The sequence below is a fragment of the Actinoallomurus soli genome (assembly GCF_024055715.1).
In the GTDB taxonomy this organism is placed as follows: domain Bacteria; phylum Actinomycetota; class Actinomycetes; order Streptosporangiales; family Streptosporangiaceae; genus Actinoallomurus; species Actinoallomurus soli.
Genome location: NZ_JAMXMV010000009.1, coordinates 55,092 through 285,777 on the forward strand (window position 1 = coordinate 55,092; position 230,686 = coordinate 285,777).

A 230,686-nucleotide genomic window follows, 5' to 3' on the forward strand; every position below is an offset into this window, starting at 1 on the left:
GCTCGCCTTGGCCCGCGCCTTGCGGGCGGCGATCTGCGCGGCCCGGCGCTCCTTGGCGTCGCCGTGCTCGTAGGTCTTCGGGCCCATCGCCACGCGCTGGGCCGCCTCCGCGGCGCGAAGCGCGTCGAGCAGCGCGCGGTCGTAGGCGACCGCCAGCGGGCGCAGCTCGTCGAGCGGACGGCCCTCGACCTGAGCGGCGTGGAACTCCCGCTCCGCGTCCTGCGCGGCGGCGAGCCGGTCGCGAAGCTCGCCGGCGAGCTCCTTGTCCGCGGCGTGGTGCTCAGCGACCTCCGGGCTCACCTTGCGACCCAGGACCATGGCGGCTCCCCTTCTTTCCTCGATGCTTCCGAGCCAAGGGTAGACGGTACGGCGCCATGACACGCAGCCGGGATACTCTTCCGGCAGCCGCCTTTACGCAGTAAGGTGCGATCATGTCGCAGCGGGAACCGCTCACGCGCGAGCGCATCATCGAGACCGCGCTCCACCTCATCGACGGTCAGGGCCTGGGCCGGTTGACGATGCGCCGCCTCGGCGACTCGCTGCAGGTCGAGGCGATGGCGATCTACCACCACCTCCCGCACGGCAAGGAACAGCTCCTCGAACAGCTGATCGCCCACGTCGCCGCGCTGCCGGTGCCGCCCGGCGACGGCGAGCCCCGCGACCGGCTGCGCTCCTGGGCCCACGCCTATCGCGGCCGGCTGCTCGAACACGTCGGCGTGATGCCCCTCATCGTCACCCGCCGCAACCCGGGGGCGCTGATGGCGACGACGCTCTCGATCCGGGAACTGCTGCGCGAGGCCGGCCTGCGGGAGGCGGAGGCGTTCGTCGGCGCGCACGTCCTGCTCGGCTACCTGCTCGGCACCGTGGCCCTGGAGGCCCGCGAGCAGGCGTCCGGAACGACCTCCGACGAGGTGGACTCCGACGAACGGTTCACCGCGGGCCTCGACCGCGTCCTGGCCGGTCTCGTCCGGCCGACGGCGCCCTGACCGGCCGCTCCCGGTCGACCGCGCCCTGGCCGCCCTCGTCCGGCCGGCATCGTCCGACGGGCTCGGCCCGGCCGCGCCTCCCCGATCTCCGCCTCGCCTGACGCCGCCTCTGCCGCCGCGCGGCCGTCTCCCGTACGATCATGGGGTCCGAATCCGGTAATCACCCCCTTATACGGAGATTCGGGATGGCCCGCTATACCCGTCTACGGCAGCTCCAGGCCCTCGACCCCGAGCGCGACTACCAGGACATCTATCGGATCAGCGCCGAGTACGAGTTTCCCTGGGACCTCCAGCGGTCCCTGGAGCTGGCGCTCTTCCGCACGTACGCGGTGCCGTCGATCGGCGGCCTGCTCGACCGGACCGGTGAGTTCGCGCGGCGCGGTCAGAAGCGCTACGACGACACCGTCGTCCTGCTGTACGAGATGACGCAGGACGGCGGGCTGGACTCCGAACGCGGCCGCGCCGCGCTCCGCCGCATGAACCGCATCCACGGCCGGTACTCCATCGCGAACGACGACTTCCTGTACGTCCTGTCGACGTTCGTGGTCGTCCCGGTCCGCTGGATGGCGGAGTACGGCTGGCGGCCGTACAGCAGGCACGAGGTACGGGCCACGGTGAACACCTTCCGCCACATCGGCCGGCTCATGGGTCTGAAGGAGATCCCGGAGACCTATGAGGAGTTCGCGGAGTTCCTCGACGGGTACGAGCGCAAGAACTACGCCTACACCCCGGAGAACCACCGGGTGGCGGAGGCGACGATCGCCATCTTCGAGGGCTGGTTCCCCTGGTTCCTGCGCCCGCTCGCCCGCGAGGGCGTGCTGGCGATGACCGACGCGCCGCTCCGTCAGGCCCTCGGCCTGCCGCGCGCATCCCGGATCATCGAGGTCGCCGCGCCCCGTGCGCTCAAGGCGCGGGCGCTGGTCGTACGGCTGCTGCCGCCGCGCCCGTCCTCCCGGCCGAAGAAGCCCTACACCAGGTCCTACCCGGACGGTTACACCCTGCGGGACATCGGCCCCGAGTGGGCCGACGGCCTCGGTCGGCGGACGGCCTGAGACCACCCTCGCGGCCACGACGCCGGCAGACGCGGGAGATCAAACGGTTTCCCATGGATCCCCTTTCTCGGGTTCTTCTGTCCGTGTGACCGGCGGACTCAGTCGCGGCTGTGGGCCGGTTCGGCGGGCAGGCGGCCGGCGAAGTCGAGCAGCAGGGTGCAGAAGGCCTCGGGCCGTTCCAGCGGAGCGAGGTGTCCGGCGTTCGGGATGACGACGACTTCACCCGCGCCGAGCTCGTCGCTCAGGCCCTTTCCGCCTTCGAAGAAGTCCGGCATGTCGAGTTCACCGACGCCGACCAGCGCGGGAACGGTCAGTGCGCGGAGGGCGTTCGCCTCCTTGCTCAGCGGGTCCGCCGCCGGACGCGGCTCACCGTACGCGAGGTGGGCGGTCAGCTGTCTGCGCAGCATGGCGGCGGCATGCGCGCGGACCTCGTCCGGTGCCTTGGCCGACGTCCAGGACTCGACGCCGGCCCGCACGGCGGCTTCGAGGTCATCGGCTTCCAGCGCGGTCCGCTCCCTGTCCCATGCAGTCCGCAGGCGGGAAGACGGCGGCTGGTCGTGCGGCCGGTAGCCGATCAACACCAAGCCCTGCACACGCCGGGGCTCTGTGACCGCGATCTGGAGAGCCACCAGGGCACCGAGCGAGTTTCCGGCGAGGACGAAGCGGTCGATCCCGAGATGGTCGAGTGTGTCCAGCACATCGGCCCAGGGAGCCACCTCGTCGCGCTGGGCCGTGGCGGCGTCGCCGTGGCCGGGCAGATCAAGTGCGATGGCCCGGACACCGGCCTTGGCGAGCAGCGGAAGATGGGCCCGCCACATGGTGCGGTCGGTGGGCCGGGCGTGCAGCAGGACGACCGGCCGGCCCTGGCCGGCCTCGTCGAACGGAAGTATCACGGTTGAGAAGCCTTCTCAGAAGGGACGGATGGTCGACGACCGGGCCGGCGGAGCGGTGACAGCCGGCGGAGCGGTGACAGCCGGCAGGTAACCCCACCAGGGCCACCGCGAACGCGCGCTGGCGACGTAACCGCCCGGCCATCCGAGCTCACGACGATCGTCGGAGGGGCTGGGGTCACGCGGCCGCATCGAGTTCGGCGAGCTCCGCTTCGCTGAGGCGGAGTCGGGACGATGCCAGGTTGTCCTCCAGGTGGGCGACCTTGGACGTGCCGGGAATGGGCAGCATGACCTCCGAACGGGCCAGCAGCCAGGAGAGCGCGACGTTGGACGGAGTGGAGTGGTGCGCGACTGCGATGCGGTCGACCGGACCGCCGGGCCGGGCCAGCTCACCCGCCGCCACAGGCGCCCAGGGGATGAAACCGATGCCATGCCGGGTGCAGTAGTCCAGGACGTCGGCGGAGCCGCGGTCGGTGAGGTTGTAGCGGTTCTGGACCGTGGCGACGTCCGCGATCCTCCGCGCCTGTTCGATCTGGCCGACCGTGACCTGGGACAGTCCGATCGCGACGATCTTGCCCTCGTCCTGGAGGTTCTTCAGTTCCCCGACCTGCTCCTCCAGCGGCACCTTGGGATCGACGCGATGGAGCTGGAACAGGTCGATCTGGTCCAGCCCGAGCCGGCGCAGACTCATCAGCGCCTCCTGACGGAGGTACTCCGGGCGACCGACCGGCGGCCATGCCCTGGGCCCGAGACGCACCAGTTCGCCCCCCTCCCTGATCACATCCGGGCCGTTGCGCGTCAGCCCCGCCTTGGTCGCGATCAGTACGTCCCGCGGGTAGGGATGAACGGCCTCCCGGATGATCTCCTCGCTTATGTAGGGCCCGTAGGAATCGGCGGTGTCGATCAGCTGCACACCGAGTTCGACGGCACGGCGCACGACACGCACGCACTCCTCACGGTCCTCGGGCTCGCCCCACACCCCGAGCCCCGTCAACCGCATGGCGCCGAAGCCCAGGCGAGCGACCTTCTTCCCGGCTATCTCGTAGGTGCCCACGCTGTCAGCAAGGGAAGTATTCATGATCGGGAATCACCTGTCTCCAAAGCGATCTCTTCATCGGGGTCCTCGGAATCAGTGGCCGCCTGCTCGCCCAGGCGGCGCAGCAGGACGAGGCCATCGTGGCTGGCGCTGCCGGGTTCGGCGCTGTAGACGGACAGGTGCTGTCCAGGGGCGCCGGTGACCGCCAGCGCCTCGAAATGCAGGCGCAGCTCCCCCACCCTCGGGTGCAGGAAGTGCTTGTCCTCGCGGGTACGCGGACGCACCTCGTAGCGAGCCCACAGGTTCGCGAACGCCGGACTGCGCAAGGTCAGCTCGCCGACGACCCGCTCGATGCGCTCGTCCACGGGAAACTGTGAGGACGACGCCCGCAGATTGCCCACGGCGATTCGCGACGCGGCGTCCCAGTCACCGTAGAACTCCCTCGCATACGGATCGAGGAAGATCATTCGTAGCAGGTTGTCGTACCGGGCGAACCCGCGATAGAGCTCCCGCGCCATCGCGTTCGCGGCCAGGACGTCCTGCGCCGCGCCGACCACGAAGGCGGGCACATCCCGCATGCCGTCCATCAGCCGCAGCAGCTCCGGGGCGACGGTCGTCGACGTGGACACCGTCGTCCCGAACGCCGGCATGCCGAGCCGGAACAGATGCTCCGCGGTGGCCTCATCGAGCCGCAGTGCGCCGGCGATCGCCCGCAGCACCTGGTCGGACGGATGCCGTTCCCTGCCCTGCTCCAGCCGCATGTAGTAGTCCGTGCTCACTCCTGCGAGCAGCGCCACCTCGTCGCGCCGGAGTCCCGGCACTCGCCGCGGACCGTCGTCGGGCAGGCCGACGTCCTGCGGCCGGACCAGCGCACGTCGGGCACGCAGATAGTCACCGAGACTGTTCTCTCTGTCCACGCCGACGACACTAATGCGGCCCGTCCACCCGGGCGTGGGTGCGCTACACCCACGCGGTCCGAGGGGGCACTCCGGCGTCCGGATCAGCGCTCCTTCCTCCGTTCCACGTCCACGACGCGCCCCGCGCGGTGCGGGGTTCCACCGGCAGGATCGCGTGAACCGGTGACGACGACACGCCCGCCCTTCCGGTCATGACGGTCACGGCGACAGATCGTTGTCTGTACTGAGAGTTGTTCTTTGGCCGATTTGGATGCGGCTGCGGACCGATAAGCCGTAAAGTGATCTCTGTCACGAGGAGTCACTGGGGCCTTCGGAAAACCGCCCGCCCGGGCCATATCGGCGTGCGGGCGAACCGCAGCACACTCGAAGACGTCTTAGTGACATGAGGCAACCGCACCTACGAGTAGTCGAGACCGGAGGCACGCAGATGTGCCCGCACGAGCCGCCATGCCCCTCGGCGACCGCACCAGACCGTGAGGCCGCTCGCACCGTCACCTGCCACCCCGAGCAGGGATGGAGTCTGCTCTGCAACGGGGTCGTGCTGTTCGAGGACACCGGCGAACTGCTCCCCGACGGGGGGATCATCGCGCCGCACCGCCCGACCGACGTTCCGGCCCACACGGCGGCGTGACGCGTTCTCTTCGGGGGACCAGTCAGAAATGACCATCGACCCGGGGGATCTCAGGGCGAGCGGTGCTCCACCGGCGTAGCCACTCCCCCACGACCGCGCCCACCTCGGCGGGCCTCCTGGCCAGATCGTGCCGTTCCCCCGGCAGGACCTGGACGCAGGTGGCGTCCGCGGGGTCCGGGACACCGAACGGATCACGGTCGCCGTTGACGACCACGACCTCCACGCCCGCGGCTCTCAGCTCGTCCGCGCGGGAACGTTCGGGTCTTCCGGGCGGGTGCAGCGGAAACGCGAGCGCGATCACCCCGCGGGCCCCGGCCTTCAGCGCCGTACGGCAGGCGACGCGCGCGCCGTTGCTCCGCCCGCACTGAATCATCGGCACGTCGGGGAATCTCTTCCGCAGCTCGGCGACCACCGCCAGCCAGGCCTCGTCCTGTCGCGGAGCCGAACCGGGGGCGCGCCGCCCGGCGCGGCGGAACGGCTGCAGCACGCGCGCCACGGCCCCGCCGCGCGCGAGCGCCTCATCGCGGACGGCGAGCAGGTCCGGCGCGTCGACCCCGCCGTTCGACCCGTGGGTCATGACCAGGAGGAAGGCCGGATCCGCCGGCTCGTCCAGGGTCACCTCGGCCGGCCCCTGCGGGGTCGCGATGTCCATGCCGGAACCGTACTCCGCGGCCGGCCGGCCCCCGCCACCGAGGTGCGGCGACCGGCCGGAAGGGATGACTTTCCGGTCCCGGCGGGTTGTCGGTCATAGGGTTTCGGACACGGACGAAGGACGATCTCGAGGAGAATCATGGGGGAAGCCGCCGATCGGCAGAAGGTCAAACGCTGGCAGGACCTCCTCGCCAGTGAGCGGGACGCCGCGGCCCTGTACTCCAGCCTCGCGGTCGCCGAGGACGGGGAACGACGCGAGATCCTGGAGGAGCTGGCGAGCGTCGAGCTGAGGCACGCGGCCCACTGGGAGGGCAAGCTGCGCGCGGCCGGGGCGGAGGTGCCCCCGCCCGGACCGCCCAGCATGCGGACGCGGCTGCTCGCCACGGCGGCGCGGCGGCTCTCTCCTCGCGCGGTCCTGCCGATGATCGAGCGCGCCGAGCGCTCCGACGCGGGCCTCTACGACCGCGACCCGGACGCGGCCCCGGGGATGGCCGATGACGAGCGCGGACACGCGCGCACGCTCGCCAAGCTCATCGAGGGCGGAAAGCCCGATCCGCGCGTGCAGATCTCGCGCCGGGAGGGCTGGCACCGCACGGACCGCTCGGGGGCACTGCGGGCCGGCGTGTTCGGGGTCAGCGACGGCCTCGTCTCGAACACCGCCCTGGTCATGGGCTTCGCGGGTTCCGGGTCGTCCCGGACCGCGATCCTGCTCGCGGGAATCGCCGGGCTGCTGGCCGGCTCGTTCTCCATGGCGGCCGGGGAGTACGTCTCCATGTCCAGCCAGCGGGAGATGTTCGAGCGGGAGCTCGCGCTGGAGGCGCAGGAGCTGGAGGAGACGCCGGAGGAGGAGCACGCGGAGCTGGTGCTGCTCTACCGCGCCAAGGGCCTGGACCGCGCCGACGCCGAGCGTCTCGCCGAACGGATCATGAGCGACAGGAAGGTCGCGCTCGACACGCTCGCGCGGGAGGAGCTCGGCCTGGACCCGGACGAGCTGGGCTCCCCGTGGAGCGCGGCGGGCTCCAGCCTGTTCGCGTTCGCGCTGGGCGCGTTCGTCGTTGTCCTGCCCTACCTGATCACGGGGGGTGCCGCCGCGCTGCTGACCGCGATCGGCCTCGCGGTCCTCGCGCTCTTCGGGGTCGGCGCGGGCATCGGCGTCCTCAACGGTCGGCCGGCCGTACGCTCGGGCCTGCGCCAGGTCGTCGTCGGCGGTCTCGCCGCCGGGGTGACGTTCCTGGTGGGCCACCTGATCGGCACGTCCGTGTCCTGACCCCCGCCGCGCGTGGCGTCGCGTCGCTCGGAAAGAATCGGATCATGGCCGAGACCATGAGCGACGAAGAGTGGCGCGACTTCCTGCTGACCGGCACTCGCACCGGCAAGGCGGCCGTGACCAGGACCGACGGCACACCGCACGTCACGCCGATCTGGTTCCTCCTCGACGGGGACGATCTGGTGTTCACGACGGCGGCCTCGGGGACCAAGGGCAAGGCCCTGCGCCGGGATCCCCGCATCTCACTGTGCGTGGACGACGAGATCCCGCCGTACTCCTTCGTCTCCCTGTGGGGCGAGGCGTCCCTGTCCGACGATCTGGACGAGCTGCGCCGGTGGGCGACCGCGCTCGGCGGGCGCTACATGGGACCGGACCGCGCCGAGGAGTACGGCGCCCGCAACGCGGTGCCCGGCGAGCTCCTCGTCCGCGTGCGGATCACCAAGGTCGTCGCCCAGCGCGACATCGCCGACTGACCGCCGGCGTCCGGGGCGGATAGCGGGCCGCCGGTGGGCGACCGACACGGGGCGGATCGAGCGGGCCGCCGGTGGCGGCCGGCGCGATCCGGATCCCGTTCGGCGGGCGGCGGGTTCGCCGAGGCCGCGCCCGCTCCCGGTCAACCGGCGTCGGGCCAGTTCGGGGGCAGGACGGGGACGTCGGAGCCCATGGCCTGGCGCAGTCGCTCGGCGAAGCTGTCCCGCAGCGCACGGCCCCACGGATAGTCCGCCGGGACCTGAACGGCCTCCCCGAGCACGTCGTAGGCCTCGGCGGGCAGGCCGTCCGGGCCCTTGGCGTACCTGGCGGCGATCACGGCGTGCATGTGGTCGAGCGCCCCGAACACCTCGCCGGTGAGGAGGGGCAGCGAGCCGGCGCGCACGGCGGCCTCCACCTCGTCCTCCCACCAGGCGTCCTCCCCGTCGACGGCGAAGGTACGGCGCAGCCGGGCCCGTACGTGCTCGCCGAGCGCCGGGTCGTCGAGGCCGCGCCGCCAGATCTCCTGGGCGGCGTCGTCCCGGCCGCGCAGGGGAAGCGTTCGGGCGAGCAGCTCGATGGCGAGGGGGACGACCTCCGGGTCGGCGTCCTCGCCCGGCGTCACGCTGCCGAACGCGTGGATCGCCTGCTCCAGGTGCGCGATGCCGAGGCTGACCGCGAGCCGGGCGTGCGCCTGCGGGTCGCGGCCCCGGTCGACGAGGTCCAGCGCGCCGGCGAGGACGCGCTGGGCGCGGGCGGGCTCGCCCCAGTCGATCAGGCGCAGCGCCAGGTCGTGCGCGGCGACCGGGGCGTACTCATCGTCGCCGGTCGCGATCACCTGCTCCCACCACTCGCACGCCTGCCGGGCGTCGCCGTCCTCGTCGGCGAGCTGGGCGAGCGCGAGGTACGCGGGCGGCAGGTAGGCGCGGTTGCCGAAGTCGACGAGGGCGCGCCAGGCGTCACGGGCATGGTCGCGCTCGCCGGCCCGCTGCCAGGACAGCGCGAGGTGGTACGCGGCGCGCGCGCCGTACTCCGGGTCCCTGGTGGCGATCGCGAGCCGGTCGGCCTCCCGGGCGCCCTCGTCGTCGCCGCGTCCCTCCAGCACCACCGCCAGGCCCAGCGCCGCCTGCGCCCGCGAGGCCGTGTCACCGGTCTCCAGTACCTGGCGGAACAGCTCCGCGGCGCGGTCCAGGTCACCGCTCTCGGCGTGGTTGCGGGCCTCCTCGAGAGAGGTCGACGGGTCGGCCGTCGCCTCGTCGGGGGTCGCGCTCATCGGGCCCTCCGATCGCACGACGGCCCGTCGGCCGGGATCCGGGGTGATGCCTGGTCGCTCGCACTCATTCTCCGTGCCCTTGGGGGTAGGCGCTGGCCGTGTGGGGACGAGCCTAACCGGGCGGGGGCCGCTCCGTCCCGTCTCGCCGCCGGTGTCGGCCACTCGGGCGGCGGAAGGCGAGAAGGTGAACGGAACGCTCGGCGATCATGAGCACAATCGGGACGAATCGCCCATCCACCTGGGCGCGACCCGATCCCACGTCAGCTTTCCCTCGTCACGTCCAGCGTCTGGATCCTGGGCGGGTCCTGCGGGTTCAGCCGGATCTCGCAGCGCAGCACGCCGCGCGCGCCCCGGACGTCCCAGATGACGTGGGCCGGCGAGTCCGACCGGACGATCTCCTTCGGCTCGGCCGGGTCGAGCAGCGGCCCCACCTCGCCGACCAGGCTCTCGATCCGTGCCCTGCGACGGCCCAGGTCGAGGTCCAGGTCGACGTTGCCGGCGAACCAGGCGGCGGCCGCGTCGGGATCCCACCCCCGCAGGAGCCCCTCGACGGCGGCCCGCGCCTCGGCCGTCTCCGGCCACAGGGCCACGGGCTCCTGCGGGTCGGCCAGGTCCGCGAGGACGGCGCGCAGCGCGGCCGCCGCCGGTACACGGCCCGTGGAGTACCTGGCGTTCGTCAGCACGACGACGCCCAGGCCCGTACGCAGGTGCCAGCGCATGTGCGATCCGAATCCCGGATATCCGCCGCTGTGCGCGACGACCGTTCCCCAGACCGGGTCCTGCTGGATCATCAGGCCGTAGCCGTAGCCCACGGTGACGGGCATCGATCCGTCGCCCGGCCGCCCCGCCGGCCGGGGCGGCGACACAGCCCGGTGCACCTGCTGCATGTCGCGGCGCGAGGCCCGGCGCAGGGGCCCGTCATCCGCGCCGTCACGCGCCGGGAAGGCGTCGGCGAGCCAGCGCATCCACCGGGCGAGGTCCTCGACCGTACTGAACAGCCCGCCGATCGCGGAGAAGACCCCGGGATCGGAGAACGCCTCCGGGTGCCAGCGCCCGTCGAGCCGGGAATGCCCCGTCGCGACGCCGCTCGGCGCGGCGACCGAGGTGTCGAAGCCGGTCGCCGTCAGGCCGAGCGGGCGGAGCAGGCGCCGCTCCACGAACTCGTGGTACGGCGTGCCGGAGGCGGCCTCGATCACGCGGCCGAGGACGGCGTATCCGAGGTTGGAGTACTCGAAGCCGGTGCCCGGGACGCTCACGAAGCGGACACCGCCGGTCAGCAGGCGCCCGAACTCCTCCCGGCTCATCGACTCCTGACGGTCGGCCCACGGGTCGTCGGTGGGCAGGCCGCCTGCCATGGACAGCAGCATCCCCACGGTCACCTGCGGGGAGTCGGTCGTCGGCGGCCGTACCGCGCCGAACTCCGGAACGTACCTGCCGACCGGGTCGTCGAGGCGCACCGCTCCCTCCGCGGCCAGGGTCATGATCGAGGCGGCCGTGAAGCTCTTGGTCATCGACGCGATGCGGAAGGCCGTCGCCGCGTCCGGGCGGTCACCGTCCAGCCGCGCGACGCCGTGACCGGCCGCATGGACGAGGCCTCCGCGGTCGACGATCCCGTACGCGAGCCCCGGCACGTCGCCGTCATCCACCAGCGCGCGGAACAGCGAGTCGACCTCCTCGACCGCTCCGCCGCCCGACGTCCGATGCTCCGCCGTCGTCATCCGCCACTCCCTGCCTCGATCGACGTCCAATCGTCGGCAAGGACATCTATCACGCGGCGCGTCGCCCGGTTCGCACCGGGCCGTCGCGGCTCGGCGCGGCGCTCGACCTGCTCGGGCGGGCTCCGGAGGGCACTCCGCGCTCGCGTGGCCTGGTGTGGCCAGGGCGCTCGGCGGGCGGCATACCGGACGGTTCGCGCGACTAGGGCAGGAGCGTGGTTCTGCCAATCACGCGGACGGCCGGTTGTAGAAAGTTTCCTTTTACTTCGCTGTTGACGACGTAAGTTTCCTTCTTCACGATCGGGGACACCCGGGCAGGCCTGTCACGTCGGAACGAACGAACGGAGACAGAAGATGGGGTGTTCCAACAGCAGCTCTCCCGCCTACGGGGAGATGTCGTGGTTCTGCTGCGGCAGCTCCTGGGGACCCTGCGGGAGCGCGGGCGGTGGGGCCTGCGGCACCTGCAACTCCGGCTCGCACCAGTGCGCGTGGCCGAACACGTCCGACGCCTGCTTCAACATCACCCGGCCCGACCAGTGCGGTGAGGGCCTGGCCCGTCGCACCTGCGGCCACGTGTTCTACGTGACCAGCGTCTGCAGCGGCAAGTGCGTGAGCGTGTCGATCGCCGACTGCGGACCGGACACGAACTCCTTCTGCGGCGAACGGTCCTGCTGCGGGTCGACCTGCTACACCAACCGGATCATCGACCTGACGCCCTCGGCCTACAGCGCCATCGCCGACCTCTCGACCGGGCTGTCCCCCGCCCGTATCGACAGCTGACCGGAGGCCCCCGCCATGCCCCAGCCAGATCGCCGTCGTTTCCTCACCTCCGCCGTGCTCGGCGGTTCCGCCGTCGCCGGGGCCACCGCCCTCGGCTCGCTGGCCCCCGAGGCCGCCTTCGCCGCCGCGCCCAAGATCAAGCTCGACCCGGGCGCCCTCGACCCGAACTTCGCCGAAGGCCGGATCACCGGCATCAGCGGCTCCCTGCTCAAGGCCTCCGGATCCGACCGGACCCTGCACCGCATCCACATCACCGACGGCACCAGCATCTGGAAGCTGCACCCGACGACCTTCGACCAGATCAAGGTGGGTGACGGGTTCTACGCCCGCGGCGTCCGCCTGCCGGACGGCTCGCTGGCCGCAGACGCGATCTGGGTGAACATCGTCAACCTGGACGCGTCGATCGCCGCGATCGAGACCGCGCGCCTCCACCTCGACCACAACGGCAAGCGAGTGATCGGTCACGTGGTCGGCGGCAGGACCGCCGCGGTGTACGGCTCCGCGCCGGCCGTGGCCGACCTGACCCGGCTGCAGGTCGGCAGGCATGTGAAGGTGATCGGCGCCTGGCGGCCCGACACCAACGAGGTGGACATCGCGACCGTCTACTCGGGCGCGTAGCCGGAAGGAGGCGATCTTCCATGGTCGAGTGGCCGGCGTCGGTCCAGCCGTTGTTCGTCGGCGCGACCCTGCTGTGGTCGGGCGGGGTCAAGTGTGCCGGCGCGTCCGCCCGCCGCGCCGCCCAGAGGTCCGCGTTGCGGTCGCTGGTCGGCGAGGCACGGGCGCCGATCGCCCACCGGCTGGTCGGCGCGGCGGAACTGGCGCTGGCCGCCGCTCTGCTGCTGCCTCCGGTCTACGCGGGTGAGGCCGTGGCCGCCGCCGTGCTCGCCACCGGGTTCCTCGCGTACCTCGCGTACGCCCGCGTCGTCGCGCCGGACTCCTCCTGCGGCTGCATGAGCGCGCGCCCCATGCCGGTGACGTGGCGCGGCTTCGCCCGCGCCGCGCTCATCCTGGCGGCGGCGCTGCTCGGCACCCGGGCGGGCCCGTGGTGGGACGCGGCGACCGGTCACCCGTGGGCCGCCGGAACGACACTCCTCGGCGAGGCCGCGGCGCTGGTCGCGCTGTCACCGGAGGCGGACCGGCGGTGGCTGTACCCGCTGCGGCGGCTGCGGGTACGCCTGCGGCACCCGCTCGCCGACCGGTCGTTCGACATGCCCCTGGAGTCCAGTCTCCAGCAGCTCCTGGGCAGCACGGCGTACCGGCAGGTCAGCGGACTGCTGCGATCCGGGCTACGGGAGACCTGGGACGAGGAGGACGTCCGGGTGCTCTGCTACACCGCCGAGTACGAGGGACGGCTCGCCACGGCCGTCTTCGCGGTGCCGCTGCGGCACTACCGGCCCGAGGAGATCCGCGTCGCCCTCGTCGACGAGTCGGCCGAGTCGACGCTGCTGGTCCTCGACGGCGCCTGATCCGCGGCCCGTCCGAGGGCGGGCGCCCTCCGCCCTGCCGGTGAGCGTCACCCGCCCCATGGTGAGCGCCCGCCGCCCCCGCGGGGGGCGCTCACCGGTCCCGGAGCGGGATCGCGGGTCAGCCGCCCGCCATCGCGCCGACGATCAGGAAGGGCTCGGCGCCCTTCGCGACCGGCTCGGGCAGCGGGGTGTCCGGCGGGTCGTGGGAGAGGTCCCGCTCGCACGCGTAATAGCGGACGAACGCCCGGCGCCGGAGGGTGCCGTGGTCGCGGATGGTGCCGCGCAGCACCGGATACCGGTCCTCCAGGGCGTCGAGGACGGAGCCGGGCGTCACCGGCCCGGCGACGTCGAGCCGGACCTCGCCGTCGATCCTGGCGAGGACCTTCAGGTGCGCGGGCAGGACGACACGGATCACGGCAGCGTCTGGACTTCGACGGACAGGACGGCCGGGAGGTCCCGGGCGATCGGCGCCCAGGAGTCCCCGGCGTCGGCCGAGGCGTAGACCTGACCACCGGTGGTGCCGAAGTAGACGCCGCAGGAGTCGAGTGAATCGACCGCCATCGCGTCGCGGAGCACGTTGACGTAGCAGTGCTCCTGCGGCAGCCCCTTCGTCAGGGGCTCCCAGTCACCGCCGCCCGTCCGGCTGCGGTAGACGCGCAGCCGTCCGTCCGGCGGGTAGTGCTCGGAGTCGCTCTTGATCGGCACGACGTAGACGGTGTCCGGCTCGTGGGCGTGCACCGCGATCGGGAAGCCGAAGTCCGACGGCAGGTCGCCGCTGATCTCGTGCCAGGACTCGCCGGCGTCGTCGGTCCGCATGACGTCCCAGTGCTTCTGCATGTACAGGACCTCCGGGCGCGACGGGTGCAGCGCGAGGCGGTGGACGCAGTGGCCGACCTCGGCCTGGGGATCCGGGATGCCGTTGCTGACCAGGCCGCGGTTGATCGGCCGCCAGGTGTCGCCGCCGTCGTCGGTGCGGAACGCGCCTGCGGCGGAGATCGCCACGTACATCCGGCGCGCGTCGGACGGGTCGAGGATGATCGTGTGCAGGCACATGCCGCCCGCTCCCGGCTGCCACGACGAGGCGGAGCCGTGGCGGCGCAGTCCGGGCAGCTCCTCCCAGGTCCCCCCGCCGTCCTCCGACCGGAAGATGGCCGCGTCCTCGGCTCCGGCGTAGACGGTGTCCGGGTCGGCCGGTGAGGGCTCCAGGTGCCAGACGCGCGCGAACTCCCAGGGATGCGGCGTCCCGTCGTACCACTGGTGGGTGCCGGTGGCGCCGTCGTACTCGAACCGGTTGCCCACCGGCCGCCAGGTCCGCCCGCCGTCGTCGGACCGCTGGATCAGCTGCCCGAACCACCCGGAGGACTGGGTGGCGTACAGCCGGGACGGGTCGGCCGGTGAACCCGCCATGTGGTAGATCTCCCAGCCGCCGAAGAAGGGACCGCTGATGTCCCACTCCTCCCGGTGGCCGTCCGAGGTGAGGACGAACGCGCCCTTGCGCGTCCCGACCAGTACCCGTACTCCGCTCACGCGCCGCTCCTCCGGTTTTGGGGGCTTATATGCTCGGTGACCTGCGGAAGTTCAGGTCGCTCACGGTAGACCAGCGGCACGGGGAAAACTCATCGTTCAGATACGTCGGCGCGCCGGAATAAGGGAATCGATGGCGTCCACGGGCTTTTCGGCTGCCCGGTTCTTCCGTCCCTGGCGGGGTAGAGACGGATTCCCTGCTGCACGAGGATCCCCTGCGGGTACGAGGATTCCCTGCCGAACGAGGAGGCCGTGGTTGCGAAGTTTCGGAGTCGAAGAGGAGCTGCTGCTGGTCGCACCGAGCAGCGGGGTCCCGGTCGCGCTCGCCGAGTCCGTCACGCGGGGCGGGGACGAGGACGGGCCGGAGCGTGAGCTGCAGCGGCAGCAGGTCGAGACGGGCACGGACCCGTGTACGACGCTCGACGAGCTGTCGCGCCAGCTACGGGACCGCCGGAACGCCGCCTCCCAGGCCGCCCGGCGGGCCGGCTCGGAGGTGGCCGCGCTCGCGACCTCGCCGCGGGCCGTCACCCCCTCGACCACTCCGGCGGAGCGGTACCTGCGGATGGCCGAGGAGTACGCCCTCACCGCGCAGGAGCAGCTGACGTGCGGCTGCCACGTCCACGTGAGCATCGAGTCCGAGGACGAGGGCGTGGGGGTGCTGGACCGCATCCGCCCGTGGCTGGCGCCGCTGCTCGCGATGACCGGCAACTCCCCCTTCTGGCAGGAGCACGACAGCGGATACGACAGCTATCGCTACCAGGTCTGGGGGCGCTGGCCGTCGGCCGGGCCGACCGAGGCGTTCGGGACGCCCAAGCTCTACCACGAGACCGTACGGTCGATGGTGGAGTCCGGGACGCTGCTGGACGAGGGAATGATCTACTTCGACGCCCGGCTGTCCCGGCACTATCCGACCGTGGAGGTCCGCGTCGCGGACGTGTGCCTGATGGCGGACGACGCCGTGCTGCTCGCCGCGCTCGTCCGGGGGCTGGTGGAGACCGCCGCGCGTGAGTGGCGGTCCGGGCGGCCGCCGGTGCCCGTGCGCACGGAACTCCTTCGCCTCGCGTCCTGGCGGGCGAGCCGGTCCGGGCTGGCCGGCGACCTGATCCATCCGGTGACGCAGCGCCCCGCCCCGGCCGGAGTGGTGGTCCGCGCGCTGATCGAGCACGTCGCCTCGGCCCTCGTCGACACGGGCGACCTGCAGGCCGTGACCGAGCTGGCCGAGCGGCTGCTGGAGCGGGGCAACGGCGCCGCCCTGCAGCGCCGGGTGCACGAGGAGACCGGCGACCTGTCCGCCGTGGTCAACGCCGCCGTGGCCCGTACGCTCGCGGCCTGGTGAGAGGACCGCCCCGGTGCGCGCCGCGCACCGGGGCGTACCGGGCTCAGGACTCGAAGGCCTCCGGCGGCGGGCAGGAGCAGACCAGGTTCCGGTCGCCGTACGCCTGGTCGATGCGGCGCACCGGCGGCCAGTACTTGTTCTCCCGCAGGGACCGCAGCGGGTAGGCGGCGTCCTCCCGGCCGTAGGAGTGCTTCCAGTCCTCCGTCAGCAGCGACGCGGCGGTGTGCGGGGCGTTCTTCAGCGGGTTGTCGTCCGCGTCGTACTCCCCCGTCGCCACCCGCTCGATCTCCCGGCGGATCTGGATCATGGCGTCGCAGAAGCGGTCCAGCTCGGCGAGGTCCTCGCTCTCCGTGGGCTCGATCATCAGGGTGCCCGCGACGGGGAAGGCCAGGGTCGGCGCGTGCAGCCCGTAGTCGATGAGCCGCTTGGCGACGTCCTCCGCCGTGATCTTGGTCTCCTTGGCGATCTTGCGGAGGTCGATGATGCACTCGTGCGCGACCAGGCCGCCCCGGCCGGTGTAGAGGACCGGGTAGTGCTCCGACAGCCGCTTGGCCACGTAGTTGGCGGCCAGCACCGCGGCCCCGGTCGCGTCGCGCAGCCCGTCCGCGCCCATCATCGCGATGTAGGTCCACGAGATCGGCAGGATCCCCGCCGAGCCCCACGGCGCGGCCGCGATCGGTCCGCTGCCCGTCTCGGGACCGGCCTCGGGCCGCAGCGGGTGGTTGGGCAGGAACGGCACCAGGTGCTCGCGCACGCCCACCGGGCCGACGCCCGGGCCGCCGCCGCCGTGCGGGATGCAGAAGGTCTTGTGCAGGTTCAGGTGGGACACGTCCGCGCCGAACTCCCCGAGCCGGGCCAGGCCGACCAGGGCGTTGAGGTTGGCGCCGTCGACGTACACCTGGCCGCCGGCGTCGTGGACGCTCTTGCACACCTCGGTGATCGTCTCCTCGTAGATGCCATGGGTCGAGGGGTACGTCACCATGATCGCCGCGAGCCGGTCACGGTGCTTGTCGATCTTGGCGTGCAGGTCGTCGAGGTCGATGTCGCCGTGGTCGGTGCTCTTGACGACGACCACGCGCATCCCGGCCATCACCGCGCTCGCGGCGTTCGTGCCGTGCGCGGAGGACGGGATCAGGCAGACGTCACGATGGCTCTCGCCGCGGGAGGCGTGATAGCCGTGCACGGCGAGGAGACCGGCCAGCTCGCCCTGGGAGCCGGCGTTCGGCTGCACCGACACCTTCGCGTATCCGGTGATCTCGGCAAGCCACGCCTCCAGCTCCCCGATCAGCGCGACGTAGCCGCGCGCCTGCTCCAGCGGCGCGAACGGGTGGATCTGCGCGAACTCCGGCCAGGTGATCGGCTCCATCTCGGTCGTGGCGTTGAGCTTCATCGTGCAGGAGCCCAGCGGGATCATCGAGCGGTCCAGCGCGATGTCCTTGTCCTGCAGGCGCCGCAGGTAGCGCAGCATCGCCGTCTCCGAGCGGTGCGCGTGGAAGACCGGGTGGTCCAGGTAGCCGCTCTCCCGGCGGAGCGCGGGGGGCAGCGCGGCCTCCGCGGCGACGGACAGGGCCTCCTCCTCGGCCAGGCCGAACGCCCGCCACACCGCGGTCACGTGCCCGCCGGTCGTCGTCTCGTCGCAGGCGACCCCGACGTGGTCGGCGTCCACGAGGCGCAGGTTGACGCCGTGTTCGCGCGCCCGGCGCACGATGTCCCCGGCCCGGCCCGGCACCCGGGCGAGCACGGTGTCGAAGAACGTCTCGTGCACGATCTCGGCGCCGAGCGCCGCGAGCCCGCCCGCGAGGCGGACGGCGTGCCCGTGCACCCGCTCGGCGATGCCGCGCAGCCCCTCCGGACCGTGATAGACGGCGTACATGCTCGCCATGACGGCCAGCAGCACCTGGGCGGTGCAGATGTTGCTCGTGGCCTTCTCCCGGCGGATGTGCTGCTCGCGGGTCTGCAGCGCCAGGCGGTACGCCGGGTCCCCGTCCACATCGAGGGACACGCCGACGAGGCGGCCGGGCAGCTGCCGCTGCAGCCCCTCCCGTACGGCCATGTAACCGGCGTGCGGGCCGCCGAAGCCGTACGGCACGCCGAACCGCTGCGAGGTGCCCACCGCGATGTCCGCGCCGAACTCCCCCGGCGCCCGCAGCAGGGTCAGGGCCAGCAGGTCGGCGGCCACGACCACCTGCGCGCCGCGCTCGTGCGCGGCCTCGGTCACCGGCGCCAGGTCGCGTACGGCGCCGCTCGCCCCGGGGTACTGCAGCAGGACTCCGAAGAACTCCCCGTCCGGCAGGCCCTCGGCCAGGTCGGCGACGAGGACCTCGATGCCCAGCGGCACCGCGCGGGTGCGGACGACCTCGATCGTCTGCGGCAGCGCGTCCGCGTCGACCAGGAAGGTGTCCCCGGCCCTGGCGGCCCGGTGCGCGAGCGTCATCGCCTCGGCCGCCGCGGTCCCCTCGTCCAAGAGGGACGCGTTGGCGACCGGCAGCCCGGTCAGGTCGCTCACGACGGTCTGGAAGTTCAGCAGCGCCTCGAGACGCCCCTGGGAGATCTCCGGCTGGTACGGCGTGTAGGCGGTGTACCAGCCCGGGTTCTCCAGGACGTTACGGAGGATCACCCCGGGGGTCACCGTGCCGTAGTAGCCCAGGCCGATCATCGAGGTCAGGACCTGGTTCTGCGCGGCCAGCTCGCGCAGCCGGGCCAGCGCCTCCACCTCGGACAGGGCCGGAGGCAGGGTGAGGGGCCGGTCGGTGCGGATCGCGGTTGGCACGGCCGCGTCCACGAGGGCTTCGACACTCGGGAAGCCGACGGCCTCGGCCATCGCGGCGCGTTCGGTGGGGGACGGCCCGATGTGCCGATCGACGAAGGGAACCTCGGTCATTGGGGAGCCTCCTGGTGCGGTGGATGCGCAGCCGCCACCGGGCGGGCCGGTGGCCGGTCTCCCCCTCTGTCAGGTGAACCTGAGAGCTTCACCGCGCCGGGGCGCGGCTTGCACCTTCGGTGAGGCCCGGTGTGGAGCACCGGTCCTGCTTTCCAGAGGTGCCTCGCTCATACGGTCCCTTGTGCCTGAGAGGTTCCGGGGAGGGTTGCTCCTTCGGCGCCCCGCACCACGGTGTGCGAGGTCTCTCCCGTACGAGGTCGACGGCCATTCCACCCTACCGGAGGACGAGTCACCCCGTTCCGGTCACGATCATGTACCCCTCCCCCCGGCGCGCATCACCGTGCGACGATGAGCCGTCCCGGCCCCACGCGGAGGAGACCCATGGACGAGACCTGGCGGCTGATCGAGTGTTGTCACGCGTTCGTCTACTTCGCTCCCGAGGCGCGGGACGCCTACGCCGAGGCCGGTCTGACGGGTTTCTGGCGGGGGTACTTCGCCTCACGGGCCGCCGCCCTCGGCACCGCTCCGGCCGAGGTGGTGACGGCGGCGTTCCACAACTTCGCGCCGCGCATGGTGGCCCGCGCGTTCCCGGACGTCTGGCGCCGGTCCTCGCCGGAGGCGGTCCTGACCGCCCGGACCGCCGTCGCCGACCGCGCCCTGCGCCGTCTGGCGGGCGACCTGATCGACGGGCCCTCCGTCGCCGAGGCCGCCGCCCTGGCGGGGCGGGCGGTCGAGGCGGCACCCGTCGCGGGCCGCGTCCTGTTCGCGGCGCACGCGGCGCTCCCCCGGCCGGACGAGCCGCACCTGGCCCTGTGGCACGCCGTGACCGCGCTCCGGGAGTTCCGTGGTGACGGGCACGTCGCCGCCCTGCTCACGGCGGGGCTCGACGGCTGTGAGGCGAACGTCCTGACGGGCGCGCTCGGCCTCACCCCGCCCGAACAGCGTGACCACCGAGGCTGGACGGAGGAGGAGTGGGCGGACGCCGCCGGGCGGCTGCGCGCCCGCGGCCTCCTCGGCGACGACGGCGCGCCCACCCCGGAGGGACGCGCGGAGCGGGAGACGATCGAGGACGTCACCGACCGGCTCGCCCGCCCGCCCCTCGACGCCCTCGGCCCGGACGGCGCGGCCCGGCTGACCGACCTGCTCCGGCCGCTCGCCCGCGGGATCGTCGAGGGCGGCGGCATCCCCTTCCCCAACGCGATGGCCATGCCGCGGCCCGCCGCGTCCGTGTAGTGATCGGGCCCGGGACGCCCATCGAGCGGTTATCGGACACCTCCCGAGCGTCCCGGCCGATGAACTGGGAGGATGCACTGCGTGTCCGTGAACGAATCCCCCGGCGCCGACCGTACGGTACCCGGCAAGTCGCCCCCGTCCACCGGGACGGGGGCCGTGGAAGCGGCGGCCCGGTCACACGACGCCGCCGATGGCATCCGGCCGGCCACCGAGAGCCCGGCGGCCGAGACGACGGCCGACGAGACCACGGCGACCGAGGCCACGGCCCACGAGCGCCCGACGGGCGAGAACCCGGCGGCCGGCCGAGTCCCCGACGAGCCTCCACCGGCCGAGATCCCGGCCGATGAGACGACGGCCGGCGAGACGACGGCCGGCGAGAGCCCGGCCGGCGAGAGCCCGGCCGACGGGGGCGCGGCCGGGAAGGTGCGGGTCGAGGAGCCGTCGCTGCCGCGGCGGATCCGGCGTCCGTCCGACGCCATCCGCTTCCTGCTGACCGTGGGCTTGATCGGGCTCATCCTGGTGCTGGCCCACATCGCGCGGCACACGACGAGCGGGCTGGCCTCCGACATCGCCAGCGGAACCGAGCGGGCACCGCACCTGCTCCTCACCCTCGCCAACCTGGCGTCCGGCATCGGCGTCCTGGCCGTTCCGGTCGCGTTCGGGGTGTCCCGCGTCATCGGCCGTGACGGGCTACGGGTGGTGATCGGCGTCGTCGCCGCGGTGGTCGCGCTCTGCGTCTCCCTCGGCCTGGACTCGTGGATGACCGCGGCGGGCATGCGCGACCTCGCCTGGTATCTGACCTGGAAGCGGCACGGCGGGTGGTTCCCCGGTCCGGCCCACATCGACCTCACGCCCGTCATCGCCTACGTCACCGCGGTCGGCCTGGGCGGCCGGACCCGCTGGCAGCTCGCGACCTGGGGCGTGATCGGCCTGGACGCCGTCGCGTCCCTCACGACCGGCGCGATCACGCCGCTGGCGGTGCTGACGACCTACCTCATCGGCCGCGCCGTCGGCTACGGCACCCTTTACGCGGTCGGCGCCCCCAACATCCGTCCGCCCGGGGACGCCGTCGTGGCCGCGCTGCGGCGCGTCGGGCTGGCTCCGGTCCGCGCCGCGCGCGTCGCCGCCGGCCCTGAGGACACCCGCCGCTACACGGCGGCGCTCGCCGACGGACGGACCATCGACGTCACGGTGCTGGACCGCGACCAGCAGACGGCCGGCCTGCTGTACCGCCTGTGGCGGCGGGCGCGGCTGCGCGGCGAGATGCCACGCCGTACGATCCGGTCGCTGCGCCGCTCGCTGGAGCAGGAGTCTCTGATGTCCTACGCCACGACGGCGGCGGGCGCGGCGACCCCGCGGTTGCTGGCGACGTCGGAGGTGGGCAGTGAGGCCGCCCTGCTCGCCTACGAGCACGTGCCGGGCCGGCTCCTCGCCGACCTGCCGGACGAGGAGCTGACCGACGACCTGCTCGTCGGCGTCTGGACCGAGCTCAAGCGCCTGCAGGACCGCCGCCTCGCGCACCGCCTGCTGGTGAGCGAGAGCATCCTCGTCGACGAGTCCGGGCGGCCGCACCTCGTCGACCTGCGGGGCGGGGAGATCGCCGCCGGCGACCTGGTCCTCCGCGTCGACCTGGCGCAGCTGCTGACCGAGCTGGCGCTGCGCGTCGGCGCCGAGCGGACGGTGCGCACCGCTGCCGCCGTGCTCGGCGCGGACGCCCTCGGCGCGGCGGTGCCGCTGCTGCAGAAGGTCGTGCTCGCCCGCTCGACGAGGAACGCCCTGCGCCGGGACAAGAAGCTGCTGAGCCGGATCCGGGAGCAGATCCGCGTGCTGCGCCCCGAGCTCGTGACGGCGGCCCAGCCGCTGCGGCTCGACCGCTTCCGGCCGCGCACGCTGGTGAGCGTGGTCGCCGGGATGGTCGGCGCGTACCTCCTGCTGTCCCAGCTCGGCAACGTGAACCTCGCCCACCTCGTGACCCACGCCGACTGGCGGTGGTTCGCCGTCGGCGCGCTCGCCTCGGCGGCCAGCTACCTGGCCGCGGCCCTGATGCTGATGGGGTTCGTGCCGGAGCGGCTGCCACTGGGCCGGACGATCCTGGTGCAGCTCGTCGCCTCGTTCATCAAGCTGGTCGCGCCCGCCGCGGTCGGCGGGATCGCGGTGAACACGCGCTACCTCCAGCGGGCGGGCGTGCCGGCCGGCCAGGCGGCCGCGAGCGTCGGCGCCTCACAGCTGACGGGGATGGCCTCCCACATCCTCATGCTGGCGCTCTTCGGCTACATCACGGGCAGCAACTACGGCCCGTCGCTGCCGCCGTCGCGGATCATCATCGTCTCGCTGCTCGGGGCGGCCGTCCTGGCGATCATCCTGTTGTCGGTCGGGCCGCTGCGGCGGCTCGTCGCCGCGCGGATGCGCTCGATGTTCTCCGGGGTGCTGCCGCGCCTGCTGGACGTGCTGCAGTCGCCGAAGAAGCTCGCGACCGGCCTGGGCGGCACGCTCCTGCTCACGGCGGCGTTCGTCGCCTGCCTGGACGCGTCGATCCGGGCCTTCGGCGGCTCGATGAGCCTGACGACCGTCGCGGTGGTGTTCCTGACCGGCAATGCCCTCGGCTCGGCCGCTCCCACGCCGGGCGGGCTCGGTGCCGTGGAGGGCGCGCTGTCGCTGGGACTCACGCTCGCCGGGCTGCCGGCCGGAACGGCGACCTCGGCGGTGCTGCTGTTCCGGCTGCACACCTTCTGGCTGCCCGTCCTGCCCGGCTGGGCATCGCTGTCCTACCTGCAGCGCAAAGAGGCGATCTGACCCTCACCCGGTCCGATCGCCCCTGGCCCGGCCGGAGCCGACCGCACGCCGGTCGCCGGCGGTCAGGGCAGGCCGGTCACGCGTTCGCCGGCGGGAACCGGGTGTCAGGACAGGTCGGGCACGCGTTCGCCGGCGGGAGGCGGGCCGGGCGGGGTGCCGTCCCCGAAGGGCCGGCCGCCCAGCTCCTCCCGCCCGTGCGGCGTCAGCCAGCCGCGCGGATCCGGGCCGACCGCGACGATCCGGGTCGGGTTGATCTCGTGGTGGACGTAGTAGTAGTGCCGCCTGATGTGGTCGAAGTCGACCGTGTCGCCGAAACCTGGGGTTTGGAACAGGTCGCGGGCGTACGCCCACAGGACCGGCAGCTCGGTCAGCTTGCTGCGGTTGCACTTGAAGTGGCCGTGGTAGACGGCGTCGAACCGCACCAGCGTGACGAACAGCCGGATGTCGGCCTCGGTGATCGTGTCGCCGACGAGGTAGCGGCGCGTCTCCAGCCGCTCGGACAGGGCGTCGAGCCGCTCGAACAGCCGCCGGACGTGCCCCTCGTACCCCTCCTGGTCCCGGGAGAAGCCGGCCATGTAGACGCCGTTGTTGACGTCACGGAACACCTCGGCGTTGACGGCGTCGATCTCGTCCCGCAGCCGCTCGGGGTACAGGTCCGGCGCCCCGGGCCGGTGGTGGGCGGTCCACTCGGTGGACAGGTCCAGCGTGATCTGCCCGTAGTCGTTGGTGACGAGCCGCCCGCTGGGCACGTCGACGATCGCCGGGACGCTCACGCCGCCGTCGTAGCCGGGCTCGGCCTTCTCGTACGCCTCGGACAGGAAGCGGATGCCGAGAACCGGGTCACGGTCGTCGGGGTCGAGCGTGAACCGCCAGCTGCGCTCGTCCTGGATCGGGTCGACGACCCCGACGGAGATCGCGTCCTCCAGGCCCAGGAGCCGGCGGACGATCAGCGCGCGGCTGGCCCAGGGGCAGGCGCGGCTGACCACCAGGCGGTACCGGCCGGGCTCCACCGGCCACGGCGAGGAGCCGTCGGCGGTGATGCGGTCGGTGAAGTGGCTCGGCGACCGGGTGAACTCCTTGTCGTCCTGCTGCCGGGTGGGGCTCAAGGCACTCGCTCTCGGTGAGATCGGGGGGATCAGCGGTCCGGGGTCGGCGAGACCGGGATCAGCCGGTCTTGCGCACCCGCCGACGGCGGGCCAGCTCGTCGTGGGGGCTGTCACCGCCCGCGTGCGCGCGTTCGGCCGGCATCTCCGCGAGGCTGCCCTCGACCTCCTGCCACACCCGTCCCAGCGCGATTCCGAACACTCCCTGGCCGCCCTGCACCAGATCGACGACCTCGTCGGGCGACGTGCACTCATAGACGCTCACGCCGTCGCTCATCAAGGTGATCTGCGCCAGGTCGTGCACGCCGCGGTCGCGCAGGTGCTCCACGGCGGTCCGTATCTGCTGCAGGGAGACCCCGGTGTCCAGCAACCGCTTCACGACCTTCAGCACCAGGATGTCGCGGAAGCTGTACAGACGCTGGGACCCCGAACCATGGGCGGAACGCACGCTGGGCACGACCAGCTCCGTGCGCGCCCAGTAGTCGAGCTGGCGGTAGCTGATGCCCGCCGCGGCGCATGCCGTTGGACCGCGGAACCCGACGTCGTCGGGCAGGGGCGACACGCTCCCGCCGAACAGGAGACCTTGCTCCCCGGCGCGTTGAGACGCATCGTGCCTTTCGCGGGCCGCCTTGCCCTCGCCGCTGCTTGCCGCCACGCGGACCTCCGGCTCTATCATCCCGCAGCGATCCACCAAGGGGGTTTGACGGAATTACGCCGCAGGTGTTCAAGCAGCACGGTAGGTCGCGGCCCCTGCAGGGTCAACGTTCGCGGTCGGCGCGTCGCAGCCAACGCAAAACGCTACGACGTCGCCTAAACCCCATATTCATCGCTATCGGCGGCACCTACCCACGTAGTGACGCTCTTGGGGGCACGAATGTTCCCGTGAAGCCGCACAGAACTTTTCCTCCGGGATTACGATCCTGCTACCGAGAGGAACAGCCCAGGCGGGCGCCGGTGAGCGCAAGAGCACGGCGCAATCGCAGGCGGGCGGAGCCCGGTCTCCGCACCATGGCGAGGAGACCTCTCAGACGCGAGGGACGCCGCTCAGGTGGCGCGGCCGAAGTCCTCGGGCGAAATCGTGTCCAGGAACTCCCGGAACTTCTCGACCTCGTCCTCCTGCTCGTCGGGGATCGCCACACCCGCCTCGTCCAGCACGTCCTCGCTGGCGAAGATCGACGCACCGGTGCGCAGCGCGAGGGCGATGGAGTCCGAAGGGCGGGCGCTGACCTCCGCGCCGTTGGAGAAGACCAGGTCGGCGAAGAAGATGCCCTCCCGCAGCGCCGTGATGTTCACCGTCCGCAACTGGACGTCGAACGCCTCCAGCACGTCCCGGAACAGGTCGTGGGTGAGCGGGCGCGCCGGCAGCACCCCCTGCTGGGCGAAGGCGATCGCGGTGGCCTCAACCGCGCCGATCCAGATCGGCAGGTAACGGTCGCCGTCGGTCTCCTTCAGCAGCACGATGGGCTGGTTGGAGGGCATCTCGACCCGTACGCCGACGACCTCCATCTGCTTCACAGCGGCTCCCTGCTGAGACGGCTACCCGAAACCCTTGTAGCCAACGTACACCCGAGTCGCACCGAGCCGGGGAGCGGAGGACGGGTCAGGACGCCGATCTCAGGGATCGAGTCCCTCCCGCAATCCGGTCGAGACCAGGGCGGCGTGCAGCTTCAGCGACAACGCCGCGATCTCACGCGCCGTCTCGGCCGCGCGGTCCCGCGCGCCGGGGCTGCGCTGTCGCATCGCGGGCGCCACCGCGGCCTCGATCAGGCCGACCTCCCGGTCCGCCGCGCTCTTGACCGCGCGCAGGTGCCGCGCCTCGAAGCCGAAGGACCGCAGCGCCGCCGCCGCCCGGGCGATCGTGAGCGCGTCCCGGTCGTAGTGGCCGCCGTCGCGGCGGACGAGACCGAACTCCTCCAGATCGGTCAGTGCGTCCGCGTCGATGCCGGCCGCGTCCATGAGCTGCCGGCGCGTGAGCCGCACCTCGGCGTTCTCCTCCGCCGTGCTGTCGGCCGCGACGAGGCTCCGCGGCGCGCGCCGGCGTCCGGCCAGGGGAGGCGGCTCCAGTCCGCGATCGGCGGCGTCCAGGTGCTCCTTGATGACCCGCAGGGGCAGGTAGTGGTCGCGCTGGGCGGCCAGGATGAACCGGAGCCGCTCGGTGTCCGCCGGGGCGAACTTGCGGTACCCGGACGGCGTCCGTTCCGGCTCGATCAGCCCCTCCGCCTCCAGGAACCGGATCTTCGAGACCGTGATGTCCGGGAACTCGGCGGACAGCAGGCCGAGCACCTCGCCGATCGTCATGTACGCACGGGCCGCGGACGGACTCATCTCCACCCCCGCTCCGACGGCGCACGGCCCCGCGCGCCGTCGCCCGGCGTCCGGGCGCCCGCCCGGCGCCCGTCGCTCACGGCGTCCACGGGCGCGCGTGCTCCGCGCGCCCTCCCGGCCTCGACCACAGCGCCTCCGCCTCCGTCACGGCCCTGCCGCCGGCCGGCCATCGCCCCTTCCCTCGGCGGCGTACTGCGGGTTGGTGAGGAACACCAGCCGGAACTTGCCGATCTGGACCTCGTCACCGCCGGACAGACCGGCCTCGTCGATCCGCTCGCGGTTGACGTAGGTGCCGTTCAGGCTGCCGACGTCGCGTACGGAGAACTGCGCGCCCCTGCGGTAGAACTCGGCATGGCGGCGGGACACGGTGACATCGTCGAGGAAGATGTCGCTCTCGGGGTGACGGCCCGCCGTGGTCCGGTCGCTGTCGAGCAGGAACCTGCTCCCGGCGTTCGGCCCACGCTTCACCACCAGCAGCGCGGTGTCGGGCGGCAGCGCCTCGACCGCCATCTGGTCCGGAGACAGCTCCTCGCCCGGCTCGACGTCCGGGATCGCGCCGAGCGAGATCGTCGACGTCGAGTCTCCCGGCTCGCCCGGAACCGGCGGCGCCGCGCTACGGGAGAGCGGGGTTCCGCACTGCGAGCAGAAGTTGGCATTCTCCGGATTGGCGTGACCACACTGCGTGCAGTAGACGCTCGGCATTTATCGGCTCGGCCTCCTACCTATGGCCTCGGGTGTGCCTCTGGCACCGTACGGTACGGACGTCGAGCACTGAGGGCACCGCCGGCACCGTACCTTCGGTCGGCCTCAGCACACGATCCCCCCTCCAAGCACCGCCGGTCATGGCGCTCTCACTCCCTCGTCCGCCACGTCGGCGGTTGCCGCAACTTACGCGGCAATGACCGAGGGGTCAACCATGACAAGAGTCCTGTCTTCCAACGCTACCTTCGACAGTGATCGTCGGTCCACGCCGCCGCGCTGTGAAGCTCCGGCGCGCGGCCGGCGCCACGGTCTACGGCGACCGTACCGCACGGATCATGATCCGCTGTTCCTGAGCCACGTTCCCCCGCGCGCCGTCATTACGCAGCGTCTGCAGCACGCCGCCCGGAATGTTCAGCGCCGTCGCGAGCGTGTGCGGATCTCCGATCACGAGGAAGACGTACGGCCGCGACAAGATCTGCCCGTCGGCGACGACACCGCCGGACGCCGCGTCGGCGAAGTAGGTGCTGACGCCGACGCGCACGTCGCCGACCTGGATCACCTCGGCTCCCGCGTCGCGCAGTTCCTCCAGCGCGTCGAGGAGGTCCTCCGCCCGCAGCCGGCCCCGCGGGTCGTCGATCGTCAGCCGGATGCCGGGACCCGCCGCCGGCAGCGTCCCGGCGAGCATCCCGTACGTCGCGGCGCGCTTGCGCGCGTCCTCGACCGCGGTCTGGCCCTGCGTGTCGCGTTCGAGGCCGGCCTTGGTGTTCTCCAGATCGCGTATGTCACCGCGCAGCCGCTCCGAACGCTGCGACAGGTCGCCCAGGATGCCCACCAGCTCGTCCTGCCGTGCCGTCGCGAACTTCGTGCTCCGGTCGTTGGACCGGACCTCGGCCGTGACGGCGAACCCGAGCACCGCGCACAGCACCCCGATGAGGAGTCGGCCGGCCGGCCGGCGCCCGCTCTTCCGGCGCGCGGCACCGGCGTCGCTCCGCTCCGGCTCGGGGACGTCCCGCGCCTCCGGCTCACGGGCGCCCCGCCCTCCCGGCTCGCTCATGCTTGAAACAGCTTGCGGCGGATGGCGGCGACGTTGGAGAAGATCCGGATGCCGAGGACGACGACCACGCCCGTGGACAGCTGCGACCCCACGCCGAGCTGGTCGCCGAAGAAGACGATCAGCACGGCGATGATCGTGTTGCTGAGGAACGAGACGACGAACACCTTCTCGTCGAAGACGCCGTCGAGGCGGGCGCGCAGGCCCCCGAACATCGCGTCCAGCGCCGCCACGATCGCGATGGGCAGATACGGCTGCAGCCACAACGGCACGTCGGGATGGAAGAAGAGGCCGAGGGCGATCCCCGCCACCAGGCCGGCCAGGGCGATCACTTCGACGGCACCTCCCCCGCGTAGCGGAGACTGGGGGCCGGTGCGGCGGGGAGTCGCACGCTGTCCTCCTGGTGGATGTCGAAGCGGATGCCGAACGCGGTCTTGAGAGTACGGAACGATCGTGCGGCCGGAGAACCGGCGAACGACCCGTCCAGACGGTCCGGGTCGCCGAGGGCGGTGACGGTGTACGGCCGGGACAGCGGCCGGTAGTCCACGAGGATGGCGTCGCCGGCGAAGCGGATCGCGGTCGTGGCGGCCATCCGCTGCCCGTTCACGGCGATGGCGGTCGCACCGGCCGCCCAGAGCGCGTTGACGAGCCGTTGCATGTCCTGGTCGGAGACCCGGCCGGCCTGCGGGTCCCCGCGGGTGCGCGAGTCGTCCAGGACGACGGTGAGTCCGGCGCCGTGGACGGGGCCCGCCGCGGCGGCCGCGGCCAGCCGATCCATCTCCCGGCGCGCGGCCCGGCCGGCGTCGCTGCGGGCCAGGGCGGCCCTGCGGAGCGTGTCGGTCTGGCCGCGGAGCCGGTCGGCCTGCCGCTGCAGCCCGTCGTCCTCCCCGGTCCGCTGCTCGATCTGGCTGAGGAGGGCCCGGCGCTGGCGCTGGGCGACCGGCTCGCCGCGGCGTACCTGGACGACCGCGACGGCTCCGAGCAGGCCGATGATGAGGGTGCCGGCGAGCAGGCGTGCCCATCGGCCCGCGCGGCCGCGCCGGTCGCCGCTCGCGGCGCGCCGGGCCGCGGCGGCCTCGTAGCCGGGATCGAGGTCCTTGCCGGCCAGCAGGTCGGCGAGCAGCGACATCGAGGCGTCAGGCCGGTTCCAGCGCGTCCCCCGTTCGGTCATCCGGACATTCTCCCAAGAACGCGGTACCGGCCGGACCCTGGGCATCACGCCTGATCGGCGGCGTTTCACAGCGAACTCTTAGGAAACGTGCACAGCCTTCGCAGAAACGGGCGGTGAACTGGTTCCCATGCGCAGCAGGGCAGGGGGAGCTATGGGGGAACAGGCGGGCGCGGTGCCGCTCATGCGGCTGCCGATCAGCGGGTGGGCGGTGCGGATCGGCCGGGCCGCCGCCGATCGCGTCGCGCTCGAGATGTACGAGGGGCTGCGGCTGGCCGACGTCTGCGTGGCGACCCCGGTCTCACTGTCGGTCCTGCGCGGCGCCTGGCGCAGTCCGCGGGGGGCCGCCGGTTGGGCGCTGGCCTGGGGACAGTTGCCCGCGGGAGTGTCCGTGGTGACCGCGGAGTTCACGGGGTCGGGCCGCACCCCGGTCATCAGCCGCGTGCCCGCGGTCGTCATCGAGCGGGCGTACTGGGTGGCGGAGGTCGCCGGGGACTTCGCGGGGGTCACCGTGCACGCCGGGCCGGCGCTGGTGTCCGGCCGGCTCCGCCGCTCCCGCAGCCGCTAGGTGCCGCGCATTCCACGATGACCGTGGGAGTCACTGCCTGACCGAGTTACCGACGTCGGTTCGTTGTGACGTCGATTGAGGGCTTGCGGCGGGAGCGGGGCGATCTGCGACCTTCGCTCGATATCGCCCCGGTGTAATGCCGAACTCCCTTTCGAAGGCGTGGGAGAGTGCGTACGGGCTGCTGTAGCCGACTCGGCCGGCGATGGTGGCCAGGGTTTCCGGGGTGTCGCGCAGCAGAGTGGCGGCGAGCATCACGCGCCACCACGTCAGGTAAGCCATCGGGGGGCGGCCGACCAGGGCGGTGAAACGGCGCGCCAAGGTGGGACGGGAGACGCCCGCCTCCGCGGCCAGGCGGTCGATGGTCCATGGCGCGGCCGGTTCAGAGTGCATCGCCCGCAGGGCGGCGGCCGTGACCGAGTCGCCCAGTGCGGTGGGCCAGGTTCCGCTGGTGGCCTCGGTCATCCAGGAACGGATCATGTAGACGAGGAGGAGATCGAGCAGGCTCGGGAGCGCCACGCAGGAGCCGGGCCGCACCTCGTCCAACTCGCCGCTGAGCAGATCGATCGCCGCCCGGAGTTCGAGGTGGCCGCCTACTCGGCTGGGAAGGTGGACGACCTCGGGCAACTCAGCCATGAGCGGGTGCATGCGGCTGCAGTCGAGCCAGTACTTGCCGCAGAGCAGTTCCGTTCCGTCACGACCAGGCCGGGCCTGCGGCCCTGTCCCCGCCAGCCATTGTTCGAACGGTACCGCCTTCTCCTCCGCGGCCGCCGCATCGATGGGGGAATCGGCGATCACATGGCCTGTGCCATGAGGCAGCAGCACCGCGTCACCCACGCCGAGCGTCACCAGGGCGCCGCCGTCGGTCAGCAGCCGAATGCTTCCCTTCACGACGACGTAGAAGCCCGCGCCGTTGTACGGGTCCAGCCGCGCGCACCAGCTCCCGCTCGCCCGCACCCGGTGAAACCAGGGGTGCCCGAGGTGGGCGGCAGAGATCGCGTCGCTCACCACATCCATTCGCCAAGCTTATCTCCCGCATCATGCATGAGACGGATTCGTATCTTTTCGACCTTGTCGCGTATCGAAAGGATCGTTCGGCGTACCTAGGGTCGAGCGCATGACGAACGAGAACGCAAGTGTGCAGAGCATGGTGCTGGGGGACGTCGAGGTCATCCGGGTCGTGGAATGGCATGAACCGTTCCTGCCCACCTCGGGAATGTTCCCGGCGGTCGCTGCCGAGGTATGGCGGGACAACGCGGACTGGCTGACACCGGACCACTGGGAGCCGGACACCGATCGGGCGGTGCTTGCCCTGCAGACCTGGGTGCTGCGCAGCGGTGGGCGGACCGTCCTGGTCGACACCGGCGCGGGCAACGGGCGCGAGCGACCGGGCATGGGGCCCTTCCACCGGTCTCGAAGTGATCTCCCCGGCCTGCTGGTGAAGGCCGGTGTTCACCCGCAGGATGTGGACGTCGTCGTCAACACCCACCTCCACGTCGATCACGTCGGCTGGAACACCGTCGCCCCAGACGGACAGTGGGTGCCGACATTCCCCAACGCCCAATACCTCATTCCTGCCGCAGACGACTTCCATTACGGTCCGGACAACGCGTACGGCAACGACGCGCAGAAGGCCGACCGCCTGATCTACGAAGACAGCATCGCGCCCATCCACGAGGCCGGACAGGCCGTGCTGTGGGACGGTCTCCATCGCATCGACGACCATCTCATTTTGGAGTCCGCGCCCGGCCACACCCCCGGCTCGTCCGTGCTGCGACTCGCGTCCGGGAGCGACCGGGCGGTTTTCGTCGGAGACCTGCTGCACAGCCCGGTGCAGATCCTCCAGCCCTGCTGCAACAGCAACGCCTGCCTGGTTCCGGAACAAGCGGCGGCCAGCCGCCGCCGGATTCTCGGGCGGGCCGCCGATGAACGGGAACTGCTCGTCCCCGCGCACTTCGGTGGTGCGGGCGCGGTGGAAGTCCGGCGAGAGGGCGATGGATTCGCCCTCGGCGCATGGGCAACGGCCGATCCGAAGAGGACAGCGTCACTCTCCGAGTGATCCTTCGGTCCGGCGTTCCGCTTGAAGCGCGATCGTCGCACCCGGCTCAGCCTGCAGAAATCCACGAGCCATCCCGTACGGAACCACCCGACCTCCCAGCCTGGAGGCCTTCTTCATGACGCACACGTCGACCGACCAGCCGACAACCAGAGCGAGCGGAGCTCTCGTCCCGGTGCTCGCCTTCACGGGCATCGTGGTCTCGGTGATGCAGACCCTGCTGGTCCCGGTGATCAAAGATCTGCCGCAACTGCTGGGCACCGAACCGAGCAACGCGACCTGGGTCATCACCTCGACCCTGCTCTCCGGAGCCGTCGCCACACCGATCATGGGCCGTCTCGGCGACCTCCACGGCAAGCGCAGCATGCTGATCCTCAGCCTCGCGGTGATGGTCATCGGCGCACTCGTCAGCGCCCTCACCAGCGACCTGCTCACGATGATCGCAGGCCGGGCCCTCCAGGGCTTCGCGATGAGCGCGATACCCCTCGGTATCGGCCTGATGCGCGACATGCTCCCCCGCGAGAGGCTGGGCTCGGCGATGGCCCTCATGAGCTCTTCCATGGGCGTCGGCGGCAGCCTCGCCCTGCCCGCCGCGGCCCTGGTCGCCCAGCACACCGACTGGCACGCCCTCTTCTACGGCGCCGCCGGCCTCGGCATCCTCTGCCTCGCCCTCACCCTCCTCGTCGTCCCCGAATCCCCGACCCGCGCGCAGGGCACCTTCGACGTCCTGGGCGCGATCGGGCTGTCCGCCGGTCTGGTCCTCTTCCTGCTCCCGATCACCAAGGGCAACGACTGGGGCTGGACCTCCGGGACCACCCTCGGGCTGTTCGCCGCGGCGGCGGTCGTACTCGTCCTGTGGGCCATGATGGAGCTACGTCTCAAGGCACCGCTGGTGGACCTGCGCACCACGGCCCGCCCCGCGGTACTCTGCACCAACCTCGCCTCGATCATGGTCGGCATCTCCTACCTGGCCGCCTCCCTGGTCCTTCCCCAGCTGCTCCAGCTGCCGAAGGCCACCGGCTACGGCCTCGGTCAGTCGATGGTGGTCGCCGGCCTCCTCGTGGCACCGCTCGGCCTGACCATGATGCTCACGGCTCCCCTCTACGCCCGGCTGGCCGCGAAGTACAGCCCCAAGGTCACCCTGATCCTCGGCATGATGATCATCGCGATCGGCTACGGTGCCGGCCTCGGCCTGATGAGCGCCCCCTGGCAAAGCCTCGTCATCACGGTGATCCTGGGTCCGGGCATCGGCCTCGCCTACTCCTCCCTCCCGGCCCTGATCATCGGCGCTGTCCGCGCCTCGGAGACGGGCGCGGCCAACGGCCTCAACACCCTGATGCGCTCGATCGGCTCCTCAGCCTCCAGCGCCGTCATCGGCATGGTCATCGCCAACACCGCGAACGACGTGAACGGGGTCGCGGTCCCGACCATGCACGGCTTCCGCGTCTCCTTCCTGGTCGCGGCAGGTACGGCCGCGATCGGCCTGCTCATGGCCCTCCTCCTGCCCCGAGCCCGCCCGCCTCATCTCCTCCAGCGGGCGCTCGCTGATCCTGGACCCGGCGCTCGCCCTCGCACCGAAGCAGACGGCGCGCCGGCCTTCGGTGTCAGGGCGTACGGCGGGCGGCGAGGTCCTCGACGGCGCGGGCGACCTGCGACGGGGCGGAGATCAGCGTGAGATGCCGCGCCCCCGGGATCAGGGTCGGGTCCGGGGCGCCGATCCGGCGGGCCGTCTGGGCCGCGGAGTCCTTGGCGAACACGTGGTCCTCGGCGCCGTACACCACCGCCTTGGGCACACCGACCGATCGCAGCCCGGCCAGCCGGCCGGGAGGCAGTCCGGGCACGCCGTACCGCAGCATCCCCCAGATTCCGGCCTCCGCGCCGGCCACCTGGAAGGGCCGGCGCCATTCCTCCACTCCGGCCGCGTCCAGGCGGGGGCAGCCCGGACCGCACTGCGCGGAGTAGATGGTGCGGATGAGCCAGTCGGAGCGAACGCCCAGACGCAGGAGGGTGGTCCGGTAGGGCGGGATGATCAGGTAGCGGGCGGCGGAAGGCGGTCCGGCCCCGGTGCTGAGGGCGTCGCCGTCGAGGAACATCAGGCCCCCGACGCGGTCCGGGGAGCGCATCGCGGCGTCCGCGACGGTCGCGGCACCCGAGGAATGCCCGACCAGCACGGGCCTGCGCAGGCCGAGCGCGTCGATGAAGGCGAGCAGCTGCCGTGTCTGGTGGTCCAGGTCGTACGGCGCGCGCCGCGAGGTGTACCCGGCCCCGTTGAGGTCCAGGGCGTACACCCGGTGGTCGCGGGCGAGGAACTCGGCGACCGGCTGCCAGGTGTCGGCGGACTCGGCCGCCCCGTGCACGAGGACGACCGGCGAGCCGCCGGCGCCCCACGCGCGGTACCGGGTCAGCAGGTCGCCGGTCCGTACGTAGGTGAGCCCGGCGGGCGGGCGGACCCTGTCGGCGGTGGCCGCGTTGTAGATGAAGGAGAACATCGTCGCGACGACGGCGAGAGCGAGCACCGTCAGGCCCAGTCGTCGCCCCCAGCGCCGCCACCACGGCCGCCGCGGCCGGCCGGCGGGGACGGGCGTGTCCCCTCCCGGCGGCTCCGGCGGCGCGCCGGTTCGATCCCGCTCGCCGACGCCCGCCGGCCCTGCCGGTGCGTCGGTCCGGTCGCCCGCGTCCGCCGGTCCCGCCGTGGGGTCGACCGGTCGCGGATCTTCAGTGCGCACCCCGGCGGCGTCCCCGGGGGCGGGGTGGTTCGGGCGCGGTCCGTCCGGAGCCGCGCCGTCGTTCCGATCGGTCATGAGGCATCCTTCGCCGGCCTCATGACCAAGGTGCCGTGCTCGATTGCTTTCCTCGCTTCGCTCGGTCATGAACCGGCGGCCTCCACGACGGCGGCCCACGTCTCCAGGAGCGCCTGGGCGGAGTCCCGGTCGGCGCCCTCGGCCCACAGGTGGGTGACCGCCTCGGCCGGGTCGGGCAGGACGAGCACCCAGCTGGCGTCGTCCTCGATGACGCGGACGCCGTCGGTCGTGTCGATCGGGCGGTCGCCCGCGGCCTCGACGACGTGCCGCATGACGCTGCCCTTGGCCGCCCACGGGGTGGGGACCGACCGTTTCAGCAAGTGTGCCTCCGGGATCCGCTGGTCGATCTGGGAGAGCGTCAGGCGGGTGCGCGCGACCAGGCCGAGCAGCCGGAGGAACGCGGCGACCCCGTCCACCGTGGGGCTGAACTCCGGGATCACGAACCCGCCCCGGCCGTCTCCGGCGAAGATGATGTCGTCGGCCGTCGTCGCCTTCGTCAGCACGTCCTGGGAGGTGGAGGTCCACTCGACCTGCACGCCGTGGAAGCGGCAGACCTGCTCGGCCACCCGCGTGGTGGTGACCGGCAGCGCCACCCGGCCGCCGCGCCGCTCCGCGGCCACGAGGTCGAGGACGACGAGCAGTCCGCGGTCGTCGCTGATCAGCTCGCCGTTCTCGTTGACGAGGCTGATGCGCTCGGCGACGGTGTCGAAGCGCACGCCGAACGCCGCCCGCGAGGAGGACACCAGGTCGCTCAGCCGCTGCAGGTCGCGCATGCGCTCGGCCAGCGTCTCGGTCGGCGACACCTCGTCGAGGCGGTTGTTGACGGTGAGGACCTCGACCCCGATGCGGCCGAGCAGCTGCGGCAGGACCAGCGATCCGGTGCCGCCGGCGCAGTCGATGACGATCTTCAGCTCGGCCTCGCGGACCCCGCGCAGGTCGATGCGGCGCTCCAGGTCGCGCGCGTAGCTCTCGAAGACCCGGGCGGGATAGGTCAGCTCGGCGATCTCGCCGGGGAACGCCCGGCGGTACTCCTGCCGGCTGAACACCCGCTCCAGCTTCCGCTGCGCCGCCTGGGAGAGGTCCGCGCCGTTCTCGTCGAGGAAGAGGATGTCGACTCCCTGCGGGTCGCCCGGGGTCGTACGGATGACGATGCCGCCCGAGCAGTCCTCCCGCGCGGTCTCGTACCGCGCGACCGGGATCGGGCAGGCCTCCAGGTCCTGGACGTTGATGGCGCTGGCGGTGAGCGCGCTCTGCACGGCGCGCTTGAGCGTGCGGGCCGCCCGGGAGGCGTCGCGGGACGCCGTCACGCCCGCGCCCTTCTTCAGCGTGGTGGCGTACGCGCTGGCCAGCCGCACCGCGAGCTCAGGGGTGATCTCGACGTTGACCAGGCCGGACACCCCACGCGGCCCGAAGAGCGTGCGCTGGCCGCGGGACTCCCAGATGACGCTGGTGTTGACGACCGCCCCGGCCTCGATGGTCTTGAACGGGTAGACCTTGACCTCGCTGGAGATGTACGCCTCGGCCTCGATCACGCACTCGTCGCCGATGATGGCGCCCTCTTCGACGCGGGCGGCGGACATGATGTCGGTGTTCTTGCCCACGACACAGCCGCGGAGGTTGGCCAGCGGGCCGACGAAGACGTTGTCGTGGACGATGGCGCGGTGCAGGAACGCGCCCTCCTTGACGACGACGTTGCTGCCGAGCACGGTGAACTCCCGCAGCTCCGCGCCGGCCTCGACCTTGGCGTAGTCGCCGATGTAGAGCGGGCCCTTGAGGATCGCCTCGGGGTCGACCTCCGCGCCCTCGCCGACCCAGACGCCCGGGGACATCTCGAAGCCGTCCAGCTCCGCCTGGATCTTGCCGGACAGCATGTCGGCCTGGGCCTTGAGGTAGCTCTCGTGGGTGCCGACGTCCTCCCAGTAGCCCTCGGCGACGTAGCCGTACAGCGGGGCGCCCTCGGCGAGCAGCTTGGGGAAGACGTCACCGGACCAGTCGACGGACTCGCCCGCCGCGACGTGGTCGAGCACCTCCGGCTCCATCACGTAGATGCCGGTGTTGACGGTGTCGGAGAACACCTGGCCCCACGTGGGCTTCTCCAGGAACCGCTGGATGCGGCCGTCGTCGTCCACGATGATGATGCCGAACTCCAGGGGGTTCGGCACCCGCTTGAGGCCGATGGTGACGAGCGCGCCGTTCTCGCGGTGGAAGCGCACCATGTCGGTCAGATCGATGTCGGTGAGCGCGTCGCCGGAGATGACGAGGAACCGGTCGTCGCGCAGCGCGTCCTGGGCGTTCTTGACGCTGCCGGCGGTACCGAGGGGCATCTCCTCGGTCGCGTAGCTCAGCGCCATGCCGATCTCTTCGCCGTCGCCGAAGTAGTTGCGGACCAGCGCGGCGAGGAACTGGACGGTGACGACCGTCTCGGTGAACCCGTGCCGTTTCAGCAGACGCAGCACGTGCTCCATGATCGGTTTGTTGACCACCGGCAGGAGCGGCTTCGGCTGGTTGGCGGTCATCGGACGCAGGCGGGTGCCCTCCCCGCCCGCCATCACCACGGCCTTCACTGGAGCCACTCCTTCGCGGGTACGCCGATCATGGTAGGGGTTCCGCTCCCTTCAGCTCGCCGGAGCCGCGGTCGGCCAGCACGAGCCGGCGGACCTGGACGGTGTAGAGGACGGCGGCCCACCAGTACAGACCCGTTCCCCAGATCGTGAACGCCCAGCCGACCACCTTCGCGACGGTCGCGTAGGTCCCCGAGTGCGCCCCCAGGAACAGCAACGGGAAGGCATAGAGCAGGCAGAGCGTCGCCGTCTTGCCGACGAAGTGCACCGGGAGGGCGGCGTAGTCGTGCCGCCGCAGGACGGCGAGGGGCAGGGCCATGTACACCTCGCGGCCGACCAGGACGAGCGCCACCCAGAGGGGGACGACGTCCCGGACGACGAGCCCGATGAGCGTCGCGAAGATGTAGAGCCGGTCGGCCGCGGGGTCGAGGAGCGTGCCGAGCTCGCTGGTCTGGTCGAGCATCCGCGCCAGCTTGCCGTCGAGCCAGTCCGACAGTCCCGCGAAGACCAGGATGCCCAGCGCCCACCAGTCCTCCTTGACGAGGACCAGCCACAGAAAGATGGGAACGCCGATCAGACGAGCGAAACTCAATGCGTTAGGCCACGTCCACAGACGGTCGTTCAACGCCCACCTCCCGCTCCCCCACGCTGGTCATGACCTTACCTGTCGGTACCGCCGCGTGCCGTGGCCGGGCCGTGGACGCGGCGCCGAGCCGCCTTCCGCGGCCGCGCAGGCCGGGCGTGTGATCGGCGGATTCATCCGCGGCCGGGCGTGCCGGGGCCCGCGGACCGGCTCGTCCGGGTCCGGCCATCGGCCCGGTCAGGGCTGGCCCGGAGCCGGACGGCATGTTATTCCGGCCCGCACGCGCGGGCCGGGGGCGGTCAGACCCGGCCGGCCGGCTCGCCCTCCGGGCGCTCCGGGCCGGGTCCGCGATCGCCCGCGCCGGCGGGCGCGGGCGGCCGCATCCGTGCGATCTCCACACAGCAGCCGCTGGGATTGCTGTACCTGCTCTTGCGCCAGTCTCGATCCGGCGACGGGACGTCCGGGCCTGTCCGCAGCACTGTGATCCCTTCCACGGCGCCGCCCGCGGATCATCCTCCGGCGGGCCGTGGATCGGCTTGGTGATCCGCGTCGAGGGGCGCGGCCGGCGCCCGATCATGCGCATCATATCCCGGCATGTGCACAATGCACATGCCCGGGAATCCACGAGGTCGGCGGACGGCGCGGGCGGCTACCAGCGGTGGTGCACCTGCGGGCGGATCCGGCGGTCGTAGAGATCGCGCACGGAGTCGAGCGTCGGCTCCGGCAGCGGCTCCATGCCGGCCGCGGCGCAGTTGGCGCGGACCTGGTCGGGGTTGCGCGCGCCCGGGATGACCGTGGTGACGCCGGGCTGCTGGATGATCCACCGGAGTGCCGTCTGCGCGGGGGTGGCCCCCGGCGCCGCCAGCGCCGCGAACTCCGCCGCCGCGTCGACTCCGGTGTCGTAGTCCACGCCCGAGAACGTCTCGCCGACGTCGAACGCCTCCCCGCGCCGGTTGAACGTCCGGTGGTCCGCGGGGCCGAACTGCGTGTCGTGGCGGTAGCGGCCCGACAGCAGGCCCGAGGCCAGCGGCACGCGCGCGATGATCCCGACGCCCGCCTCGGCGGCGGCCGGCAGCACCCGCTCCAGGGGCTTCTGCCGGAAGGCGTTCAGGATGATCTGAACGCTGGCCGTGCCCGGCCGGGCGATCGCGGTGAGCGCCTCGTCGCACGTCTCGACGCTGACGCCGTACGCGGCGATCCGTCCCTCGTCGACGAGGGTGTCCAGGGCGTCGAACACCTCGTCGCGGGAGTAGACCGGCGTCGGCGGGCAGTGCAGCTGGACGAGGTCGAGGGTGTCGACCCCGAGGTTGGCGCGCGACCGGTCGGTCCAGGCGCGGAAGTTGTCGAGGGTGTACTCGGCGGGGTCGAGCGGGGCCCGGCGCCCCATCTTCGTCGCGACGAACAGACCGGGGTGATCGCGCAGGAAGCGGCCGATGATCTGCTCGCTCCGCCCGTCGCCGTAGACGTCGGCCGTGTCGAGGAACGTGACCCCGGACTCGACCGCCGCCTCGAGGACGGCGACGGCGTCCTTCTCCTCCACCTGCCCCCAGTCGGCCCCCAGCTGCCAGGTGCCGAGCCCGATGACCGACGCGCGCCGGCCGATCCTGTCGATGAGACGTTCCTCCATGACAGGCCATTATCGGGTCCGCCCCGCCGTGCGCCGCGACCGGGCCCGTGAACCGATGGGGCGCTGGACGCCGGTGTCTCGTCACCCGCGGCGTCCAGCGCCCTTGTCACCGGCCCCGGATGCGCGAGAGGCCGGGCTGAGGAGAGGCTGGATCTACTGGGGCGGATCGACGTGCCTCTCCATCCACGGTCCCGGGAACGGCGGGCTGGGCGGTGCGATTCATTTTGGGAAGATCCACTAAGGATCGGCACACCCGCCTGTCACCGGAACACTTTCGACGGTAACCCCGCAGGTCAGCACAGGGGAAGAAGCTCCACCTTCACAGAAAATGACAACGGATGTCCGATTCGGTGACCAAGAGACCGCGTCCGCCCGGCGCCGCGGGGCGGCGCCCCGGGTCTTCCGCCCGGGTCCGCGTCACCGGAGAGATGGCGGTGGTCGTGGTGGTACCGGTCGTCACGCGCCGCGGCCGATCAGCGAGCCGAGGCAGGGGGCTCGGGGAGTGCGGTCGGGGTGATCCGCCACCCGGTGGGAACGATCTCCCGTGCTGCGGTGATGAAGTCGGCAGCGGCCTGTTCGGCGTCAGGTCCCTCGAAGAAGAAGATGGTGTAGCGGTCGTTGTGCTCGGTGACGGGGGCGGCCGCGTGTGTGCGGGCCAGTTCCGGCAGCACAGTGTCGATCAGGTCGGCCTGTCGGTCGTCATGGGGCCCGCGGTGGTTCACGGTGACGGGGTGGGTGTTGTGGGAGCCCTTGCGGACGTCCATCGAGACGGCGAGGGTCTCCTCTTCCAGGGTGTACTTGGGAGAGCGGAACCGCATGGCATACGGTCCGGGCCGCGGGAGGCCGTGCCGTTCCAGCTCGGCGAGGACACGCTCCCGGCACCCTGGCGCGGCGCCGATGGAGCCGGCGCCGGGGTCGATGCTGAAGAGGGTCATGACGACCGGGCCCGTGGCGTACGGCTGTTTCCGCATGGCGTACGTCAGATGGCGCCCTTCTGGCGGAGCGCTGCTCTTCAGCACCAGGCGGAGTCGATAAGTCATCAACACGGTACGCCCGGTGTTCACATGTTCGGTGTAGATCAGGCCGGCGATGTCGTCCCAGGGGATCCGGCGGCGGCGCCACGGCCGGATGATGGTGACGGCGGTGTCATCGAACCGCACCGCCACCAGCCAGGCCATCTGCACCGCATGAAGCAGGAGCGGGGTAGCGAGGATGCACAGGAGCCGCCCGCCCGGGGAGTGCAGCAGGCCCAGCCCGGAGGCCAGGCCGATCCCGAGGGGGAGACCGGCGAGCCATGCCACGGCCAGAGGCAGTCTGTGCTCTGGTACCAGCGGATACAGGCGAACGGTCGTCGATTCCGGCATTGACCCCACCGCCCCGTCGTTTCAGGTCATTCTCGGACCGTCGATCGGCTGCGGCAAGGCGATCGGCCGCGGCAAGGTGATCGGCCGCGGCGTCACACGCTCGCGAGCGCGATGGCCGTCCAGTGCTCGAATCGGGAGTACCCGTCGGCGATGTCCTGGGTCTCCGGAACGGGCATGTTCAGGATCATGTCGGCGGCGTCCAGGAGGTCCCAGTAGGGATGGCGGCCGTCCGGCCCGGCGATCCGCTGGTAGAAGGCGAGGAACCGCTCGGCGACCTCGAGGCCGTACTCGACGGCCAGGCTGATCCGCATCCGGGCCAGGTCGACGCCGTACGGGCCCCGGCAGCCGGTCGTCCAGTCGACGATCCCGGTCAGCCGGTCCCCGGACCACATGATCTGCCCCGGGTGGAAGTCGCGGTGGATGAACCCGGCGGGCGTCTCCGGGGCGGGCCCGGAGATCACCTCGAACACTCGCTGCCAGAGCTCGGGGCTGCCCGACCAGGCGGGCGGGCGGCGCTCCCCGTGGACGGCGGGGTCGTGGTACGGCGCGTAGGCGCGCAGGTCCGCCTCCGGCTGCACCTCGTGGACCCGGGTGAGGGCCTGGGCCATGCCGACCAGGTAGGCGTCCATGTCCCAGGGCCGCACCGCGTGCCGGCCCGGAACCCGTGTCACGAGGAGCGCGGGGACGTCGCAGAGCCGGCCGTACGGGTCGGCGGCGAGCAGGCGCGGCGCCGGCACCTCCGTGTCGTCGAGAAGCTCGAGGACGGCGGCCTCGACGGCCGGGACGTACCAGGGGTCGGTCCGCAGCCGCGCGGTGTCGTGGAACCGGCGGACCACCAGGCGGCGTACGGGGTCGGTGCCGGCGTCGATCGCGTGCAGGGTCGTCGAGCCGGCGCCCATCGAGCGGATCGAGGTGATCCGGCCGCCCACGACGTCACGGACCCACCCCAGGACCGTCTCCGGCGGATGCGGAGATGCCATCTACCGGGTGGAGCCGATCTGAGCCACGGTGACCACCTTAATCGTCCGTCGATTACCCCGGTGTCGCCTGCCCGACACCGTCCGTTCGCCGAGCGCGGCTAGCGTCGCTGCGCCACTTCCGACGACATGAGGCTCAATGGCTAATTCCGATCGCATCTCCGAGGTCTACAAAGGCGAGATCTGGGCCGAAAGCACGCAGCGGGTCGCTCGTGATCGTATCCACTGGCTCGTCGGCCAGGCCACCGGAGAGGTGCTCGACATCGGGTGCTCGCAGGGCATCGCCTCGATCCTGTGCGCGCGGCGCGGGCTGACCGTACTCGGCGTGGACATCCAGGCCGACCGTATCGAGTACGCGAACAAAGAGCGCGACGCCGAGCCGGAGGACGTACGCGGCCGCCTGGAGTTCCGCCTCGCGGACGCGAGCGCGCTGGACCTGCCCGACGCCTCGTTCGACACCGTCATCATGGGCGAGATCGTCGAGCACATCCCGGACGCCTCCCCGTTCCTCAAGGAGGCCGCGCGGGTGCTGCGCCCGGACGGGGTACTGGCCCTGACGACGCCGTTCGGCCTCAGCAAGCACCACGACCACTACGCCACCTTCTACGTGGACTCGCTGGTCCGGCTGCTCGCGCCGTACGTCTCGATCGAGAGCCTCGACATCGTCGACCGGTACCTGCGGGTGCGGGCGCACCCCGGGCCGATGGCCGACCCGGACCGGCTGATCATCGAGTCCCAGCCGCTGATGGAGCGCGCGTTCATCGCGATCCAGGAGGCGATGCAGGACGAGAAGGAGCGGATGCGGCGCTACGACATCGCGATCGCCCGCTACGAGCAGGTCAACGCCCGGATGAAGAACCTCGAGGCGCGCCTGGCCCACCAGTCCTACCGGACCGAGTACGTCACCTGGCAGCTCAAGTCCGCCAAGAACCGCAAGTGGTGGCGGCTGGGCGAGGCGCTGTGGAGCGCCAAGCGGCCCGCGGACGCGCTCAAGCTGCCGAAGAGCGTGGCGAGCGCGCTGAAGCCCCCGCCGCGCCTCGCGGAGCCGAAGCCCGACACGACGACCGGCTCGCCGGACCAGACGGGGCACTACTCGGCGATCGCCATCCCGGAGGTCGCCGTCCCGGACGGGCCGGTCGCGCGGGGCCTGAAGGTCGCGGTGATCCTCGACGTGTTCTCCGCGACGGCGTTCCGGTACGAGTGGCAGCAGATTCAGTTCGGACCGGAGGACTGGCGCGAGGTCCTGGAGCGCGAGCGGCCGGAGTTGCTGTTCGTCGAGTCGGCCTGGCACGGCAACGACGGGCGCTGGGCGACGATGATGAGCGCGGCGGGCGCGCCGAAGCAGCCCGTGCGCGACCTCGTCGCCTGGTGCCGGGCCCAGGGCATCCCGACGGTGTTCTGGAACAAGGAGGACCCGCCGAACTTCGACCGGTTCATCGAGACGGCGAAGCTGTTCGACCGGGTCTTCACCGTCGACGCCGACTGCATCCCGCGCTACGTCGAGGCGCTGGGCCATGACCGGGTCGCGCTGCTGCCGTTCGGCGCGCAGCCGCGGATCCACAACCCGGTGGCCGTGCCGGGCGGGCGGAAGTACGAGGTGGCGTTCGCCGGGACGTACCACTCCAAGAAGTATCCCGAGCGCGCGGCGCAGATGGACACGATCCTCGCCCCGGCCCGCGAGTTCGACCTGCACATCTACAGCCGCATCTCCGACGACCCGGACTTCCAGTTCCCGCCGGAGTACGCCGACCACATCGTCGGGTCGCTGCCGTACGAGAAGATGCTCGCCGCGTACAAGGCGTACAAGATCTTCCTCAACGTCAACTCGGTGACGAGGTCGCCGACGATGTGCGCGCGCCGGGTGTTCGAGCTGTCGGCCTGCGGCACGCCGGTCGTCTCCGGCCACTCGCGGGCCCTGGAGGAGGTCTTCGGCGACCTCGTACGGCTCTCGACCGCCCCGGAGCAGACCACCGAGGCCCTGGTCGAGCTGATGAAGAGTGCGGACCTGCGGGACCGCGTCGGGCACCTGGCCATGCGCGAGGTGTTCGAGAAGCACCTGTACGGGCACCGGGCGGACGCGATCCTGTCGGCGGCGGGCGTGTCCGCGCCCCGCCGGGAGCGTTCGATCTCGGTGATCCTGCCGACCAACCGCCCCGAGCAGATCGACCACGCCATCGAGCAGGTCGCCCGGCAGGTCCACCGGCCGCTGCAGCTCGTCCTGGTCACGCACGGCTTCTCCTCCGACCGGGCCGCGGCCAAGGCGCGGGCCGCCGGGCTGGAGAACGTCGTCGTGCTGTCCGCCGACGCGGGCCTGACGCTCGGCGCGGTGCTGAACCTCGGCATCGACGCGGCCGACGGCGCGTACCTCGCCAAGATGGACGACGACAACCTGTACGGGCCGCACTACCTGAGCGACCTGGCCTACGCCTTCGACTACACGACGGCCGGCCTGGTGGGGAAGGGCGCGCACTACTGCGAGATGCGCACGCACGGGGTGACCCTGCTGCGCTTCCCGCACCTGGAGCACACCGAGGCGGAGCTCATCCAGGGCGGCACGATCCTCGCCGACGGCGACGTCCTGCGGCGGCTGCGGTTCTCCGATCTACCCCGCGCCGTGGACAGCGACCTGCTGCGCCGGGCCCAGGCGGAGGACGTCGGGATCCACTCCGCGGACCGCTTCAACTTCGTCTCCGTGCGCGGCGACCGCGAGGCGCACACCTGGAAGGTCAGCGACGAGGAGTTGATGCGGCACGGCCGGGTCGCGTTCCACGGTCCCGCCGAGGAGCACGTCGTCTTCTGATGCTGGACACCGCCTCCGAGCCGGCCGTCGCGGCGGCGGCCCCGCGCCGCCGCGGCGAGCTCCTGCTGCCCGCGATCCTGCTGGCGGCGTACGCCGTGCTGCTGCTCCTCGACCTGTCGGTGCCGCAGCCGGTGGACCACAGCCGGTACATGGACGCCGCCCGGTCCTTCCCGTCCCGGCCGCCGGACCCGATCTTCGAGCACCAGTACCTGCGGATCGGGCTGACCGCGCCGACCGCGCTGGCCATGAAGGTGTTCGGCTACTCGGAGACGACCTACCACCTGTTCCCGGTCGCGACGGCGCTGCTGCTGTTCGGGTCGGTGTACGCGATCGGGCGCCTGCTGTTCGGCCGGCTCGTCGGCGCCGTGTCGGCGGCGGTCCTCGGCTGCGTCGGGATCGTGGTCGTCGCCGGCACCGAGCTGCTGCCGGACCTGCCCGCCACCGCCCTGTTCACCGCGGCCGTCGCCCTGGCCGTCGCGCTCCGCCGTGGGCTGCTCCGCCACCGCCGGGTCTGGCTCGTCGTGATCGGCGTGCTGCTCGGGTGGAGCTACCTGGTCCGCGAGTTCATCGTGTTCGTCTGGCCGCTGGTCCCCGTGCTGCTGTGGCGGCGGATCGGCCGGTGGGACGCGCTCTGGGCGTTCACTCCGGTGGCGCTGACCGGCGTGGGCGAGACGGCGTTCAACGCGTGGCTGTACGACGACCCGCTGGCCCGCCTGCACGCCGGGTCGGGCCTGGGCGACCTGCCGTCCCGCCCGGAGGTCGCCGAGACCTTCCACAACCTGCCGTTGTGGGTGTACCTGTGGCGGCTGCCGCAGCAGCTCGCGACGCTCCCCGAGGGCCCGGGGCTGCTGCTCCTCCTCGCCCTGACGCTCGGCGCGGGCGCGGTCTGCTCCGTCGGTCTCGTACGGGGATGGCGCGGCGGCGCTCCGGCGGATCCGCCGATACGGCGGGCCGGCGTGTTCGCGCTGTGGATCGTGCTGCTGTGGGTGCCGCTCACGCTGCTCGGCGGCGTCCTGAACCCGGCCCATCCGAAGCTGCGCCTGCAGCTCCTGCGCTACTGGTACCCGGTGTTCCCCGCCTTCGTCCTGGGCGGCGTCGCGGCGCTCTGGCTGCTCGGCCGCGCCGTCCGCCCGCGGGCGCGGGCGGCCGCTCCGGCGGTCGTCTGCTGCGTCGCGCTCATCACGGCGGGGCTCGCCGTGTTCGGCCGGCCGGGCGCGCCCGGCTGGGCGGGCTCGCCGCGCGTGTCGTCGGACGCGCTGCCGGAGTTCCGGTCCTGGCTGGCCCGCTCCGGCGCCCGTACGGTCTGGGCGGACACGAAGCTGTACCGCGTTCTGCCGATCTACTTCGTGACCCGGACCGGCCACCGGGTGTGGCGCGGCCGCCTGCGGCCGTTGACGAACGCGGGACAGCCGGCGGTGGGCGACTACGTCGTGGCCTACAGCGTCGGCAGCGACGCCTGCCCGCGCTGCGGCGACGCCGCGAAGGCCGCCCTGCCCGGAATCCCGTCGACCTGGCGTCCCGTCCTCACCAGCCACGACCACCTGCTGCACGTCTGGCAAGTCCACTGACCCGCTCAGCGGCATGAGAGCGTGTCGGGGTTCGCCCGGGTCAGGGCGGATCGGACCCACGATCTTGTTCCTGCTCGGCGACCGCGTCGATGTCGGCGAGGCCGCGCAGGTTCGCCAGCGGGCGGCTCATCCGGTGGTTGCGGCCCAGGAGCTCGGCGTTGCGGTGCAGGAACCACCAGTACCCCGCGGTGAAGGGGCAGGCGTCGTCGCCCAGCCGGCGCCTGGGATCGTACGGGCACCGTGCGCAGAAGTCGCTCATCCGGTCGATGTAGGCCCCGCCGGCGGCGTACGGTTTGGTGGCGATCTTCCCGCCGTCCGCGTGCAGCGCCATACCGACGACGTTGGGCACCATGACCCAGTCGTAGCCGTCGACGAAGCACCGGTGGAACCAGTCGGTCACCTCGGCCGGCCGCCAGCCGCGCTGCAGCGCGTAGTTGCCGAGCACGATCAGCCGGGGAATGTGATGCACCCAGCCGTGGTCGCGTACCTCGGCGAGGACGGTGGCCAGGCAGCGCGCGTCGACCGCGTCGGCGTCGAGTTCGGCGAACCAGCGTGGCATCGCGCGGCGGGCCGACAGGTGGTCGTGGTGACGGTAGCCGGGGCCCAGGTGCCAGTACACATGCCAGACGTACTCCCGCCAGCCGAGGATCTGCCGGACGAACCCCTCGACCGCGGCCGGCGGGGCCCACCCGCGACGGTAGGCGTCCTCGGCGGCGTGCACGCATTCCAGCGGGTCCAGCAGCCCGAGGTTCAGTGAGGCCGACAGCAGGCTGTGCGCCATGACCGGGTCATCGGCCAGCATCGCGTCTTCGTATCTCCCGAACTCCCGGAGCCGGCCGCGGACGAACACGCCCAGTGCCGCCAGGGCCTCGTCCCTGGTCGCCGGGAACTCCCGTGGCCCGTCGTTGCCCACGAACGCCACGTCGCCGTCCCGCGCCCAGGCGTCGAGGTCCGAGCGCACCCGCGCGTCGATGTCGTCCTCGCGAGGCCGCCACGGCGCGGGTACGTCCAGCCGCGCCGCGTTCCGGGGCGGGGGCTCGCGGTTGTCGGCGTCGAAGTTCCACCGCCCGCCGGTCGGCTCGCCGTCGGGCTCCATCAGCACTCCGAGCCGCTTCCGCGTCCGGCGGTAGAAGTCCTCCAGCAACAGCCGCCTTCCCGCCCTGCCCTCGGCCCAGGCCGCGAACTCCTCCGCCGAGGTGGCGAAGCCCCGCGCCGGCAGCACCTCGACGTCGTCGAGGGACCGTACGAACGCGTCGGCGGCATGCGAGGTCGGCCGGCAGACCGTCACCGGCTCGTCCAGGCGCCCCAGCGCCTCCCGATAAGTGTCGGTCCGGATGAACCGGGCCTGATCGCCCAGCTCGGAGGCGCGGTGGCGTAGCGCGGACAGCACCAGGTGCGCCTTGCGCCGGTGGAATCGCCGTCGCCGCAGCACCGCCCGCGACTCCACCAGCAGCACCGGCTGATCCGGCGTGTCCAGAAAATGCGGACCGAGCTGATCAGCGAAGAGCCAACGCCTCACCGAGGCCACCCTCCGACCTCCGGCGAGACGCCCGCTCGCCCGCGATCTCGCCGCCGATCACCAACGAACGGATCTCGCCGCGGCATGCTCCCCCGGCCACCGCAAGCCGTCCATGAAACCCCCCGACCAGAACCAGTACCCACAGCGATCGGCATGACAGCGCGTGACCTGATGCAATGTGCGCCGGCGCGGGTCCAAATCCAGACCTGCCGCATACGGCCTGCGGCATGACAGGACGTTGGCTTCAGTAGGGGCGGTGCCGGGTGCCGGCATGTCGACGACCGGCGGGGCGACGATGCCCCGCAGGCTCAGTGCCGCAGGTGTTTCGCCTGGAGAGGAAGCGCTGCCCTCGGTCGCCGGACCGATGCCAGGATGACCGCATGGCGGACATTCTCCAGTTCCAGCGAAATCCCATCCCCGCACCGGATCGTGAGCCGGAGCCGCTATGGCGCGAGGTGCTCGGCCGAACCCTGCGCGCGGCCAGGGAGGAGCAGGGTGGGCGCCTCATCGACATCGCGGAGCGGGCCGGTATCTCGCCCCAGTACCTGTCCGAGATCGAACGCGGTCGCAAGGAGCCGTCGAGCGAGATGATCGCCGCGGTCACCGGTGCGCTCGGCATCGGCCTGGCCGACCTGCTCGCCGGCATCGCGGGCGATGTCCGGCGACGCCGCAGCACGAGTCCCACGGTCGGGCGCCGTCCCGCAGGACCCGTGCTCATGGCCGCATGAGACCGTGGTCAGATTCGGTGGTCGATGACCTGGTCCGCTAGCCCGTAGCTGACGGCGCTCGCCGCGTCGAACACGCGGTCCCGGTCGGTATCGTGCCGCAACCGCGCGACATCGTGACCAGTGTGCTTCGAAAGGATCTCCTCCAGCTGCGTGCGCACCCGTATCACCTCGTCCGCCTGGAGAATGAGGTCCGGGATGGCGCCGCGGCCCTGCGCTGCGGGCTGATGCAGTACCACCCGGGCGTGGGGCAACACGGAACGGCGGCCGGCACCGCCGGCAGCCAGCAGCACCGCGCCGGCCGCGACCGCTTGACCGACGCACGTCGTCGCCACCGGCGCCTTGATGTAGCGCATGGTGTCGTACAGTGCGAGCATCGCTGACGGGTCGCCGCCCTCGGAGTTGATGTACAGGTTGATCTCCCGCTCCGGGTCGTCCGCCTCCAGGTACAGCAACTGGGCGATCAACGCGTTCGCCACGCCGGAGTCGATCGCGGTGCCGAGGTAGACGATCCGCTCCGCCAGCAGGTGCGAGTAGACGTCCATGATCCGCTCGCCCCCCGCGACCCGCGTGATGACGTTGGGGATGGTGTATGTGCTCACGCGCGGACTCCTGTCGCCGAGCCGAGTCCCAGCGTGTGCGGCCGCACGGGCACGACCTGGCTCAGATCGTTGACGATGTGGTCGATGAAGCCGTACTCGCGGGCCTGCTCGGTGGTGAACCAGCGGTCGTGCAGCGAGTCAGCGAAGATCCGGTCGATCGGCTGGCCGGTGTCCTCCGCGATGAGGCCGAGCACCGTGTCCCGAGTGTGCCGCAGGTCGTCGGCCTGTACCTCCACCTCGACGGCCGATCCGCCGATCCCCGCCGAGCCCTGGTGCATCAGGATGCGGGCGTGAGGTAGGGCGAAGCGTTTGCCCGGTGTGCCCGCAGACAGCAGGAACTGCCCCGCACTGCACGCCAGTCCCAGCGCGAGGGTGGCCACGTCGCACGGTACGAGCCGCATCACGTCGCGGATGGCCAGCATCGCCGGGACGGAGCCGCCCGGCGAGTGGATCCACAACGCGATGTCCTTCCCGGGATCCTCGCTCGCGAGGGAGAGTAGCTGTGTCGCAAGCACCGTCCCGTTGTCGTCGTCGAGCGCGCCGTCGAGGACCAGTATCCGCTGGCTGAAGAACCGTTCTCGGAGCCGGTGGTCGAACAGCGGCTGCTTCTCATCGTTCGTCATGCCCCGACCATGCCGCCTACGCGGCGCCGGCCGCCGGTTTCGCTGCTGTGAGCAGATCAGCCCTCAGCAGGCCAGGTATTCAGACGGGCACCTGTCGGGTGCTGCTGCAGGCCAGCCGGATCGATGAGCGCATCGGCACGATGGTGCAGCGGCTGGCGCGGCGGTGGTCACACTGGAGGATCGTCATTCGATCACGCGGCACGTACGTAACATCTCCCGTGCGATCAGCGGCAGATGAGTGAGTTCTGGGGGCGCGGGGATGTACTCGCGCGCCCGGCTCTCCCAGGCCGAGTTGGCGGGATCCGCTGATTCAATCAGACAGCGGTTCAGCAGGTTGGGCCGCTGCGGCCGCGGCCACTACTTCTGGTGTGAGAGCGGCGCGTAGTCGGGTGCCGGTATCGAGGAACCAGTCGATATAGCTGTCCGCCTGAGTTGTATCAGTGACCTGGCCGGGTCGATACATCGCGATTCTGCTAGCTTGCCGAGTCGGCATGTCTTCCCAGCTCAGCATTTCCCCTACAGCGGCCTCGATCTTTGCACGGTAGGTCTGCAGGGCTTGGAATATCGCGGTGTTCAGCGCCCTATCGCCGTTGTCGATGTAGAGCTCGGTGCGGATGCGGCCATCACCGGTGAAGTTGACTCCGAGGGAGGCTCCTTTGACCGGGCAGGGCATGATCATCCAGTTCACGTTCTGCGGCACTCGTGCTCGGGTCCACAAGGGTCGTTCGGCGTGAACCCGATCCAGGAACTTCGTCCAGAACTGCCGGTACAGCTCCCCCTTGCCTGAACCACCACTCTCCACCTTGGCCGCAGCCGCCAGGTGAGCGTGCCAGTCATTGGGCTGAGCGGCAAGCGTGAACAGCGGCGCCGGCGGGGAGGACCCGATGCGTGCCAACCCGATTTCGACGCCGAAGAACCTGGCGTTGCTGCCCGCCAGCCCGTTAAGCCAGTCCAGTGCCTGGCGGTGTTCCTCGCGGAAGGCGGTTGCCATCCACACGATGGTCGCAGCGTCAGTACCGGCCGCATAGGTGAGGATCTGACCGAGGTGAGTGTGGTCAGTACCGGCAAGCTGATTCTCAACGATCAGAACACAGTCGTTGGTCAGGTCCCGGCCGATGAGGTCCAACGCGAACCCGCCAACCGGATACTCGGCGCTGGTCAGTTCCAGATCGATGCCCAGGACTTCCGCCAGGGCGTCCTTGTTCGTCAGAAGCCAGGGCGTGAAATCGTGAGCCTCATGCATCCAGACGCTTCGCGGGTCAACCCGCTTCAACCGGCCAAGCTCATCCATAACGTCACCTCGCACTCGCGGCGTCCCCCACGCAGTATCCCAAGCGGCGGGCGCTGGAGAAGACGCAACCAGAACATCCGCTTTTCGGCAGAAGCGAGTATTGCTCACAATCGCACTGCACCATCGCGCGGTCGGCGGCATGAGCAGACATCGGCAGCTGACCCTGGGTACGGAGCGACGGACGCACCGATGAGTCGGGGCGTGATGAAGGTCGGTATCAGTGATCAGTCCGGACGAACCGAGGGAGGAACTGCCATGGCGAAATTCGTGACCATCGGGTACGGCGACCAGGAAGGTTACAACCGCACCGACGCGGCGGTCCGCGACCGGGCGCACGCGCACGACACTCACTTGCGTGCGGTTGGAACCGCTATGGGGATCGCCGGCTTACCCGTACAGGTGCGAAACCATGACGGTGCCGGTACGACCGTGGAAAACGGATCGTTCATGTCGGCGGCTCTCCCGGTCGCCGGGTTCGCGATCATCGAAGCGGCAACGCCGGAGGAAGCCATCCGACTCGCGTCAAGGACTCCCTGCGCGGTCGCACACGGTGTTGTCGAGGTCTGGCCGTTGCGGGACTGAGGCGACCGGTATGGACATGACGGCCGCTCACATTGCCGGAAGTGGCCGACGACCGCGGCAGATCATCTCTTCCCCGTAGCCTCGGTCAGACGGCAGCGGCTACACCGTATCGATGGATCCGGGCGCCGAGCCGCGATGAGTTCCCCTCCGCCGCATGGTCTCCACAGAGGACCCCTCATCCATCGGCACGAAAGCAGGTAGGTCATGGCCAAGATGCTCTATTCGGTCAGCATGTCGCTGGACGGCTTCATCGCCGGTCCGGGCGGTGACATGTCCTGGCTGACGCCGTACATCGGACCGAACCCGATGGTCGAGGAGTTCATCGCGCGGATCGGCGCCCTCCTCGTCGGGAAACGCACCTTCGGCGGCGACGACCCGCACCGGGGCACGGAGAAGGAGGGCAAGCCGTTCGGCGGCGGCTGGGAGGGCCCGCAGTTCGTGCTCACCCACCACGCCCCGGCCGATCCCGTGCCCGGCGTCACCTTCGTCGACGACCTTCACAAGGGGGTCGCGGCGGCCAAGGAGGCCGCCGGCGACAAGTACGTCAACATCCTCGGCGCCGAGGTCGCCCGGCAGTGTCTCACCGCCGGGCTGGTCGACGAGCTCCTCATCTTCATCGCGCCCGTCCTGCTCGGCGACGGCGTCCGCCTGTTCGACCACGCCGGCGGCCACGAGATCAAGCTCGAACGCCTGCGCCAGAGCGAGGTGCCGCTCGCCACGAACCTATGGTTCCGCGTGGTCCGCTGAGCTCCGCCGCCACGCCGCGCAGCGCTGGACGTAGGCCGGGAGATGCCGGGCCGCGAACTCCTGAGGGGACCATTCGCCGGCTCCGGCCTCGGCCGTGGCGATCCAGACGTAGCTCCATGCCGCGCGGCCGTCGATGAGCGTGATGCGCGTCCGCTCGTACGCCGGGCCCTCGAACGTGTCGAGGGCCCGCCACTCCTCCATGGTCAGCCCCGTCAGCAGGAACCCGTGGACGGTGGCCTCGCCGGGCACCAGCCCGGGATAGGCGCGCCCGGGCAGGACCGCGGCACGCCACCCGCGGGCCCCGGCCGGCCGGCGCTCCGGAACGCGGCCGAGCAGGGCTGCGAGAAGCTCGGGGAACTGAAGGGTTCCGTAGACGAACAGACCGTCCTCGCCCACCGCCCGGCGGCCGGGCCCGGCCGGTCCAGGAGCCGGCGACCAGGCCGGATCACGCATGCCCCACCTCCGGGACCACCGTAACGGGTCCCGTCGGGATCGTGCCCCTTCAGTCGGGATCGTCCCCCGTGCCCGCCGGGCGGACACCGTTTGGCCGGGCCGGTGCCGGGATAGGCCACTACAGAGGGTGAGTGCGGTCACGGATCGGTACCGCCGGTCGAGTGCTGACGGAGGAGACGATGGCGAGAGTCGGTCGGTCCCTTGTGACGGCCGCCGTCCTGGGCAGCGGGATCAGCAACGCCCTGGCGGACTTGAACCGCACGCACGTCTTCAACCCGTGCTGGCCGCCGCACGCCCGCTTCCACGCCGCGTCGGCGGTCACGACCAACGCGGGTTGGTCGCTGACCTCGCTGTGGCTGCTGTGGCGCCGGGGAACACCGGGTGAGCGGAGGCTCGCGCTGAAGGTCGCCGCCCTGCACCCGATCCTCGCCTATGGGCCTTTCTTCATCGCGGAGGCGCTGCCGGGGTCGGAGGCCGAGGACCGGCCCGGGCAGATACCGCGCGTCGCCGGAGTGCCGGTCAACCTCTTCGTGGCCGGCGTCGCGTCGGGCCTCTCGGCCCTGGGCTACCTCCTGGCCCGTCGCGAGGCCGAGGAGCGGCCCGTCACCCACGCCGCCGACCTCCATGCCGACGCCACGGCCGAACCTGTGGGCAGCGGGCGGACGAGCCGGTGACCGGCTCACGCTCCGCCCTCTGAACCGGACGAGCAGGGACGGCTCGGACGCTGCGGCGACGGGTGTCCGAGACGTCTGTGCGCACGAACCGGCCGGAACCACCGGTGGCGGGGTCTGAGAAGTTCTACTCTGCTCCGCGAGCGGCCGCGCCGGGATGCTGATCACATGATCGACACGAGGCTCCCGCCGAACACGACGGCGCGGACGGTCACCGGGGTCCTGCTGGTCCTGCTCACCCTCGGATGGATCGGCGGCACGGTCGCGCTGTTCCTCGCGGCGCTCGATCCGATGACCTGTTTCGAGGGGTGCCAGGTCACCGAGCAGCAGAGTCTTCACTCCGACCATCTCCTGATCGCCTCGGTCGGCTGTGCGCTCGTGCTGCCCATCGCGGCCGTCGTCCTCAGCGTGGCGACCCGGCGGCGGGTCGCGGCCGTCGTCTTCCTCATCGTCGGGGTGCTGCCGGGCATCGCCTACGGCCTCACGGCCGGCATGGGCGCCGCGCGCGACATCCACCGGATCCAGCTTCGTCACCCCGCACCCCTGCCGTCGGGCTACTGCCCCTGCTACAGCGGTGGCTCATGCGACTGCCCGGGCGGCTGAGGCCGCAGACGGCACCCGGGCGGGCCGCCCTCCGGAGGGTGCTGGCTAGGCTTGGCAGGGTAACGATCACTCGAGCACGGTGGGGGCGCAGGCAGCGATGGGATATGTCGCCGATCCGGCCATGGTGGAGCGCGCCCGCGCGCTGCTGGCGGAGCACCCGGTGGTGGACGGTCACAACGACCTTCCGTGGGCGCTGCGCGAGCAGGTCGGCTACGACCTGGACCGCCGTGACGTCGCGCTCGACCAGAAGGAGTTCCTGCACACCGACCTGCCGCGGCTGCGCGCCGGCGGCGTGGGCGCGCAGTTCTGGTCCGTGTACGTCCCGTCGAGCCTGGCGGGCGACGCGGCGGTCAGCGCCACGCTGGAGCAGATCGACTGCGTGCGGGCGCTGGTCGAGCGGTACCCGGACGATCTGCGGCTCGCCCGTACCGCCGACGAGGTGGAGGCGGCCCGCGCCGATGGGCGCATCGCGTCGCTGCTCGGCGCGGAGGGCGGGCACTCGATCGCGTGCTCGCTGGCGACCCTGCGCGCGTTGTACGAACTCGGCGTCCGCTACATGACCCTCACGCACAACGACAACACCCCGTGGGCCGACTCGGCCACCGACGAGCCCGTCGCGCACGGCCTCACCGCCTTCGGCGAGGAGGTCGTGCGGGAGATGAACCGCCTCGGGATGCTGGTGGACCTGTCTCACGTGGCGGCCGACACGATGCGGGACGCGCTGCGGGTGAGCCGGGCACCGGTGATCTTCTCGCACTCCTCCTCGCGGGCGGTCTGCGACCATCCGCGCAACATCCCCGACGACGTGCTGGAGCGGCTGCCCGCCAACGGCGGGGTCGCCATGGCCACGTTCGTGCCGAAGTTCGTGCTGCCCGAGGCCATCGCGTGGACGCGGGCGGCCGACGAGCACCTGCGGGCCCGGGGCATCGATCCGCTCGCCACCACGCCGGAGGCCAAGGAGGCGCGGCGGGCGTACGAGGCCGACCACCCTCAGCCGGTCGCGACGGCCGCCACCGTGGCCGACCACCTGGACCACATGCGCGAGGTGGCGGGGATCGACCACCTCGGTCTCGGCGGCGACTATGACGGCTGCCCGTTCCTGCCCGCCGGGCTGGAGGACGTCTCCGGATACCCGAACCTGATCGCCGAACTGCTCGGGCGCGGCTGGAGCGAGGCCGACCTCGCCAAGCTGACCTGGCAGAACGCCCTGCGCGTGCTGCGCGACGCCGAGGCGGTGGCCCGTGACCTGCGCGCCACCGAACGGCCGTCGATCCTGCGGATCGAGGACGCCGCACCGGCCACCGACGCCGCAGGCTGAGCCCCCTCAGGCCGCACCGGCCACGGACGCTACGGGCCGAGCCCTGAGGCCGCACCGGTCGCGGCCCGACAGACCGAGCTCCGTGATGCCGCGCCGGTCCCGGCCCGGCGCGGGCAGCCCGGATCCCGACCGCTCCGGGCGCCGTGCGGTGAGACCCCGCCGGCCGGTCAGGCGTCGGATGGCGTGATGCCGTCGAGGATCTCGGCGGCGCGGGCGCGGGCCGGCTCGCCGTAGCGGTGGGCCAGGGAGTGGAAGACCTGCTCGGCGCGGACCGCGGGCCAGTCGGCGGGCAGGTGCTCGGCGGGCAGGTGGGGGTCGCGGCGTACGAGGTCGAGCCAGTCGGTGTGCAGCAGCAGCTGCCGGGCGAGGACGTCGGCCTCGGCGGCGGGCTCCGGCCGGTCCCAGCGGGACAGGAACTCCTGGTAGCGCCGGGCGATGCCGGGCACGTCGAAGGCCGCCTCGATCAGCCGGGCGGCGTCGGTGGGCTCCACGGCGACGCCCTGGAACGCCTTGAGGTGCGCGTCGAGGCCGAGCCCGTCGACCAGCGCGGCCACGTCGACCCGGCCGGGTGCCGCCCACATGCCGCTCTGCAGCGGCCCGAACCCGCCCCACAGCAGGCGGGAGCGCAGGTCGTGCCGCTCGCGCCGCCAGGAGTCGGGCAGGGAGAACCCGACGACGGTCCAGGTGCCGTCCCACCCCCGGTTGACCGCACCGGTCTGCCATACGCGGCGGTGACCGTCCCGTAGCACCTCGACGGCGCGGGCCGTGAGGCCGAAGTACATCTTGCGCCCGCGCCGGTGGCGTTCGAGGAGGTCGCGGCGGACCATCCGGGTGAGCGTCGAGCGGACGGCGTCCTCCCCCACCCCGACGCGGGCGAGGACGTCGATGATGCTGGCGGACGACAGCGCGACCGGGCGGTCCAGGACGTGGATGCCGAAGAAGCTGAGCATCAGCGACTGAGGGCGGGGGACGCTCTCCGCCGCGTCACCTCCGTCGAGGGCGGCGACCGAGGACGTGTCGGGCTCGACCTGATCGATACGGGTCACCAGGACAGCGTAGGCGCTCGGCACCCGGGCGCGGAGCCGCTCAGGGTAATCATTGGGCAAGTTATTGACGACGGTCGAATATCTGCCTAGTTTGGGCGATGCCAGACACCCTCCCGGCTCCGCTGGAAAGGAAACCCATGGATCTCACCGGCAAGGTCGCCGTCGTCACCGGCGCCGGCCGTGGTCTCGGCCTCGCCTATGCCTCCGCCCTCGCCGCCGCCGGCGCGGCCGTCGTGGTGAACGACGTGGACGGCGAGGCCGCCGAGGCGGCGGTCAAGGGGATCACCGAGGCCGGCGGCCGCGCGGTCGCCGAGGTGCGCCCGGTCGGCACCACGGAGACCGCGGAGGCGCTGGTCGCCCGCGCCGTGGAGGAGTTCGGCCGGCTGGACGCGATGGTCACCAACGCCGGCGTGCTGCGCGACCGGGTGCTGTGGAAGATGTCGGACGAGGACTTCGACACCGTGATCCAGGTGCACCTGCGCGGGACGTTCACCTGCGCCCGCGCGGCGGCGATCCGCATGCGGGAACAGGGCGAGGGCGGCCGCGTCATCGTGGCGGGCTCCCCCGCCGGACAGCGCGGCAACTTCGGGCAGACCAACTACGCCGCCGCGAAGGCCGGCATCGCCGCGATGGTGCGCACCTGGGCGATGGAGCTGGCCAGGGCCGGGATCACCGTGAACGCGGTCATCCCGAACGCGGCCACCGCGATGACCCGGACGATCCCGGCGTTCGCCCCGTACGTCGAGGCGTACGAGAACGACGGCACCCCCCTGCCGGACGCGCTGCGCAAGGGGTACGCCTTCGGTACGCCTGAGGACTGCGCCGGGCTGGTCGTCTACCTCGCCTCGGACGCGTCCAAGGACGTCACCGGCCAGTGCGTCGGCATCGGCGGCGACAAGCTCTCGCTGTGGTCCCACCCGCAGGAGATCAGCGCCGCGTACGCCGACGGCGGGTGGAGCGGCGACGCCATCGCCGCCGCCTGGCCCGTGTCGATCGGGCAGCAGCCGGAGACGTACGGCATCCCGGCGCCGAAGCTGTGACCGGGAGGGAGACGATCATGATCGACCTGGACGCCGTCACGGCGATCGACATGCACACCCACGCGGAGGTGTCCGAGCGCGGCGACCGCTCGCTGTCCGCCGACCTGGACGCCGCCGCCGGAGCGTACTTCAAGACCGAGCACCGGCACCCGACGCTGACCGAGATCGCCGCGTACTACCGCGAGCGGCGGATGGCCGCCGTGGTGTTCACGGTGGACGCCGAGGCGGCCACCGGTCACCCGCCGGTCCCGAACGAGGAGGTCGCCGAGGCGGCCCGCGCCAATCCGGACGTCATCATCCCCTTCGCCAGCGTCGACCCGGCGCGCGGGAAGGCGGGCGCGCGGCAGGTGCGGCGGCTCGTCGAGGAGTACGGCGTGCGGGGGTTCAAGTTCCACCCCAACGTGCAGGCGTTCCACCCGAACGACCGGCGGGCGTACGTCCTGTACGAGGTCATCGAGGAGCTGGGCGTGCCCGCGGTCTTCCACACCGGGCAGACGGGCATCGGCGCCGGCGCGCCCGGCGGGGGCGGCATCCGGCTGAAGTACTCCAACCCGATGGACGTGGACGACGTCGCCGCCGACTTCCCCGGGCTGACCATCATCCTCGCGCACCCGTCCTTCCCCTGGCAGGACGAGGCGCTGGCGGTCGCCACCCACAAGCCGAAGGTGTACATCGACCTGTCCGGCTGGTCGCCGAAGTACTTCCCGCCGCAACTCGTGCAGTACGCCAACTCGTTGCTGAAGGACAAGGTCCTGTTCGGCTCGGACTACCCGATGATCAGCCCGGATCGCTGGCTGTCGGACTTCGCCAAGCTGCCGATCAAGGACGAGGTCCGTCCCAAGATCCTTAAGGAGAACGCCGCCCGGCTGCTCGGCCTCACCCGGGACTGACCGGGCCGGAGCCGCACCTCCCAGATCCACCGCGCACCCGCTGGGCGAGAGGAGCCCTCCAATGCGCAACCAAGGCATCGGCTCATGGACCGCGCGCCGGGCCCGTAAGACCCCGAAGCGCACGGCCCTGGTCTTCGACGACCGCCGTCTGAGCTACGCCGCGCTGCACGACCGCGCGACACGCCTGGCCCATGTCCTGCGCGACCGGGGCGTACGGCGCGGGGACCGGGTCGCCTATCTGGGCCCGAACCATCCGGCCTACCTGGAGACGCTGTTCGCCGCGGGCGCCCTCGGTGCGGTCTTCGTGCCGCTGAACAGCCGCCTGGCCGACCCGGAGCTCGTCTACCAGCTCCGCGACTCCGGCAGTGCGGTCCTGGTGCACGCCGGCCGCGGGCCGGAGACGCTCCAGGCCGTCCACGACGAGGCCGCGCCCCGGGCGACCCTCGCGGTCGGCGACCCCGTCCACCCGGCCGACCTGCCCTACGACGCGCTGGTCGAGGCGGCGTCCGCCGAGCCGATCGACGAGGAGGTCGGCCTCGGCGACCCCTGCCTGATCATGTACACCTCGGGCACGACCGGCCGGCCGAAGGGCGCCGTGCTCACCCACGGCAACATCACCTGGAACAGCCTCAACGTGCTCGTCGACGTCGACCTGTCCGGCGACGAGGTCATGCTGGTCAGCGCGCCGCTCTTCCACACCGCCGCGCTCAACATGACCTGCCTGCCCACCCTGCTCAAGGGCGGCGCCGTGGTGCTGGAGCGGTCCTTCGACGCGGCGCGGACCCTGGAGCTGATCGCGCGATACCGCGTGACGTGCCTGTTCGGGGTGCCCGCGATGTACGACCGGATCGCCGCCGACCCCGGCTTCGCCGGCGCGGACCTGTCCAGCGTGCGGTCGCTGTTGTGCGGCGGCGCGCCGGTGCCGGCCCGCACCATCCGGACCTACCTCGACCGGGGTCTCGCCTTCGTTCAGGGGTACGGGATGACGGAGGCGTCCCCCGGCGTGCTGCTGCTGGACCGGGCCGACTCCCTGGGCAAGGCGGGCTCCGCCGGCGTCCCGCACTTCTTCACCGACGTACGGCTCGTGGACCCGCTCGGCGACGACGTTCCGCCCGGCCGGCGCGGCGAGGTGCTGGTCAAGGGCCCGAACGTCACGGCCGGGTACTGGGGCCTGCCCCAGGCCACGGTCGAGTCGATCAGCGACGGGTGGTTCCACACCGGCGACGTCGCGGCGGCCGACGAGGACGGGTACGTAACGATCGTCGACCGGCTCAAGGACGTGATCATCTCGGGCGGGGAGAACATCTATCCCGCCGAGGTCGAAGACGCCCTGCTCGAGCACCCCGCGGTGCGGGACTGCGCGGTCATCGGCGTGCCGGACCCCCGCTGGGGCGAGGTCGGCCGGGCCGTCGTCGTCCCGGAGCCGGGCGCCGCCCCCACCGAGGAGGACCTGCTCGCCCACCTGGAGGGCCGGCTGGCCCGCTACAAGATCCCCAAGTCGGTCGTGTTCGCCGACGGCCTGCCGCGCACGCCCAGCGGCAAGCTGCTCAAGCCCGCCATCCGCTCCGCGCACGGCGGCGAGGAGACGGCCGACCGATGACACCCCGACCGGCAACGAAGGAGACCACGTGAGCATCACCGTCAACGGCCTGGAGGAGATCAAGGCCCAGGCCGGCGCCGACCTGGGACACAGCCGGTGGATGGAGATCACCCAGGACCGGGTGAACACCTTCGCCGACGCGACCGACGACCACCAGTGGATCCACGTCGACGAGGAACGGGCCAAGGACGGCCCGTTCGGCGGGACGATCGCCCACGGCTACCTCACCCTGTCCCTGCTCATCCCCCTGTGGAGCGAGTTGCTGGAGGTCACCGGCGTGCGGATGGCCGTGAACCTGGGGCTCAACCGGGTGCGATTCCCCTCTCCCGTCCGGGTCGGCTCGAAGATCCGGGCCCACGGCGCGATCGCCTCGGTCACCGAGGTGAAGGGCGACGGCGTCGAGGTGGTCGTGGACCTCACGGTCGAGATCGACGGCGTCGACCGGCCCGCCTGCGTCGCCCAGGCGGTCTACCGCTTCTACGCCTGATCCGGGTCCCGGCGTGGAACCGGACTCCGGCCGGCCGTCCCCGCCGGACGCCGGCCGGCCCGGCACCGAACGGGCCGGCGCCCCGGGCGCCGACCGGCCCGGCACGCTGAACACCGACCGGCCCGGCACGCCGGACGCCGAGCGATCCGGCACGTCGGTCGCCGACCGGCTTCTCGGCGTCCTCGGCGCGTTCACGGCCGACCGGCCGGCGCTGTCGCTCAGCGACATCGCCCGCCGGGCCGGCCTGCCGCTGCCCACCGCGCACCGGCTCGTGGCCAGGCTCGTCGCCTGGGGCGCCCTGGAGCGCGGCGCCGACGGCCGCTACCACGTCGGGTTGCGGCTGCTGGAGGTCGCCTCGCTGGCCCCGCGCGGCCTCGCCCTGCGCGAGACCGCCATGCCGTACCTCGAGGACCTGTACGAGGCGACGCACGAGAACGTCCACCTCGCCGTCCGCGACGGCCTGGAGGCGGTGTACGTCGAGCGGATCTCGGCACGCTCGGCGGTCCGCGTGCTCAGCCGGGTGGGCGCTCGCTGGCCGCTGCACGCCACCGCGGTGGGCCTGGTGCTGCTGGCGTACGGCGGCCGGGAGCTGCAGGAGGAGGTGTGCTCCGGGCCGCTGCGGGCCTTCACCCCGTACACCGTCGCCGACCCGGCCGTGCTGCGCCGGATGCTCGCCGAGGTCCGGCGCTGCGGCTGCGCGGTGAGCGACCGGCAGATCACCGATGACGCCATCTCTCTGGCGGCCCCCGTCCGCGGAGCGAACGGCGGCGTGATCGCCGCCGTGTCCGTCGTCGTCGGCGTGCAGGACGCCCGCGTCCCCGCGCTGACGGCGACCGTCCAGGTGGCGGCGGGCGGGATCTCCCGGGCGCTCGGCTGGCGGCCGGGGCTGTCCAGGCGCGGCCTTTCACCGGGCCCGCCTTCACCGGGCCTGCCTTGACCGGGTCGGCCTTCACCGGGCCCGCCTTCACCGGGCCCGCCTTCACCGGGCCTGCCTTGACCGGGTCGGCCTTCACCGGGCGAGCCTTTCACTGGGTGAAAGGGGCGTGGCGGCGACGTCTCCCCGAACGCGAATCTGACGCCACCCGCGCCTACCGAGAGAGGGCCCGATGACGTCTTTCGCGAGGAATCAGTGGTACGTCGCCGCGTACGGCCGGGAGGTCGGCCGTGACCTGCTGGCAAGGACGGTGCTCGGTGAGCCGCTCGTGCTGTACCGCACCGAGGCCGGCGAGGTCGTGGCGCTCGCCGACCGTTGCGTGCACCGGCGGTTCCCGCTGTCGGAGAGCCGGCTGGACGGCGACCGGGTCGTCTGCGGCTACCACGGCTTCACGTACGCCCCGGACGGCGGGTGCGTGTACGTCCCGGGTCAGAAGCGGATCCCGCGCACCGCCCGCGTCGCCTCCTACCCCGTCGCCGAGCAGGACTCGTTCGTGTGGGTCTGGATCGGCGACCGGGCGCTCGCCGACGCCGCCGCGATCCCCGGCGCGCCCTGGCTGGCCGATCCGGAGTGGACGACGGTCAGCGGCATGGAGCCGCTGGACGCCCGGTACGGCCTGCTGGTCGACAACCTCCTCGACCTGTCGCACGAGACGTACCTGCACGGCGGCCACATCGGCACGCCGGAGGTGGCCGAGACCCCGATCACCACCGAGGTCGACGAGGAGGCCGGGATCGTCCGGGTCAGCCGGCACATGAACGGCGCCGAGTGCCCGCCGTTCTACTCGAAGTCGACCGGCATCGAGGGGCGGATCGACCGGTGGCAGGACATCGAGTACCACGCGCCATGCCTCTACCTGCTGCACAGCCGGATCGCGCCCGAGGGCGTGGCGCCCGGTCCGGACGGGGACGACGGCGGCGCCTTCCACGTCGAGATCGTCTACGCCATCACTCCGTCCACCGAGAACACGACGTACGACTTCTGGGCCGTCGCCCGGGACTTCGCCCGCGACGACGAGAAGGTCAGCACGTTCCTGCACGATTCCAACCGCGCGGTCATCATGCAGGACGTCGACGCGCTGAACATCCTGGAGAAGGTCATCGCGACCGAGCCCGACGGTTACCAGGAGCTGAGCATCAACATCGACACCGGCGGCCTGGCGGCCCGCCGGATCCTGGCGCGCCTCGCCGCCGGCGAGCAGGCCCCGGCCGGGACCGTCGCGCGATGACCGGGCGGGAGAGGCCGGTCTACCGGGTGCGCTGGCTGCCGGGCACCGACACGCTCCTGGGCACCTGCCACTGCGGCGCCGAGCGGACGGCCGAGGACCCGGTGCCGCTGTGGGAGTGGCTGCTCGCCCACCCCGACGGCCATCGGGCGCCCGGAGACCAGACCGCGCCGCTCGCCACGGCGGCCGTCTGAGCGCACATACGGGGACGCCGCCGCGGGGTGGCGTCCCCCCTTCACCGAGAGAGGCGACACCGATTGTGAACGACGAGACCGAGGTCGTCGTCGCCGGACGGGACCGGGCCGCCGACGGCGTGGTCCGCCTGACCCTGCGCCGCCCCGACGGCGGGCCGCTGCCCGCCTGGGCGCCGGGCGCCCACGTCGACCTGCTGCTCGACGGCGGCGGCCTGATCCGGCAGTACTCGCTGTGCGGATCGCCGGAGGACCGGACGGCCTGGCGGATCGCCGTCCTGCGCGAGCCCGCCGGCCGGGGAGGGTCGGCGTACGTCCACGACCAGCTCCCGGTGGGCGCGCGGCTGCGGGTGCGCGGGCCGCGCGGCAACTTCCCGTTCCGGGCCGCCGAACGCTACCTGTTCATCGCGGGCGGCATCGGCATCACGCCCCTGCTGCCGATGGTGGCGGCCGCCGATCGGGCCGGCGCCCGGTGGCGGCTGCTGTACGGCGGCCGCACCCGCGCGTCGATGGCCTTCCTCGACGAGCTCGCCGGCTACGGCGACGCGGTGAGCGTACGGCCGCAGGACGAGACGGGGCTGCTGGACCTGGACGCGTTCCTGTCCGAACCCGACGACCGGACCCTCGTGTACTGCTGCGGCCCGGAGCCCCTCCTGGCGGCGGTCGAGGAGCGGTGCCGTACCGGGTGGGCGCCGGGCGCCCTCCAGGTCGAGCGCTTCCACCCCAGGGAGACCGGCACGACGGTCGACGCCGCGTTCGAGGTGGTGCTCGCGCGGTCCGGGCGGACGCTCACCGTGCCGGCCGGCGGCAGCGTCCTGGAGACCGTCCGGTCCGCCGGGGTCGAGGTGCTCTACTCCTGCACGGAGGGCACGTGCGGCACCTGTGAGACCGACGTCCTGGAGGGCGAGCCCGACCACCGCGACTCGGTCCTCACCGAGGAGGAGCGGGCGGGCGGCGAGACGATGATGATCTGCGTGTCCCGGTCACGCGGCCCGCGCCTGGTCCTCGACCTGTGAGAATCGGCCCGCCGCGCCGGGACCGGCGGCCCGGTCCTCGGCTCGTGGGGATCAGCCCGCGCCGCCGCGGCCAGCGGCCCGGCCTTCGACTCGTGAGGATCAGCCCGCGCCGCCGCGGCCAGCGGCCCGGCCTTCGACTCGTGAGGATCAGCCTGCGGCGCGGCGCGCCGGGACCGGCGGGTCGGCCGGGCGCCGCGCCGGGTTCCCGAGCTCTCGCCGGTCGCGCTCCCACCGCTCGCACGCCAGGCGGTCCGCGCCGGCGGACAGGAGGGCGACGGCCCCGGCTCCGGCGCACAGCAGGAGCAGCGTACGGCCGCCGAGTCCCGCCATCGCGCCGGCCGCGGCGGACCCGACCGAGGACACCGCGACCTTCAGCCCGGCGCTGGTGACGAACACCTGCGCGCGTGCGGCGGCCGGAGCGTACGCCGTGCGGGCGGTCAGCGTCGCGGTGAAGGACAGCGCGTTGGCGACGCCGATGAGGGCGAAGCCGGCGAGTGCCAGGGGGAATCCGGGCGCCAGCGCGCCCAGGGCGGTCGTCACGGCCAGGACGGCGAACAGCCGGAGCGCGAGCCGTTCGGGCTCTCCGCGCAGCGGGAAGATCGTCACGAGCAGGGAGCCGCCGAGGTTGCCGAGCCCGTACGCGACGGTCAGGGCGGCGCCCGCGCCGGGCCGGCCGGTCAGATGCGGTCCGAGCACGGCCGCGATGACCGGCAGCGCGCCGAGGCCGAGCGCGCCCAGCAGGGTCAGCGTGGTCACCCGCCGCAGGGGCGCCGACCTGACCAGCACGCCCATGCCCGCCAAGACGCCCGGCGCACGGTCCGTGGACGCGTCGGTGGAGCGTTCCAGCGGAAGGGTCGGCGTGAGCGCGGCGGCGAGGGCGGCCGCTCCGCTCAGCCCGAGCATCGCGGTCAGGGGGCCGAACAGCCCCGCGAGTCCGGCGACCGCGGCGGGGCCGGCCGTGCCACCGATGCCGTACGTCAGGGCGTCCCAGCCCTGCGCGCGGCGCCGGGCCGCACCGTCCGCTCCGGACGTGCCCGGCAGCCGGCTGCTCAGCCCGCCGGTGAGGAGGGGGCCGCAGCAGCCGGCGACCGCCACCGCCGCGACCGCCGCCCAGACGGGGGCGTGGCCCAGCAGCAGCGACCCGGTCGCCAGCGCCGCCGCGTAGACCAGGAACGCCGTCGCGAGCACCCGGCGGGCGTCGCGGGCGCGGTCCAGCCGGCGGGCCGTCCAGGGCCCGACCAGGTGTGGCGCGCTCAGCGCGCCCGCCAGGAGGCCGCCGGTCGCGGCGGCCCCGGGGATCCGGAGCCCCGGATCCATGGCGAGAAGGACGAGCCCCACGGCCGCTCCGCCGTCCGCGCCCCGCGCGAGGACCGCCGCCGGCACGTACCGGACCAGTCCCCTGGCGACCTGACCGTCGGTGCGTCCGGCGCTCACGGCCTCATCTCCTCGCGTCACCGTACAGTGTGGTGACGCCACGGTGGCACGGACTCGCGTCACCGGTCAATATGGTGACGTGTTCGCCTTTCTCAGCGGTCGGCCCTGCCTCGACCTCACGACGACGCTCCAGGTCCGCCACCGCACGCCCGTCGAGACCCTGCGGTCCCCCCAGGACGCCCGCGACTGGATCGAACAGGCGGGGCTGGCCGAGGAGGTCGCCGTCGGCGACGACGGCCTCGTCCGGCTCCGGGAGCTGCGCGAGGTGATCCACCGGCTCGCCCGCGCGGCGCTCGGCGCGACCTGCCCCGATCCGGCCGACGTACGGCGGCTCAACGACGCCGCGGCACACCCGCCGACGGTGCCTCGCCTGACCGGCGGCGCCGCACGGCACCGGGGCGACCTCGACCAGGTCCTCTCCACGATCGCCCGGGACGCGATCGACCTGCTGGCCGGACCGTACGCCGGCCGTATCCGCGAGTGCGCGCACGCGGACTGCAGCCGGCTCTTCCTGGACGCCTCCCATGCCGGGCGCCGCCGCTGGTGCGGGATGGCGGCGTGCGGCAACAAGTCCAAGTCGGCCGCCTACCGCCGGCGGACACGCGGCGGCGCGGATCACCAGGCGACGCGGCCGTCCGATGAACATTCGGCACACTCTTGACGACGGAAAAAATACGGCCCTACATTCGAGCCGTTCGCTCATGTGTCCCACGACACATGCCCCCCGAGAACGGAGCGCTTCCGTGCCTCGACGCCTCCTACGCATCCCCACGGCCGTCGCCGCCGCCGCAGCCCTCGGCGCGACCGCCCTGACCGGGACCGCCTCCGCCGCGGCGGCCCCCGCCCCCTCCCACCTGACCGGCACCCTCGCCGACGGCGCCACCTGGATCGCCGACGTGCCGGCCGGCTGGAACGGGACGCTCCTGCTGTTCAGCCATGGTTACGGGCCGACCGTGGCGCAGGACGCCCCGTCCGACGAGGCCCGCACCGCCCTGCTCGGCGAGGGCTACGCGCTCGCCGGCTCCTCGTACGATCCGCACGGCTCCTGGTGGGCGCTGAACAGCGCCGAACGCGACCAGTTCGCCACCCTGGACGCCTTCACCCGCACGGTCGCCCGCCCGTCCCGGACCCTGTCCGTCGGAGAGTCGATGGGCGGGCTGGTCAACGCCCAGATCGCCCGCGACGGGAGAGGCCGCGTGGCCGGCGCCCTCGGGCTCTGCGGGCTGGTGGCCGGCGGGGTCGACCTCGACGACTACCAGTTGGACGCCGAGTACACGATCGCCTCCCTCCTGCTGCCCGGCCAGGACGTGAGGCTCACCGGCTTCGGCAGCGCGGACGAGGCCGCCGCGACGGCGCAGCGGCTGACCGGCGCGGTCACCGCCGCCCAGGCCACCCCTCAGGGACGGGCCCGGATCGCGCTCGCCTCCGCGTACCTCAACCAGAGCGACTGGGCGCCCGGCCAGAACCCGCCCGCCGCCGGCGACGCCGACGGGCAGGAGGCCCAGCAGTACGCCTGGCTCGGCCAGGGGGTGCTCGCGTTCATCGAGAACGGCCGCTGGTCCGTCGAGCAGTCGGCCGGCGGCAACACCTCGGGGAACGCCGGCCTCGACTACGCGGCGCTGCTGCGCGCGTCCGAGCACGCCCCCGAGGTCCGCGCCCTGTACCGCGAGGCCGGCCTGGACCTGCGCACCGACCTCAGCACGCTGACCAGAGGGGCGCACCTGACGGCCGACCCGAAGGCGCGCCGCGCGCTGCGGGAGACCTCCACGGCGGGGCAGCGCCTGGCGGTGCCGCTGCTCGACCTGCACACCACGTCCGACCAGCTCGTCCCCGTCGAGCAGGAGTCCGCGTTCGCCGCGCGGGTCCGGGCGGCCGGTGACCGCACGCTGCTCCGGCAGGCGTACGTCGCCCGTCAGGGTCACTGCGCGTTCACCACCGCCGAGATGGTCGCGGGCGTGCGCGCGATCGACCATCGCGTCGCGACCGGTCGCTGGGACCGGGTCGCCGAACCCGCGTCCCTGCAGCGGGCCGCACAGTCCCTGAACCTCGGCGGCGCCGCCTTCGTCACCTACCGGCCCGGCCGGCTCGTCGGCGTCCGCGCCTCCTGACCCGCGCCGTCCCCTTCCTCCCCCGTCCGCGCTCCTCCCGTCGCCCTCCCATCCGCTCGTCCGCGCGCCTCCGGCCCGCGCCGTTTCCAACCCCTCCGACCTCCGGGAACACCCATGTCGCATCGCGAACCCACGGACCCCGGGCCGGCCAGGCTTCCGCTCGGCACGCTCATCGCCGGCTGCCTCGCCGTCTGTCTCGCCCAGATCGCCCTCGCCATCCCCGCCACCCTGAACGGCCTGTTCCAGGAGGACCTGCACCCGATCGGCTCGCAGCTCACCTGGATCTCCGACGCCTTCCTGCTGCCGGTCACCGTGCTGGAGCTGACCTTCGGCGTTCTCGGCGACCTCTTCGGCCGCAAGCAGTTGCTGGTCGGGGGCTCGCTCCTGATCGTCGTCGGTGAGATCGTCGCCGCCGCGAGCGACGGCGTCCACCTGCTGTGGGCCGGGCAGGCCATCGCCGGGCTCGGCGCGGCCGCGCTCTTCCCGACCTCCCTCGCCATGGTGGCCGCCGGGACCCGCACCCATCAGGCGCGGTCCCGGGCCATCGCCATCTGGGCGGCGTCGCTGTCCACCGGCGGCTTCATCGCCCCGGTGCTCGGCGGCATCACCGGCAACTACGGGTCCTGGCGGTGGGCCTTCGTCGTCGTGACGCTGATCGCCGCCGTCAGTACCCTGGTCAGCCTGCTGCTGGCCGCGAACTCCAGCGCGCCCGAGGGCCGCTCCCTGGACCTGGGCGGCCAGGTCACGATCGGCATCGGCCTGTTCGCGCTGCTGTACGCCGTCATCCAGGGGCCCACCGACGGCTGGGGTTCCGGCCCGGTGGTGACGGCGTTCGTGATCGCCGCGGTCTTCGTCGTGCTGTTCGTCGTCGCCGAGCGCCGGGCCCGCTCTCCCCTGCTGCGGCTCGACCTGTTCAAGAACCGGGCGTTCGCCATCGCGTCGTTCGTGGCCGTGGTCGGCATGTTCAGCTTCCTCGGCACGGCGTACGCGGCGAGCATCCGGCTGGGCCCGATCCAGCACCAGAGCCCGATGCGCTCCTCGGTGGCCTTCCTGCTGCTCAACGGCCTGGCCCTGGTGATGCTCCCCCTCACCTCCCGGCTGCTCGACCGGCTGGCCGGCCGCTGGATCCTCACGATCGGCCTGGCGCTCATGGCGGCCGGCGACTTCACCGCCGCGACCCTGCCCGTCTCCGACCGGGCGCTGACCTCGCTCATCCTGCCGCTGGGCCTGGTGGGCGTCGGCTTCGCGCTGACCGTCTCCTCCATCACCGCGACCGCCGTGAACACGGTGCCGATCCACTACGCCGGCATGGCCAGCGCCGCTACCAGCCTGCTGCGCGACTTCGGGTTCACGCTGGGCCCCGCGGTGATCGGCGCGATCGCGCTCAGCCGGGCCGCGTCACAGTTCACCGCGGACCTGGCCCATTCGACGCTGAGCCCGGCGGTCAAGGCCGCCGCCGGACACGTCGCCGCCGAGGGCGGGCCGCTCGCGGTGAACTCCGTTCCGCCCTCCTCCCCGCCCGGCGGCGCGGGGCCCCTCGCGTTCGACGCCCTCGGGCACGGCTACACGATCGGCTTCGTCGTCTGCGGGGCGGCCGCGCTCGTGTCCTGTCTGCTCGCCCTGGTCGCCCTGCGGGGCGGGGTCCGGGAGGAGGTCACCGAGCAGCCGCCGGCCCAGGAGGCCGCCGCCACCGCCTGACCGACGAACGCCCGTCACCACCTGACCGGCGAACGCCCGTCACCGCCTGACCGGCGAACGCCCGTCATCACCTGATCAACGGCTCGTCCGGCGCCGCCGGGCAGCGGAATCGCCGAGCCGACGGGGCCGTCGCCCACCTGTTCCGGGTGGGCGACGGCCCCGCGCATGAAGGCGGCCGAAACGCGGAATTCACTCATCGAGCGCCTCGTCGTGACACTTCCGTGAACGGGCGTCGGCGCAGGTGACGAGGTGCAACGCGGCCACCGGATCCCGTTACACCGTGGCACTGTACGACGCGCCCAACGGCTCGTAGCGTCAGCCGACATGAGGGCGGGGAGCCCACTCCCTCCCTGCCGTTCACGCTTTCCGATGGGAGAGATCCGATGAGCCCGATCGTGCGCGCGGCCCTGGTCCAGGCGACCTGGACGGGTGACACCGAGACGATGATCGCCAAACACGAGGAGCACGCCCGCGCGGCCGCCGCGCAGGGCGCGAAGATCATCGGCTTCCAGGAGGTCTTCAACGCTCCGTACTTCTGCCAGGTGCAGGATTCCGAGCACTACCGGTGGGCCGAGCCGGTGCCGGACGGCCCGACCGTGCGGCGCATGCGCGAGCTCGCCCGCGAGCTCGGCATGGTGATGGTCGTCCCCGTCTACGAGATCGAACAGTCGGGGTTCTACTACAACACCGCCGCCGTCATCGACGCCGACGGCACCTTCCTCGGCAAGTACCGCAAACACCACATCCCCCAGGTCAAGGGCTTCTGGGAGAAGTTCTACTTCCGGCCCGGAAACCTCGGCTGGCCGGTCTTCGACACGGCCGCCGGCCGCGTCGGCGTCTACATCTGCTACGACCGGCACTTCCCGGAGGGCTGGCGCGCCCTCGGCCTGGCCGGCGCCCAGCTCGTGTACAACCCGTCGGCCACGCACCGGGGCCTGTCGTCGTACCTGTGGAAGCTGGAGCAGCCCGCCGCGGCGGTCGCCAACGAGTACTTCGTCGCCGCGATCAACCGGGTCGGCGTGGAGGAGTACGGGGACAACGACTTCTACGGCACCAGCTACTTCGTCGACCCGCGCGGGCAGTTCGTCGGAGAGGTCGCCTCGGGCAAAGAGGAGGAGCTCGTCGTCCGCGACCTGGACTTCGGCCTGATCGACGAGGTGCGGCAGCAGTGGGCGTTCTACCGGGACCGCCGGCCGGACGCCTACGGCCCGCTGACCGACAAGTGACCCGGAGAGGAGCCGACCGCATGGGGACCACCGTGATCCGCGGCGGACTGGTGATCACCGCCGCCGAGGAGACGAACGCCGACGTCCTCGTCGAGGACGGCCGGGTCACCGCGCTCGCCGCGCACGACAGCGACGTCGCCCGCGTGTGGGCGGAGTCCGCCGGCCGCGTCATCGACGCGACCGGCAGGTACGTCATCCCGGGCGGCGTCGACGCGCACACCCACATGGAGATGCCGTTCGGCGGGACGTACGCCGTCGACACGTTCGAGACCGGCACCCGCGCCGCCGCCTGGGGCGGGACCACCACGATCGTGGACTTCGCCGTGCAGACCGTCGGCGAGTCGCTGCGCGCCGGGCTGGACGCCTGGCACGCCAAGGCCGACGGGAACTGCGCCGTCGACTACGCCTTCCACATGATCCTCTCCGACGTCACCGAGGACACGCTGAAGGAGATGGACGCCCTGGTCGACGAGGGCGTCACCAGCTTCAAGCTCTTCATGGCCTACCCCGGCGTCTTCTACAGCGACGACGGCAAGATCCTGCGCGCCATGCAGCGCGCCGCCGGGAACGGCGGCCTGGTCATGATGCACGCCGAGAACGGCATCGCGATCGACGTGCTGGTCGAGCAGGCCCTGGCCGCCGGCCGTACCGACCCCCGCCACCACGGCGAGGTCCGCCACGCGCTGCTGGAGGCCGAGGCCACGCACCGCGCGATCCAGCTGGCGCGCGTCGCCGGGGCGCCGCTGTACGTCGTGCACGTCTCGGCGATGGAGGCGGTCGCCGAGCTCGCCCAGGCCCGTGACCTGGGCCTGCCCGTCTTCGGGGAGACCTGCCCGCAGTACCTCTTCCTGTCCGCCGACAACCTCGCCGAGCCGGACTTCGAGGGCGCCAAGTACGTCTGCTCCACGCCGCTGCGCCCGAAGGAGCACCAGGCGCACCTGTGGCGGGCGCTGCGGACCGACGACCTGCAAGTCGTCTCCACCGACCACTGCCCGTTCTGCTTCAAGGGCCAGAAGGAGATGGGCCTGGGCGATTTCTCGAAGATCCCCAACGGATTGCCGGGCGTCGAGAACCGCATGGACCTGCTGCACCAGGCGGTGGTCGACGGCCACATCTCGCGGCGCCGCTGGATCGAGATCGCCTGCGCGGCCCCGGCCCGCATGTTCGGCCTGTACCCCCGGAAGGGGACGATCGCGCCGGGCTCGGACGCCGACATCGTGATCTACGATCCGGACGCCGCCCAGGTCATGTCCGCCGAGACCCACCACATGAACGTCGACTACTCGGCGTACGAGGGGCGGACCGTCACGGGCCGGGTCCAGACGGTCCTGTCCCGCGGCGAGGTCGTCGTCGACGACCGTTCCTACACCGGCCGGGCCGGTCACGGCCGCTTCATCGCCCGCGAGACCTGCCGGTACCCCGGTTGAGAAAGGCCGCCTCATGGACTTCGGACTCGTCCTGCAGACCGATCCGCCCGCCTCGGCCGTCATCGAGCTGATGCGCCGCGCCGAGCGATGCGGCTTCACGTACGGCTGGACGTTCGACTCCGCCGTGCTGTGGCAGGAGCCGTTCGTCATTCACAGCCAGATCCTCGCGCGGACCGAGCGCCTGATCGTCGGCCCCATGGTCACCAATCCCGGCACCCGTACCTGGGAGGTCACCGCCTCGACGTTCGCCACGTTGAACTCGATGTTCGGGAACCGGACGATCTGCGGCATCGGCCGGGGCGACTCCGCGATGCGCGTGGCGGGCCGCCGGCCGAACTCCCTGGCCGTGCTCGAGGAGGCGATCCACGTGATCCGGGAGCTCGCCGAGGGGCGTACGGCGGAGGTCGACGGCACGCCCATCCGCATCCCGTGGGTCGAGGAGGGCGCCCGGCTGCCGGTCTGGACGGCGGCGTACGGGCCCAAGGCCCTCGCCCTGACCGGCGCCAAGGCCGACGGCTTCATCCTGCAGCTCGCCGACGTGTACCTCACCGAGTGGATGGTCAAAGCGGTGCGGGACGCCGCGGCCGCCGCCGGCCGCGACCCCGCCGACGTCACGATCTGCGTCGCCGCTCCGGCGTACGTCACCGGCGACGACTCCCCCGAGGCCCTGGCGCACGCGCGGGACCAGTGCCGGTGGTTCGGCGGCATGGTCGGCAACCACGTCGCCGACCTCGTGAGCAGGTACGGCGAGTCGTCCTCCCTGGTGCCCGCGGAGCTGACCGACTACATCAAGGCCCGTCAGGGCTACGACTACGCCCACCACGGCCGTTCGGGCAACCCGGACGCCGCGTTCGTCCCGGACGAGATCGTCGACCGGTTCTGCCTGGTCGGCCCGGCCGAGGCGCACATCGACCGGCTGCGGAGGCTGCGGGCGCTCGGCGTCGACCAGTTCGCCGTCTACGACATGCACGACGCCAAGGAGAGAACGATCGACGCCTACGGCGGGACCGTCATCCCGGCCCTGACCGGCTGACCCGCCCGACCGCCCGGCCGGCACGCCCGAACCGCCCGGCCGGCATGCCCACCCGGCCGGCATGTCCGAAGGCGTGACGGTCCGGGTGGCCACGGCCCGTCACGGCAGGGCCCGGTCGACGATGTCGAGGGCGTCCTCCTTGATCCTCGTGGTCGACTCCTTGGACACGAGCGGGAACGCCTGCCGCAGCTCGCGCCGGCCGACCACCGCGAGCGCGCCTCCGGCGGAGATCAGGCCGCCGCCCACCGTCAGCGCGGCGGCCCACATCGGCAGCCTCCGGGACAGTGCGGCGACCGAACCGGCCACGACCGCGCCCGTTCCGTAGGCGATCAGAGCGCCCCCGCCGCCGAGCAGCACCATCCCGCTCTTGGCACGCCCAGCGTTCTCGACCATCTCCTTACGGACGACCGCCATCTCGTCACGGACCAGGTGGACCGTCTGTGCCGTCACGTCCTGCAGGAGCTCGGACATCGATTCGTCGTCGGCCATCGCCGCCTCCTCACGTGTTTTACCCGAGCGCTACCCGGCACCGATGCGGAGTAACGCGCCCGGCTCGTACGGACGCCGTCCTGCGGGTATGGCCGTGACCAGGAACTCCGGAAGGAGGAGTGACATGTCGCTGTTCCTGGCCCTCATCCTCGTCGCGATAGCCCTCGGCATCTCCGGATGGGTGGTGAAGGGCCTCTTCTTCCTGTTGATCATCGGAATCGTGGTGTTCCTGGCCGACATGATCCTCGGCGGAATCCTGCTCGGCCGGCGCCGCGGCCGGCCCCGCGCCGTACGCTGACGCCGGCCCGCCCGGCGGGGAGCGGCCGGGTCAGTCCTTGCCGTGGTTCTTGCCCTTGCCCTTCGCCCTGCCCTTGGGCTCACCGGCCTTCTCCTTGCCGGGAGGGGCCGGCCGGCGGACGACGGCTCGCGTCCGCTCCGCGGATCCGCCGGTACCGGGGGACGTGGGGCGCGCGGTCCGGCGTGGTGCCGAGGGCGTCGTGAGGGTACGGGCCGCGTAGACCGTGACCGTCGTGCCGACGGCCATCTCCCCGGAGGGGGTGAGCCCGACCACCGTGCCGGAGCTCCGTCCCGGGACCACCTGGTGCCGGACGCTGACCCGCAGGCCCAGCCGCCGCAGCGCCTCCACGACGGAGTCCAGGCGGTGCCCGTAGTAGTCGGTGGGATCGACGGTGACCGTCCGGCGGGGCCGGGCCGACGGCGCGCCGCCGGTCTGCGCGCGTGCCGACCGCACGGCGGACGGGCTGCGCAACGCCCACCCGCTCGCTCCGGTGAGCGCCGCGGCGGCGACCGCTCCGACGCCGAGGAGGAGGGCCCGCCGGTGCGGCGAGGCGGGGACCTCGGCCGTGCCCGCGGCGGTCGACGGCTCATCCTCGGCGGCGAGGACGGGGCCGGGCGGCGCGGCGACCACCGCCGGGTCGTCGCGCAGCCGCCGGGCCCACTCGGCGACGGCGACGGCGTCCGGCCGGGCCGCGGGGTCCTTGGCGGTGAGCGCCTCCACCAGGGCGCGCACGGGCTCGGGGACGCTGTCGGGAAGCGGCGGGACGGGGCGGTCGCGGTGGGCGATGGCGACCGCCAGCGCGTCATCGCCCTGGAACGGCGGCCGCCCGGCCAGGCACTCCCAGGCGATCACGCCCAGGCTGTAAAGGTCGCCGGCGGGTGTCACGCCGTACCCGGCCGCCTGCTCGGGCGCCAGGTACAGCGGGGTGCCGATCACCTCGCCGGTGCGGGTCAGCCGGAGCGTCTCGGGCCCGCGCGCGATGCCGAAATCGGTGATCTTCACACTGCCGTCCGGGCGGATGAGCAGGTTCGCCGGCTTCATGTCGCGATGAACGAGCACGGCCGCGTGGACGCACGCCAGGCCCTCGGCCGCCTGCGCGACGATCTCGACGACGCGGCGAGGCGGCAGCGTGCGCGCACGGGCGAGCACGGCCGACAGCGGCTCCCCGTCGATGAGTTCCATGACGAGGTACGGCCGCTGGTCCTCCCGGCCGTCACCGTAGTCGTAGACCTCCGCGAGGCGCGGGTGGGACAGGGCCGCCAGGTGCCGTGCCTCCAGCCGGAGCCGCTCGCGGTACTCCTCGCTCTCGGCGTGCTCCGGGCGCAACATCTTGACGGCCACCGTGCGGTCGAGCGCGGTGTCCTCCGCCCGCCAGACCTCGCCCACACCCCCGGCCGCCAACCGCTCGCACAACCGGTAACGCTCTCCGACCACTCTCGGCACCACGGTAGGCATGGGACTCCGCCTACCCGTCTCTGTCCGGAAAACACCGATAACCTGCATCACACGTGGTACGCCGGGTTTTCGGTGGCGTGATCAGCGTCCGAGCAGGCCCGTCAGCGCGTCGAGGACCGTGGGCCAGGCGCCGGACAGCGGGTCGATCAGCGCCAGATGGCCGGTGCCGGGAAGCTCGATCCGGGTGCAGGCGTCTCCCGCCGCCCGTGCCGCGTCGGCGTACCGGCGCGACTGCTCGACCGGGACGTCCTCGTCCGCCGTCCCGTGTACCAGCACGGACGGGATCGAGGACGGGAGCAGCGCCAGCGGATCGGCGAGCGCGGCGCGCTCGGGCAGGTCGCCGGCGGGCCCGCCCAGCAGGTCGTCGGCGGCCCCGTCGCTCAGGCCCTGGCGCGAGGCGAGTTCGAGCGCCGCCACCGGCGCCAGCGCGAGCACTCCGCGCAGCGGCGGCGCCGCCGGGAGACGCCAGGGGGCGCACGCGGGAAGGCGCGCCCGTGACGCGGCCCACAGCGCGAGGTGACCGCCCGCCGAGTGGCCCAGCAGCACGACGTCACCGATCCCGCCCGGAACGACTCCGGCCGCGAGCGCGGGAACGGCGTCGACGGCCCGGGCGACGTCGTCGAAGGTGCCCGGCCAGCCGCCGCCGTCCTGCCCCACGCGGCGGTACTCGACCGCGGCGGTGGCGAAGCCGCGGGCGGCGAGGTCGTCGGCCATCGGCCCGGTGTGCGCCCGGTCGTACCGGGCACGCCAGAACCCGCCGTGCACGATGACGACCAGCGGCGCCGCCGCACTCGCGCCGTTCCGGGGGAACCGCAGGTCGGCGACCTGGTCCGGCAGGTCGCCGTACGCGACCGTCGCGTCCGGCGTGGAGGCGCGCCGGGTCAGCACGCCGGACGGCCCCCCGGCAGGCGCGCCGGAGGACACGGCGGAGGACGCGGCGGAACGCGCCCCGGCGGACACGGCGGAAGGCTCGGCCGGACTCGTGCGCCGGCCGCCTCTGATGTCGTTCACCCCTCACCTGTACCGAGGTCACGACCGTCCCGGCAAGCGGAAAGATCATGCGTGCTCAGAATCGGGGAGAGCGTGGAGCTGTGACCGGTGCCCTCCCCGAGAGGGTCCACGGCCGGCGCCGTACGGATTCCGGCCGCCGGCACGGCACCTCGGTGGGCCTGTGAGGGTGGGCATCCCCGGGGACCCGGAATAGTCTCTTGCTCATCGCTACCCGGAGGGGTGAAGGAGACAGGCCGGCGGCTTGAGCGAACAGACACCCACACCTGCCGCGCGGGGGCCGCGGTCCACGGCCGCCCGGCTCACGGTCCGCGACGTCCTGAGCCTGGACCTGGTGGCGACCTGGGGGCCGGAGGTCGTGGCCGGCGCCGCGCACCTGGACCGCCCGGTGCGCTGGCTGCACGTCGCCGAGGCCACGGACGTCGCCGTCATGCTCGCCGGCGGGGAGATGGTGCTGACCACGGGCCTGCTCCTGGCCGGGAACGACCGGGCTCAGGCGGAGTACATCGAGTCGATGCGGCGCGTGGGCGTCGCGGCGGTCGTGCTCGGCCTCGGCCGCGCGTTCCGCACCACGCCCGAACCCATGCGCCGGGCGGCGCAGCGGTGCGGGATGCCGCTGATCGTGCTGCACCGGCCGGCGCCGTTCGTCCGGATGACCGAGGAGGTCCACTCACGGCTCCTCTCCGGCAGGTTCGCCGCTCTCGACCTGTCCGACAACATCCGGTCCTCGCTCACCGCCCTCAACCTGTCCGGGGCCACGCTGCAGCAGTTGCTCGACGAGATCGCGTGCTACAGCGGCTGTCCGGTCGTGCTGGTCAACCTGGCCCAGCGGGTTCTCGCCTCGGCCGGCGACCGGGCCCCGCTGAGCGAACTGCTGCGCGACTGGGACCGCGTCTCCCGGCAGGTCGCCGAGCTCGCGGGAAGCGGGCCGGTGACCGTCGAACCCGACGGGTGGATCGTCGTGGACCTGGAGGCGCGCGGCCGCCGATGGGGGCGGCTGGTCCTCTTCGGGTACGCCGGGTCGGAGGAGTTCGGGCTGCTGCTCGGCGCCCGGGCGGCCGAGGCGCTGGCGATGCACCGCCTGCTGGGCGACCGCGACCGCGGCTGGGAGGAGCAGGCCGCGGAGTCCCTGCTGCTCGACCTGGCCTCCGGAGCCGCCCGGCCCGAGCAGCTCTTCACCCGGGTACGCGCCGCCGGGCTGCCCGTCGACCGCCGGACCTTCGTGCCCTTAGTGGTCCGTGTCCTCGACGACGGCCGTGCCGACGGCGAACGCGGCGACACGCCGGAGCTCGTCGACCGGGCGGTGGCGGAGACGCCGGAGGTGGCGGGGCTGGTCGCCCGGATCGAGCCGGAGGGCACGGCCGCGCTGCTGAGCATCCCCTGCGGCGAGGACGCAGGCGCCGTGCTCCGCCGGGTCGCGCTCCGGGTCCGGGAGGCGCTGGCCCTGCGCGGACGTCGGGCCGTGCTCGGCGCCGGCTTCGCCTGCTCGGTGCTGGACGAGGTCCGCCGGTCGTTCGTCGAGGCGGTCCACGTCGCGGACGCGGCGGTGGCCGCGCCCCCTGACGGGCCGGTCGCCCGGCTGGGAGACGTGCGGCTGCGCGGGCTCGTACGGCTCCTGCGGGACGACCCGGAGCTGCAGGCGTTCATCGAACGCGAGCTCGGCCCGCTGCTGGAGAATCCCTCGCTCCTCGGCGTGCTCCGCACGTACATGGAGACGGGCCGCAACAAGTCCCTGGCCGCGCAGGCGCTCCACGTCAGCCGCCCGACCCTGTACCGCCGGCTGCAGCGCATCGAGGCGCTGCTCGGCATCGACCTGGAGGACTGGGAGCGCCTCACCTCCCTGTACGTCGCGCTCCTCGCCCATGAAGGCCAGACCGGCCCCCGGCCGGTCACACCGCGTTCCGCGCCGGACCGGCCGTAGTTCACCGCGAACCGACCGGGCGGTCATTCGCCCCCGAGCGCGTCGTCCTCGCACGTCGGCGCGGTTTAGGTCGCCCGGGAGGGGGCAGCCCGGACGAGGACGGTACGGGCGGCGTGGCGGTTCATGAGGAGCCCGTCATGAGAGCCACGAACACCGACGAGATCAAGGAAGTCCTCTCCGACATGGACTTCCCCGCGAGCAAGGAAGAGATCGTCGACCACGCCCGCGACAAGGCCGCGGGCACCGAGGCGGAGCGGGCTCTGCGGGCGCTTCCCCTCGGCGAGTACGGCTCCGTCGCGGAGGTGCAGCGGTCGGTACCCCTGGAGCCGGATCCCGATCGAACGGCCTCTGAGCGGAACTACCAGCGCCGGCACCACCGGAAGCCGGGTCTGGCGGAGCACGAGCGCGAGGTGGAACGGCCGCCCGTGGAGGACGAACTGCGCTCCGACCCCGACGAGCGACCTCGCTGACGGCCCGCGCACGAACGGCGGAGCGGTGCTTCGTCACCTCCGGGGAGGTGCCCGGGCAGACACCTGTGGGCGGACGGTCACCACGCCGGCCCGGAAGCGAGAGCCGCCCGATGGCGACGTGTCCCGCTCCCGGGCCGGATCCGCGTCGGGGGTCAGCCGACCTGGAGGTCGACGCAGGAGTAGAAGGCGTTCGCGGTGTCGGCGATGTTCCAGACCGCCAGCAGCTTCACGCGGCCGGACACGTTGCCGAGATCGATGGTGTGCGAGACGGTGCCCGGCGGCTGGGCGTTGTTGCCGCTGACGTCGCCGACCAGCGTGTTGCCGATGTAGTACTGCCAGTCGGTGGTGCGGTGGCGGGCGGTGAACACCCAGGTGAAGGTGACCGTGCGCCCGACCTGCGTCGCGCGCCAGCCCTTGCCGTCGTCGTCGAGTTCGGCGAACCGAGCGTTGCCGCCGCTGCAGCTGTGCAGGCCCTTCGGGCCTTCGACGCTCTGCGGCTCGTACTTGATGTCGCCGCACTGGACGATGCCCTGGGCGCACTGGGCCTGCCGGCTCGGCGGGGAGTCGATGTAGCCGTGGGCGCCGGCGGCGCCGGCGAGCGCCACGATGATCGCCGGGGTGAGAGCGACGCCCGCGGCGGCGGTGACAAGCCTTCTGGTCATGTGAGCTCCTCATGGTCGACGGCCACCCGAGCGGCGGCCGTTGCGGGGACGTACCTGGGCTCGAGGCGTGGCGGAGGCGGGGCACGAGCCGCCATGACGGTCTCCGATGCGCGCCGACTAAAAGGAAACTTTCCTGTTTGCCAGAGTTTGACTCCGCCGTGACCGGCTGTCAATACCCGGGAAACGCGAGGCCGGTCGCGCCGGGAGACCGCCGCGGGCCGACGCATCACCCGGGGGTGTACGGCGAATGTCACCGGCGGATGGATGAATCCCGCGCGCGGGCCACGTAGCTTTTAGGTCGTACGACGAACACGAGACGACCACAACGGCCCTCGTCCCCGTTGGATTGGGGGGTTCACCGGGGACACCTCAACAGGGCCGATATCCAGACGCTCGGAGTCATTCCGGGCCGATGATGGTGAACGTCCGCGAGCGCGCTCTTTTGGGGGAAAGGGCAGGCTCGCGGACGTTCGCGTCTCCGGACGGGAGCGGACGGGCGTCAGGACGCCGGCTGGAAGCTCGCGGCGAACACGTCGAAGTACCGCCGGCTGCGGGACCACTGCGCGGCCGGCGTCGACCAGTACAGCGCGTACGCCCGATGCCCGTTCACGAGGATGTTGCGGTTCAGCACGTGGGTCTTCTCACCGCCGGAGGTGTGCAGGAACTCCAGGTCGGCGGCCTTCTCGAAGTATCCGTGCACGGATTCCAGCCGGATCCGGGTGTACCCGGCGTCGCTACCGCGCCGGTAGGCGTCCTGCTGCCGCCAGTCGGCCAGCGGATCGCTCTTCGGATGGGTCGTCTGGTCGATGAGAAGGTACCGGGACGAGCCGGGGTCGCGTACGTAGACGTAACCGCCGTCATGGCTGACCTTCCAGCCGCGCGGCACACCGATCGAGAAGCCGGAGTCGTCCTCGTAGCGGCGGAAGTCGGCCGGCAGCGCGGTGCCGCCGGGAGACGGGGAGGCGGCCGTCGTCTGCCGTGACCTCGACGGGCTCGCCGAAGCGCTGGACCGGGCCGACGGCGTCGTGAGCGGCGACGCGCTCCGGCCGGTCCCCTTGCCGTTCGTGCCCGTGAGGCCCGCCGCGTGATGGTGTGACCGGTTCAGGAGGACGGTGAGGGCCCCCGCCGCCCCGAGCAGGAGGACGATCGACACGACGGCGGCGGCTCGTCCCCACCGGTGCGCCGGACGTGCCGGCAGGGGTCCGGTCCCTCCGGGCGGCTCCGTGTCCTCTCGGGGCGGCTCCGCGCCGGGCGTCCCGCCGCGGGGCCGTACGGGTGCGGCGTCGCGGGGCCGTTCGTCCTCGGCGGGACGGCCGACCGGCATCTTGTACGGCACCGGCGGCGGGTCCGCCGCGCGGGCACGGGTCTCCGGGTCCGCCGGGGCCGCGGCGCCGGTCTCCTCCCGTGCCGTGACCTCGGTGAGCGCCCGGGCGAGGGCGACGGCGTCGAGGCGGTCGGCCGGATCCTTGCGGAGCAGGCCCTCGATCACGGGCCACAACGCTCCGGCACGTCGCGGGGGATTCGGTGGATCGGTGAGGATCGCGGTGAGGGTGGCCATCACGTTGTCGCGGTGGAAGGGCGTCTCCCCCTCCACGGCCGTGTAGAGCGTGGCGCCGAGCGACCACAGGTCGGAGGCGGGGGTGAGGGGCCTGCCCCGCGCCTGCTCCGGCGACAGGTAGGCGGGAGAGCCGATCAGGACGCCGGACCGGGTCAGCGTCGGCTCCCCCTCCGCGACCGCGATCCCGAAGTCGCCGAGGACCACCCGGCCGTCCGGGGCGATGAGGATGTTTCCGGGCTTGACGTCCCGGTGCAGGACGCCCGCGGCGTGGGCCGCCGACAGCGCCGCCAGCACCTCCAGCCCGATCCGGGCCGCGTCCGCGGGGGCGAAGGGACCGTCCTCGTCGAGGATCCCGCTCAGCGAACGGGCGGACGGGATCAGCTCCATGACGATCCAGGGCCGTTCCTCGGCCTCGACGACGTCGAAGATCCGGACGACCCCCGGATGGCTGAGCCGGGCCGCGGTGCGCGCCTCCCGCATCATGCGGCCGCGCATGGTCTCCTTGTCCCGGGCGCTCAGGTTGGGCGGGAAGACCAGTTCCTTGACGGCGACGTCCCGTCCGAGCAGCTCGTCGCGGGCCCGCCAGACCGCGCCCATGCCGCCGCTCCCGAGGGAATCGGCGACCCGATATCTCTCGCCGAGAAGAGTGCCGTTCGCGGAGGACATGACGCCGGAGATACCCGCGCGTTTTTCACGTAATCCCCTGGCAAAGACGGCGTCGCGGGCGGTACCGCGATCCTCCCGCACACGCCAGCCACTCAGCAGGCTCAGGGGAGCTCAGCGGGCGGCGCAGCTGATGCAGGTGCGCGCCGCCGGGCGCGCGAGGAGGCGCTCCGGAGCGATCGGGCGACCACAGCGTTCGCACATCCCGTAGGTGCCCTCATTGAGGCGTTCGACCGCCCGGTCGAGATCGGCGAGATGGCGGCGCGCCTGGTCGAGCAGGGACTCGACCTGGGAGCGCTCGAAGGCGATGGTCGCGCCCTCCGGATCGTGCTCGTCGTCGACGCCGATCTGGCTGGCGGACTCGACGATGCCCTCCCAGTCGCGGGTCAGCGCCGCGATCTCCTCCAGGACGCTCGCCCGCTCGGCGCGCAGCGTCTGCGCCGGCGAGGACGCGGAGAACGACTCGGTCACCATCCTTACAACCGCACGACCCCCCGCCGGGATTCCCGGCCCCACCGCTTGCTGCAACGCCTGCAAGTGTTTTGCGTGATCTGCGCTATTCTTGCGGCATGTCACGACGACTTGCTGATGTGGCTCGGAAGGCCGGGGTAAGCGAGGCCACCGTCAGCCGGGTGCTCAACGGCAAACCCGGTGTCTCGGCAGCCACCCGCGACAACGTGCTGACCGCGCTCGACGTGCTCGGCTACGAGCGGCCGACCCAGTTGCGGGGCGACCGGGCGCGGCTCGTGGGCCTGGTGCTGCCGGAGTTGCAGAACCCGATCTTCCCGGCGCTGGCCGAGGTGGTCAGCGGCGCCCTGGTGCAGCTGGGTTTCACGCCGGTCCTGTGCACCCGTACGGCGGGCGGGCTGTCCGAGCCGGAGTACGTCAACCTCCTGCTCGACCAGCAGGCGTCCGGCGTGATCTTCGCGGGCGGGATGTTCGCCGAGGCGGACGCCTCCCATGACCACTATCACCTGCTCCGCAAACGCGGCATGCCCGTCGTTCTCGTCAACGCGGCGGTCGCCGACCTCGGATTCCCCGCAGTGGCGACCGACGACGCCGTCGCGATCGAGCAGGCGTACGGGCACCTGCGCTCGCTCGGCCATGAGCGGATCGGCCTCGTCGTCGGCCCGGCGGACCACATGCCGTCTCGCCGCAAGGTGGCGACCTTCGAGCGGCTCGCCGGCGAGGCCGGCCTCCCCTCCGACGGCGAGTTCGTCGAGCGCACGCTGTTCTCGCTGGAGGGCGGCCAGGCGGCGACGTCACGCCTGCTGCGCCGGGAGGTCACGGCCGTGATCTGCGGCAGCGACCCGCTGGCGCTCGGCGCGGTCAAGGCGGTCCGCCGGCAGGGCAAACGCGTGCCCGAGGACGTCTCGGTGGTCGGCTTCGACGACTCGGCGTTCATGAGCTGCGCGGATCCACCGCTGACCACGGTCCGCCAGCCCATCGACGCGATGGGGCGGGCGGTGGTCACCCTCCTCGGCGCCCAGATCGACGGCTCGCAGGCGGCCGACGACGAGTTGCTGTTCGAGCCGGAGCTCGTCGTCCGGGGCTCCACCGGCCCGGTCCGCTGACGGGCACGGCGGTCTCCTCCCCTTTCCAGGCGTCCTCCCGCCTTCGCGGGAGGACGCCTGGCGCGTTCACCGGAGCGACGAGGCGCTGAGCCGCCTTCACAGGAGAAGTCGCCTGTCAACTTTTTTCGATCTTTAGTACGTCTATTGCAGTGGCATGTTGGTCTCTATATCGTTCTCGCACCGGATCCTGCAGTCCCGGTCCCCGGCCCACGGCCTCGCCCGAGGCCAGTCCAGGAGGGAGTCGACGATGAGACCCCGAAGGCTTGCGATCCTGCTGGCGGCAGGGCTCGCCCTGACCGGTACGGCGTGCGGGGGCGGTGACGATTCCAAGAACGACGCCTCGAGCGGGAAGGTGACCATCACGGTCGGCTGCATGCCCGCGAAGAGCCAGCCGATCCAGCGCCGGGAGTGGACGGAGGACGTCGCCGCGTTCGAGAAGCTGCACCCGGACATCACCGTGGTCGGCAAGGACGCCTTCCCCTGCGCCGACCCGAAGACGTTCACGGCCAAGCTCGCGGGCGGCCAGATGGAGGACGTCTTCTACGCCTACTTCACCGACATCCAGAGCGTCATCACGTCCGGTCAGGCCGCCGACATCAGCAAGTACGTCGGCGGCGTCAAGCAGTTCCCCGACATCCAGCCGTCCGTGAAGAAGGTCTTCACCGGTCCCGACGGCAAGATCTACGGCCTGCCCCGGCAGAACTACTCGATGGGCCTGCTCTACAACCGCAACCTGTTCGAACAGGCGGGCCTCGACCCCGACAAGCCCCCCGCGACCTGGGCGGAGCTGCGCGCGGACGCGAAGAAGATCGCGGGTCTGGGCAAGGGCATCGTCGGCTACGCCGACTACAGCGCGGGCAACCAGGGCGGCTGGCACTTCACCACCGAGCTGTACGCCCAGGGCGGCGACGTCGTCACGCCCGACGGGAAGAAGGCCGCGTTCAACAGCCCGCAGGGCCGCGCCGTGCTGCAGAACCTGCAGCAGATGCGCTGGACGGACGACAGCATGGGCTCCAAGCAGCTGCTGCAGCTCGCCGACGTGCAGCAGATGATGGCCGCCGGCCGGCTCGGCATGTACCTGTCGGCCCCGGACAACATCACCGCGCTGGTCGACCAGTTCCAGAGCAAGTACAAGGACTACGGCCTGGCGCCGATCCCCGAGGCGAAGGGCACCCTCCTCGGCGGCGACGGCTACCTGTTCAACGTGAAGGACTCCCCCGCCAAGATCAAGGCGGGCCTGCTGTGGCTGGAGTACTACGCCCTCACGCCGGGCCAGGGACAGCTGAACTACCAGCGGGCCGCGAAGTACGGACGCGCCGTCGGCCTCCCGCAGCCGAACTTCTACACCGGCCAGACCGCGGCCACCGACCACTCGCTGCGCACCGCCGCCGCCAACGTCCCGGTCGCCAACTACAAGCCGTACGAGGACGCGGTCGACCGCATCCCCGGCCGGCTCGAGCCGGCGAACGCGCAGCAGATCTACGCCGTCCTCGACTCGGTCATGTCGGGCGTGCTGACGGACCGCACCATCAACATCGACCAGCTCCTCGCGACGGCACAGAAGAAGGTCGACGGCATCCTCGCCCGATCCAACTGAGCAGGCCACGGCCGGGTGACGACGTGAGGAGAGACCGGTGACCACGACGATCCTGAGGAAGGCCGCACCGCGGCGTTCGACGTCCCGCCCGGCCGGGCCACGCCGGTCCGTGTCCCGGCACGCCGTCCGGCGCGGCCTGTCCGCGTACGGGTTCCTGTGCGGAGCGCTGATCTGCTTCGCACTGTTCTCCTGGTACCCGATCGTGCGGGAGGCGCTGCTCGGCTTCCAGAAGACGAACTTCGTCGGACGGTCCGAGTGGGTCGGCCTGGACAACTTCCGCCGGGTGGCCGGCGACCCGGCGTTCGGCAGTGCCTGGCTGAACACCCTGGAGTTCACCGGGCTGGCCCTGCTCTGCGGCTACGTCCTGCCGTTCGTCACGGCGGTCGTGCTGAACGAGCTGCGCCACGCGCGCGCCTACCTCAGGTTCGTCGTGTACCTGCCCGTCATGCTCCCGCCGGCGGTCGCGGTGCTGCTGTTCAAGTGGTTCTACGACCCCGGTCCCGGACTGTTCAACCAACTGCTGCACGTGGCCCACCTGCCGGGGCTGAACTGGCTGGACTCCACGAGCACCGCGCTGCTGTCCCTCGTCATCGTCTCCACGTGGATGAACATGGGCAGCGGCACGCTCATCTACCTCGCCGCCCTGCAGAGCGTGCAGAGCGAGCTGTACGAGGCGGCGGAGCTGGACGGGGCCGGGCTGCTGCGGCGGGTCTGGCACGTCACGATCCCGCAGACGCGGCTGATCCTGCTGGTCATGCTCCTGCTCCAGGTGATCGCCACCATGCAGGTCTTCGTCGAGCCGTACCTGCTCACCGGCGGCGGGCCGCAGGACGCCACGGTCAGCGTCGTCTACCTGATGTACCTGTACGCGTTCCGCTTCAACAGCTACGGCGGGGGCAGCGCCCTCGGGCTGATGCTGATGGTCGTCCTCATGGTGTTCTCGGCGGTGTATCTGCGGGTCACCCGGGACGGCGGGCGATGAGACGAGGAGGCCGGAGTTGACCGAGCCCACCATCGGGGCGGCCACCACGGCCGCCGGGCGGCGCCACCGGCGGGGGCGCGCCGCGTCCGAGCGGCCGCGCCGGCGCAGCCGGAGGGGCGCCCCCGGCGAGACGCCCGCCCCGCGGACCCTGATCTCGGCCCGCGCGCTCAACACCCCGCGCGGCCGGGTGATCTACTGGATCGTTCTCATCGCCGTGATCGTGCTGTTCACCGCCGTCTTCGTCTTTCCGCTGTACTGGATGGTGACCGGCGCGATGAAGTCCTCCGGCGAGCTGGCGCGAACCCCGCCGACGCTGTTCCCGCGGCACCCCCACCCCGGCGTCTACCGCGACGCGTGGCGGCGGCTGTACCTGGGCAGGTTCCTGCTCAACACGCTCGAGTACGCCGTGGGCGCCTGGCTGTTGCAGCTGGCGGTCTGCGTCCCGGCGGCGTACGCCCTGTCCAAGCTGCGGCCCGTGCTCGGCCGCGCGGTCCTCGGCATGATGCTGGCCACCCTGATGATCCCGTCGACCGTCCTGCTGGTCCCGCTGTACCTGACCGTGCGGGACGTGCCGCTCCTGCACGCCAACCTGCTGAACACGCCGTTCGCGATCTGGTTCCCGGCCGCGGCCAACGCGTTCGGCATCTTCCTGCTCAAGCGGTTCTTCGACTCCATCCCCGGGGAGCTGCTGGAGGCCGCGGCCATCGACGGCGCGTCGTCCTGGCGGATCCTCTGGTCCATCGTCCTGCCGATCTCGCGGCCGATCATCGCGGTCGTGTCGATCTTCGCCGTGGTGGGCGTCTGGAAGGACTTCGTGTGGCCGCTGCTGGTGCTGCCCGACAGCAACCGGATGACGGTGAGCGTGGCGATCTCCTCCCTGTCGGAGCAGACGCCGCAGAACATCCTCATCGCCGCGCTCGTGATCGCGAGCATCCCGGCCGTGGCGGTCTTCCTGCTGTTCCAGCGCCACATCATGGCCGGCCTGACCGCCGGCGGGCTGAAGGGGTGAGACGCGCGGACCACGTCCCACGGCCGGGCCGTCCACCGGACGGCCCGCGGCGCGATCCGTGCCGTTCCGGACCACGCCAGCCCGTACCCGCGCCGACCAACGACATCGAGGGAGATTGATGACCGGCATGGCCGAAAACGTTCCTTCCGGCACCGCCCCGGACTCCGCCGGGTGGTGGCGGGGAGCCGCGATCTACCAGGTCTACCTGCGCAGTTTCGCGGACGGCAACGGGGACGGCATCGGGGACCTGGCGGGGCTGCGAGGGCACCTCGGCCACCTCGCCGACCTGGGCGTCGACGCCCTGTGGCTGAACCCGTGGTATCCCTCGCCGATGGTCGACGGCGGCTACGACGTCGCGGACTACCGGGACATCGACCCGGTCTTCGGCACGCTCGCCGAGGCGGAGAAGCTCATCGAGGAGGCGCACGGGCTCGGGCTCAGGGTCATCATCGACATCGTCCCGAACCACTGCTCCGACCGCCACGCGTGGTTCCAGGAGGCGCTGCGGGCCGAGCCGGGCTCCGCGGCGCGGGAGCGGTTCTGGTTCCGGCCGGGACGCGGCGACGCGCCGCCGAATGACTGGGAGTCCATCTTCGGCGGCCCGGCGTGGACCCGGGTGCCGGACGGTGAGTGGTACCTCCACCTGTTCGCCCCGGAACAGCCCGACTTCAACTGGACCAATCCGGAGGTCCGCGAGGAGTTCCTCGACGTCCTGCGGTTCTGGTTCGACCGGGGAGTGGACGGCATCCGCATCGACTCCGCCGCCGTGCTGGTCAAGGACCCGGACGCGGAGCCGGACGGGCGCGACCCGTACACCGACCGGGACGGCGTGCACGACATCTACCGCGCCTGGCGGCGGACCTCCGACGGATACGGCGACCGCGCGCTGATCGGGGAGCTGTGGCTGCCCGACCAGGACCGCTTCGCCGCCTACCTGGCCCCCGATGAACTGCACACGGCCTTCAACTTCGACTTCCTGGGCTGCCCGTGGGACGCCGCGGCGCTGCGCCGGGTGATCGACACGACCCTGGAGACCCACACGCCGCTCGGCGCGCCGCCGACCTGGGTGCTGTCCAACCACGACGTCACCCGGCCGGTCACGCGGTTCGGCCGGGAGGACACGTCGTTCGACCTGAACGAGCGGCGGCACGGGGCGCCGACGGACCTGCGGCTCGGCCTGCGCCGCTCCCGGGCGGCGGCCCTGCTGGCGATGGCGCTCCCCGGCAGCGTCTACGTCTACCAGGGCGAGGAGCTCGGACTCTGGGAGGTCGAGGACCTGCCCGAGGAGGTGCTGGAGGACCCGATCTGGTTCCGCTCCGGCCGTACCGACCGCGGCCGGGACGGCTGCCGGGTGCCCATCCCGTGGTCCGGTGACGCGCCCGGCCTCGGCTTCGGCGGTGAGCCGTGGCTGCCCCAGCCGGCGGCCTGGCGCGACCTGGCGGTCGAGGCCCAGTCGGGCGACCCGTCCTCGACGCTCGGCCTCTACCGGCGAGGACTGCGGCTGCGGCGGGAACTGCTCGGCTACGGCGGCATGACCTGGCGGCCGATGGGCGAGAACGTCCTGGCGTTCGACCGGGAGAACGGGATCACCTGCGTCGTCAACCTCGGCGCCGGCCCCGTACGCCTGCCGGAGGGCCGGGAGCCACTGCTGGCCAGCGATCCCCTCGAGCGGGGCGAGCTCCCCTCGGACACCGCCGTCTGGCTGCGCTGAACCGGGTGCTCGGGCTCCTCCCCCGCCGACGCCGCTCCGTCTAGGCTGGTAGACGCGCATCGGCGACCGGGGGAGGAGCCGCTGCCATGGACACGACACCGAGCACGTCCGCGAGGCGAGGGCAGACCGGAGCCGGCCGCTACCTTCCGATCTCCGATCACGGGCTGATCGGCGACCTGCGAACGGTGGCCCTGGTCGGCACCGACGGCACCATCGACTGGTACTGCTGCCCGAGGTTCGACGCGCCCAGCGTCTTCGCCGCCATCCTCGACGCCGACCGGGGCGGAGCGTTCGAGCTGGCCGCGATCGCGCCGGCCAGGACCAAGCAGTTCTACTTTCCCGACACGAACGTGCTGATCACCCGGTTCTTCACCGAGGACGGGCTCGGCGAGGTCCAGGACTTCATGCCGGTCTGCGAGACCGGCGAGGCCGACCGGCACCGGCTGATCCGGCGGGTGATGTGCGTACGCGGATCGCTCCCGTTCCGCGCCCGGGTCGCTCCCCGGTTCGGCTACGGCGCGGACCCCCACACCGCGCGGATGCTCGACGACTCGGTGCTCTTCGAGTCCGAGGCGCTCACGCTCGCGCTGACCGCCACAGTGCCGCTCGAGTGCGACGGCGTGGACGTCCACGCCGAGTTCAAGCTCACCGAGGGCCAGGCCGCGGTCTTCGCCCTGGACCAGATCGGCGACACGATCGCGCCGCGTGGCTGTCCGTACACCGAGGCGGAACGGGAATTCACCGCCACGGTCGCCTTCTGGCGGACCTGGCTGTCGTCATCCCGCTATCGCGGCCGATGGCGGGAGATGGTGCACCGCTCGGCGCTGACCCTCAAGCTGCTGACCTACGCCCCCACCGGCGCGATCGTCGCCGCGCCCACCACGAGCCTGCCGGAGCGCCTCGGAGGCGGACGGAACTGGGACTACCGTTACGTCTGGGTCCGTGACGCGGCGTTCGCCGTGTACGCGCTGCTGCGCCTGGGCTTCACCGGAGAGGCCGAGGCGTTGATGGCCTTCCTGCGGCGGCGGACGAACCTGTGCGGTGACGGGCCGTCCGGGCCCTTGCAGATCATGTACGGCATCGACGGGCGTACCGACCTGCCCGAGCGCGAGCTGCCCCATCTGGAAGGTCATCGCGGTTCGGCGCCGGTCCGGGTCGGCAACGCCGCCGCCGACCAGCTGCAGCTCGACATCTACGGTGCTCTGATCGACTCCGTATACCTCTACGACAAGTGGGGGCAGCCGATCTCCAGCGACCACTGGGATGGGGTGTGCGCCGTGGTCGACTGGGTCTGCCGCAACTGGGACCAGCCCGATGAGGGCATCTGGGAGACCCGTTCCGGGCGCCGGAGATTCCTGTACTCGCGGCTGATGTGCTGGGTGGCGATCGAACGGGCCATGCGCACGGCGCGGCGCCGCGGCCTGCCCGGTGAGCTCCCGCAGTGGATGAGATCCAGGGATGAGATCTACCGGCGGATCATGGGGAGCTGCTGGTGTCCTGCCCGGAAGGCGTTCGTCCAGCACGAGGACGGTGACGCGCTCGACGCGGCCGTGCTGATGATGCCGCTGGCCAAGTTCGTCTCCCCCACCGACCCGAAGTGGCTGTCGACGCTGGACGCGCTCACCGCGGATCTGGTGTCCGACTCGCTGGTCTACCGTTACGACCCGCGGATCAGCCCGGACGGCGTCGGGGACGAGGAGGGCACCTTCTCCATCTGCTCCTTCTGGTACGTCGAGGCCCTCGCCCGCGCCGGGCGCGTGGAGGAGGCCCGGCTGGCCTTCGAGAAGATGCTCACCTACGCCAACCACGTCGGCCTGTACGCCGAGGAGATCAGCCACACCGGAGAACAGCAGGGCAATTTCCCGCAGGCGTTCACCCACCTGGCACTGATCAGCGCCGCGTTCAACCTCGACCGCGCACTCGGCTGACCGGCGCCCGCCGCCGGTCTCATCACCCGGCGGCCGCCGGTCGCCGTTCAGCACGCTCACCCACTCTTGACATGCTTACGTCAGTCCTTAAATCATGCCAAAAAATTAGGTCTTTCCCGGAGGTGCCGTGCTACGTCCTCAGGAGACGCCCAGCCGCGAACGTGTCGGTCTCAACGGGCTGTGGGCCTTCGCGCTCGACCCCGGCGACCGGGGGCGCGCCGAGCGGTGGTGGTCCGGCCCGCTGCCCGGCGCGTCGGAGATGCCGGTGCCGGCGAGCTTCAACGACGTGCCGGCCACCCGGGACGCCCACGACCACGTCGGCGACGTGTGGTACCAGCGAGAGGTACGGATCCCGGCCGGGTGGGCGGGCCGGCGGGTCGTGCTGCGGTTCGACGCCGCCGCCCATCGCGCCGTGGTCTGGTGGAACGACGCCGAGGTCGGACGGCACGACGGCGGTTACACGCCGTTCGAGTGCGACCTGACCGGGCACGCCCGCCCGGGCGGGACCGGCCGGGTGACGGTGGTGGTCGACAACCGGCTGACCCCCTCCTCGATCCCGCCCGGGATCGTCGACGTCCTGCCGGACGGGCGCCGCCGCCAGCGGTACTTCCACGACTTCTTCAACTACGCCGGGCTGCACCGCGCCGTCTGGCTCTGCAGCACGCCCCGCTCCTACGTCCGCGACATCACCGTGACCACGGAGGTGACGGGCGCCGACGCCCGGGTCCACTACCGCGTGGACGTCGTGGACGGGCGGGTCGCCGAGGTCGTGCTGCGCGACGCCGACGGCGCCGAGCGAGCGCGGGCGACGACCGCCGCCGGCACGCTCGAGGTGCCGGACGCGACGCTGTGGCGGCCCGGCCACGGGCACCTGCACCGCCTCGAGGTCCGTACGGACGGCGAGGACGCCGACGAGTACGCGCTGCCGGTCGGCATCCGCGAGGTGAAGGTGGACGGCGACCGCTTCCTGATCAACGGCGAGCCGTTCCACTTCCGGGGGTTCGGCAGGCACGAGGACAACCCCGTGCGCGGCAAGGGCCACGACGACGTGCACATGGTGCACGACTTCGCGCTGCTCGACTGGATCGGCGCGAACTCCTTCCGCACCTCGCACTACCCGTACGCCGAGGAGGTGCTGGAGTACGCCGACCGGCACGGCATCGTGGTCATCGACGAGACCCCGGCCGTCGGGCTCAACTTCGAGATCGCGCACACGCTCGTCCCCGGCGATCCCCCGCACATCTGGGCGGCGATCGACGACACCACCCGGGCTGCCCACCTGCGCGCCATCCAGGAACTCGTGGCCCGCGACAAGAACCACCCGAGCGTGGTCATGTGGAGCATCGCCAACGAACCGGACTCGGCCCGGCCCGAGGCGCGCACGTACTTCGAGCCGCTCGTCCGGGCCGCGCGCGAGGCCGACCCGAGCCGGCCCGTCTGCTTCGCCCAGGTCCAGCTGCCCCCGGACAAGGACGTCATGAGCGACCTGTTCGACGTCATCTGCCTCAACCGCTACAACGGCTGGTACGTCGACACCGGCGACCTGGTGACGGCGGAGCGCGAGCTGGAGGCGGAGCTGCGCGAGTGGGTCCGCCTCCACGGCAAGCCGATCATCGTGACCGAGTACGGCGCGGACGCGATCGCCGGCGTGCGCTCGGTCGCGGCGGGCACCTGGACCGAGGACTACCAGGTCGCGCTGCTGGAGACCTTCCACCGGGTCTTCGACCGTGTCGACTCCGTCGTGGGCGAGCACGTCTGGAACTTCGCCGACTTCGCCACCGGGTACGGCGTGAACCGCGCCGATGGCAACAAGAAGGGCGTCTTCACGCGGGACCGCCGGCCTAAGGCGGCCGCCTTCGCCCTGCGCCGCCGCTGGCGGACGGAGGCGGACTGACGGTATGCGCATTCGTGACAATCGCGCGATCATCACGCCCTTGACACGCTTATCTCAGATCTTAAATCATGCCTTAAAATTAGCCTCACGGAGGAAGTGGCATTATGAGCGTGCGGGCCCGTACCGCCTTCGGCGCCGTCCTAGGCGCGACCGTCCTCGCCGTGCTCCCCGGCTGCGGGGGCGGGACCTCCACCGCGCCGAACGGTGGCAACAGCCACCCCAAGACGCTCACCTACTGGGCGAGCAACCAGGGCGCCAGCCTGGAAGACGACAAGGCCAAGCTCACCCCCGAGCTGCAGGCGTTCGAGAAGCAGACCGGCATCAAGGTCAAGCTCGAGGTCGTCCCGTGGTCCGACCTGCTCAACCGCATCCTCGCCGCGACCACCTCCGGGCAGGGCCCCGACGTGATGAACATCGGCAACACCTGGTCGGCGTCGCTGCAGGCGACCGGCGCCCTCCTGCCCTTCACCGACGCCAACTTCGCCAAGATCGGCGGCAAGGACCGGTTCCAGGCTTCGGCGCTCGGCTCGACGGGCGCGGCCGGCAAGCCGCCGACGGCGGTGCCGCTCTACTCCCTGTCGTACGCGCTGTACTACAACAAGAAGCTCTTCGGCCAGGCCGGGATCAGCAAGCCGCCGGCCACCTGGAACGAACTCGTCCAGGACGGCAAGAAGCTGACCACCGGCGGCCACACCGGCCTGGCCATCGAGGGCGCCAGCATCCCGGAGAACACCCACCACGCCTTCGTCTTCGCCAAGCAGCACGGCGGTGACTTCTTCGACGCGCAGGGCAACCCGACCTTCACCGCACCGGGCGTCGCCGAGGGCGTCAAGCAGTACGTCGACTTCGTGGCCGGCGACAAGATCGCCTCGCCGAGCGACGCGGAGTACGCCCAGAACGAGTCCGTCCGCGACTTCGCCTCCGGCAAGGCCGCGATGATCCTCTGGCAGGCCGGCGGCAAGAACTTCCAGAGCCACGGGATGAAGCCCGACGACTACGGCGTCGCGCCGGTTCCCGTCCAGTCCGGCGCGCCCGGACAGGGGCAGAACGTGAACTCCATGGTCGCGGGGATCAACATGGCCGTCTTCAAGAACACCGGCAACCTCGACGGCGCCCTGAAGTTCGTGCAGTTCATGACCAGCGACGCCGAGCAGAAGAAGCTCAACTCCGAGTACGGCTCGATCCCGGCGGTCAAGACCGCCGCGCAGGACCCGGCGTTCGCCACCCCGGAGCAGAACATCCTGCGCACCACCATCGCCACCAGCGCGACGCCGATGCCGCAGGTGCCCAAGGAATCGCAGTTCGAGCAGGTCATCGGTAGTGCGCTGAAGGACCTGCTGGCCGACGCGGCGGCCGGGCGGCCGGTGACGCTGGAGTCGGTGCGCAGCCGGCTCGCCAAGGCCCAGCAGCAGATGTAGCGCGGGTCCACCACTGATGACGACGACCGCGCATCGCGAGGCGCCCCCCGGAGCCCGGGAGACCGGCCCGGGGGCGCCGCGCCGGCGCCCGTTCCGCATCCCCGACCGGGTGCGGCGCGGGGGCCTGCCGTACCTCCTCCTGCTGCCCGCGATCCTCCTCGAGCTCATCGTCCACGTCATCCCGATGGTCCTGGGCGTGGCGATGAGCTTCAAGGAGCTCACCCAGTTCTTCATCCGCGAATGGTGGAAGGCCCCCTGGACCGGGTGGGACAACTACCGCGTCGTGGTGAAGGTGAACGGGCCGATCGGGCACGCCCTGCTGAGCTCCTTCCTCGTCACCTGCGCCTTCACCGTGCTGGCCGTCGGCCTGTCCTGGCTGCTCGGCACGGCCGCGGCCATCCTCATGCAGGACGGCTTCCGCGGCCGGGGGTTCCTGCGGGCGCTGTTCCTCACCCCGTACGCCCTGCCGCTGTACGCCTCGGTGATCGTCTGGGCGTTCATGTTCCAGCACGACAACGGCATCGTGAACCACGTCCTGCACGACCAGCTGCACCTCACCGGCAAGCCGACCTTCTGGCTGCTCGGCGACAACAGCTTCTACTCCCTCGTCATCGTCTCGGTCTGGCGCAACTGGCCGTTCGCCTTCCTCGTCGTCGTCGCCGGCCTGCAGAACATCCCGCGCGAGCTGTACGAGGCCTCGGCGATCGACGGCGCCGGGATCTGGCAGCAGATCCGCCGGATCACGCTGCCGTCCCTGCGCCCGGTCAACCAGGTCCTCGTCCTGGTCCTGTTCCTGTGGACGTTCAACGACTTCTCCACGCCGTACGTGCTGTTCGGCCAGGCGCCACCGGCGGGCGGCGACCTGGTCTCCCTGCACATCTACCAGTCCTCGTTCATCACCTGGAACTTCGGCGAGGGGTCGGCGATGTCGGTGCTGATGCTGCTGTTCCTCGGCCTGGTCACGGCCGTCTACCTGCTGGTCACGTCACGAAGGAGGGGCGCACGTGCCTGACCGCTCACCGATGGCGCCGCCGCGCTCGTTCGTGTGGACCCGGCGCGTCGTCCTGACCCTGCTCACGGTGTTCTCGGCGCTGCCCGTGTACGTCATGCTGAGCAGCTCGCTCAAGCCGCTGCAGGACGTCGCGGGGACGTTCCACTGGTTTCCGGAACGGCTCACCCTCCGCCCGTACATCGACATGTGGCGGACCGTTCCGCTCGCCCACTACTTCGCCAACTCGATCATCGTCTCCGTCGGCGCGACGGTCTGCTCGGTCGTCGTGGCGATCTTCGCGGCGTACGCGGTCAGCCGCTACCGGTTCAAGGGCCGCCGGGTGTTCACCGTCACGGTGCTGTCCACCCAGATGTTCCCCGGCATCCTGTTCCTCCTGCCGCTGTTCCTCATCTACGTCGGTGTCGGCAACGCCACCGGCCTGGCGCTGAGCGGCTCGCGCGGCGGTCTGATCCTGACCTTCCTCACCTTCTCGCTGCCCTTCTCGATCTGGATGCTGGTCGGCTACTTCGACTCCATCCCGGAAGGGCTCGACGAGGCGGCGATGGTGGACGGCTGCGGGCCGCTCGGCGCGCTGTTCCGCGTCGTCATCCCCGCCTCGCTGCCGGGCATCGTCGCGGTGGCGATCTACGCCTTCATGACCGCCTGGAGCGAGGTCCTGTTCGCCTCCGTGATGACCAACGACGCGACCCGCACGCTGGCCGTGGGGCTGCGCGCGTACGCGACCGAGACCGACGTGTACTGGAACCAGGTGATGGCCGCCTCGCTGTTCGTCAGCGTCCCCGTGGTCGCCGGGTTCCTCCTCCTGCAGCGTTACCTGGTCGCCGGGCTCACCGCCGGGGCCGTCAAGTGAACGCCGCCACCACCACAGAAAGGCACTCCGTGGATCACCTCAGCCTGCTCCCCGTGGACTTCGCATGGGGCGTGGCGACCTCCTCCTACCAGATCGAGGGCGCGGTCGACGAGGACGGCCGGTCCCCGTCGATCTGGGACACCTTCAGCCACACCCCGGGGAAGGTGGACGGCGGCGACCACGGCGATGTGGCGTGCGACCACTACCACCGCTGGCCCGAGGACATCGAGATCATGAAGCGGCTCGGCGTGACCGCCTACCGGTTCTCGATCGCCTGGCCCCGCGTCTTCCCCGGCGGGACCGGCCCGGTGAACGCTCCGGGCCTGGCCTTCTACGACCGTCTCGTGGACGCCCTGCTCGACGCGGGCATCACGCCGTTCCCCACGCTCTACCACTGGGACCTGCCCCAGGTGCTGCAGGACGCCGGCGGCTGGACCAACCGCGACACCGCGCGGCACTTCGCCGACTACGCCGCCTGCGTCGCCGGGGCACTCGGCGACCGCGTCAAGGGCTGGGCCACGCTGAACGAGCCCATGTGCGCCGCCTGGATCGGCCACCTCGAAGGCCGGCACGCGCCGGGCCTCACCGACGTCAAGGCGGCGGTGCCCGCGTCGTACCACATGCTGCTCGGCCACGGGCTGGCGTCGCAGGCCCTGCGGGCCACCGTGCCCGGCGTCGAGGTCGGCGTCGTCCACCTGCTCAACCCGGTGGAGCCCGCGAGCGACTCGGCCGCCGACGCCTCCGCGGCGAAGCGCTTCGACGGCCACACGAACCGCTGGTGGCTCGACCCGGTGTTCGGGCGCGGCTTCCCCGCGGACATGATCGAGGTGTACGGCGTCGACCTGCCCGAACAGCCCGGCGACCTGGAGACCATCGGCGCGCCGCTGGACTGGCTGGGCGTCAACTACTACCGGCCGGCCGTCGTCGCGGACGACCCCGACGGCGCCCCGCCGTACGTCCGGGAGACGACGCCGGCCGGCCGCCCGCTCACCGGGCTGGACTGGGTCATCGAGCCCGACGGCCTGGCGGACATCCTGGCCCGGGTCGCCGAGAAATACCGGCCGCCGCGGATGTACGTCACCGAGAACGGCTCGGCGTTCGCGGACACCGTCGAGGGCGGGCGGGTGCACGACCCGGACCGGGCCGCCTACCTGGAAGGGCATCTCGCGGCGTGCGCGGATGCGGTCCGGCGCGGCGCCCCGCTGGCCGGGTACTTCGCCTGGTCGCTGATGGACAACTTCGAATGGGCGGCCGGCTACGCCCCCCGCTTCGGCCTGGTCCACGTCGACTTCGACACGCAGGAGCGGACCGTCAAGGACAGCGGCCTCCGCTACGCCGAACTGATCCGCACCCATCGGGAGCGCACCGGCGCCTGACGTCGCTTCCGCCGGGTCTTCACGGCCCGCGTCCAGACCGCGGCCCTCGCCGGTGTCCGTCTCCCGGCGAGGGCCGCGCCATCGCGAGCCGGGTAGGACCCGGAATCGAGCCGGGCAGGGACGCGGGCTCGCGAACCGGGTACGGACGCGGGACGGCGCCGAAATTCGCGCCACGAGGCACCCGGTCCGGGTTACGTTCGGGGCGTGGCGTGGGGAACCAGGATCGCAACGTTGGCGGCTTTGGCCGCGGGACCCGTACTGATCGCCGTGGGCGTGGCGCTGGGCGCCGGGCCCTTCGCCGACTTCGAGGCGTACGAGCGGGCACCGCTGTGCGGGTCGCCGCCACCGGCCGACACGGGTCACTGCGTCACACGGCTGCCGATGACCGTCATCAAGAAGTCCACGTACACGACCGAGGACCCGGACCCACCGGACCCGCCGCAGTTCCCGCAGCCGCCCCCACCGCCTCCGCCCCCGATGGGGCCGTTCCGGGTGGTCCTCCCGACCGCGGTGAGGCAGCGGGTCGTCGCCGCCTCGCGGACCACCCACTACAAGGTCACCGTGCGCACCGCGGACGGGCGGTACCACGACTTCGAGGTGGAGCACGGCTTCTACAAGGTGGCCGAGACGGGCACCACCGGCACCGCCGACATCTGGCACGGCCGCGTGGTACGGCTGCAGATCGGCACGCACGTCGACGACGAGTGGCCGGACTGGAAGCTGGGCATCCCGGTCTGCATCGTTCTGGCGGGGACGGTCGTGTTCGTCGTCGTGGTGATCCGCCTCATCAGGCGCCGCGTCCGTGAGCGGAGGCGCAGACGGCGCGGCTCCGGCTTTCAGGGCTCCCCATGGGGAGCTTGGTGAGCCTGCCCGCCTCGGCGTGAATCGGACCGGTGGGTGATTCGGGCGGCATCGGCGTAGCGCGCGGCGAGGCGCGCGAACGCGGTGGCCAGCTCCGGCGGGCCGATGACCTCGACGTCGGCGTCGAAACGGCCGATCGCGGCGGCCAGACCGGTCCATGACCAGGAGCCGAGGGTGAGCCGGCAGCGGTCGGGGCCGAGTTCTTCGACGACTCCGTCCCGGGCGAAGGGGGCCACGGCGGTGGCGGGAAGGTCGAGGACGACCTCCCCCCGGCAGGGCCAGTCGGTGGTGGTGCCGTCGGTGCCACGGAAACGGCCGGTGACGAAGGCGGACACGCCGCCGGGGAGCTCGCGCGGGTTGAAGCGCGGGCCGGTGGGCGTGCGCGGGCGGATGCGGTCGACGCGGAAGGTGCGCCAGTCGTCGCGGTCGAGGTCCCAGGCGAGGAGGTACCAGCGGCCCTGCCAGGTGACCAGGTGGTGGGGCTGTGTTCTGCGGGGTCGCTCAGCGGGATCGGTGTGGTCGCGGCCGTAGTCGAAGCGAAGCTCCGCATGGGCGTGGATCGCGTTGCTCAGCTCCGTCAGGAGTCGCGGGTCGCCTGGTGAGGCGTCGTCGTTCTCGGGTGGCTGGACGGCGGTGATCCGGAGCATGTCGACGCGGTGGCGCAGACGGGGCGGCAGGACCTGGCGGATGGTGGCCAGGGCCCGTGTGGCGTCTTCGCCGATCGTGGTGTCGGCGGCCGCGGTCTGGAGCGCAACGGCCAGGGCGACGGCTTGGTCGTCGTCGAACAGCAGGGGCGGCAGCTGCGAGCCGGCCTCCAGGCGATAACCGCCGGAAGGCCCCTTGAAAGCCGCGATCGGATACCCGAGCTCCCGCAGGCGATCCACGTCACGGCGCACCGTGCGCGGGGTGACGTCGAGCCGCTCGGCGAGGTCGTCGCCGGACCAGTCACGGTGCATCTGAAGCAGGGAGAGCAGCGCGAGCAATCGCGACGAGGTCTTCTGCATGGTCCCATTCTGCGCGGAGTACAGGACACAACCTGTCCGCTACCCCGGGAATGGTGGACACCAGAGCCGCCGGGGAGCATCGCCCCTGGTGGTCATGGGTCGCCGCGCCCGTGGGCTCTGTCGGGCCGGTGGCGCACCTCCGTGGAACCGAAGGCAAGGAGCAAGGACATGTCCGTCACCACCACCACTCACCTGAACTTCCGGGGCACCGCGCGTGAGGCGCTCGACTTCTACCAGTCCGTGTTCGGCGGGCGCACCGTCGCCGTCACGTACAAGGACGCCGGCGCCGTGCAGAACGAGAACGAGGCGGACTGGGTGATGTGGGGCGAGGTCGTCGGCGACAACGGCTTCCACGTGATGGCCTACGACGCGCCCTCCCAGCTGCCCTGGAGCCAGGGTGACGACCCGTTCTTCGTGTCCGTACGCGGCGATGACGCCGACGAGATCAGCGCCTTGTGGCGGAAGCTGGCGGAGGGCTCGACGGTGGTGCGCCCCCTGGAGGCGGCGCAGTGGGCGCCGCTGTACGGCATGCTCACCGACCGCTTCGGCGTGACCTGGGTCCTCGACGTCGCCGCTCCGTACAACGGCTGAGCGACCGGCCAGACGCAGAAGAACTCCCCCGGGCCGCCGCGTCCCCGCGGCGGCCCGGGCATGACGAACCGGAAGGGAACGGGTCACCGTGCGAATGCGACAGCTGGGACGTACCGGCATCGAGGTCAGCGCCTACTGCCTGGGCACCATGATGTTCGGGACGGGCAATCCCGACCACGACGACTGCGTGCGCATGATCCACCGGGCGCTCGACGCGGGCATCAACTTCCTCGACACCGCCGACGTGTACGGCTACAGCGCGACCGAGGAGATCGTCGGCAAGGCCCTGAAGGGGCGCCGCGACGAGGTGGTGCTGGCCACCAAGTTCAACGGCCCGATGGGCGAGGGCCCCAACCGCGGGGGCAGCTCACGCCGCTGGATCATGACCGCGGTCGAGGACTCACTGCGACGGTTGCGGACCGACCACATCGACCTCTACCAGATCCACCACCCGGACCCGCACACGGACATCGAGGAGACCCTCTCCGCGCTCTCCGACCTGGTGCGCGCCGGAAAGGTCCGCGCGATCGGCTCCTCCAACCTGCCGGCCTCGCAGATCGTCGAGGCCCAGTGGGTGTCCGAGCGGCGCGGACTGCACCGGCTGCGCACCGAGCAGCCCACCTACTCCATCCTCAACCGCGGCATCGAGCGGGAGGTCCTGCCGGCCTGCCGCCGCTACGGCATGGGCGTCCTCGTGTGGAGCCCGCTGGCCATGGGCCTGCTGACCGGCCGCTACCGCAAGGGCACCGCGCCGAACGACGCCCGCATGCGGTGGGTCCCCCGGCACCTCACCGACGAGAACAAGCTCGACGCCGTCGAACGACTCCTGCCCATCGCCGACGAGGCCGGTGTCTCCCTCACCCACCTGGCCATGGCCTTCGCCGTCGGCCACCCGGACGTCACGTCCGCGATCATCGGCCCGCGCACCATGGAGCACCTGGACGACCTGATCGCGGGTGCGACCGTCACCCTCGGCGACGACGTCCTCGACCGGATCGACGCGATCGTCCCGCCCGGCGCCGATCTCGGCCCCCTGGACGTCTCCTACACCCCGCCCTCCCTCACCCGGCCCGGACTGCGCCGCCGTCCGGTCGGCGAGCGGTCCGCGGCCTGAGCGCCCATGACCGTCCTCAGCGCCCGCGCCCTGGGCCGCGCGACCCTCGCCCGCCAGTACCTGCTCGAGCGCGCGGACACCCCGGCCCGTGACGCCGTGGCGCACCTGTGCGGCCTGCAGGCGCAGGAACCCCAGGAACCGTTCACCGGCCTGTGGTCCCGTCTGCGCGCTTTCAAGCCGGAGGAACTGGACGAGGCGCTGACGGACCGGACGGTCGTCCGTACGCACCTGATGCGCCGCACCGTCCACCTGGTCACCGCCGACGACGCGCTGGCCTGGCGGGCCCGCCATGACGCCATGCTGCGGCAGCGGGTGACGGCCACCTACCGGCGTGAACTCGCGGGCATCGACCTGGACGAGGTGGCCGCGGCCGGGCGCGCGGTCATGGCCGACGGCCGGCCCCGTACCATGGCCGACCTCGTCCGCGCGCTCGAGGACCGCTGGCCCGGCCCGCCGCGCCGGGTCCTGGGCGAGCTCCTCGTCGCGGCCCTCATCCCGATGGTCCAGCTCCCGCCGCGCGGCCTGTGGCACACGACCGCCGGGGTGCGGAACCTGCCCCTGGCCGCCTGGGTCGGGCGTGAGATCGCCCCGCCGTCCGCCGACCCGGGCGATCCGGTCGGGCAGCAACTGGTACGGCGTTACCTCGCCGCCTACGGGCCCGCCGCCACCGCGGACCTCCGCGCCTGGTGCGGTCTCGCCGGTCTTCCCGCCGCCGTCGAGGCCCTCCGTGAGCGGCTCGTCGTCTTCCGCGACGAACGCGGCCGTGAACTTCTCGACCTGCCCGACGCGCCACGCCCGTCTCCGGACACGCCCGCCCCCGTCCGGTTCCTCCCGGCCTTCGACAACGCGATCCTCGGCTACCACGACCGCGGCCGCATCATCGACGACGCCCACCGCGGTCTGTCCGTCGCCGGCCGGCGCGCCGTGCTCGTCGACGGACGCGTCGCCGCCCCCTGGACCGTACGCGACCGGCGGATCCGCGTGACGCCGCTGCGGCCCCTCTCCGTCCCGGAGCGAGAGGCCGTCGGTGAGGAGGCCCACGACCTCGCCGCCTTCCTGGACGAGGGCGTCGACCGCGTCGAGATCACCGCCCATGCCGACCGCTGAGCGCGTGCGTCGGCCGAGGGTCGCCGCGCTCGCGGGCCGCGGCGCGAGCGCGGGAGGGCCCGCGCGGCTGGATGCCGCGCGGGCCCGGAGTGGCAGGGGCCGGCGGGTCAGGGGTAGCTGACCACGTCGACCGGGGTGGTCGCGGTGCCCTGGGCGGCGCCGCCGGTGTTGTTGATGACGTGGTCGATCGTGCCGTTGCCGCCGAGGGACACGGTCAGCAGGTCGTGGAACTTCACGCCGGAGGTGTTCGGCGCCTCGAAGGCGTGCGCCGCGTGGATCGAGGGATCGACGTTGAAGTAGCAGTAGCTGCCGAGACCCCACCCTTCGTGGGTCGTGACGTTCGCCCCCACCTTGTAGGCGGCGTAGCCGTTGGTGGAGCCGTTCATCCAGGCGGCCTGGTTCGGCGGGTCGTACGGCATCTCGTTCTGGAAGAAGAACGTCTTGCCGCGCTCGCCGTTCCAGACGACCTCGTACTTCTGGTAGTGCTCGACGAACAGGCCGTACGCCGTCACGTCGTTGCCGTTGACGATCAGGCCGGTGTCGGCGGTGTTGCTCGTCCAGCCGACGCCGGAGCCGTGATCGGCCCGCCAGGCCCAGATGTGGTCGATGATCGCGTTGTTGCTGTTGACGACCAGGCTGTTGGTGGCCTTGCCCACGCCCGCGCCGCCGATCCGGAAGAACACGTCCTGAATCGAGGTCGGGTCGGCGGAGTGGTCGGCCGTGGACCCGCTCGGCCCGACCTGCAGCAGGTTGGGCGAGTTGGTCGCGCCGGCGTCGAACAGCAGGCCGGCGATCTTCACGCCGTTGACGTCGGCGACGGACATCGGCGTGACGCCGTTCTGCGGCACCAGCGTGGCGTAACCGAGGCCGAGGACGACCGTGTCCGCGCGGGTCACGTTGAGCGTCTGGTCGATGGTGTAGACACCCGGGGTGAACAGCAGGTTGAGACCCTGGGCCAGCGCCTGGTTGAGGGTCGCCGCGCTGTCGGACGGATGGGCGACGTAGAACTGGGTCAGCGGGATCGACGAGCCGGGCGTGCTGCCGCCGCTCCAGGTCGTGCCCTGGGTGTTCTGCCGCAGCGACGGCACGAACACGCGGTACGCGCCGGAGGAGTCGACGTACAGGAACGGCTTCTCCCGCGTCACCGGCGCGTTCGCCACGGTCGTGTACGGCGGGTTCGGGAAGCTCTGCGCCGGTGCGCCCGCGACGCCGGTGAACACCATGTTCCACACGCCGTTCAGCCAGCCGCCGATCTGGCTGTTGCGGGTGAACCACTGCTGCTGGGAGTACGGCTGCACCTGGCCGTCGACCTTGGTGTCGGCGATGTAGCCGCCGCTGGCCCAGCCGTAGCCGGTCGGGGCGAGATTCAGGTCGCCCTTGATGTGCATGCGGCGGAACGGCGCGGCCTGCGAGACCGCCCAGCGGTCGGACCCGCCAGTGGGCTGCACCGCCATGTTCTCCGCGGAGCGCCAGAAGTTCTGGGTGGCGTTCCCGTTCATCCAGCCGGCGTCGACGTTCACCGAGCCGTTGATGGTGACGTCGTCGGGGTTCGCGCCGAGCCCGGCGATGGAGGTGTAGAAGCCGATGTTGGCGTTGACGTTGTAGCTGCCCGGCTTGAACAGCAGCGCGTACCGCTGGCTGCCGAACTGGTTGCTCTCCTGCTGGCTGAACACGCTGTCGAGCCGGCTCTGGATGGTGGCCGACGACATCGACGGGTCGAACACGTACACGTTGGGACCGAGGTCGCCGCCTCCGGGGAGCGTGCCGCCTCCCCCGCTCGCGGTGTGGACGACGAACTCCCAGAGCGAGTAGCCGTAACCGGTGGTGCGGGCGGTGCCGTACATGCGAATGTAGCGGCCGGTGCCGCTGACGTTCAGCGTCTCGGTGCCGCCCTGACCCGTCGTGGTGGAGTAGATGGTGGTCCAGGTGTTCCCGTCGGACGAGGTCTGGATCTGGTACGCCTTGCCGGCGGCCGTCTCCCACTGCAGCACCACCTGGCAGATGGACTGCGAGGAGCCGAGGTCGACCTGAAGCCACTGCGGGTCGCTGAAGGCGCTGGACCAACGGGTGCCGGTGTCGCCGTCGACCGCGTTGGAGGCGGGGGTGCCGGAGTTCTCGGTGGAGGACGCGGTGGCGGGGCGGCCCTGGGCGGCGTTGGCGGTGCCGCAGGTCGCGGCACGCGAGGTCGGCGCGAGGGCGACGAACAGGCCGGTGAGGAGGGCGATGACCGCGGCGATCGAGATCGGCGACTGCCGATGGGACCGGGGTCGGGTCCGGCCACCTGGGACGAAAGCGGGTTTCATGAACGTCTCCCGGTTGCGGGGGCGGGGAGGAGAGGACGCGTGCGGCGCCGTCGGCGCACGCGTCGAGGCGGGGCCCATTGCTACAGGGCTTAATTAATGACGTGATTTAACCTCGGGGGTCGCAGCTCGTCAAGGCCGCGTAACACCCGCCCGCGCGGCTTTTCGAGTGCTTGTTATAAGATCTGAACTAATCGGGGAGGTCGGTATGCGGGAGCACGTCACACCAGAACGACGGCGAGGCACGGTGCGTGACCTCCGTCGCGACAACCGGTCGGTCCTGCTCTGGTCGCTCTACTTCGACCAGCCCTGCACGCGCCAGGAGCTCAGCCGGGCGACCGGCCTGTCCCCCGCGTCGGTCAGCAACGTCGTCCGTGAGCTGATCGAGGAGGGCGTCGTCGCCGAGGCCGGCGCGGTCGACTCCGACGGCGGCCGCCCGCGCGTCCTGCTCCGCATGAACAGCGACTACGGGTACGTCATCGGAGTGGACGTCGGCGAGACCCGCGTCCGCGTCGAGCTGTTCGACCTCGCGATGAACGAGCGCGCCAGGGCCGACTTCCCGCTGGACCCGCGGGAGCACGGCGTCACGACGATCGTCGAGCGCATCCTGGAGGGCCTGTCCGCCGTGCTCTCCGACGCGGACGTCGACGCCTCGTCGGTGCTCGGCGTCGGCATCGGCGTCCCGGGCGTCGTCGAGCAGGGTGACGAGGTGCTCGTGCACGGCCAGACGTACGGCTGGGAGGGCGTCCCCCTGGAGCGCCTGCTGCGCGCCGGGACCGACCTGCCGCTGCACATCGACAACGGCGCCAACACGATGGGCCGCGCCGAGATGTGGTTCGGCGCGGGCCAGGGCGCCCAGCACGCGGTCGTCTGCCTGATCGGCTCGGGCGTCGGCGCGAGCATCATCGCGCACGGCCGGACCCACCGCGGATCCACGTCCAGCGCCGGCGAGTGGGGCCACACCACCATCGTGGTGGGCGGGCGCGGGTGCCGGTGCGGCTCGGCGGGCTGCCTGGAGGCGTACGTCGGCGCCGAGGCCGTCCTGGACCGCTACGGGAGGATCCCCGGCCAGGACGAGGAGTCGGCGCTGGCCGCCCTGCTCGACGCGGCCACCCGAGGGCAGGAGGAGGCCGCGCACGTCCTGGACGAGACCGCGTTGTACCTCGGCGTCGGCCTCGCCGACCTGATCAACCTCTTCAACCCCGAGCGGATCATCCTCGGCGGCTGGGCCGGCCTCCTGCTCGGCGAGCGGCTGCTGCCGGCCATCCGCGACGCCGCCCGGCGCAACTCCCTCAAGCACGCCTTCTCCGAGACGTCGATCGAGCTGGGCCGCCTGGGCCCGGAGGCCGTGGCCCTGGGCGCCGCGACCCTCCCCATCGAACTCTTCCTCAACGGCGCCCCGCTGTCCGTCACGGACCGCCACCGCTCCGCCGGCTGACGAAGGATCAAAAGGCGAGGGGTTCGGACCCGGCCGTCTCCGGCGTCAGGGAGCCGGGCTGACGGCGCTCGCGGCGTTCGCGTCCGAGACCGGCTGCTTCGGGTCCCGCGCCCCGCGCGCCATGCCCGACTCTGGGGTCCGCACCGTGGCTGCGATGCCGGCGCAATCGCGCGCCGAGGGAGCAGGGCACCGCGATCCCTGGCGTCTGCTGTTCCCTGAAGACACCACACGCCGGGATGACGGGCTCGAAGCCCCGTCGACGACCGGGACCGGCGAGCGGCCGACCGGCCGCGCTCTGCCGGTCGGCCACGGGTGGCGCGCAGCGATGACGCCGTGGAACGCGTCATGCCACCGGCCAACGATGTGATTGCCGAGTGAGTGGGAGACGTGTAGCGTCAACTCCAACGTTGTAGTTGTAAACTTAGCCGACGGAGGGCATATGCCGGATTCAGCGTCCGAATCGCGCGTCGTGATCGTCACGGGGGCCGCTCAGGGCATCGGCGCTGCGGCCGCGTGGCGTTTCGCCGAGGACGGCGCCAAAGTCGTGCTCACGGATCTGGCCCCGGACGGCGCGGCCGAGGTCGCGGCGAAGATCGCGGCGGCCCACCCCGGCTCCGACGCCATCGGACTCCACACCGACGTCACCGATCCCTCGGCCTGTGACGAGCTGGTCACCGCCGCCGTCGCACGGCACGGCCGGCTCGACGTGCTGGCCGTGGCCACCGTGGTCGCACCACAGTGGTCACCGCTCAAGGACCTGCCGCCCTCCGAGTGGGACCGGGTCATGGCCGTCAACGCCAAGGGCCCGTTCCTGCTGTCGCGCAGCGCCATTCCCGCGCTCACCGCGCCGGGTGGCAGCATCGTCTACGTCTACTCGGGCCACGCGCAGCTCGGCGCACCGGGCCGGGCCGTCTACAGCGCGTCCAAGGGAGCGCTCGGCTCGATGATCAAGAGCCTCGCACTCGAACTCGCACCCGACCGGATCACGGTCAACGGCGTCGCGCCGCTGCACATCGACGCGCCGCTGAACGACACCAGCCTGAAATCCATGGCGGCCGAAGCCGGGATCACGGTGGAGGAGGCGCGGGCACGGCGGGACAGCGCGATTCCCCTTGGCCGCCCGGCGATGCTGCGAGAGATCGCCGACGCCATGGCCTACCTCACCTCTCCACAAGCCGCCTACATCACCGGAACGATCCTCGACATCAACGGCGGCATCCTGCTGCGGTAGCCCCCAGAGCCCACCGGAACCTGCGTCAACTACAGGTTGACGATTTGCGATCGTCAATCTACGGTTGACGCATGAGTCCACTCGACATCAGCCTCGCCGACCTGATCGCCCGTCTCGATGAGGAACTCCCCGACACCAACGACCTGACCCGCATCAGCGAGGCGCAACTGCGCGCCCAGACCCTGTCCGACCTCGGTGACCAGCTCGTCGGCCACTACGTCGCCAAGGCCAAGCAGGCCGGCGCGTCGTGGAGTGAGATCGGTGACGCCATCGGGGTGTCCAAACAGGCCGCGCAGCAACGCCACGCGCCCAACGCGTTCGAGCGGTTCACCGACCTGAACCGGCACAGCATCGTGCTGGCACAGGAGGCCGCCCGAACGCACAAGCACGACTTCATCGGCACCGAACACGTCCTGCTCGGCCTGCTCGGCGAACAACGGGGTCTGGCGTACGAGGTGCTGATGGCGAAGACCGAGTCGGAGCAACGCATTCGGAACGCGATCGAGGAAGCGATGCCGCCGGCCGGGGAGAAGGCGCCACGGGGTCACATCGCGTTCCGGCCGGAGAGCAAGAAGGTCTTCGAGCAGGCACAGCGCGCGTCGGCCGACCTCGGCCACGACTGGGTCGGCACGGAACACACGCTGCTGGGACTGATCCGCGTCGAGGAGAGCCCGGCCGCGCGGATCCTGCGCGACCTCGGCTTCACGTCGGACGAGCTCCACGAAACGGTCAAGACCGAGATCATCGAACGGTCCGCCGCCCGCGACAAGGAGTAACGAAACGATCAGCCGGCGCAGCGGGCCTGAACGAACTGCCGCTGCGGCCGAGTCAGCGCGATCCCAGCCCGCAACCCTGCTCGGACTCCATGCCGGACGCGGAATGGGATGGCCGTGGCCCTGCTGAGACGGTCACACTGCGGTCATGCCTCTTCCTGCTCCGCATGAGTCGGAGTTGCGCGCGCTGGAACGGAGATACGTCTCCTGGAGCCAGACAGGCCCGCTTCGCCTGCGTTATCTGAAGATCATGGGAGTCAACGCCCTACGGGACGGCGAGCCGCGACGCTCCTTGCTCGTGCAGTCGCTGGCCGAAGACGCGCGACAGATCACCGACGATGAACTCGGCCTCCTCCTCACAAGCGAGTGGCGTGCCCGACTCACCGCCGCCTGGTTGATCGGCCTCGATCACCGAACACAGTTCCGCGACAGGATCGGTTCCCTGCTGCGCGACGGCCCCCTGATGAAGGCCGGCGCCGGTTACTCCCTCGCCCTCGCCCGCTTCGGACAACACTCCGACGCAGCGCTCCTGGCCACGTGCCTTGAGCGCAGGCTGTCGATGCCGGAGCCGTTCTACGAACAGCACTTCGTGATCGGCGCGCTCCTGTATCTGGACGAACGACTCGGAACGGATCATGCGAGGGACATGGTGCGCCGCTCATGGCGACAGCCCGTGACCGGCCAGGAGGTCCGGGAACGGTTCAGGGGCTACGTGAAGCAACTGTGTGCGTTCGCCGACGAATGCATGCTTCGAACATCCGGCGAGCCAGAGTGACCGTCGCACGACTCTTCGGCGCGGCGGCCTACGAGTGATCGTTAAGAGTCGTGGATCGCCGGCTTCGACGTTCTGAGTTGAGCCGCGATGGGGGGCCGCTGGTGGCGCAGGGCGACGAGGCGTTGCCGAGCCGGAGGCGATCAGGCCGTGACGGGCTGTACCTCCTGGGCGGCCCGCGCGTCGTAGTCGTCGCGGGCGTCCAGGACGGCATTGATGTTCTCCTCGGACCAGGCGCGGATCGCGTGCATCAGCGCGGTGACGCTCTCACCCAGCCCGGTGGCCGCGTATTCGACCTTCGGCGGAATCGTCGGGTAGACCGTGCGGGTGACAAAGCCGTCTCGCTCCAGGGCTCAGCCACGAGGAGGCCGCGGCGCTACCGCTCGTCGGCCTGACCGCCTGGCACGCACTGGTGGAGATCGCGCAGCTGCGGCCGGGGCAACGGGCACTGATCCACGGTGCGGGCGGCGGGCTCGGGCACGTCGCGGTGCAGTTGGCCAAGCACCTCGGCGCAGAGGTGATCGGCACGGCGAGCGCGGCCAAGCACGACTTCCTGCGCGGGTTGGGTGCGGACCAACTGATCGATTACCGGACTCAGGACTACACCGAGGTGCTCCGGAACGCACCGGTGGACGCGGTGCTGGAGACCCTGGGCGGCGGAAACGCCGAGCGTTCCTTCGGCGTGCTGCGGCAGGGCGGCGTGCAGGGCCAACTTGCGATCACGGTCTGAAAGGATCGCGTGAGGTGTGATCAGGCAGTGGCGTTCCGGCGGCCGACCCAGGGCTCACGCAGCCGACGGGCGGGTCAGCCGGCGTTCGGCTCCGCGGGCAGCCACCCGAAGTCGTCTGCGGGCTGCCGTGCCGGGGCGAGCCAGCGCAGGTACGGGTCGGCCAGGGCGAGCAGGCTGTCGTCCTGGCGGCCATGGTCCCGCAGGCTGACTCCGACCAGGTAAAGGGTGTTGCGCTTGGCCAGCGGCCCCTGCAAGGCGGGCACGGCCACGTTGGTGGCGGCGACCAGACCGGGGGCTTCGGCGAAAGCCCACGCCACCGGTCGTCGCTGGGCGAGCTCGTCAAGCCGGCTGAGGAAGGCGGCCCTGGACCGGACGCCCAGGTAGCTGAGCAACGACGCGGTGAAGACCACGATGGGCTCGCTGCCGGGCAGGTCGGCGAGCAGCCGGGCGGTGTCGGCGGCGGCGTCGCCGCGCACGACGGGCGGGACCCCGATCGCGACGGCGAGCTCCATGGCTCCTCGCAACGTGGCCAATCCGTCCACGTCTTCGGGCCAGATGAAGGCCTCCAGCCAGGCTCTGTCCACCGGATCGGCCAGCGAGACCGGCCGCATGTCGATGCCGAGTCTGGAGGTGATCTCCGGGAGGGGCCGGCGGAGCGGGTCAGCGGACGTGGCGCCGCGAAGTTCGCACGAGATGACGACAGGTGAGTCCGTTGCCGGGGTCATTTCCCGGCCGCCGATACGGTAGCGATAGCGGTCGAGCAGCAGATTGAGGCCGGCGCTCGCGCCTACCTCCGCGAGGACGACCGGTTCGCCCCAGCGTTCGCTGACATGGCCCAGCGCGAGGCGAAGGGCCGCACAACGGCGGATCTCGTTGGTCTGGGTGGACCCGGTGCGCAGCAGGTGGTCGAGTTCGTCGCCGTGCTCCGCGCAGAACGCGGCGAATGTTGTGATGAGCTGATCGTCGACTGGTCGCCGGCCTCCGTGAATCGGATAATAGGAAGCGAGCGCCGCATCGGGATGCGCGGCCAAGACGGAGTTCACCGCCGCGAACAGCAAGCTGGGTCGGCGCTGGTCGCGCGGTGTCCGCATGAGCAGGGCAAGCAGCTCGTCGTTGCTCGTCACCGCCTTGCTCAGTGCCTCGTACACCAGTGACCGGCCCTGCCCGTGAGCGGCGGAGAAGACACCGAACAGGCGACGTAGATGCTCCGCCTCCACGGCCGTGTCGGCCGGTTGTTCTTCGGACAACCTCATGCACCTCCCTTGGAAGTGGTGCGTCAGCGCTTTCGCCGCTCCAGGAAGGCGGTCATCCGGGCCTGCTTGTCCTCGCTCTCGAACAGCAGGGCCTGGGCCGCCAGATCGAAGGTCGTGGTCGCGGGCCGGGCGCTGCGCAGCGCGAGCTTGGTCAGTTCCAGGGCCCGCCAGGAGCGCTCGGCGATGGTGGCCGCGAGCGCCCTGCCGCGTTCGGGCAGGTCCTCACCGCTGTCGGCGACCTCGTCGACCAGGCCGGCGGCGAGGGCCTCGCGGGCGTCGAGCCGCGCGCCGGCGTACAGCATGCGGCGGGCGGTGGCCAGGCCGACCAGTTGCGGCAGCCGCCAGTTCGCCCCCGCGCCGGCGATGATGCCCAATGAGAGCTCCGGCTGGGCGAACCGCGCGCCCGGCGAGGCGATGCGGAAGTCGCAGGCCAGCGCCAGCTCGCAGCCGCCGCCGAACGCCGGGCCGTCGACGAGCGCGATCGTCGGCCAGCGGTGGGCCTCCAGCCGTTCGAACAGGCCGGCGTTGATGGCCAGCAGCGCCGCGTCGGCGTCGCGCTCGCGCAGTTCGGCGATGTCCGCCCCGGCGGCGAACATGCCGGGCGTGGTCGAGTGCACGATCAGGACGCACGGCTCACGACGGGCCTCGTCGAGCACCGCCGTGAGCTCGGTGACCATCGCCTGGTCGAGCGCGTTGTGCTTGGCGGGCCGGTCGAGGCCGACCCACCACAGGTGATCCTCACGGCGGACCTGGACCAGCGTCACGATGTCACTCCGCTCCCGTCAAAGGCGTTCCGGTCAGGGCGCGGCGGCGCAGCAGCGGGGCGGGCCGGTACCGCGGGTCCCCGTAGACCTCTTGGAGGATGGTCACGATCTCGTGTACGGTCTCGGCGCCCCAGCGGTCCCCCCAGGCGAGCGGGCCGAGTGGGTGGCCGGCACCCAGCCGCATGGCCGTGTCGATGTCGGCGGCGGTGGCGATCCCCCGCTGGAGAGCGTCGGCGGCCAGGTTGACCAGCATCGCGACGGTCCGGGTGACGATGAGGCCGGGCGTGTCGTCGATGACGTGCACGGCCAGGCCGGCGGCCTGCAGCAGGCCGATCGCCTCGTCCAGGGCCTCCTCCGGGCAGTCGTCGCAGGGCGCGACGGCGATCGCGGTGGCGGTGGCGTCGTCCAGCGTACGGTCGACGACGATCACCGCCCGGCCGTGGTCCTCGGCCAGTTCGGTGGCCATCTCGCCGTTGCTGCGGACGAGCAGGGCGCCGCTCGGCAGGACGACCGTGCCGTTCGACAGCCCACCGCTACGGACGTCGATCCCGGCGCGGGTCAGCAGCGGGCGCAGGTCGTCCGCGTCGTTGTCGGTCACCTCTCCGGCCGGTGCCGGGCGGGGCGCGGCCGGGGTCGCCGCGGGCGGCCGCGCGTCCTCGCCGTAGGTGTAGACGCCCCGCCCGCTCTTACGGCCGAGCCGGCCCGCCTCCACCAGGGAGCGCTGCGCCGGGGACGGCGCGAAGCGCGGGTCCTGGGCGAACGCCGCCCACACCGAGCGGGTGACGGCCTCGTTGACGTCGTGGCCGATCAGGTCCATCAGCGCGAACGGCCCCATCGGGAAGCCGCCGGCACCGGTCAGGACGGCGTCGATGGTCTCGGGCGCGGCGGCGCGCTCCTCGTGCAGCCGCCAGGCCTCGGCGTAGTACGGCCGGGCGATCCGGTTGACGATGAACCCCGGCGTCGCGGCGGCGCGGACCACCGTCTTGCCCCACCGCTCGACGAGGGCGGCCGTCCAGTCGGCGAGCTCCGGCGACGTGTCGGCGCCGGCGATCAGCTCGACCAGGCGCATGCGCGGCACCGGGTTGAAGAAGTGCAGGCCGAGGACCCGCTCGGGGTGCTCCAGGCCGGCCGCGATCGCCGTGGGCGACAGGGACGAGGTGTTGCTGGCCAGCACGCACTCCGGGCCGACGGCCGTCTCCAGGTCGGCGAACAGCCGGCGCTTGACCTCCAGGTCCTCGACGATCGCCTCGATCACCAGCCCGGCGGGGGCGAGCGCGGCGGCGGAGTCGACGGCGGTCAGGTCGAGGGCCTCCGGGTCCGCATCGATCTTGCCACGGGCCACGAGCGTCTTCACCCGCTCCCGGATGCCGGACACCGCGCGGTCGGCGGCGCCGGGGACGGCGTCCAGCAGCAGGACCGGGTGGCCGGCCAGCGCGGCGACCTGGGCGATGCCGGTGCCCATGGTGCCCGCGCCGACCACGGCGACGACGTCGTGCATGGTGTTCCTCTCACCCGATCCGGCGCAGGCTCGTACGGTAGCGTGCCGCGTTCTCCTGGTAGAGAGCGACGGCCTCGACGATCCACTTGGCGAGTTCTCCCGGCGCGGGCCGTTCCCTGGCCGGGACGCCCACGGCGATGTGCCCGGCGGAGACGCGGGAGTCCTCGGTGACCAGAGCAGCGGCGCCGACCGCGGCGCCCGGCTCGATGACGGCGCGGTTCAGGACGGTCGACCCGGATCCGATGAGGCAGTCGTCGCCGACCGCGCAGCCCTCCAGGTGGGCGTTGTGGCCGACGACGCAGCGGTCACCGATGAGCGTCGGCCACTCCTCGGTGGTGTGCAGCACGGTGCCGTCCTGGATGGAGGTGGCCGCCCCGACCTCGATGCGCCCGTAGTCGCCGCGCAGCACCGCGGCGGGCCAGACCGAGGCGTGCGGCCCGATCGTCACCGCGCCGATCACGGTCGCGTCCGGATGCACGAACGCGTCCGGGTGGATGTCGGGGGTCAGCCCGCCGAGGGCGTAGATCGCCATCAGGTCTCCGGCTTCAGGTTGTAGACGCGGACGGCGTTGCCGGCCAGCACGAGCGCGGCGGTCTCCTCGTCGGGGCAGAGCGCGGCGATCGCGCGCGCGTTCCTGGCGATTCCCGGCACTCCCGGCCAGTCCGTACCGAAGATCATGCGCCGGGTGAGGCGGTTCCAGTTGTGCTTGGCGTAGTAGTCGCGGAGCCGGGACGGGGGCAGGCCGGACAGCTCGATCCACACGCGCTCGTTGGACAGGGCCATGAAGGCGGCCGCGTCGTACCACCAGCCCCGGCCGCCGTGCGCGAGCGCGACGTTCAGCCGCCGGAAGTCGCGCAGCACGTCGTCGAGCAGGACGGGGTCGGCGAAGCGGTTGGACGAGCCGGGGAACGTGCTGGTCCCACAGTGCACGACCAGCGGGATCCCGGCCGCCTGGCACACCTCGTACGCGGGGTACAGGGCGCGGTCGTTGGCCGCGACGCCCGCGTGGACCGGATGCAGCTTGCAGGCGACCGCGCCGAGGTCGAGCTGGCGCTGCAGCTCCTCGTCGATCGGGTAGTGCAGGTGCGGGTTGATGTTGGCGATCAGCTTGATCCGCGCCGGGTTGTACGCGGTGAGCGGCAGCATGTCCTCGACCGGCTGGTACCCGGTCGCCTTCGGGCTGTACTCGGCGAGCACGAGCGCGACGTCCACGCCCTCGTCGGCCAGGTACGCGTCGAACCGGGCGGGGTCGACCGTGCCGGAGGCGTCGTAGACCCGGTCGAGGATCTCCCGGTCGCCGAAGTCGTGCGCCCACTGCCGCCACGCGGGCTTGAGCGTGGGCAGCCGAGCGGCGTGCAGGTGGACGTCGACCAGGGGCATGCCGTCGAGCATCAGACCGCCTCGCGGGCGGCGGCCGGGTGGGGGTTCGCGGACATCCTCGGTTGCGCGGGCATCGTCGGTTTCGCCGGCACCCTTCCATCCTGGCGGATCGCCGTACGACCAGTGAACCCTGCGGCATTGTGGATCATGACAACGCGGCCTCCTGCTGGGGCCCGGACAGCACACCGGTGGCGTGCGCCCGCAGCTCCACCCGCCGTATCTTGCCGGTCGGGGTGGTCGGCAGCGTCTCGACGAAGAGCACCCGGCGCGGCCGCTTGAACGACGGCAGCCCCGCCCGGCAGAACTCCACGAGCTCCGCCTCCGTCACCTCGGCCGCCGTGACGACGTAGGCGACCGGCTTCTCCAGGCCGTCGGTGTCGATGCCGGCCACGACGATGGCCTGGGCGACCGCCGGGTGCGCCAGCAGCCGGGTCTCCACCTCGGCCGGCGACACCCACATGCCGCTGGCCTTCAGCATGTCGCTCGTACGGCCCTGGCAGGCGTAGTAGCCGTCGGCGTCCCGCACGTACGTGTCGCCGGTGCACAGCCACTCCCCCTGGAAAACCTGCCGGGACGCGGCGTACCGGGACCAGTACCCGGTCGCGGCCGACTCGCCCCGGACGTACAGGGTGCCGGGCGTGCCCTGGGCGACCTCGCGCCCCTCCTCGTCGAGGATGCGCAGCTCGTAGCCGGGCACCGCGCGGCCGGTCGTACCGGGCCGTACGGAGCCCTCCGTGTTGGACAGGAAGATGTGCAGCATCTCGGTCATGCCGATGCCGTCGAGGATGTCGACGCCGAAGTGCCCGGTCCACCGGTGGTAGAGCGCGGCGGGCAGTGGCTCGCCGGCCGACGCCGACAGCCGTACTCCCCCGAGCGCCGTGGGAGGCAGATCGGCGCGGAGCATGTTGGCGAAGAACGTCGGCCCGGCGAAGAACAGCGTCGCGCCGTACGTGCGGGCGCGGTCGGCGAGCAGGTCCGGCCGGGACGGCGCGGGTTCCAGGATCGTCGCGGCGCCCGCCCAGAGGGGGAAAAGCAGCGAGTTGCCCAGGCCGTACGCGAAGAACGCCTTGGCCGCCGACAGGCACCGGTCGCCGGGACGGATGCCGAGGACCTGGGCGCCGTACGTCTCGCACACGACGCGGACCGAGCCGTGGCGGTGCATCGCGGCTTTGGGCGTGCCGGTCGTGCCCGACGTGTAGAGCCAGAACGCCGGGGAGTCGGCCGTGGTCGCGGGGGGCGCGCCGTCCGGTTCGGCGGCGGTCAGGTCCGCGAGCGCGTGCACCGGCAGCGGCACGGTCATCGCGGCGCCTTCCGCGGCGAGGACGCCGGCCAGTTCGGGCGCCGCGGCGGCGGCCTCGGCGGCGACCTCGGTGAACTCCGGCGTCACCGCCAGCAGCCGCGCCCGCGAGTCGCGCAGCAGCTCGGCGAGCCCGTCGGCGTGCAGCATCGTCGACACCGGCACCGGGATGGCGCCGATCCGCAGGGCCGCGAGGAACACCGTGACGAAATCCGGCGAGTCGGACATGAACATCAGCACCCGCTGCTCGGGCAGCAGCCCGATCGCGCGCAGCCCCGCGGCGGTGCGCCGGACGCGTTCGTGCAGCTGAGCGTAGGTCAGCTCGCCGCCCGCGCCGGTCAGCGCCAGGCGGTCGCCGTCCCCTCGCTCCAGGTGGCGGTCGAGCAGGTAGTGGCAGGCGTTGAAGGGTTCGCTCATGGGCTGCCGTCCTGGGGGCTTCAGGCGAGGTGGACGTAGTCGTAGTCGAAGGGCTTGCCGTTGATCCCCTGGCGGGGCGGGGCGATCCAGGCTGCGATCTTGCCACGCTCGTAGACCGGGCGCATGAGCGACCGGACGTAGGTCTTGTCGAGGTCGGTGGGCAGCCACTCGCCCTTGCGCCGGTCCCACTCCTCCTGGGAGACGACCTCGCCGTCGGGGGTGGCCTGGATTCCGGCGAACGCGCCGACCTGCCGGTTGAAGGCGACGCTCGGCAGGTGAAGCCGCTGTGGCAGGCCGGCCTCCTCCAGGATGCGGTTCCACCGGTTGACGCCGCTCTGGCAGTCGGCGATGTACTCGCGCCGCAGGTCGGTGTTGAGGCCGACCAGCGCCGCGACCTCGGTCTGCCCGATCCGGCCGTCGACGACCGCGTCGACCATGATCGAGTCGTCGGTGAGCCGGTGGTCGTCCTTGCGGCGCTCCTCCGACCAGCGGCCCTTGATCCCGGCGGTGAAGTAGTTCGCGACGTTGGTGGAGGTCTCGGAGCCGAACAGGTCCAGCGACACCGAGTAGTGGAAGTTCAGGTACTTCTGGATCATGCGCAGCGGGATGCCGCCGTGCCCGACGACGTCGTCGGTGTCGTGCTCCAGCATCAGCTCCACCGTCCGCCGCACCACCCTGTCGATGCCGGTGGTGCCCACGAACATGTGGTGCGCCTCCTCCTTCAGCATGAACTCGCAGGTCCGCGACAGCGGGTCGAACCCGCTCTCCTTCAGCGTGCCGAGCTGGTACTTGCCGTCCCGGTCGGTGAAGTAGGTGAACATGAAGAACGACAGCCAGTCCGGCGTCTCCTCGTTGAACGCCCCGAGGATGCGCGGGGCGTCCTCGCTGCCGGAGTTGCGGTGCAGCAGTTCCTCGGCCTCCTCGCGGCCCTCCCGGCCGAAGTAGGCGTGCAGGAGGTACACCATCGCCCACAGGTGGCGGCCCTCCTCGACGTTGACCTGGAACAGGTTCCGCAGGTCGTACAGGCTCGGCGCGGTCGCGCCGAGGTTGCGCTGCTGCTCGACCGAGGCGGGCTCGGTGTCGCCCTGGATGACGATGAGGCGCTGCAGCTCCGCGCGGTACTCCCCCGGGACCTTCTGCCAGACCGGCTCGCCCTTGTGCTCGCCGAACGCGATGCGCCGGTCCTGGCGCGGCTCGGCCAGGAAGATGCCCCAGCGGTAGTCGCGCATCGCGACGTGGCCGAAGTGCGCCCAGCCCTCGCGGCCGACGTTGATCGCGGTGCGCAGGTAGACGTCCTCGGTGGGCAGGGTCGGCCCCATCGACTCCCACCAGGACAGGAAGTTCGGCTGCCAGGACTCCAGGGCCCGCTGCAGGCGCCGGTCCTCGCGCAGGTCGACGTTGTTGGGGATCTTCTCGCCGTAGTCGGCGGTCGTCGTCATCGTCAGACTCGCTTCTGGTCGAAGTGGGCGCGCCGCCCGGTGCCGAACCTGCGCAGCGCGCCGTCCGACCCGGAGGCGTTGGGGCGATTGAAGATCCAGTTCTGCCAGGCGGACAGCCGGCCGAAGATCTTGGTCTCCATGGTCTCGGGACCGGCGAAGCGGTAGTTCGCCTCCAGGCCGGTGAGCGCGTCCGGGCTGAATCCGGCCCGCTCCTCGACCGCGATGCGGACCTCCTCGTCCCAGTCGATGTCATCGGGGGTGAAGGTGACCAGGCCGAGCCGCTCGGCGTCCTCGGCCCGCAGCGTCTTGCCCTCCGCGGCCTCGGCGGCGGCCAGCCCCTCGGCGTCGCCGTGGAAGCGGGTGGCCAGGCGGCTCAGGCCGTTGCCCATCGGCAGCGGGCCCAGGTTCATCGGGCCGACGGTGATCGCGGCCGGCTCGGCGCCGGGGTCGACGTCCTCGAACACGCCCAGGAGCTGGAAGGACCGGTCGGCGGCCAGCGCGAGCTCCAGCAGCGAGCCGGCGAAGCAGCTGCCGGGCTCGATGAGCGCGATGAGGCTGCGGCTCGTGACGTCGAGACGCTTCAGCGTGCGCTTCAGGTACAGGACGATCTCGCGGACCAGCCAGTCCTCGGAGTGCTCCAGCAGCAGCGCGTCGTACGCCAGCACCCGGGCCGCGTCGCCCTTCGTACGGAACACCCAGGTGCCGAGCTCGGTCTCGTTGGTGCGCAGGTCCAGGATCAGGTCGTCCAGCTCGCGGGTGAGCGCGAGGGTCCAGAAGTCCGCGCCCTGGGCGTGGACGCCGGCGGCGTCGGCCGGAGCGTCGCCGTCCGGGCCGAGGACGGTGATCTCCACGACGCCGCGCTCCCGGTCGAGGACGGCGTCGACGTACCGGTAGCCGACGCCGTCGCCGGTACGCGTCTTGGCCAGGGGGGTCAGCTCGACGCCCCGCGCGCCCGTGGGCCGGTCCGAGCGCGTCGCGAGGGCCGCGGCGCGCTCGGCGACCGTACGGTCCCAGGCGGTGCGCGGCACGGCCTCGTCCACCAGCCGCCACTGCACGGCCTTCCTGCCGCCGACGCCCTCCGTCTTGGTGGAGAAGTAGTCGGCCAGGTCACGCCGTACGTGCCGCTTGTCGACGACGCGGGTGAGCCCGCCCGTGCCGGGCAGCACGCCGAGCAGCGGCAGCTCGGGCAGCGACACGGCCGAGGAGCGGTCGTCGACCAGCATGATGTGGTCGCAGGCCAGGGCCAGCTCGTAGCCGCCGCCGGAAGCCGTGCCGTTCAGCGCGGCGAGGTAGGTCTGCCCGGAGCCGGCGCTCGCGTCCTCGATGCCGTTGCGGGTCTCGTTGGTGAACTTGCAGAAGTTCACCTTCCAGGAGTGCGAGGAGGCGGCGAGCATGCGGATGTTCGCGCCCGCGCAGAACACCTTCTCCTTGCCCCCGGTGACGACGACCGTACGGACCTCGGGGTGCTCGAAGCGGAGCCGCTGGACCGCGTCGTACAGCTCGATGTCCACGCCCAGGTCGTAGGAGTTGAGCTTCAGCTCGTATCCGGGGACCAGGCCGCCCTGCTCGTCCACGTCCATCGTCAGGGTGGCGACGGGCCCCTCGCAGCTCAGCCGCCAATGTCGGTACCGCGACGGGTCGGTACGGAAGTCGACTCCGCCCGGCGGACCGGGCTCTTCGGCCGCCGGTCTCGGCTGAACGCTGGGCTCTCCGGCCACGCTGCTCATCAGGAGATCCTCCCGCAGAGTTCCAGATTCCAACACTCTACGGATTAATGGAGGAGCGTCAAGGCTAAGTAGAGCTTTCCGGATGGCCGCCGGCTCGGGGCTTGTAAGAAGACGATCAAAGGCGTACAACCCTCCTGGACAGACAACGTTGTCATCAGGGAGAGGTAACCCCCCTTATGCCCTCTCGTCATAACCCCTCACGACGCCGGTTGCGGGCACTCGCGGTCGTCATCGCGGCCGCCGGGACGCTCACGGCCGGCAGCGGCGCGGCGGCCGGGGCCCTGCCCCTGTCCCCGCCGGGCAACGCCGCCGGAGACGCGCTCGTGAGCGATCCCGCGTCCCTGGTCGATCCCCTGATCGGCACGGGCTCCGGAGGCGCCACGGTCGGGCAGGTGGACACATATCCGGGCGCGACGGCGCCGTTCGGCATGGTGTCCTTCAGCCCCGACACCCCCTCCCGGCCCGACGGCGGGGGCTACAACCACGACGACTCCTCCACCACCGGCTTCAGCCTCACCCACATGTCCGGCCCGGGCTGCGGCGCCTTCGGCGACTTCCCGATCCTGCCGACCGTGGGCGCCCTGGAGGACGACCCGGCGAACACCACGGCGGCGTTCCAGCACGGCGACGAGCACGCCGCGCCGGGCTCGTACTCGGTAGGGCTCAACCCGGGCACGCCCACGGCGGTGCACGCCGACCTGGCGGCCACGACCCGTACCGGCATCGCCCGGTTCGCCTATCCCAGTACCACCGCGGCGAACGTGCTGTTCAAGATGGGCGCCGCGCAGTCCGGCAACCAGTCGGCGAGCGTTCAGGTGGTGGGCGACGACACGGTGACGGGCACGGAGACGGCCGGGCAGTTCTGCGGAACGCCGGGCACGTACCCGGTGCACTTCGTCGCCAGGTTCAGCCGGCCGTTCTCCTCGTACGGCACCTGGCACACCGCGCCCACCGGGGACAACGTCTTCACCCAGCCCACCGGCGACCTGTCCTGGAGCTACCACGAGGTGGCGAGCGGCGGAACGACGGCGAGCATCACGCCCGCGCAGACGCCCGACGGGAGCAGCGCGGTCGCCTGGAAGCAGAGCAACGCGCTGGCCAACACCTGGATCGAGACCACTCCCCCGGCGCTGACCCAGGGCGACACCTACCAGGCCAGCGTCACGCTGCAGGGCAGCGGGAACGTCTACCTCAACTTCTACAACGGCCGCCAGGACGTCGGCGGCAAGGCCGTGAACCTCACCTCCACCCCGGTGACCCTGACGGTCGACGCCGCGATCCCGACCGGGTCCATCGGCAGGCCGGTCTTCCAGGTGCGAACGGCGGGCGCCGGCCCGGTCGACCTGCTGGCCTCGGCGGCGTCGCTCCGCAGGGAGGCCGTCGTCAAGACGCCCGGCAGCACGAAGATGAGCACGCACGGCACCGCTGTGCCACGCGTGCCCGCCGGACCCGACGGCAGGCCGGCCGGAAACACCAGGACACCGGTCGCCCCGCGCGGCGTCGAGGCGAAGGGCGCGCAGTCGCGCACCCAGGTCGCGGGCACCGAGGGACTGCAGTCCGGCGCCTGGGTCGGCTTCGACACCACGAAGCGGCAGCAGGTGACGATGAAGGTCGCGCTGTCGTACGTGAGCGAGAAGGACGCCGCCGCCAACCTCGCCGCCGAGAACCCCGGCTGGAACGTCTCCGCGGTCGCCAAGCACACGTACCGGCAGTGGAACGACCTGCTCTCCCGCATCCGCGTCGGCGGCGGCACCGCGGCCCAGCGCAAGGAGTTCTACACCGCGCTGTACCACACCATGCTCGAACCGAGCGTCTTCTCCGACGCCGACGGCGACTACCTCGGCTTCGACGACAAGGTCCACCGGACCGCCCGCGGCACGGCGCAGTACGCGAACTTCTCGGGTTGGGACATCTACCGCTCCGAGATCCCCCTCCTCGCCGTGGTCGCGCCCGAGCAGACGAGCCAGATGATGACCTCACTGCTCAACGACCAGGCGCAGGGCGGCTGGCTGCCCAAGTGGGGATTCGCCAACGACTACACCGACGTCATGAACGGTGACGCCGCCGACGCGCTGATCGCCGAGGCGTACGCCATGGGCGCCCGGCACTTCGACGCCAAGGCCGCGCTGGCCGCCATGGTCAAGGGCGCCACCCAGGTGCCGTCCTCGCCCGCCGAGATGGGCCAGGGCTGGTACGTCGAGCGGCCCCAGCTGTCCTCCTACCAGTCGCTCGGGTACGTCCCGAACACGACGAAGAGCTCCCTGTCCCCCGAGAACAACGGGGCCTCGGAGACCATCGAGTACGCCACCGCGGACTTCGGCATCGCCCAGCTCGCCAAGGCGCTCGGGCAGGACTCGACCTACAAGACGTTCCTGCAGCGGTCGCAGAACTGGACGAACATCTTCAACACCGCCACCGGCTACATCCAGCCGCGTGACGGCGACGGCCAGTTCCCGAAGTTCGATCCCACCACGGACGGGATGGGCAACTTCGGGCAGTCCGGCTTCCAGGAGGGCAACGCCGCCCAGTACACCTGGGCGATCCCGCAGAACATCCACGGCCTGATCACCGCGATGGGCGGCGACCAGGCGGCGATCCAGCGCCTGGACACCTACTTCCAGCAGCTCAACGCCGGCCCCAACCTGCCGTATGAGTGGGCCGGCAACGAGCCCGCCTTCCTCACCCCGTGGATCTACGGTTACGCCGGCGCGCCCTACAAGAGCGAGGAGATCGTCCACCGCCTGCTCACGACGGTCTACTCGGACACCCCCGGCGGGGAGCCCGGCAACGACGACCTCGGCTCCATGAGCTCCTGGTTCGTCTGGTCCAGCCTCGGCATGTACCCGGCGACCCCGGGCACGCCGGTGCTCGCGCTGGGCGCGCCGATCTTCTCCCGGGCCGAGTTCGACCTGCCCGGAGGGCACCGGCTGAAGCTGACCGCGCCGGGCGCCTCGACGACCACCTACGTGCACGGCGTGTCCGTCAACGGGAAGTCCTGGGCGCCGGCCTGGCTGTCCGCGTCCCTGCTCACCGGGGCCGACGCCGCCGCGGGCGGGCGGACCACCACCGAGTTGGCGTTCGACCTGACGTCCACCGCCGACACGTCGTGGGGGGCCGCGGTCGCCGACGCGCCGCCGTCCTACCCGGCCGGACCGCTGACGTTCCCGCCGGGTCGCAAGCCGATCATCCTCACCCCGACCGGACCCAACCTGCTCGGCAGCGCGTCCACCGGCGAGCTGTCCTGGCAGGGACCGGTGCAGAACGGCGTCGGCTCGGTGCCCGGATCCGTCGCCTCCGCCACCACGCCCGAGGGGAAGAGCGCGGTGCACTGGACCGAGACGAACGCCGCGCCCAACACCTGGATCTGGGTCGATCCGGCGTCCGCGCTGCCCGCGGGCCAGAGTTACCAGGCCTCGGTCACCCTCGAAGGCAAGGGAACGGTGTACCTGGACTTCTGGAACGGGCAGCAGGACCTGACCAGTCAGACCGTGCAACTCACCGGCACGCCGCAGACGGTGACCGTCCAGGGCGCGGTCCCGTCGGCGGCGGACACCCACCTCCAGATCCGTACGGGGGACGTCGGCCCGATCGATCTCTACGCCAGCGACGCGTCCCTCCAGGTGCTGACGCAGAAGCAGGACTGACGCACCACCGAGAGCTCGCCCGCCGCTTCCCCGGTTCCTGGGGGGAAGCGGCGGGCGGCCTGAAAATCGGTGAAAGCCCTGTTGCCCGGTTCCGCGACCCGGCTTAGTTTCGCGATGCGCGTCATCGAACGATGTTCGGTATCTCGAACAAGCAGCCGTGGAGGGCCCTATGTCGCGAACCGCACGCCATATCCGGCTGATGGCCGCCGCGGCCCTCGGCCTCGGTTCGATCTTCGCGATGAGCCACCTGCCGGCGAACGCCGCGTCGACCGTGGCGATCAACGGCGGCACGACGTACCAGAAGATCGACGGGTTCGGCGTATCGGAGGCGTTCGGCCAGGCCAACTCCATCCGCAACGCCGCGAGCACGACGCGGCAGCAGGCCCTCGATCTGCTGTTCAGCACGACCAAGGGCGCCGGGTTCAGCATCCTGCGCAGCATCATCCCCTCGGGCAGCGACTCCATCGAGCCGAAGGCCCCCTCCAGCCCCTCGGCCACCCCGGCCTACGTCTGGAACGGCAACGACGACGCCCAGGATCAGGGGCAGGTGTGGCTGGCCAAGCAGGCGAAGGGCTACGGCGTCACGAACTTCTACAACGACGCCTGGAGCGCGCCGGGGTTCATGAAGACCAACGGCAGCGACTCGAACGGCGGCTCGCTGTGCGGCACCCCGGGGGCCTCGTGCGGGTCCGGGGACTGGCGGCAGGCCTACGCGAACTACCTGGTCCAGCACGCGAAGTTCTGGGCCTCGGCCGGGCTGACCCCCTCCGCGGTCGGCTTCGTGAACGAGCCGACCCTCAGCACGAGCTACTCCAGCATGCTGGTGAATCCGACGCAGGCCGCGAGCTTCCTGTCGGTCCTCGGTCCCACGATGAAGGCTTCCGGACTGTCCACCAAGGTCGCGTGCTGTGACGCCCTCGGCTTCAACAACCTCCCCGGCTACGTCAGCGCGGTGCAGGGCAACGCGACCGCGAACGCGGGCGTCGGGCTGTTCACCAGCCACGGCTACTCCGGCGCGCCGACGTCCCCGATCGACACCGGCGGCCGGCCGCTCTGGGAGTCCGAGTGGTCGATCAACGGGAACACCTGGAACACCGCGTGGGACGACGGCAGCCAAGCCTCCGGGCTGACCTGGGCCCAGCAGATCCACACCGGCCTGACCCAGGCGAACCTCAACGCGTTCCTGTACTGGTGGGGCGTCAGCTCCACCAGCCACGACAGCTCCCTGATCGGGCTGACCGGCTCGACGCTGACACCGTCCAAGCGGTACTACGCGCTGGCCGGATACAGCCGGTTCATCCGCCCCGGCGCGACACGCATCGCGGCCACCACCGGGGACGGCAACCTCAAGGTCTCCGCCTACAAGAACACCGACGGCTCCGTCGCCCTCGTGGTCCTCAACACCGGCACGAGCAGCACGTCGGCCACGTACACGCTGAGCAACGCGGGCCTGTCGAGCGGCACCGTGACCCCTTACCTGACCAACGGGAGCAACAGCCTCGCCCCGCAGAGCGCGATCGCCCTGGGCGGAGGCGCGTTCACGGCGACCGTCCCTGCACGGTCCCTCGTCACCTACCAGATCACCGGCACCGACACCGGCACGCCGTCGCCCACCCCGACGCCGACGCCTCCGGCGGGCGGCTGCAAGGTCGGCGCGACGGTGAGCGCGTGGAACACCGGGCTGACCGAGGACCTCACGATCACCAATACCGGCACGACGCCCATCGACGGCTGGACGCTGAAGTTCACCCTCCCCGCCGGGCAGAAGATCACGTCGGGCTGGAACGCGACCTTCACCTCCTCCGGGAGCCAGGTGACCGCCACGAACGCCTCCTACAACGGTTCGCTGGCGCCCGGTGCGTCCATCGGCATCGGCTTCCAGGCCGACCACACCGGTGACACGGCCGCCCCGACGGCGTTCACCCTCAACGGCTCCTCCTGCGAGGTGGCCTGATCGCGCGAACCGCTCTCGGGCGGCCGGCCAGGACGCGTGACACGCTGCGCCGGCGCCGGTCCGATCCGCACACCGTCGCGCATGGCCTGGACCGCCCGGCGGCGGACCTGCGCGCTCCCCCCACGGTCCGCGCGGCGCAGCAGAACAATCACTATTGAGGGCAGGCCTGGTCGACTCCCGAATCACGCATCTTCCCGGTCGTGTCGTAGAAGGTCCAGTCGTACGCGCGGTCCTTGAGAGTGAGCAGCATAACGCCCGGCACGTCGGTGAGACGCACCTGGCTGTGAGCGGCGTGCACGGCGTGGAATCCGTAGAATGTCGAGCCGCCTGTCGCGACCACGAACTCGCGGATTCCGCCGACCTGGTCGAGCACATGATTCGGTGTTTGCGGTGCGAATCTCTCGTAGCCGTGGAAATGCCCGTTCATGACGATGGCGGCATGAGCCGCGTAGAGGTCCTGCCAGAACGGATAGACCTGGGGGGTGGTGTACTCCGCCCTGGGAACCGCGTCCGATGAGGAGAACAGCGGCCGGTGCCAGTAGGCCAGGATGCACCGGTGGGGATGGAGTTTGCGGTAGGCGGTGAGGTGGTCCCGCAGCCACTTCTCCTGCGGCGATCCCGCCTGACAGCCTCCCGCGAACTGGCATTCCGAGTCCAGCGCGATGAAATGCCAGATGGTACCGACATCGAAGGCATAGTAGGGCTTGGCCGCCGAGCCCGCCGCCCCGCCGAAGTACTTGAAGTAACCGGTGGCGTTCTCGTTACCCTTGTACTGTTCGTGATTTCCGAGTGACGGGTGGGTCACGGACTTCAAGGCTCCCCAGCCGCTCTTCGCGTAGCAGTCCGTGAACTCCTTGAACGTCCCGAAGTCGTTGTTCTGGTCGCCGAGTCCGGTGAATTCCAGGGAGGAATGAAGAGCCCTGAGTGACAGGGCGAGTTTGGCCGTGGCGATCGCCTTCGGCGAGGGCGTGTTGAAGCCCAGCCCGCAGGAGGGGATGTCCCCCACCGCGATCATGTAGTTGGGGTCGGACGCGTCCGACCCGTCCTGGGCGGGATCGGCCGCCCGCCCCACGGTCGTCATCCGCGAGCGGGCCATCGCCGGGGCGGCCGCGGGCAGGGCGCTCGCCGTGAGGGCCAGGGGCAGAGCCAGCGCCGCCGGTGCCAGCATCCGTGTCAGCATGAGGATCTCCTTGTCTCATCGCCCGCTGCGCGTGAGCAGCGCCGTCCACCGGTGCGCGTGACCGTGCCGCAGGTGACCGCTCAGACGTGACCGCGCGGAGTTCACGCTCGTGTGGTCCGCGCGGGATCCGAGGTTCCCGGTCAGGGCCGAGTCGTTGGTGTTACCCGCCACCGCGCTGCCTCCCGCCGCTTGCCGATGCCTCGCCTGCTGAGCCCGCCCGTGCCGCTGAGCCTGCCGCTGTCGCTGAGTCTGCCGCTGAGACACGTGTCTCGGCGCGGTGGTCGGCGCGGGACCGGGTGCGGCGACGTTCAGCTTCAGCACGAACGCGTCGGCGATCCCGCCGCCGTACGCGGGCTGCAAGGCCCCGGACGTACGCGGGAAGTCCCTGGAGTCGGTGACGCCGGTGAGGTACGCGCTGCCCGACGTGTCGACCGCGATCCCGTCGCCCTCGTCGTACGCGCCGCCACCGAGGTAGGTCGAGTACACGAGCGCGCCGCCGTCCGGGGCGAGTTCGGTCACGTACGCGTCGCTGTCGCCGCCGTAGTACGCGGCCTGGAACGCTCCGGCGGTCACCGGGAAGTTCCTGGAGCTGGTCGCCCCGGTGACGAAGGTGTCGCCGGAGGCGTCCACCGCGATCCCGTCACCCTGGTCGTCGCCGCTGCCGCCGAGGTAGGTGGAGTAGACGAGCGCGCCGCCGTCCGGGTCGAGCGCGGTCACGAACGCGTCGATGTAGCCGCCGCCGAACGTCGCCTGGACGGCGCCGGACGTGTGCGGATAGTCGGTGGAGTCGGTGGCTCCCGTGACGTAGGCGTTGCCGGAGGAACCCACGGTGATCTCGTAGCCGAGTTCGCTGCCGGTGCCGCCGAGGTAGGTCGAGTAGACCAGTGCGCCGTCGGCCGGGGCGAGCTTGGTCACGAACGCGTCAAGGGCGCCGGCCAACGTGCCCTGGTACGCTCCCGCCGTCGTGGGGAAGTCCGAGGACGCGGTGAGCCCGGTGAGGTAGGCGTTGCCGGAGGCGTCCACCGCGATCCCGTCGGCCTCGGTGTAGTCGCCGCCGCCGAGGTACCTGGAGTAGGCGAGCGTGCCGCCGGTGGGGTCGAGCTTGGTCGCGAACGCGTCGGTGCCCCCGGACATCGGGGGGCCGGTCGTGCGCGGGAAGTCGCCGGAGTAGGTGTACCCGGCGACATACGCGTCGCCGGAGGCGTCCACCCCGATGCCGTCGGCCTGGTCGTTCTCGGTGCCGCCCAGATAGGTGGAGTAGGCGAGCGTGCCGCCGGTGGGATCGAGCTTGGTGACGAAGGCGTCCCCGTTGCCGCGGTAGGTGGTCTGGACGGCGCCGGCCGTGGTCGGGAAGTCGTCGGATTCGGTCTCTCCGGTGACGTAGGCGGCACCGGCGGAGTCCACCGCGATCCCGATGCCGAGGTCTTCGCCGCGGCCGCCGAGGTAGGTCGAGTAGAGCGCTGCCGTCCCCGTCGGGTCCAGCTTGGTCACGAACGCGTCGAAGCCGCCCCTCCGTTGCGGCTGGAACGCCCGGTTGACGGGAAAGTCGGTCGAGTCGGTGTCCCCGATGACGTAGGCGTTACCGGTGGCGTCCACCGCGATCCCGTTGCCCTCGTCGTAGCCGGTACCGCCGAGGTAGGTCGAGTAATCGATCCGAGGGTCGACGATCAACGGTCGGCCGCGGTCGTGATCCCCGATCGCGAAACCGACCTGGTCGGTGCCCGCGAGGGTGAAACGCGCCGCCACCGGCCGCGGACCGCCGTCCACGACCTGGTAGGCGCGGGGTGCCCGCTGTACCACGTCCCCGAGCGCGGTGGGCATCACCAGGTCCCCGCCGCCGGTCAGCCGCGGCCGTCCGCGCAGACCTCCGATCGCGAACCTCACCGTCCCCGGATCGACCCCGGGAGCGACGGTGACGTCGTACTCCAGCCCCTGCCGGGTTCCGTACCAGCGCAGATCGACGCCCCGGTACACGCCCCGCTCGGTCACGTCGCGGTAGGTCGGGATGCCGGTCCGCCAGGCCGCGCGGTCACGACCCCGCAGGTAGTCGACCCGGCCGGCCAGCGGGCTCCCGCCGGTGATCGCAGGGGCCGCTGCGGCGCCGGCCGGCCGGAAGGACAGCACCGCGCTCGCATCGCGTTCAGGGCGCCTCAGGTGCCGTGTCCGCATGGCGTACGCCCGGCCGCCGACCTTCGCGGGCGCGTGCGGCGTCAGCGTGACCACGGTCCGGTCCGCCGTGACGAACACCCCGAATCCAGGGCCATGCGCCAGATACCGGACTCCCGCCGCCGCCTGACCGCGGTTGGGCTCGAACGCCAACGGCAGACGCCCATACGCCGTGGCCACGCGGTCCTTCGCCGTCGCGACCTCGCGACCGGCCGTCGGGCTCACGCCGCTCGTGCCCAGGGCGGGCGCGGGTACCAGGCCCGCCCACAGCAGGCTCCCGGAGGCGGCGATCAGCCCGGCCGTCCACGCCCGCCGCCCGCGGCGACCTCCCGGCCCCCGCTTCACTCTCGCCGTCCTGGCGGCACCACCGCCACGACGAGCGGTTCCATCATCAGCGACGGCATCGGCGAAGCCGCCCGCCTGATCCCCCATCTCGCCCCCCGACGCATTGATCGGACGCACGCTCGGATACGAGCCAGGTGATCATCGCCCGCTCGGCGTCACGCGCCCGCGCCGGACGGCGCCCGCTTGCCGAGACTTGGCCGCCCATGGTGGATTCCCGGGAGAAAGGCGCGGCGGCCGGCAGCGGAGGGGGGATCCCCAGGGAGAACGTGCGGTGGCCCGCGCGGCCCGGTGCCTGCCACCGGTACGGCCATCGGGTCGCGCGGGAACGGGTCACAGCCGGCGGGCGCGGCTGAGGTAGGTCTGGGCGACCACCACGACGGCGAGGAACGCGCCGCTGACGACCTGCTGGTAGGAGGAGGACAGGTCGCCGATCTGGTTGATGAGGTTCTGGATCACGCCGAGGAGGAGGACGCCCGCGATCGTGCCGCTCACCGAGCCGGCGCCGCCGGTCAGCAGCGTGCCGCCGATGACGACCGCGGCGATGACGTCGAGCTCCATGCCGGTGCCGAGGATGGTCACGCCCGACGAGAGGCGTGCGGCGTTCAGCGCGCCGGACAGCCCGGCCAGCATGCCGGACAGCACGTAGACGACGACCTTCGTACGGGCGACCGGGACGCCCATGAGCGCGGCGGCGTCCTCCGCGCCGCCGATGGCGTACACCGCCTGCCCGAAGCCGGTCCGCTGCAGCACCACGCCGCCGATGACGAACAGGACGAGCGTCAGGTAGACGGGGTACCCCAGGCCGAACAGGTGTCCCTGGCCGAGCCGGGCGAGGACCGTGCCGTGCGGGATGAGGTACGTCGTCGCGCCCTCGTGCGAGATGGACAGCAGCAGGCCGCGCGCGCCGAGCAGGCCGGCAAGGGTGACGATGAACGGCGCCAGCCGGACCCGGGCGATCAGCAGGCCCTGCACCAGCCCGACCACGCCGCAGACCGCCAGCGGCACGAGGAGCCCGGCCACCGTCCCCCACCGCACGGCGTACGCGGCCAGGACGCCGCCGAGGGCGAAGACCGAGCCGACCGACAGGTCGATGCCGCCGGTGATGATGACGAACGTCATGCCGAGCGCCACCATCGCGGGGAACGACGAGGTGATGGCGATGTCGCCGAGGTTCTCTCCGGTCGGGAAGCGGGCGAAGGACAGCGAGCCGACCAGGAGCAGGAGGACGAGCACCGCGGTCGCGCCGTGGCGCTGGATCAGGCCGAAGGTGCGGTCGCGCCGGCTCGGCGCGTAGGCGTCCTGGGTGACGGGCGTGTCGGCCGTCGCTTGCTCGGTGGTCATCGTCCGGTCCCTCCCCTCGCCGCGTACACGGCGGCCAGGATGATCACTGCCTGCACCATCTGGGCGACCGAGTCGGGCAGGTTGTGCTTGATCAGCGTCGCCCGGACGAGCTGGATCAGCAGCGCGCCCGCGACGGTTCCCAGGACCCGCACCCGGCCGCCGGTGAGCGGCGTGCCGCCGACCACGACCGCGGTGATCGCCGACAGCTCCATCAGCAGGCCGAGCGACGACGGGTCGCTGGCCTGCAGGCGGGCCGTGGCCAGCACGCCCGCGACCGCGGCGAGCAGGCCGGACAGGACGTAGACCAGCAGGAGGACGCGCCGGACCGGCAGCCCCGACAGGACGCTCGCCGTACGGTTGCCGCCGATCGCGACGAGCTGCCGCCCGAAGGTCGTCCTGCGGACGACGCCCGCCACCAGCACGGTCAGCACGGCCGCGACGACCACGGGCAGCGGGATGCCGACGAGGCTCGACGATCCGAGGTCCAGGAGAGTCGTGTCGTGCACGTCCTTGAGCCGGCCGCCGGCGATGACGAGGGCGAGCCCCCGGCCGCCGACGAACAGGCAGAGGGTGGCGACGATCGGCTGGACGTTGACGAACGCCACGAGCGAGCCGTTCACTAGGCCGACCGCGACGCCGCCCACCAGGGCGACGAGGATCGCCGCGCCGACGCCGTACCCGAGGTAGAGCGGGATGAGCGCGGTGGCCAGCGCCATCACCGAGCCGACCGAAAGGTCCACGCCCTCGGTGCCGATCACCAGCGCCATGCCGAGGGAGACGATGACGACCGGCGCGACCTGGACGAGCTGGGTGCGAAGGTTCTCCGTGCTGATGAAGTGCGGGGTGATCACGATGTTGACGACGATGAGCGCGGCGATCGCCGCGTACACCCCGTAGTTCTGCAGCCAGGCCAGCGTTCGCGCGCCGGCGGGCCGGGGCAGCGCGACGGCGGTGTCGCTCATCCGGCGTTCTCCCGCGTGTGCGCGGCGATCGTGGTCATCACGCCCTCCTCGGTCAGTTCGTCTCCGGTCAGCTCACCGACGACGGCGCCGCCCCGCAAGACCACGACGCGATCCGATCCCTCGACCAGCTCCTCCAGGTCCGAGGAGATCAGCAGGACGGCGAGGCCCGCCTCGGCGAGTTCGTCGACGAGCGCCTGGACCTCCGCCTTGGCGCCGACGTCGATGCCGCGCGTCGGCTCGTCCAGCAGCAGGACCTTCGGCTCGGTCGCCAGCCAGCGGGCCAGCAGGACCTTCTGCTGGTTGCCGCCGGACAGCTCGGCGACCGGCTGGTGCGGGCCGGTCGCCTTGATCCGCAGTCGCTTCATGAAGGTCTCGACGATCCGGTCGATGCGGGCGTCCGAGACGACGCCGGCGCGGGCCAGGCGCGGGAGGGCGGCGAGGGCGATGTTGTCGCGGACCGAGAGCGTCGGCACGATGCCCTCCGCCTTGCGGTCCTCGGGCAGCAGCGCGATCCCCGCCCGTACCGCGGCCGTGGCCGAGCCCCGCCGGACCGGGAGCCCGGCCACGGTGACCCCGCCCGCGTCGAGCGGGAGCACGCCGGCGATGGCCTTCGCCGTCTCGGTACGGCCCGCGCCGAGCAGGCCGCCCAGTCCGACTACCTCGCGGGGCCGGATGGTCAGGGACACGTCGTCGAGCAGGTGCCGGCTGGTCAGCCCGCTCGCCTCCAGGACCGGCCGTCCGGACGCCTCGTGCGCTCCGGAGAACCGCGTGACGCCCTCGGAACGGACCTGGGCGACGTCGCGGCCGAGCATCAGCGAGACGAGGCGGAGCCGGTCCAGGTCCGCGAGGGCGCCCTGATGGACGACGCGGCCGTCGCGCAGGACCGTGACGCCGTCGCAGATCCGGTACAGCTCGTCCAGGCGGTGGCTGACGTAGATCACCGCGATCCCCTGGCCGCGCAGCCGGTCGATGACGCCGAACAGCGTCTCGACCTCGCGAGGTTCGAGGGAGGACGTCGGCTCGTCCATGATGACGACGCGGGCGTCCACCGAGACGGCGCGGGCCAGCGCGACCATCTGCTGGGCGCCCACGCCGAGGGAGCGCAGTGGCAGCCGGACGTCCACCCGCACGCCGTACGACTCGAGCGTCCGGGCGGCCGTCTGGTGCATGCGGCGGGTGTCGATGAGGCCGAGGGCGCGGCGCGGCTCGCGGCCGAGGAGCAGGTTGCGGGCCACGCTGAGGTCGGGGACCAGCCCGATCTCCTGGTGCACCGCCTGGACGCCGGCGCGCTGCGCGTCCAGCGGGTCGGCGAACCCGGCGGTCCGGCCGGCGAGACGCACCTCGCCCTCGTCCGGCCGGTGCACCCCGGTGATCACCTTGATGAGGGTGGACTTGCCCGCGCCGTTCTCGCCGACCAGCGCGTGGACCTCGCCGGGACGCAGGCTGAGGGTCACCCGGTCCAGGGCGAGCACGCCGGTGAAGCGCTTGACGATGTCGCGGGCCTCCAGCAGCGGCGGGTCACCGGCGTTCGCCTGCTCGGGGACGGGATCGGTCATGAGGCCTCCTTCGTCGGCCTCATGACCAAGGTGCTGTGCTCACTGATTCCCTCGCTTCGCTCGGTCATGGGCACCCCCGGTCGTGTCGGAGCATCGATCAGTACGCGGACGCTCGATCAGTACGCGGACGCGACCGACTGCTTGGCGTTGGAGGAGTCGTACTCCCGGTCGGAGATGATGACCTTGTCGGGAATCGGCTCGCCGTTCAGGAACTTGCTCAGCGTCTGGAACGCCAGCGGGCCGAAGCGGGGGTTGGACTCCACGACGGCGTAGATCCAGCCGCTGACGATCTGTGAGACGGCGTTGCGGGTGCCGTCCACCGAGACGATCTTGATGTCACCGGCCTTCTTGCCGGCGCCCTTGAGGGCGGTGACCGCGCCGAGCGCCATCTCGTCGTTCTCCGCGTAGATCGCGTTGACGTCGGGGTGGCTCTGAATCATCTGCTCGGTGACCTGCTGGCCCTTCTCGCGGGCGAAGTCGCCGGTCTGCTCGAAGGTGATCTGGATGCCGGGCGCCTTCTTGGCGATCTCGTCCTTGAAGCCGCCGGTGCGCTCGGTGGTCACGTTGTTGCCGGACGCGCCGAGGAGGATCGCGACCTTGCCCTTGCCGCCCAGGGCCTTGATCATCTGGTCGGCGGCGCGCCGGCCCTGCTCGTAGAAGTCGGACCCGATGAAGGTCACGTAGTCCTTGCAGGCGGTCGCGTTGATCTTCCGGTCGATGGTGATGATCGGGATGTGCTTGGCGGAGGCCTGCTGCAGCACCGGTTCCCAGCCGTCGGAGTTCAGCGGCGCGATGACGAGCGCCTTCGCCCCCTGGGCGATGAGCTGCTGGACGTCGCTGATCTGCTTGCTGAACTGGGACTGCCCGTTGGTGGTCCGAAGGTTCGCGATCCCCTCCTGCTTCGCCTCCGCCTTGATCGAGGCCGTCTCGGCGATGCGGAAGGGGTTGGCCTCCTTCTCGGACTGGGAGAACCCGATGACCGAGCTCTTCGGGTCGAACTTCGCCGCCCCGAACTTGTCGATCGTGCAGGAGGGCGCGGAGCCCGTCGGGGTCTGCACCACCTGCCCGGCCTGGGCGCCCCCGCCCCCGGTCTGCTGGTCCTTCTCGGACTTGGCGCAGCCGGCGGCGACCAGGGCGGTCATCGCGACGATCGTGGTGGTGAGCGTGACCGCGCGGGGGCGGTACGGAGGGACGGTCATGGCTGGTCCTTCCCCAGGCGGAGGCGAGATGCCGGTAATTGACGCACCCCCGATCGAGTTCTGTCAATAGCGATCAGCAACGGTCGGATTTTTCGGTCTGAATCTTGCAGTATCGATCAGAGGCATTCATGCTGTCCTCACCGGTACCGGCCGTCCCAGTGCCCTCCTGGCCTCCGTCCGTTCCGGCGCAGTCGCCTGCCGCGCTGCGCCCCTCCGCCCATCACCCTGATCCAACAGATGGGAGTCTGCCGTGCCCACCCTCCGATCATCCAGCCTCGCCAGGCCCCGCGGCCCGGCGGTCGTCGTCGGCCTCGCGGTCGCGCTCCTGGCCGCCCTCGTCGCGCCCGCCTCGGCACGCGCCGCCGCGCCCGCCCCCGCGACCTGGAAGGCCCAGACGCCGCCCCTGACCACACCGTGGACCGACAAGGTCTCGCCGACCAACGCCCTCCCCGACTACCCCCGGCCCCAGCTGACACGGTCCCAGTGGCAGAACCTCAACGGCGAGTGGGAGTTCGCCCAGGCGACCGCCGGCGAGGCGCCGCCGACCGGCAAGACCCTGGGCGAGCGGATCCTCGTCCCGTACCCGGTCGAGTCGGCGCTGTCCGGCATCAAGCGCCACGTCGACCACATGTGGTACCGCCGGACGTTCACCGTGCCGAAGTCCTGGCACGGCGACCGGCTGCTCCTGCACTTCCAGGCCGTCGACTACCACGCCACCGTCTACGTGAACGGCACGCAGGTCGCCACGCACACGGGCGGCTACGACGGCTTCTCCGCCGACGTCACCGACGCCGTCCGGGGCAAGGGGCCGCAGGAGCTGGTGGTCGGCGTCGACGACCCGACCGACATCGGCACCCAGGCGCTCGGCAAGCAGCGCTCGCCGGGCGACGGCATCTTCTACACCCCGTCCTCCGGGATCTGGCAGACCGTCTGGATGGAGCCGGTCGCCGCGTCGTACGTGTCCCGCCTGGACGCCACGCCGGACCTGGCGAACAAGACGCTGCGCCTCACCGCGCACGTCGCCGGGAACTCGGGGGCGACCGTCGAGGCGACCGCGTACGCCGGGAACCACAAGGTCGGCCGGGCCCTCGGCGCGGCGAACTCCGAGCTGAGCATCCCGATCAGCAAGCCGCACCTGTGGACGCCCGACGACCCGTACCTGTACACGCTGAAGGTCAAGGTCCGGGACGGCCACAAGGTCGTCGACAAGGTCGGCTCCTACTTCGGGATGCGCTCGATCAGCCTCGGCAAGGGCCCCGACGGCAAGGTACGGATGCTGCTGAACGGCAACTTCGTCATGCAGGTCGGCACGCTCGACCAGGGCTTCTGGCCGGATGGCATCTACACCGCGCCGACCGACGAGGCCCTGAAGTTCGACCTGGAGGCGCACAAGCGCCTCGGCTTCAACATGGTCCGCAAGCACGTCAAGGTCGAACCCGACCGGTGGTACTACTGGGCGGACAAGCTCGGGCTCCTCGTGTGGCAGGACATGCCCGCGACGTACGCCGGTCACTCGCCGTCCGCGGCGGTCAAGGCGCAGTTCGAGACCGAGCTGCGCAACCTCGTCGACCAGCACCGCAGCCACCCGTCCATCGTCGTGTGGGTGCCGTTCAACGAGGGCTGGGGCGAGTACGAGCCGGACCGGATCGCCGCGCAGGTCAAGGGCTGGGACCCCAGCCGCCTCGTGGACATCGACAGCGGCACCAACTGCTGTGAGTCGATCCCGAACATCACCTCGGGCGACATCTACGACGACCACACCTACGTCGGCCCCGGCTCGCCGGTCCAGCAGGGCGCGCGGGCCGCGGTCGACGGGGAGTACGGCGGGCTCGGCCTCAAGGTCGACGGCCACATGTGGGACCCCGCCAACGGCTTCGCGTACGAGATGGAGCCCGACTCGGCCACGCTGACCCGGCGCTACACCGAGCTGCAGAACCGCCTGCTCGACGTGGAGAAGCGGTGCGGCGTGTCCGCGTCGGTCTACACCCAGATCACCGACGTCGAGGACGAGCTGAACGGCATCTACACCTACGACCGCCAGGTGCTCAAGCCCGACGCGAACCGGGTCCGCACGGTGAACCAGGCCCTGATCAAGGCGTCCTCCTCGGTCGGCCGGGGCGACGCGACGACCTTCCCGCCCGGCACGCCCGGACTCGACGGCGTCAGCTTCTACCCGCTCGACGAGGGGTCCGGCACGGTCGCCAAGGACGCGGTCGGCGGCCACGACGCGACCCTCGTGAACGGGCCGGCGTGGACGGCCGGGCACTCCGGGTCCGCACTGCAGTTCAACGGTTCCAACCAGTACGCCGACACCGGCGCGGCCCTCCTGGACACGACCGGGAACTACAGCGTGTCCGCCTGGGTGAAGCTGGACCGGCGCGGCGGGTTCGCCACGGCCGTCAGCCAGGACGGTGACGCCAACAGCGCCTTCTACCTGCAGTACTCCGGCCAGGACGACCGGTTCGCGTTCAGCTTCGCCGGGGTGCGGGCGCTCGCGCCGTCCGCCCCGGAGACCGGCCGGTGGTACCACCTCGTCGGGGTCCGCGACGCCGCCACCGGCACGCTGACCCTGTACGTCGACGGGCAGAAGGCCGGCACCGCGGCCGCCTGCCTCGGCGACCGCTCCACCGGGCACACGGTGATCGGCCGCGGCAAGTACGGCGGCAACCCCGTCGACTACTGGCCCGGGGCCCTCGACCAGGTGCACGTCTTCGACCGGGCCCTGTCCGCCGACGACGTCGCCAAGCTCTACCAGTCCGGCAAGTGACGCGACGCGGGAGGGGCCCTCGGGTCCCTCCCGCCTCCCGTGGGAAGGAGAGAGTCGATGGAACGACGGGCGTTCCTCACCCGCGGCCTCGCCGTCACCGGGGGCGTCGCGGCCGCCGGCGTCGGCGCGCGGCCCGCCGACGCGGAGTCCCGTGATCAGATGCGCGTGCGCGTCCTGCCGGCGGTGGAGGCCACCTCGGCGGGCGGGCACTACACGCCGAACCGCGCGCCGCTGCGGCCGGCGCCCTTCCTCAGGCTCCCGCCGGGCAGCGTGCGGCCGAAGGGGTGGCTGCGGCGGCAGCTCGACCTGCAGGTCGAAGGGCTGAACGGCCGCATGCCCGAGGTGTCGGACTACCTGAACTACGACACGAACGGATGGGTCGACCCCGCGAAGGGGGGCTGGGAGGAGCTGCCGTACTGGCTGCGCGGCTTCACCGACCTCGGCCTCGTGACCGGCGACGAGCGCGTGCGGGCCCTGACCCGCCGCTGGGTGGACGGCATCCTGGCCGCGCAGCAGCCCGACGGCTGGTTCGGCCCGGCCGCCCTGCGGACCTCCCTCGAGGGCGGCCCGGACTTCTGGCCGCACATGCCCGTCCTCGACGCGCTCCGCTCGTACGCCGAGGCGACCGGCGACGACCGCGTCACGCCGTTCCTGGCGCGCTACTTCGACTTCCAGAGCCGGCAGCCCGCCGAGGTTTTCCGGCGCGGCTGGGGCGCGTACCGCTGGGGCGACACGATCGACAGCGTGTACTGGGTCTACAACCGGACCGGTGACGACCGGCTCCTCGACCTCGTCCGCAAGATCCACGCAGGCTCCGCCGACTACGTCACCGGCCTGCCGACGTGGCACAACGTGAATCTCGCCCAGGGGTTCCGCGAGCCGCTGCAGTACGGCGTGCTGGCCGGCGACCCGGCGCTGCGCGCGGCGACGTACCGGAACCACGACGTGATCATGGGCACGTACGGGCAGTTCCCCGGCGGCGGGTTCGCCGGGGACGAGAACTGCCGCCCGTACTTCACCGATCCCCGGCAGGGCATGGAGACCTGCGGGTTCGTCGAGCTCATGCACAGCTTCGAGCTGCTGACCCGGATCACCGGAGACCCGGTGTGGGCCGACCGCTGCGAGGACATCGCGGTCAACTCGCTGCCCGCCGCCTTCGACCCCGCGCAGCGCGGCACCCACTACATCACCAGCGCGAACTCGATTCAGCTGGACGACGCCGCCAAGACCCACGGCCAGTTCGACAACGACTTCGCGATGCAGGCGTACAAGCCCGGGGTGCACGACTACCGCTGCTGCCCGCACAACTACGGCATGGGCTGGCCGTACTACGCCGGGGAGCTGTGGCTGGCGACGTACGACGCCGGGCTGTGCGCCTCGATGTACGCCGCGTCCGAGGTGACGGCGAAGGTGGGGGCCGAGGGCACCGACGTCACCGTGACCGAGGAGACCGGGTACCCGTTCGAGGAGACCGTGACGCTGCGGATCTCGACGCCGCGGCCGGTCGAGTTCCCGCTCTACCTGCGGGTTCCCGGCTGGTGCGCGAACCCCGCGCTGCGCGTGAACGGCGCGCCCGTCCCCCTGCGCGCGGCGCCGCCGTGCTACGTCGCCGTCACCCGTACCTGGCGGCACGGGGACCGCGTCGAGCTGCGCCTGCCCATGCGCGCCACCACCCGCACCTGGGAGAAGAACCACGGCGCGGTCTCGGTGGAGTACGGCCCGCTCACCTTCTCCCTCGCCATCGAGGAGCGGTGGCGGCGGTTCGCCGGCACCACGGCGTGGCCGGAGTACGAGGTCACCGCCGGCTCGCCGTGGAATTACGGCCTCGACGGCGGGTCGCTGCACGTGCTGCGGCGATCGGCGCGCGGCAACCCCTTCACCCGGCGGGGAACTCCGCTGGAGATCCGCGCCCGCGCCCGGCGGATCCCCCACTGGCGGGCCGACGACGAGAACGTCATCCGGCCGCTGCAGGACGGCCCGGTCCGGTCGGGCGAGCCCGCCGAGACGGTCACGCTGATCCCGATGGGCGCCGCCCGGCTGCGCCTCACGGCGTTCCCGGCCATCGGCCACGGCCCGGACGCGCGGGAGTGGCGGCTGGTGCCGATCGCCACCGCCTCCCACACGTGGCAGGGGGACACGACGGAGGCGCTGTGCGACGGGATCGAGCCGTCGGCCTCCGGCGACCAGTCGATCCCCCGGTTCACCTGGTGGGACCACCGCGGCGGCGTCGAGTGGGTCCAGTACGACTACCCCGAGCCCGTCACGGCCGCGGCCACCGCCGTCTACTGGTTCGACGACACGGGCCAGGGGCAGTGCCGCGTCCCGGTCTCGTGGCGGCTGCTGTACCGCGACGGCGACACGTGGCTGCCGGTCGAGAACCCCTCGGCGTACGGCACCGCGCGCGACACGTACAACCGCACGACGTTCACTCCGGTACGGGCCACGGCCTTCCGGCTGGAGGCCCACCTCGGCGACGGGGTGTCGGGCGGCATCCTCGAATGGCGGATGGAGGAGGGCTGAGGAGCCGGTCAGCGGTCCGCCGGCGGCGCGCCGCCGGCGGAGGCCATGGCCGTGATGATGCGCTCCTCGGTGATCTCCAGGCCGGTCAGCTCGGCTGCGACCGCGCCGTCGCGCAGCACGACGACGCGGTCGCAGCCGGAGACCAGCTCCTCCAGGTCGGAGGAGATCAGCAGAATGGCCAGGCCGGCGACGGCCAGCTCGTCCAGCAGGTCGCGCAGCTGGGCCTTGGCGCCCACGTCGATGCCGCGGGTCGGCTCGTCCAGCAGCAGGACCTTCGGCTGCATCGCCAGCCAGCGGGCCAGCAGGACCTTCTGCTGGTTGCCGCTGGACAGCTCGGCGACCTTCTGCAGCGGCGACGTCGCCTTGATGCGCAGGCGGCGCATGAAGGTCTCCACGACCTGGTCGATCCGCGCGCCCGAGACGAGCCCGAAGCGGGACAGGCGCGGCAGCGCGGCCAGCGCGATGTTGTCGCGGACCGACAGCGACGGGATGATCCCCTCGACCGCGCGGTTCTCCGGCAGGAGCCCCACCCCCGCGCGGATCGCGCCGGCGATCGAGCGCCGCCGCAGCGGCGCGCCGGCCACGGTGACCTGGCCGGCGTCCAGCGTCAGGGCCCCGGCGATCGCCTTGGCGGTCTCCGTACGACCCGCTCCCAGCAGGCCGCCCAGCCCCAGCACCTCGCCCTCCCGAAGCTCCAGCGACACGTCGGCCAGCGCGTGCCGGCGCGTGAGCCCGGTGGCGCGGAGGTACGGCGGGTCGGCCGGCGCCTCGGCGGCCGCCTCGGGCAGGGCGGGCGACACGCGCGGGAGCCGCCGCCCGAGCATGATCGATACGAGCGCACGCCGCTCCAGTCCCGCGAACGGCCCGCTGTGCACGACCCGGCCGCCGCGCAGCACGGTCAGCCGGTCGCCGAGGCGGTAGAGCTCGTCGAGCCGGTGGCTGACGTACAGCACCGCCCGGCCCTGCTCGCGCTGCTCGGTCACGACGCGGAACAGCGCCTCGATCTGCCGCGGCTCCATCTCGGCGGTCGGCTCGTCGAGGACGAGCACCTCGGCGCCGGCCGTCACCGCGCGGGCCAGGGCCACGAGCGTGCGCGCTCCAGGGTCGAGCGTCGCCAGCGGCCGGCGCACGTCGACCCGCAGCCCGTACGCGGCGAGGAGCTCGGCGGCCCGGTCGTGCATCCGCGCGAGGTCGATCAGGCCGAACCTGCCCCTGGGCTCGGCGCCGGCGAACAGGTTGCGCGCGATGCTCAGCGACGGGATGAGCGCGCTGCCCTGGTGGACCGCCATGACGCCGGCGCGGCGGGCGTCCAGGGGGCTGCCGAAGCGGACCACCTCGCCGTCGCGGCGCAGCCGCCCGGCGTCGGGCCGGTACACCCCGGAGAGGATCTTGACGAGCGTGGACTTGCCCACGCCGTTCTCTCCGGTGAGCGCGTGCACCTCCCCGCGCGCCAGCGTGAGTGAGACATGGTCGAGAGCGACCGTGCCGGGGAACACCTTGAGGATCCCGGCCGCCTCCAGGGCCCTGTCGGTCACGACGCACCTCCCGGTAACGCGCCGGTGTACCGCAGGTAATACCACGCCAGGGCCGTCGATCACCAGAGAGCGGGGACGCATCGTCGCGGTGTTCAGTCCTTGACCCGGCAGGCCGCCGAGGAGTTGCCGCAGCAGTCCCCCTCGTCGCCCGCCTGCGCATCGGAGCCCTGGCACCGGTGCTGACCGCCGCGCCCGCCGGCGCCCGCACCACCCGCTGAAACCGGGCTAGGAACGCGCGCGGGCGGCGATGAGGTCGGTGAACAGGGTCTCCCACTGCCGGGCGACGGTGGCGATGTCGTAGCGTGCGGCGGCCTGGTGAGCGGCCGCGCCCATGGCGTGGCGCCTGGCGGGATCGTCGATGAGTTCGCCCAGGGCATCGGCCAGGGCGTCGGTGTCGCCGGCCGGAACGAGGAGCCCGTCCCGGCCGTGGCTGATGATCTCACGCGGGCCCTGGGGGCAGTCGAAGCTGACGACCGGGACACCGGAGGCGAACGCCTCGATGATGGTCATGCCGAAGCCTTCGAAGGAGGAGGACAGCGCCACGATGGAGGCCTCGGCGAAGGCGGCGTGGATGTCACCGGTCCGGCCCATGAACGCGACCCTGTCGCCCAGGTGGTGGAAGGCGGCGACCCCGCGGAGCCTGGCGAGTTCGGGGCCGGTCCCGTACAGGCGCAGGGTCCAGTCCGGATGGGTCGCCGCGACCTTGGCGAAGGCGTCGATGAGCCGCTCGTAGTGCTTGACTTTGGCCATGCGGCCCGCCGCGGCGATCACCGGGGCGTCCAGGCCGGAGACCGGCTTGGCGCCCGCGGGCAGGGCGTTGGGGATCGACTCGAGCCGCGTGGGAGCGCCTTCGAGGAAGCCGGTGTAGGCGCGCCGGTCGGCCTCGGTGAGGGTCACCAGCGCGTCCAGGCGCGGGTACCAGCGGCGCATGTGCTCCTTCAGGCCCGCGCGGTGCGCGTCCAGGTGGAGGTGCTCCTGGCCGACCACGACGACGTCGCGCGGGGCGAAGCGGGCGGCCAGCAGGTTGAACGCCGGGCGGGTGGTGACCAGCACGTCGGTCTCCAGCCCGTGCAGCGCCCGCCACACCCGGTAGTCACCACGCAGGGTGATCTCCGACCACATCCTCTCGCCGCGGGGCACCAGCCGGCTGTTGTGCCGGCCCAGCCGCGCGTCGAGGCGCCCGGGACGTACTCCCTTGCGCACGTCCATCAGCGTGCGGACGCCGACGCGCTCGTCGATCGGGAAGAACGGATCGGTCCGCCGCCGGTGCAAGGTGATGATCTCGACCTCGTGCCGCATCGCGAGATGGTTGGCCAGGGTGATGGTGGCGCGAATCGTGCCGCCCATTCCGTAGGCGGATCCGAGAAGGAACGTGATCTTCATGTGCGGTGTCTCCAGGGGGGTGGACGTCATGGGGGCGGACCCTCACCTCGTCAGGCGCCGCGGGATGGCGGTGTTCACATCGAGGCGGCGTTCGACCGCCGCGATCAGCCCGAATACTTACTATTGAGATAGTATTACCGCGATAGTACTACTTGATGCGTAGACTGCGGCCGGACGAAGGAGCACACCACGTGAACCACGCGAACGGCGATGGCGCCGTCCCCCGCCGCCCCCCGGGCATGCTGGAAGACGAGGTGCTCGCGGTGCTGTGGGCACTCGGACGGCCGGTGACCCCCGCCGAGGTGCAGCTCGAACTCGGCGACCGGCTGGCCTACACCACGGTGATGTCGACGCTGAGCCGCCTGCACCGCAAGAACCTGGTCACCCGCACGCCGACCGCACGAGGCGGGTACGCCTACGCCCCGACGATGGACGAGGCCGAGCACACCGCCCGCGCGATGACCGAGTTGCTGGACCGCCGCCGCGACCGCGCCGGGACGCTGGCCCGCTTCGTCTCATCGCTGCCGCCGGAGGACGAGGCGCTCCTGCAGCGGCTGCTCCACGCGGAAGGCGGTGACTGACATGGAGCTCATCGTCTACGCGCCGTTCGCGGCCTCGGCGCTGCTGGCCGTCTCGGGACCACGGCTCGCCGCCCGGATGCCACCGGCGACCGGAACCCGCCTGCTGCTGACCGCCGGCCTCGCATGCGCCCTGACATCATTGCTGTCACTCGCCCTCCTGGCCGCCACACTCATCGGACGGCTCCCCCTGGTCGCCGCCGTCGGCGCCTGGTCCGGCGACCGCCTCCGCCACGCCGACCCGGTCTCACCCCTCACGGCGAAAACCGCCATCCTCACCCTGGCGACCATCGCGATCGCGCTCGTGTGGACCGCCGCACGACGCGCCCGCGCCCTTCACCGCGCCCGGCACGCCAGCGCCCGGCTCGGCCCGCGAACCGGCCGCCTCGCCGTCCTCGACCAACCCGCGATCGAAGCGTTCGCCGTCCCCGCCGGCCGCGGACAACAGGGCCGCATCGTGGTGTCCACCGGCATGCTGCGCACCCTGAACGCCGAAGAGCGCCAGGTCCTGCTCGCCCACGAGACCGCCCACCTGGACCACCGGCACCACCGCCACCGGACCCTGGCCGCCCTCATCACGGCCGCCGACCCCCTCCTGGCCCCGCTTCCGGCGGCGATCCACCACCTCACCGAACGCTGGGCCGACGAAGACGCCGCCGCGACCGTCACCGACCGCTCCCTCACCGCCCGCGCCCTGGCCCGCGCCGCCCTCGCCGCCCGCCACGATGAGCGACCATCACCCCGGAGCGCCGTACTGTGCTTCGGCCGCAGCGACGTGCCGGGCCGCGTCCGCGCCCTGCTCGCCGGAACCCCGGCCCGCCGTCCGGTCATCGTCGCCGTGCTGACCGCCGCCCTCACCGCGTGCCTCGTCAGCGCGGCGGAGGCCGGGAACGACACCGCCCACCTGTTCGGCCGTGCCCGCCACGGCTACCACGCCAGACCGCTCGGCATCACCGCCGCCACCACGCACGAGGCACGCCACCTCATCACCGTCCTCGATCACCGCACCGACGGGTCGCGGTGATCACGCGACGGCTCATGCCGTATCGGTCACGTCGCCGATGGCCTGGTCGAGGATGGCCAGACCGAGCGAGATCTCCGCTTCGGTGGCGGTCAGCGGCGGCGCGATCCGGAACACGCCGCCCATGCCCGGCAACTGCACGATGTTCATGTGCAGGCCGAGCTCCAGGCACCGCGTGGTGACAAGAGCGCCGAGCTCGTCGGATCCGCGTCCGCTCGCGCGGTCCGCGACCAGTTCCAGCCCGGCCAGCAGGCCGCGGCCGCGGACGTCTCCGACGACCGGGTGCCGCGCCGCGATGTGCTCCAGGCCGTCGCGCAGGAGGGCGCCGAGTCCGGCGGCGCGTTCGTCCAGCCGGTCACGGATCAGCACGTCGAGGACGGTGTTGCCGACCGCCGCCATGAGCGGGTCGGCGACATGGGTGGTGAAGAACAGGAAGCCGCGGTCATGAGCCTCCTGCTCGATCTCGGCGCTGGTCAGCACGGCGGCGAGGGGGAATCCGGCACCGAGGGTCTTCGACAGCGTCAGGATGTCCGGGACGACGCCGTCCCGCTGGAAGGCGTACCAGGCGCCGGTGCGGCAGAGGCCGGTCTGAGCCTCGTCGAGGATCAGCAGCATGCCGCGCTCGCGGCACTTCTCGTGCAGCGCGGCGAAGTAGCCCTCGGGCGGCTCGATGATCCCGCCGGAGCTGAGGATGGGCTCGACCATGCAGGCGGCGAGGCTGCCGACGGACTGCGCGTCGATCAGCTCGAAGCCGAAGTCCAGCTGCCGCCGCCAGTCGAGCTCACCGTCGGAGGTGGTGAAGTCCGGCCGGTACGCGTTGGGCACGGGGATGGCGAAGTTGCCCGGAGCCGCCGGGCCGTACCCTTTGCGGCCGGCGCTGTAGGTGGCGGACGCCGCGGCCTGCGTCATGCCGTGCCACGAGCGGGCGAAGGAGACGATCTCGTGCTTGCCGGTGACGAGCTTGGCCATCCGGATCGCGGCCTCGTTCGACTCGCCGCCGGTGGTCAGCAGCAGGGCCTTCTCCAGTGGCGCCGGCAGGGTCTCGGCCAGGCGCCGGGCGAGGTCGACGACGGGGCGGCTCAGCATGCCGCTGAACAGGTGGTCGAGCCGGGCCGCCTGCTCCCGCACCGTGGCCACGATCTCCGGGTGCGAGTGGCCGATGATCGCGCTCATCTGGCCCGAGGTGAAGTCGAGGATCTTCCGGCCGTCCTCGGTGTACAGGAAGCTACCGGCGGCGCTCTCGATGATCTCGCGGGTGAACCGGCCCGCCCCGGCGTAGCGGACGAGGTGCCGGTCGGCGTCGGCCCAGAAGGCGGATGAGGACGCGGAGGTCGCAGCGGTCATGTCTCGAGCAGCGGTCATGTCTCGACGCTAGGGGCCCGCCGAGCGCCACGTCCATCTCACAATCCCGGCTTTCCTGTTCGGCGCAGCCGTACAAGAATGTCCCGGTGATCTTCAACCCGTGGCGGCTGCGGCTCCTGATCCAGCTCGACACGCTGGGAACCGTGCGCGCCGTCGCCCAGGCCTTGAACCTGAGCGCGTCGAGCGTGTCCCAGCAGTTGTCCGTGCTCGAGGCCGAGACGCGCACGCAGCTGCTGGAGCGCACCGGGCGGCGGGTGCGGCTCACCCCGGCCGGGCTGATCCTGGCGCGGCGGGCGCGGGAGATCCTCGACCACATGACCGCGGTCGGGGCGGAGCTGCGCAGTCTCGGCGAGGAGCCCGCCGGGCTCGTCCGCCTGGGGGCGTTCCAGAGCGCGCTGCACAGCATGGCCGTCCCGGCGATCGTCCGGCTCGCCGAGGCGTACCCGCACCTCGACGTCGAACTGCTGGAGCTGGAACCGCACGAGAGCATGCCCGCCCTGCGCGTGGGCGACGTCGACGTGATCATCACGACGACGGACTTCGTCGAGCAGCCGCTCGGCCCCGACCTCGACATCGTGCCACTGGCCACCGACCCGATCGTGCTCGTGCTGCCGCCCGGCCATCCGGCGGCGGGGCGTGACCCGGTCGACCTCGCCGCCTTCGCGGACGAGCCGTGGGCGCTCGACAGGCCGCAGTCCTACATGGCGAACCTGGCGATCCGCCTGTGCCGGGAGGCCGGGTTCGAGCCGCGGGTGGTGTGCCGCTTCAGCAATTACCTGATGACCACGCAGCACGTCGAGGCCGGCCTGTCGATCGCGCTGCTGCCCGGCCTGGCCGTCGACCCCCGCTACCGCGTCACCGTCCGCCGGCTCGCCACCCCGGTCACCCGGACCATCACCGCGGCGATCCGCCGCGGTGCACCGCCGCGGGCGGCGGTCAACGTCGTCCTCGACGCGCTACGCCGTGATCCAGGGCATCCGGAGCTGTCATCGCCGGGTCTTCCGGGGAGTTCGTGAAGCCCGGGGACTAGAGACGGGCGACGTGGATCCGCACGCCCCGCGCGCTCAGGTCGTGCAGCTCCTCCGGCGAGGCGTCCTCGCCGGTGACGAGGTGGTCGATGCGCTCGGGCGGAACGGTCTGCACCATGGTGTCCACCCCGACCTTGGTGTGGTCGGCGAGCACCACGACCTCCTCGGCCGCCTCGGCCAGCGCCCGGTCGGTGCCCGCGACCTGCATGTTCGGCGTCGACAGGCCGCGCTCGGCGGTCAGGCCGTTGCCGGAGATGAACACCCGGCGCATCCGCAGCCCGGCCAGCGACCGCTCCGCCGCGCTGCCGATCAGGGCCTGCACCGGGCCGCGCAGCGTGCCGCCGGTCACCACCACCTCGATGCGCGGCGAGGCGGCCAGGGTCTGCGCGACCAGGAGCGAGTTGGTCACCACCGTGAGCTCGGTGTGGCCGGTCAGCCGCTGCGCCAGCGCGTGCGTCGTGGTGCCGGGGCCGATGGCGATGGCGTCGCCGTCCTCGACGAGCGCCGCCGCGAGGTCGGCGATCGCGGCCTTCTCGTCCCCCGCGACCTGGGCCTTCTGCAGGTACGTCGCCTCGCGGGAGAGCTCGCCGGGCAGGGAGGCTCCGCCGTGGTGGCGGTCCAGCAGGCCGTCGGCCTCGAGCGCGCGCACGTCACGGCGCACCGTGACCTCCGACGACTGGACGGCCTCGGCCAGCTGACGCAGCGACAGCGTGCCGTTCGCGCGAAGCAGCTCGAGAATGCGCTTACGGCGTTCGGCGGCGAATACCGGCTTGCGACCGTCCGGCGGCCCCTGGACGTCGCTCACGGTCCCCCCTGTAAGGCGAAAGCTCCCACTCTCTGAGATCGTAGCCATCCGCCGCGCCTACGGCCCACATGATCATCGAGTTCACGGCGTAACGCGGCGGCGGCCCGCCGTCAGCCGCTCCCTCAACCGTACGGCGTCGGCGGCCATGGCCGTCACCAGGACCCCCGGCCCGGCGAGCGGCAGGACGGCCAGGCCCTCCTCCGCGTACGGCTCGGCGTCGGCACCCGTGATCAGCAGGGTTCCGGCGGCCCGCGCGTCGCCGAGCACCGCGCCGCTCGTCGCGTCCTCGCCGATCCGCAGCTCGTGGCGGAGCAGCGGCGTCGCGCCGGCCGTGACGTCCAGCCGGCCGGTGTACCGGCCCGGCGGCTCTCCGTGGCGGCCGAGGACGATCTCCTCCCGCCAGACCAGCTCCGCGCCCTCGTCCAGGGTCACCTCCGCCGTGGCGTGGTGGTCGCAGCCCGCCGCGGCGATCACGGGCTCGGGCGTGACGACGAGCCGTCCCCCGGCCGCGACGTGCGCCCGTACGGCGAGGCGCGAGGCTCCGGCGCCCTCGCGGCCCGGCAGGACGAGGGTGGCCGCGGCCGAGCGGACGCTCAGCCGCGCGCCCGGGCCGACCTCGACGCTCAGTTCCAGGTCGTCGCCGCCGAGCGGTCCCGCGCCCGCGCCCACCACATAGACCGCCCCGCCGGACTCGCGCAGGGCCAGCGGGCCGTCCGACCGCAGCCGCGTGATCCGCGTCCGCCCGCCAGGACCGCGCTCGGCACGCACGGCCGCGCGCGCCCGGAGACCGGCGTACGGGGCCGCGGGGCCGGAGGTCACGCGTCGGCGTGTGCGGCGAGGACGGCGCGCACCCAGCTGACGACCTCCGGGGCGTCCGGGCGCTCCCGCAGCGACGTGAAGGCGACCGGCAGCCCCGCCCGTACGCGCTCGGCGTCGCGGGCCATGACGGTCAGATCCGCACCGACCAGCGGCGCGAGGTCCGTCTTGTTGACCACCAGCAGGTCTGCGGTGGTGACGCCCGGACCGCCCTTGCGAGGGACCTTGTCGCCGCCGGACACGTCGAGGACGAAGATCTGCCGGTCGGCCAGCCCCCGGCTGAACGTCGCGGTGAGGTTGTCGCCGCCGCTCTCCACGATCACGAGGTCGAGCGGGCCGTGCCGATCCTCCAAGGTCTCGACGGCGTCCAGGTTCGCGGAGATGTCGTCGCGGATCGCCGTGTGCGGGCAGCAGCCGGTGCGGACCGCCGCGATCCGGTCCTCGTCCAGTACGGCGTTCCGGCGCAGGAAGTCGGCGTCCTCGGTCGTGTAGATGTCGTTCGTGACCACGGCCAGCGCCGCCTCCTCGCGCAGCAGGCGGCACAGCGCGGCGACCAGGGCCGTCTTGCCGCTGCCGACCGGGCCGCCGATGCCGAGCCGCAGCGCCCGGCGCGGTCGCGGCTCCCGCGGCTCGCGGCCGTCGTGAGGTCCCAATCCCATCCTCCGATCTCAGGATTCGAACAGGCGTGTTCCGGCCCGGTCGTGGAGCTCGGCGAACACGTCCAGCGCGGGCGCGGACGCCGCCGGCAGCCCACCGGCCCGTACGGACGCGGCCGCCTCCGCCGCGACGGCGTCGACGCGCGCGGCGAGCCCCGCCAGCACGCGGTAGACGCCGAGGGGGTCGAGCCCGAGCAGGCGGATCGCCGCCGACGCCGGCACGGTCACCGCGCCGTACGCCGCGATCTGCGCCGCCCGTACCGGCACGCCGCCCGCGGCGGCGACCGCCGCGCCCAGGACGATCGGATGGTGCGGCCCGCCCGCCGCCCCGGCCGGGAGGTCGAGGACGAAGCCGGGCCACAGGCCGCGGGCGACGCGCAGCAGCGCCCGTCCCTGCGCGCGTGAGGCCCGCCGCTGCGCGGGCGACGGCGTACGCGCGTCCGCCTCGGCGTCGAGCCGCTCCCAGCCGTCCGGCGTACGGGCCCGCGGGGCGGCACCGCCCGGCGGCGCGTTCCCTGCGGGCTCCCGCGCGTGGGCGCAGGCGGCCGCCGCCAGGCCCGCCGTGACGAGTCCGGCGGTGGCGAGCCGGCCGCGCAGGAAGGCGGTGAGCGTGGCCAGGTCGTGGACGACGCCGGTCGCGGCGGCGGTCTCCAGGCCGCCGGAGTGCGCGTGCCCTCCGGCGGGCAGCCGCGAGTCGGCGAGCAGCAGGAGCACGGCGTCCATGGGGGCGTTCCCGGAAGCGTCCATCAGAACAGGAAGTACCGGCGGGCCATGGGCAGCTCGGACACCGGAGCGGGCTCGATCTCATTCCCGTCGACACTGACCGTGAACGTGTCCGGGTCGACCCTGATGTCCGGGAGGGCGTCGTTCAGCGGCAGGTCCGCCTTGCCCAGCCGCCGGGTGTCCTTCACCGGGACGAGCGGCCGCCGCACGTCCAGACGCCCGGCCAGGCCGTCCTCGATCGCGGCGGGCGCGACGAAGTGCACCGACGTCGACGGGGCGGCGCTCGCACCCCACATCGGGCGGGGGAACACCGGCTGCGGCGTCGGGATCGAGGCGTTCGCGTCCCCCATCGCGGCCCAGGCGATCATGCCGCCCTTCAGCACGACGAGCGGCCGCACGCCGAAGAACGCCGGGTCCCACAGCACCAGGTCCGCGAGCTTGCCCACCTCCACCGAGCCGACCTCGGCGTCGAGACCGTGCGCGATCGCCGGGCAGATCGTGTACTTGGCGACGTACCGGCGGGCGCGCAGGTTGTCGTCCAGGCCGCCCCGGCGGGTCTTCATCACGTGCGCGGTCTGCCAGGTACGGATGACGGTCTCGCCGATGCGGCCCATCGCCTGGGAGTCCGAGCCGATCATCGAGATCGCGCCGAGGTCGTGCAGGACGTCCTCGGCCGCCATCGTCGTCGGGCGGATCCGCGACTCGGCGAACGCCAGGTCCTCCGGCACCGCCGGGTTCAGGTGGTGGCAGACCATGAGCATGTCGAGGTGCTCGTCGAGCGTGTTGACGGTGTGCGGCCGGGTCGGGTTGGTCGAGGACGGCAGGACGTTCGGATGCGCGGCGACCCGGATGATGTCCGGCGCGTGCCCGCCGCCCGCGCCCTCGGTGTGGTACGCGTGGACGGACCGGCCGTCGATGGCGTTCAGCGTCGACTCCACGTACCCGGCCTCGTTGAGGGTGTCGGAGTGCAGCGCCACCTGCACCCCCGAGGCGTCCGCGACCCGCAGGCACGCGTCGATCGCGGCCGGCGTCGACCCCCAGTCCTCGTGCAGCTTGAACCCCGACGCGCCGCCCCGCAGCGCCTCCCACATGCCCTCCTCGGACACCGTGTTGCCCTTGGCGAGCAGCGCGACGTTGACCGGCCAGGCGTCCATCGCCTCCAGCATCCGGGCGAGGTACCAGGCGCCGGGAGTGACCGTCGTCGCCCTGGTCCCCTCGGCCGGGCCGGTACCGCCCCCGACGAGCGTGGTGACACCGGCGCCGAGGGCCTCCTCGACCAGCTGCGGGCAGACGAGGTGGACGTGCGCGTCGACGGCCCCGGCCGTGAGGATCCGGCCGTTCCCCGCGAGGATCTCCGTGGACGGGCCGATCACCAGATCGGGATGGACCCCGTCCATCGTGTCCGGGTTGCCGGCCTTGCCGAGCGCGGCGATCCGGCCGTCGCGCACGCCGACGTCGGCCTTGACGATGCCCCAGTGGTCCAGCACCACGGCACCGGTGATCACCAGGTCGGGCGCCCCCTCGGCGCGCGTCGCCGTCCCCTGGCCCATCGACTCGCGGATCACCTTGCCGCCGCCGAACACCACCTCGTCCCCGGCCCCGGCGCCCCGGCTCAGATCCTCGGTGACCTCGATGAACAGGTCGGTGTCGGCCAGGCGCACGCGGTCGCCGGCGGTCGGGCCGTACAGCCGGGCGTAGCGGTGGCGGGAGATCTCAGCCACGGCGCAGGCCCGGTACGGCCGCGCGCCCCGCGAGCGGCACCAGCGACACCTCGCGTGCCACGCCTGGTTCGAAGCGCACGGCCGTGCCGGCGGGAATGTCGAGCCGGTGGCCGCGCGCGGCCTCCCGGTCGAAGTCGAGCGCGTCGTTGGCCTGCGCGAAGTGATAGTGCGAGCCGACCTGCACCGGGCGGTCCCCGGTGTTCACCACCCTGATCGTCCGCCGCGGACGCCCGGGGTTCAGGCGCACGGGGCCGTCGCCGAGCACGATCTCACCCGGGACGACGCTCGCCGCGTTCTCCTCCGGGGACGTCACGGGATCGGCCGGTGCACGGTGACGAGCTTCGTGCCGTCGGGGAAGGTCGCCTCGACCTGCACCGACTCCAGCATCTCCGGCACGCCCTCCATGACGTCCTCGCGGGAGAGCACCGTGCGCCCCGCCTCCATGAGCTCGGCGACGGTCCGCCCGTCGCGGGCGCCCTCCAGCACGTACGAGGCGATGACCGCGGTGGCCTCGGGATGGTTGAGCCGCAACCCGCGGGCCCGCCGGTCCCGGGCGAGCCCGGCCGCGACGTGAACGAGCAGCCGCTCCCGCTCATGCGGAGTGATCAGCACACCCGGACGCTAACCCCGTACAGGGCCGGCGACACCGGTCCGCCCGCCGAACCAACGGGAACTTCACTGGATCCAGAGCCGCACCATACGCACCCGCCACCGGCCTCAGCCCGAGTCATTGGTCAGTGGGCCGACCGTTCCGAGGACGCTCTACGGCGCGCCGCCTCCTCGTAGGCCCTCACGGAGCCGCCCCACGGTGCTCGTGATTGCGCGCGCTTTACTTCAGCCGGGCTTTGGTGGCGACTGCGGGCTCCTCGGCCTGGTGCTTGGCCGTGCGGGGGTTTCGGCGACGCGTCATGGTGGTGGAGGCGTCGGCGTCGTGGATGGCGAGAGCGACCGTGATGGCGAGTGCGGCTGCTGCGGCCCCGGCGAGGAAAGCGTCGTGGTAGGCGGTCAGGTGGACGTTCATATGGCCGGCGTTCTCCTGGGTCGGGCCTACGGCGGCGAGTACGGTGCTGAGCAGTGCGACGCCGATGGCGCCTCCGAGCTGCTTGCCGGCGTTGAAGATCGAGGACGCCCGTCCGGTCTGCGCCTTGGTGACGGTGGCCATCGACACGGCCTGGCTGGGGATGAACACGAAAGCCACGCCGAGCCCGAGGCCGAACATGATCAGCCGCACCGGCCACAGGCTGGTGCGTGCGTCCACCTGGGCCATCGCCACCAGTGCGGCCACGATGATCAGCAGTCCGGCCGCCACGATCCGGCGGGGACCGAGGCGCCAGTAGAGCGCGCGGGTCACGATCTGCCCGCCGGCCATGACGCCGATCGCAGAGGGAAAGACGGTCAACCCCGACTTCACTGCGGACAGGCCGAGTGCGTCTTGAAAGAATAGGGCGGCCAGGAACAGCGCGCCGAGGTAAGCGACCGACCCGAGTCCGTACAGACTCGTCGCGCACGCGAACATGCGGTTGCCGAGCAGACGCAGATCGACCAGCGGGTTGGCCACCCGTAGCTCGACGGCGACCATCAGACCGAGCAGCACCACACCGGCGCCGACCGTGGCGAGCACCGGGACGGCCGACCAGCCCTGAGACGGTCCCTCGGAGATGCCGTACATGACCGAACCCAGCCCCAGACCGGACAGCAGCAGACCGGTCACATCCAGACGGCCGGGGTGGGCGGGGATGTGATCGGCGAGTGCCACGCCCCCGAACACGAACGTCACCGCGCCGATCGGCACGTTGACGAAGAACACCAGCCGCCATGACAGGTAGGTCGTGAACACGCCTCCGAGGATCGGGCCGAACGCCGGGGCCAGCGCTGTGACCAGCGCCAGGACGCTGGAGATCCGGACCCGCTCGGCCGGTGGGTAGACCCGGAAGAGCATCGCCAGCCCGACCGGGGTCATCACCGCCCCGCCGACGCCCTGCAAGACCCGGAAGGCGACCAACTCACCGAGACTGCTGGAGACGCCGCACAGCGCCGAGGCGATCGTGAATACGCCCACCGCGCCCAGCAGCGCTCGCCGCCCGCCGATCCGGTCGCCGAGCCAGCCCGAGGCAGGGATGAACACCGCCAGGCTCACCAGGTAGGTGATCGAGACCAGGCCGACGCTGCCGGCGCGGGCGTGCAGGTCGCGGCCCAGGGCCGGTAGGGCGACGTTGACGATCGTGGTGTCCATGACGGCCATGAACATGGCGGCGACGTACACCACCGCCACGACCGGCTTCTGATCCAGGCGAGACTCCATACCCAAAAATGCTAGCACTATCACTGAGGGTCTCAACCATCGATATTGTCAGCCAGTAGTATGGACTAGCATTGGCTATGTGATTACGGCCTCAGACCTTCCCGTCCCGGTCATGGACGACCGACATGACGACCCAGCAGCCGAGGTGTGGCAACGAATCCGAGCGATCAGCCACAACCCGACCGCGATGGCCGCCTTCCACCAGATCACCCAAGAGACCGGGCTGCCACTCGCACCCCTGCGGGCGCTACTCGTCCTCCCCCTGGACGAACCGATCCCGATGCGGCAGCTTGCAAAGCGACTCGGATGCGACAACTCCTACGTGACTTCGCTGGTCGACGCCCTCGAACAACGCGGTCTCGCCGTGCGCCGGCAGCACCCGACCGATCGCCGGATCAAGGTCATCATGCTGACCGACGAAGGACGAGAGCTGACCAAGCGGGCGCAGCTTGCCGATACCACCCCGCCGGACTCCTTCGCCAACCTCAGCCCCACCGAGATCACCACCCTTCGAGACCTCTTGCGCAAGCTCGGCCCGGACCAGACCTGACGACCTCACGACCCGCCGCATATCTCCCGGCCCGGCGGGTCGGTGACGATGCCCTCCTCAGGGCGCGGTGGCCTCGGTGTGCGGCGCGCGTGTGAGTGCGAGGGTGCTTCCGGCCACGCCGATGAGGATGATCGCGACGGCGGCGCTGATCCCGCCCGCGCGGTTCCAGTACACGTCCTTCAGCTCGATCAGCAACGCGGCTTCGTCGATCACCAGGGCCAGCCCGATCCCGAAGGCGAGGCCCATCCAGGTCCGCCAGACGGGAGATCTCTCGACGAGCCCGCATGCGCCGACGGCGATCAACAGCAGAATGCCCCAGATGTAATGGTGAATATGGACGCGACCGACGTGGACGTTGCCCAGGCCCGCGACGTGAACGTGAATTGCCCAGGTCAGCGCGCGCAATCCGGCGAATGTGGCGGTGAATCCCCACCAGGAAAGGATCAGACCACGCCGCGTGGGATGGACGTGCCGCAACCGACGTGAACGCCGAGGCGGGTTTTCGGCTGACCGATCGTCCGGGGAATTCGACGCTTCACCGCTCACCCGACGAGCCTACTGCCGCCGCGACGCATTGAACTGTCGGCGAACCCGCCGCGGCTGTGGCCAGCGCCGGAACCACAGTCCAGCACGACCTGGCGCATCGGCGTGTCCACGGGGGCGACCGCGGTGGCACGTTCGGCCACTCCGTCGCCGTCACCGCCCCGCGTGAGGCCGTCGGGCGGTTGCACTGAGAGTGAACCTCGCAGGTAACGGCAGCAGGAGACTCTCATGTCGGATTTCACTCATCACACCGCGCCGACGCGGTTCGCGGAGGCGGGGGGTGTCTCGTACGGCTATTCGCGCGGGCCGCCGGCCGCGCGTATCCGCCCCTCAGGGGCAACGGCGATTGCCCGAACCGACGGCGTCCGCCCTAGAATCCGTCGAGTGTCACCTCTTCCCACCTGCGACGATCCCGGGAACGGGCCGATCGTCGGGCGGGACCGCGAGCTGGCCCGCTGCCAGGAGCTCCTTTCCGCGGTCGGGCCGGGCGGGCAGGCCGTCCTGATCGAGGGCGAGGCCGGCATCGGCAAGAGCACGCTGGTCGACGCCGTGGTCCGGCTGGCCGCCGTACAGGGCTTCCGCGAGCTGCGCTGTACCGGCGTGCAGAGCGAGACGACGTCCGGCTTCGCAGGCCTCCATGAGCTGTTCCACCCCGTGCTCGATCGCCTCTCCGCGCTCCCGGACCGGCAGCGGCAGGCCCTGGAGGTCGCGCTCGGGCAGGCCGACGGGCCGGCGCCGAGCCGGCTGATGACCGGGCTCGCCGCGCTCGGCCTGCTCGAGGACTACTCGGCCGAGCAGCCCGCGGTCGTCGTGGTCGAGGACGCGCAGTGGCTCGACGCCTCCACCGCCCAGGCCATCGCCTTCGCCGCCCGGCGCCTGTCGAACGCCCGAGTGCTGCTGATCGTGACGATGCGGACCGACGCCGCCGAGCGGGCGATCGAGGCCTCCGAGGCCTCCGAGGGCGCCGCGGCCGGCCTGATCCGGTCGATCCCGCTGACGGAGCTCTCACTCGGCCCGCTCACCGACGAGGAGTCCGAGCGGCTCCTGCGCGAGCAGCGGCCGGAACCCGACGAGGGCACCCGCCGGCTGATCCTCGCCGAGGCCGTCGGCAACCCGCTCGCGCTGACCGAACTCGGCCGGGCGCTCACCGGGCACCCGCCGCCGGGCGGGGTCGCCGGAGACCGGTGGCTGCCGATGACCCGGCGGCTGCAGCAGGCGTTCCTCGCCGGAGCGTCCCGGCTGCCCGAGCGCAGCCGGCGGATGCTGCTGTTCATCGCCGCGGCGCCCGAATCGTCGCTGCGCCAGCTGATGACCGCCGCGGCACGCGCCGGCCTGAGCCTGGACGACCTCGCGCCGATCGAGAACGCCCGCCTCGCCACCGTCGCCGGAGACCAGGTGGTGCTGCGCCATCCGCTCGTCCGCTCCGCCGTCTACGGCGCCGCGTCGTTCGCCGAACGGACCGCCGCCCACCGCGTCCTCGCCGACACCGCCACCGACCCCGACCGCGCCGCGTGGCACGCCGCCGCGGCCGTCCCGGACCACGACGACGCGGTGGCCGCCGCGCTGGAGGCCACCGCGGCCCGGGCCCGCGACCGCAGCGCGCTCGCCGAGGCCGTCGCGGCGTTGCGGCGGGCCGCCGGCCTCTCGTCCTCCGAGACCGACCGTACGCGCCGCCTCGCCGCCGCCGCGGAGATCGCCCGCCAGGCCGGCGACGTGGCGGGCAGCGCGCTGCTGGTCCGTGAGGCCCGGCCGGCGGCGACCGACCCCGACGTGCTCGCCCACCTGGCACTCACCCAGGTCGCCCTGACCAACAGCGCCGCCGTCCCGGGTCACAGCACCGACGACCTGCTCGACCTCGCCGCCCGGCTGGCCGGCCCCCGCGGCGACGGCAACCGGACGCAGCGGCTGCGCGTGCTCGCCACCGCCGCCACCGCGCACTGCGTACACGGCCTGCCCGACGACCTCCGCGCGCGGCTCCGGCAGGCCATCGACGCGGCCGCCGGCGATGACGGCGGTCTTCTCACGCTCGTCGGGCGGGTGCTGCTCTATCCCGCCGAACACGCCGACCAGGCCCGGAGCGAGCTGCCCGGGCTGCTGCGCGTCATCCGGGACGCCTACCTCTCGGACGAGGCCAGGAGGTGGCCCAGCCGCCCGCAGATCATCATCGGCGTCGGGCTCATGGCCGAGGCCGTGCACGACCTGCCGGCCGCGTTGGACTGCTGGAACCTGGGCGTCGAGTACTCCCACCGCACAGGCGCCCCCGGAGACGAGGCCTGGGCCCTGCGCGAGCGCGGCATGATCCGGATCGGTCTCGGGCGGCTGCAGGACGGCCTGGCCGACGCCGAGATGGCCCTGCGGATCGGCGCCGACCTCGGCCTGCGGGTCACCGCGGCGGACGCGGCCATCGCCGCGGCCCGTGCGTACGCCTGGCGCGGCGACAACGCCCGCGCGCTCGCCGCGCTCGACCGCGGCGAAGAACTGGCCGGCGCCGACGGCCCCACCTTCATCAAGGCCCGGGCGAGCTGGGCGGCCGGCCTGGTCGCCCTCAACGAGCGTCGTCACGAGGACGCCTGGGCCGCCCTCAACGCCGCGCGGGCCCACACCTTCACCGGATGGTGGGCGCTCGCCGACCTGGCCGAGGCCGCGGTGCGCACCGGCCGCACCGAGCAGGTGACGCCGCTGCTGGTACGAGCGTCCGAGGAGGCCCCGGCGTTCGCCAGCCCGTACCTCGACAACCTGGTACGGCGCGGCCTGGCGCAGGCCCAGCCGAGCGCCGGCGCCGAGGAGCACTTCGAGGCGGCGCTGGCGACCGCCGGAAACAACCCGGGCACGCTGGAGATCGCCCGCACCCGGCTCGTCTACGGCGAGTGGCTGCGCCGCCGCCGTCGCATCGTCGACGCCCGTGAGCAGCTCGGCGCGGCCCTGCGGGTGTTCGAGGGCGCGGGTGCGTCCCCATGGGCCGAACGCGCCGCGGCGGAGCTGCGCGCCGCCGGTGTCGTCTCCGCCCCGCCGACGGTCACGCGGGAGGCGGGTCGCCGGGCCGTGCCGGACGCGGCGGCCGTGCTCACCGCCCAGGAGCTGCAGATCGCCCGGATGGCCGCCGCGGGCATGACCAACCGGGAGATCGCCGACCGGATCTACCTGTCGCACCGTACGGTCGCGACCCACCTGTACAAGGTCTTTCCGAATCTGGGCGTCAGCAACCGGACCCAACTGCGCGCCGCGCTGGAGCAGGCCGGCGCGGCGTGAAGCCGGCCGCCCGGCCGTTCCGCTCAGTCAAATGTCGGATACCTCCCCGGTGACCGGCCGACGAGCATGGACGGCAGCCGACGACACGTCGGGCCGCGACCTCCGCGAAGGACGAGAATGTCCACTTACCTGTCCGACCAGGCCGAGACGGAATTCGTCGACGGCCCGGAGGGCGAACGGTTCGCCTACCGGCGCTTCGGCCGGCCCGGCACCGTACCGCTGGTCCTGCTGATGCGGCTGCGCGGCACGATGGACCACTGGGACCCGGCGCTGCTCGACCGCCTCGCGGCCGAACGCGAGGTCATCGTCTTCGACAACCGCGGCACCAGCGCCTCGACCGGCGTCGCCCCCGACACCATCGAAGGACTCGCCGACGGCGCGATCGCCTTCCTGCGGTCGCTCGGCCTGGACCAGGTCGACGTGCTGGGCTGGTCGATGGGCGGCATCGTCGCCCAGGGCGTCGCGCTGGGGGCGCCGGACCTGGTACGGCGCCTGATCGTCGCCGGCAGCTCGGCCGGCGGGGTCCCCGACCTGCCACCGCCTCCCGCCAAGGTCAATGAGGTGCTCGCCCACCCGGAGAACGGCGACGAGGACTTCCTCTACCTCTTCTTCCCCAAGACCGAGCAGGCCCGGGCCGCGGGGCTCGCCTCGCTGCGCCGGATCGACCGCCGGCTGACCGGGTCCAAGGCCCAGGTGCAGCCGGAGACCTACCGCGCGCAGCTCACCGCCATCGGCGGCTTCGCGGGTTTCTGGGAGCGCCAGGGGGAGCTGGCCCTGCCGGTGCTCGTCGCGAACGGCGCGCACGACGTGATGATCCACTCGTACGCCACGTACGCCATGTCGCAGCGCCTGCCGAACGCCAAGGTCGTGCTGTACAGCGACGCCGGGCACGGCTTCCTCTTCCAGCACATCGACGACTTCGCGGCCGAGGTCGACCGCTTCCTGGCCTGACGACCGTGCGGGCCCCGTACGGCGGCCGGCGTACGGGGACGCCGCACGGCGACGCGAGGGCGATGCCGCCGTCAGTCGTCGTACTGAACCAGGCAGAACTCGTGGTCCTCCGGGTCGGCCATGACGACGACCACGCCTTCGTCACCGGCCTCGGTTGTGGCGCTGGTCGGTCGTCGAGTCCGGTGATCAGAAATCGATGAGCTCGACGGTCATGGTCGCGAGGTCACCCGCCTCGATGGCTTCGGCTCTGCGGACGGCGCGCTTGATGGGCAGCACGTAACTCCCCCGCGCGCTGTCCGGGAAGATCGAGGTCTTCCAGGTGCTCCCACCGACCGTGACCCGCACCCGCAGCGAACCGAAGCCGCGGCGGACTCCGCCGGCCAGGTCACGGATCTCCTCGGAAGCCTCGACAGGCAGGCTCACGAAGGTCCACGAGTCGGCGCGCCGCGCCTCCCATATCCACAGCTCGGCATCGAAGACGATTACCACGGACTCATCATGCCGCCCGGCTCCGACAGTCCATGGACCCGCCCGTGACTCCGGTGTGTGATCGCCGAGTAGCTCAATGGCGCGCTCGCGTTCTCCTGTGGGAGGCGATCGCGGTCACTTCGGCGTACTCGCCGCCGCTTCCTCCACTGCGGCTGCTCTTGCGCCACTGCGCCACCGACGTCGAGGAGCGGAGAAAGGGCAATTGCGGCAGCAGCATCGATGGGATGGCCTGGGGCCACGGCGGCGACATCGACCGTTACCACACCAGCGACGCCGCCACCGACGACGGCCGCGCCGCGGCGGTCGCCGTCACCCTGCTGCCGGAGAGCGACGGCCCTGTCAAGCGCCTGCTGACCGCCGTCGACGGCGCCCGCTGCGGGTGAGCCTTCTTCCTGTCACAGACTCTGACCGCCGCTGAGTTCGATGCAGCCACCGTTCGCCCAACCGAACGCGGTGGAGAGAAGGGCGGGCACGGCCGCACCGAGGTCGTCCGGGGTCCCTATTCTGCCCAGCGCGATGACGTTGGCGGACAGCTCCTTCACCGCATCGGTGTGCATGATGCCACCGCCGAAATCGCTCTCGGTCGCGCCGCCCCTGAGGGTGTTCACGCGGATCCGGCGATCGGCCAGCTCGACGGCCTGATACCGGGTCAGCACCTCCACTGCTCCCTTGACCGCGGCATAAGCGGATGCGCCGGGAACGACCGCTCTCGTCAACGCGGTGGAGAGGTTCAGAATCCGTCCCCCGTCCGCCAGCAGAGGCAGAAGACGCTGCGTGAGGAAATACGGGGCCTTCAGGTTCACCGCGACCAGTTCGTCGAACTGTTCCTCACTCGTCTCGGCGTACGGCGGGAAGAACCCGATGCCCGCGTTGTTGATCAGATAATTGAACTGCTGTGCCCCCCAGTCGTGCAGCAAACGTGAAACGCTGTCCGCGAAGGCCGGGAAGAGTTCACTGCGCGACAGGTCGAGTTGCAGGAAGGCCAGCCTGCCGCCGTTCTTCGTGACCTGCGCCGCGAACTCCTGCGCCTCGGTGGCGCTGCGGTTGTACGTACCGATGACCCACACACCCGCATCGGTCAGATGGGCGGCCATGCTGCGGCCGAAACCGCGACTTGCTCCGGTGACCAGAGCGATCCTCGAATCGTTCACCCTGGCATCCTGACCGCGCGGCCCGCGGCGATGCCAGCACGTGTCCACTCAGTGGCCGTTCCGAGCCGCGAGCGCCTCGATCGCCTTGCCCGCACGCTGGACATGCGCGGCAAAGTTCTCCGCCCGCACACGGGACGATGTCGCGATCTGCAGCGATGCCCGCTGCCCGCCGGGTAGGGTCAACAACCTCGCGTAGCACGTGAGGCCGTTGATCAGGTCCTGGTCATCGACGGCGGCAGCGAACGGCCGAACACGGGGCGACTGCCGGTGATTCGGATCGAGTACCAATGCCGCAGCCGTCAGGTCGGGCATCTCGATACCGGCGTACGCGTCGATGGGCAGTTCCTCTCGACCGGGGATCATCTCCATCGCCACCAGCGACGTCTCGGTCGGGACGACGAGTGAAACGGTGGCACCGGTCTGATCCCGAAGCGTCTGGATGACACGGTTGACGCTGGTGCGAACGCCCTCGAGCGGTTGCGCCCGGCCGGCGATCCCGAGCAGGTGCGGCGACACCGCCCACCGCCTGTCGGCACGCAACTCGACCGCTTTGCTCCGGCGCAGCTGGCGGAGCAGCCGGTGGACCGTGGACCTGGGTATCGATGTCAACTCGGCCAGACTGGACATCTGACGGTGTTCGTCCGCATCCGGCAGTGCGCGGAGGACACGGAAACCACTCTCGAGAACCTCCCGCCCAGGCCCCTGGCCAGGTGTCATTGCGTGCTCCTTTCGGGCTGATCGGTCCGGCGACTCTCGGTGTCGCCGCAGGCTGCGTCGAGTCGCCCAGCCTTCGGGAGCCGACCGATCCACATGATCGTTGTCCCGTACCTTAGCCAGACCCCATGGTCCGTGGCGGTCACGCAGGTCACAGACACAGACGTGGTTAGGCGCGGCTCGTTTTGAACCGCGCACCGCCTCGGCGACCGCCAGGCGGGCCAGCCCTTGGGAGTGCCGCCGGTTCGGTGGCGACAGCGCCATCGGCCGGATACAGGTCACCGGCGGTCGGGGCACGCCGGGCGCACCGGGTGACGGTCCTCGTGGCCGGCGACCGCTGATTCCCGGACGCCACCTGGCGCCGCACCACACCATCGGCCCCCACCGTCCCGGCCCCGGCCCCGTCCCGGCGAGCCTGCGCTCTGGCCGCCCCGTCCGCCATCCCCATCGGCACCAAGGTCTGCCCGGCGCGCATCGCCCCACCCGGCAGCGGCCGTGATCGCCACCGCGTCCCGGTACGCCTGCGGCAACACCTGCGCCGACGGGGTCAGACGGCGAAGGTGGTCCAGCGGTCGTGGAGGGTGCGGTCGCCGTGGTCGGTCAGGTCGCCCCAGACGCGGAGGCGGGCGAGGCCGCCGTCCGGGTGGAGATCCAGCCGGACGTGGGTCAGCTCGGGGGCGGAGCGCAGCCGGAAGCGGTGGCGACCGTCCGGCTGAACCCTGGTCGGGGGCAGCACCGTGGTCCACTCCCCTGACGTCCGGGTGTTCCGGCCGGAGAGTGCCACCCAGCCGGGGGCGTTGCACTTCAGGTGCGTCGTGTCGATCTCGACCAGCCGCGGCACGCCCGGCGCGGCCAGCTCGACCACCACCCAGTCGTTGCCGTCGTCGCGGCGCCGCGCGGTCTCCCAGCATTCGGCCTGGTCGCGGGGCAGGCCCGGCATCAGGACGTTCTCCGGGCGGGAGTAGAAGAGGTTCGAGCAGCCGGTGACCCGTGCGCCGTTCTCCAGTGCGGCCAGGTCGACCGTGAGGCCGGTGAGCAGGCGCGGGTCCGGGATCACCTCGCCGTGCACCCGGAGCCGCGCGACGCCGCCGTCCGGGAAGATGTTCAGCCGGACGTGGGTGAACCGCCGCGCCGCCTCCACCGCGAACAGGTGCCGCGCGTCCCCGCGCAGCGGGCCGCGCGGCACGATCTCCGTCCAGTGGCGGCCGGTCAGCTCCGCGGCGGACGGGTACCCCTCGGCGGCGCAGGCCTCGACGGACGCGTACGGCGGGAAGTTGCCCCGGAACCAGGCGGTGTCGACGACGACGCCCCGGATCACGCCCGGCAGGCCGAGCCGGACGAGCGCCCAGTCGTGGCCGCGGTCGTCGGTCTCCAGGCCAAGGGCGGACGGCCGCCGCCGGGCCGTCTCCCAGCCGTCGTACACCTGGCCCTTGCACCCGAAGGTCGCCGGCGCGTGCTCGGGCTCCCACGGGTTGATCAGATTCTCCCGCGCCGCGAACGACTCGTCGCTCGCGGCCATCACGGAACCGCCGAGGCTGCGTACCGCCAGGTCCGGGAGCGCGGTGACGTCGGCCACCGGTCACCTCCCCAGCAGGCGCCCGCGCGGCGTGCCGTCGACGGCCTCGCCGCGCAGCCACGTCGTCCGTACGACGCCGGTCAGCCCACGGCCCGCGTACGGCGTGCGGCGGTGCCGGGTCAGCAGCGCCGCCGGGTCGACGGTGAATTCCTCGTCCGGGGCGAAGGCGACCAGGTCGGCGTCGTTGCCGACCGCGATGGCGCCCTTGCCCGGCAGGCCCGCCAGCGCGGCCGGCGCGGCCGACATCCAGCGCGCCACGTCCGTCAGGTCGTGACCGCGCCTCCGGGCCTCGGTCCAGACGGCGGGCAGGCCGAGTTGCAGGGACGAGATGCCGCCCCATGCCTCGTCGAAACCGCCGCGCTTCAGCTCGGGCGGGCACGGCGAGTGGTCCGACACGACGCAGTCGATGACGCCGGTGGCCAGCGCGTGCCAGAGCCCGTTCCGGTTGGCGGCGTCGCGGATCGGCGGGCAGCACTTGAAGTGCGTGGCGCCGGGCCGTACGTCCGCCGCCGTGAGGGTCAGGTAGTGCGGGCAGGTCTCGGCGGTCACGCGTACGCCGGCCGCCCGCGCCCGGGCCAGCGGCTCGGCGCAGCCGGCGGCCGACAGGTGCAGCACGTGCGCCCGTACGCCCGTCGTCTCGGCCAGCCGGATGACCTGCTCGACCGCCTTGGACTCCGCGCTCGGCGGCCGCGAGGCCAGGAAGTCGTCGTACGCGCCGCCGAGCGGGGTGGACAGCGACCCGGGGTCCTCGGCGTGCACGATGACCAGCCCGTCGAACGACGCGACCTCGGCGAACGCCTCCTCCATCTCGGCGTACGACAGCGGCGGGAACTCGGGGACGCCGGAGTCGGCGGTGAAGCACTTGACGCCGAGCACGCCGCCGTCGTGCAGAGCGCGCAGCTCGCGGGTGTTCCCCGGGACCGCGCCGCCCCAGAAGCCGACGTCCGTGAAGCACCGCCCGGCCGCCGCGTCCCGCTTGACGGCCAGCGCGCCGACGGTGGTCACGGGCGGGAGCGAGTTGAGCGGCATGTCCACGATCGCGGTGACCCCGCCCGCCGCCGCGGCGCGGGTCGCGGTCGCGAAGCCCTCCCACTCCGTACGCCCCGGCTCGTTCACGTGGACGTGAGTGTCGACGAGCCCAGGGAGCAGGGCGACCTCGCCGAGGTCGGCCCGCGCACGGGCGGGCGGCGCCTCGTCGTGGCCGGTGACGGCGGCGATCCGCCCGTCCCGTACGGCCACGGCCGCCGGCCGCTCCCCGTCCGGGAGGACGGTACGGCGGGAGCGCACGACCAGGTCGTACTCCCTCATGGGATCTCTCGCCGGTAGGCGGCCCAGCCGCCGCGGTCGGTGATGTCGGTCAGCTGCGGGAAGGACGCCGGCGGGCGGCGGAGCAGCATGGCGAGGGACGCCGTGGCGTCGGCGAGTTCGATCACGCCCAGCTCCAGTTCGGGCGGCTCGGCGGGCAGCAGCCGGTCGCGCAGCACGTCCAGGGGCACGTCGTAGACCTCGCCGGTGATGGGTGCGCCGCCGTGCGCGACCGGGAGGAGCGCGGGGAACCGGTCGGCGACCGAGTACAGGCGGTACCGGGGCGCGGTCGTGGTCGCGGCGACCAGCGGCGCCCCGTCGAGGAGGTGGTGCAGCGGCCCGCCGCGCATCCCCCCGCCGTTCAGGAACATCGGCGGCACAGGTCCTCCGGCCGGATCGGGACCCGGTTCAGCGGGCGGCCGGTGGCGGCGCGAACGGCCGCGACGATGGCGGGGGTCGAGGAGAGGGTGGGGGGTTCGCCGGCGCCGCGCAGGCCGTACGGGGCGCGCGGGTCGGGGCGTTCGAGGATCTCCAGCCGCTGGGGCGGCGTGTCGAGGATCGTGGGGATGAGGTAGTCGGTGAAGGACGGGTTCCGTACGAGGCCGTCCTGGACGACGATCTCCTCCATCAGCGCCAGCCCGAGGCCCTGCGCGGAGCCGCCGTGGATCTGGCCCTCCAGCGACAGCCGGTTCATGATCTTGCCGACGTCCTGGACGGCGGCCAGCTCGACGACCTTGACCAGGCCGAGCTCGACGTCGACGTCCACCACGGCGCGATGGACGCAGAGCGCGAGCTGGACGTGGGTGTCGCCCTGCCCGGTGACCGGGTCCATCGGCACGGTGGGCCGGTGGTGGTACTCGCGGGTGTGCTCGACGGTCCGGTCGCCGAGGACGTCCGCGATGGTGGCGACCGCGCCCGCCGACGCCGACACGACCTTCCCGCCGGCCAGCGACAGGTCGTCCCCGGCGCCGAGCCGGGTGCGGGCCAGGGCGAGGACCTCGTCGCGGACCGCCGCGCAGGCCGCGCGGACCGCGCCGCCGGTCATGTACGACTGGCGCGAGGCGGATGACGACCCCGCGTCGCCGATCCGGTCGTCGGCGGGGGCGACGGTGACCCGGTCGACGCCCAGCTCGGTGCGGGCGATCTGGGCCTGCAGCGTGACCAGGCCCTGACCGACCTCCGCGGCGGCGGTGTGCACGACGACCGTGGGCTCGCCGGCGGCGACCTCCAGCCGTACGCGGGCGGTGGAGTAGTCGTCGAAGCCCTCGGAGAAGCAGATGTTCTTGAGGCCCACGCCGTAGCCGACGCCGCGGACGACGCCCTCGCCGTGGGTGGCCTGGGAGACGCCGCCGGGCAGGTTCCGCAGGTCGGTGCGGTCCGGCGGGGGCGGCAGCGGCATCGCCTCCAGGCGGGTCAGCATCTCGGCGAGCGGGGCGGGCGAGTCGATGACCTGACCGGTGGCCAGCTTCGACCCCTGGCCCGCGGCGTTGATCCGGCGGATCTCCACCGGGCCCAGGCCACAGGCGGCGCCCAGCCGGTCCATCATCGACTCGTAGGCGAAGCACGCCTGCACCGCCCCGAACCCGCGCATCGCGCCGCACGGCGGGTTGTTGGTGTAGACGCCGTACGCGTCGATCTCCAGGTTCGGAATCTCGTACGGGCCGAGGCCGAGGGACGCGGCGTTCGCGACGACGTTGGGCGTGGAGGAGGTGTAGGCGCCGCCGTCGAGGACGATCTCGGCGGTGGCGTAGACGATCCGGCCGTCGCGGGTCGCGCCGTACTCGTAGCGCATCTGCGCGGGATGCCGGTGCACGTGGCCGAAGAACGACTCGTACCGGTTGTAGACGATCCTGACCGGCCGGCCGGTGCGCAGCGCCAGCATGCCCGCGTGGATCTGCATCGACAGGTCCTCGCGGCCGCCGAACGCCCCGCCGACCCCGGCCAGCGTCATCCGGACCTTGTCCTCGGGCAGGCCGAGGCACGGGGCGATCTGCCGGAGGTCGCCCCACAGCCACTGCGTGGCCACGAAGAGGTCGACGCCTCCGTCCTCGGCCGGGACGGCCAGGCCGGACTCCGGGCCGAGGAACGCCTGGTCCTGGATGCCGACGGAGAAGTCCCCGGAGACGACGACCTCCGCCCGCGCGCGGGCGGAGGCGACGTCCCCGACGCGGACGGGCTGGTGGCGGACGATGCCGCCGCGCTCCTGCACCCGGAGCCGGTCGGGGTCGGCGACGACGGCGCGCGCGTCGGTGATCGGCTCCAGGACCTCCCAGTCGATCGCGATCCGCTCCATCGCGCGCCGGGCCGTCTCCGGGTGGTCGGCTGCGACGAGCGCGACCGGCTCGCCCTGGTGGCGGACCTCGCCGATGGCGAGGACGGGCTGGTCGGCGTGGTCGAGCCCGTACAGCCTGCGGCCCGGCACGTCCTCGTGCGTGAGCACCGCCTCCACGCCGGGCACCGCGAGGGCGGGACCGAGATCGATGGCGCGGATCCGGGCGCGCGCGTACGGACTGCGCAGCGTCGCGCCGAACAGCGTCCCGTCGATCCACAGGTCGGAGGCGTAGGCGAACTCGCCGGTGACCTTGAGCGTGCCGTCCGGCCGGAGGGCGCTGTCGCCCACTCCCCCGCGTCCCGGGGCGGCGACGTCCCCGGGCGCGCGCGTCGTCGTCACAGCACCTCCTTGGCCAGCTCCATCAGGCGGCGGTGCGCGCCGGCACCGGCCCGGCCGATCGTGTCCTCCGGAGCGGACACGAGCACGTCGTCCGCCACGACCGTCCGGCCGCCCACGAAGAGCCTCGCGAGCGGCGGCGCCTGACCGTGGACGAGCGCGACGACCGGGTCCTCGACCGCCGCGTGGTAGCCGTCGAGGCGCCAGACGGCGACGTCGGCGAGCTTCCCGGCCTCCAGGGAGCCGATCTCGTCCTGGCGGCCGAGCAGCCGGGCACCGCCGAGGGTGCCGAGCTCCAGGGCCTGCCGGGCGTTCAGCGCGCTCGGGCCGTACCGGGCCCGCTGCAGGTACATCGCCTGCCGGAGCTCGCCGACCAGGGGCACCATCTCGGCCGACGCCGGGCCGTCGACGCCGAGGCCCACCGGGACGCCGGCGCGGAGCAGGTCCCGGACGCGGGCGATGCCCGAGCCGAGGCGCGCGTTCGAGCTGGGGCAGTGTGCCGTGCCGGTCCCCGAGTCGGCCATCATCGCGATGTCGGAGTCGTTCAGGTGCACCGTGTGCGCGAACCACACGTCGCGGCCGAGCCAGCCGACCTGCTCCATGTACGCGACCGGGGTGCGGCCGAAGCGCTCCTGGCAGTACTCCTCCTCATCGAGGGTCTCGGCGAGGTGGGTGTGCAGGCGTACGCCCTCGGCACGTGCCAGACGGGCGGACTCGACCAGCAGATCCTCGCTGACGGAGAACGGCGAGCACGGCGCCACCGCGATCCGCAGCATGGAGGAGAACGAGGGGTCGTGGTAGGCGTCGATCGCGGCGGCGGTGGCGTCGAGGATGTCGTCGAGCGTCTCCACCGCCTCGTCCGGCGGCAGCCCGCCGTCCGACTCCCCCCGGTCCATCGAGCCCCGGCAGGGGTGGAACCGCAGGCCCACGCGGCGGGCGGCGTCGATCTCGGCGGCGAGCAGGTCGCCGCGGCCCTTGGGGAAGAGGTAGTGGTGGTCCGCGACGGTCGTGGCGCCCGACCGGGCCAACCAGGCGAGCCCGGCGGCGGCCGCCCCGCTCACGACCTCGGCGTCCATCCGCGCCCAGGGCCGGTACAGGGCGACCAGCCAGTCGAACAGCGTGTCGCAGGCGGCCATGCCCTGCGAGGCCCACTGGTACAGGTGGTGATGGGTGTTGACCAGTCCGGGGGTGACCAGGCAGCCCCGGGCGTCGATCCGCTCCACCCGTCCGGCGCCGGTAAGGGCGGGCGCCGGTCCGGGGCCGACCGCGGCGATCCGGTCGCCGTCGATCACCAGGTGGCCGTCCGGGATCTCCGCGCCGGTCACCGGGGCGAGGTAAGCGTGGAAGATGACGATCATCGCCTCGCGGCCTTCAGCTCGGCCGCACGTCGTACGGCGTCCAGGATCTTCTCGTACCCGGTACAGCGGCACAGGTTGCCCGCGAGCGCCTCGCGGATCTCCGCGTCCGAGGGCTCGGGCACCCGTGTGATCAGGTCGTCGGCCTGCACGAGCAGGCCCGGCGTGCAGAAGCCGCACTGCACGGCGCCGCACTCGGCGAACGCCCGCTGGACGGGCGCGAGGCCGTCCGCGCCGGCCAGGCCCTCGACCGTCCGCACCCGGCGGCCCTGCGCCTGCCCGGCGGCGACGAGGCACGCGCAGACCGGCAGGCCGTCGAGGTAGACCGTGCAGGAGCCGCACTCGCCCTGTTCACAGGCGTTCTTCGCACCGAGCAGGCCGAGGCGCTCGCGGAGCACGAAGAGCAGGCTCTCGCCCTCCCACACGTCGTCGGCGACCTGCTCGCGGCCGTTGACCGTGAACGTCACGCGCATGCGCCGGCCCCCTTCCGGTGGTCGTTCCAGGCCCAGGTCAGGGTGCGGCGCGCCAGCACGCCGAGCGCGTGCCGCCGGTACTCGGCGGTGCCGCGCACGTCGTCGATCGGGCTCGCCGCCGCGCTGACCAGCTCGGCGAAGCGCCCGGCCACCGCGTCGTCCAGGTCGGCGTCCCAGTCCGCCTCCGCGGCCAGGAACTCCTCGGCCTCGTACGCGCGGCGCGGCGTCGGAGCCGCGGAGCCCAGCCCGGTGCCGACCCGCCGCTCGGCCGGGAACAGCGCGAGCGCGAACGAGCACACCGCGATCACCATCGCATTGCGCGGCCCGATCTTGGAGAAGTACTGCGGGCCCGCGGCCGGAGCCTGACGGAACGCGCGGATCAGCTCGTCGGGCCCGAGCGCGTTGCGCTTCACGCCCGCGTAGAACTCGGCGGCCGGGACCAGCCGGACGCCGCGCGCCGCCGACTCGACCTCGTACACCGCGCCGGCCGCCAGCAGCGGCGGATGGGCGTCGCCGGCCGGGGACGCCGCGCCGAGGTTGCCCCCGACCGTCCCGCGGTTGCGGATCTGCGGCGAGCCGACCGTACGGGCCGCCTGGGCCAGGCCGGGCAGCCGGTCGCCCAGCCCGGTGATCAGACGGGCGTACGACACGCCGGCCCCGACCCGGACGGTCCCGTCGGGCAGTGTCTCCCAGCCGGCCAGCTCACGGACCGCGCCGAGGTCCAAGAGCGCGGCGGGACGGCGCAGGTCGAAGTTCAGCTCGACCATGACGTCGGTGCCGCCCTGGATCGGCAGCGCGTCCGGGCGCTCGGCCCTCGCGGCCAGCGCCTCCTCCCAGCTCTCCGGGCGCAGGAAGTCCATCCGCTACTCCCAGGCGAATCCGGCGTCGGGGGCGTCATCGGCGAGGACGGCGCCCTCGATCAGGCCGTACGGGCGATCGGCGGCGAAGAACACCTCGTTGGCGTTGTCCAGGCCGAAGGGCTCCAGGTCGACCGCGAAGTGGTGCCGGTTCGGCAGGGACAGGCGGATCTCGCAGAGTTCCCCGCACTCCTCCAGTACCCGGCATCCCATCGCGTACAGCGTCTGCTGCAGCGAAAGGCTGTGCGTGCCGGCGAACGCCGCCAGCAGCGCCCGGCGCGCCCGCGCGTACGACGCGCCGAACCCGTCGTGCTCGCCCCGGTGCCGCCAGGAGGCGCGGACCTCGGTGGCGAGGACGCGGTCGCGGGTCGGCCGGAGGGTCGTGTACTCGTCCTCGGCGAAGCCGTGGAACTCCGAGCCGGTGGAGTTCAGGACGGTCAGTCCCGTCAGGCCGGACACGACCGCGACCCGCTCCGACGGCCCGTCGTAGTGCACGACGCAGGTGCGGATCTCACGCCCGGAACGGACGAAGGAATGGCCGGTCCCGCTCGCGCCGGTCCCGCCGGCGCCGGTCGTCCCCGCGCCGGTCGTCCCCGCGCCGGTCGTTCCCGCGCCGGTCCCGCCGGCGCCGTCCCCGGCCGGGATCCGGTCCCACAGGTACTCCTCGACCGCGACCCGCGCGCGGTGGACGCTCGGCCGCGAGTCGACGAAGTGCCGTGCCAGGAGCAGCGCGAACTCCTCGATCTCGGCGATGCCGTGCTTGCGGGCGAAGGCGAAGACCGTGTTCTTCTGGCTGTCGGTGGGCAGGACGGCCGCGTTGTCACCGGTCAGGTGGACCGCGGCCATGTCCCCGGACAGTGCGACGCTGACGTCGCAGTCCTTGATGTGGTGGACGTCGGCGTCCCTGGTGATCCGTACGACGCGGATCTCGGCCTTGCCGTACCGGTTCGGGCCCAGCCGCATCCCTAACTCCCTCGGTAGGTGGAGTAGGCGAACGGGCTGAGCAGCAGGGGGATGTGGTGGTGCCCGCCGGGTCGGGTGATCCGGAACACGACCGTGACCTCGGGATAGAACGCGGAGAGCCCCTCGGTCTCGAAGACGAGCCGGTGGACGCCCGCGCCCGGGTCCGGCCAGTCGCGGAACCGGCCGTCCTCGTCGGTGCGCCCCGCGGCCACCGGCGTCCAGGACCCGTCGGACGCGCGGCTCTCCAGCCGCACCGGCACGCCCGCCGCCGGCCGCCCGGCCGCGGCGTCCAGCACATGAGTGGACAGGGACATCCTCAGCGCCCTCCTTCCGTGGCCAAGGCGGCGAGGCGGAGGTCGACGATCTCGGTCAGCTCGGCGCGGACGACCCGGCGCTCGGTCTCGAAGTCGTTCCTCAGCCGGGCGCGCAGCTCGGCGAGCACTTCGGCGGCGCCGCGCCCGGTGGCACGGATCAAGAACACATGGCCGAACCTCTTCTCGTACGCGAGGTTGCCCTCGAGCAGCGCCCGCCGGACGTCCTCGGTCACCGTGCTCAACCCGGACTGCTCGCCCCGGGACCACCGCGCCACGTCGCCGCCCCCGTCCGCGCGATCGCCGATCCGGGGGTGGGCGGCGAGTGCCTCCAGGACGTCCTCCCAGTCCAGCTCGGCCAGCACGCGGGCGGAGGCCGCCCGCAGCGCCGCCGGATCGTCGTACCGCCCGGCCGCGACCGTACGGGCCCAGCGCCGGGAGGCGCAGCAGGCCAGCAGATCCGCCTCCCGCGGAGCGCACCACCCGGCCTCCATCGCCTCTCCCCTCGCCGTCGCCCGTGCGGCCAGTACACACAGGGAGATCCGGGTAGGTCGAGACGCAGGATCTCCGAAGCCGGGCCGGCCGTCTCCGTGGTCTTCTGTAGGTTTCTCCAGCCTCGGGCACCGGCGCCCGGCCGGTGCCCGGGGATCGCCGATGAAGGGAGCCGGGTCATGCGTCTGCGAACACTGCTCGCCATCCCGGATCTGCGGCTGGAACTGATCACCGGGCACGGCGAACTGGACCGGACCATCCGCTGGGTGGTCACGACCGACCTGAAGGACCCCGGCCGCTATCTGCGCGGTGGCGAGCTGGTGCTGTCCGGGCTCGTGTGGCGCAGGCGGCCCGCCGACACCGAGATCTTCGTACGGGCGCTGGCCCGGGCCCGGGTCTCCGCGCTGGCCGCCTGGGACGCCGTGGCCGCCACGATCCCCGCCGACCTGGTCGACGCCTGCGACCGGCACGGCCTGCCGCTGTTCCGCGTGCCGGAGGACGTCGCGTTCGCGAGCGTGACCGAGCAGGTCATGCGGCGTCTGTCCACCGCACGCGCCGCCGACCTGACCGCCGTACTCGGTCGTCACCGCCGCCTGATGACGGGCGTCGCCGAGGGCGCCGGACTCGGCCCGCTCCTCGACCTGGTCGGCCGCGACCTGGGGATGCGATGCTGGGTGCTGGCACCGCCCGGCCGGTTGGTCGCCGGTCCCCCCGAGCTGCCCGGCGCCCTCTCCCCCGCCGACCTGGTCCGCGGCCTCCTCACCGCGCCCCGCCTGCCGGCCGTGCTGCACGGGCCGGGTCTTTCGCTGTTCGCCGTCCCCCCGGACGCCGCCTCCGCGGCTCCGCCGGGAACCGCCTCGCCCGGCGGAGCCTCCCCGGGGACCGCTTCTTCGGAAGCCGCCGCCTTCCCGGGGACCGTCTCGCCGGGTGTCGCCTCACGGGTCGCCGACTGGCTGATCGTCTGCGAGGGCGACTGGACCGAATGGCCCGCCGAGCGCCGGGCCCTGGCCGCCGAGCTGACCACGATCGTGGCCATCGAGCGGGCACGCTCCGACGATCGCTCGAACGCCGCGAGCCACCTGGCCGGTGAGCTGGTCCGTCTCGTCCTGGCCGGCGCCCCCAACGCCGAGATCAGCCCCCGGCTGCAGCTCACCGGGCTGGACGCCGCCGAGGCCCTCGTCCCGGTCGCCGCCGGCACCGCGGACACGCTGCGCCCCGGCGACCTGCACCGCCTGTTCCGCGAGATCCTTCCCGCCGGGTCGGCCGTGGGCCTGCTCGGCGACGAGATGGTCGCCCTGGTGCCGATCGCCGGGTCCGGCCACGACCTCGCCGGGGAGATCCGGCGGGCGCTCTCGGTCCTGGCCCCCGGTCTCTCCGGCGGGGGCGTCTCGGTGGGCGTCGGAGAGCCGGTCGCCGCCGAGGGGCTGCGCGGCGCCGTCACCGAGGCCCGCCACGCCCGCAGACTGGCCGACGACGGCACCGGCCCGATCCGTGTCGTCGGCCCCGACGCGCTGGCCACGCACGCGCTGCTGCTGGCGAACCTCCCCGACGACGCGCGCGTCACCTTCCGTGAGCGCCTGCTCGGACCGCTCCGCGCGTACGACGAGGCCCACCACGCCGGCCTGATCCGCACGCTGGAGACGTTCCTGCAGGTGTCGGGCTCTTGGACCCGGTGCGCCGACCGGCTGCACCTGCACGTCAACTCGGTCCGCTACCGCATCCGGCGCGTCGAGGAGCTCACCGGACGCGACCTCACCCGCCTGGAGGACCGCGTCGACTTCTTCCTCGCCCTCCGCCTGCGCTGACGCGGCCTACCCCGCCGGCTCCATGACCGTACGGGCGAGGGCGACGGCGGCCTGGCCGAGGCTGATGCCGCCGTCGTTCGGCGGCACGCGATGGTGGACCAGCACGGTGAGGCCCTCGGCCTCCAGGCCGGCGACCGCGCGCTCCAGCACCAGGAGGTTCTGGAAGACCCCGCCGGACAGCGCGACCGTGGTCAGGCCGGTCGCCTCGCGCAGCCGTACGGCGCCGGCGACGACCAGGTCGCCGACCGCGTTGTGGAACCGCGCGGCGATCACCGGCGTGGGCGTGCCGGCGAGCAGGTCCGCCACGACGGCCTGGACGAGCTCGGCACCGGGCACGAGGAACGACGGTCCGCCGTCCTCCGCGTCGTCCAGCCGCACCGGGTAGGCCGAACGCTCACGTGGATCGGCGCGCTGTTCCAGTTCGACGGCGGCCTGGCCCTCGTAGGTGATCCGGTCGCGGACGCCGAGCACGGCGGCGACCGCGTCGAAGAGCCGGCCCATGCTGGAGGTCGGCGGCGCGCCCAGGCCCGCCCGGCCGACCGCGACGACCCGGTCCCAGGCGGCGGCGTTGCGCCGGGCGACGTCCAGGTGGTCCGGCACGCCGTACGCGGCCGCCATCCGCCACGGCTCCCGGATCGCCGTGGCGCCGCCCGGCAGCGGCACCGGCCGCAGGTGCCCGGCCCGCCGGTAACCGGTCAGGTCGGCGAGGAGGAACTCCCCGCCCCACAGTGTGCCGTCCGTCCCGAACCCGGTGCCGTCGAAGGCGACCCCGATCACCGGTCCGGCGTGCTCGTTGTCGGCCAGGCAGGCGGCGACGTGCGCGTGGTGGTGCTGCACGCCGACCAGGGGCAGCTCCCGCTCCTCGGCCCGCTCCACGGCGTACTTGGTGGACAGGTACTCCGGGTGCGGGTCGTGCGCGAGCACCGCCGGCGCGATGCCGAAGAGGCGCTCGAAGTGCTCGACGCCCTCGCGGAACGCGCGGAACGTCTCGTAATTCTCCAGGTCGCCGATGTGGTGCGAGACGAAGGCGCGCCCGCCCTCGGCGAGGCAGAACGTGTTCTTCAGCTCCGCCCCGCAGGCCAGCACCGCCGGACCGCCCGCGGGCACCCGCAGCGGCCGCGGCACGTACCCGCGGGACCGGCGCACCGGCAGCTTCCGGCCGCGGAAGACCCGGACGACCGAGTCGTCGGTGCGCACGTGGATCGGCCGGTCATGGGTGAGGAAGGCGTCGGCGATGTCCCGCAGGCGGGCGAAGGCGTCCCCGTCCCGGTGGGCGATCGGCTCGTCGGAGAGGTTCCCGCTGGTCAGCACCAGCGGTTCGGACACGAGGAGGTGGTGCAGCGGCGTGTACGGCAACATGACCCCGATCGACCGGTTGCCGGGGGCGACGGCCTCGGCGAGCGGCGCGCCGGCCTTCCTCCGTAGCAGCACGATCGGCCGGGCGGTGCTCGTCAGCAACGCCTCCTCGGCGGGCTCGAGGTCGGCGAGGAGGCGCACCGACGGCAGGTCGGGCGCCATGACCGCGAACGGCTTGTCCTCCCGGTGCTTGCGGGCGCGCAGCGCCGCGACTGCGGCCTCGTCGGCGGCCGTCGCGGCGAGGTGGTAGCCGCCCAGGCCCTTCACCGCGAGGGTCCCGCCGCGCCGGAGCAGCCGCCGGGCCTCCCTGACCGGGTCACCGGGCCGCTCGCGGCCGTCGCGGTCCCGCAGGACGAGCCGCGGCCCGCAGGCGGGGCAGCACACCGGCTGGGCGTGGAACCGGCGGTCGGCGGGGTCGTGGTACTCGGCGGCGCAGTCGGCGCACATGGCGAAGCGGGCCATCGTGGTGTTCGGCCGGTCGTACGGCACGTCGGTCACAATCGTGAACCGCGGGCCGCAGGCGGTGCAGTTGACGAACGCGTAGCCGTGCCGCCGGTCCGCGGGGTCCCGCATCTCGCGCAGGCAGTCGGAACAGGTCGCGGAGTCGAACGACACCAGCGCGGTGCGCCGCCCGCCCGCGTCGCTCCCCACGATGGCGAAACCGCCGCCGCCCTCGGCCGGGAGCGGACGGGTCGTGATCCGTTCGATCACCGCCAGCGGCGGCGGGGCGCGCAGCCCGCGCAGGAACCGTTGGACGGCGGCGTCATCGCCCTCGACCTCGATGAACACGCCGCTCGCGTCGTTGCCGACGAGCCCGGCCAGGCCGAGGGTCATCGCCAGGCCGTGCACGAACGGCCGGAACCCGACCCCCTGCACGATCCCCTCGACCCTGATACCGGCCCGAATCCGCACTCCGCGGTTCTCCCCCGGATAGGGCCTGCCGACCCGTCTCGAGTTCTGCTGCGCACCATTCCGTCGGTGCGGCGGCCCTCGCCGACGCATTGTCTCCCGGTAATGCACTGACCGTTTCATGTTTTCGAAACGATCCGTATATTGACCGACGATGAGGGGCGCCGCCCGCGACGGCGGAACGGGCGCGCCTCAGTCCTGACCCGGCGTCGGCTCCTTCACCTTCGTCGCCCAGGCGATGAAACGGGAGATCTGCGGCAGCGACGGCTCGTCCTGCCGGCGGTCCGGCAGGCGGCCGTCGCCGGTGATCGGCGTCAGCCGGGCGACGCGGTTGAACTCGGCCCGCAGCCGCAGCCAGCGGCGGCTGCGCGGCTCGGCGCGCTCGGCGAGCCGTTCCTCCAGCGCGTTCTCCAGCGCGAACTCGACCGCCTGGTTGACGCGGGAGTGGTCGCTGACGCCGTGCCGGAACTGCGCCTCGGGATCGAACGGGCCCGGCATCTTCCGGCGGGCGGCCTCGGGCCGGAGGACGGCCTCCCGCAGCCGGTCGGGGTCGGCCATGTCGGCCCGGTGGTAGAAGAAGTCCGCACGCGCCTCGCGCATGCGGCGGCGCACGGCGTCGTCGAAGAAGTGGCCGGTCACCGCGATGACGGTGAGCCGGCTCGGGCCGTGCCGCCGGATGTGCTCGACGACCGCGACGCCGGGGAACTGGTCGTGTTCCCGGCGGTGGTCGGCCGCGTCGACCAGCACGACGTCGGCGTCGTGCCACAGGTCGGTGACGGTCATCGCCTGGTCGTGGTCGAGGTCGGCGACCAGCCGGACCTGATCGGACGCGGAGAGCACCGCCGCCATGCCGAGACGGTTCACCACGTCGTCGTCGACGATTATCACGCCTTTGCGCTCCGCGCCTGCCTGCGCCATTCCCGCCCCTCACACGCCGGGAGAACCCGCCCGCCATCAATGATGGGGTAAATCGTGGGGAATGACTACTTGATAGTTAATCTGTAATCAGATCCGAACGCCGGTCCGGTCCGCTCCTCCCACGTGGCCCGAGCCGCCGGACGATCAGTCGGCGCCGAGAGCGGCCAGCAGCGCGCCCACCTCGTCCAGGCGGCGTTCGATCTCCGCGGCGATGTCGGCGGGGAGCGACTCACGGACCCCGCCGTACCGGTCCCGCAGCTGCTGGACGGCCTCGGTGGTCAACCGCACGACGAGGCGCCGTCCCCGGCCGAAGCCCTCCTTCACCGCGCCGTTGTGCACGCGTTCCATCTCCGCGCGCAGGTCGGAGGAGTCCGCGGCCATGAGCCGCCGCAGCCCCATCACCATGAAGACCGGGTTGGCCAGCCAGGGAACGGCCATCAGGACCGCGATGAGGGTGAAGTCCCTCGGCATCGCGAGCATGCCGGCGGCGACCGCCATGACGGCGCCGACCGGCACCAGCCCGCGCTGCCATCGCGGCAGGTCGGCCCCGTGCGCGACGAACAGCGGGCCGAACCACTGCAGGAAGAACAGGAACGGCAGCCGCCCGCTGTCCGGACGCATGAACGCCGACGTCAGCACCGCGTCCGCCGCGCCGACGGCCAGACCGGCGAGGACGAGCCGCCGCGCCATCCTCATCGGGTCCTGGCCCGGCCGGGCCAGGCACAGCCAGCAGCCCGCCGTGAGGACCAGCGCGAGCGGCACCGTCGTCCACAGCGGCGCCGCCTCCCACTGCGGCAGCGACTGGACGAGCGTGAGGATGGCGCCCGCGCCGAGGGCGAAGGGCGCGATCTGCAGCGGTCGCGGCCGTGGCGCGCGGTCGGCCGGGATCACCAGCCGCACCGCGCCCACCACGACGATCTGCTCCGCGCCCACCGGCCCCTGGCGCGGCACGTCCACCCGCACCGTGCCGCGGGGCGCGAGCCCCTCGAGCAGCTCCTGCAGGCGCTGCGCCTGGCCCGGCGACAGCAGCAGCGTGCCGGCGCGCGACGCCACCTCCAGCTCCACGTCCGCCGACAGGTCGGGGCTGCGGCTGTTGTACAGCCCCTGCCATCGGGTGAGCGCGACCCCCAGGTACGTGGCCTGCCGTGAACACGCCTCCGCCAGCTCGGCCTTCCAGCCGGAGAACGGGGACGGCCGGGGCGCCGCCTCGTACGCGGCGATCAGCGGGTTCGTGCGGATCAGCAGGTCGACCACCGAGTCGGCGCCCATCGCGACGCTGTTCTGGCCCGAGAGCTCCGCCTGTCCGACCGCCGCCTCGATGGCGTCACGGGCCGATCGCGCCTCACCCCTCCAGCGTGCTCGCAGGACGAACGCCATCAGGACGCCCGCCGCCGCCCAGACGGCCGGCCACAGGTAGACGAGCGGCGCCGGCGGATATCCGGCGAGGCGGAGAGCGATCATCGTCGCCGTGCCGACGACCACGGGCGCCAGCGCGAACCACCGGCCGTACCAGAGCCCCACCTCGAAGGCGAGCGGCGTCGCGACGACCGCGGCGACGTCGGCCGCACCGTGCAGCGCGATCGACCACAGCGCCACGTCGGCGGTGTCGAGGAGCAGCCGGAACGCCAGCCGCCGCGGGCGGGACCGGCCGGAGTACGAGCCCAGCCGCAGGTCGAGCGCGGCGCAGCAGACCGCGGCGAGGACCAGCGGTTTCGGATACCCGTTGTGGATCACCGTCAGCGTCTCGATCAGCCGCGTCACCAGCCGGACGCTGCGGAACACCTGACGGGGGAAGTGCGAGGAGGACCTGGGCACCAGCCGGTCCAGCTCGAGGTCGCGCGGCAGGTCCCAGTCAGCCACCGGCATACCCGCCGACGCGGCGCGGCCGTACGTCATGGGTGGGACGCGAACTCATCATCATCCCTTCTCGCAGCCACGACCGTCAGCCCGGATCGTACGGTCCGCCCGTCCGGTCGGCCACAGGTCTACGCCGGCGGGGCGCGCGTTCCGGACCAGCGGAACGCACTCGGCGCGCGCCTAACCTTCGGATGACGTCTGGTGCCCGGACCGGTGAGGCGGCTTCCCATGAACACCCGGCAATCGCATCCGGACGGCCCTGCGGAGGCGGTCGACCAGTGGGCCTTCGCGGAGGTCGTCGAGGACGGCCCCCGCGGTCGCGGCTCCGCGCCCCGGGTCGGCCCCGCGCTCGCCGCGGCGGCGGCCGCCGCCGTCGTCGTGGTGGGCGCGGCGGTCGTCCCCGCGCTCAAGAAGGGGCCGTTGGGCCCGCCGGCCGCCGGAAGCACGGGCGGGGTCCGGACCGGCGCGAACGTCTCCGCCCCGGCGGCGCCCGGCGGCGGGCAGGCGCAACCCCCGGCCGCCGGGACGCAGGGCGGCGCCACGCCGGGCCGGGTTCCGCTCACCGGCCAGGGCGCGTCGTCCGCCTCGCTCACCTACGCGAACCATGTCATCGTCGGGCCCGGCGCGTCGTGCTGCTGGACGCCCGGGGGAACGTGGTCGGCCGGCGGGCGCGGCGGCTATCCCGCGTACGGCGGCTCGGTGCGCACGTCGGCCGACCCGTCGGCGTGGTTCGAGTGGAACCTCGGCAACCCGGCGGGCGGCAGCCGCTGGGACCAGGTGAAGATCCGGGTGTGGATCCCGCAGACCCAGGCCGGCGCCTGGGTGCGGATCACGGTCACCTCCACGGCCGGCGGCGCGTCGAACGTCACGAGCTTCGACGTCGCCGAGCAGGAGTACCAGGGCTGGTACGAGCTGCCCGCCACGTTCACGCTCGGCACCCCGGACCGGCGCACCGGCTCGGCGTGGGTGCGGATGACCTACCTGCGCCCGTACACCGACCCGGCGGCGGACTCGGCCTGCGCCGACGGCTCCTGCGACCGGATGGCCGCCGCGCAGGCCGAGTTCCTCTGGAGCTGACCGTTACGCCGACCACTGCTTGGCGAGCGCGCCATCGGTCATCAGGTAGTTGTCGTGGATGTTCCCGAGGGCCACGTACAGGTTGCGCAACACCTCGTAGACGGCGTCGGCGGAGTTGTCCCAGTTGTTCTGCGCGTCGTTGTAGGAGATCGACGCGTTGCTGTTCCAGTCGCCCTTCAGCTTCTGCAGGAACTGCTGCAGGTTGTCGTGCTCGGTGACCAGCGCGTTGTGCACGTTGCGGATGTAGTCCGCCGCGTCGGAGATGAGGGGCAGATCGGCGTCGATGGAGCCGATCGCCGGTACGTTCGCCATGAGGGGCCTCCGTTATCCGTTCATCGCCTGGCCGGCCTGCGTGATGCCGAGCAGGTTGTCCTCTTCCATCTCGTTGTAGGCCTTCTGGGAACTGCCGAGGTTGTCGGCGATCGTGTACAGGGCGTCCCGTACCGCCGAGGCGCGGGCGTCCCAGTCGACCATCTGCTGGTCGCAGTAGGCCGAGGCGGCCGGGCTCTTCCAGCCTCCCTTGAGGTTGTCGATGTGAGTGCGCAGGTGCATGAGCTGCTGGTGAATCGAGTCGGCCGCGTCGCGCACGAACTGCGAGGCGCTGACCATCGTGTCGAGGTCGGTCCGCAGCAGGGACGAGCCTCCGGCGTTGCCCTGCGGCGTGGTTCGCAGAGTCATGTCGGTCCTCCGGGTCGAGGTCGGGACGTGTCGGAGCGTATGAGGGCGGTGCGCGCGTTCGGGCGGCCCGGATCGCGCGGTGCCGGGCCGGGCGGTGCCGGGCCGGGCGGTCAGTTCAGGACGCCTCCGACGAGACCCGCGATCCCGCCGAGCACGCCCATGGCGGCGAGCGCGAGCGGAGCGGTGGCCCCGTCGATGAGCGTCCACCACGTCGCGGTCCTGCGCCTGCCGCCGGTGCGCCGGCGGGGTACCGCGCCGAGCAACGCGAGGCCGGTTCCGGCGGCGGTCGCCGCGATCACGGCGGCGCCGCCCCAGCCGTACGAGGCCAGGATCCGCGCGAGTCCCGCCATCGCGGCGAGCCCGGCGAGGCCCGAACCCACCGCGACGGGCAGCGCCTCCCGGGCGTACCGGAACGTCGCCGCCCGGACCGCGAGCGACGCCGCGGTCACGGCGGTGAGCGCGACGGCGAACAGGTTCCCGCTCGCGGCCATCACCACGGCGGCCACGGCCACCGCGGCCGTGCAGCCGTACGTGCCGGAGACCAGCAGCCCACGGGAGCGGCGCGCCAGCGCCTCGACGTCGCCCGGTGCGAGCGCGGCCCGGCGGCTCAGCCGCGCGCTGAGCAGCGCGGGCCCGACCCGCAGCGCGATGGTGACCGCCACCGCGGCGGCGGCCGCCGCCTGAGAAGGGCGTGCCCCGGCGGCGACGGCGGCGGAGGCGGCCGTGAGCACCCCCGCGAACAGCGCCATGCCGGGTACGGCCTCCGGCGCCAGCGGGCCGGCGGCGAGCACGGAGGCGAGCAGCGCCAGTGCCCCGCCGACCGGGCCGGCATGCGGGATGCCGCCGGTGAGGCCGTAGCCCGCGACCGGAGCCATCGCCCATGTTCCCCACACCAGCCCGAGCCGGGGACCCCGGCGCTCGCCATCGCGGCGGAGCAGGTAGGCGACGGTGAGCAGGGCCGCCACGGTGGCGAGCAGCGCCGGCCCGGCCGTCGTGCGGACCTTCGGCAGTACGGCGGCGACGGCCGCGCCGATCCCGAGAAGGCCGGCGGCGAACGTCGCCGCCACGGGTCCTGCGAGGGCCGAGGCGGGTCGTTCCGCCCCGTCGGCCGCCGCGGTCGTCACCGGATCGTCGAACGCCACGACCCTCGGCGAGTCCCACGCGCTGACGTCCACCAGGTGGAGGACCTCGCCGTCGAGCACGGCCTGCTCGGCGAGCGTCGCCGTCAGCGGGAACGGTGTCCGCCCGACCCGGGCGAGGGACCACGCCGCGGGCCGGGCGTCCTCGCTGTCGATCCCGCACAGCTCCGCGACCGCGGGGGTCAGCTCCAGCAGGGGAACGGTGTTCGGCAGCGTCAGGTCGACGCGCTGGCCGCTCACGCGGACGGTGATGGCCGACAGATCTCTGCGCACCGGTGGCGGCTCCCTCGGTCCGGCGCCCGCGTCACCGGGCGTGTCGCCGTCCATTCCCGCACGGCCGGCCGCGCGTTCCGGACGTGCGTTTCGCGCGGGCCGGCCGGACAGAGTCGGCCTGTGCGCGTCCTCTTTCACCGACCCGCCCGCATGGCGGCCCCCGGCCTGCCGGCCGATCCCCTGACGGTGGTCCCGCCTCCGGTGGACCAGGGGCAGTCGCCCGCCGGCTCGTGGTTCCAGATGCTGCTGCCGATGATGAGCGGCTTCAGCGGCCTGATGTTCATGCTCTACAACCCGCGTCCGCTCTACATCGTCGTCGGCGCGACGATGGCGGTCGGCTCCGTCGGGATGAGCGTGGCCATGTTCGTGCAGCAGCGTTCGATGCTGACCCGCAAGGCGAAGCTCGAACGCGAGCAGTACGGGGTGTACCTTCGCGCGCTCGCCCGCCGGGCGGCCGCGCTGGCCGCCGCCCAGGACGCGGCCGCGCGGTTCGTCCACCCCGACCCGGCCGGGTTGTGGGCCGTCTGCGCGGGCCGGGTGAGGGTCTGGGAGCGCCGGCCCGATCACGACGACTTCTGCACCGTGCGCGTCGGCACCGGGACCGTCCCATTGTGCACGCCCCTGACGGTGCAGACCGAGGACGGCCCGTTCGCCCGGCGCGTGCCCGACCTGCAGAGGGCGGTGGAATCACTCGTCGCCCGGCACGGCCGGGTGCGCCACCAGCCGCTCCTCCTCGATCTGCGGGCCACCCCCGTCGTCAGCCTCGTCGGCTCCGCGGAGCGCACCCGCGCGATGGCCGCCCTGATGGTGACGGAGCTGGCGACCTTCTGCGCGCCGGACGACCTGGTCGTCGCCGTGTGTCATCCCCCCGACGCCGCCGGCGCCTGGGAGTTCGTCAAGTGGCTCCCGCACGCCCGGGAGGACGACGCGGTCCTGCTGTTCCCCGATGGCACGAATCTCGCCGAACGGCTGACCGAGGACCTGGAACGGCGCAGGGAACAGTCGCGGCGGCGCACCGGCGTGCTCCTCGACGACCCCACCAGGGCCGAGCCGCCCCGCAGGCTCGTCGTGGTCGTCGACGGGTACACCGCGTCGGCCCCGATCGCCCGCCTGAAGACGATCACCGAGCTCGCCGAACGCGCCGGCGAGCTGGCGGTGAGCGTCGTCTTCTGCACGCCGGCCCGGCGTGACGAACCACCACGGGTGCACGCCCGCGTCGTCGCCGGTGACGATGGGACCATCACCGTCGACGACGCGCTCGAGGGCGTCGCCGACCAGGCGGATCCGGCGATGTGGTCCGCGATCGCACGCCGCCTGTCCCCCCTCCGTCTCGGCGACCCGGGGGGCCGCGCGGTCCTGGCCGAGACCTGCCGGCTGGTGGAGCTGCTCGGGTCCCCCGCCGCGCGGGCGCTGGACGTCGCCGCGATGTGGTCGTCGCTGGCTCCACCGTACGACGTGCTGCGCGTGCCGGTCGGCGTCAACACCGAGGGGCGGCCGGAGGTCCTCGACCTCAAGGAGTCGGCGTTGTCCGGGATGGGACCCCACGGGCTCATCGTCGGCGCGACCGGGTCCGGCAAGAGCGAGCTGTTGCGCACCCTCGTCACCGCGTTGTCCCTCACGCACCCCCCGGACGTGCTGGGCTTCGTGCTGGTCGACTTCAAGGGCGGCGCGGCCTTCGCCGGGCTCGCCGGCCTGCCGCACGTCGCCGGCATGATCACCAACCTCGCCGACGACCTGACCATGGTCGACCGGATGTACCTCGCCCTCTTCGGCGAGCAGCAGCGCCGGCAGAGGCTCCTGCGCGACGCCGGAGACGTCGACAACGTACGGGAGTACCAGCGGCGGCGCGCGGCCGGCCTGCTCGGCCCGGACGCGCCGCCCCTCCCCTACCTGCTGATCGTGGTCGACGAGTTCGGCGAGCTCCTGGCGGGCCGTCCCGACTTCATCAACCTGTTCGTCGCCATCGGACGGCTCGGCCGCAGCCTCGGCATGCATCTCCTGCTGTCCAGCCAGCGGCTGGAGGAGGGGCGGCTGCGGGGCCTGGAGAGCCACCTGTCGTACCGGATCTGCCTGCGGACCTTCAGCTCGGTCGAGAGCACCATGGCGATCGGCACGCCCGACGCCTACCACCTGCCGCCGGTGCCCGGCTCGGCGTACCTGAAGGTCGACACGACGATCTACGAGCGGTTCCGCGCGGCACTCGTCTCCGCGCCCGACGTGTCGCCCGCCGACCGCGCCGACGACACGCCGCGTCCCGCGCTGTTCACCGCGTCGGCGCCGGTTTCGGAACCGGCCGCGCACGAGGACACCGACGCGGTCGATGACGCCTCGCTGCCGACGGAGATGGCGACCGCGGTGAGCCGTATCCGCGCCGTCGGCGCCTCACCTGCCCACCAGGTATGGCTGCCGCCGCTGGAACCGAAGATCCCGCTGTCCCGGCTGCTGCCGCCGCTGCGCCAGGACCCGCGCCGCGGACTCCAGGCCGGGGACCGGGCGGGCGGCGGCCGGATGACCGTACCGCTCGGCGTCCTCGACCTCCCCGAGGCACAGGCCCAGCGGCCGTTCGGCGTCGACTTCACCCGCTGGGCCGGTCACCTGGTCGTCGTCGGCGCCCCGCAGACCGGCAAGAGCACGCTGCTGCGCACTCTTCTGCTGTCCGCGCTCGTCACCCACACGCCGGGCGAACTACACGTCTACGCCATCGACTACGGCGGCGGATCCCTGTTCGCGCTCGCCGGGGCGCCCCACGTCGGAGCGGTCTCCGGACGGCTCGAACCGGAGAAGGTCCGCCGTACGGTCGGCCAGATCTGGAAGCTGGTCGACGAGCGTGAGGAGCGCTTCCGCGAACTGGGCGTGGACTCGCCCGAGACGATGCGCGCCCGCCGGGGCGAGCTCTCGGCCGAGGACTCCGCCGACGTCATCCTGGTCATCGACGGCTGGGGCGCGCTGCGGGGCGAGTTCGAGGACCTGGATGAGCAACTGCTCGACATCGCCGCGCGTGGTCTCCGCGTCGGGGTCCACCTCGTCCTGACGGCGAACCGGTGGATGGAGGTCCGCCCGCAGCTCCGGGACAACATCGGCGGCCGCATGGAACTACGCCTCAACGACCCCGCCGACTCGGAGATCGGCCGCAAGGCCGCCGCGACCCTTCCCCCCGGAGTCCCCGGCCGCGCGCTCAGTCCCGCCGGGGACCACGTGCAGGTGGCCCTGCCGGAGCTGGGATCCTCGGTGGAGGAGGTCGTCAGCGCGATCTCCGCCGCCTGGCCGGGAGCGCCCGCGCCGCGCATCCGGCTGCTGCCCGCCCAGGTCAGCCCGGGTCAGCTGCCCGCGCCGGGCGAGGACCGGGAGCCCGGGGTGCCCATCGGCGTGGACGAGCTGGAGCTGGCCCCGGTGCACCTCGACCTCGGCGGCGCGGACCCGCACTTCCTCGTGCTCGGCGACGCCGAGTCGGGCAAGACGACGTTCCTGCGGTCCTGGTTGTCCGGTCTCCAGGCGCGCCGCACCGCCGAGCAGGCGATGTTCCTGGTCGTCGACTACCGGCGGACCCTCCTCGGCGCCGTACGACCCGAGCAGACGTGGGCCTACTGCGGTGCCGCGCCCGCCGCCGTGGCCGCCGTGAAGGAACTCGCCGAGGGCATCGTCGAGCGCCTGCCGCCCGCCACGCTGACCGCGGCGGAGCTGGCGCGGCGCTCCTGGTGGTCGGGGCCGGAGTTCTACGTCGTCATCGACGACTACGACCTGGTCGCCTCTCCGTCGGGCAACCCGCTGCTGCCGCTGGTCGACCTGCTCGCCCAGGGCCGCGACCTCGGCCTGCACGTCATCCTCGCGCGACGCGTCGGCGGCATGGCGCGCGGCGGCTTCGAACCGCTGCTCGGCCGCCTCCGCGAACTCCGCCAGCCGGGCCTGATCATGTCCGGCGACCCGTCCGAGGGCGCGCTGATCGGCACGTACCGGGCGACCCAGCAGCCCGCCGGCCGCGGCCTGCTCGTCCGCCGCAAGCGGCGTCCCGTCCTCGTGCAGACGGTGCGCGCCCCGGCCGAGGAGCCGGCCGAGTGAGCCGCCGCGCTCATCCGCCTCGACCGTCGTACGCGCCGGCCGTCCCGGTGCGCGTTGGCCCGGTGCGCGTTCGCCCGGTGCGCGTTCGCCCGGTGCGCGTTCGCCCGGTGCGCGTTCGCCCGGTGCGGAACGCGCGGGCCCGCTTCGGAGAATCGACACGTTCTGGTGAGGAGGTGTGGTCGTGACCGACCGAGCGAAGAGTTCGGCTGAGCCGCGGACACCGGACGCGGACGACGAGGGACGGCCGCGCACCGGCTTCGACGACCCTGAGGGCACGGCCGACCGGGCCGGGGGCGGTTCCGCGGCGGGTACGGCCGCCGTCGCGGCGGGCGCGGCGGTAGGCGCCATCGCGGCGCTCGCCGCGGAGGACGAGCGGACCGGCGGTGGGGGACCGCCGGCGCCCGGTCGTTCCGGTGCGGCCTCCGGGGAAGGGGGCGCCGGAGGCCGCGCCGGGAACGCCGGCGGTGGGCGGGTGCTCGGCGTCGGGGCCGCCGCGGGTCTGGGAGCGATCGCGGCGGCGGGCCTGGCGCCGAGCGGCCGCGCCGACGCGCGTCACGCCGCCGGCGGTCACGCGGGATCAGGCCATCCCGCCGCGCGCGGCGTTCATCCCGGCAGAGTCGACGGCGCCCTGCCCACGCCACCGGGAGACCAGGGGTACACACCGGCGCCGGCGACGGACACGCAGGCGGGCACGGCACCGGTGGCCGGCGACCCGACGGCGACGGACACCGCGTCGCACGTGAGCCCTTCCGGGACCACGGCGGGAGCGCAGCCCACCGGGTCCCCCGGCACCGCGAGCCCGCACGGCTCACCGGTGGTCCCCGCGACCGGCCGCCCCGCCCGGAATCTCGGCTCGTCTTCGTCCCGCGGACCGGTGACGAGTGATCCCGGCGGACGCTCATCGGCGGGCTCCCCGGCCGGAGTCCCCGATCCGGCGGACGGGCCCCTGGCCGAAGGGACGCGCCCGGCGGACGGCTCCGGGTCGGCCCCGCTACAGCGGACGCCCGCGACCGGGACGCAGGGATCGGACGAGGCCGGCCGGTCGCAGACGGTCCTGTACGACTCTTCGGGCGCCCCGGTCGCGATGCGCAATTCCGCCGGGCAGGTCGTTCCCCTGGGATCGCAGCCGGCAGTCGGTGTGAACGCACCGGCGACCACGGGAACCGCGCGCACGGGGAAGGGAGACGACGGCGTCCAGCAGACCCAGAGTGGTCAGGGCGGCGCACCGCCGTACGTGCCGAAGACCGATCCCGAGATCGCCCAGTACATGCGCGGTCTCACGCCGGACCAACGGGCGGCGGAGATCCAGCGGGTACTGGACGACCAGAAGATCCATCTTTCGGGCGCCAAGCTGCCCGGCCTGCCGGATGGCTTCTGGGACAAGGACAGCTACACCTATACCGACGAGAACGGCACCACGAAGACGCTCGATGTTCTTTCCGCCGCCGCGACGCTCACGATGCTCGAAGACTCATTCTCCCACTTCAAGACTGACATATCGGCGCTGAGCGATACGGCTGCGAAACTGTCCGCGAAGGGCGACGACATCGACGATCCGGCGATCGCCCTGGCACTGGCGTTCAATGCGGTGGATGGAATGTGGAAGACGCTGTTCGACGATGTGGGCAATGCGTCGGACGAAAGTATCACCAAAGTCCAGAACAACTTCTACGGCTTGAAGACCCTGCTCTTCGGCGGGAACGTCACGAATCCGGCGAACAAGAAGACCGCCATGACCAACGGCAACATCCCGACCGTCGCGAACGCGATACGCGACCAGGCGTCGTCGCTGAATCTGGCCGCGTCACAGTACGTCGAGACCGAGGAGGAGAACCTCTCCCAGTTCGGGATGCACGCGGACGACCCTCGCCCCGCATGGGAGAAGGCCCGTTATGTCAATGGGCAGGATCTGGCGAAGACCGGAAACTTCCCTCCGGGCTTCTTCGATCCGCACAACCCGTCCAGTCCGTACTATCAGCGGTGACCGGCCGTGATCATCACCGGACCGCCCGACCTGAGCTGGATATTCCGTAATATCGCAGATGACGCGCACAACCACGTGCAACCGCTGCGCGCCGCCGCCGCCGCGTGCAGGACGTACGCCGCGAGGATCGAGAACGTCCCCGGCGACTGTGACACGATCCTCGCCACCGGGCTCGCGAACTGGGACGGACCGGCCAAGGACGCGTTCCTTCTGAGTTGGGCGGTCAACTTCACCGGCACGGCCAACGATGGGTACTCACCAGGCTCCTTCAGCCAGCTCAGCAATGAGGCGATCGCGCACGGTACGCCATTGCAGCCGATCCTGCCCGCGCTGCACTCGCAGATCCTCGACACGGCCGACCAACTCGAAGACCTCGCGTCGAAGATCGAACAATATGTGATCGCATGCAAGACCGCGCAGGTCATCGACCTGGGTCTCGCCGTTCTGTCCGTCGTACTCTTCATCTTGACCATTGAGATCGGTGGCGAGGGCGGACTGGTCGCCGGCCTGTTCTCCTACCTCGGCGTGGACGCGGCGGCCACGTATCTCGCCGGGCAACTCGTGGCGTGGGGACTCGGCTGGGTGGTGAGCATCGCCGTCCCGATCGTGACCAACATCGTCATGCCCGCCCTGGAGATGGCCTTCATCAGCGGCATGATCGACCTGGTGTCCCAAGAGGTCAAGAACACGTTCGTCTGGGATCCTTATCGGCAGTCGATCGGTGAACCGCCCGCAGAGGTGAACTGGGTCGAGGTCGCCGACGCCGCGCTGATCGGCGCGGTGTCCGGCGCGGTGATGGGGGGCTTCGGAGGCATCGCCGGCGCGTTGCTGAAGCCGGTCATGCAGAACGCGAGCCCGATCCTCCGGCAAGTGATCACCCGCAGCCTGGGCGCGCTGCTCGGCGGGATCGGCGATGTTCCGGTCCAGCTGACACACATCCTCGGCCCGGAGCATCGGGGCTGGGACTGGGGGGAGTTCGGGTCGAGCGTCGGCGTCGGCGCCTTGCTGGGAGGGCGAATCGGTGACCTTTTCACTCAACGCCCGACCCTGATCATCGATAGTCCCGACGGCGGCACACTGTTCATGGCTCCGGACAAGGGGCTGACGATAGATCCCGACGGTCCCGGCATATCCGTCATCGACCCGGCGGCGGGCGGGCCGGTATCGGCCGACCGGTGGGCGTTCAACGTCATCGACCCTGAGACCGGGCGGATCATCGGCCACGCGTCACCGGGCGCTACCAGCCCGGACGACCCGTCCCTTCGCGTCGTCTACAACGACGGCACCGTGAAGGACTACGCGCTCAACGGGTCGACCGTGCATGTTCTCGCGTCCGAGAAGGTCGGTGTGGTCGATGGCCCGGCGACGTCGGAGAAGACCCCCGACAGCGTTCCGCTCAAGACCGCGTACGACAAGCACATCGCCTATTCGGTCGAGGGCGGGAAGGCGCGTCCTCTGTTCCAGACCGACGCTCTCGGCGACAGGAAGGCCGCCATCAGCGCCTTCGACGGTCAGGGCGACCCTCATCCCGTCGAGGTGCACGAGAAGCTCACCGACGAGATGAAGGTACAGGTCGTCGACAGCACCGGCGGCCGTGATGTCGTCACCACCGTCGAACTCCCCAAGGACGCGTGGGTCGTCTACGACCGGGACGGCAGTGTCATCGCGGCGACCCGTCCCATGAGCAAGGTCTCCTTCGACTCGTCGCCGTCCGGCCTTGGTGGCATGCGTCCGTCTCGGACCGACAGGAGTTCCACCGAGCTGTACATGGCCGGCTCGGACCGGCAGCTCAGACGCCTGGGGTTCATCCGGCGGAACCCGGTCAGCGGACAGTTCGAGTTCTACGGCGATAAGTGGCAGCCCGGCGACTCCGAGGGGCTCTTCACCTTCACCGGCAACGGGTTCGAGGGCATGACTCTTCGGCAGATCCCGGACGGCCTCGGGACCACGACGATCGCCGTCGGCGAGACGCAGCGCTTCTCGTACGGCCGCCTGGGGGAGGTGGAGCCGACGTTTCCCGCCCCGGCGCGCGGGGAGACGGTGGAGACCCCACCGCAGCCGGGCCGAACCGTCGACGCGGACCAGCCCGTCTCCCCCGCCGGCCCGAGGCCCATGCCGGCGTTGCCGGAGGAGACGGGGAACGGCTCGACCGACCAGAACGTCGTCCCCGCCGAATCGGCACCCTCCGGGCAGACGGGAACCGTCACCGAGACGCCGCCGGTGACCCCTACGGCCGACGTTCCCCAGGATCCGGTGAAATCCGCCGTACCGGTGCCGCAGGAACCGGTGAAGAGCACGGGAACGGTGTCCGAGGTACCACGACGGACCGTCGAGTCCATACCGGGCGAGCCTGTGAAGAAGGTGCAGCCGTCCACGGCGCAGACGAACACCCGCGACGGCACCGTCTCGGTCGAGACGCCGCACACCGCGGGGAAGACGCCCGTTCCGCGGCGACAGGCGGCCTCCGTGTCCTCGGATGACCCGCTGACGGCGCTGCACGAGCAGGCCAGCAACATGCTGGACGGGCTCGGCGGCCGACCCGTGCCGGAGACGTACGACCTGCGCTCGGCGCTGGAGAGGTTGCGGGATCTGATCACACGGCTGCCCGACGAGCACCCGCGTAAGCAGGGCCTTCTCGACGCCCTCGATGACATGCTCAACAAGAGGTCGGGGATTCCGGCCGGAAGGAACACCGACCCGCTCATCAGGAACCAGCTCTTCCGACCACTGCTCGAACAGTTGGCCCGACTCGACGCGGGACCTCACGAGCCGCGGCTGCCCGCCCCGGACGGGTTCCGCTTCGACGCGTCGGCCTCCTCCGGAGGCCAGGCGGGTGGCGACGGGCTCGTGCCGAAGCAGGAGGAGTCCGCCGCCGCGGCCCTGCCGAGCATGGAGAAGTCGAGCGAGCCGGCGAACCTTCGGGTCGAGACGATGGTGCCGGGCCTCTGGGAGGAGATCGACCCCGGCCGTACGGCGGTCGGACCGTGGAAGTTCAAGGACTACGGGCCCTATCACAACGGTGACACGGTCTCGATGGCCACCAAGGTGACCAACGGCGAGGTGCCCGGCACGGGGACGTTGATCCGCATCCTCAACACCAGGACGGGCGAGCTCTCCTACAAGAGCGAGGTGCTCAAGTTCCCCGACGGCGCGCACTGGGTGCGGCACGAGCGGGAGATGGTGCCCGGCCGGGGCACGCCGCTGGAGACGTACATCACCATGCGGCAGATGAAGCGGCTGGCGGAGGCCGCGGGCGACCCGGAGCTGTTCACCCGGCCGCATGAGGTGGTCGTGCAGGACATCGCGAACGTCAGGACCATCCTGCGGCTGGCACGGCTCGAGCAGGTGTGGCAGGCGGAGCACCCCGGCCTCCCCTTCGACCGGAACCAGGCGATCGAGGCCACGCACTCGGTGCGGTACGCGAAGAACTCGATCACCCAGAGCGGGGGGAAGGTCACCGCCGTCTGGATCACCGGCGGCAACGCGATGACGGCGGAGGCCCTGATCAGGACCCAGGGATACACGACGGCCGCCGAGCAGGCGAAACTGCTGCAAGCGTACGGCGTCGCACCGGGCGACCAGGTCCTGGCGGATTTCGCGATCCACCTTCAGGTCGAACCGGCCCACCGGCCGCCCCTGGCGAGCGGGGACGCCGGCCCGCTCGAGAATTCGCCCGGCGAGGACGCGCCCGGCGAGGACGCGCCCGGCGAGAAGAATGTGGGCGGCGAAGACGCGCCGCCCACGGAATCCGGCCCGGCCGGCGGCCCCGTCTTCGGCGAAGCGGGATCGGACCCGCTGATCCCGGCGCCCGCCGTGCACCGGGCGGCCCCACCCGGTTCGACGGCCGCGCCGGAGATCGTACGGCCGCGCCATCCGGACAAGAGCAGATTGGTCTACCCGTACGACGGCCTGGTCCACCCGGCCGTCAGGAACGAGGACGTGCCGGCCAGATCGAATGTCAAGGCGCCCGCGGGCGACCACGTGCCAGCGCTGCTGGCCGAGATGTTCGTCGCAGGGGACGACCTGGGGATCGTCGAGGACGAGGTGCGCAACCTGCTTCCCTGGATCCGGGCCTACACGGTCGCGTTCGGCAAAGAGGTGCTCACCTCGCTGAGGGCCGAGCCCGGCGGGACGCGGATCCTGGTGTCCCACAGCGCCGTCGGTGAGAACCCCGCCAACCTCGACGTCGCCGGGCTGGTCAAGGGGTACGAGGAGCCCATCCCGATCCTGCACACGCATACACGGCGGAGCCATGCGGCGCCCAGCACGACCGACCACCACTCCGTGACCGGCCTCCTGCCGTACGGGTTCGTCGCCGGGCCGGTCACGCCGGGTTCGGAGGAATGGGCCTTCGTCCAGTTCGGTCCGGCCCCCACGAAGGCTGCGTATCGACAGAGACCCCTCACCGAATTCTTCTTCGGTAAGCGGTTGAGAAGCGTGCTGGCCGAGCAGCTACGGCGGGCCGCCGAACAGGCCGACCAGCGGATGACCGCGTTGCCCGGCGGTCCGGTGGCCACCGGCGCGGCGCGCGCCCACGCGATCGTCGATGCCGTCGATTACCTCAGTGAGGTGACGACCGGCGGTGCGGCCTTCGCGATGACGAGCCCGCAAGGTTCGGCGTTCGCGGATCTGCTCTTCCAGCTCCTGGACACCCCGGGTGGACCGACCGCGGAACAGGCGGCGCGGCTGGAGAGAGCGGCCTTCCGCTACGCGCGCGGCGAGGCGTTCGCGCCCGACATCGACGCTCTGTCGGCCTTCCGCGCCACGCTGCTCAGCGAGTACGAGGACCTGTGGCCGACGCTGTCCGACCACGAACGGTCCGGCCTGCCCACACCCGCCGATCTCCCCGGCCACGCCGACGAACCGCCGGCCGGCCGCCGGCCATCCGGCCGGAACGGCCCCGCGTTCGGTGAGCCGCACGTGGCACCGCGGCGGCGGCCGGCCCCACAGCGCCTCATCGAATACGGCGGGACGCCGGACGGCCCGGACCGCGAAGCGGAGCTGGACCGGATAGCGACGGCGCTGAAGCTATGGCAGGAGCAGGGTCCAGGCCGCCTGACCGCGAAGGACCGCGACGCGATCCTGGGCTACATCGACGGTCTTCTCACCGACGCGGAGGGGATCGCCGAGGTCAACGGTGCGCTGCGGCCGTTGGCGCAGCGGTTCGAGCATCTCGCGAACTCCCTCCTGGACCTGTTGCACGACACCGGCGCCCTCGGTTCCGTCGAGGTGTCGAAGCCCGGCGTGGATACGAAGGCGTACGACTGGATCCTGACCGCGCGCGATTGGGTGCGTGCCGAGGCCGGCAACTACCGCACGCGCGTGGTGGCGAGGGTTCCGCTGCGGTCTCGCGGTCTTCCCGTGCTGAACGAGAGTGAAAGGGCCCGGCTGGACCGGTTCCTGCGGCGGGCGACGCTCCACTACAAGATGGAGTTCGGTTATCAGCTCGCGATCGACATGGACGCCGGACCAGGCGAGCCGATCTGGTATGTCGTGGTGGTCCGCGGGGGGAGCCACCGTGTCCGGGCTAGCTCGGTGTTCGTCCACGGCCATCCTCAGTTCGACGGCTCGGAGTCGCCGTGGATCCGGCGTCCCTCGGGCGAGGACGGGGACATCGGGGCCCTGCGTGATTCGCCGTACCAGGCCGCGCAGATCGTGCCGGGTGACGCGACCCACGACCGGATCGTCTACTTCCGCTCGGGCAAATACCAGATCCTGCGCGGCGAATCCGTTCAAGTCCCGAAGCTCGTCGATTCCGTACGGGGCGCGGTCAAGACATTGACGCTGTCGAAGGACGTCGGTGCCTGGCTGGAACTGATCGACGAACTGCGCGATCCCAAACGCCCCGCGTCCTGGTCACCGGATCCCTACACGGTCCGCCGGCTGATGAAGCACTTGGACCAGGTCGAGGAGGGCCTGCCGGGCGAGGAGGTGAAGGCCGCCCTGGACCGGCTGGCCGGGGGGAAGAGCACCCCGAGCGACCGCCCCTTGGTCAACGAACTGGTCCGCCACCTCCAGCGACTCGCCCGTCAGACTCAGGGCGAGGCTCGGAGGGCGCGCCTGGAACTCAGCGCGCACTTCCCCTCCTACAACCCGAGGGATCCAGCCGCTCGGCGGAGCATCAAGCCGTACTGGGCCGGCGATGAAGTGTCCGCCCCACACCGGGGGCCGGCGACTCCGGCCCCGGTACCGCCCGACGACGCCGAGCGGTATCAGACACCGCCCACGGCCCCCGCCGGACAGCAGGCGCAGCAGCCCGGAACCGCCGAGCTGAAGGCCGCCGAATGGGCGGTCGAGCAGGCCAGGCAGTTCCGGCAGGCGCAACTGGATCAGATTCGCTATGAGTTCGCCCCGTACCGGGAGGCCCTGGAACGGCTCGATCGGACGCGGTCGCTGCCGGAGGCGGTCCGGTTCGTCCGAGCCCTGCGGGCTCGGTACGAGCAACTGCGCCAGGACGTACGGGCGGCTGCGGCGAAGATGGACGCGGAGCGGCAGGAGGCCCCCGGCGTCGGGCCGCTGCTGCGCAAGGACGCCGAACGCTGGCGGAGGGCGTCTGTCGATTTCTGGGCCGGGCAGGCCCGGGAGAGTGCGGGCGAGCTGGCTCTACTGACGCGGATCGAGCGCCTTACCTCGGTCGAGCCGCTCCCTCCGGAGATGGAGGCACTGCTCCGGGAGTACTCCCGTACGCTGTCGCCCGAGGCCGCGGACGAGCTGGGGTACGCGCTGCGGGTCCACCTCGGCTTCCAGCGGCGGGACCTGGTGAGGCTCCTCACGGAAAGCCGCGACGTCCTGCAGCCCGAACCCGTCAACGAGTCCGCAGCCGTGCTGCGCGACGAACTGCGAAGGGTCAATGACGCGCTGGCCGAGGCGTGGAGGAGCGGCACCGAGCATGACGTGCAGGAACTGGAGGCGGTGGCCGGCTCGCTGGAGCGGCGCCTCAGGAGGGCCGCCACACCGGCGTCCCCGGCCGATCCGCAGCAGACGGTGGCGCGGGCGAAGGAGCTGACGGCACGGACGCGGGCGCCGAGGCTGAAGAACCTCGATGCGCTCACCACCTATCTGCGCATGCGCTTCGAGTCCCCGGTCGAGAACATGGAGGCGCGTAAGAAGCGCCGTGAAGGACTCATCCGCCTGGTGACGGAGCTCATCGACGTCCGTGAGAGGCTCTCCGTCCCGGACCTGACGGGGGCGAACAGGAGGGAGCGGGTCCGGCTCGAGGCACGCCTGGCGCAGGTGCTCGAAGACCTGAGCAGATGGCGTGTCACCGGACCGACGGCCGAGCCGACGCCCCCGGAGACGGTCATGGTGGTGGCCGAGCAACTGATCGACCCGGTCACCGAGAAGCCGATCCCGGGACGCGCGCGGACCGTGCCGATGATGATCGACAACGTCGCCTCCCCGAGCACGTCGAAGAACCCGCTCGCCTGGGCGGGGGCGAAGATCACCCAGATCGGCGAGTCGACCGGCCACTACCGCGTCACCCGGCACTCGCTCAACCCGTACGGCGGGGTACTGCCGGTCACCGGTTTCAACGAGACCCGGTACCGCGTCGAGATGCCGGACGGCAGTGTCCATGACGTCACCGCCCGAGAGGACTTCCAGAAGGTCGAGCTGCGCAGCCCGACGGAGATGCTCCGCTACTCGGGGAGCCTCGCGGGCGGGCCCTTCACCGACCTGTTCGGCACGTTCCCGATCTGGAGCCGGTCCATCGACCTGTTCGACGGGGACCCGAACAAGGGTTACAACATCCTCCTCATCCCTCGCACGTACGCCGCGATGGAGACCGGCCTCCTGCTTCCGGGAAGCGATGACGTCCATCGACTCAACGGCAAGATCGACGTCGACGTGCGGACCGTACGGCCCTCTGCTCATGGCCGGTACGTCCTACCGAAGGCCTGGTCCCACTCCGAGCCCGTGACGTCCAAGGGGTTGATCGCGGACAGCCCCGGACCGAGGATGGCACCCCAACACAAGTACGACCTCGGAGTCGGACTGCTCCTGGTCTTCCCGATCATGTACAAGGGCATTCAGGTCGCCGCGGTCGGCGGGGTACTGCAGTTCCAGTACACGAACGAGAACAAGGCGCAGTTGAAGACGGCAGGGCTGAGCCGTCGCCAAGCGCTGCGAATGCTCGCCGCCGGCCGGTTCGACGAGAAGGAGCACGGCGTCAGCCGGGAGTTCGTTCTGTCCATGTTCTTCTCCATGGGCGGGCAGAACCCCTTCGTACCGCAGCCGAGCCGATTGAGCTCCATCTTCGGTGGGTTCAATCTGTCGGGCGTCCCGCTGGCGTACGTGGCGGGACGGTCGGTCGGCTCGGCACCGGACGTCGTCGACCGGATCCTCATGAAGGCGCCCTGGGTCGGCAGGCGGATACGCGCGAACATGGAGGCCGCCACCCGTGCCGCCCGCACCGAGATCCGCCGCCTGGCGCGTGCGCGAGTCGCCGACGAAGAACGCGCCGAGCTATGGCTTCCCGGTCTGCGGATCGACGGACGCGTGCGCCTGTCCCCGCCCGTTCTCGACCACCTGCGGAAGCTCGCGGACGATGGGCATGCCGTACGGGTGGGGCGCCGCTACGGCACCGCCACCGCCCCTGAGGTGCTGATCGACGGTCGCGAGTACGGTATCCACCGCCCGGAGAGCGGTGACCCGGACCATGCCGCCACCGGGCTCAAGCGGGCGTACGACCGGCTGGTCGCCGCACCGAGCCACATCGAGGAACTGCCCGTCGAAGGCATGATCGTGGACCTGAGTCACGTCCCGGCCTCCGCCAACGTCCAGCAGGTGACCACCCGTCTCAGCGCGCTGGCCGGAACGGCGGGAATGCCCGAAGCGGTCATCATCGTCGGCCCTGGCGGACTGTCCCTGGCCAAGCGGCTCGCCGCCGGCCTGCTGGCCGAGGTCGAGCAGGCCGCAGGCGTGCCGGACGGTCTCGTGGAGTCGCTGAAGGAGATCACCCGAGCGCTGGAGGCTTCCTCCGAGGCCGGGGCGGCGCTCACGGCGAGGGCGCTCACCACTGTCCTGCAGCGGCTGACCGCGGACGCCCAGGGGCGGCCCACGGACCAGGCGTGGTCTCAGAACCGGGACGTGCTGAAGAGCTCGTTGAAGGGCATCGGCACGCTCCGCTCCTCCACTGAGCCGTCACGGCCGGACATCCGAGCCCAGGGCGGTCTGGGCGAGGAGTGGAAGCCCGCCCTCCACTTCGAAAAGCCGCGGCAGGAGCTCGCCCGGGAGCAGGAGTCCGTCCGGACGGAGCCGGACCCGCCGGTCAAGCGGGCGCCCGAGCGGTCCTCGGCCGAGGTCGTGCCGGCCGAGGTCGCCGAGGTCATCCGGAAGGAGGCCGCCAAGCTCGTCGAGCAGGCCCGGCGGCGGATCGCCGAGGCTTCGGCGGACGGATCGATCACTCAGGACCGGGCCGCGGAAGCGGCCGACCTGATCCGCCGGGTCGAGCGCCTCGTCCTGAGCGGTCCGGGAGCGGTCCGGGCGGAGGCGGTCAGGTCACACGCCGACGCCGTCGGCCTGCTGCGCGAGCACTTGGCCGCGCTGCCCTCGCCGCGCTCACGGCTGCGTACCGCCTCCATCGCGTCGGCCCGTACCCGGACCCGGTCCGCCGGGGAGGGCGCACAGGCCGGCGGGCGGCTCCGCACGCGGGCCTACAGGACCAGCGCACCTGAGGACCGCCCTCTCGGGAACGACGTGTCGTCCGCCCCGCAGGGCGAGGGCGTCGATCTGCGGCCACAGCGTACGGTCGACGCGCTGGCCGTCGACTTCACGGATCCGCGCAACGAACGGCCCGCCACGATCGGCGACGTGCGGGTTCTGGGAGGACGTGACTTCGTCACCGGCGCGTCCTTCCGCCGAGGGGCCGAGGTGAGTGCCCTGCCGCTCACGCCCGCGGAGTGGAAATGGGTGCTCACCGTCATGCGGGACCGCCTCTACGACAACCAGGGGCTGGAGCATGGCGTCCTGTACCACCCGGCGACTGACACGGAACCGGCGCAGATCGCCATCGCTTCGGGCGGCCCGGCGGGCATCACACCGCCGCCGGGGTGGCTGGTGCTCATGCACAGCCACCCCTATGGCCAGGCGGCCGGAAACGGTCCCTCCATCTCCGACTTCCTCGCCCTGCAGCACACGCCGTACTCCCATACCTACCTGCTGGAGCATGCTTCGCGAGATCTCGGCCGGCCCGCTCGGATCCACGTCATCCGCCGCGACGGAACCTCCGAAGTGATCGACCAGCGGCAGATCGCGATCCCGGAGATGGACCCGGAGTACGCGGAGGCGCTGTTCGACGCCGAGCATCTCGGCGACGCTCACACGGCCGTCGACACGGCGCTCGACGGCCTGGAGACACGGCCACCCGGCACGCCCGTGTCCGGCGAGCTGTCCAAGCTCCTCCGCAACGCCCTCGCCTACAGCACCGACGTCGGACCACACGACCTCGACGCCGGCATCCTCCGGCGAGTCCGCCTCGGCGGCGGTCCCGACGAGGCGGACCTCCCGGCGATCCACGAACACCTCGATGCCGCCCTGGAGGCCATCCTCCGCGCCGTCGGCGGGAACAGGGCCCGGCTCCGCCTGCTCGACCCCGCGCGCCGCTCCGACACCCTCAACGCCCGCGCCTACCTGCGCTGGCTCTCCCGCCGGGAACGACCGCCGCGGCTCCTCGACGACGCGGTGGGCATCGACGGACGCACCGGCAGGACCACCTACCACGATCAGTTCAAAGCGATCATCCGGCGTGCCGTCAAGGCCGCCGTCGATGACCTGCCCGCAGACGCGACCGCCGCGAAACTGCGGGACGACCTGCTCAACTGGCGCGAGCACGACCTCCTGCTCGACGCCATGCGGCGCGCCGTCCCGGCCGCCGAAGAAGATCTCATCCAGAGGCTCCTGGACGCGCTCGACGCTCACGACCGCATGCGCGACGCCGCCAGGACGGCTGCCGGACGGCCGGAGGCCGGGAAAGGCGATCGATGACCGATCTGTACGGCCGCGAGGCCGCCGATAACGCCGGAAAGCGCACGCTTCGCGTCGAGCGCGGCGTGTGGGACGGGTTCGCGTCGATCGGCGAGGCCCTGGACGCGGCCGTGGACGACGACCTGCTGACGATCGCCCAGGGCACGTACGTGGAGAATCTCACCGTCACCAAGAACGTGACGATCGAGGGTGAGGGCCCGGTCGTCGTGCAGTCGCACCGTGGTGTCACGCTGGCGATGTCGGCCGCGGCCGCCACGGTGCGGGGGCTGACCATCCGGGGCGGCGACGCCGCCGAACCGGCGCTGCGCCTGGACGCCGGTGACAGCCTGATCGATTCGTGCGAGGTCCATGCCGAGCACGCGGGCGGGGTCACCGTCATCGGCGGGGATCCGCTGATCCGCGACTGCCGGGTGACATCGGCGGGCTTCGGCGTCAGCGTGCGTGACGGCGCGCGCGGGCGGGTCGAGCGGTGTGAGATCAGCGGGCGGCGCGGCGGGATCCTCGTCACGAGCGCGGCCGATCCGACCGTGACCGGATGCGCGATCGTCCGCCCCGACGGCAACGGGATCTACGTGACGAGCGGCGGGCACGGCGGCTTCGACGACTGCACGGTGAGCGCGGCCGGGCAGCCGGCGGTGGCCGTCGACCGCGGCGCCGACCCGGTCATGCGGCGTATCAGGATCTCCGGCGGCGACAGCTACGGCTTCTGGATCGATGAGGACGCGACCGGGCTGCTGGAGAACTGTGAGGTACGCGGCACGCGAGGGCACGGCGTCCACGTGACGGGCCGCGCGGATCCGATGGTCCGCTCCCTCACGGTCGAAGGCGCTCAGGGCGCCGGCATCCGGGTGAGCGGCGGCAGGGGCACGTTCGAGGACTGTCTCGTCCGGACCGGTGGCGCCGACGGCGTGGCCGTCGACGCAGGCGGCAGCCCGGCGCTGCGCCGCGTCATCGTCAGCGACGTCGCCGGTCACGGCATCGCGGTCGAGGAGGCGAGCGGTTCGTTCGACGAGTGCGTGGTGTCCCGTAACGGGATCGGCCACGCCGGGATCCGCGTCGGCCGGGGCGCGGCACCCTACTTCCGGCGCTGCACGGTCTCCCACGTTCCCGGCGAGGGCGTCCGCGCGGACCCGGAGGCCGCGGCGGCCCTGGAGGACTGCCTGATCAACGAGACGAAGGGCACGCCGATCGGCGTCCTCGGCGGCACCGACGGCGACGGCCGCTACACCCTGACGCTCGGGGTCGCGGAGCGCACCGCCGCGGCCGGCACCGTCGCGCCGGCCGGCCTCGGCGCGACCTCGGCCACCGTTCCGGCCGCCGAGGGCGGCGGGCGGCGGGACCGGTCCGGGCCGGTCACCGCCGACGATCTCGACGACCTGCTCGCGGAACTCGACGAGCTCATCGGTCTCGCCCGGGCGAAGCAGGAGGTCGGAGACCTCGTCACGTTGACGCTCGTCGCCAAGCAGCGGGAGCGGGCCGGCCTGCCGCCGCCGCCGCTCAGCCGGCACCTGGTGTTCGCCGGCAGCCCCGGCACCGGCAAGACCACCGTGGCACGCATGTACGGGAGGATCCTCGCCGCGCTCGGCGTCCTGGCCAAGGGCCACCTCGTCGAGGTCAGCCGCGTCGACCTGGTCGGGGAGTACGTCGGGCACACCGCGCCCAAGACGCAGGCGGCGTTCGACAAGGCGCGCGGGGGCGTGCTGTTCATCGATGAGGCGTACCTGCTCTCCTCCGGCTCCGACGACTTCGGGCGAGAGGCGATCGGAACGCTGGTCAAGCTGATGGAGGACCACCGCGACGAGGTCATCGTCATCGTCGCCGGCTACCCGGACGAGATGGACCGGTTCCTGGCCGTCAACCCCGGTCTGGCGTCGCGGTTCACCCGCACGATCACCTTCGAGGACTACTCCTCCGAAGAACTCGTCACGATCGTCGGCGAACAGGCCGGGAAGCTGCACTACGAGCTGTCCGAGGACACCGAACAGGTCCTGCTCGACCACTTCGCGGCCATCCCGCGCGACCGTCACTTCGGCAACGGCCGTACGGCACGGGTCGTGCTGGAGGAGATGATCCAGCGGCAGGCGCGGCGGCTGTCGGCGGTGGCCGAACCGACGCGGGACCAGCTCGTCCGGCTCATACCGGAGGACCTCGGCTCCTGACGACGGCCGTCCGCGGGGGTGTGCGAAACGGGTGATCGGAACGCGCACCCGCCGAGACGAGAATTCGGCGCAGACGTTACCGCTCCGCATCATCGATCCTCGCGAGGAGACGGATGGCTGCGCTCGGCCATGACAAGATGCCGGTCCCGCTCCGGCGCCTGTTCGGCGCGGTGACCGGAGGCCCGGCACCGGGCCGCGCGGTCGCCGGCGGCCTGGTGATCACACTGTTGCTGGCGGCGCTCGCGTTCGCCGCCGGCAGAGGCGTCGTCGCGGCCTCGTACCGTACGCGGGCCGGCAACGCGTGGCTGGGGACGACGCCACGCGGGTCGGTGACGCTGGTCGACGGCACGAGCGGGCGCCCGTCCGCGGAGATCGTGCTGCCCGGCACGGCGGGGCACCGGCTGCAGATCAGCCAGGACGGCGACCACATCCTCGTGTACGACCCGAGCACCGGCGTCCTGACGAAGATCGACTCTGGCCGGCTCACCGCGGGCCCGGCCCGCGCCACCGTGCCCGGTGTCCGGCTCGTGGCCGGGCCGAAGGCGGCCTATCTCGTCGACTACGACGCGGGCACGGCGCAGCGCATCGACCTGTCGACGCTGCAGAACGTCGGCCCGTCGATCCGCGTCCCGGGGCGCCTCGGCACCGCGGGGGTGGACGCCCAGGGGACGCTGTGGCTGCCGCGCTCCGACGACGGCACGGTCGTTCCCGTCACCCAGGCGGGCCCGGGCACCCCCGTCGACGTGGGCGGCCGCGGTTCCACCCTCGCGGTGTCGATCGTCAGCGGCCGGCCGGTCGTGGTCGACGCGACGAAGGGCCGGGTCAGCGTGGTCACCGGCACGGGCGTCGCCTGGGCGGCGACGCTGCCCGGAGCGGGTGGTGACGCGTCGCTGCTCGCCCCGGCGACACAGGCCAAGAGCCGCCTTCCGCTGGTCGACGCCGCGGCCGGCAGGCTCTTCGTCGTCGACGTCGACGCGCACGGCGTCCGGTCCGTACCGCTGGACACCGGCGGGAACCCGCACCTCGACGCGCCGGTGGTGCACGGCGACGCCGTCTACGTCCCGGACGAGCACAGCGGCTCGGTGCTGGTCTACTCGATGCGGCACGACCGGTGGGAGCCGTCCTTCCCCATCGGCGGCGCCCCCGGGCAGATCGACACGGTCACGCAGGACGACGCGATCTACTTCAACGACACCCAGGGGTCGCACGCGGTCGTCGTCGGCGGCGACGGCACTCCCCGGCCGGTCGACAAGTACTCCCCCGGCCGGCCCGGAGCGTCCAAGGTCCCATCGGCGCCGACGCTGCCCGGCGACGTTCCGAAGAGCGGTGTCCCGACACGACCGGCGACCGCACCCGGCGCGCCGCCGTCCGCACCGCCGACCGGCCCGAGCAGGATCCCCGGCTCGGGCGGGACTCCCGGCCCCGGCGGGCGTCACCACGGTCGTCAGGGCGTCCCCCCGGCACCCGGCTCGCCGGACGCGACGCCGTCCGAATCGGCACCGCCCCCGCCGGTGACGCCACCGGTGACGCCGCCCACCGGGCCGGTGACGCCCACCGGGCCGGTGACGCCGACCACTCCGCAGGAGACACCCACCACCCCAGAAGAGACGCCGACCACTCCGCAGGAGACGCCGACCACGCCACCGGCGGCGCCCAGGCCGGGCACGCCGCGCGACGTGGCCGCCGCCGCACAGCCGGGCGGCTCGATCCGGGTGTCGTGGAGCCCGCCGGCCGACGCGCCGAAGGACGTCTCCTACACGGTCGCCTACGACGGTGGCGGCGGCTCGTCCGGCAGCGTCCAGACCACGAGCACGACGCTCACGATCGACGCGGCCCGGCTCGTCTTCCTGCGGTCGTACACGTTCACGGTGACGGCGCAGGACTCCGGCGGCGCGTCGGATCCGGCCACGGCGCAGGCCCGGTCGGGCGGCGACGGCAGGTCCTTCAGCGTGGACGTGTCCAAGACGCGGACCGACCCGGTCAATCCCTGCGTCGACCTGCCGAACTGCCGGGCGACGATGCGCCAGGCCCCCACCCACACGAGCGCCGCGACCGGGGAGGCGCCGCAGGGTTCGACCGTCACCGGCTTCTGTTACAAGAGCGGGCAGTCGATCGGCGACGACGACGGCGTCCGCTCGACGGAGTGGGTCCTCATCGAGCACGGCGGCGATCGCGGCTACGTCAGCACGCTGTGGCTCGGTGGCGCGAACGCCTACCAGAGCGTCTGGCCCTGCCCATGACGCCCGCGATCGGACACCGGACCGCCGCGGCCCTCCAGGGGCCGTGGGCGGCGCACCAGTGGAGGAGAGGGATCACCCCATGACGATGACGGCACCGGCGCTTCCCGTTCCCGCCGAGCACTTCGCGCAGGCCTTCGCCGCGGTCGTGGACAACGTCGGACGCGCGATCAAGGGCAAGCGCGAGGTCGTCGAGGCGGCGCTCGTCTGCCTCCTCGCCGAGGGCCATCTGCTCGTCGAGGACGTGCCCGGAGTCGGCAAGACGTCCATCGCGCGGGCGCTCGCGGCCTCGCTCGGCGTGCCCTCCGGGCGGATTCAGTTCACCCCTGACCTGCTCCCCTCGGACGTGACCGGCGTGTCCATCTACGACCAGGCCACGGGGGTGTTCGAGTTCCGGCCCGGCCCGGTGTTCTCCTCGATCGTCGTCGCGGACGAGATCAACCGCGCGTCGCCGAAGACCCAGGCGGCCCTGCTGGAGGTCATGGAGGAACGCCACGTCACGGTCGACGGCGTCGCCCACGACGTACCCCGCCCGTTCATGGTGGTCGCCACCCAGAACCCGGTCGAGATGGACGGCACCTATCCACTGCCCGAGGCGCAGCTCGACCGCTTCACCATGCGGATCTCCGTGGGCTATCCCGGCCACGCCGCCGAGATGGAGGTGCTCAGGGCGCACTGTGAAGGCCGCACGACCGTCGGCGCGTCGGCGCTGACCAGCCCGTCCGCGGTCGGTGAGATGATCGAGGCGGCGCGCCGGGTCCACGTCGGCGACCCGCTCTACGACTACATCGTCCGGCTGATCGCCGGAACGCGTGCGCTGCCCGGCGTGCGTCTCGGGGCCAGCCCCCGGGCCGGGATCGCGCTGCTGCGGGTCGCGCAGGCCCGCGCGGCCGCCGCCGGGCGTGACTACGCGACCCCGCAGGACGTCAAGGCACTGGCCGAACCGGTTCTGGCGCACCGCGTGCTGCTGACCGCCGAGGCGCAGGTCGGCGGCCGTACGCCGCGGGAGGCCGTACACGCGGTGCTCGCCTCGACGCCGGTCCCGGATGGGAGCTGAACCGTGCCGACGCGTCTGGGCGCCGCGATGCTGACGGCAGGACTGTGCTGCCTCATCGGCGGCTATCTGCTCGGCTACCCCCGGCTGGACGTGCTCGGCTGCGCCGCGCTGCTCGCGGTCGCCGCCGCCTGGGCCGCGGTGACCTGGCGTCCCTCGCTGGCGCTGTCCCGTGATCTGCACCCCGCCCACGTCACCCGCGGTGAGACCGCCGTCTGTGTGCTGACGGTGCGCAACACCGGCCGCCTGCCCGCCCCGCGCACGATCGTTCACGACCGGCTCGGGGACCACCGCCTGCCGCTCGAACTCCCGTTCCTGCGGCCCGGCGCCACGACCACGATCACCTACCGGCTGGACACGACCCGGCGGGGCGTCTTCGACGCCGGCCCGCTGCGCTGGGAACGGCGCGACACCCTGGGACTGGCCGCCACGGCCCGCACGACCGGCGACGTACGGCGCGTTCACGTCCACCCGGCCACGCACCCGATGGCGATCGTCCCGTCCGGCCGGGTGCGCAACCCGGAAGGGCCCGTCGCCGACACGGTCCTGGCCGGCGGCGCGACCTTCCACCGGCTCCGCGAGTACGTTCCCGGCGACGACCTGCGGCAGGTGCACTGGAGGTCGAGCGCACGGGCCGGCACGCTCATGGTGCGGGAGAACGTCGACACCAGCCTTCCCGCGACGACCGTCCTGCTGGACGTCCACCCGGACGCCTACGATGACGCCGCCTTCTTCGAGGAGGCCGTCGAGGTCGCCGCGTCCGCGCTGGTCGCCGCCGTACGGCTACGGTTCCCGGCCCGGTGCGTCGCGGGTGACACGACGATCGACGCGCGCGGCGGTGCCCGGGACGTCCTCGACCGGCTGGCCGCGCTGACCGCCGCGGCGGCTCCCCGGCTCCCGCATCTCGCCGACACGCTGCCGCACCGCCGGACCGGCACCGCGCTGATCGCGGTCACCGGGCGGATCGACGCCGCCGACCTGGCCGCGCTGCGCCGCGTCGCGCCCTCCCACGACCGGACGGCGCTGGTGGTCCTGCGCCACGATCCGGCCGCCGCCGGGACATCCGACGGCGGCGCGGCGATCAGGCCGGGAGACGGCGGTACGGGGCCGTCCGTGATCGCCGCCTCGAGCGCCGCCGAGGCGTGCGCCCGCTGGAACACGCTGATCGGAGCCGGACGGTGACCGCCTCGGACGTGGAGCCCGCACCCCCCGTGCCCGGCCCGGAAGTCGCATCCACCGTGCGGGATCCGAGGGCATCCACCGTGCGGGATCCGAGGAACGCCTTCACCACGTCCGGACCGAACGCCTTCACCGCGTCCGGGCCGAACGCCGCGTCCAACGTGCCCGGCCCGGAGGCCGCGTCCCCGGCTCGGTCCCGGGTGGGCGGTCTGATCCCGGTCGTGGCCGCAGCCGTCCTCGCGGCCGTCGGCGGGCTGGCCTTCACGCCGCTCGCCGACGTACGGGCGCTGGCCGTCGTCCCTTTCGCGGCGGTGATCCCCGCGCTGCTCGCGCTCGCGGTCCGGCGCTGGACGCTGCCGGTCGCCGTCGCCGGCTGGTTCGCCGCCGGAGTGCCCCTGGCGCTGGCGTTCGGGACCGGCCCGGCGTCCGTGCCGGACACGATCCGCGGCGGCCTCGTCGACGGATTCCGTACGGCGCTGACGTCCGCCCTGCCGTTGCCGGCCACGCCCGCCGTGCTGTTCTGGATCTTCACGCTGGTCTGGTGGGCCGCCTACTGGGCGACCCGCGCGGCCCGTGTCGGCGGCACACCGGGCCTCGTGCTGCTGCCCCCGGGCCTGGTGCTCCTGACCGGCACCGCGTTCGGGATCGCCGCGCCGGGCCGTGGGCTGCCGGCCGCGCCGCTGTTCGCGGGCACCGCCGTCGTCGTCCTCGCGGCCCGGGGCTGCACCGCACCGCGCCGCGCTCCGGCCCGGGACGGCACGGCGCCGCCGCGCGGGGCGGTCGGGAGCGGCGCGGCGGCCCGCCGGGGGGCGGCCACCGCCGTCACCTCCGTGATCGTCGTGTGCGGTGCCGTCGTCGCGGCCGGGCGCCTGCCGTACGCGGGAGAGCGGCCGGCCTTCGACCCGCGCGCGCTGGTGCACCAGCCCGTGCGCACCGAACGCCAGATCAGCCCGCTCGCACTCGCGGCCCTGTGGGCCGCCGAACCGCCCCGTCCCCTCTTCCGGGTCGACACCGGAACCCCCGTGAACCAGAGGCTGGCGGTCTTCGACGGCTATGACGGACGGGACTGGTCCTCCTCGGCGTCCTACACCCGCGCGGGCACCCGGCTGCCCGATGGCGCCCCGGTCTCCGGGCGGACCCTGCGCGAGACCGTGACGGTGGGCGGCCTGGAACTCGCGTGGCTGCCCGCACCGGACCGTCCGGTCGGCGTCACCGGCGCGCTGGTGGGCGTCGACCGGGCGACGGGCGTGCTGGTGACGGCCGACGGGCGTTCCGCCGACGGCCTGCGTTACACCGTGACCTCCCGGACCCCGTCCCTGTCCGTCGCCCGGGCGGCCGGCGCCGCCCCGGCATCCGGACCCGATCTCGCCGCCGACCTCCGCGTGCCCCCGGACGTGCCGCTGTCGATCGTCCGGGACGCCGACCGCCTGAGCCCGCCCGGCGCCGCGCCGTACCAGCGCCTGCTGGCCCTCCAGGAGCATCTGCGCTCGCGGTACCGCTACGACGTGCGGGCGGCGCCCGGCCGTACCGCCGGTCATCTGCACTTCTTCTACGACAAGAGCCACCGCGGCACGGCCGACCAGTTCGCGACGGTGTTCGCGCTGATGGCGCGCCACCTGGGGATCCCGGCGCGGATCGCCGTGGGCTTCGCGCCGGGACACGCGACCGGACCGGACCGGTACGAGGTGACGACCGGCGACGTGGTCGTCTGGCCCGAGGTCGCGCTGCGCGGCCTCGGATGGGTGCCGTTCTACCCGTTGCCACGGCCCAGCGCCGGGGCCGCGACGGTCGGCCGATCGGTCGGAGAATCCCCCGAACGCGCCGCCCTCGACCGCGCCGTCGCCGCCGCGCCCGCGCGGCACCTCGCCCCGACGGGAACGGCCCGCCCGTCCCCGGCCGGAAAGACCGGGTCCCCCGGCCGTACCGCAGGCTACGCCTGGGCCGTGACCGCCGTTCTGGTCGTCATCGGCATCGGATATCTCACCGCCGGGCGGATCGTACGCGTGTCGGTGCGGCGGCGCCGTCGCTCCGGCGGCCCGTACGAGCAGGTGGTCGGAGCATGGCAGGAGGCGACCGAGCAGCTGGCGAGGCTGCCGGGAATGGCCGGTCTGACGGCTCTGACCACCGATGAGGTCACCGAGCGCGCCATCCGGTCGCTCGGCCGGGAGGCCACCGCCGAACTGGCCGGTCTCGCCGGGCGGCTGTCGGCGGCGGTGTTCTCCCCGCGCCCGCCCGACGCGGCGGACGCCGCGGCGGCGTGGCTGGCGGCCGCCCGCCTGCGGGCGATGGCAGAAGGCCGGATCGGCCACCGGCAGCGGCTCCGCGATTTCACCCGGCCGCCCTGGACGGTGTGGCGGTCCGCGCGGCGGCGCGGCCCGCTTCCAACGGCCCGAATCCCCGTCGACGAGGAGGCGTGATGTTCCGACGATCGAAGCGGGCGGCGGACCCGGGGGTCCCGCCCGGCTACTCCCGTCTCGAGCCGGTGACCACCGGCGAACCGGTCGTGGCCTGGCGCGCCGTTCAGGACGCCACGGGCCTTCCGGTCATGGTCTTCGTCGCCCGAACACCGGAGGACACCGCCCGCTTCCACCGCGTCCTGGCCGCGGTGCCTCCGCATCCCGGCCTCGCGCCGGTGTCCGAGACGGGGCGCACCACGGCCGGACACCCGTACGTCGCCGCCGCCGCTCCCGGTCCGTCGATGCACGACCGCGTCACGGCCTTCGGGCCGCTGCCGGCCGACGAGGCGCGCGGGATCGTGCTGCACGTCGCGACCGGACTCGGGGCCGCGCACCGCGCGGGCGTGGTGCACGGCGACGTCCGTCCCGAGTACGTCCTCCACGACGGGCGGACTCCGGTCCTCACCGGCTTCTGGCCGTCGCCGCCGGCCCGGCGCGGCGTTCCACCGGCGGGTGACGCGCTGGGCCGGGCGTTCGCGCACCTCGCCCCCGAGGTCATCGAAGGCGCCGAGCCGACCGTGGCCTCCGACGTGTACGCGCTCGCGTCCACCCTCTTCACGATGCTCGCCGGGCAGCCGGCGCACTGCACGGCGGCGGGCGGCGGCCTCGCCGTGCTCCTGCAGCACAAGCTCACGAACACGCTGCCGGACCTGCGGCGTCCGGACGTCACCGCCGGCCTGATCTCCGTGCTCCGCCGGGGGATGGCGGCCGACCCCGCCATCCGGTTCGCCTCGGTCGCGGAGTTCGCCGATGCGCTCGACCGCGAGGGCACCAGGGAGATGGCGGTGGCGGGCGCCGCCACCGCGGCCGGATCGGGCACGGCGGCCGCGGGTACCGCGCGGCCCGCGGCAGAATCCGTGGACGAGGCGAGGGCATCGGCGTTCGACGCCTTCTTCGGCACGGCGGACGGCACGGCGCCCGCGCCGGCCGTGATCGACGGGACGACGGTGAGCCCGATCCCGGCCCCGCCGGAAGCGGCGGGAGCGGCGGGGACCGCGCCGGCGAGCGCGGAACCGCCGGCGACCGCCGCGTCCCCGGGCGCAACGGCACCCATAGGCACAACCGCACCATCGGGGGCGGCACCGGCAGGCGGAACGGCGCCCCTGGGCACAATGCCGCCCCCAGGGGAAACCGCACACCCGGGCACAACGGCACCTTCGGGCGCGACGGCGTCCCCGGACACGGCGGTGCCCCCGGCGGCGGCCGGGCTGGACCTGGAGCGGCGCGACGAGCGGCCGTCCGCGCAGCGCGTGCTGCCGATCGCCGCGGTGGCGCTGACCGTCATGGCCGTCGCCGGCGTGATCGGCGTCGTCGGCCATGACCGGGCCCACACCCCGACGCCCGAGCGGACGGCTCCGCGCGGGAACGCTTCCGTGGTTCCGCCGGTGTCCCGGCCCACGGCCACCCAGGAGGCCCGGCCGCCCACGAAGGTGGAGCTGACCCGGTACCAGCCGACCGGGCTGAAGGCCGTGCCGGCGCCGCAGCAGGTCGTCCTGACCTGGTCGCTGCCGGCGGACGCGGAGCGGGACGGCGCCGGGATCGTCATCCGCAGGAACCCGGCGGACGGCGGGGCGGGCATCACCGCGCTGTCCAGGACGGGCGGACGGCTGCCCCACACCAGCGTCGCCGTACCGCTCAACCCCGGTCAGCAGTACTGCTTCCTGGTGGGCGTGCTCCTGCAGCGTGCCGGCGGCGCACCGATGCTCGCCCAGGCGGGGCCCGTCTGCGCCACGCCTCGCTGACGGCCCGGCCTGCGCCCGAACACCGGTCGCCCTCCTCCCGTACGGATCTCCCGGGCGGCCGGCCGGCCGTTCCGGCATGTCGCGCGTCGCGGCGTTAGAGTCCCCACAGACCACCGGAGGTGGACGTGGGAGACCTTCTGGACGCCGCGGTCATACGGCGCTGGTGCCGGCTGGCCGTGGACGCGCTGGGCGAGGCGCGTGCCGAGATCGACTCGCTCAACGTCTTCCCGGTGCCCGACTTCGACACCGGGACCAACCTGCACTCGACCCTGCGAGCGGCGGCCGAGGCGGTCGACCGGTTGCCGGCGGACGCCGGCGCCGCCGCGACGTGGCGAGCGCTCACCTCCGGTGCGCTGATCGGGGCACGGGGCAACTCGGGCGTGATCTTCAGTGCGATCCTGCGGGGCATGGCGGAGGTGCTCGCCGCGGGCGGCGGCCTGAACGAGGCACTGAGCCGTGCCTCGCGGCTCGCGGACGAGGCCGTCACCCGTCCGGTCGAGGGCACGGTGCTCAGTGTTCTGCGCACAGTCGCCGAGGCCTGTCCGCGCACCGGCGAACCCGGTGGTGTCCTTCGCGCGGTGGCCGGCCACGCGCGCGTGGCCTTGAGCGAGACGACGGGCCGCCTCGAGGTGCTGGCGCGTGCCGAAGCCGTCGACGCGGGGGCCCTGGGCCTGTGTGTGGTGCTCGACGCCCTGGCCGCCGCCGTCGAGCCGCCCGCCGGGGCGAGGCGCGCTCGGGGACGTGACCTTTCGTCGCCGGCGGCCGCCGAGAGGGTCGGCTCCGGCCGCCGGGAGGCGCTCTGCCCGGCCGGCCGGGGCGAGGAGGGCCTCGCCGACCACCGTTACGAGATCATGTACCTGATCGACGCGGATGACGGAGCGGTGCCGGGGTTGCGCGCCGAGCTCCGGCGCTTCGGCGACTGCGTCGTGGTGGCCGGGGGCGACGGCGTGTGGACCGTCCACGTGCATGCCGACGACGCCGATCCCGTCGTGGCGGCGGGGATGCGGGCCGGCCGCCCCCGTGACGTCACGGTCACGCCGCTTCACGGCCGCCCGGATCCGGCGCGGTGACCTCGGCGCCGGCGCCCCGGACCGCGTGTGAGCATCGCCGGAGGCGTCGTCTCGTGGGCGGCCGGCGGGCGGCGTAGCGTTCGAGTATGAGCGTCGACGAGGTCCTCATCGAGACGGACGGTCCTTTCGGGATCATCACCATGAACCGCCCGGAGCGGCGCAACGCGCTCTCCCTGTCGCACATGCGGGCGCTGACGGCGGCGTTCCGGCGGGTCGCGGAGACCGACGCGCGCGGGATCGTGCTGGCCGGCAACGGCCCGGTGTTCTCCGCCGGGCACGACTTCGCCGATCTGGCCGGCGCGGACCTCGCCGGAACCCGGGAGCTCCTGCTGGCCTGCCGGGAGTTGATGGACACGATCCACGCGGTGCCGCAGGTGGTGATCGCCCAGGTGCACGGCATGGCGACGGCGGCGGGCTGCCAGCTCGTGGCCGCCTCCGACCTGGCGGTGGCCGCGCGGACCGCGCGGTTCGCCGCCCCCGGGGGGAAGGGCGGCTGGTTCTGCCACACGCCGATGGTGCCCATCGCGCGCACGATCGGGCGCAAGCGGGCCATGGAGATGGCCCTCACCGGAGACGCCATCGACGCCTCCACCGCCCTCGACTGGGGCCTGATCAACCGTGCCGTGCCCGACGAGGAGCTGGAGAAGGCCACCCGGGAACTGCTGGAGCGCGCCACCCAGGGCAGCCCGCGCAGCAAGGCGCTCGGCAAGCAGGCGATGTACGCCCAGCTCGACCGGCCGGAGGCGGACGCGTACACGTACGCGATCGAGGTGATGGCCGCCGCGAGCCAGACCCCCGAGGCGCAGGAGGGCATGCGCGCGTTCCTGGACAAGCGCACGCCCGAGTGGCCGGCGTGAAGGCGCTCCCCCGGCCAGCCCGCCGACCCGACGCTCCGGGCCCCATCGGTCAGCCCGACGCCTCCGGCCGGTCCGTCAGCCCGACGCTCCCGGCCGGTCCGTCAGCCTGACGCTCCGGGCCGGCGTGTCAGCCGACGCGGACCGGCAGCGTACGGGGGCCGCGGACCTGTCCCGCGGCCCACGTCACCGCGTCCGGATCGGCCAGGGTGAACACCGGGATCCGCTCCAGCCAGACCTCGAGGGCGACCCGTAGCTCCATCCGCGCCAGGTGGGAGCCCACGCAACGGTGGACGCCCAGGCCGAACGCGGCATGCCGGTTGACCTCCCGGTCGATGAGGACCTCGTCCGCCCGGTCGAACTGGGCGGGGTCGCGGTTGGCCGCGGGGAACGACAGCAGCACCCAGTCCTCGGCCTTCATGTCGACGCCCTGCCAGTGCATGTCCTCCTTGACCAGCCGGGCCATGGTGACGGGGGCGTACGCGCGCAGGAACTCCTCCATCGCCGTCGGCAGCAGCCCGCGCTCGGCGACGAGACGCTCGCGGTCGGCGGGCGTCCCGGCCAGGTGCCAGAGCGACGCGCCGATCGCGCTCCAGGTCGTGTCGATCCCGGCGATCAGCAGCAGCGCCATCGTCCCCGCCACGTGCGACGGGTCCAGCCTCCGCCCGCCGAGCTCGGCGTTGAGGAGGTACGTCGTCAGGTCGTCGCGGGGGGACTCGACGTGGTCGCGGATCTGCGCGAGGAGGTAGTCGAACAGCCGGTCCATCCGCGCGAGCCGCTCGTCCGGCGGGAGGTTGACGCCTTCGAGCGTGCTCTCGACGAACTCGCGGAACCGCGGCCCCTCCTCCTTCGGGAGGCCGAGCAGGTCGGCGATGACGCGCACGGGGATGTGCTGGGCGTAGTCGCGGGCGGCGTCGACCACGTCCTGGCCGTCGAGCGCGTCGATGAGCGCGTGGCAGTACGCGCGGGTCGCCGGCTCGAGCCGGGAGACGGCGGTCTTGGTGAACGCCGGGAGCAGCAGTCTGCGGGCGTGCTGGTGGAACGGCGGGTCGGAGGAGATCGGGGGCGCGGTGCCGATCGGGGCGATCTCGCGGGGCGGCCGGAAGTTGCTCATGATGATCGACCGGGACGAGAAGCGCTCGGTGTCATAGGCGATGGCCGCGACGTCCTCGTAGCGGGTCGGCAGCCAGCCGCCGCCGAACCGCTCCGTACGGGCGATCGGGCAGCGCCGCCGCAGATCGTCCTGGATCGGGTACGGGTCGGCGGCCCACTCCGGTTCCAGGTGCGAGAAGTCGGTCGCCCAGTCCGAGACCGGACCGGTGACGATCTCGTTCCGCGTGCCGGAAGGCCGTCCGTCCTTGCGCGCGACCCGGAAGTCCTCGGTGAATCGGTCGTCCACCGTCATCTCACGCCCCTTCGGCCAGGCGGATCGCGCGTTCAGGACAGTTGGCGGCCGCGCGCCGCGCCTCCTGCTCCTCCTCCGGCGGCACGGCTCCGTCGCCGAGGACCTTCCCGAAGCCCTCGTCGTCGTCCCCGAACAGTCCGGGGGCGAGGTCGTAACAGCGGCCGTGCCCCTGGCAGCGTCCGGCGTCGATCTGTACCTTCACTGTGCTTCTCCCTCCGGCCGTGGGCGCTCCACGCGGGTGACGGCCTCCGACGATCCCAGCATGCCGTGGCGGCGATCGTGCTCGGTCACGGCCGTGCTCCGGCCGTCCCGATCGTGGAGGGCGGCATGGCCTCCGGGCTCCGGCGGCGCACGACCGCCACACCGCCCTTGGCCGGGGCGTTGGCGACGCCTCGCGAGTGCCGGCGCTCACCCGGCTCGGTGGTCGGCATCAGGGTGAAGTGACGCAGCACGGTGCGCAGGACGACGTTCATCTCCATGGTCGCGAACGCCGCGCCGGGGCAGCGCCGCCGGCCGCCCCCGAACGGGATCCACTGGTAGAGATCCGGCCTGACACCGAGGAAGCGGGACGGATCGAAGGTCAGCGGATCCGGGAACAGGGCCTCGTCCTCGTGCATCAGGGCGACGGCGACCAGCACCGTGCACCCCTCGGGCAGGGTCCACCGTCCGAGCCGGTAGCCGTCGGCCGTCACGTGGCGTCCCACGACGTCGATGACGGGGCGCGTGCGCTGGACCTCGGTGATCGTCGCCTCGCGCAGCGCGCCACCGCCCGCGTCGGCCTCCTCGGCGAGATCCCGCAGGAGGGCGGGGTGGCGCCGGAGCCGTTCGATCGCCCAGGCGAGAGTCGTCGCGGTCGTCTCGTGCCCGGCGACGAGCAGGCTGAGCAGGTGGTCGGCGATCTGGGCACGGCTCATCGGCGAGCCGTCGTCGTAGCGGCTCTGCAGGAGCAGGGCGAGGACGTCGTCGCGCCGGTCGAGGTCCTCTGCCGCCGCCTTGTCGATCAACCGGTCGACGATCGCGTCGTACCGGCGGCGCGCGATCCACAACCGGCCCCACGGGCTCCACCGGCCGAGGTCGGTCTTCGGGATCGGGAGGACGAGCAGCCGGGAGCCGTACGCGACCCACGCCGGGAGCATCTCCCGCAGGTCGGCGAGCTCGTCGCCGTCGGCGCCGAACACCGCGCGCAGGATGGCGTTCAGCGTGATCCGCAGCATCGACGGCAGTGCCGGGAACGCCCGGTCCTCCGGCCAGGTGGCCGTCTCCCGTACGGTCTCGTCCTCGATGGTCCTCTCATGCGCCGCGAGCCGGCGGCCGTGGAACGGGGGGACGAGGAGCCTGCGCTGCTCGCGGTGCTCCTCTCCCGTCAGGGCGAACAGCGAGCCCGGACCGAGGACCCGCCCGAGGTTTGGCCGTACGTTCTCGACGAGGTCGGTGCTCGCGGTGAAGAGCTGCTTGGCCTCGTCGGGATCGCTGATGACCACGGCCCGGCCGAAGATCGGCACGTTGACGGTGAAGGCGTCGCCGTAGCGGGCGCGCATCCGGCGCATTCCGCGCAATCGGGCGGTCAGAACCACCGCGCCCTGCGCGAAACGCGGGAGCGACGGGCCCGGCGGGAGGGTCATGGTCGTCATGGAGGAGCACCCCTCTCGGCGTGGTGAACGGCCGTACCACGCACGGTACGCCGCCGGCGCCGAGATGATCCGGCGGATCCGACCGGCCGGGGGCGGCCCCCGGCAGGGAGCCGGCGGCGCCCCCGGCCGGAGGGGTCACCAGGACGACGGGGCCGGCGGCGCGACGACCGGCGGGTTGTCGTCGCAGGTGATGGTGTTGGGCAGCTCCCAGGGGGCGAGCCAGGGTCCGGTCGTGCCGCCGCCGGAGTTGCCGCCGAGATCCGTCAGCGTGAACTCCGAGCCGGTGGCCGGGAAGTTGAACGACCCGCAGTTGTTGACGCCGACCGCGCCGACGTTGCGGGCGGCGACGTTCTGGAAGGACGCGGACCCGGCCGCGCGGGCGCTGACCACCGAGGTGCCCGTGCCGTCGATCCGCAGGTCCTTGAAGTGGACGTTCGTGATCGAGTACAGGTCCTTGACCGGCCAGTCGCTGACGAACATGACGGCGTTGTAGGTGTTGTCGAGGAGGTGGTCCCCGGTCACCTGGATGTCCGCGTCGATGTTCTTCTCGAGCGCGTAGAACCAGATGGCGCCGAGCCCGATCTTCCAGTTCAGGTCGTACGGGCCGGAGCGGGCCGTGGTGTTGTCCGTGATCGACAGGCGCCCGGTGAAGGCCTCCGCGCCGAAGCGGGATCCGGCGTGGATGGCGCTCCCCTCGCGGATCGGATCGGCGACGAGGTTGCCCGAGACGGTGTTGTCGGCGCCGCCATAGACGGCGACGCCGTTCGCGAGGACCGGTGTCTGCACCGTGTTGTGGTCAAACGTGTCACGGGCGTCGGCGGTCTTCTCCGACCACATGGCGAGGCCGTCGTCGCCGGTGTTGCGCACGAAGTTGCCGGACACCACCGAGTCCGTGACGCCGGTGTGGAAGTTGAGGCCGTCGGCGATCTGGTCGGCGATGACGTTGCCGGTGATCCGCAGGTTGGTCATGGGCCCGTCGAACCACATGCCGACCTTGGTGTGGTGGACGTACAGGCCGTCGATGGTCGAGTCGCTGAGGGCCCCGCCGACGCCGTTCACCTGGTCGGCGTCGATGCGCTCGCGGACGTCGCCCTCGATCGTGAAACCGGAGAGGTGGACGTGGTGGCTGCCGCCGGCCGAGGCGTCCTTGCCGTAGAAGCCGACGCCGGTGTGGACCGAGCCGTCGGGGGCCGGGGTGCTCAGGGAGACCTGGTGTCCCTTGATGATGGTGTACCAACTGCCGGCGCCCTCGATCGTCACGTCGTCGACGATGATGTGGCGGTTCACCTGGTAGGTGCCCGGGGGGACGTAGACCTCGAGCCGCGCGTGCCGGGCGAAGGCGATCGCCTTGTCGAACGCGCCGGCCGAGTCGCGCCGGCCGGAGGGGTCGGCGCCGAACGCCAGAACGTTCGCCGCGGCGGGCACGATGCGCGGCGCGCCGACGAGCTGGGAGTCCAGCAGGTCGACGACCGTCCAGGCCGCGTCGCTCCCGGCGGGCACCGTCAGCCGTACCCTGTCGCCCGCGCGGTAGGTGCGGCCGAGCAGGAGCCGCTGCTCGTCGTAGAAGTGGCTCGGGCGGAACGGCTTGGTGATCGTGGGGGCCGGTGTCGTGGCGTTGGGCACGCAGGAGCACTCGGTGATCCACCAGTCGGGGTGGAGCAGGTCGGCGTTCGGGTCGTTGGAGAACGGATACTGGTTGTACAGCCACGCGTACTGGGAGGTCAGCGTCATGACCTTCCGGTGCGCGCCGTTCACCGTGACGTCGAGCGGCGCGGTGATGCCTCCGCCCGTCGGCGCGTCCGGGATGCTGTAGCGGACGGTGATGGCGTTCGCCCGCCTCGGCAGCGTGAACTCCACGTACCGCCCCGGCGTCAGCGTGACCGCCTTGCGGCCGGACGCCTCCGAGGGCAGCGTGTACGGCGTGCGGTCCGGGCCGATGACCGTGCCGTTCGTACGGGCGTTCTCCGCCTCCTGCTCGGTGAAGCCGACGTCGGCGCCCCGGCCCGCGACGAGGGACGGATCGAGGGCGGCGCGCGTCACCACGGGGGCGGAGGCGTCGCCCGCGCCGGCGACGGCCGTGCCGCCGAGCGCGCCGGTGAACCCGACCGTGGCGGCGGCCACCACCGCGACCACCGCCGCGACGGACCGCGGCGGCCGGCCGTACCGCCGGACGACAGGGCCTGAGATGCTCCGTGACATCGGATGCTCGCTTCTCTGGGGGACTGAAGCAATGGTCGAGGTGGGCGGTCGGACACCGTTTCGGGTGAGGTGACACTAGACCGCCATCGCCCGCCCCACAAGATCCTCCGAGCGATCTTTCTGTCGGCTGTCGATTAAATCCATCGTTCTGCTTGCTTCTTGCAGCCGTGGGCCGCCGGCGTCGCCGGCGGCCCATGACCGCGTCAGCTCAGTTCTCGATCCAGCCGTATCCGGCGGCGAGCGCGATGACCCCGTCCCGGAGTCGCACGATCTGCGCCGCCGTCAGGTCGGGAGCCGCCTGGATGAAGGCTTCGGTGAGTTCGTTGCGGAGTTCCGCGACGGACAGCACCTCGCACGTGCCGTCGACGTCGTGGGACGCTTCGCTCGGCCGTTCCGCCGATCCGGTCCGCGCCGGCACCGCGGTCTGCGGTGCGGCCAGGATCCGCACGTCGTAGCCCTTGCGGCCGCGCTCGCCGTCCTTGATCTCGAACTCGACGCTCGTGCCCGGAGTGAAGGCACGCTTGTCGACGAGAAGGTCGTTCGCGTGGACGAAGACGTCCTCACCGCCGTCGTCGGGCGCCACGAAACCGTACCCGCGCACTTCATCGAACTTGACCACACGTCCTCTGACCACCGCACTCAACCTCACGCCATCCACGAATGTCCGGAATCCCGCTCAAACGCGTTCCCGGGCGTGGCCTGCCGCCACGCGCCCGCGTTCGCCGGTAAAACTAGCGGGCCAACGTGGTGGCGAGCAGCCGCGGGGCGTCCGCGAGCACCAGGCCGGCGGCGCCGAGGACCTCGGCCTGGTCGCCGAGGCTCCCCTGGACCACACGGACGGACTCGGCGGACGGGGCCAGCGCGTAGCGCCGGATGACACGGCCGATCGCCTCGAAAAGGCTCTCCCCGGCGGGTGCGAGATCGCCGCCGACCACGATGAGTTCCGGGTTGAGCAGCGTGACGAGGTTCGCGAGCACCCGGCCGATCTCCTCGGCCGCGTCCTCCAGGGCCCGGATGGCGCCCCGGTCGCCATCCTGGACGAGGGAGAGCAGGTCGGAGACGGTGACGGGGTGGCCCCAGCTGTCCGTGAGAAGCCGGGTGATGGCGTCCGGCCCGGCGACGGTCTCCAGGCAGCCGCGGTTCCCGCAGCGGCACACGCGCCCGTCCGACAGTGACCGGATGTGGCCGATCTCGCCGGCGAGGCCACCGGTTCCGTGCAGGTGCCGGCCACCCGCGATGATCCCGGCGCCGATCCCGGCGGAGAGGCGCACATAGATCATGTCGTCGACGTTGCGGCCCGCGCCGTACTTGCGCTCGGCAAGGGCGCCGGCGTCGGCGTCGTTGGCCAGCCAGGTGGTCAGACCGGTGCGCCGCTCGAGTTCGGCTCCGGGCTGGACGCCGATCCAGCCGGGCATGATCCCGTGCGCCTCCAGGACGCCGCCGGGATCGCGTACCGGGGCCGCGATGTCGATGCCGAGGCCCAGGACGCGGGACCGGTCGATCCCCCTCTCCCGCAGCGCCCGGTGGATCATTTCGGCGGCCAGGTCGAGCGTCTCCCCCGGCGCGTGGTCGACGTCCTTGGCCACGCCGTCGTTCCAGACGGGGGTGCCGCTCAGGTCGCACAGTGCCACCCGCACGTGCTGATGGCCGATGTCAGCCCCGAGGGCGTACGCCGCGGACGCGCACAGGGTCAGGGACTGGGCCGGCCGGCCGGTCGACCGCGCCTGAGCGTCCGGCTCGCTCTCCTCGACCAGGCCGGCCGTCAGCAGGTCGGCGACGACCGAGGAGACGGTGGCCCGGGACAGGCCGGTGACCTGCACGATCTCGGAACGGCTGGTGCTGTCGGCGTCGAAGAGGGCCTGCAGGACCCGGAGCCGGCCCACCTCGCGCAGGTTCAACGGGGTATCGATCACTGGCTCCTCCGGTTTCTTCAAACACAGCCGAATATGGGTGACCTTAGCCGGACATGGCGTTGACTTGTGCTTAATACCGACGTAACCATGGCCTCGCCCTGGTAACCCTCCCGCAACATATGACTGAAGATGGCGTATCGCCGTGCCTGATGACAGGCCGGCCGTTGCGGGAGCCCGGACTCGAAGGGAGGACGACAGGCGACGCCGGCCTTACGGCCCGCGATCCCCCCGCCGATATTCACCAGAGAGGCCCCCGTTGAAACGACACCGCTCCCACCGGCGGCGATCCCTCGTCGCCGCGCTCTGTTCACTCGCCTGCGCCACCACCGTCACCGCGCTCGGTGCGCCGGCCGCCTCCGCCGACGACACTCTCCCCGTCTACCGCGACACGCACTACTCGTTCGAGGAACGCGCCGCGGACCTGGTCTCGCGGATGACGCTCGACGAGAAGGCGGCGCAGCTGCGGACCAACAGCGCACCGGCCATCCCGCGGCTGGGCGTGCAGCAGTACACCTACTGGAGTGAAGGCCAGCACGGCATCAACACGCTCGGCGCGAACACCAATCACGGTTCCGTGGGCGGCATGCCGGCCACCAGCTTCCCGACCAACTTCGCCTCGTCGATGTCGTGGGACCCGAGCCTGATCTATCAGGAGACCACGGCGATCTCCGACGAGGCGCGGGGGTTCCTCGACAAGTCTCTCTGGGGTGTCGCGCCGAACAACATCGGCCCGGACAAGAACGAGTACGGCTCGCTGACGTACTGGGCGCCGACCGTCAACCTGGACCGCGACCCGCGGTGGGGCCGGAATGACGAGGCGTTCGGTGAGGACCCGTACTTCGTCGGGCAGATGGCCGGCGCCTTCGTCAACGGCTACCAGGGCCAGGCGCAGGACGGCAAGGCCCAGACCCCGTACCTGAAGGTCGCGGCCACGGCCAAGCACTACGCCCTGAACGACGTGGAGAACGGCCGTACCGGGATCAGCTCCGACACCGACGACCGGACGCTGCGGGAGTACTACACCGCGCAGTTCCGCGACCTGATCGAGAACGCGCACGTGTCGGGCCTGATGACGTCCTACAACGCCATCAACGGCACGCCGTCGGTCGCCGACACCTACACGACGAACCAGCTCGCCCAGCGGACGTACGGCTTCGGCGGCTACATCACCTCCGACTGCGGCGCGGTCGGCACCACGTGGCAGCTCCCGCTGTCCGGTCACGACTGGGCGCCGCCCGGCTGGGCCACCGACCACAAGTCCACTCCGACCTGGACGAACACCACCACCGGCGCGAAGCTGTCCGGCCCGGCGGGCGGGCAGGCGTACGCGCTGCGCGCGGGCACGGACGTCAACTGCACCGGGTCCGAGGCCACCTCGCAGAACCTCCGCGAGGCCATCCAGGCCGGCGTGCTCAGCGAAGGCGTGGTGGACACCGCGCTGGTCCACCTGTTCACCATCCGCATGGAGACCGGTGAGTTCGACCCGCCGGACAAGAACGCGTACACCAAGATCACCAAGGACGTAATCCAGAGCCCGGAGCACCAGGCGCTGGCGGAGAAGGTCGCCGACAGCGCGCTCGTGCTGCTCAAGAACGACGGGAACCTGCTCCCCGCCGACGGGTCGAAGCTGAACAAGGTCGTCATCCTCGGCGACCTGGCCGGCAAGGTCACGCTCGGCGGCTACTCCGGCGGACCGTCGAAGCAGGTCAGCGCCGTCAAGGGCATCACCGACGCGGTCAAGGCCGCCGACCCGTCCGCGTCCGTGGTGTTCGACGCCGCCGGGACGTCCACGACCGCCAAGAACGACGCCCAGCTGAGCGACGCCACCAAGGCCGACATCAAGGACGCCGACCTCGTCGTCGTCTTCGTCGGCACGGACGCCACCACCGCCGGCGAGGGACATGACCGGTCGAGCCTGGCGATGCCCGGCAACTACCAGTCGCTCATCGACCAGACCGCGGCGCTGGGCAACCGCAAGCTGGCGCTCGTGATCCAGTCCGACGGCCCGGTGAACATCGAGAACGCCAAGGACAAGGTCTCCTCGATCGTGTTCAGCGGCTACAACGGCGAGAGCCAGGGCACCGCGCTGGCCGACGTGCTGCTCGGTAGGCAGAACCCGAGCGGGCACCTCAACTTCACCTGGTACAAGGACGACTCGCAGCTCCCGGCCATGTCCGACTACGACATCACCCCGGGCGGCACCGGCGGCCTCGGCCGTACGTACCAGTACTTCACCGGCACCCCCACCTACCCGTTCGGCTACGGGCAGAGCTACACCACCTTCGCCTACTCCCGTGTCCGGGCGAACACCGCCTCGGCGACCGCGGACGGCAAGGTCACCGTACGGTTCGACGTCACCAACACCGGCAAGGTCGCCGGCGCCACGGTCGCCCAGCTGTACGCCACCACCCCGTTCACCGTCCCCGGCGTCGAGATGCCCAGGAAGCGGCTCGTCGGCTTCAAGAAGACGGCGGTCCTGCGGCCCGGTGAGACCGAGCGCGTCTCCCTCACCGTGAACGTCGCCGACCTGGCGGTCTGGGACGCCCAGGCGATGCGGTCGTACGTGCCGGACGGGACCTACAGGTTCCAGGTCGGTCCCGACTCCGCCGACATCGTCGCCGCGCCGTCGGTGGAGATCACCGGGCGGATCACCCCGAAGGTCCGGTACGTCACGGTGCAGCCCGAGGCCGTGCAGTACAAGGTCGGTGACACCATCGACCTGACCGGCAAGAACCGGTGGATCAAGGACGACACCGACCACAGCAAGGAGCAGCGGAACCTCGACGTGACCGCCGACAACGTCGTCGAAGCCGTCAACAACGACCAGTCCTTCGTCGACCTCGCCCACGCGAAGGTCCACTACGGCAGCAGCGACCCGCACGTCGCCACCGTCGACGACACCGGGCACGTGAAGGTGGTCGGCTCCGGCGTCGCGACCATCAACGTCAAGGTGGGCGGTGTCACCGGCTCCGCCGTCATCACCGCCAGGTACCCCTTCACGGCGACCGCGCCCTCGATCACCGAGCCGGGCGACACCCTCACGGCGACGACCACGTACACGAACTCCGGTTCGAGCACCGTCGACGACGTGACGATGTCGCTCACCGCTCCGGACGGCTGGACGGCACAGCCGACCTCCCCGGCCTCGTTCGGCCAGGTCGCCGGCGGGCAGACGGTGCACACGACCTGGGCGGTCAAGGTACCGGCCGACGCCGAGCGCACCGCCTACACCCTCCAGGCCGGGGTCGCCTACACCGAACACGGCCGCAAGGGCGGCGACGAGGCCGCGGCGAGCGTGGGGATCCCCTTCGCCTCCGTCCCCGGCGCATACGACAACGTCGCGATCACCGATGACGCCGACACCACGAAGGGGAACCTGGACGGCGGAGGCGCCAGCCTGTCCGCCCAGGCGCTCGCCGCGGCGGGCATCACCCCCGGCGGTGCCGTCGCCCACGGCGGGCTCACGTTCACCTGGCCGGACGTGCCCGCCGGCACGCCGGACAATGTGGTCGCGGGCGGCCAGACGATCAAGTACTCCGGCAAGGGGAGCAAGCTCGGCTTCCTCGGGCTGGGCGACTACGGCACCGCCTCGGGCAGCGGGCTGATCACCTACACGGACGGCACCACCCAGCCGTACGCGATCAGCTTCCCCGACTGGTGGTCCGGCGGTGGGGACACCGTCGCGGACCTTCCCTACATCAACAACCAATCCGGCAAGCAGCAGCAGACCGTCCACCTGTACATGGCGAGCGTCGACCTCCAGGCGGGCAAGACCGTGCAGTACGTCACCCTGCCCGACGTCAGCCAGGGGGCGACGAGCGGCAACGTCGCGATGCACGTCTTCGCCATCGCGAGCGACGGATAGAGCACGACCGGCGGACGCCGGGAGGCCGGTGACGATCGTCACCGGCCTCCCGGCCCGTCTCGTCCCGGAGTCAGGCGGCGCGGCCGGTCACCGGGCGCAACCGGAGGTCCGGGCGGCCTCGACCGGTTCGACGTCGTAGAAGCCCAGGCCGTCCAGGTAACGGATGGTGTTGATGTCGCGCATCACGGCCTCCTCCGAGGGACTCATGAGCGTGACGACGACCGGGTACGTCAGGTCGTCGACCGTACGCCGCAGGCGCCCGCGCGGTTTCACGAGGAGATCCATGTCGTGGAAGGTCTCCAGCCCCCGGATCGCCTCCGCGTCGCGGTACCCCCGGAGCGTCCCCTCGTACGGCGACACCATGGCGACCATGGCGCAGAACCGGCGCACCTGGTACGGATCCCCGCAACGGGCGTGGAAGCGGTCCGGCCGGACGTACGCGTCCGCGGTCCATTCGATCTGCGACTCGCCGATCCCCAGTGAGGCGTAGTAGGGGATGTCGCCGCCCGCCATGCGCGCGCCCACCTCGACCAGGCACGGACCGTCCGGAGTCATCCTGACCTCCACGTGCGCCGGGCCGTGGCGTACGCCGAGCGCGTCGAGGACCTTGCCGGCGTACTCGGTGAGGGAGGGCACGACCTTCTCGTCGGAGGCGATGAGGCAGAGCGCGTCGCAGAGGTCGGTGATCCCGTTCGCGTTGATCCGCGTGGTCTTCCACACGTCACAGAGGTGGTGCCGGCCGTCCCTGCTGACCGTGTTCACCATGTACTCCGTGCCGGAGAGGTACTCCTGCGCGACCACGCTCTCGTTGCGCCCGGCGAAGACGTCGCGGGAACCGACGAGGGACCGGTAGGCCCGCACCGACTCCTCCGGAGTGTCGCAGAACGAGACCCCGTCGCCGCCCGCGCTGCGCAGCGGCTTGATGACGATCCGGCCGCCGAGGTCGCGATGCCAGTCCGCGAGCTCGGCCGGGTCCGTGACGAGGAGCTGGCGCGCGCCGCGCAGCCCGGCCTTCTTGATGGTCTCCACCATCAGGAACTTGTCCCGCCGCGCGGCGCTGAGCGCGGTGCCGTTGGTCGGCGTGCCGAGGCGCTCGCTCAGCAGGTCGCCGAACTCCACGCCGACCTCGCCGCCCGGGACGACGGCGACCGGGTCGAAGGCGGCGACGGCCTCCAGCGTCTTGGCGACGTCGCCGTCGTGCACGATGGAGGCGACGTAGTCGTCGAGGTCGACCGGCTCGCCGGCGTACACGGGTGGAGGCTCCGGCGTGCTCTGCACCCGCACGCACCGGTAGCCCAGCTCGCGGAAGCGCGGAGCCAGCAGCCGGGTCGGCGCGTAGGTGTCGACGAGAACGACATGGGGCTGACCACTCATTCATTTCTCCTTGTGCAGTCGCTTCTCGAGCCGCCGCGCCAGATAGCCGAGTGGCAGGGTGATGATCAGATAGCAGAGTCCGGCGACCACGATCGGTGTGGTGTTCGCCGAGGTGGCCGCCAGGTCGCGGCCGAACTTGGCCAGCTCTCGTTCGCTGAGGACGACGCCGAGGAACAGCACGAGCGATGAGTCCTTGAACAACAGCACGAACTCGTTGGTCAGCGGGGGGATCATCATCCGGATCGCCTCCGGGAGGATGATCCATCGCATCGCGGCGGCGTCGGTCATGCCGATGGACTTGGCGGCGTCCACCTGGCCGCGGGGCACCGCCTGGATCCCGGCGCGCACCGTCTCGGCGACGTAGGCGGCGGAGATCAGACCGAGCGCCAGCGCCACCTTGCCGTAGGTCCCGCCGGGGATCTGCACGCCGGGGAAGGCCAGCGGAACGCCGACCCCGACGAAGATGAAGATGAGCAGTGCGGGCAGGCCGCGGAGGATCTCGATGTAGATCAGCGCGACCGCGCGGTACACGCGGATCCGCGAGAGCCGCATGACGGCCAGCACCAGGCCCAGGGACAGGCCGCAGGCGAACCCGCTCAGCGTGTAGATGAGCGTGTTGACGAGCGCGACCGTGAGGATCTGCGGGAAGAGCGAGCGCGCGAGGTCGGGCTGGGCGAACTGCCGGCCCAGCTGCGCCCAGTCCGCCTGGGACAGCAGCGCCAGCAGCCCGGCGAGGATCACGCCGTGCACGGTGTAGCGCACGAGCCGCCGCCCCGGCCGGAGACGCACCGGGTCCCTGGGGGGCAGCGCCGGGTCGGTCACCGCCGGGCCGGTCACCGCGGGGTCGGTCACCGCGCGCCCCGGTAGGGCCCGATCCAGCGCTCGTAGGTGCGGGCGTAGGAGCCGTCGGCCCGCGCCTGGCCGATGGCGGCGTTCACGGCCCGGACGAGCGGGCCGCTGTGCCCCTTGCGGAAGGCGAACCCGTAGCGTTCGCCGGTCCGCAGGTCGGCCACGACGTGGAAGCCGGAGTTCTTCGGGTCCTTGAGCCAGCCGGCCACGACCGGGCTGTCCATGATGATCACGTCCACGTCGCCGGTGCGCAGGCCGTTGAGCAGGGCGTCGGCCAGGTCGTAGGACTTCGGGTCGAAGCCGTGCCCGGTCAGGTACTCCTCGCCGGTCGTGGAGGCCAGCGAACCGATGCGGAGCTTCGCCGCCTTGATCTGGTCGAGGGTCGTGGCCTTGACCTTCGGCCCGGCGAGGAGCGTCTGCGTGGCCTCGAAGTACGGGTCGGAGAAGTCGATGTACTTCTTCCGCTCGTCGGTGATGGTCATGCCGCCGGCGCCGACGTCGCAGCGGCCGGCGTTGAGCTCAGCGCCGGTCTTGATGGTCTCGAACGGCGTGTCGATCACCTGGACCGTCACGCCGAGCCGCTTGGCGGCGAGGTCGAGCATCGCGATGTCGAAGCCGACCACCTTGCCGTTCTCCGTGTACTCGAAGGGCTTGTAGGGGAGCTGTGCGCAAACGGTCAATCGCCCTCGGTGCACGATACGGACACCCCCATCCGCCGTTTTCGCACTACCCGAATTCGTGCTGCAGGCGGCCAGTGATCCGACGATTACGAGCAGACCCAAACGATACGCTGCTGCCACACCCTCGCCCTCCTGTGATAACTAGACGCGGCGCCCTAGAAGCAGGTAGACATTAACAAAGTCATGGTCTTCACACATCTGGCCAAAGTGCGGCGCCATCTCTCGAACGGGGCGGGAGGCCGTTCGCCGGCGCGTGACCGAATGTCCGTATGGGTGGTATATACCGTACCTGCGGTGCTTTTCGTCAATACGCTGGGAAGCTTTTTCGTCCTGCTGCGGCTTTCCACCGCGGTGAGCGACGCCACCGGCTCGGGTCTGCTCGCGGGTGGGGTGCTGAGCGCCCCCTGGCTGCCCGCCCTGATCCTGGCGCCGTTCCTCAACCGCGTCCTGGGCGAGCGCGAGCCGGGGCGCCTCGTGCGGATCGCCGAGGCCACCAGCCTCCTTCTCACCGCGTCGCTCGCCATGCTGCCGGTCTCGGGCACCACGCTGGTCGTCGTCGCGGTGTCCGTCGTGCTCGCCCGCGGTTTCTTCGAGGCGATGACCCGCTCGGCGACCTCCGTCCTGCTACGCCGGATCGTCGACGCGCAGCGGCTGAACCGCGCGAACACGTTCGCCGAGATCGGCAAGCTCGCCGGCACGAGCGCCGGGGCGGCCGTCGCGGGCCCGCTGAGCGGGCCGCTGGGCCTGCACGCCTTCTTCGCCCTGGGCGCGCTCACGTTGTGCGGCTCCCTGCTGCTCGCCGCCACGCTGCCGAAGGCCGGGCCCGGCGCGGGCGAGGAGGGCGCGGCGCAGGAACGGCCGCGCCGCCTGCGGCTTGAGGATCCGGCCCTGCGGCGCCTGTTCTCGCTGTTCATGCTGGTGGCGTTCTGGCAGGGGTTCCACACGGTCGCCGTGAACGTCGTCCCGCGCGACGTGCTCGGCGGCGGGACCTCCCTCGTCGGCGTGTTCGTCGCGCTGTCGGCCGTCGCCATCTTCGCCGGATCGTTCGCGGCGCTGTCGGCGCAGCGGCGCCTCACCCGGATACCGGCGGAGGTCTGGGCGATCGCGCCGATGGCGCCCCTGGCCGCCGCGATCGCGATCGCCCGCGTGGGCCCCACACTGGCCGGATACCTGATCTTCCTGGTCCTCTTCGAGGTCGCCTACGTGGCCTACAACAACCGGCTGCTGGCCCAGGCCCGGCCGGAGGAGGTCCCGGTCGTGGTGACGCTCCGCGCCACGCTGCTGCCCGCCGGCGTCATCGTGTCGATCCTGACCGTCGGCCTGCTGTCGGACCTGGCGGGCCCGCTCGTCGCCGTGCTGGCGGTCGTCGCGGTCACGGTGCTGGTCACGGCGGCGCCGTGGCTCGGCCGTCGCGCCCGCTGACGGCCGCACCGGGGCGGCCGGAGCGGAACGTCCGGAATCGGCCATGGCGCCCCTTGCATGCACTTGCGGTCATGTTCCTCGCGACAGCACTGAATCCCGACATACCTGCACCCTCTCCCCTTCCCGGGTTAGGGATGGCCGTTATTCCGAAATAGGAATGATTTCGGTCCATTGACAGCGGACATCTCACCTCTTACCGTGTCGAAACGTTGGGTGCTGACGTTGCTCGATTCCCGCACCGGAGGCCTACTCGAAGCGATCGATTCCTCTCTCGCCGTACGAGACCGATAGATCCGTCAATCGAGCAGCGTTCATCTGCAATTCCCCAGCCATTCACCGCGCGACCGAATAATCCACGGGCCGATCAGTCCCAGTGTGCCCAGGACGCCCATTCTCCGGTGGATCCGGCTTGCCGATTCGCCGGAAGGTCGTCCTATATCACGACGAGACGGAAAGGAGGTGGAAGACATGACGGACGCTCAGTTCCTGGAGACGCGTGAGGACGAGGAGGTCACCAAGTGGTGAGCCTTCACTGACTCCACGGTGTCATCCGCGGCCATCGCGCCGCGGGTGACACCGCCCCACCCGAGCGGGCCCACTCCACGGAAGGAAAGACGGCGCATGGAGCCAGCGGAGGACCTCTCCGGCGGTGACGTCGGCTCTCTGACGGTCGACGGCAGCAGCGACGAGGCGTACTGGCGCGGCATCGAACGGATCACGGCGGAGCTGGACCGTTCCGCCGACCTCGACCGGCTTTGCGACCTGTCCCGGCGGCACCCGGAGTGGCCGGTGCGCGCCGCGTGCGTGCGGATCCTCGGCGCTCGGTTCGCCGACCGGCCCGCAGCCCAGGAGGCCATCGCGGCCGCCACCCACGACGAGGTGGACTGGGTCGCCTTCACCTCCATCCGGGTGTGCGGCGAGCAGCGCATCGCGCTCGCGGCGCGCGACCTCATCCGGATCTCCGGCTGGCCGAGCAACTTCACGAAGCCGGGGTACGCCCGCAAGCCGGTCGGCTGCGGCGCCGCCTTCACCAAGCGCGCCCTGATCTCCATCTTCGGCAGCGAGGACCCCGACGAGCTGCGCGCGCTGGAGAACGAGCACTTCGGCGAGGTGCTCCGCAAGGCGGCCGAGGTCCGCCCGCGCACCGTCGACGACGTCGTCCTCGTACCGGCCGGTCCGTTCGTCGCGGGAGCGACCGTGAGCGAGATCGGCCCGTTCCAGATGAACGACACCGACAACCCGCTGCGCGCGGCCGAACTGCCCGCCTTCCTCATCGACCGGACCGCGGTCACGAACGAGCGTTACGCGCGCTTCCTCGAGGACATCGGCGACAGCACCGACTTCGACCATCCCGACCAGCCGGAGCGCCCCGACCACCGGCCCGTCCACTGGCACGACCCGCGCTTCAACGCGCCCGGGATGCCGGTCGTCGGCATCGACTGGTACGACGCGTGGGCGTTCGCCAAGTGGGCGGGCGGCCGCCTGCCCAGCGAGGCCCAGTGGGAGAAGGCCGCGCGCGGCACCGACGGGCGGGTCTTCCCCTGGGGGAACGACTGGGACCCCGCGCGCGCCAATTACGTCGAGCGCGCCTTCGAGGCCGAGGTCCACGATCTGGCGGACCTCGAGAGCCTCCTCGTGAAGGTCACGGCGACGGACGTGCCGAAGCGGCCGGTGCTGCCGGCGGACAGCCTGCCGGAGGGCGCCAGCCCGTACGGCCTCCTCCACATGGCGGGCAACGTCTGGGAGATGACCCGCACCAACTTCTTCACCCGGACGGACATGGACCCGTTCTTCCGGCACCTGCGCCCGGTCGAGTTCATGAACCGCCGGGAGGCGTTCTACGTCCTGCGCGGCGGCACGTGGACCTCCCCGCCGGTCTGCCTGACGACCTACTACCGCGGCAAGGACCTGCTGACCGACAAGCACAACGAGATCGGGTTCCGCTGCGTGTACCCGGTGGAGAGCTGACAGGATGCGACTGACCACGTTCGGCCACGCCGCGGTGCTGGTCGAGACGGGATCCGAGCGGATCCTGGTCGATCCCTGGCTGACGCCGAGACTCGACCGCTTCTGGGAGCGCTGGCCCGCCATGCCGGACGGGCTGCTCGACGTCCTGGACGGCGGGGTCGACCACATCGTGTTCAGCCACCACCACTTCGACCACCACCACTTCCCGAGCCTCCGGCTTCTGTCGGACGACCCGGAGGTGGACTTCGACGAGATGCCCGCGCGCGCCGCCGAGACGCACTGCGTCTGGCCCCGGCGTCCCGGCCGGCCGCGGCCGACCGCCTCCGGCCTCGGTCATCAGGCGATCGGCTGGACGCTGCGCCGGCTCGGCTTCACCCGCTCGACGGCCGTCCAGCCGGGCGACACCGTGCAGCTCGGCGACACGCGGCTGCGCACGTCGGTCTCCCGCGTGCCCTTCCCCGAGATGCCCCTTCTCCTGGAGGGCCCCGACGCCACGGTGATGCTCTGCGGCGACGCCATGCTGCACCCCGACACCCAGGCGTGGTTCGCCGGTCCGGACGCCCCCCGCGTCGACGTCGCCCTCATCCCGGCGCACAGCATCGCGCCGCCGGGGGTGCTCACCGAGCGCCGCCCGCTGAGCGGGGTCGAGGACGTGCGGGCGCGGGCGCGCGCCAACTTCGACCGCTGGGTCGCGACCGTCGACGCGGGGCTGACCATCCCGTCCTCGTTCGGATGGCGCGTCGGCGGGGAGAACGGCGAGTTCTCCTGGTGCAACAAGGCGATCTTCCCGTTCACCCCCTGGCAGGCGCTCGAACGGCTGAAGGAGACCGGGCGGCCCGGCGCGCTGTGGGGACCCGGGCAGACGCTGGAGGTCGCCGGCGGGCGGGCCACCCTCTCCGAGAGCCGGTACGACTTCGCCTCCGTCTTCGAGGAGGTGACGCTCGACCCCGACGCGAAGATCCCGGCCTTCTCCCCCGAGCACGACCGTGTCGGCGCCCAGCGGGAGCCCACCGGTGAGCTGGTGGGCCGGCTCATGGACCACCTCGTCGGCACCGAGCTGTGGTACCGCGCGGTGGACGACGGCGACGGCCACGTTCTCAGCGTCACCGAGGACACCGGCACCACCCGGCACTTCGTGCTCGACTTCGCCGGCGGGCGCGTCCTGCCGTTCGGCGGGGAGAGCGACGGCGGCGAGGGGTACACCCGGATCGCCGGCTCCACGCTGCAGGCGCTCTTCGACGCCGAACTGCTGTTCGGCAGCTCGTACGCCCTGTGGGCGAGCAACGACGCGGTGCTGTCCGCCGTCTTCCACGATCCCCGGTGGTACGTCCGGCACGTGAACGCCGCGCTGGCGGGGAGCGGCCGATGACGGCGGACGTGCGCCGCCGGAGCGGCTACACCGTCGTCACGATCGAGCACGAGAGCGCCCTGCTCGCCGGCAACCCCCTCGGCGACCCGCACCGCCGCGAGATCCTGGTGCTCGCCCCGCGGGAGCCGTCGGAGCGCCCATTGCCCGTGGTGTACCTCCTCAGCGGGTACGGCTCGCGCGGGCGCGGCCTCCTCGCCGACCACGTGCTCGGCGACGGGCTCACCGGAATCGTCGGCGGCCTGGTCGACGCGGGACGGCTGCCGCCGTCGTACGTCGTGCTCCCGGACTGCACGACCCGGTACGGCGGCTCGCAGTACCTCGACTCGCCGATGTGCGGGCCCTACCAGCGGTACCTGCTCGACGAGATCGTCCCGGCGGTCGACGAGCGGTTCCCGACCGTGCGGGCGGCACGGGGCCGCGCGGTGATGGGCAAGTCGAGCGGCGGTTACGGAGCCGTCATGGCCGCGGCCCTCCGGCCGGGGGTGTTCGGGCACGTGATCGCGCACACGCCCGACGCGGGCTTCGAGCACTGCTACTTGTCGCTGCTGCCCCGTGTCCTGGACACGCTGCGGGAGCGCGGCGGGATCGGCACGCTGACGGGTCCCGGCTACGAGGGGCCCTTCGACGCCGCGTTCATGGTCGCGATGAGCCTGGTCGCCATGGGCGTCTGCTACGCCCCTGAAGGAGTGTCCGACCCCGCCGCCGCGTTCGTCTGCGATCCGGACACCGGGCGGTTCCGCGACGACGTCTGGAGCGCCTGGCTGTCCCACGACCCGGTGCGTCTCGCCGCCCGGCGGGCGCCGGCGCTCCGGGAACTCGGCTCCTTCTTCCTCGACGTCGGGAGCCGCGACGAGTACGGGATGCGCTGGGGCGTGCGGGCCCTGGACGCGGCGCTGACGGACGCCGGCGTGCCGCACACGTTCGAGGAGCACGGCGGCGGCCATCACGGGATCGAGCACCGGTTCGCGCGGTCCCTGTCCCTGCTCGGGCGGCACTGGAGCGCGTCATGTGCGGAATAGCGGGCTTCGTCAGCCTCGACGGACCGCGCGACCGGGACCGGCTCGCCGCGCTCGGCGCGCGGATGACCGCGGCGCTGCGGCACCGCGGCCCGGACGGCGACGGCGTCCACGTCTCGGCCGACGGCCGGGTCGTGCTCGGCGCCACCCGGCTGGCCGTACGGGACCTCAGCGACGCCGGCGACCAGCCCATGCACAGCCCCGACGGTCAGGTCACGCTCGTCTACAACGGAGAGCTCTACCGCGACCGGAACCCCGCGGGTACTCCGCCATGGCCGCTGCGCGGCGGCTGCGACACCGAGGAGTTCCTGCGGATCGTCTACGAGCGGTCCGAGGCCGCGCTCCCCGGCCTCGACGGCATGTTCGCGGCGGCGTGGCACGACCGGCGCACCGACCGGCTGGTGCTGGCCCGTGACCACTTCGGCGTGAAACCGCTGGTGTGGGCGCGGGTCGACGGCGGGCTCCTGTTCGCCTCGGAGATCGGCGCGCTGCTGGCCTCCGGCCTGCTGGACGCCCGGGTCGAGCCGCTCACGTTCCTGCACCGCGCGTACGTCCGGATGGACGCGGTGGACGACGGAACCTGGATCGCCGGCGTCCACTCGCTGGAGCCCGCGCACACCCTCGTGGTCGACCTGCGCGACGGCTCGGTGCGGCGGCGGCGGTACTGGGCGCCCGTGGCGGCGGAGGAGCCGATCGCGCCGGAGGTCCTGCGGGCGGCGTTCCACGAGGCGGTGGCGATGCGCCGGCCGTCGGACGTCCCGATGGCGGCCGTGGTCAGCGGCGGCGTCGACTCCTCGGCGGTCTTCGGAGCCCTGCGCCGCCTCGACTGCGACGTCGCGCCGTACGTCGTCCGCTACGAGGGCGCCGACGAGGGCCAGAACGAGGACGTGCCCTACGCGGTGGAGGTGGCGCGCCTCGGCGGCCGCGAACCCGTCCTGTGCGACATCCGGGTCGATGACGTCGCCGCGCTCGCCACGCGGCTCGCGCCGCACCTGCAGCGCCCGTTCCTGCACGGCGCCGAGCTCGCGCTGTTCCGCACGTACGAGCGCATCGCCGCGGACCGGCGGACCGTGGTGTTCTCCGGGCACGGCTCCGACGAGCTGTGGGGATACCAGGAGGGCCGCTACTTCCCGATCGCCGATCCGGCGCGCCCGCTCGACACGCACGGCGAGCACTACCTGCGAACCCGCCTCTACCGGGACGAGCGGCCCGGCTGGCACCGCATGCTCGACGCCCTGGCCGGGCAGCTCGGCGTGGCGGAACGGGACATCACCGACCTGGTGTGGGAGCGCACCCTCGCCCCGTACCGCGAGCTGGAGACGCTCGATCCGCACAAGCGCGGCCGTCACCACCTCATGCGCCGGTTCCTCGTCTACGTCAACGAGATGGTGGACGCGTGCTCGTCGGCGTTCTCCCTGGAGGACCGGCCGTCCTTCCAGGACGTCACGCTCGCGGAGATCGCCTTCGGCATGCCCGAGCACGTGAAGAACCGGGAGGGGCCGGGCACGGTCAAGCCCTTCCTCAAGCAGGCGGTGCGGCACCTGCTGCCGGACGGCGTCCTGAACCGGCCGAAGAAGGGGTTCCCGTCACCGGGCGACCCGGCCTTCCGCGACCGGCTCGTCGCCCTGGTCCGCGACACCGGGCTGCCCTACGATCTGCGGCTGGACGGAGCCCTCTTCGACGAACTGGGCATCGGGGAGCTGATGTTCCTGTTCTCGGCCCGCGTCTGGCTCGACGGGCTCCGCGTGCGGCCGGCCGACCCGGCCCCGATTCGAGTCTCTTCCCATC

185 protein-coding genes, 1 pseudogene and 1 riboswitch (2 of these 187 only partly in view) are annotated in these 230,686 nt (G+C 72.2%); of the genes and pseudogenes, 90 read left to right on the forward strand and 96 right to left on the reverse strand.

What is annotated here, in order from left to right:
* A protein-coding gene (locus tag NDW01_RS22735; RefSeq protein WP_252781386.1) for a plectin crosses the window boundary here: on the reverse strand, nt 1-318 show its 5' portion. The gene continues 93 nt to the left of window position 1, outside the view; only the first 318 of its 411 coding nucleotides appear in the window; its start codon is at nt 316-318; the stop codon falls past the left edge of the window.
* 113 nt (nt 319-431) lie between these two features.
* Here NDW01_RS22735 and NDW01_RS22740 point away from each other — a divergent pair, with 113 nt between their 5' ends.
* Nucleotides 432-986: a TetR/AcrR family transcriptional regulator gene (locus NDW01_RS22740; protein WP_252823290.1), complete on the forward strand. Its 555-nt coding sequence runs from the start codon at nt 432-434 to the stop codon at nt 984-986.
* Between the two features lie 185 nt (nt 987-1,171).
* Entirely contained in the window at nt 1,172-2,038 is an 867-nt protein-coding gene (locus NDW01_RS22745; RefSeq protein WP_252823291.1) for an oxygenase MpaB family protein, read from the forward strand.
* A gap of 98 nt (nt 2,039-2,136) precedes the next feature.
* Here the strand turns inward: NDW01_RS22745 and NDW01_RS22750 are convergent, their stop codons facing one another.
* The 3 genes from NDW01_RS22750 to NDW01_RS22760 all read right to left on the reverse strand — a co-directional run bounded on the left by NDW01_RS22750 (nt 2,137) and on the right by NDW01_RS22760 (nt 4,881).
* The gene (locus NDW01_RS22750; protein WP_252823292.1) at nt 2,137-2,931 is read right to left on the reverse strand and encodes an alpha/beta fold hydrolase; all 795 of its coding nucleotides are present in this window, start codon (nt 2,929-2,931) and stop codon (nt 2,137-2,139) included.
* A 175-nt stretch (nt 2,932-3,106) separates the two neighbouring features.
* Nucleotides 3,107-4,006: an aldo/keto reductase gene (locus NDW01_RS22755; RefSeq protein ID WP_252823293.1), complete on the reverse strand. Its 900-nt coding sequence runs from the start codon at nt 4,004-4,006 to the stop codon at nt 3,107-3,109.
* A complete protein-coding gene (locus NDW01_RS22760; RefSeq protein WP_252823294.1) occupies nt 4,003-4,881 on the reverse strand; it encodes a helix-turn-helix domain-containing protein in 879 nt (292 codons plus the stop codon). Before NDW01_RS22760 ends, NDW01_RS22755 begins: the two co-directional genes overlap by 4 nt.
* 427 nt (nt 4,882-5,308) lie before the next feature.
* Here NDW01_RS22760 and NDW01_RS22765 point away from each other — a divergent pair, with 427 nt between their 5' ends.
* The gene (locus tag NDW01_RS22765) at nt 5,309-5,512 is read left to right on the forward strand and encodes a DUF5999 family protein (RefSeq protein WP_252823552.1); all 204 of its coding nucleotides are present in this window, start codon (nt 5,309-5,311) and stop codon (nt 5,510-5,512) included.
* Nucleotides 5,513-5,534: 22 nt separating this feature from the next.
* Here NDW01_RS22765 and NDW01_RS22770 read toward each other — a convergent pair whose 3' ends face one another.
* Nucleotides 5,535-6,164, reverse strand: coding sequence for an alpha/beta hydrolase family protein (locus NDW01_RS22770; RefSeq protein ID WP_252823295.1), 630 nt, complete (start codon nt 6,162-6,164; stop codon nt 5,535-5,537).
* A 138-nt stretch (nt 6,165-6,302) separates the two neighbouring features.
* Between NDW01_RS22770 and NDW01_RS22775 the strand changes: the two genes are divergently transcribed.
* Together NDW01_RS22775 and NDW01_RS22780 are read left to right on the forward strand one after the other, a co-directional pair.
* Nucleotides 6,303-7,430 (forward strand): VIT1/CCC1 transporter family protein, encoded by a 1,128-nt coding sequence (locus NDW01_RS22775; RefSeq protein WP_252823296.1) that lies wholly within the window; start codon nt 6,303-6,305, stop codon nt 7,428-7,430.
* A gap of 44 nt (nt 7,431-7,474) precedes the next feature.
* The gene (locus NDW01_RS22780) at nt 7,475-7,903 is read left to right on the forward strand and encodes a PPOX class F420-dependent oxidoreductase (protein WP_252823297.1); all 429 of its coding nucleotides are present in this window, start codon (nt 7,475-7,477) and stop codon (nt 7,901-7,903) included.
* A 140-nt stretch (nt 7,904-8,043) separates the two neighbouring features.
* On the opposite strand, the gene NDW01_RS22785 is transcribed toward NDW01_RS22780, so the two are convergent.
* On the reverse strand, nt 8,044-9,171 hold the full coding sequence (locus NDW01_RS22785) for a tetratricopeptide repeat protein (RefSeq protein ID WP_252823298.1): 1,128 nt from the start codon (nt 9,169-9,171) through the stop codon (nt 8,044-8,046).
* Nucleotides 9,172-9,431: 260 nt separating this feature from the next.
* Nucleotides 9,432-10,889 carry a serine hydrolase domain-containing protein gene (locus NDW01_RS22790; protein WP_252823299.1) on the reverse strand — a complete coding sequence of 486 codons (1,458 nt, stop codon included), beginning with the start codon at nt 10,887-10,889 and terminating at the stop codon, nt 9,432-9,434.
* Nucleotides 10,890-11,240: 351 nt separating this feature from the next.
* On the opposite strand from NDW01_RS22790, the gene NDW01_RS22795 reads away from it, so the two are divergent.
* From NDW01_RS22795 to NDW01_RS22805, 3 genes are read left to right on the forward strand one after another with little or no spacing between them, the layout of a single operon-like run.
* Nucleotides 11,241-11,666 (forward strand): septal ring lytic transglycosylase RlpA family protein, encoded by a 426-nt coding sequence (locus NDW01_RS22795; protein WP_252781395.1) that lies wholly within the window; start codon nt 11,241-11,243, stop codon nt 11,664-11,666.
* Between the two features lie 15 nt (nt 11,667-11,681).
* Nucleotides 11,682-12,284, forward strand: a complete 603-nt coding sequence (locus NDW01_RS22800) for a cell wall protein (RefSeq protein WP_256512741.1) — start codon at nt 11,682-11,684, stop codon at nt 12,282-12,284.
* A 20-nt stretch (nt 12,285-12,304) separates the two neighbouring features.
* On the forward strand, nt 12,305-13,132 hold the full coding sequence (locus NDW01_RS22805; protein WP_252823300.1) for a MauE/DoxX family redox-associated membrane protein: 828 nt from the start codon (nt 12,305-12,307) through the stop codon (nt 13,130-13,132).
* Between the two features lie 118 nt (nt 13,133-13,250).
* Here NDW01_RS22805 and NDW01_RS22810 read toward each other — a convergent pair whose 3' ends face one another.
* Nucleotides 13,251-13,547: a MoaD/ThiS family protein gene (locus NDW01_RS22810; protein ID WP_252823301.1), complete on the reverse strand. Its 297-nt coding sequence runs from the start codon at nt 13,545-13,547 to the stop codon at nt 13,251-13,253.
* On the reverse strand, nt 13,544-14,659 hold the full coding sequence (locus NDW01_RS22815) for a WD40/YVTN/BNR-like repeat-containing protein (RefSeq protein ID WP_252823302.1): 1,116 nt from the start codon (nt 14,657-14,659) through the stop codon (nt 13,544-13,546). The genes NDW01_RS22810 and NDW01_RS22815 overlap by 4 nt, the downstream gene beginning before the upstream one ends.
* A 253-nt stretch (nt 14,660-14,912) precedes the next feature.
* Between NDW01_RS22815 and NDW01_RS22820 the strand changes: the two genes are divergently transcribed.
* The gene (locus NDW01_RS22820) at nt 14,913-15,992 is read left to right on the forward strand and encodes a carboxylate-amine ligase (protein ID WP_252823303.1); all 1,080 of its coding nucleotides are present in this window, start codon (nt 14,913-14,915) and stop codon (nt 15,990-15,992) included.
* 43 nt (nt 15,993-16,035) lie between these two features.
* On the opposite strand, the gene gcvP is transcribed toward NDW01_RS22820, so the two are convergent.
* Nucleotides 16,036-18,873 (reverse strand): aminomethyl-transferring glycine dehydrogenase, encoded by a 2,838-nt coding sequence (gene gcvP / locus NDW01_RS22825; RefSeq protein WP_252823304.1) that lies wholly within the window; start codon nt 18,871-18,873, stop codon nt 16,036-16,038.
* 162 nt (nt 18,874-19,035) lie between these two features.
* Nucleotides 19,036-19,133, reverse strand: a riboswitch (glycine riboswitch).
* A 121-nt stretch (nt 19,134-19,254) separates the two neighbouring features.
* On the opposite strand from gcvP, the gene NDW01_RS22830 reads away from it, so the two are divergent.
* Both NDW01_RS22830 and NDW01_RS22835 read left to right on the forward strand, forming a co-directional pair.
* Nucleotides 19,255-20,106, forward strand: a complete 852-nt coding sequence (locus NDW01_RS22830) for an SCO6745 family protein (RefSeq protein WP_252823305.1) — start codon at nt 19,255-19,257, stop codon at nt 20,104-20,106.
* Nucleotides 20,107-20,187: 81 nt separating this feature from the next.
* Nucleotides 20,188-22,899: a lysylphosphatidylglycerol synthase transmembrane domain-containing protein gene (locus NDW01_RS22835; RefSeq protein WP_252823306.1), complete on the forward strand. Its 2,712-nt coding sequence runs from the start codon at nt 20,188-20,190 to the stop codon at nt 22,897-22,899.
* Between the two features lie 104 nt (nt 22,900-23,003).
* Here the strand turns inward: NDW01_RS22835 and NDW01_RS22840 are convergent, their stop codons facing one another.
* From NDW01_RS22840 to NDW01_RS22875, 8 genes are all read right to left on the reverse strand, one after another.
* The gene (locus NDW01_RS22840) at nt 23,004-24,005 is read right to left on the reverse strand and encodes a glutathione S-transferase family protein (protein ID WP_252823307.1); all 1,002 of its coding nucleotides are present in this window, start codon (nt 24,003-24,005) and stop codon (nt 23,004-23,006) included.
* A 58-nt stretch (nt 24,006-24,063) separates the two neighbouring features.
* Nucleotides 24,064-24,657, reverse strand: a complete 594-nt coding sequence (locus tag NDW01_RS22845; protein ID WP_252781405.1) for a MerR family transcriptional regulator — start codon at nt 24,655-24,657, stop codon at nt 24,064-24,066.
* A gap of 389 nt (nt 24,658-25,046) precedes the next feature.
* Nucleotides 25,047-25,517, reverse strand: a complete 471-nt coding sequence (locus tag NDW01_RS22850) for a bifunctional nuclease family protein (RefSeq protein ID WP_252781406.1) — start codon at nt 25,515-25,517, stop codon at nt 25,047-25,049.
* Between the two features lie 99 nt (nt 25,518-25,616).
* Nucleotides 25,617-26,327 (reverse strand): transcriptional regulator FtsR, encoded by a 711-nt coding sequence (gene ftsR, locus NDW01_RS22855; protein WP_252823308.1) that lies wholly within the window; start codon nt 26,325-26,327, stop codon nt 25,617-25,619.
* A 144-nt stretch (nt 26,328-26,471) separates the two neighbouring features.
* The gene (locus tag NDW01_RS22860) at nt 26,472-27,029 is read right to left on the reverse strand and encodes an FHA domain-containing protein (protein WP_252823309.1); all 558 of its coding nucleotides are present in this window, start codon (nt 27,027-27,029) and stop codon (nt 26,472-26,474) included.
* 310 nt (nt 27,030-27,339) lie between these two features.
* Entirely contained in the window at nt 27,340-28,083 is a 744-nt protein-coding gene (locus tag NDW01_RS22865; protein WP_252823310.1) for a DUF881 domain-containing protein, read from the reverse strand.
* Complete coding sequence (locus NDW01_RS22870; protein WP_252781410.1) at nt 28,080-28,412, reverse strand: small basic family protein; 333 nt, start codon at nt 28,410-28,412, stop codon at nt 28,080-28,082. The genes NDW01_RS22865 and NDW01_RS22870 overlap by 4 nt, the downstream gene beginning before the upstream one ends.
* Entirely contained in the window at nt 28,409-29,251 is an 843-nt protein-coding gene (locus NDW01_RS22875) for a DUF881 domain-containing protein (RefSeq protein WP_252823311.1), read from the reverse strand. Before NDW01_RS22875 ends, NDW01_RS22870 begins: the two co-directional genes overlap by 4 nt.
* Nucleotides 29,252-29,402: 151 nt before the next feature.
* On the opposite strand from NDW01_RS22875, the gene NDW01_RS22880 reads away from it, so the two are divergent.
* Nucleotides 29,403-29,816: a hypothetical protein gene (locus NDW01_RS22880; protein WP_252823312.1), complete on the forward strand. Its 414-nt coding sequence runs from the start codon at nt 29,403-29,405 to the stop codon at nt 29,814-29,816.
* A 30-nt stretch (nt 29,817-29,846) separates the two neighbouring features.
* Here the strand turns inward: NDW01_RS22880 and NDW01_RS22885 are convergent, their stop codons facing one another.
* Nucleotides 29,847-30,830, reverse strand: coding sequence for an AraC family transcriptional regulator (locus NDW01_RS22885; RefSeq protein ID WP_252823313.1), 984 nt, complete (start codon nt 30,828-30,830; stop codon nt 29,847-29,849).
* Nucleotides 30,831-30,930: 100 nt separating this feature from the next.
* On the opposite strand from NDW01_RS22885, the gene NDW01_RS22890 reads away from it, so the two are divergent.
* Both NDW01_RS22890 and NDW01_RS22895 read left to right on the forward strand, forming a co-directional pair.
* Nucleotides 30,931-31,872 carry an MBL fold metallo-hydrolase gene (locus tag NDW01_RS22890; RefSeq protein WP_252823314.1) on the forward strand — a complete coding sequence of 314 codons (942 nt, stop codon included), beginning with the start codon at nt 30,931-30,933 and terminating at the stop codon, nt 31,870-31,872.
* 115 nt (nt 31,873-31,987) lie between these two features.
* Nucleotides 31,988-33,544 carry an MFS transporter gene (locus NDW01_RS22895; RefSeq protein WP_252823315.1) on the forward strand — a complete coding sequence of 519 codons (1,557 nt, stop codon included), beginning with the start codon at nt 31,988-31,990 and terminating at the stop codon, nt 33,542-33,544.
* Here the strand turns inward: NDW01_RS22895 and NDW01_RS22900 are convergent.
* The 7 genes from NDW01_RS22900 to NDW01_RS22925 form a co-directional block, all read right to left on the reverse strand.
* The gene (locus NDW01_RS22900; protein ID WP_252823316.1) at nt 33,474-34,670 is read right to left on the reverse strand and encodes an alpha/beta fold hydrolase; all 1,197 of its coding nucleotides are present in this window, start codon (nt 34,668-34,670) and stop codon (nt 33,474-33,476) included. The genes NDW01_RS22895 and NDW01_RS22900 overlap by 71 nt on opposite strands.
* 65 nt (nt 34,671-34,735) lie before the next feature.
* The gene (locus NDW01_RS22905; protein WP_252823317.1) at nt 34,736-37,234 is read right to left on the reverse strand and encodes a sugar phosphate nucleotidyltransferase; all 2,499 of its coding nucleotides are present in this window, start codon (nt 37,232-37,234) and stop codon (nt 34,736-34,738) included.
* A gap of 28 nt (nt 37,235-37,262) precedes the next feature.
* Complete coding sequence (locus tag NDW01_RS22910; protein WP_308211762.1) at nt 37,263-37,856, reverse strand: CDP-alcohol phosphatidyltransferase family protein; 594 nt, start codon at nt 37,854-37,856, stop codon at nt 37,263-37,265.
* Between the two features lie 257 nt (nt 37,857-38,113).
* Entirely contained in the window at nt 38,114-38,308 is a 195-nt protein-coding gene (locus NDW01_RS44410) for a DUF397 domain-containing protein (RefSeq protein ID WP_406567755.1), read from the reverse strand.
* A gap of 155 nt (nt 38,309-38,463) precedes the next feature.
* Nucleotides 38,464-39,441, reverse strand: coding sequence for an aldo/keto reductase (locus NDW01_RS22915; RefSeq protein WP_252823319.1), 978 nt, complete (start codon nt 39,439-39,441; stop codon nt 38,464-38,466).
* Between the two features lie 473 nt (nt 39,442-39,914).
* Complete coding sequence (locus NDW01_RS22920) at nt 39,915-40,742, reverse strand: hypothetical protein (protein WP_252823320.1); 828 nt, start codon at nt 40,740-40,742, stop codon at nt 39,915-39,917.
* A gap of 155 nt (nt 40,743-40,897) precedes the next feature.
* The gene (locus NDW01_RS22925) at nt 40,898-41,785 is read right to left on the reverse strand and encodes an aminoglycoside phosphotransferase family protein (RefSeq protein ID WP_252823321.1); all 888 of its coding nucleotides are present in this window, start codon (nt 41,783-41,785) and stop codon (nt 40,898-40,900) included.
* A 136-nt stretch (nt 41,786-41,921) separates the two neighbouring features.
* Between NDW01_RS22925 and NDW01_RS22930 the strand changes: the two genes are divergently transcribed.
* The gene (locus NDW01_RS22930) at nt 41,922-44,582 is read left to right on the forward strand and encodes a methyltransferase domain-containing protein (protein WP_252823322.1); all 2,661 of its coding nucleotides are present in this window, start codon (nt 41,922-41,924) and stop codon (nt 44,580-44,582) included.
* Nucleotides 44,582-46,150, forward strand: a complete 1,569-nt coding sequence (locus tag NDW01_RS22935; RefSeq protein WP_252823323.1) for a glycosyltransferase family 39 protein — start codon at nt 44,582-44,584, stop codon at nt 46,148-46,150. Before NDW01_RS22930 ends, NDW01_RS22935 begins: the two co-directional genes overlap by 1 nt.
* A gap of 40 nt (nt 46,151-46,190) precedes the next feature.
* Here the strand turns inward: NDW01_RS22935 and NDW01_RS22940 are convergent, their stop codons facing one another.
* On the reverse strand, nt 46,191-47,669 hold the full coding sequence (locus tag NDW01_RS22940) for a cryptochrome/photolyase family protein (protein ID WP_252823324.1): 1,479 nt from the start codon (nt 47,667-47,669) through the stop codon (nt 46,191-46,193).
* A 380-nt stretch (nt 47,670-48,049) separates the two neighbouring features.
* Between NDW01_RS22940 and NDW01_RS22945 the strand changes: the two genes are divergently transcribed.
* Nucleotides 48,050-48,397 (forward strand): helix-turn-helix domain-containing protein, encoded by a 348-nt coding sequence (locus tag NDW01_RS22945; protein WP_252823325.1) that lies wholly within the window; start codon nt 48,050-48,052, stop codon nt 48,395-48,397.
* Nucleotides 48,398-48,405: 8 nt separating this feature from the next.
* Here NDW01_RS22945 and NDW01_RS22950 read toward each other — a convergent pair whose 3' ends face one another.
* From NDW01_RS22950 to NDW01_RS22960, 3 genes are all read right to left on the reverse strand, one after another.
* A complete protein-coding gene (locus tag NDW01_RS22950; RefSeq protein ID WP_252823326.1) occupies nt 48,406-48,996 on the reverse strand; it encodes a ClpP family protease in 591 nt (196 codons plus the stop codon).
* Nucleotides 48,993-49,619 carry a ClpP family protease gene (locus NDW01_RS22955; RefSeq protein WP_252823327.1) on the reverse strand — a complete coding sequence of 209 codons (627 nt, stop codon included), beginning with the start codon at nt 49,617-49,619 and terminating at the stop codon, nt 48,993-48,995. The genes NDW01_RS22950 and NDW01_RS22955 overlap by 4 nt, the downstream gene beginning before the upstream one ends.
* Nucleotides 49,620-49,929: 310 nt before the next feature.
* Nucleotides 49,930-50,910 (reverse strand): DUF4268 domain-containing protein, encoded by a 981-nt coding sequence (locus tag NDW01_RS22960; RefSeq protein ID WP_252823328.1) that lies wholly within the window; start codon nt 50,908-50,910, stop codon nt 49,930-49,932.
* A gap of 255 nt (nt 50,911-51,165) precedes the next feature.
* On the opposite strand from NDW01_RS22960, the gene NDW01_RS22965 reads away from it, so the two are divergent.
* On the forward strand, nt 51,166-51,492 hold the full coding sequence (locus NDW01_RS22965; protein ID WP_252823329.1) for a YciI family protein: 327 nt from the start codon (nt 51,166-51,168) through the stop codon (nt 51,490-51,492).
* 204 nt (nt 51,493-51,696) lie between these two features.
* On the forward strand, nt 51,697-52,239 hold the full coding sequence (locus NDW01_RS22970) for a dihydrofolate reductase family protein (RefSeq protein ID WP_252823330.1): 543 nt from the start codon (nt 51,697-51,699) through the stop codon (nt 52,237-52,239).
* On the opposite strand, the gene NDW01_RS22975 is transcribed toward NDW01_RS22970, so the two are convergent.
* On the reverse strand, nt 52,216-52,692 hold the full coding sequence (locus NDW01_RS22975; RefSeq protein ID WP_252823331.1) for a gamma-glutamylcyclotransferase family protein: 477 nt from the start codon (nt 52,690-52,692) through the stop codon (nt 52,216-52,218). The two genes, NDW01_RS22970 and NDW01_RS22975, sit on opposite strands and share 24 nt — an antisense overlap.
* 179 nt (nt 52,693-52,871) lie before the next feature.
* Here NDW01_RS22975 and NDW01_RS22980 point away from each other — a divergent pair, with 179 nt between their 5' ends.
* From NDW01_RS22980 to NDW01_RS22990, 3 genes are all read left to right on the forward strand, one after another.
* Nucleotides 52,872-53,366, forward strand: coding sequence for a DUF6640 family protein (locus NDW01_RS22980; protein WP_252823332.1), 495 nt, complete (start codon nt 52,872-52,874; stop codon nt 53,364-53,366).
* Nucleotides 53,367-53,531: 165 nt separating this feature from the next.
* Nucleotides 53,532-53,966, forward strand: coding sequence for a DUF6234 family protein (locus NDW01_RS22985; protein ID WP_252823333.1), 435 nt, complete (start codon nt 53,532-53,534; stop codon nt 53,964-53,966).
* Nucleotides 53,967-54,045: 79 nt separating this feature from the next.
* A complete protein-coding gene (locus NDW01_RS22990; protein ID WP_252823334.1) occupies nt 54,046-55,284 on the forward strand; it encodes a dipeptidase in 1,239 nt (412 codons plus the stop codon).
* Nucleotides 55,285-55,451: 167 nt separating this feature from the next.
* On the opposite strand, the gene NDW01_RS22995 is transcribed toward NDW01_RS22990, so the two are convergent.
* Nucleotides 55,452-56,330, reverse strand: coding sequence for a PaaX family transcriptional regulator (locus NDW01_RS22995; RefSeq protein WP_252823335.1), 879 nt, complete (start codon nt 56,328-56,330; stop codon nt 55,452-55,454).
* Nucleotides 56,331-56,467: 137 nt separating this feature from the next.
* On the opposite strand from NDW01_RS22995, the gene NDW01_RS23000 reads away from it, so the two are divergent.
* The 9 genes and pseudogenes from NDW01_RS23000 (at nt 56,468) to NDW01_RS23035 (ending at nt 63,713) form a co-directional block, all read left to right on the forward strand.
* Nucleotides 56,468-57,370: an SDR family NAD(P)-dependent oxidoreductase gene (locus tag NDW01_RS23000; protein WP_305883804.1), complete on the forward strand. Its 903-nt coding sequence runs from the start codon at nt 56,468-56,470 to the stop codon at nt 57,368-57,370.
* A gap of 17 nt (nt 57,371-57,387) precedes the next feature.
* On the forward strand, nt 57,388-58,260 hold the full coding sequence (locus tag NDW01_RS23005) for an amidohydrolase family protein (protein WP_252823336.1): 873 nt from the start codon (nt 57,388-57,390) through the stop codon (nt 58,258-58,260).
* A gap of 61 nt (nt 58,261-58,321) precedes the next feature.
* Nucleotides 58,322-59,860 carry an acyl-CoA synthetase gene (locus NDW01_RS23010; protein ID WP_252823337.1) on the forward strand — a complete coding sequence of 513 codons (1,539 nt, stop codon included), beginning with the start codon at nt 58,322-58,324 and terminating at the stop codon, nt 59,858-59,860.
* 28 nt (nt 59,861-59,888) lie between these two features.
* Nucleotides 59,889-60,347: a MaoC family dehydratase gene (locus NDW01_RS23015; RefSeq protein ID WP_252781434.1), complete on the forward strand. Its 459-nt coding sequence runs from the start codon at nt 59,889-59,891 to the stop codon at nt 60,345-60,347.
* 13 nt (nt 60,348-60,360) lie between these two features.
* Nucleotides 60,361-61,284: an IclR family transcriptional regulator gene (locus tag NDW01_RS23020; protein WP_252823338.1), complete on the forward strand. Its 924-nt coding sequence runs from the start codon at nt 60,361-60,363 to the stop codon at nt 61,282-61,284.
* A 13-nt stretch (nt 61,285-61,297) separates the two neighbouring features.
* Nucleotides 61,298-61,423, forward strand: a pseudogene (locus NDW01_RS44415) (hypothetical protein); the annotation flags it as partial.
* 30 nt (nt 61,424-61,453) lie between these two features.
* On the forward strand, nt 61,454-62,509 hold the full coding sequence (locus NDW01_RS23025) for an aromatic ring-hydroxylating dioxygenase subunit alpha (protein WP_252823339.1): 1,056 nt from the start codon (nt 61,454-61,456) through the stop codon (nt 62,507-62,509).
* On the forward strand, nt 62,506-62,700 hold the full coding sequence (locus tag NDW01_RS23030; protein WP_252823340.1) for a hypothetical protein: 195 nt from the start codon (nt 62,506-62,508) through the stop codon (nt 62,698-62,700). The genes NDW01_RS23025 and NDW01_RS23030 overlap by 4 nt, the downstream gene beginning before the upstream one ends.
* Before the next feature lie 65 nt (nt 62,701-62,765).
* Entirely contained in the window at nt 62,766-63,713 is a 948-nt protein-coding gene (locus tag NDW01_RS23035) for a PDR/VanB family oxidoreductase (protein ID WP_252823341.1), read from the forward strand.
* A 147-nt stretch (nt 63,714-63,860) separates the two neighbouring features.
* On the opposite strand, the gene NDW01_RS23040 is transcribed toward NDW01_RS23035, so the two are convergent.
* The gene (locus NDW01_RS23040; RefSeq protein ID WP_252823342.1) at nt 63,861-65,147 is read right to left on the reverse strand and encodes an MFS transporter; all 1,287 of its coding nucleotides are present in this window, start codon (nt 65,145-65,147) and stop codon (nt 63,861-63,863) included.
* 79 nt (nt 65,148-65,226) lie between these two features.
* Here NDW01_RS23040 and NDW01_RS43905 point away from each other — a divergent pair, with 79 nt between their 5' ends.
* From NDW01_RS43905 to NDW01_RS23070, 6 genes are all read left to right on the forward strand, one after another.
* A complete protein-coding gene (locus tag NDW01_RS43905) occupies nt 65,227-65,808 on the forward strand; it encodes a CGNR zinc finger domain-containing protein (RefSeq protein WP_252823343.1) in 582 nt (193 codons plus the stop codon).
* Nucleotides 65,809-65,890: 82 nt separating this feature from the next.
* Nucleotides 65,891-67,255: a hypothetical protein gene (locus tag NDW01_RS23050; RefSeq protein WP_252823344.1), complete on the forward strand. Its 1,365-nt coding sequence runs from the start codon at nt 65,891-65,893 to the stop codon at nt 67,253-67,255.
* 114 nt (nt 67,256-67,369) lie between these two features.
* Nucleotides 67,370-68,953, forward strand: coding sequence for an MFS transporter (locus tag NDW01_RS23055; RefSeq protein WP_252823345.1), 1,584 nt, complete (start codon nt 67,370-67,372; stop codon nt 68,951-68,953).
* A 383-nt stretch (nt 68,954-69,336) separates the two neighbouring features.
* Entirely contained in the window at nt 69,337-70,179 is an 843-nt protein-coding gene (locus NDW01_RS23060; RefSeq protein WP_252823346.1) for a nitrilase-related carbon-nitrogen hydrolase, read from the forward strand.
* 20 nt (nt 70,180-70,199) lie between these two features.
* Nucleotides 70,200-71,606: a dihydropyrimidinase gene (gene hydA / locus NDW01_RS23065; RefSeq protein ID WP_252823347.1), complete on the forward strand. Its 1,407-nt coding sequence runs from the start codon at nt 70,200-70,202 to the stop codon at nt 71,604-71,606.
* A gap of 13 nt (nt 71,607-71,619) precedes the next feature.
* Nucleotides 71,620-72,639: a TIGR03842 family LLM class F420-dependent oxidoreductase gene (locus NDW01_RS23070; protein WP_252823348.1), complete on the forward strand. Its 1,020-nt coding sequence runs from the start codon at nt 71,620-71,622 to the stop codon at nt 72,637-72,639.
* Between the two features lie 99 nt (nt 72,640-72,738).
* On the opposite strand, the gene NDW01_RS23075 is transcribed toward NDW01_RS23070, so the two are convergent.
* Nucleotides 72,739-73,128: a phage holin family protein gene (locus NDW01_RS23075; RefSeq protein ID WP_252823349.1), complete on the reverse strand. Its 390-nt coding sequence runs from the start codon at nt 73,126-73,128 to the stop codon at nt 72,739-72,741.
* A gap of 124 nt (nt 73,129-73,252) precedes the next feature.
* On the opposite strand from NDW01_RS23075, the gene NDW01_RS23080 reads away from it, so the two are divergent.
* Nucleotides 73,253-73,426 (forward strand): hypothetical protein, encoded by a 174-nt coding sequence (locus NDW01_RS23080; protein WP_252781447.1) that lies wholly within the window; start codon nt 73,253-73,255, stop codon nt 73,424-73,426.
* Between the two features lie 30 nt (nt 73,427-73,456).
* On the opposite strand, the gene NDW01_RS23085 is transcribed toward NDW01_RS23080, so the two are convergent.
* Nucleotides 73,457-74,860, reverse strand: coding sequence for a serine/threonine-protein kinase (locus tag NDW01_RS23085; RefSeq protein WP_252823350.1), 1,404 nt, complete (start codon nt 74,858-74,860; stop codon nt 73,457-73,459).
* A 102-nt stretch (nt 74,861-74,962) separates the two neighbouring features.
* Nucleotides 74,963-75,892: an alpha/beta hydrolase gene (locus NDW01_RS23090; RefSeq protein WP_252823351.1), complete on the reverse strand. Its 930-nt coding sequence runs from the start codon at nt 75,890-75,892 to the stop codon at nt 74,963-74,965.
* A gap of 241 nt (nt 75,893-76,133) precedes the next feature.
* Between NDW01_RS23090 and NDW01_RS23095 the strand changes: the two genes are divergently transcribed.
* Nucleotides 76,134-77,810, forward strand: coding sequence for a PucR family transcriptional regulator (locus NDW01_RS23095; protein ID WP_252823352.1), 1,677 nt, complete (start codon nt 76,134-76,136; stop codon nt 77,808-77,810).
* 137 nt (nt 77,811-77,947) lie between these two features.
* Nucleotides 77,948-78,280 (forward strand): DUF2795 domain-containing protein, encoded by a 333-nt coding sequence (locus NDW01_RS23100; RefSeq protein ID WP_252823353.1) that lies wholly within the window; start codon nt 77,948-77,950, stop codon nt 78,278-78,280.
* Between the two features lie 152 nt (nt 78,281-78,432).
* Here NDW01_RS23100 and NDW01_RS23105 read toward each other — a convergent pair whose 3' ends face one another.
* The 3 genes from NDW01_RS23105 to NDW01_RS23115 all read right to left on the reverse strand — a co-directional run bounded on the left by NDW01_RS23105 (nt 78,433) and on the right by NDW01_RS23115 (nt 81,637).
* The gene (locus NDW01_RS23105; protein ID WP_252823354.1) at nt 78,433-78,942 is read right to left on the reverse strand and encodes a lytic polysaccharide monooxygenase auxiliary activity family 9 protein; all 510 of its coding nucleotides are present in this window, start codon (nt 78,940-78,942) and stop codon (nt 78,433-78,435) included.
* Nucleotides 78,943-79,441: 499 nt separating this feature from the next.
* Entirely contained in the window at nt 79,442-81,166 is a 1,725-nt protein-coding gene (locus NDW01_RS23110; RefSeq protein ID WP_252823355.1) for a serine/threonine-protein kinase, read from the reverse strand.
* 111 nt (nt 81,167-81,277) lie between these two features.
* Nucleotides 81,278-81,637 (reverse strand): TraR/DksA family transcriptional regulator, encoded by a 360-nt coding sequence (locus tag NDW01_RS23115; protein WP_252823356.1) that lies wholly within the window; start codon nt 81,635-81,637, stop codon nt 81,278-81,280.
* Between the two features lie 68 nt (nt 81,638-81,705).
* On the opposite strand from NDW01_RS23115, the gene NDW01_RS23120 reads away from it, so the two are divergent.
* From NDW01_RS23120 to NDW01_RS23175, 12 genes are all read left to right on the forward strand, one after another.
* Nucleotides 81,706-82,737, forward strand: a complete 1,032-nt coding sequence (locus NDW01_RS23120; RefSeq protein ID WP_454923421.1) for a LacI family DNA-binding transcriptional regulator — start codon at nt 81,706-81,708, stop codon at nt 82,735-82,737.
* Between the two features lie 247 nt (nt 82,738-82,984).
* A complete protein-coding gene (locus NDW01_RS23125; RefSeq protein ID WP_252823358.1) occupies nt 82,985-84,334 on the forward strand; it encodes an ABC transporter substrate-binding protein in 1,350 nt (449 codons plus the stop codon).
* Nucleotides 84,335-84,371: 37 nt separating this feature from the next.
* Entirely contained in the window at nt 84,372-85,316 is a 945-nt protein-coding gene (locus NDW01_RS23130) for a carbohydrate ABC transporter permease (protein ID WP_252823359.1), read from the forward strand.
* 16 nt (nt 85,317-85,332) lie between these two features.
* Complete coding sequence (locus NDW01_RS23135) at nt 85,333-86,325, forward strand: carbohydrate ABC transporter permease (RefSeq protein WP_252823360.1); 993 nt, start codon at nt 85,333-85,335, stop codon at nt 86,323-86,325.
* Between the two features lie 127 nt (nt 86,326-86,452).
* The gene (locus NDW01_RS23140; RefSeq protein WP_252823361.1) at nt 86,453-88,036 is read left to right on the forward strand and encodes a glycoside hydrolase family 13 protein; all 1,584 of its coding nucleotides are present in this window, start codon (nt 86,453-86,455) and stop codon (nt 88,034-88,036) included.
* An 86-nt stretch (nt 88,037-88,122) separates the two neighbouring features.
* Complete coding sequence (locus NDW01_RS23145; protein ID WP_252823362.1) at nt 88,123-89,964, forward strand: glycoside hydrolase family 15 protein; 1,842 nt, start codon at nt 88,123-88,125, stop codon at nt 89,962-89,964.
* Nucleotides 89,965-90,091: 127 nt separating this feature from the next.
* Nucleotides 90,092-91,858 (forward strand): beta-glucuronidase, encoded by a 1,767-nt coding sequence (gene uidA, locus NDW01_RS23150; protein ID WP_252823363.1) that lies wholly within the window; start codon nt 90,092-90,094, stop codon nt 91,856-91,858.
* 104 nt (nt 91,859-91,962) lie between these two features.
* A complete protein-coding gene (locus tag NDW01_RS23155) occupies nt 91,963-93,276 on the forward strand; it encodes an ABC transporter substrate-binding protein (RefSeq protein ID WP_252823364.1) in 1,314 nt (437 codons plus the stop codon).
* Between the two features lie 16 nt (nt 93,277-93,292).
* Complete coding sequence (locus tag NDW01_RS23160) at nt 93,293-94,288, forward strand: carbohydrate ABC transporter permease (RefSeq protein ID WP_252823365.1); 996 nt, start codon at nt 93,293-93,295, stop codon at nt 94,286-94,288.
* Nucleotides 94,281-95,138, forward strand: a complete 858-nt coding sequence (locus NDW01_RS23165) for a carbohydrate ABC transporter permease (protein ID WP_252781464.1) — start codon at nt 94,281-94,283, stop codon at nt 95,136-95,138. The genes NDW01_RS23160 and NDW01_RS23165 overlap by 8 nt, the downstream gene beginning before the upstream one ends.
* A gap of 44 nt (nt 95,139-95,182) precedes the next feature.
* Nucleotides 95,183-96,514 (forward strand): GH1 family beta-glucosidase, encoded by a 1,332-nt coding sequence (locus NDW01_RS23170; protein ID WP_256512836.1) that lies wholly within the window; start codon nt 95,183-95,185, stop codon nt 96,512-96,514.
* Nucleotides 96,515-96,745: 231 nt separating this feature from the next.
* Nucleotides 96,746-97,378 (forward strand): hypothetical protein, encoded by a 633-nt coding sequence (locus tag NDW01_RS23175; RefSeq protein WP_252823367.1) that lies wholly within the window; start codon nt 96,746-96,748, stop codon nt 97,376-97,378.
* Here the strand turns inward: NDW01_RS23175 and NDW01_RS23180 are convergent.
* Nucleotides 97,351-98,379: a helix-turn-helix transcriptional regulator gene (locus NDW01_RS23180; RefSeq protein WP_252823368.1), complete on the reverse strand. Its 1,029-nt coding sequence runs from the start codon at nt 98,377-98,379 to the stop codon at nt 97,351-97,353. The genes NDW01_RS23175 and NDW01_RS23180 overlap by 28 nt on opposite strands.
* 168 nt (nt 98,380-98,547) lie before the next feature.
* Here NDW01_RS23180 and NDW01_RS23185 point away from each other — a divergent pair, with 168 nt between their 5' ends.
* The 3 genes from NDW01_RS23185 to NDW01_RS23195 all read left to right on the forward strand — a co-directional run bounded on the left by NDW01_RS23185 (nt 98,548) and on the right by NDW01_RS23195 (nt 101,191).
* Entirely contained in the window at nt 98,548-98,970 is a 423-nt protein-coding gene (locus NDW01_RS23185) for a VOC family protein (protein WP_252823369.1), read from the forward strand.
* Nucleotides 98,971-99,064: 94 nt separating this feature from the next.
* On the forward strand, nt 99,065-100,084 hold the full coding sequence (locus tag NDW01_RS23190) for an aldo/keto reductase (protein WP_256512837.1): 1,020 nt from the start codon (nt 99,065-99,067) through the stop codon (nt 100,082-100,084).
* A 6-nt stretch (nt 100,085-100,090) separates the two neighbouring features.
* Nucleotides 100,091-101,191, forward strand: a complete 1,101-nt coding sequence (locus tag NDW01_RS23195) for a winged helix DNA-binding domain-containing protein (RefSeq protein WP_252823370.1) — start codon at nt 100,091-100,093, stop codon at nt 101,189-101,191.
* Nucleotides 101,192-101,298: 107 nt separating this feature from the next.
* Here the strand turns inward: NDW01_RS23195 and NDW01_RS23200 are convergent, their stop codons facing one another.
* The gene (locus NDW01_RS23200; protein WP_252823371.1) at nt 101,299-103,494 is read right to left on the reverse strand and encodes a discoidin domain-containing protein; all 2,196 of its coding nucleotides are present in this window, start codon (nt 103,492-103,494) and stop codon (nt 101,299-101,301) included.
* A 244-nt stretch (nt 103,495-103,738) separates the two neighbouring features.
* On the opposite strand from NDW01_RS23200, the gene NDW01_RS23205 reads away from it, so the two are divergent.
* The 4 genes from NDW01_RS23205 (at nt 103,739) to NDW01_RS23220 (ending at nt 107,708) form a co-directional block, all read left to right on the forward strand.
* Entirely contained in the window at nt 103,739-104,929 is a 1,191-nt protein-coding gene (locus NDW01_RS23205) for an ROK family transcriptional regulator (protein ID WP_252823372.1), read from the forward strand.
* A gap of 439 nt (nt 104,930-105,368) precedes the next feature.
* Nucleotides 105,369-106,160 carry an SDR family NAD(P)-dependent oxidoreductase gene (locus NDW01_RS23210; protein ID WP_252823373.1) on the forward strand — a complete coding sequence of 264 codons (792 nt, stop codon included), beginning with the start codon at nt 105,369-105,371 and terminating at the stop codon, nt 106,158-106,160.
* Between the two features lie 71 nt (nt 106,161-106,231).
* Complete coding sequence (locus tag NDW01_RS23215) at nt 106,232-106,936, forward strand: Clp protease N-terminal domain-containing protein (protein WP_252823374.1); 705 nt, start codon at nt 106,232-106,234, stop codon at nt 106,934-106,936.
* Nucleotides 106,937-107,081: 145 nt separating this feature from the next.
* Complete coding sequence (locus NDW01_RS23220) at nt 107,082-107,708, forward strand: DUF6000 family protein (protein ID WP_252823375.1); 627 nt, start codon at nt 107,082-107,084, stop codon at nt 107,706-107,708.
* Nucleotides 107,709-107,848: 140 nt separating this feature from the next.
* Here NDW01_RS23220 and NDW01_RS44420 read toward each other — a convergent pair whose 3' ends face one another.
* Nucleotides 107,849-108,055 (reverse strand): winged helix-turn-helix transcriptional regulator, encoded by a 207-nt coding sequence (locus NDW01_RS44420; RefSeq protein ID WP_406567756.1) that lies wholly within the window; start codon nt 108,053-108,055, stop codon nt 107,849-107,851.
* Nucleotides 108,056-108,117: 62 nt separating this feature from the next.
* Between NDW01_RS44420 and NDW01_RS23225 the strand changes: the two genes are divergently transcribed.
* Nucleotides 108,118-108,435 (forward strand): zinc-binding dehydrogenase, encoded by a 318-nt coding sequence (locus NDW01_RS23225; RefSeq protein ID WP_308211765.1) that lies wholly within the window; start codon nt 108,118-108,120, stop codon nt 108,433-108,435.
* A 74-nt stretch (nt 108,436-108,509) separates the two neighbouring features.
* On the opposite strand, the gene NDW01_RS23230 is transcribed toward NDW01_RS23225, so the two are convergent.
* The 8 genes from NDW01_RS23230 to boxC all read right to left on the reverse strand — a co-directional run bounded on the left by NDW01_RS23230 (nt 108,510) and on the right by boxC (nt 118,210).
* Entirely contained in the window at nt 108,510-109,652 is a 1,143-nt protein-coding gene (locus tag NDW01_RS23230) for a DUF2332 domain-containing protein (protein ID WP_252823376.1), read from the reverse strand.
* Nucleotides 109,653-109,711: 59 nt separating this feature from the next.
* Nucleotides 109,712-110,452, reverse strand: coding sequence for an enoyl-CoA hydratase/isomerase family protein (locus tag NDW01_RS23235; RefSeq protein WP_252823377.1), 741 nt, complete (start codon nt 110,450-110,452; stop codon nt 109,712-109,714).
* 4 nt (nt 110,453-110,456) lie between these two features.
* The gene (locus NDW01_RS23240) at nt 110,457-111,950 is read right to left on the reverse strand and encodes a 3-hydroxyacyl-CoA dehydrogenase (protein WP_252823378.1); all 1,494 of its coding nucleotides are present in this window, start codon (nt 111,948-111,950) and stop codon (nt 110,457-110,459) included.
* Nucleotides 111,951-111,960: 10 nt separating this feature from the next.
* Nucleotides 111,961-112,482 carry a gamma carbonic anhydrase family protein gene (locus NDW01_RS23245; RefSeq protein ID WP_252823379.1) on the reverse strand — a complete coding sequence of 174 codons (522 nt, stop codon included), beginning with the start codon at nt 112,480-112,482 and terminating at the stop codon, nt 111,961-111,963.
* On the reverse strand, nt 112,482-113,342 hold the full coding sequence (locus tag NDW01_RS23250) for an amidohydrolase family protein (RefSeq protein WP_252823380.1): 861 nt from the start codon (nt 113,340-113,342) through the stop codon (nt 112,482-112,484). Before NDW01_RS23250 ends, NDW01_RS23245 begins: the two co-directional genes overlap by 1 nt.
* Nucleotides 113,343-113,475: 133 nt before the next feature.
* Nucleotides 113,476-115,044 carry a benzoate-CoA ligase family protein gene (locus NDW01_RS23255; protein WP_252823381.1) on the reverse strand — a complete coding sequence of 523 codons (1,569 nt, stop codon included), beginning with the start codon at nt 115,042-115,044 and terminating at the stop codon, nt 113,476-113,478.
* A gap of 20 nt (nt 115,045-115,064) precedes the next feature.
* The gene (boxB, locus tag NDW01_RS23260) at nt 115,065-116,483 is read right to left on the reverse strand and encodes a benzoyl-CoA 2,3-epoxidase subunit BoxB (protein WP_252823382.1); all 1,419 of its coding nucleotides are present in this window, start codon (nt 116,481-116,483) and stop codon (nt 115,065-115,067) included.
* Between the two features lie 2 nt (nt 116,484-116,485).
* The gene (gene boxC, locus NDW01_RS23265; RefSeq protein WP_252823383.1) at nt 116,486-118,210 is read right to left on the reverse strand and encodes a 2,3-epoxybenzoyl-CoA dihydrolase; all 1,725 of its coding nucleotides are present in this window, start codon (nt 118,208-118,210) and stop codon (nt 116,486-116,488) included.
* 176 nt (nt 118,211-118,386) lie between these two features.
* Between boxC and NDW01_RS23270 the strand changes: the two genes are divergently transcribed.
* Nucleotides 118,387-121,854 (forward strand): GH92 family glycosyl hydrolase, encoded by a 3,468-nt coding sequence (locus tag NDW01_RS23270; protein ID WP_252823384.1) that lies wholly within the window; start codon nt 118,387-118,389, stop codon nt 121,852-121,854.
* 169 nt (nt 121,855-122,023) lie between these two features.
* Complete coding sequence (locus tag NDW01_RS23275; protein ID WP_252823385.1) at nt 122,024-123,808, forward strand: cellulose binding domain-containing protein; 1,785 nt, start codon at nt 122,024-122,026, stop codon at nt 123,806-123,808.
* A gap of 151 nt (nt 123,809-123,959) precedes the next feature.
* On the opposite strand, the gene NDW01_RS23280 is transcribed toward NDW01_RS23275, so the two are convergent.
* The 6 genes from NDW01_RS23280 to NDW01_RS23305 all read right to left on the reverse strand — a co-directional run bounded on the left by NDW01_RS23280 (nt 123,960) and on the right by NDW01_RS23305 (nt 132,557).
* A complete protein-coding gene (locus tag NDW01_RS23280) occupies nt 123,960-124,988 on the reverse strand; it encodes a metallophosphoesterase family protein (protein ID WP_252823386.1) in 1,029 nt (342 codons plus the stop codon).
* Between the two features lie 15 nt (nt 124,989-125,003).
* Nucleotides 125,004-127,499 carry an SBBP repeat-containing protein gene (locus NDW01_RS23285; RefSeq protein ID WP_252823387.1) on the reverse strand — a complete coding sequence of 832 codons (2,496 nt, stop codon included), beginning with the start codon at nt 127,497-127,499 and terminating at the stop codon, nt 125,004-125,006.
* Nucleotides 127,500-127,829: 330 nt separating this feature from the next.
* Complete coding sequence (locus NDW01_RS23290) at nt 127,830-128,840, reverse strand: ABC transporter permease (RefSeq protein WP_252823388.1); 1,011 nt, start codon at nt 128,838-128,840, stop codon at nt 127,830-127,832.
* A complete protein-coding gene (locus tag NDW01_RS23295; RefSeq protein WP_252823389.1) occupies nt 128,837-129,802 on the reverse strand; it encodes an ABC transporter permease in 966 nt (321 codons plus the stop codon). Before NDW01_RS23295 ends, NDW01_RS23290 begins: the two co-directional genes overlap by 4 nt.
* Nucleotides 129,799-131,358: a sugar ABC transporter ATP-binding protein gene (locus NDW01_RS23300; protein WP_252823390.1), complete on the reverse strand. Its 1,560-nt coding sequence runs from the start codon at nt 131,356-131,358 to the stop codon at nt 129,799-129,801. Before NDW01_RS23300 ends, NDW01_RS23295 begins: the two co-directional genes overlap by 4 nt.
* Nucleotides 131,359-131,474: 116 nt before the next feature.
* On the reverse strand, nt 131,475-132,557 hold the full coding sequence (locus tag NDW01_RS23305) for an ABC transporter substrate-binding protein (protein ID WP_252823391.1): 1,083 nt from the start codon (nt 132,555-132,557) through the stop codon (nt 131,475-131,477).
* A 250-nt stretch (nt 132,558-132,807) separates the two neighbouring features.
* Between NDW01_RS23305 and NDW01_RS23310 the strand changes: the two genes are divergently transcribed.
* Together NDW01_RS23310 and NDW01_RS23315 are read left to right on the forward strand one after the other, a co-directional pair.
* Nucleotides 132,808-135,324, forward strand: a complete 2,517-nt coding sequence (locus tag NDW01_RS23310; RefSeq protein WP_252823392.1) for a LamG-like jellyroll fold domain-containing protein — start codon at nt 132,808-132,810, stop codon at nt 135,322-135,324.
* Between the two features lie 57 nt (nt 135,325-135,381).
* Nucleotides 135,382-137,844 carry a beta-L-arabinofuranosidase domain-containing protein gene (locus NDW01_RS23315; protein WP_252823393.1) on the forward strand — a complete coding sequence of 821 codons (2,463 nt, stop codon included), beginning with the start codon at nt 135,382-135,384 and terminating at the stop codon, nt 137,842-137,844.
* Nucleotides 137,845-137,852: 8 nt separating this feature from the next.
* On the opposite strand, the gene NDW01_RS23320 is transcribed toward NDW01_RS23315, so the two are convergent.
* Together NDW01_RS23320 and NDW01_RS23325 are read right to left on the reverse strand one after the other, a co-directional pair.
* Nucleotides 137,853-139,379, reverse strand: a complete 1,527-nt coding sequence (locus NDW01_RS23320; protein ID WP_252823394.1) for a sugar ABC transporter ATP-binding protein — start codon at nt 139,377-139,379, stop codon at nt 137,853-137,855.
* A 225-nt stretch (nt 139,380-139,604) separates the two neighbouring features.
* Entirely contained in the window at nt 139,605-140,792 is a 1,188-nt protein-coding gene (locus tag NDW01_RS23325) for a glycosyltransferase family 4 protein (protein ID WP_252823395.1), read from the reverse strand.
* 161 nt (nt 140,793-140,953) lie between these two features.
* Here NDW01_RS23325 and NDW01_RS23330 point away from each other — a divergent pair, with 161 nt between their 5' ends.
* Both NDW01_RS23330 and NDW01_RS23335 read left to right on the forward strand, forming a co-directional pair.
* Nucleotides 140,954-141,343, forward strand: a complete 390-nt coding sequence (locus NDW01_RS23330) for a BlaI/MecI/CopY family transcriptional regulator (RefSeq protein ID WP_252823396.1) — start codon at nt 140,954-140,956, stop codon at nt 141,341-141,343.
* Between the two features lies 1 nt (nt 141,344).
* Nucleotides 141,345-142,364 carry a M48 family metalloprotease gene (locus NDW01_RS23335; protein WP_252823397.1) on the forward strand — a complete coding sequence of 340 codons (1,020 nt, stop codon included), beginning with the start codon at nt 141,345-141,347 and terminating at the stop codon, nt 142,362-142,364.
* Nucleotides 142,365-142,376: 12 nt separating this feature from the next.
* Here the strand turns inward: NDW01_RS23335 and NDW01_RS23340 are convergent, their stop codons facing one another.
* The gene (locus NDW01_RS23340; RefSeq protein ID WP_252823398.1) at nt 142,377-143,723 is read right to left on the reverse strand and encodes an aspartate aminotransferase family protein; all 1,347 of its coding nucleotides are present in this window, start codon (nt 143,721-143,723) and stop codon (nt 142,377-142,379) included.
* Between the two features lie 86 nt (nt 143,724-143,809).
* On the opposite strand from NDW01_RS23340, the gene NDW01_RS23345 reads away from it, so the two are divergent.
* Nucleotides 143,810-144,739, forward strand: a complete 930-nt coding sequence (locus NDW01_RS23345; protein WP_252823399.1) for a LysR family transcriptional regulator — start codon at nt 143,810-143,812, stop codon at nt 144,737-144,739.
* 10 nt (nt 144,740-144,749) lie between these two features.
* Here the strand turns inward: NDW01_RS23345 and NDW01_RS23350 are convergent, their stop codons facing one another.
* The 8 genes from NDW01_RS23350 to NDW01_RS23385 all read right to left on the reverse strand — a co-directional run bounded on the left by NDW01_RS23350 (nt 144,750) and on the right by NDW01_RS23385 (nt 151,774).
* Nucleotides 144,750-145,556, reverse strand: a complete 807-nt coding sequence (locus tag NDW01_RS23350) for a DeoR/GlpR family DNA-binding transcription regulator (protein WP_252823400.1) — start codon at nt 145,554-145,556, stop codon at nt 144,750-144,752.
* 81 nt (nt 145,557-145,637) lie between these two features.
* Nucleotides 145,638-146,375: an urease accessory protein UreD gene (locus NDW01_RS23355; protein WP_252823401.1), complete on the reverse strand. Its 738-nt coding sequence runs from the start codon at nt 146,373-146,375 to the stop codon at nt 145,638-145,640.
* Nucleotides 146,372-147,031, reverse strand: coding sequence for an urease accessory protein UreG (gene ureG / locus NDW01_RS23360; RefSeq protein ID WP_252823402.1), 660 nt, complete (start codon nt 147,029-147,031; stop codon nt 146,372-146,374). The genes NDW01_RS23355 and ureG overlap by 4 nt, the downstream gene beginning before the upstream one ends.
* Nucleotides 147,032-147,040: 9 nt before the next feature.
* Complete coding sequence (locus NDW01_RS23365; RefSeq protein ID WP_252823403.1) at nt 147,041-147,775, reverse strand: urease accessory protein UreF; 735 nt, start codon at nt 147,773-147,775, stop codon at nt 147,041-147,043.
* A complete protein-coding gene (locus NDW01_RS23370; protein ID WP_252823404.1) occupies nt 147,775-149,472 on the reverse strand; it encodes an urease subunit alpha in 1,698 nt (565 codons plus the stop codon). The genes NDW01_RS23365 and NDW01_RS23370 overlap by 1 nt, the downstream gene beginning before the upstream one ends.
* The gene (locus tag NDW01_RS23375) at nt 149,465-149,785 is read right to left on the reverse strand and encodes an urease subunit beta (RefSeq protein WP_252823405.1); all 321 of its coding nucleotides are present in this window, start codon (nt 149,783-149,785) and stop codon (nt 149,465-149,467) included. The genes NDW01_RS23370 and NDW01_RS23375 overlap by 8 nt, the downstream gene beginning before the upstream one ends.
* Nucleotides 149,782-150,084: an urease subunit gamma gene (locus tag NDW01_RS23380; RefSeq protein ID WP_252823406.1), complete on the reverse strand. Its 303-nt coding sequence runs from the start codon at nt 150,082-150,084 to the stop codon at nt 149,782-149,784. The genes NDW01_RS23375 and NDW01_RS23380 overlap by 4 nt, the downstream gene beginning before the upstream one ends.
* Nucleotides 150,085-150,301: 217 nt before the next feature.
* Nucleotides 150,302-151,774 (reverse strand): MDR family MFS transporter, encoded by a 1,473-nt coding sequence (locus NDW01_RS23385; RefSeq protein WP_252823407.1) that lies wholly within the window; start codon nt 151,772-151,774, stop codon nt 150,302-150,304.
* Nucleotides 151,775-151,886: 112 nt separating this feature from the next.
* Here NDW01_RS23385 and NDW01_RS23390 point away from each other — a divergent pair, with 112 nt between their 5' ends.
* The gene (locus tag NDW01_RS23390) at nt 151,887-152,324 is read left to right on the forward strand and encodes a MarR family winged helix-turn-helix transcriptional regulator (RefSeq protein ID WP_252823408.1); all 438 of its coding nucleotides are present in this window, start codon (nt 151,887-151,889) and stop codon (nt 152,322-152,324) included.
* A gap of 57 nt (nt 152,325-152,381) precedes the next feature.
* Here the strand turns inward: NDW01_RS23390 and NDW01_RS23395 are convergent, their stop codons facing one another.
* Entirely contained in the window at nt 152,382-152,870 is a 489-nt protein-coding gene (locus tag NDW01_RS23395; RefSeq protein WP_252823409.1) for a hypothetical protein, read from the reverse strand.
* Nucleotides 152,871-153,251: 381 nt separating this feature from the next.
* On the opposite strand from NDW01_RS23395, the gene NDW01_RS23400 reads away from it, so the two are divergent.
* A complete protein-coding gene (locus tag NDW01_RS23400) occupies nt 153,252-156,116 on the forward strand; it encodes a helix-turn-helix transcriptional regulator (RefSeq protein ID WP_252823410.1) in 2,865 nt (954 codons plus the stop codon).
* 117 nt (nt 156,117-156,233) lie between these two features.
* Entirely contained in the window at nt 156,234-157,067 is an 834-nt protein-coding gene (locus tag NDW01_RS23405; RefSeq protein ID WP_252823411.1) for an alpha/beta fold hydrolase, read from the forward strand.
* Between the two features lie 186 nt (nt 157,068-157,253).
* On the opposite strand, the gene NDW01_RS23410 is transcribed toward NDW01_RS23405, so the two are convergent.
* Nucleotides 157,254-157,556 (reverse strand): DUF1905 domain-containing protein, encoded by a 303-nt coding sequence (locus NDW01_RS23410; RefSeq protein WP_252823412.1) that lies wholly within the window; start codon nt 157,554-157,556, stop codon nt 157,254-157,256.
* Between the two features lie 224 nt (nt 157,557-157,780).
* Here NDW01_RS23410 and NDW01_RS23415 point away from each other — a divergent pair, with 224 nt between their 5' ends.
* Nucleotides 157,781-157,939, forward strand: coding sequence for a hypothetical protein (locus NDW01_RS23415; RefSeq protein ID WP_252823413.1), 159 nt, complete (start codon nt 157,781-157,783; stop codon nt 157,937-157,939).
* Between the two features lie 12 nt (nt 157,940-157,951).
* On the opposite strand, the gene NDW01_RS23420 is transcribed toward NDW01_RS23415, so the two are convergent.
* The 12 genes from NDW01_RS23420 to uraD all read right to left on the reverse strand — a co-directional run bounded on the left by NDW01_RS23420 (nt 157,952) and on the right by uraD (nt 169,423).
* Nucleotides 157,952-158,707 (reverse strand): SDR family NAD(P)-dependent oxidoreductase, encoded by a 756-nt coding sequence (locus NDW01_RS23420; RefSeq protein WP_252823414.1) that lies wholly within the window; start codon nt 158,705-158,707, stop codon nt 157,952-157,954.
* 48 nt (nt 158,708-158,755) lie between these two features.
* Nucleotides 158,756-159,424 (reverse strand): helix-turn-helix domain-containing protein, encoded by a 669-nt coding sequence (locus NDW01_RS23425; protein ID WP_252823415.1) that lies wholly within the window; start codon nt 159,422-159,424, stop codon nt 158,756-158,758.
* A 544-nt stretch (nt 159,425-159,968) separates the two neighbouring features.
* On the reverse strand, nt 159,969-160,997 hold the full coding sequence (alc, locus tag NDW01_RS23430; protein ID WP_252823416.1) for an allantoicase: 1,029 nt from the start codon (nt 160,995-160,997) through the stop codon (nt 159,969-159,971).
* A gap of 3 nt (nt 160,998-161,000) precedes the next feature.
* Nucleotides 161,001-162,305 (reverse strand): allantoinase AllB, encoded by a 1,305-nt coding sequence (gene allB / locus NDW01_RS23435; RefSeq protein ID WP_252823417.1) that lies wholly within the window; start codon nt 162,303-162,305, stop codon nt 161,001-161,003.
* The gene (locus NDW01_RS23440) at nt 162,302-162,673 is read right to left on the reverse strand and encodes an allophanate hydrolase-related protein (protein ID WP_305883810.1); all 372 of its coding nucleotides are present in this window, start codon (nt 162,671-162,673) and stop codon (nt 162,302-162,304) included. Before NDW01_RS23440 ends, allB begins: the two co-directional genes overlap by 4 nt.
* Complete coding sequence (locus NDW01_RS23445) at nt 162,664-164,973, reverse strand: molybdopterin cofactor-binding domain-containing protein (RefSeq protein ID WP_252823419.1); 2,310 nt, start codon at nt 164,971-164,973, stop codon at nt 162,664-162,666. Before NDW01_RS23445 ends, NDW01_RS23440 begins: the two co-directional genes overlap by 10 nt.
* Nucleotides 164,970-166,328 (reverse strand): 8-oxoguanine deaminase, encoded by a 1,359-nt coding sequence (locus tag NDW01_RS23450; protein ID WP_252823420.1) that lies wholly within the window; start codon nt 166,326-166,328, stop codon nt 164,970-164,972. Before NDW01_RS23450 ends, NDW01_RS23445 begins: the two co-directional genes overlap by 4 nt.
* Nucleotides 166,325-166,798, reverse strand: a complete 474-nt coding sequence (locus NDW01_RS23455; protein WP_252823421.1) for a (2Fe-2S)-binding protein — start codon at nt 166,796-166,798, stop codon at nt 166,325-166,327. Before NDW01_RS23455 ends, NDW01_RS23450 begins: the two co-directional genes overlap by 4 nt.
* Complete coding sequence (locus NDW01_RS23460; protein ID WP_252823422.1) at nt 166,789-167,658, reverse strand: FAD binding domain-containing protein; 870 nt, start codon at nt 167,656-167,658, stop codon at nt 166,789-166,791. The genes NDW01_RS23455 and NDW01_RS23460 overlap by 10 nt, the downstream gene beginning before the upstream one ends.
* 3 nt (nt 167,659-167,661) lie before the next feature.
* The gene (gene pucL, locus NDW01_RS23465; RefSeq protein ID WP_252823423.1) at nt 167,662-168,618 is read right to left on the reverse strand and encodes a factor-independent urate hydroxylase; all 957 of its coding nucleotides are present in this window, start codon (nt 168,616-168,618) and stop codon (nt 167,662-167,664) included.
* Between the two features lie 2 nt (nt 168,619-168,620).
* A complete protein-coding gene (uraH, locus tag NDW01_RS23470; RefSeq protein ID WP_252823424.1) occupies nt 168,621-168,932 on the reverse strand; it encodes a hydroxyisourate hydrolase in 312 nt (103 codons plus the stop codon).
* Nucleotides 168,933-168,934: 2 nt separating this feature from the next.
* Entirely contained in the window at nt 168,935-169,423 is a 489-nt protein-coding gene (gene uraD, locus NDW01_RS23475; protein WP_252823425.1) for a 2-oxo-4-hydroxy-4-carboxy-5-ureidoimidazoline decarboxylase, read from the reverse strand.
* A 177-nt stretch (nt 169,424-169,600) separates the two neighbouring features.
* Between uraD and NDW01_RS23480 the strand changes: the two genes are divergently transcribed.
* The gene (locus NDW01_RS23480; RefSeq protein ID WP_252823426.1) at nt 169,601-171,226 is read left to right on the forward strand and encodes a PucR family transcriptional regulator; all 1,626 of its coding nucleotides are present in this window, start codon (nt 169,601-169,603) and stop codon (nt 171,224-171,226) included.
* Between the two features lie 6 nt (nt 171,227-171,232).
* Here the strand turns inward: NDW01_RS23480 and hypF are convergent, their stop codons facing one another.
* From hypF to NDW01_RS23495, 3 genes are all read right to left on the reverse strand, one after another.
* A complete protein-coding gene (gene hypF / locus NDW01_RS23485) occupies nt 171,233-173,494 on the reverse strand; it encodes a carbamoyltransferase HypF (RefSeq protein WP_252823427.1) in 2,262 nt (753 codons plus the stop codon).
* 189 nt (nt 173,495-173,683) lie between these two features.
* Nucleotides 173,684-174,409 (reverse strand): response regulator, encoded by a 726-nt coding sequence (locus NDW01_RS23490; RefSeq protein ID WP_252823428.1) that lies wholly within the window; start codon nt 174,407-174,409, stop codon nt 173,684-173,686.
* Nucleotides 174,410-174,553: 144 nt separating this feature from the next.
* Entirely contained in the window at nt 174,554-176,305 is a 1,752-nt protein-coding gene (locus tag NDW01_RS23495; RefSeq protein ID WP_252823429.1) for a hypothetical protein, read from the reverse strand.
* 189 nt (nt 176,306-176,494) lie between these two features.
* On the opposite strand from NDW01_RS23495, the gene NDW01_RS23500 reads away from it, so the two are divergent.
* A complete protein-coding gene (locus NDW01_RS23500) occupies nt 176,495-177,343 on the forward strand; it encodes a hypothetical protein (protein ID WP_252823430.1) in 849 nt (282 codons plus the stop codon).
* Between the two features lie 3 nt (nt 177,344-177,346).
* On the opposite strand, the gene NDW01_RS23505 is transcribed toward NDW01_RS23500, so the two are convergent.
* The 3 genes from NDW01_RS23505 to NDW01_RS23515 form a co-directional block, all read right to left on the reverse strand.
* Nucleotides 177,347-177,655 carry a WXG100 family type VII secretion target gene (locus NDW01_RS23505; protein ID WP_252823431.1) on the reverse strand — a complete coding sequence of 103 codons (309 nt, stop codon included), beginning with the start codon at nt 177,653-177,655 and terminating at the stop codon, nt 177,347-177,349.
* 12 nt (nt 177,656-177,667) lie between these two features.
* A complete protein-coding gene (locus tag NDW01_RS23510) occupies nt 177,668-178,021 on the reverse strand; it encodes a WXG100 family type VII secretion target (protein WP_252823432.1) in 354 nt (117 codons plus the stop codon).
* A gap of 110 nt (nt 178,022-178,131) precedes the next feature.
* The gene (locus NDW01_RS23515) at nt 178,132-179,433 is read right to left on the reverse strand and encodes an EsaB/YukD family protein (RefSeq protein ID WP_252823433.1); all 1,302 of its coding nucleotides are present in this window, start codon (nt 179,431-179,433) and stop codon (nt 178,132-178,134) included.
* Between the two features lie 120 nt (nt 179,434-179,553).
* On the opposite strand from NDW01_RS23515, the gene eccCb reads away from it, so the two are divergent.
* From eccCb to NDW01_RS23570, 11 genes are all read left to right on the forward strand, one after another.
* Nucleotides 179,554-183,489, forward strand: coding sequence for a type VII secretion protein EccCb (gene eccCb, locus NDW01_RS23520; RefSeq protein ID WP_252823434.1), 3,936 nt, complete (start codon nt 179,554-179,556; stop codon nt 183,487-183,489).
* Between the two features lie 874 nt (nt 183,490-184,363).
* Nucleotides 184,364-185,473 (forward strand): hypothetical protein, encoded by a 1,110-nt coding sequence (locus NDW01_RS23525; protein ID WP_252823435.1) that lies wholly within the window; start codon nt 184,364-184,366, stop codon nt 185,471-185,473.
* A gap of 6 nt (nt 185,474-185,479) precedes the next feature.
* Complete coding sequence (locus NDW01_RS23530) at nt 185,480-196,456, forward strand: hypothetical protein (protein ID WP_252823436.1); 10,977 nt, start codon at nt 185,480-185,482, stop codon at nt 196,454-196,456.
* Entirely contained in the window at nt 196,453-198,615 is a 2,163-nt protein-coding gene (locus NDW01_RS23535) for a right-handed parallel beta-helix repeat-containing protein (RefSeq protein ID WP_252823437.1), read from the forward strand. The genes NDW01_RS23530 and NDW01_RS23535 overlap by 4 nt, the downstream gene beginning before the upstream one ends.
* 113 nt (nt 198,616-198,728) lie before the next feature.
* Complete coding sequence (locus NDW01_RS23540; RefSeq protein ID WP_252823438.1) at nt 198,729-200,855, forward strand: fibronectin type III domain-containing protein; 2,127 nt, start codon at nt 198,729-198,731, stop codon at nt 200,853-200,855.
* 79 nt (nt 200,856-200,934) lie between these two features.
* Nucleotides 200,935-201,909 carry an AAA family ATPase gene (locus tag NDW01_RS23545; protein ID WP_252823439.1) on the forward strand — a complete coding sequence of 325 codons (975 nt, stop codon included), beginning with the start codon at nt 200,935-200,937 and terminating at the stop codon, nt 201,907-201,909.
* A 3-nt stretch (nt 201,910-201,912) separates the two neighbouring features.
* Nucleotides 201,913-203,088 (forward strand): DUF58 domain-containing protein, encoded by a 1,176-nt coding sequence (locus NDW01_RS43910; protein ID WP_252823440.1) that lies wholly within the window; start codon nt 201,913-201,915, stop codon nt 203,086-203,088.
* A gap of 80 nt (nt 203,089-203,168) precedes the next feature.
* Nucleotides 203,169-205,502: a transglutaminase domain-containing protein gene (locus NDW01_RS23555; RefSeq protein WP_252823441.1), complete on the forward strand. Its 2,334-nt coding sequence runs from the start codon at nt 203,169-203,171 to the stop codon at nt 205,500-205,502.
* Nucleotides 205,502-207,283: a protein kinase domain-containing protein gene (locus NDW01_RS23560; RefSeq protein ID WP_252823442.1), complete on the forward strand. Its 1,782-nt coding sequence runs from the start codon at nt 205,502-205,504 to the stop codon at nt 207,281-207,283. Before NDW01_RS23555 ends, NDW01_RS23560 begins: the two co-directional genes overlap by 1 nt.
* 125 nt (nt 207,284-207,408) lie before the next feature.
* Nucleotides 207,409-208,353, forward strand: coding sequence for a DAK2 domain-containing protein (locus NDW01_RS23565; RefSeq protein WP_252823443.1), 945 nt, complete (start codon nt 207,409-207,411; stop codon nt 208,351-208,353).
* An 86-nt stretch (nt 208,354-208,439) separates the two neighbouring features.
* Nucleotides 208,440-209,210 (forward strand): enoyl-CoA hydratase-related protein, encoded by a 771-nt coding sequence (locus NDW01_RS23570; RefSeq protein ID WP_252823444.1) that lies wholly within the window; start codon nt 208,440-208,442, stop codon nt 209,208-209,210.
* A gap of 127 nt (nt 209,211-209,337) precedes the next feature.
* On the opposite strand, the gene NDW01_RS23575 is transcribed toward NDW01_RS23570, so the two are convergent.
* From NDW01_RS23575 to NDW01_RS23600, 6 genes are all read right to left on the reverse strand, one after another.
* On the reverse strand, nt 209,338-210,612 hold the full coding sequence (locus NDW01_RS23575; RefSeq protein ID WP_252823445.1) for a cytochrome P450: 1,275 nt from the start codon (nt 210,610-210,612) through the stop codon (nt 209,338-209,340).
* Between the two features lies 1 nt (nt 210,613).
* Nucleotides 210,614-210,814 (reverse strand): ferredoxin, encoded by a 201-nt coding sequence (locus tag NDW01_RS23580; RefSeq protein WP_252781579.1) that lies wholly within the window; start codon nt 210,812-210,814, stop codon nt 210,614-210,616.
* Between the two features lie 85 nt (nt 210,815-210,899).
* Complete coding sequence (locus tag NDW01_RS23585; RefSeq protein WP_252823446.1) at nt 210,900-212,243, reverse strand: cytochrome P450; 1,344 nt, start codon at nt 212,241-212,243, stop codon at nt 210,900-210,902.
* A gap of 135 nt (nt 212,244-212,378) precedes the next feature.
* A complete protein-coding gene (locus NDW01_RS23590) occupies nt 212,379-214,442 on the reverse strand; it encodes a glycosyl hydrolase family 28-related protein (protein WP_252823447.1) in 2,064 nt (687 codons plus the stop codon).
* A 208-nt stretch (nt 214,443-214,650) separates the two neighbouring features.
* Entirely contained in the window at nt 214,651-215,076 is a 426-nt protein-coding gene (locus NDW01_RS23595) for a cold-shock protein (RefSeq protein WP_252823448.1), read from the reverse strand.
* A gap of 97 nt (nt 215,077-215,173) precedes the next feature.
* The gene (locus tag NDW01_RS23600; protein ID WP_252823449.1) at nt 215,174-216,355 is read right to left on the reverse strand and encodes an ROK family transcriptional regulator; all 1,182 of its coding nucleotides are present in this window, start codon (nt 216,353-216,355) and stop codon (nt 215,174-215,176) included.
* 256 nt (nt 216,356-216,611) lie between these two features.
* Between NDW01_RS23600 and NDW01_RS23605 the strand changes: the two genes are divergently transcribed.
* Nucleotides 216,612-220,220 (forward strand): glycoside hydrolase family 3 C-terminal domain-containing protein, encoded by a 3,609-nt coding sequence (locus tag NDW01_RS23605; protein WP_252823450.1) that lies wholly within the window; start codon nt 216,612-216,614, stop codon nt 220,218-220,220.
* Between the two features lie 87 nt (nt 220,221-220,307).
* Here NDW01_RS23605 and NDW01_RS23610 read toward each other — a convergent pair whose 3' ends face one another.
* Genes NDW01_RS23610 through NDW01_RS23620 form a run of 3 tightly spaced genes read right to left on the reverse strand, consistent with a single transcriptional unit; the run spans nt 220,308 to nt 223,123 of the window.
* Nucleotides 220,308-221,594, reverse strand: coding sequence for an ATP-grasp domain-containing protein (locus NDW01_RS23610; protein WP_252823451.1), 1,287 nt, complete (start codon nt 221,592-221,594; stop codon nt 220,308-220,310).
* On the reverse strand, nt 221,595-222,446 hold the full coding sequence (locus NDW01_RS23615) for an amino acid ABC transporter permease (RefSeq protein ID WP_252823452.1): 852 nt from the start codon (nt 222,444-222,446) through the stop codon (nt 221,595-221,597).
* Nucleotides 222,443-223,123, reverse strand: coding sequence for an ABC transporter substrate-binding protein (locus NDW01_RS23620; protein ID WP_252823453.1), 681 nt, complete (start codon nt 223,121-223,123; stop codon nt 222,443-222,445). The genes NDW01_RS23615 and NDW01_RS23620 overlap by 4 nt, the downstream gene beginning before the upstream one ends.
* Nucleotides 223,124-223,417: 294 nt before the next feature.
* Here NDW01_RS23620 and NDW01_RS23625 point away from each other — a divergent pair, with 294 nt between their 5' ends.
* The 5 genes from NDW01_RS23625 to asnB form a co-directional block, all read left to right on the forward strand.
* Complete coding sequence (locus NDW01_RS23625) at nt 223,418-224,545, forward strand: MFS transporter (protein WP_252823454.1); 1,128 nt, start codon at nt 223,418-223,420, stop codon at nt 224,543-224,545.
* A gap of 621 nt (nt 224,546-225,166) precedes the next feature.
* On the forward strand, nt 225,167-226,513 hold the full coding sequence (locus tag NDW01_RS23630; protein ID WP_252823455.1) for a formylglycine-generating enzyme family protein: 1,347 nt from the start codon (nt 225,167-225,169) through the stop codon (nt 226,511-226,513).
* 4 nt (nt 226,514-226,517) lie between these two features.
* Nucleotides 226,518-227,882 carry an MBL fold metallo-hydrolase gene (locus NDW01_RS23635; RefSeq protein WP_252823456.1) on the forward strand — a complete coding sequence of 455 codons (1,365 nt, stop codon included), beginning with the start codon at nt 226,518-226,520 and terminating at the stop codon, nt 227,880-227,882.
* A complete protein-coding gene (locus tag NDW01_RS23640) occupies nt 227,879-228,901 on the forward strand; it encodes an alpha/beta hydrolase-fold protein (RefSeq protein WP_252823457.1) in 1,023 nt (340 codons plus the stop codon). Before NDW01_RS23635 ends, NDW01_RS23640 begins: the two co-directional genes overlap by 4 nt.
* On the forward strand, nt 228,889-230,686 hold the 5' portion of the coding sequence (asnB, locus tag NDW01_RS23645) for an asparagine synthase (glutamine-hydrolyzing) (RefSeq protein ID WP_252823458.1). Its footprint extends 44 nt past the window's final position; 1,798 of the gene's 1,842 nt are visible here — the first part of the coding sequence; it begins with the start codon at nt 228,889-228,891; the stop codon falls past the right edge of the window. The genes NDW01_RS23640 and asnB overlap by 13 nt, the downstream gene beginning before the upstream one ends.

Excerpts from the sequence above, each read along its gene's own strand:
- NDW01_RS23190 (WP_256512837.1), top strand. The coding sequence starts at position 99,065 with ATGCGACAGCTGGGACGTACCGGCATCGAGGTCAGCGCCTACTGCCTG.
- NDW01_RS23010 (WP_252823337.1), top strand. The coding sequence starts at position 58,322 with ATGCGCAACCAAGGCATCGGCTCATGGACCGCGCGCCGGGCCCGTAAG.
- NDW01_RS23630 (WP_252823455.1), top strand. The coding sequence starts at position 225,167 with ATGGAGCCAGCGGAGGACCTCTCCGGCGGTGACGTCGGCTCTCTGACG.
- NDW01_RS23440 (WP_305883810.1), bottom strand. The coding sequence starts at position 162,673 with ATGTTCCTGAACGGCGGGGGGATGCGCGGCGGGCCGCTGCACCACCTC.
- NDW01_RS23335 (WP_252823397.1), top strand. The coding sequence starts at position 141,345 with ATGGAGCTCATCGTCTACGCGCCGTTCGCGGCCTCGGCGCTGCTGGCC.
- NDW01_RS22890 (WP_252823314.1), top strand. The coding sequence starts at position 30,931 with ATGACGAACGAGAACGCAAGTGTGCAGAGCATGGTGCTGGGGGACGTC.
- NDW01_RS23125 (WP_252823358.1), top strand. The coding sequence starts at position 82,985 with ATGAGACCCCGAAGGCTTGCGATCCTGCTGGCGGCAGGGCTCGCCCTG.
- NDW01_RS23215 (WP_252823374.1), top strand. The coding sequence starts at position 106,232 with ATGAGTCCACTCGACATCAGCCTCGCCGACCTGATCGCCCGTCTCGAT.
- NDW01_RS22965 (WP_252823329.1), top strand. The coding sequence starts at position 51,166 with ATGGCGAAATTCGTGACCATCGGGTACGGCGACCAGGAAGGTTACAAC.
- NDW01_RS23275 (WP_252823385.1), top strand. The coding sequence starts at position 122,024 with ATGTCGCGAACCGCACGCCATATCCGGCTGATGGCCGCCGCGGCCCTC.
- NDW01_RS23635 (WP_252823456.1), top strand. The coding sequence starts at position 226,518 with ATGCGACTGACCACGTTCGGCCACGCCGCGGTGCTGGTCGAGACGGGA.
- NDW01_RS22770 (WP_252823295.1), bottom strand. The coding sequence starts at position 6,164 with ATGGACATCGCGACCCCGCAGGGGCCGGCCGAGGTGACCCTGGACGAG.
- NDW01_RS23005 (WP_252823336.1), top strand. The coding sequence starts at position 57,388 with ATGATCGACCTGGACGCCGTCACGGCGATCGACATGCACACCCACGCG.
- NDW01_RS22785 (WP_252823298.1), bottom strand. The coding sequence starts at position 9,171 with ATGAGCGCGACCCCCGACGAGGCGACGGCCGACCCGTCGACCTCTCTC.
- NDW01_RS22805 (WP_252823300.1), top strand. The coding sequence starts at position 12,305 with ATGGTCGAGTGGCCGGCGTCGGTCCAGCCGTTGTTCGTCGGCGCGACC.
- NDW01_RS23270 (WP_252823384.1), top strand. The coding sequence starts at position 118,387 with ATGCCCTCTCGTCATAACCCCTCACGACGCCGGTTGCGGGCACTCGCG.
- NDW01_RS23535 (WP_252823437.1), top strand. The coding sequence starts at position 196,453 with ATGACCGATCTGTACGGCCGCGAGGCCGCCGATAACGCCGGAAAGCGC.
- NDW01_RS23160 (WP_252823365.1), top strand. The coding sequence starts at position 93,293 with ATGACGACGACCGCGCATCGCGAGGCGCCCCCCGGAGCCCGGGAGACC.
- NDW01_RS22970 (WP_252823330.1), top strand. The coding sequence starts at position 51,697 with ATGGCCAAGATGCTCTATTCGGTCAGCATGTCGCTGGACGGCTTCATC.
- NDW01_RS23450 (WP_252823420.1), bottom strand. The coding sequence starts at position 166,328 with ATGATCGTCATCTTCCACGCTTACCTCGCCCCGGTGACCGGCGCGGAG.
- NDW01_RS23115 (WP_252823356.1), bottom strand. The coding sequence starts at position 81,637 with ATGGTGACCGAGTCGTTCTCCGCGTCCTCGCCGGCGCAGACGCTGCGC.
- NDW01_RS23540 (WP_252823438.1), top strand. The coding sequence starts at position 198,729 with ATGGCTGCGCTCGGCCATGACAAGATGCCGGTCCCGCTCCGGCGCCTG.
- NDW01_RS23220 (WP_252823375.1), top strand. The coding sequence starts at position 107,082 with ATGCCTCTTCCTGCTCCGCATGAGTCGGAGTTGCGCGCGCTGGAACGG.
- NDW01_RS22830 (WP_252823305.1), top strand. The coding sequence starts at position 19,255 with ATGGACGAGACCTGGCGGCTGATCGAGTGTTGTCACGCGTTCGTCTAC.
- NDW01_RS23570 (WP_252823444.1), top strand. The coding sequence starts at position 208,440 with ATGAGCGTCGACGAGGTCCTCATCGAGACGGACGGTCCTTTCGGGATC.
- NDW01_RS23070 (WP_252823348.1), top strand. The coding sequence starts at position 71,620 with ATGGACTTCGGACTCGTCCTGCAGACCGATCCGCCCGCCTCGGCCGTC.
- NDW01_RS22800 (WP_256512741.1), top strand. The coding sequence starts at position 11,682 with ATGCCCCAGCCAGATCGCCGTCGTTTCCTCACCTCCGCCGTGCTCGGC.
- NDW01_RS22900 (WP_252823316.1), bottom strand. The coding sequence starts at position 34,670 with ATGACCGATCGGAACGACGGCGCGGCTCCGGACGGACCGCGCCCGAAC.
- NDW01_RS22955 (WP_252823327.1), bottom strand. The coding sequence starts at position 49,619 with ATGACGAACGATGAGAAGCAGCCGCTGTTCGACCACCGGCTCCGAGAA.
- NDW01_RS22745 (WP_252823291.1), top strand. The coding sequence starts at position 1,172 with ATGGCCCGCTATACCCGTCTACGGCAGCTCCAGGCCCTCGACCCCGAG.
- NDW01_RS23315 (WP_252823393.1), top strand. The coding sequence starts at position 135,382 with ATGGAACGACGGGCGTTCCTCACCCGCGGCCTCGCCGTCACCGGGGGC.
- NDW01_RS22865 (WP_252823310.1), bottom strand. The coding sequence starts at position 28,083 with ATGAGCGAGCCGGGAGGGCGGGGCGCCCGTGAGCCGGAGGCGCGGGAC.
- NDW01_RS23585 (WP_252823446.1), bottom strand. The coding sequence starts at position 212,243 with ATGACGACCATGACCCTCCCGCCGGGCCCGTCGCTCCCGCGTTTCGCG.
- NDW01_RS23110 (WP_252823355.1), bottom strand. The coding sequence starts at position 81,166 with ATGTCCTCCGCGAACGGCACTCTTCTCGGCGAGAGATATCGGGTCGCC.
- NDW01_RS23385 (WP_252823407.1), bottom strand. The coding sequence starts at position 151,774 with ATGGAGTCTCGCCTGGATCAGAAGCCGGTCGTGGCGGTGGTGTACGTC.
- NDW01_RS23060 (WP_252823346.1), top strand. The coding sequence starts at position 69,337 with ATGAGCCCGATCGTGCGCGCGGCCCTGGTCCAGGCGACCTGGACGGGT.
- NDW01_RS22960 (WP_252823328.1), bottom strand. The coding sequence starts at position 50,910 with ATGGATGAGCTTGGCCGGTTGAAGCGGGTTGACCCGCGAAGCGTCTGG.
- ftsR (WP_252823308.1), bottom strand. The coding sequence starts at position 26,327 with ATGAGTCCGTCCGCGGCCCGTGCGTACATGACGATCGGCGAGGTGCTC.
- NDW01_RS23305 (WP_252823391.1), bottom strand. The coding sequence starts at position 132,557 with ATGACCGTCCCTCCGTACCGCCCCCGCGCGGTCACGCTCACCACCACG.
- NDW01_RS23080 (WP_252781447.1), top strand. The coding sequence starts at position 73,253 with ATGTCGCTGTTCCTGGCCCTCATCCTCGTCGCGATAGCCCTCGGCATC.
- NDW01_RS23490 (WP_252823428.1), bottom strand. The coding sequence starts at position 174,409 with ATGGCGCAGGCAGGCGCGGAGCGCAAAGGCGTGATAATCGTCGACGAC.
- NDW01_RS23075 (WP_252823349.1), bottom strand. The coding sequence starts at position 73,128 with ATGGCCGACGACGAATCGATGTCCGAGCTCCTGCAGGACGTGACGGCA.
- NDW01_RS23255 (WP_252823381.1), bottom strand. The coding sequence starts at position 115,044 with ATGAGCGAACCCTTCAACGCCTGCCACTACCTGCTCGACCGCCACCTG.
- NDW01_RS22935 (WP_252823323.1), top strand. The coding sequence starts at position 44,582 with ATGCTGGACACCGCCTCCGAGCCGGCCGTCGCGGCGGCGGCCCCGCGC.
- NDW01_RS23480 (WP_252823426.1), top strand. The coding sequence starts at position 169,601 with ATGCGTCTGCGAACACTGCTCGCCATCCCGGATCTGCGGCTGGAACTG.
- NDW01_RS23590 (WP_252823447.1), bottom strand. The coding sequence starts at position 214,442 with ATGTCACGGAGCATCTCAGGCCCTGTCGTCCGGCGGTACGGCCGGCCG.
- pucL (WP_252823423.1), bottom strand. The coding sequence starts at position 168,618 with ATGCGGCTGGGCCCGAACCGGTACGGCAAGGCCGAGATCCGCGTCGTA.
- NDW01_RS23025 (WP_252823339.1), top strand. The coding sequence starts at position 61,454 with ATGACGTCTTTCGCGAGGAATCAGTGGTACGTCGCCGCGTACGGCCGG.
- NDW01_RS23140 (WP_252823361.1), top strand. The coding sequence starts at position 86,453 with ATGGCCGAAAACGTTCCTTCCGGCACCGCCCCGGACTCCGCCGGGTGG.
- NDW01_RS23505 (WP_252823431.1), bottom strand. The coding sequence starts at position 177,655 with ATGGCGAACGTACCGGCGATCGGCTCCATCGACGCCGATCTGCCCCTC.
- NDW01_RS23055 (WP_252823345.1), top strand. The coding sequence starts at position 67,370 with ATGTCGCATCGCGAACCCACGGACCCCGGGCCGGCCAGGCTTCCGCTC.
- NDW01_RS22895 (WP_252823315.1), top strand. The coding sequence starts at position 31,988 with ATGACGCACACGTCGACCGACCAGCCGACAACCAGAGCGAGCGGAGCT.
- NDW01_RS22930 (WP_252823322.1), top strand. The coding sequence starts at position 41,922 with ATGGCTAATTCCGATCGCATCTCCGAGGTCTACAAAGGCGAGATCTGG.
- NDW01_RS22885 (WP_252823313.1), bottom strand. The coding sequence starts at position 30,830 with ATGGATGTGGTGAGCGACGCGATCTCTGCCGCCCACCTCGGGCACCCC.
- NDW01_RS22790 (WP_252823299.1), bottom strand. The coding sequence starts at position 10,889 with ATGACGACGGCGGAGCATCGGACGTCGGGCGGCGGAGCGGTCGAGGAG.
- NDW01_RS23185 (WP_252823369.1), top strand. The coding sequence starts at position 98,548 with ATGTCCGTCACCACCACCACTCACCTGAACTTCCGGGGCACCGCGCGT.
- NDW01_RS22915 (WP_252823319.1), bottom strand. The coding sequence starts at position 39,441 with ATGGAGGAACGTCTCATCGACAGGATCGGCCGGCGCGCGTCGGTCATC.
- NDW01_RS23545 (WP_252823439.1), top strand. The coding sequence starts at position 200,935 with ATGACGATGACGGCACCGGCGCTTCCCGTTCCCGCCGAGCACTTCGCG.
- NDW01_RS22975 (WP_252823331.1), bottom strand. The coding sequence starts at position 52,692 with ATGCGTGATCCGGCCTGGTCGCCGGCTCCTGGACCGGCCGGGCCCGGC.
- ureG (WP_252823402.1), bottom strand. The coding sequence starts at position 147,031 with ATGGGATTGGGACCTCACGACGGCCGCGAGCCGCGGGAGCCGCGACCG.
- NDW01_RS23000 (WP_305883804.1), top strand. The coding sequence starts at position 56,468 with ATGGATCTCACCGGCAAGGTCGCCGTCGTCACCGGCGCCGGCCGTGGT.
- NDW01_RS22875 (WP_252823311.1), bottom strand. The coding sequence starts at position 29,251 with ATGACCGAACGGGGGACGCGCTGGAACCGGCCTGACGCCTCGATGTCG.
- uraH (WP_252823424.1), bottom strand. The coding sequence starts at position 168,932 with ATGTCCCTGTCCACTCATGTGCTGGACGCCGCGGCCGGGCGGCCGGCG.
- allB (WP_252823417.1), bottom strand. The coding sequence starts at position 162,305 with ATGAGGGAGTACGACCTGGTCGTGCGCTCCCGCCGTACCGTCCTCCCG.
- NDW01_RS23145 (WP_252823362.1), top strand. The coding sequence starts at position 88,123 with ATGGACACGACACCGAGCACGTCCGCGAGGCGAGGGCAGACCGGAGCC.
- uraD (WP_252823425.1), bottom strand. The coding sequence starts at position 169,423 with ATGGAGGCCGGGTGGTGCGCTCCGCGGGAGGCGGATCTGCTGGCCTGC.
- NDW01_RS23155 (WP_252823364.1), top strand. The coding sequence starts at position 91,963 with ATGAGCGTGCGGGCCCGTACCGCCTTCGGCGCCGTCCTAGGCGCGACC.
- NDW01_RS22860 (WP_252823309.1), bottom strand. The coding sequence starts at position 27,029 with ATGCCGAGCGTCTACTGCACGCAGTGTGGTCACGCCAATCCGGAGAAT.
- NDW01_RS23560 (WP_252823442.1), top strand. The coding sequence starts at position 205,502 with ATGTTCCGACGATCGAAGCGGGCGGCGGACCCGGGGGTCCCGCCCGGC.
- NDW01_RS23295 (WP_252823389.1), bottom strand. The coding sequence starts at position 129,802 with ATGAGCGACACCGCCGTCGCGCTGCCCCGGCCCGCCGGCGCGCGAACG.
- NDW01_RS23460 (WP_252823422.1), bottom strand. The coding sequence starts at position 167,658 with ATGGACTTCCTGCGCCCGGAGAGCTGGGAGGAGGCGCTGGCCGCGAGG.
- NDW01_RS23390 (WP_252823408.1), top strand. The coding sequence starts at position 151,887 with ATGGACGACCGACATGACGACCCAGCAGCCGAGGTGTGGCAACGAATC.
- NDW01_RS22780 (WP_252823297.1), top strand. The coding sequence starts at position 7,475 with ATGGCCGAGACCATGAGCGACGAAGAGTGGCGCGACTTCCTGCTGACC.
- NDW01_RS23365 (WP_252823403.1), bottom strand. The coding sequence starts at position 147,775 with ATGGACGCTTCCGGGAACGCCCCCATGGACGCCGTGCTCCTGCTGCTC.
- NDW01_RS22775 (WP_252823296.1), top strand. The coding sequence starts at position 6,303 with ATGGGGGAAGCCGCCGATCGGCAGAAGGTCAAACGCTGGCAGGACCTC.
- NDW01_RS23300 (WP_252823390.1), bottom strand. The coding sequence starts at position 131,358 with ATGACCGATCCCGTCCCCGAGCAGGCGAACGCCGGTGACCCGCCGCTG.
- NDW01_RS22945 (WP_252823325.1), top strand. The coding sequence starts at position 48,050 with ATGGCGGACATTCTCCAGTTCCAGCGAAATCCCATCCCCGCACCGGAT.
- NDW01_RS23195 (WP_252823370.1), top strand. The coding sequence starts at position 100,091 with ATGACCGTCCTCAGCGCCCGCGCCCTGGGCCGCGCGACCCTCGCCCGC.
- NDW01_RS22765 (WP_252823552.1), top strand. The coding sequence starts at position 5,309 with ATGTGCCCGCACGAGCCGCCATGCCCCTCGGCGACCGCACCAGACCGT.
- NDW01_RS22740 (WP_252823290.1), top strand. The coding sequence starts at position 432 with ATGTCGCAGCGGGAACCGCTCACGCGCGAGCGCATCATCGAGACCGCG.
- NDW01_RS23290 (WP_252823388.1), bottom strand. The coding sequence starts at position 128,840 with ATGACCACCGAGCAAGCGACGGCCGACACGCCCGTCACCCAGGACGCC.
- NDW01_RS23425 (WP_252823415.1), bottom strand. The coding sequence starts at position 159,424 with ATGACACCTGGCCAGGGGCCTGGGCGGGAGGTTCTCGAGAGTGGTTTC.
- NDW01_RS22795 (WP_252781395.1), top strand. The coding sequence starts at position 11,241 with ATGGGGTGTTCCAACAGCAGCTCTCCCGCCTACGGGGAGATGTCGTGG.
- NDW01_RS23210 (WP_252823373.1), top strand. The coding sequence starts at position 105,369 with ATGCCGGATTCAGCGTCCGAATCGCGCGTCGTGATCGTCACGGGGGCC.
- NDW01_RS22755 (WP_252823293.1), bottom strand. The coding sequence starts at position 4,006 with ATGAATACTTCCCTTGCTGACAGCGTGGGCACCTACGAGATAGCCGGG.
- NDW01_RS22880 (WP_252823312.1), top strand. The coding sequence starts at position 29,403 with ATGGGGGAACAGGCGGGCGCGGTGCCGCTCATGCGGCTGCCGATCAGC.
- NDW01_RS23250 (WP_252823380.1), bottom strand. The coding sequence starts at position 113,342 with ATGCTCGACGGCATGCCCCTGGTCGACGTCCACCTGCACGCCGCTCGG.
- hydA (WP_252823347.1), top strand. The coding sequence starts at position 70,200 with ATGGGGACCACCGTGATCCGCGGCGGACTGGTGATCACCGCCGCCGAG.
- NDW01_RS23325 (WP_252823395.1), bottom strand. The coding sequence starts at position 140,792 with ATGACGTCCACCCCCCTGGAGACACCGCACATGAAGATCACGTTCCTT.
- NDW01_RS23455 (WP_252823421.1), bottom strand. The coding sequence starts at position 166,798 with ATGCGCGTGACGTTCACGGTCAACGGCCGCGAGCAGGTCGCCGACGAC.
- NDW01_RS23245 (WP_252823379.1), bottom strand. The coding sequence starts at position 112,482 with ATGGCGATCTACGCCCTCGGCGGGCTGACCCCCGACATCCACCCGGAC.
- boxC (WP_252823383.1), bottom strand. The coding sequence starts at position 118,210 with ATGAGCAGCGTGGCCGGAGAGCCCAGCGTTCAGCCGAGACCGGCGGCC.
- boxB (WP_252823382.1), bottom strand. The coding sequence starts at position 116,483 with ATGACGACGACCGCCGACTACGGCGAGAAGATCCCCAACAACGTCGAC.
- NDW01_RS22980 (WP_252823332.1), top strand. The coding sequence starts at position 52,872 with ATGGCGAGAGTCGGTCGGTCCCTTGTGACGGCCGCCGTCCTGGGCAGC.
- NDW01_RS22985 (WP_252823333.1), top strand. The coding sequence starts at position 53,532 with ATGATCGACACGAGGCTCCCGCCGAACACGACGGCGCGGACGGTCACC.
- NDW01_RS23240 (WP_252823378.1), bottom strand. The coding sequence starts at position 111,950 with ATGCACGACGTCGTCGCCGTGGTCGGCGCGGGCACCATGGGCACCGGC.
- NDW01_RS22925 (WP_252823321.1), bottom strand. The coding sequence starts at position 41,785 with ATGGCATCTCCGCATCCGCCGGAGACGGTCCTGGGGTGGGTCCGTGAC.
- NDW01_RS23100 (WP_252823353.1), top strand. The coding sequence starts at position 77,948 with ATGAGAGCCACGAACACCGACGAGATCAAGGAAGTCCTCTCCGACATG.
- NDW01_RS23495 (WP_252823429.1), bottom strand. The coding sequence starts at position 176,305 with ATGACGTACGGCCGCGCCGCGTCGGCGGGTATGCCGGTGGCTGACTGG.
- NDW01_RS23640 (WP_252823457.1), top strand. The coding sequence starts at position 227,879 with ATGACGGCGGACGTGCGCCGCCGGAGCGGCTACACCGTCGTCACGATC.
- NDW01_RS23405 (WP_252823411.1), top strand. The coding sequence starts at position 156,234 with ATGTCCACTTACCTGTCCGACCAGGCCGAGACGGAATTCGTCGACGGC.
- NDW01_RS23340 (WP_252823398.1), bottom strand. The coding sequence starts at position 143,723 with ATGACCGCTGCTCGAGACATGACCGCTGCGACCTCCGCGTCCTCATCC.
- NDW01_RS23180 (WP_252823368.1), bottom strand. The coding sequence starts at position 98,379 with ATGCAGAAGACCTCGTCGCGATTGCTCGCGCTGCTCTCCCTGCTTCAG.
- NDW01_RS23500 (WP_252823430.1), top strand. The coding sequence starts at position 176,495 with ATGAACACCCGGCAATCGCATCCGGACGGCCCTGCGGAGGCGGTCGAC.
- NDW01_RS23510 (WP_252823432.1), bottom strand. The coding sequence starts at position 178,021 with ATGACTCTGCGAACCACGCCGCAGGGCAACGCCGGAGGCTCGTCCCTG.
- NDW01_RS23280 (WP_252823386.1), bottom strand. The coding sequence starts at position 124,988 with ATGCTGACACGGATGCTGGCACCGGCGGCGCTGGCTCTGCCCCTGGCC.
- NDW01_RS23415 (WP_252823413.1), top strand. The coding sequence starts at position 157,781 with ATGGCCTGGGGCCACGGCGGCGACATCGACCGTTACCACACCAGCGAC.
- NDW01_RS23610 (WP_252823451.1), bottom strand. The coding sequence starts at position 221,594 with ATGAGTGGTCAGCCCCATGTCGTTCTCGTCGACACCTACGCGCCGACC.
- NDW01_RS23575 (WP_252823445.1), bottom strand. The coding sequence starts at position 210,612 with ATGACGGTGGACGACCGATTCACCGAGGACTTCCGGGTCGCGCGCAAG.
- NDW01_RS23030 (WP_252823340.1), top strand. The coding sequence starts at position 62,506 with ATGACCGGGCGGGAGAGGCCGGTCTACCGGGTGCGCTGGCTGCCGGGC.
- NDW01_RS23105 (WP_252823354.1), bottom strand. The coding sequence starts at position 78,942 with ATGACCAGAAGGCTTGTCACCGCCGCCGCGGGCGTCGCTCTCACCCCG.
- NDW01_RS23200 (WP_252823371.1), bottom strand. The coding sequence starts at position 103,494 with ATGAAACCCGCTTTCGTCCCAGGTGGCCGGACCCGACCCCGGTCCCAT.
- gcvP (WP_252823304.1), bottom strand. The coding sequence starts at position 18,873 with ATGACCGAGGTTCCCTTCGTCGATCGGCACATCGGGCCGTCCCCCACC.